We start from the raw sequence: 179,334 nt of genomic DNA, 5'->3' as shown, positions 1-179,334 counted from the left end.
ACTCACTTACGGTGGGAGTAATCGTACAATTGGATTTCAGCACCAAACGTTGTTCAGCCATGCGCGAGCTCGTGCGATTGCCAAAGGAGTGACTGATCTCTATGACTATGTGTTCGATAGACAGAACGCGTTATTTGTCCGGCCAACTCTCTGGTCGACTCTCGTCTATCTGCGATCTGTGTCAAAGCAGGTTTATCAACTCCAGATCAATAAACTCTGTTCGGGACAACTCAGGCTGCATATTCAACATCTGATTATGGATTTTCTGGGGCAGCTTAACGATCCCGATGATTTTGAAGAGGTACAGTTCGTAAATTGGCTGGAAGATGATGACTTCCGTCGCCGGGCTATTCGAGCGATATCAATGAGTGAAGGTTGGTTTCAACGGTTTAAGGATCAGTGCATCTCTGAATTTCTTCAAGAGTCTGGTGGTCTTGAATGGGAATTGGTGGGATTACTGGTGAACGCGATCAGTAGAAATCCAAGTGATACTATTGAGTTGCTGAAATCTCACTGGCTGAATGACACAACTAAAGATGAATTGTCAATTCGGATCTTCGACCACCTTACAGAATGGGCTGAAGAACGAGTTAAAATCGTCTGCCGGATGATAGAGCGGTCGACTCTTTCACAACATCATGTTTCAGGTATTGCGTCTGTTGTTTCTGAGTATGAACCTGATCTGGCGCCGCGAATACTGGGGACTCAATTTCGAAAAGATTTGCAACATGCCCTCACTAAAGACGAGCCAACGAAGCCTGATTTGCCGGAATGTTCAAGTATAGCTGATCATTTGGCCGCAAAAATTACACTTCATAGTAATGATGCCGTTAGGAAATTGCTGGAAGCGAATGATGGGTTATACAACATGCCCGAAATTGCAAAGGCGGCTCCTCATGCTTTTTTAAGTGAATTCTGGCCAATGTTTATTGATGCCATCGAACCGACTCTGACTGAATCTCATCATATTTATCGTGCTTACAGGTTATCTAGGAGTGTTTATTTTGATTTTGATAATGACAGTCATCGTCACATGCCGTTGTTTGATGCCCTGCAGGATAGTTTGAAAGAGTTGGGTAATGGAGACATTGTCGCATTCGAGAATTTCGTTCGGAATGCAATGCAAATTGATTCAATGCTGGTACAAAGATTACTATGCCGGGCTCTTGTCGACATAAAGCAAACACCGGTTGAATTCGCTTTAGAATATCTGATTGGTGATCCTAGACGACTCGCTATTGGCGACCACGTTGACCACCCTGGCGACTCGAGGAGGCTGATCGCGAAGATTTCACGAGATCTGAATCAAGAACAGATCATTCTTCTTGACGAAGCAATCAACAAATGGTCGGAGTATCACGCTCAGATTCCCGATGAAGATGCAAATACTCGTTTTAGTCGTAGAAAGTGGGATCGAGAACTAAAGCTACGACTTCGTGCCGCAATACCATTTGAATTGATGACTCAATCAATGCGATCTAATTTTGAAGCTGAAAAAGTGGCACTGCATCAGACTGGTCTTGAAATCCGTAATTCACGTGCGTGGATGTCTCAAGTTGAAAGCCCAATGTCAGCAGAGCAAATGGCGAAAGCAGCTGATCATGATATTCTCAAATTGTTCGATGAGCTTACAGATCAAACGGAATGGAATCATCCACGTCGACCTCTTCAAGGAGGTTGTATTGAAGCCTCAAGGGAACTCGCAGAGATGACGAAAAAGCGACCTGACCGTGGGATTGTTCTTGCGAAACAATTCAGGCGTGAAGATCAACAAATGCCAGTGAGTTATATCGTTCGTGGTCTGGGTGAGTCCGAAATATCCTCGGACGAGTTTTTTAAGTTGATTACAGAACTAGATTCACTTGGTTTTGATTCGCATGATTTTCGAGATGCAGCAGCGATAGCGTTTGGAAAACGGCTGGATCATTTGGATGGCTTACCAGACGAGATCTGTGATTTGCTAACTTCTTGGTTAGTGAGTTGGAAGTATTCGGAACCGACATCACAAACATTCGAGGGGGATGATAAAGATAAAGAAGGTGAAAGTAGTATTCTGTTCGATCTAAGTAGTCTGACAAGCATTCCCCACGGGTCCTATAGTATACTCAATGCTATTGCGTACGGACTAATGCGGAAAAAGCCCCCAAGTAGCGATAATTGGCTTGTCGTTCTTGAAGACCATTTGGAACGTGAGGATGATCCGAGAACATGGCAAGTTCATGCCTATGCCTTTCCCATGCTGTGGCATTGTGATCAGTATCGTTCGGTTGCATTTCTGCAAAAGTTTTTTGAAAAATATCCGAGTGTTCGTGATTCCTGCTCTGGTGTGATGGTGGTTGCCAAGTTAAGAGATTTTCTGGGTGAAACGGTATTCATTCAGTTTTGCAATCAATTGGAAGTCAGTGAATGGGTGATGGGTAAACAGGCGAAAGGCGAGTTGATTGGTCTGAGTTATCTTGTGCAGGATGGCTACAACCGAGTTGATACTGAGGTGCTGGAATCTGTTCATTTGGGGTCGCAGGTGGATGCGAAAATTTTAAAAGGCATTGCATTTATGGCGGCTAACTTATGGAAGGAGGTCAAATGCCGACCGCGTGCGACTGAACTATTTGAAGTGCTTTCGAAGCATGACGATGAGCAAATTTCTTCTGCACTTGCAGAGGTGTTTCTTTTTGCACAATTTAAGCCTAACCGTTATTCGCGGCGAATCCTTCACGCGACCCTAGCAAGTCCTCAGTTGATTCAGAATGTCTCTGCCCATCACTTCGCAGATTTACTTTCAGATTTTGTCGGTACTGATCCGAAATTGGTTCTTGATCTTTCGAATGCCTTGTTGGATCAGTTGGACGCTGATCAAGAGCAAGTCTATCGCAGAAACTTCGACATCTCTGATGCCGCGTTCAACAGTATTGCAATGGCTTTGCAGCGCATGGGGGAACCCTTGCGATCGCAGGGGTTAGATTTATTTGAACGCATTTTGACACTGGGTTTCTCGGCTCCGGCTCAAGCATTACGTGAACTTGATAGTCGACCAGTCAATGTTGTGAAGCCCGTTCGTAGACGGCGGCGGACGAGAAATTAACCTTTTCGAACTCTTATTATTTATGCACAAGTGATATTACCACATCCATCACTTCGTTCTGGTGGCTTTGTTTCGTTTCAGACTTATTTAGCCGTGATCCATGGATGTGTTGCGACTCAATCCTGTTCGTAGCGAAAATATTTTGAGGCTGACAGTGTATCCATTCTGTTTGATCGCTGTGGCTGGGATTATTTTAGCCTTTTCTTTGCTTCGCTCGGAGGATGTTTTCAAGGTGATTTTCTGCTGTGTTGACTCTTGGGAATGGGGTTTCTGGGGCTGAGACATTCAGAAACGGGCAGAGTTTTTCCCAGCCTTCTCCGTTGGGGATGTTGATTTCCAGATAACGGGTATGGGATGTCAGCTTTTGTCGGACGGATTGCAGATGCTGGTCGTACATTTCTCCCCATTTGATGGTGTTGATTTCTGTTAACCCAGGCTTTTGGAAGTAGCGATTAGACAGAGCATTGATGATGCGGCTCTGGATCCACTTTTCTCGATCTCTCATCGTGAAGATCAGGAATGCATCTGGAAAATGTTCCAGGATGACTTCGATGTGCTGGCCCCAGTTGCCATCGACGAAGGCATCGAATTGTTCCAGATCGGAGTGTCTCTTGTCGAGTATCAATTGTTTCAGAATTTCTTCTTCCCGTTGATACTGGTGCATTGATCGGTAGCCCAACTGTTTGAGTGCTTGATGCAGGCTTGCTGTGCCTGCTTTATCGAAACCGACTTTGAAAATTTTCATGGGTTTGTTTCTCGCTTGTGTGATCTGCTGAATTTGTAGATTCGCCATTGGCGTTTGAATGCCTTCTCAGTCTCAAGCGGAACTGGTGCGCGTATTCGCGCATCGTCTTCATGGAATATGCAGGGCTCTTTCTTCCCGAATTATTCAATGAGGTCAATTTATGCTGGGTTTGGTGACGTGTTATTTCAATCCGTGTCGGTATCAAAATATCCGAGACAATTATTTTCGATTCCGAAAGGGATTGAATCAGCCGATTACGACGGTCGAGTTGTCGTTCGATGATCATTTTGAAATTGAAGATGCGATTCGGATACGTGGTCAGGCGGAGAATCTTCTCTGGCAGAAAGAGCGGCTGCTGAATATCGGAATTCAATCTCTTCCATCTGCTGTCGACAAAGTTGCCTGGTTGGATGCGGATATTCTCTTTTTGAATTCCGAGTGGTTTCGACTGACCGAGCAGGCTCTTGATGAAACGCCGGTTGTTCAGATGGCGGAACAGATTCTGCAGCTGGATGAAGCGGGGGGATTGATCCAGCGGCAGGAAAGTCTGGGGTCTGGCTGGACGAGCGGCAAGATGGCTCGCCCCCGGCATCCCTGGTTTCATACGGGTTTTGCCTGGGCCTGCCGACGCGATTTTCTGCCGGAGTCGGGGCTTTACGATCAGGATGTGATTGGTGGAGCGGATGCGGCGATGGCGTTGAGTTGGGTGGGCCGTGGAGCTGAGCGAATGAATCGGGAACGGGCGACGCAGGGCATGCTCGATGCGTTCGGGAATTGGGAGCAGTCATTTGCTGAGCAGTCGCATGGAAACCTGGGCTGTATTCGTGGAGATCTGTGCCATTTCTGGCATGGAAAGAAATCAGGCCGGATGTATGTCGAGCGGATGGACTGGCTCAAGGCAGATAATTTTGATCCTGCAACGGATATCGAAAAGGATTCAACCGGCTTATGGAGATGGTGTTCGGAAAAGCCTGAGATGCATCGTCAGGTGGCGGCTTATTTTTCGCGGCGCAACGAAGATGAGTACTTACAGAGGGAGCAATCGGGCTCCATTTTGAAACCGGTCTGGCTGAAGAAAACGAAAGAGAACACTATAGGATGCAGTGCCTGTGAAGAAGGTTTACGACGACGAAAAGAGCAAGAGAAAACTGAGCAGAGAACACGGAATGTCACGAAATGGTCGGTCGGTGTGACAACAGCTCCCCGCGAGCAACCGACGCTGGAGCGATCGTTAATCAGTCTGGCCGAAGCCGGCTTTGAAAGCCCAAGGCTCTTTGTCGAGCCGGGAACCGAAATTCCCGGTAGCCATTCAAAGTTATCGAGTGAATAGTGCCTTACTGGTTTGCTCCGATGGAAACTTCTTCGAAAAATTCTGCGCAACTAACAGTCTTAGAGTGAGGCAGGAGTGCACTGCCATTCAAAAATTTAGCGAGTTCATTCTCACAAGGTTTATTCAATGAAGACAAGTATTTTGATTGCTGCCCATAATGAAGGTGACAATTTACTAAGGACGGTCAAGTCCTGTAAGGAATCAATTCACGATCTGGACTATGAAATTGTTATCGCCGACGATGCCTCTTCGGACCATGCCGTTGAAGAGGTTTTGGCACGCTTTCCTGAGATTCAGGTTGTCAGACACGCAACGCGTAAGGGGGCTTCGCCAACAAAACATGCCACGACAACATTGGCAAGTGGGGATGTTTTTGTGTTTCTGGATGGGCATACTAAGCCGACGCCGGGTGCTATTGCTCGGCTGGTTGAAGATGTTCAGCTTCATGAGGGACGGGCCATTGTTGTACCGGCCATTGCCCAGCTGGATCAACGAACCTGGGAAAACAGCTCGCATTTGATTGGCTACGGCTATGGTATGAATGTGGCCAGTATGAAAACGTATTGGCTGGCTCGATCTGAGATGCGAACCCGCACTACTGCTGGGCGATTGTTCTTTGAATCGCCGAGTCTGATCGGTTGCTGTTTTGCGATGCATCGGGATCTCTATGCGGAAATTCTGGGGATGGATTCCGACATGCAGCAATGGGGTGTGGAAGACCTCGACCTGGGGATGAAAGCCTGGCTGTTTGACGCGCCGGTACTCACGGATGCCGAAGTCGTGATTGGTCATCGCTTTCGCCGTACCTTTGATAACTTCACTGTCGTGCATGCCCATATTCTGGCGAATGAACTTCGGTTTGCTCGCAAGCATTTCGAAGATCGCGCCTGGAAGCAGTGGCTTAATGCTCGTCGTTCCTCTATGCCAGTCAATGCCTGGCAGGCAGGCTGGGATCTTTTCGAGACGAACCTTGCCAGTATCGAAACGGAAATGAATTCGCTGCAAAGTCGCCGAGTTCATGATGAATACTGGTATGCAGAACAGTTTGGTTTGAACTGGCCTGGCCGCGATGCAGAGTCTGTTCCAAGAGGATTGGCAATGATGCAGATGTCTGGCGGGAATCCAAGTGAGATGCCTTCGCCGGAGCCTTCGGTTGAGCCGAGTGAAGGCCCGAGTCCATGTCCTGGTGACAATGCATGTCCTGAAGCGAGCATTAAAGAAATTGTTTACGACCCAAAAAGAGTATTGGCTGGGCATGTTCAAATACTGTCTTTAGAAGCAGAATATGATAATCCTACAGATAGTGAATTCTGTAAATTCAATGATGCGAATGTTATGTGGACGATCGCATCTGTTACATGGAAAAAGGGGCATAATGACATTCCATCTGCTGAAGCTTACCGTCCAAATACAACAATGCTAGACGGGAACTCCTTTAGTTTCGCTGCAATCTTTCCCAAGCAGGGATTATGGGAGGTTGAAGTTGAATTAAAAGTAATTTGGAATTCAGAAAACAAGGAAGCCGCAGATGCTGCAGAATGTTCTTGTCAATCATGTGAATCAATTGTAAAATCAAAGTTCCGTTTTGTAGTCGTAGACCCAAATCAAATTGATATACAGATTACAGCATTCATTCCTTTTCCTCATGTGGAGGCACCACTATATGGTACATTTGAAGGTGATGGAAACGGTTTCAGTTTTCGTCGTGATTCATTCCGAATTCGCCATACCATACATATCAATCCTTCCTCAATACTTGTAACTGGTCCAACTTCAACGAAAAATGTTGGCGTAACCAGGAGTTATGATCCTGCTACTTCGATTGATCCTGTAACAGGCGAGTTGACGCCAGCAGCCAAGGCTGACATGGTAAAAGGTGCGCCAATGATGATTGGTGGATTCAATTTTGAAATGCACGGGTTTTGGGTTCGAACAGTTCGTGTGGTGATTTGAATTGGTACTTTTTGCGAGGCCGGTTGTTCAACTCCATCACAGCCGCTTGAATATCCTCGGCTTTCAGTTTACGGAAATCGCTCCCCTTCAGGAAGTATTGCCGCAGAAGCCCGTTGGTGTTCTCATTCTGGCCGCGTTGCCACGGCTGGCGAGCCGGAGCAAAATAGATCGCACAATGCAGGGCTTGCTCCAACTCTCGATGACCCGAAAACTCACTCCCGTTGTCCGTCGTCAAAGTTCGAATCAATGACGATGGCAACCCCTCAAACGCAAACACCGAAGCCGCGTTCAACGTCGATGCTTTCTTGTCCGGCAGATAGCTCGCCACAAGATAGCCGGTCTTGCGTTCGACATGCGTGACAATGTAGCCGGTCCCCTTTTGACCCTCGATGGTATCCGATTCCCAGTGCCCGATCCGCGAACGATTGCGTGCAGAAACCGGTCGCTGATCCATTGGCTTTTTGGTCGGGTCGCATCGTCTGGAGATCCCTGTGCCGTAGCGTTTGCGGCGTTTCTTTCTCGATTGACGCAGCTGCCTGTAGATGTTGCCGCCCTGCTTTTTGTTTGCTTTGATCCAGGCGTAAATCGTCTCAATGGATATTCGCATTCTGGCCTCCCGAGGATGCAGTCGCAAGAGTTGACCTGCAATCTGTTCCGGCGACCACTTGAGAGACAACTTATCGAGCAGGAATTCTTTGAGCGGAGCGTGGTTGAGTTTCCAGGGGAGTTTGCAGAGTTGTCGACGCCGTCGCGCTTTGCGGTCGGCTTTCCCGGCGAAATACTTCCCGGTCGCATCCGAATTCCGCCGCAGTTCTCGGGAGATCGTGCTGGGGTCTCGGGATAACTCGCGCGCAATTTCTATTCGAGAGTGTCCCAGGGCGTGCATGTGCGCTATGGAATCACGTTCCTCAGCAGTAAGATGCGTGTGTGACATTCGTGATTTCTTCTTAGTAGGATTGATGGTCGTTTGGTCAAAACAAACCATCTCACGAATGTCACTCTTTTTCCATCAACCCGTGCATTTCAAAATTGAATCCACCTCATTAATAATGAGCGACCATGCTGATTGCTGCTGTAATAATGCTTGGTTCCACCAAGATGCTGTTCAATTCTCCAAGGTGACATGGTCTTGCAGAAGAAATCTCGTTTGGGGTCAAACGGACCATACTTGTACCGATTGCTGCCTCGTGGATAATTCAACTTGGGGCGTTTCTCACCAGTTTCCCGCAGTCGACGGTATTCATTGAAAAGTCTTTTCGTCTCCTTGGTGATAAGGTGGCAAATTCCATTTTCACCTTTAATTCCGCAATCAGACGTGTTGATCCAAGGCTTAAACGCTTTGAAAGTTGCTTTGGCGAGTGGTGAGATCATTTAGATTCCTCCTCGCAGATCCCATTCAGCAATGTGAGGATCAGACCAGATATTAAATTTCCAGTGATCCATGCGACAGCATCGCCATCATTATTAAGTATTCGGTAATTTACACCGTCCTCCGATTCTGAGACGAAGGGACCATTTATTAAATCTTTGAGTTTTTCCATACCTGTAGATATTCCTGACAAATTCATTCTTATACGAAATAATAGAGTATTCGCAGAAAAATATTTAAATAGCGATCAGATAAATTTCTGATTCATGTAAGAGACCGTCTAGGACGGTACCAGTTAAGAAAGTTTTTTCAGGTTGGTTCTATTGTAGCAAATTAAAGATAACGGTCAAAATAAATTTACGGAATCTAATCAAGGATGTCGAGTTCACCAACTTTCCGACTCGACAATTGGAGAGCTTCTTCACCGCTCAAATTGCTGATGTCGCCATGATACAATTTGGTGTCTGATCTAGCTCAACCTCTCAAGGATGCTGCCGAGTATTTTGGGGTGAAGTGTACCAAGCGTAAGAACAATCTGACGCTTGATCTCGAAGCCGAAAGCAAGGAAAAGCTGCTGCATAAACTCGCCAGTTATGCAGCAAAGTACGATGTGACTCGAATCGTGGCTGATTTCAGTTAGTCTTTTATCAAGAACAAAATGCCCCACTGTCAAAAGCAGTGAGGCTTTATTTGTTTTGTAAATGTCTGTCTGCACTTGGTGTGATTGCTAGAAGACTATTCCTTCGTGTTGTTCTGCGCATGAGTGACAGACAGTGCCATCAAATACATCTGATATTATCCATTCGGGAGGATTGGACTCCTGACAGTATTTGCAAGTTCTATATTTCGACTTGCGGTTTTTGCATTTTCTCTGAATCAATCGTCGTACTTCTTTGAGAATCTGTTCCATCGATTTTTCATGACAATCAACGATGGCTGTGTTGATGGGCCTTACAACAGGAGTGTGTGGCCCATTCCATCGAACACTGAACTCAGAGACTTTGATTTCCAGTAAGCCTAGATCGACGATGATTTCACCCGGATCGCCCCCAACAAGGGCTGACCGATACTCACTGAGATCTTCTCGATCGCCAACCATTTGTTGATTGACAGGCTCGGGCATGAGCCGTCGTATTTCTTTGTCGAGATTACCAAGGTGGTTATTCTCAAGTTCTTTTACAATTTCATTCAGTTCAAAAGTGGCTGTGTCTGGATACACTCGCCAACCTTTCCAGTCGCACTGACTACAGGCCCAATCGGGATTAGTCTCTATTATGCAACAGCCACCGAGTACGACTCGTCCTTCATCAATCTTTGATCGCATTTCATCGTCCATGGCAGGAAACCCATATAGGATGCTACCGACAGGTTTGAAACGACACTGAGGGCATCTTGCAGGTTTTCTTTTGAAGTGCGTTTTTACTGAAGCAGGATCAGATTCGGATGTCATTCAACGATCTTTCAGCCTGAGTGTTTAGACACTTCTTCCAGCCAGTAATGTATCAGGCTACTGGTTTCATGCATTTCTGGATCGTTTATGGCCCAGTTATTTGATGAGCTTCAGCTTGAAGCATCACCTCTAAATCAGCAAAATTCGACAAAATTCTAGGCAAAAGTGATACCACAAAAAATATGCATAAAAGTGATACCAATAAAAAAGCCTTGAAGCGTCGTAAAGTGTTACGCATCAAGGCTTTAGTAGTGGTCCTGACAGAACTCGAATCTGTGACCTCTTGCATGTCAAGCAAGCGCTCTAACCAACTGAGCTACAGGACCGGAGGGAATCGCGGTGCGATTGAGTGAAAAGTTACTTGGAATTGGTGGACTCGTCAAGAATGGAGACAAAAAACGTAACGTTCTGGTTCAATTTCCTTTTGATTTGTCATTGCAATCAATTTAATTGCTCCTGTTTCCCTTGATGATTGGTGCTATTGATTATTTATATTCAGAGATGGCCGTCTCAAAGTTTTTCGTGTCAGTCTCATTCAGAGGATAATCAGTTTCACTGAAACGCGTCCAGGCATTACGAATGCAGGCGTTTTCACTTCGCCAGCCGCTGCGTAAATGTAAACTTGACCTAAACAATCGATTGATCGTTGATGCCAGCCTTGATTTCAAGGGGGCAATGTCCGATAACCACTGCTGATCTGTTTTGCAGAGTTGGGTAGTTGAGATTGCCCATTTGCGTAGAAATTAATGTTGCCGTGGAATTTTCTGATGACACAGACCTGCTCTCGAATTGAAGCTGTTTTTCGTGAACGTGGCCCGAAAGGGCAGTTGGCGTTCATGCCGTTTATTGCAGCTGGGGATCCCGATTTGCCCAGAACGGGTGAATTGCTCAAAGCTCTGGCGGGGGCTGGTGCGGACTTGATTGAGCTCGGTTTTCCCTACAGCGATCCAATTGCTGATGGCCCGGTCATCCAAGCCTCCTATACGCGGGCCCTGGCTCAGAAAACGACCGTGGATGGCATATTCGAGATGGTTGGCTCTTTGAAACAGGAATCGATGCCGCCGCTGGTGGCGATGGTTTCCTATGCCATCATTTTTCGGCATGGAACGGATCGCTTCATTGAGCAAGCTTCACAGGCTGGCTTTAGTGGATTTATCGTGCCAGATTTGCCTTCTGAAGAGGCCAGTGAACTGGCTCCTCAAATGCAGGCAGCCGGCTTGGATTTGATTCAACTGCTGGCCCCGACAACGACTGCTCAACGAACAGAATCCATCGTGGCTCATTCCAGTGGATTCATTTACTGCATTGCTGTTTCCGGAACGACCGGAGAACGTGATCAGGTGGCGGGTGAATTGATCGAGCAACTGAAGAGTCTGAAACAGAAGACGAAGACTCCGCTGGCGGTTGGATTTGGGATCGGCAAGCCGGAGCATCTTGATCCTCTGCGTGGTGTCGCTGATGGGGCGATTGTCGGCTCGGCGATCGTGAAGCATCTTCAGCAGTTGTCTGATGGTGGGAAGAGCTTTGAAGAGACTCTTCAGGAGATTGAAGCCTTCGCCCGCAGCATGGCTGAGGCGGCTCATCAGGAGTAGATTTTATCAGCAATAGAAATTGCGATTCCAGTCAGTATGAGGAATAAGGCACTTTCTCAAATCCAACATTGCGAGGCAGGAGCATCTCTCAGAATTAGTATAATCGATGTGATTGTTAACCTCAGAAAGTTGCGGTGCTGGCGATTTTGACGCTCGTGGAGGTGACTTCATGCGAATTGCTGAGTGATTGCTGATTCATTCTTGCAATGTGAACCCACAGACTTTTAGATGTCAGCTTGCGAATACTGATTCTGAGGTTGCCTAAAGGTGGCCTCAGAGTGAACAATGGTCAAGAAAGATTACATAATTCCGTGAGCGACTCTCTCAAAATTGGACTGATTGGAGCAGGTCAAAACACCTGCCAAAAGCATATTCCCGGCTTACAGGCGATTCCCGGGGTGACGTTGCAAGCTGTCTGCAATTCGCACGAGGAATCGACTCGCAATGTTGCGAACCGGTTTGGAATCCCGGAGCAGTTTTCCGACTGGAAAGACGTTGTGAATTCATCTGACGTCGATGCGATTGTGATCGGAACATGGCCAAACCTTCACTGCGAAATCACCTGTGCTGCTCTCGAAGCGGGCAAGCATGTTCTGACAGAAGCCCGCATGGCGCGGAATCTTGATGAAGCAAAACAGATGCTTGACGCCTCTCGTCAACATGCGCAATTAACATCAATGGTGGTTCCCAGTCCATTCGGATTGAAGTTCGGTCCGTATATGGATTCACTGATCGAACGTCGCTTTCTGGGAGATTTGCGGGAAGTGGTTGTGATTGGTGCAGACGATACGCACTGGGATTTCTCCCAGCATTTGCATCCGCGACAAGATCGGGAATTGAGTGGAAATAATGTTCTGCATCTCGGCATTCTGCATGAAACTCTCAGTCGCTGGGCGCCTACGACAACACGCGTGATGGCTCAGGGAAAAATCTTTGAGACAGAACGTTCGCTGGAAAACTCTCCAGAGATGGCTAAAGTCACTGTGCCCGACAGCCTGCATGTGATGACGCAACTCGAAGGTGGAGCCCGCGGTATATATCACTTGAGTGGAATCTCTCTATTCGGACCGGGGCACCACATTCACCTGTACGGTACGGAAGGAACAATCAAATTACGGTTTGATTTGAAGTCGGGTCTGAAGGAGACGCTATTGTGTGGTCGGATTGGTGAAGATTCGATGACGCCCCTGGAACTGCCAGCAGAAAAGCTGGGAAAGTGGCAGGTCGAAGCCGACTTCATCGCGGCGATTCGTGGAGAAAAGCCGGTCACTCTCAATAGTTTTGAAACGGCCATGGATTACATGAAATTCACCGAAGCGGTGCACCAGAGCTATACTCAAGGCGTCGCGGTGGAAGTAGCGTCGCTGTAGCAAATAAAACGGGTAGGACAAGCTTCCAGCCTGTCTTTTACATGTGAACTCATTGTGACTGGAATGGAATGCTTTTAGACAATAGACAGACAGGATGCCTGTCCGACATTGTGCTTCAGTCGTACATTGTGTTTAAACTTTTTCAGGCCTTTCCACGATAGAGAACAACTGCCTGCGAGAACGTATCTGTTCAGTTCTGCCCCGGTAATGGTTCGTGGGCCTCGCTCATGATCGTCTCCATTTTGGAGACGATCTCAGGCTCTGCCTTGGCTAGATTATTCTTTTCATAAGGGTCTGAATCCAGATCATAAAGCTCGGTCTGCTGACCAGCTTTGCGGAATGCTTTCCAATCTCCCATACGGACAGCTTGAGTATCAATTTTCTGTTCGGTTCCCTTGCAGAATTCCCAGTACAGAGATTCGTGCTGCTGTTGAGATTTATGATCGCCCTTGAGTGTCGGCAGAAAGGAAATGCCATCGACTTGAGTGGGAACGGGTTGTTGCAGTAATTCAGCCATAGTCGGGAGCACATCCTGGAAGCTGCTCAGGTGATCTGTCGTTTCACCAGCTGAAATGACGCCCGGCCAGCGAGCGAGCATCGGAGCACGGATCCCGCCTTCGTGCATGTCCCGTTTATGTCCACGCAGGCTCCCGGTCGAATTCCAGAATGTGGGATCGTGTCCTCCTTCTTTATGAGCACCGTTGTCGCTGCTGAAGATCACGAGAGTGTTGTCGTCGATATGCAATTCGTTGAGTAAATCAAGTAGGGAACCGACTTCGTTATCGAGATTTTCCATCATCGCTGCAAAGCCTGCGATTGGATTCTGGACATCGGGGCAAGGTTCGCCGCCAGCCCCATACTTGCCGATTTTGCTATCGAATTGAGGAAAGACTTTCCGCCATTTCTCATGCAGTTCTTTGGGAGCATGCATCGCCGCATGAGGCACGGCTGTCGGAATATAGCAGAAGAAAGGGGTATTGTTTTTCGCGTTTTTTGAGATGAATATCCGGGCTCGATCCATAATCAAGTCGTGAATAAAAGTGCCCGGTTCAAGGGGAACTTCCCGACCATTGTCGACGACGCTGGTTGGATAATAGGTGTGAGCAATCGTCTGAGATTTCCAGCCATAGAATTCATCGAAACCGTGCGAGTTTGGATTCTTTGCTCCCGATTCATTGGTATGTCCCAGTCCCCATTTCCCGAATGCTCCTGTCGCGTAACCGGACGCTTTGAATAGTTCGGGGAGGACAGTCATTTCAGGATCGAGCTCCGCTTTCTTTTCGCCACTCACATTACCACGCAGATAACAATGGCCGGAATGTTGCCCCGTCATCAAGACGGCTCGCGAAGGACTGCACACGGTATTGCCTGAGTAATGGGCAGTGAATTTCAGGCCTTCTGCAGCCAGTCGGTCGATATTTGGAGTTGTCAATTTATCTTGTCCGTAGCATGACAAATCTCCATAGCCCAGATCATCGGACAGAATGTAGATAACATTCGGAGAATTCGCAGCTGGCAAACTGCTGCTGGCAAGAAGGACAACTGTTACGACAGAGAGGAATAATTTGATCATAGCGACCTCGCATATTCTTATTCATGTTGGGATCTCAGAAAATTCACAATAGCTTCCCAGGGTACCAGTGTCGAGTATCATCCCATTTTGCGCATTGTTCCCTACTGTCTCCAACCAGATAATCCTGTCAGATAATACGACTGCTGCGATTACGATTACAGCAGATTTCCTTTCTGAATTCTTCATCCGGGCTGCAAAGGACAGGACCACTCCAGTTGACTCAAACGGAAATTCTATGACTCTGGCATTGATAGAGAATTCATGGAATCTTTATTAAAACCGGCAGGTGGCAAGGGTATGCAAAGGGCAGGCAGCCAGAACAAAACCCTATATATCAAGGGGTATAATTCGATTTAGTGACTGATTGGAGATCTCAACATTACTCCCGGAATTCAACCAGGAGGTATTGAGTATTGTGAAGCATGCGTGATATCCTCAGCTCTGCTCAGTTTTACTGATCTCTACCAGTGATACAGGCAGAAATTTATCCCGTAGAGGGAAGTTTGTCATGAGATTCTGGCGATAAAACAATGAGGATATTTCAGGATCGTTGTTAAGCTATTGATCATCACATCTGTGGCATGCTTTCCCAACAGCAAATTCAGTGCTCAAGTCGAGTGCGAAGCGTTCACCGGTCACTCAAATCACAAAGGCTGCATAATGAAATCATTAGGACGATTGCTCACCATCCGTAATCATTCAAGTCGAGAAATCTCTCGCCGATACCGTCAGGGAGGTTCCAGTAGAGACGCGACTCAGATGGTGAGTGTGGAGTCGCTCGAATCACGCGTCGTCCTTTCCTGTTCATGTACAGGTGTAGGAGGAACGACAACTCTTCTTTCGACAAATGCCAATCCCGGAAACTCCGCACAATATGGCGATCACGTTGTTGCGAATGATCAGTTCGTAGTAGTTGGGGCTCAATTTGAAGACAGTACAACTGCAACGAATTCCGGCGTTGTTTATGTTTACGATGCCACCTCAACTTCAACGACTCCGCTGTTCGTGATTGAGAATTCTCAAGGCAACAGCAATGGCCTGTTTGGTAGCGATATTGCGATCGATGGCACGAATCTCGTTGTCGGTGCCCGGGGAACCGGCAAAGCTTATCTGTACGATTTAAGTGGCCCGACCCTCAATGGTCCTGTTGTGATCAGCAAGCCCTCGGGAATTCAGGGGCAATTTGGCGATTCCGTGGCAATTTCTGGAAATAAAATTGTTGTGGGCGATTACGCCAGCGACTTCTCCAATAAAGGAGCCGCGTATGTTTACGAGTTGACCATCGACACCAATACCCTGCAACAGCAGGTGACTCATCGGCTCACAATTACTAACCCCGGCGACAACAGTGTCCAATTCTCTCGGCAGAACCTGGCCATCTCCGGTGATACGCTTGCCATCGGAGCTTTTAATCAAGTCACAAATGGAACTTCAGGTGTTCAACGTGGTCGCGTTTATGTCTACGATTTGAATTTCAGCCCTTATGTGGCCACGCTGACCAATACAATCAACAATCCCAATATCGGAACCTCCGACAACTTCGGTTTTTCCCTGGATATTGACGGGGACACCTTAGCCGTCGGTGCTCAAACCAGCAGTGTCCTGGGGAGTGAAGTTGGACAAGTGCACGTTTACGATCTGGCGGGCAGTACAATCGCTCCGGTACTTACGATCAATCATCCTGAACCGACAATCGGTGGTCGCTTCGGAAGTGATCTGGCTCTTTCCGGGCGAACATTGGCGGTCTCAGCTCGACTGGCCGACCCTAACAGTGTGACCGATGCAGGACGGGCTTATCTGTTCGATCTCGACAGTGCAACTCCGGGTACGCCAACCAGCATCTTCGAGAACCCGACCCCAGCTGCTTTCGATACGTTCGGAACTGCAATTGATCTCACTGGAGATCTGGTTGTCATCGGAGCACCTACCGATGATACTCGCAGCGATCTGGGAGAAACGACAAATGTCAACGATGGAGCCGCCTACATCTTTGGATTTGGTTCTGTCAATAATCCTCCGACAATTGGCGATGACAGCTTCACGATCGAGGAAAACCGCAGCAGTGGCACTGTTGTCGGGACTGTCATCGGGAACGATGTCGATATTGATAATGTGCTGACGTACTCGATCACAGGAGGCAATACAGCCGGGGCTTTTGCGATTGATTCCATGACGGGTGAAATTACCGTTGCCAACGCATCAGCCATCGACTTCGAAACCAACCCCAGCTTTATGCTGACCGTGCAGGTGGAAGATCAATGTGGCGAGTTCGACACAGCCGATGTGACGATCGACCTGACCGATCTGGAAACCTCTCTCTCTATCGATGACGTGACTTTAATTGAAGGCGATTCCGGCACCGTCAATGCAATTTTCACTGTGACGAGCACAAATCGAATTGATGCCGGGTTTAGTGTCGAATTCGCAACCGCTGATGGCTCAGCTTCATTCGCAGATTATGTCGCACAGTCAGGAACGCTCAGTTATATGGGACAGGCTGGCGAAATGCAGTCCATCACAATTAAAATCACTCCCGAAGATCTTGCCGAGATGGATGAAGATTTCTTTGTGAATCTCTTCAACCTCGCCGGCTCGAACGATGTCACCATTGTCGATGCCAGTGGACTGGGGACGATCATCAATGAAGACTACGTCCCTGTCTCCGATGCCGGCGGTCCTTATGAAATTTCAGAAGGAGATGACCTGTCCCTCGATGCCTCGGCTTCAACCGATGCCGATTCGACTTCATTGACCTATCGCTGGGATGTCGACGGGGATGGCGACTACGATGAAAACATCACCGGAGCTACGCCCACTCTGACCAACGCTCAACTGGCCGCACTCGGCTTGAACGATGGGCCTCAAAGTGTGAACGTGACTGTCGAAGTGAGTGACGGGACGAATGTTTCTACTGCTCAGACAACTCTGACCATCAATAACGTGGCTCCGGATATTACCGTCCTCAATTCGAGCAACAGTAATTTCGACGACATCTCCGAAAGTGGCTATGTCACACTCGATGGATCGTTTTTTGATCCTGCCCTGAATGCCGACACACACACTGTGACTGTTGACTGGGGTGATGGCTCAGCCATCGAGTCGATATCTGTCGATCAACTTAACGATTCGTTCGCAGGTGGGCATCAATATGCAGCCGGAGGCATCTATACGATTCTGGTTACTGCCATCGACGAAGATGGAGGCACTTCTTCAACCTTGACGACTCAGGCAATCGTGCAGGGGATCAATGTGATCGACGGCGAGTTATTCATCATCGGTTCGGATAGTAACGATCTGGTTTTTGTCACGAAGTATTGGAACAGCTACCACATCCTGACGGCTTTCGGTGGATGCAATGTCAACTACGTAACGCAATCATCTTCGGGTATTAATTCTCTGACGATATTGACCGGGTCTGGTAACGATTACGTGAAGGTGGATAATCGCGTAAAAACTCCAACTCTGATTGATGGCGGAAGTGGAAACGACTGGCTCTCTGGGGGAGGCGGCATGACGGCCATCCTCGGTGGTTCTGGCAACGACATGCTCTACGGCAATAACGGGAATGATATTCTGATCGGCGGGCTTGGCAGTGATCTCGTTGCTGGCGGTTCTGGTCAGGATATTCTAATCGGCGGCACGACCAATCTGGATAACGATTATGCCGGCTTGATGTTACTGCTCGACACCTGGAATGGCGGCGGCTCCTTTTCGAGCCGTGTCTCTCTGGTCGCTGCCGAACTGGAAGTGACTGACGATGGTGAACGTGATCTCCTGATTGACTTCCAGGGACGCGACCTGTTCTTTGATGGCATGAACGATATTCTTCTGGGTGCCCGCAGGAGCGATGAAGTTCTTTAATCAGAATATGTCCACTGCAGTCGAAACAAGAACGGGATGAGCAGATAACGCTCATCCCGTTCTTTCATTTCGCAGCGACTTTAAAACTAGACTTGGTCTACTTTGGTTTTTGCAGTCGGGAGGGATACAGGACACTCACTGGAGAGCCCTGAGCGTAGAGCACATTGTGAGGTTGCTGATCGTTGAGGAAGGAAAATTCTTTTCCGTAATTGGTGGCGTAGTCCACATTGATCTCATACTGTGTGACTTCGCAGCAATTCCACTGGGGATGCCTGACCTCATACTCGAGTGTGTAGTTTGGGGCTTTTGCATACCCCCAGTAATGTTCTGTAATAAACTCACTGATGGAATTGTTCGCAGGGAGAGTCAGTTCGGATTCGATCGTTCCAGAGATCGAGTTTTTGACTTTGTTCATCCAGGAATAGGAATGGTGCTTGTCTTCATTGCAATGATCCATAGGCAATGTGACATAATTTTCATGGAACAGTGTATTGGAAATGAATGGGATCGATGCTTTCGGAACGATCTCCTTAATAAACGTCACAGCCCGAATCGAGGGGTCTTTGTCGGGAGCGACATAGAATCGCAAATTGACTTCTTCAAAGGATTGATGAAAAGGAATCGGTATTCCTGCAATACTCATCCGATTGAACAGAAACGCAACCAGACTCACATAGACCTGGCCGTCAAAGGCATCAAGTTTCGTTCCTTCAGGAACAAACGGCTGCAAAACCTCTGGCTCGACAACATAGTTTGCCAGTAATAAATGCTCCCAGCGTGCGGATAGAAAATTCATAAGTCAGCGATTCGTTATTGGAAATGATAATCTCTACTTTATAGCAAATACGAAAATCACCTGCAGGGTTCAGCAAGAGCAAACTCAGCGTTTAGGACATTTGGTGCCCATGCGACAGCAGAAACCATTTGAAAATGCTCTAACTGCTGCTCATCATCGCTGGGTTAGGGTAGACCTCGACAATTATGATTGCGTGATCAGTTCCAGTTTGATCATGCCATCGCGTAATCGTCAGCTTCTTCGCCGTTCTGGACAGCTTCCCATTGCTCGGGTGTGTAGAGGACTTCGCGCGCCTGGGAGCCGTTGTACTCGCCAACGATGCCATCCTCGGCCATGTAGTCGATCAATCTTGCACCGCGTCCGTAACCTACACCCAAGGCACGTTGCAGCAGTGAAACCGAGCCGCGACCTTCGCGAACGACAACTTCAATCGCCTGTTCGTAAAGTTCATCGCGATCTTTAATCGCTTCCATACCACGCTGCACGCCACCACTCGATTCCGATGTGACCTGCGAGAGTTCCGTTGAATACTCGGGTTCATGTTTGCCGAGGAATTGAATCACGCCGTTCACTTCATCATCGCTGACATACGTTCCCTGGGCCCGGCTCAAATTACTTGTGCCCGGTGCGAGGTACAGCATGTCTCCATTACCGAGCAGACGTTCGGCTCCCATTTCATCGAGCACAACGCGGCTATCGGTTCGGCTGGCGACCTGGAAGGAGACGCGAGCTGGCAGGTTCGATTTGATCAAACCAGTAATCACATCGACCGTCGGTTTTTGCGTTGCCAGGACCAGATGAATGCCGACCGCACGTGATTTCTGAGCCAGACGAATAATGTGTCCTTCAGCATCTTTGCCGGAGGTCATCATCATGTCGGCCATCTCGTCGGCGATGATCACGATGTAAGGCATCTTTTCCGGAACCTGATCCGCTTCAATCGATCCGGCTTCAACGCCCATCTTTTTCAGCACCGCTTCACGACTCATTTTGTTGAAGCCATCCAGGTGTCGCACGCCGCATTGAGCGAGAATTTCGTAACGCTCTTCCATCTTGTCGACTGCCCATGCGAGCACTGCTTCCGCTTTTTTCATGTCCGTAATGACCGGATTCATCAGATGCGGAATCTTCATGTATGGCGAAAGCTCAACCATCTTCGGATCGATCATTAACATCTTGACCTGCTCTGGACTGCGTGTCATCAGCAGCGAGAGGATCAATGTATTCAGACAGACCGACTTACCTGTACCGGTTCGACCGGCAATCAACAGGTGAGGCATTTTCGCCAGATCAACAGTCATCGCGCGACCGGAAACATCTTTGCCTAAGAAGAGAGGCAGACTCATTTCTGCATTCTCTTCGGCACTGGCTTCAATCAGTTCCTTCATGCGGACCATCACCCGCTTTTCATTCGGAACTTCAACGCCAACGGTATTCTTACCGGGAATTGGAGAAACAATTCGCACTGCTGGAACCCGCAGCGCAATCGCCAGATCGTCGGCCAGTGCCGTCACTTTCGAGACGCGCAGACCCGGTTCCAGATCAAGCTCAAATTGCGTGACCACCGGACCGGTATCGATCTCGGAGACCTTCACATTCAGATTGAATTCCTGAAATGTTTTTTCAAGAGTCGCAGCTGCGATCTGTGCCTTTTTGGCAAGCAGATCATACGGAAACTCTTCAGCTTCCTCGAGAAGCTCGAGAGGCGGTAATTCAAAAGGGACCGCATCAGCTACTTCCTCCTCGACAAGTTCGCCCCGTTTCGCATCGTGCGAATTTGCGGGTGGATTCACTTTGAAAGGAAGCGCAGAGTCTTCTTCATCCTCATCGTAAACCTCTGAAACCTGCTCATCAGGAGCGGCAGCTTTTGCTCTTGGCAAAACCGTTTGTCTCACAGGAGCTTCGCACAAGGGCATGTCGAGCAGTGTCTGCTTTTCAATTTCTTTTGTGTCCGGTTGGGCAGGTCGGATTTTTGCCAGCAGCAGCGTCATCGGCAACAGGAAAAACTTTCTGATGATTGCCATCGCGAACAATTCTGCCGAAAGCATCAGTCCGGCCAGCATAAGTGTCATCAGGACAAGTGTTGAGCCGACCATGGAGAATTTCTTCTCCAGCATTAGCACACCCATCGCACCGACACGTCCTCCACTGCCGTAGAGACCGGGATTTCCCAGAGCTGGCAGAAACAGATTGAGAGCCGTCGCGGCTGAAAAGACGATGAAGCCAATGCCAAGTCCACGCAAAAATAAATCCTTAACGGGACGTGTGGAGAAGAGGCGTAAATCGAAAACGATGGCCGAGACGATCAGGATATAACAGGCGTAGCCGAGACTGTTCATGAACAGATTGGCAACGCGTGCCCCCATCGGGCCACACAAGTTAGAAACGGTCTCTGCCAAAGGATAGACAGCATTTGCCGGAGCATCGAGCGGATCATAACTGATCAAACTGAGCGCAACGAACAGCAACAGGGCAAAGAGCCCCAACGCTGCCAGATCAGTCTTTAAACGCTCGTAATCAATCATGGTTTCACTAATATAAGTAGGACAGGCTTCCAGCCTGTTTATTTTTGATTGAGATTGACAATTCATCGTGGGTGGCGGGGGCACTCCGCTTCAGTGGAAACCCCCGGAATGTTCGATTCGGGGGCTTCTCTTCGAGAGCGCCACTGCTACCCGTTGATATTTTATTCAGACAGACTGCAAGCCTGTCCTTCTCTGTTTTATTTATTAATTGAAATTGCGGGTCCAAAGATCAACGACCGGGGGCGGACCTCCATGCTGCCGCCCCCGTTTCGCTGCTATGACATCCGTGCAGAGCACAAATCGAACGAGCCTCAACTCATCATCAGGGATCATCCTCCAGATTATTCCCCCTTGCGTGACGATGTTTATGAGACTCTGACGTCCGAAGTTCACTCGCGGCCTAAACGGTAGTGATGCGACAGGATAGAAGTGTCCTCATCAGTTACAGTCGGATCGCTACGAATGACACGAACCAATACAATCTCAACACAAACCTATCACACATTTCGCGGCGTGTCGTAAATTTGCAACATTCACATGATGTTTTTTTGCATCGCTCTGTTAAGTGATAACGGTTCTATCAGTTCGTTACGCTGGTTATACCGATTCTACGAGTTCAGCTGCTCATTATGGGTTTCTCTAGCGGGGAGACCTAAAACTCAACGAGTGAATTCACAACTTCAAACAAAATCCATTGCAAAGCGAGTGGCAAAACGCGAGAATTTGCGGAAGTGCTCAATGTGTTGTGGTATGGGATCGGCTTGTTTTAATCCTACCGAGTCAAAATCACTGACCCCTCCTGCCCTTTCTCCAATCTGACCAAAGCGATCCCTGGATACTCCCGCTTCCAAATTGTTTAATGAACAAACCTTTCATGCTGTCCAATAAATGATGCAGATGATATGGCGATATATCACTTTTGACAAAACGTCGAAACGGAAATGATCATGCAGAAATTGTTAAGTCGATTTGGTCCAGCGATTATTGTGGCAGCCGTGGTGCTGGGACCTGGTAGTATTTTGACCAGTTCCAAAGTCGGCTGCGAATATGGTTACAGTATGCTATGGGTGATCGCCCTGGCTATATTGCTGATGATTGGTGCGACGGCTCTCTCGGCCCGGCTCGGAGCAACACTCGAGTTGACTCCCTGTCAGGAGTTGGCCCGAAGTCTCGGCAAACCGGTTTCCATTCTGATTGGTGTGATTCTGTTTCTGGTCGTCGCTGCGTTTCAGTCCAGCAATAACATTGCTGTCATTGCCGCTCTCGATCCTCTGTTACCACAACCTTCCGATGAGTTTCCTGCCACCCAATTGAACTGGCTCAAAGCGGGCATACTAATCGGCATGAATCTGTTGATCGTGGCAACGCTTTATGGATTCAGCCAGTTGTATCAGAAGCTGGAAAAACTGATGATCGCTCTCATGGTCCTGATGATCATCGGATTCGGAATTAACCTGTTCATGGCACAACCTGCGATTTCCGATGTCGCCAAAGGCATGATTCCCTCGCTTCCGAAAGCATCTGCAAATGCGTCCACAAGTGATTCCTATCTGGCAATTCTGGGGATGATCGGGACGACCTTTTCGATTGCCGGAGCCTTCTATCAGGCATACCTTGTGCGTGAAAAAGGCTGGTCCATTAAGGATGCTCAAACAGGACTGGCTGACTCGATTACGGGCATCGCAGCTCTCGGTTTAACAACGATGATGATCATGTGCACCTCGGCTGCAGTGCTGTATGGTCGTGTCGATCCGAAAGAGTTGAGCTCAGTTACCGATGTCGCCCGACAGCTTTCCCCTTTGTTTGGAGAGAATGCGACCTACCTCTTCATTGCTGGAATTTTCGCTGGAGCTTTCAGTTCGTTTCTGGTAAATGCCACGATTGGTGGTGTGTTGCTTTCGGATGGGTTGAACCTGGGAGCCTCGCTTGATCAAAAATGGCCGAAACTGTTTACTGTGTTGGCCCTGTTTGCCGGGATGGCTGTCACACTCGCCATGATTCTGGCGGATTGGAATCGCGTCACTCTCATTATTATTGCTCAGGCACTTACGGTATTAGGTGGACCGATCCTGGCGGCTTCGTTGTTGTATTTGGCGTTGTCGAAACGATACCGAAAAACCGTCGCGGCTCCTGCCTGGATGATTGCACTGATGGTGATAGGTTTTGTATGCGTTTCGATTGTTGCTGTTCGTACGGCAATTAACGTGAATGAGAAAATCAAAACTGAGTTCATGTCACCGAAAGTAGAGCCTGTTGCCAGTCTCAATGATTTGTCTACATTACAATTGAAACAAGTGCGTTCGAATTACAATTGTTGAATAAGAAACTGGACCGATGAACGAAGATTTCAAATCGCACCTGCAGACTCAGTTGTCAGAAATTAAAGAGGCAGGACTCTACAAATCCGAACGGGTGATCGACTCGCCGCAGGATGCTCATATCGATGTGGGCGGGAAATCTGTATTAAATTTCTGTGCAAATAATTATCTGGGGCTGTCGGATCACCCGGATGTTGTTGCAGCTGCTCGTGATTCGCTGGATCGTTGGGGATACGGATTGTCTTCCGTTCGATTCATTTGCGGCACTCAGGCGATTCATAAAGAACTGGAAAATAAGCTCAGCGAATTTTTGGGTACTGCTGATACCATTCTTTATACCTCCTGTTTTGATGCCAATGGAGGTTTGTTCGAAACGCTTCTCGGTCCGGAAGATGCAGTGATTTCAGATGCGTTGAATCATGCGAGCATTATTGACGGGATTCGTCTGTGTAAGGCGAAGCGATTCCGATATCAGAATAACGACATGGCTGATCTCGAAGAAAAACTGAAGGAGGCCCAGTCGGCTCGATTTCGATTGATTGCCACCGATGGTGTCTTTTCAATGGATGGGACAATTGCAAATCTCCCTGAAATTTGTGACCTGGCCGACAAATATAACGCGTTGGTGATGGTGGACGATTCCCACTCCGTCGGATTCATGGGAAAGCATGGTCGTGGAACTCACGAGCATCATGGTGTGATGAATAGGATCGACATTATTACAGGAACGCTCGGCAAAGCTCTTGGTGGTGCCAGCGGTGGTTATACTTCGGGTCGACAGGAGATTGTCGACTTGCTGCGACAGCGATCACGACCGTATCTGTTTTCAAATTCGGTCGCTCCACCGATTGTCGCTGCATCATTGAAGGCAATTGAATTGCTGCAGGCATCGACTGAACTGCGGGATCGACTCGCAGAGAATACCGCTTACTTCCGTGAGAAAATTCAGCAGATTGGTTTGACAGTTCAGCCGGGAGAACATCCCATCGTACCCGTGATGCTGGGCGAAGCCTCGCTGGCAGTGCAGATGGCCGATGCCTTATTGGAACGAGGTGTGTATGTCATTGGATTCTCGTATCCGGTTGTGCCTCAGGGAGCAGCTCGAATTCGCACACAGGTCTCGGCAGCTCATACTCGTGAAGACCTCGACTTTACAATTGAACAGTTTCAAGCCGTTGCTCGTCAATTGAAGTCTTAGAAGCAGTTTTCTAATTCGCAATTTATAATAGAATGAGGTATGACTCCTGGTAGGAAACCTGTTTTCAGAATGGAGTCGCCCTCACGAAAAAGGATATTATCAAGTTTAATCCTTCCGACCTATCCGATCAGCAATGGAACATGATTGCCGTCTATTTTCGCAGACCATCCAAACGTGGTACCCCACGACAATATCATCGTCGACGGGTGGTGAATGCGATTTTTTATCTTGTGTAGTCAGGCCGTCAGTGGCGGATGGTTTACCAACTGTTTTACCGCTGGCGGCAGTCTGGTTTATGGGAGAAGATACACACCGCTCTTCGCACAAAAGTCCGCAAACAGGCTGGTAAAAAGCCGACTCCTTCGGCAGCGATTATTGATTCGCAAAGTGTCAAGACCACTCATATCGCAGGAAGTGAAAGAGGCTACGATGCAGGCAAGAAAACCAAAGGCCGCAAGCGATACGTCATTGTTGATACCTTGGGAATGATTCTCGCTGTGGTCGTTCATGCCGCTGATGAACAGGATTACAATGGAGCCCCGCTTATGTTGTCCGCTTTGCGGGAAAAGATGAGACGGCTCAAAGTCATCTTTGCTGACGCCATCTATGGTTATAAGAACTTGCCGGAATTCACGAAATCAACACTCGGCTTTGACATTCAAATCGCGAAGCGACCAGCTGATCAGCCCAGAGGACAGTTTCCCATTCAGAAAAAGCGATGGATCGTCGAAAGGACATTTGCCTGGCTGGGATTGTACCGACGATACAGCAAGGACTACGAACTCAATCCGGAAACATGCGTGGCCCTAATCCAGATCAGCATGATTCTACTGATGCTCAAACGACTGCAGATATTCCAAGTAAGTCAGACCTCTTTTTGATGCCGCAACGGCGGTTCTTATGCAAGACAAACGACGATCTGTATGGGAAGCATCAGTCACTGAAGTGGATGCTCTAGAATTATTGCAAGTCATCGAAGACGGTTTCGCTCCCATACATAACAGCAAATGGGATGAGTGAATCGCATATTCAACATCTGAAGATGCAATCGTTAAATCCAGTAATGTTGTCTCCTCTCCATCAATCTCGATAGCGGCATTGAGGTCTAGCCCATAGGGGATATGATCGAGCGGTGCCTTTTTCTTTATTTGTCTTGCAAGAATTTTCATTTCAAGTTGGGAAAATTTTTCAAGTGAAATCTTCTCAGGATATAGCTTCCAGCGAAGTCGAAAAGACTTTGAATATTCCCACGCCTGTTTACCCACAGAATCGCGAATATTCCGATCTGCACCCTTTAAAACAAGATATTCCGATATTTCCTCATCTTCGACGGAAAGATGCAATGCCGAGGCCCCTGATTCACCACAGAAACTTAGAGATGTCCGAGCGTTGATATCAGCCCCATATTCCACGAGAGTTTTCACATGCTGAAGGTCTCCTGAGTTCACAGCAAGATGTAAGAGGGTATAAACACCGGCCTTGCTATTTGGGTCTGCATCATGATCGAGTAAGAGTTTCATAATTTCCAATGTTCGCTCTAAGAGATCGCAGCGGGATTCCAAGAAAGTTCCCGCTGGGGAATTGTTGCTTTCTCTCCAGCGAGTAGCTTTGAGCACGAAAACAATTGGGGAATGAGTCACCTTTGAACTTTTGTCTTGAATTTCGCCTATGTTATCTTGGAATGAAATTTCCGTTGTCGCAAATTTCGGATTGCGGGTCAGAAGAACTTCCACTTTTTCCACATCAAGATTCAGGATAGCCTTACTGAATTCACTAATCCCACCTTCAGGATCAACTGGCAGTCGCGCTGGAAACGGTTCACTCAACAGCAAACACATTACTAAACAATTCAACCAACTCATGTCCTAAGATTCCTGAAAATCAATAGCGAACAGCAATAGCATAAGAAACGCAGGGATAGTGTCCCTTTGCTTGAATTTGGCTTTGTAGCCAATCTTTTGAATTTGCACTACATCGTTTATGCTCAACCAAATTATTATGGCTCAGCTTTTGCGGAGGCGGTTCAGAACCTTGTGGTGGAGGTGGTGAAGACGGATCCGGATCTTTGGGAGGCTGACATTCGGTCACCTGTCCATCCTCATCGATTGGATTGTTTGGCATCTCTCCTTTGGGAGAATCAACTTGATAGTTGACAGGATGTTCGTTCGCGAGTCACTCTGCGAAAAGAATTTTGTGATTAATGAATAGAAAAAAAGCCTGATGAAAAATCATCAGGCTATAAGAATAGACTTATGATAGATAATGTTACTCGTTAAGTTTTAGAGATTCATCATTCTTCTTTATGGCCTCCACAAGCAATTCAACGCACTTCAGATATTTATGATGAGATTCATATTCATTTTCATAACTCGATCTTCTTAACGCATATTCTAATGGCGTTTTTCCATCTGTATTTTGTGCCAATGGATCGGCACCGTTAAGTAACAATACCTCGACCAGATCAGGATTTCCCGTAGCCTCGTGAAGGGCAGTTATCATGCCAGGGCCATCAATATAAGCTTGCAATCGGACGTTCACATCGGCTCCAAAATCAATCAGATGAAATGCCAGATCATGATTCCGGTCAACTATAGCTTCCAATAAAGGGGTTGTTCCATGACCATTTTGATAATGAATATCTGCCCCTTTGTTGATCAGTAAGGTAGCAATGCGAACCTGTCTTCTTTCGCGCTCTTTGAGCATGTAATTAGGAATCAATGCTCTGTTGCCATGGACAGGCTCAAATTTTTTGCCTAGTTTTTCAGAAACAAACTCTGGACTGGGATGTCGATTGCTACCAGCAACTGCCAAAAGCGGAGTCAACTGACTTATTGCACCAGGGGTGCCCTGTGTCCAATGGTCTCTAAATAACTCCTTAAAGTTCTTGGACAAAATTTTCGCATTGACGTCTGCGCCGGAATTCAGCAATTTTTGCACCTGAACCTCATCCAGTTGATAGCAAGCCAGAATTAGCTGTTGATCCACAGAGAGTGATTCAGAATTGGCGCTGTTTTTGTCTTCTGCACACAGAGCCGAAACCAGCGAAAACACAAGAGTGAAACCAAAAACGACATAAGCTTTCATGAAAATCTTCCTTGATAAATTTATTGGCTTAATTGCTCTTCTACCCAATCAAATAGTTTACTGGAACTTTATTTAACCAATCGGCTCCACTGCTAGATCCAGCCATTCCAGTTGCTGGGCAGTCATACCATCAATACAGACTTTAATTGGTCTGGCACAAAATGGCTTTGCTTCCACATGCAGCAACCAATCCAATACCCGCTTGGTTATCACAGTTGGTCCCGAATAAGACAGCTTACTGAAATCACTCCCCTCCCATGTTTTACCCCATAAAATATCTACGAAGCGAGATATTCCTGGGAATATGAATGAGGCTTTTTCGGGATAATCACAGGGGATTTTGCAGGATTGTGCTTCGCATTGAGGGCACTTATCTGAAACCAGTGTTCCACAGCTTTCGCAATAGATTGGAGCAAATCCACATTGCCGACAGGCATTTTTTGAATCCGGGTGCAACTTGAGTGGGTACTTCCAGATAGGGCTATCACTCATCAGTACATCAAACTCAGGCATCACATCTGCATGGTATCCGACATTTTGTGGAGGATAGACTTTGGGCTTGAGAAATTGCACGCCCGAAAATGGTGTTTCATTAACCAGTTGATCACGAAATATAGGAAGGACGCCAAATTCATCCGCATAACGGATTGGAATCAGTTCATAAGCTGGGCCATAATCATAAATTTCGCCTTCCAGATGCAGTAATTTCCTATATCGTGAGTGCAGTGAACAGACAGATACATCTTCAATTACAGTATATTTTGTGACTCCCAGGTCCAGAAATAATATATCATCCCCTTCCAAATAATTAATGCTATTAAACCCAGGGGGTGTCACAATAGACCAGAAATCATTCCAGCCCTCGTATTCGAACGAGGTGGATTCAATTTTGAAATGCACGGGTTGATGGAAAAAGAGTGACATTCGTGAGATGGTTTGTTTTGACCAAACGACCATCAATCCTACTAAGAAGAAATCACGAATGTCACACACGCATCTTACTGCTGAGGAACGTGATTCCATAGCGCACATGCACGCCCTGGGACACTCTCGAATAGAAATTGCGCGCGAGTTATCCCGAGACCCCAGCACGATCTCCCGAGAACTGCGGCGGAATTCGGATGCGACCGGGAAGTATTTCGCCGGGAAAGCCGACCGCAAAGCGCGACGGCGTCGACAACTCTGCAAACTCCCCTGGAAACTCAACCACGCTCCGCTCAAAGAATTCCTGCTCGATAAGTTGTCTCTCAAGTGGTCGCCGGAACAGATTGCAGGTCAACTCTTGCGACTGCATCCTCGGGAGGCCAGAATGCGAATATCCATTGAGACGATTTACGCCTGGATCAAAGCAAACAAAAAGCAGGGCGGCAACATCTACAGGCAGCTGCGTCAATCGAGAAAGAAACGCCGCAAACGCTACGGCACAGGGATCTCCAGACGATGCGACCCGACCAAAAAGCCAATGGATCAGCGACCGGTTTCTGCACGCAATCGTTCGCGGATCGGGCACTGGGAATCGGATACCATCGAGGGTCAAAAGGGGACCGGCTACATTGTCACGCATGTCGAACGCAAGACCGGCTATCTTGTGGCGAGCTATCTGCCGGACAAGAAAGCATCGACGTTGAACGCGGCTTCGGTGTTTGCGTTTGAGGGGTTGCCATCGTCATTGATTCGAACTTTGACGACGGACAACGGGAGTGAGTTTTCGGGTCATCGAGAGTTGGAGCAAGCCCTGCATTGTGCGATCTATTTTGCTCCGGCTCGCCAGCCGTGGCAACGCGGCCAGAATGAGAACACCAACGGGCTTCTGCGGCAATACTTCCTGAAGGGGAGCGATTTCCGTAAACTGAAAGCCGAGGATATTCAAGCGGCTGTGATGGAGTTGAACAACCGGCCTCGCAAAAAGTACCAATTCAAATCACCACACGAACTGTTCGAACCCAAAACCCGTGCATTTCAAAATTGAATCCACCTGATTGACATTGACTGGCACAAAAAATGGCAAAAGGTACGAAAAGAGGAACAATATAGAGCCATTAATTTAATAACACAATATTTTCCTAATGGGTTTCATGTTCCTTCTGAACGGGGGCACCATATTTATTTGAAAGTTAATTATTATACAGTTGATGAAATCAATAATTTAATAACGAGTTTTCAAAGAACGCTGCAAAACTTGTTTCTTTCAAATGAAATTACTCTTGATGTTGAAATCAAGGGGTCTGTGACCTCTGATAAATCAGGATCACTCGCTCAATTGCCATGTCGCTCAGATTGGTGGTCATGGGAAAGACTTGCAGAATTCGAGAATTGTAAACCAATCAATTCTCTACAATTACAAGGAAATGTAAATCGAATTGAAAAGCAGCTTTCTCCCGAGGTGATTAGCAAAACAAAAGAAGTCAAAGCTGGAATCGAACAGCAATGGTCCGAACAAGAAGAACTACTCGGTGAATATGCTCACCTTGAATTTTCAAAACAGGAATTAAATTTAGAGGCGACAATAGTTAAGCCACAAATTAAAAAACCAGTTTTTCAGCCAGAGCATGAGAACCTTATCTCTACCTTTTCCTATCCAGTTTTGGACTGGCATCCTGATGAGCCTGACGCTTTTGAACGGACTCGGAAGGTTTTACTGCCCTTCTTTCGCTCGTTTTTCAGAGAACATCGACGTGAACCTTCAGTCAAAGAAGGAATTTCCTACTTAAAACAGAATGGTCTCTATTCTGGAGCTTGGGAAGATGGTCAGTCTGAGAGAAACAGACGAGTCAGCAATGTTCTAAAATTCATTTCAGCCTCTTTTGATCCCAAAAAATTACGCTCCTCGACTGACTGCAAGATTAATCATGGATTGATTCGATGGGTAAGAAAACATTTCCCAAAAGGAATTAAAGGATCATTGCAAGATAAGCGAGTTTTAGATTTTCTGACCAAGACTTGTGGGGAGAATAATTTTCATGTCCCTACCAATTTTGTGATCCATTTCGTCCAGTTGCTCAATCTCTGGCATCGAAATCCTGATGACAATGATGGTCTTGCTACCTCATTTTTTAAAGAAAATTGGAATAGGTTTGATTCAACTACCTATTCCGCACCTTCTTGGAATCAGGACTTTTTTAGAGTTACACGAGAACACTTTAATTCAACAGGGATTGTTGACATTTATGATCGACAACATAAGGCAGGGAAATGCTGGAGGTGGAAGAAAGGTGAGAATTTTCCTCAAAAGTATCGTACAAAGAAGGTGATGAATGTTACTGGGAATGGTAGATGGAGATACCTTAAACAAAAAAGAAACACAACAGTACAATATCTATATGGTAATGGATGGATAAAAAATCTTTTTCAATCAAAAACCACTTTTTGTGAAATGATTTGTGGAAGATCGCCTCCATAAACGTAAAAACTTCCGAACAACATGACTGTTCTAAACGTCTTTTGAGGAAGGCGAAGTGGAAAATATGTCTGGATACATTTCGTGACTTCAATAAGTTGAATGACCTTATCACTGAAAAACCACTTTTTTAATCATTTGAAGTTACAACTGGGGATATAAGAAATGGACAATAAACAAGAACAACTTCAAAAATTAAAAAACCAGTTTATTTTTGGTCAGAATACTCGTTACCAAAGAATTTGTGTTGAATCTAATGCTTCATCAGTTGAGGAAAAAATCACTGTTGCCCAAAAAGTGATTTCTCAGTGGTGCAGCGGCACCACTTTCGAGTTGTTCCATGAACAGATTTTGTTGAATAAGTTGTTGTGATGGGGGGATTATTAACGAGTGTTGGTTCACCCTGAAAATTGTGGATGGATTGCATGGAAATTAGTGCTAAATGAGGTTTTGTTGTAGTGGTGAGGAGGTAGGATTAAGGTAGTGGAAGACCTCTTGTTGTTCACCCTATATATTTATTTCAACATATTCAGAAAATAAATAAGGTTCATATTGATCCATAAATAGTGACATAATATAATTCGGTCAACTTGAAAATAACTTGATATACATTATCTGACTTGAACCAACTTTCTTACTTATCACACGGCTGTGTGATCGGCTCATGCTTGAGCCACAACTCTTCCATTTCATCCTCGCTGTCGCACGTTGTGACGTAATTCGAGTTGTAAAATGGGAGAAAATCATCCTCCCCAATCTTACTGATGCATGTGAAATCACAAGAAGGTTGGAGACCAGCATATTTCAGAAAGCAAAACGATGGATCAAACGGAAATTCTCGAAATCGAACTGAATCAAGTAGAGATCAGTCACGACGAGGCACAAGAACTGTGCAACATGATTGCTATGCAATCCCTACCCGAAGACTGCATGATCGAGGATCGGTTAATGGCATTTTGGGACGACGAAAAGTTCGTCCTCCAACCCAATTATTGTTGCGACGATTCACCTGAGTACCGTTACAGCTATGTTGAGTCTTATGCAATTTACCAAGCTTTATCAACGAGGCGTTACAAAAGGGTGACTTTATGTTGTCAGAAATGGGGATGTGATTTAATCACCTTTTGGGAGGATTGAAAGAGGTAGGAAGTAATTCCTGTCTGACTTTCTTAATAACAGCGTCACTGACGCTGAGCTTGCCCACTCTAATGAATTCATTGGAGTGGGCTTTTTCCATAATGTCGTTTTGACGTTTTGTCGCCGCCAATGCGACAAAACGACATAAAATTAAGCGCTAATTTCTAAATCCTCATCATCCTCATTACGATCTTCCATGTAGATCGGCAATGCTTCTCTCAATCGTCTTTGCGCTGTCCTCAGAGTCTTGTCAAAACGCTCTCATCCTTGGCAACTCCTTCCTGCAGTCGTTCCACGATCCATTTAGTTTCAATCCGCTTCTCTTCCTCTTTGGAAAATACACTGAGATTTTCTTGTTGATCGAGACACATCCGTGGACGGAGGCATCTGGATTAACGACAAAACGACAATTCGTCAGCAAATGAAATAATTTTCTTTTCTTTCGCACAAAAATGAATTTCTCCTGCATAGATATTTGCGGAGGAAATTCATGAATAACTGTTACACACTACGAGACGTTGCAAAAAGGATCGGCATTCCATCACATCGAATCGTTTACTTGTTCACTTCTGGAAAGGTTGCCGAACCGAACCGAGTATCAGGCAGGAGATTATTCACAGAAGATGACATCCAGAAGATCGCCACTGTATTAGGTAAGGAGGTTCCTGATGCATGACTTCCCATTCGTAACCCAAAAGCAACTTGGTGAAGTATTCGGAGTTTCAAATCTTGAGATGGGAAGATTACTTCAAAAGATCGGTTTTCGAGACCAACACTTGAAAATTCGTCCTGAAATGTTCGCCCAAGGGATCTGTCAGAATACTGATGGGATCACAGGCTGGAACCGAGAGCGAACAATCGCCGCACTCGAAAAAGCAGGATTTAAAAGACCGATTGATAGAGCTACGCTTCCCACAGGACCGTTTAAAATTGAATCTGAGGGTGGTGGGAAATGCTTGTTGGATTCGTCAGGAAACGTGTGCATGAGGGTTTATGGAGATGAATTTGGTGAAAAAATCGCTGAGGTCATGAGGCTTGCATTCGAAAAGGGTGGAATGTTTTGCGATGAGTGGTGGGATCGGGTTTGCCCGAGAGTTGAGGAGAGTGGGAAAAGGGACTGGCGGGATCATTATGAGAATATGTAATGGAAATTATCTCCACTGGCTTAACACAATTTAAAGCGTTGGTTTGATTGAAAATATTTGCACATCTGCCAATGATTTGAGATCGAGATTTCTTGACTGCAAATTCCTTGAGATGGAATTTTCATGAACACTCTTGATCAACCAAAATCCCTATCAAATTGCAATTAGAAGAATCGCAATGTACTCATCTCCCTCATTCAGTAAGGTTCAGAGCCGTCAATACCCAAAGAAAGGCGAATGTCCTGAATGCAAGGAGGAAGTCCACAAAAATGCAAAAACATGCCCGCACTGTGGAAGACACTTTGGATGGTCATCGTACATCAGAAAAACTGTTGAATTATTGACGGTACTATCAGTGATATTTGCATGCCTCCAATACATTGTCAGTGAGCGACAAAGAAGAAATGAATTGTGCTCAAATCTGAAAGTATCACTGGCAGATTACATGGTATTATCGAAAAAAATAAACCAAGGGTATGAACAGCAAGTCGACCTTCAATTGATGAACCAAGGGGGGCTTCCCCTAATTGTCCAAACAGTACGATTATGGCACGATTTCAAACTCGAAAAGTCAGACATGCATCCGTGGTCATTTTCATGGAATGCACGAGAGGGACAGAATTTCCAAAAAATCAGAGTAGATGGACATGATGTTGCAATGATTTCATTGCCGCTAAGCGAAACATCAAATGCTGGATATAGTCACGGTGACTTTATTAGAGCAGTAAACGACTATGCGGAGAAACATGTAAACTCTTTGCTAGTCAATAATACTTCACCAAGCTGGTATGTTTCAGCAATGAAAATTGGACTTCGATCGGATGAGAAAGATCATCCTCTCGATGACGGAGAGATACGTCTAAGGGTAAATCCATTTGGTGTGCTGAACGGAGAATTGCGATTGAGTGCCACCGTCTATTTGCGAGGAATTTTATACATTGAATGGTGGGATGAAAAATTCAAGACTCAAAATTCCAATGAAGATGTTATTGTCCAATTAGAATTTCGATCAGAACCACTTGCAGTCCCCGAAGGACCAATTTTCAAAAAGTTCCCATAGTGCCTCTTACATCAAATCCCTCCTTGAAAAATTTGAGACCTCCCACTCTTCAGTGAGAAAGCTCAGGAGTAAGTAGGGAGATAACATAAATGTCATCACACCTAACACATTTTACTGAAAGATTCTCCGATGAAGTATGCCCTCCTTATTTCGATGACCACAATTTTTGCGATCAATTCAATTTTGAATGCTGAAGAGAATCGCAAATCAGAAAAGCACGAAGTTCAAGCCACCACTGTCACGATTGAGAATACAACAGAGCAAGCATTTGTGCTGATTATCATGGCAGTCGAACGTCCTGCTAGAGCGAACTACACATATTGGCACTTCAGCGGTTCGGGACATTTCAAGAAATCAATTGAACCGCATGTTGGAGACCGAGCTTTGATAATTCGTAATTCTCCTGCGGACGGAAATGGATTCGCTTCACCTTCTAAGATCCTTGCCATAAGCAAGTTCAATCCAGACAAGCAAACGAGTGACCATCTTATAATCAGTGTGAAGATGGAAGGAGATGATTTGAAAATCACATACCGTGCGGAGGATTCATACCAGTCCCCCACTAAGGAATTGTGGGCAAGCAGAGCCCAAATTTAATTAGTTGAGAACTTTTGAGACCAATCAAAGGTTTTGGTGATGTTACTGAATATGACGTAATGGGAAATTTGTTCGAGTTGACCATTCGCTGATTACTGCCTTCAGAGTTATTGCCCAAACCCTCTGGGATGCTTCTTAACATCGTAGCGTAAATTCTTATCCCACCAGTAAAAAAACTGTCGTGTCTGATATTTATGGTAAATATGCCAATGGTCAGCTAAGGTGTTTGCAGGCAGAAACAGGCTATTTTCTATAGAATGCAATACTCCCCCTTTCTTGCAATATCGTTTAACAATTACACGTGCAGGCATTGCTGACCAAAGGTAAATTGTCATGAAAAGAAGACATGCAATAAACGACAACATGGCTTTGCTTTTGGTGTCACTCAATGTGGAATTCTTTGCAAAAGATTATTCATGTAATTCGTTTACTTAAAGATAACGAATGGGAATCAAGAAAAGAACATTCAATCTAAAGAGCTTCTTCTTGGAATTCTAATGAACACAATCGAACTTGAAGATGGAGGAACACTTCTTTTCGACGAAGCCTTTCTAACCAAAGACTTGGCAGATCGGTACTTCACTGAGTTGCGAGATAACTGCCAGTGGGAACAAAAGCTCGGTATCTTTGGTCACATGCAGCCACGATTGATTGCCTCATACGGCGATGCTGGCATCAGTTATCGGTATTCAGGCATGGACTATGCTGCTCTGCCGTGGACTGCAAAATTGCTTGAAATCAAGAACAAAATTGAAGCCGTTCAGGGTGAGTACAATTACTGTCTATTGAACCGCTATCGCTCAGGATCAGACAGCATGGGCTGGCACGCAGATGATGAACCTGAGATGGGAAATGTGATTGGTTCGCTTTCTTTGGGAGCCACACGAAAGTTTCGGATCAGGCACAACGAGACGAGAGAGACGAAGACCTTTCTCGCAAATCACGGGTCACTGATTATCATGGCTGGAACAATGCAGCAATTCTGGCAACACGAAGTGCCGAAGACGAAGCAAGTCGTAGGCGAACGAATTAACCTGACATTCAGGAAGATTCTTGGGGATACCAAATGAAAATGACTGTTGACGTGATATCCAAACTGAGTCATCACACTATGGAAAGGTAAATCATGAAAACAGATGAAAGAATAGCGGCACGTCTGAGAGAATTGATAAAACATGGAAACAATGTGAGTTCATCTACTGGCAGTGAAGTGATAACAAGAGGTAATAGGCGTGACACTAGTGTGGAACAAACACAATTCCATGCTTGGAGAACAAAATCATTAAGCATTCTTGCGACAGGATTTGGCAAAGACAGTATCCATTACGAGACTTATACTTCAGAATGCACTAAAGCTTTCAAAAGTAATGTGATGGCTGGGAATGGTATTCTGGGAGCTGCTTTAGATGACTTAGAAAATGGTCATCTTTTTGATTATCGCAAGACGGTAGAAGCCGACATCTTTGACGATTTTCTTGAACAAGCAAATCATCTTTCCGAGCAGGGCTACTATCAGGCTTCTGTTGTTGTGGCTGGTGCTGTTTTGGAAGATGGGCTTAGAAAGCTTTGTGCTGAAAACAATATTGAACTTCCAGAAAAGCCTAAGCTGGACATGATGAACGCTCTACTTGCGAAAGAAGGAATCTACCAGAAACTCACACAGAAGAAGATTACGGCACTGGCTGATATTAGAAATAGCGCAGCACACGGTAAGCTTGACCAGTTTGATGAGAACGAAGTGAAGAAGATGCTGGTGGAGGTTGCTGACTTCATGGAAAAATATCTGTCCTGACTTTTGAAATACAAATACTGTTCAGCCTTACTAAGAAAAGGCATGGATAAAATCATCACAATCAGAATGAAGTTGAATACTTGGTAAGAATTGCGCAAGAACGCAGGAAGTCAGAAGATGTCCACATCTGCTTTTCTTTGCCAGCTATATGAAGCTTGAAGACAGAGGGTGACAGCATCGACTGTCTTCCCCGAATATCACAATTGAAGGAAGATGCTGTGACCGAAGTGAAAAAGTGCGAAGAGTGCGGACAAATAATCGAGGAGAAGAAGTGCGGCAAGTGCGAAAAGCCAATCATTGAAGAGCCGAAAGTGATTCCAACAAAGAAAGTTATCCAATATGCAATCCTTTTCCTTTTAGGCGTAACTATCATTTCCTTTCTTCCATTCACTTTCTATGGAGGCTATCCCGAAGGAGTGAATAATTTTGGAGACAGCTTTGGCTTCGCCAATGCATTTGTGTCAGCATGTGCTTTTGCAGCCTTGATAATGACGATGTTCTGGCAAAAGCAAGAATTGGAACAGCAACGGCATGAAATCCGACAGATGCGAGAGGCGAGTCAAGAGAGCGCAAAAGCTCAAGGTGATTCTTACGAAGCGTTAAGGCAGGCTTCACGATTGTCGGCACTGGCTACGTTGAGAGAAGCGGCTCAAAAATTGGCTGATGTAAATACAAGGGTATTTGTAGACAAATCTGAGTCCATGATTGTCAGAAATAGAATTGAAGCAGCGATTTTAAGACAATTAGATTCATTCGATTCCCTTGAGAATTATCGTCATGATTATGAGATGAAGGTAATTGAAATAAATAAGAGCATTTCTGAACTCCAATTAGCAATTGTAGATTTGTCAATGCAAGATAAAGCTGATTACTCAAAAGGTGAACTTAATGATGAACATCTGAAGAAATCCACAAAGGTAATACTAGCTCATTGCAGTAAACTTCATGTATTTCTACATGATGAAGAATATCCACTCAGTGTTATTGAATTTATACAACACACTTGTAGTGATCAATACTGCAAGCCATTGGGGTTAGAGCCAATGAGAATTGATGAAGTCATTGAGAGTCTTCATGAAGTTTCGATGTCATTAGTAAAAAAATATAGACCAATCTCATCTGAGATGTTTATTTCTAAAATGCAGAAGGAAGGAATTAATCAATAAACCACACCCATGTGTCGCTCAGCACACGATTGGCAGATGTCATCGCCGTGCATCCACTCAGGAGGATTAGTTTCTCCACACCTCAAACATGTTCGATATTTCTCAAGTCGATACCTACGGATAGATTCAATTGCCATGCTAATGAGACACATGATGTCAAAATCAGGAAGGCTCTTCCAGTTAATGGCGGTTACCAGTCGTGGATGAACTGTTGGAGTATGAGGTCCATCCCATCGAACACGGAATTCCGATATCGAGATTTTGTTCCCACTCACTCGAACGATAACTTCAGATGGATCACCACCAATTAAGGATAGCAATCCATCAAGCTGAATTTCTTCTTTGACTTTTTCTCCAAGTAAATCTCTGACGCTTCGGATGAGTTCATCACGGTCGAGTATGGGGTGTTAGCCATTGTCATTTGTATCTGGGCAAATCAAAATGCATTGAGGTTGCGGTGACTATCAGCCTCAGCTTAGCAAAACGAAGCAAGGCAGAATGCAAGAACTTCTAACAGTTTGCCTAACATGAAGAACTCGATCATTGTGAAGAGTCGTGCTTTCCCGAGTTTTGTGGTATTAGTTTAGTGTTCATTTCTCAAAATGCTTAAGGTCGTTTCCAGAATTATGAGTGAGGTAAATTTTTCCTAAGAATGGAAGATCGCCTGATTCCTCCAATTTTTTTACTAATACCGAAAGCCTTTTGTACATTTCTACATGCGAATGATTAATGCAGATTATGCAAATATCAACATTAGGTGACTGTTCGTCCAATTCAAAAAATTCAGGTTGCTGGTCAATCGGATATTTTTTCATTCGCAGAAACTGATTTGGTGTACCTGCTTCGATTGCGTAGGTAAGGCACTGAATAAGTGCGTAAAAGGGGTCAGCATCGTCTTTTACCTTGATTTCCCCGACAACAGGATTACCATTTTTCATGAGCAACACGTCGATACCACCGGCTCCGGATGATCTAGCCGAAAGACCGCTTTCAAATACTCCGTTGGTAGTGCGTCGGGGATTAAACTCTCTTGTAACATAAGAAAACCCAGCGTTAGATAAACATGTTGCCCCAACTTTGGTAAAGTAAGACACTACTTCATTTGTTTTAGATGAATCGCTCAAATTCACTGGTGCCTCAGGTAGTTTCTTTCTAACGGAACTACCCCATCCTTCGGATTGATTGTCGTAAGAAACAAACTGAGCATAGGACACTCGACAGAGTTCAATTAGCGACTCTGGTGCTTCTGAAAGTGCATCTAGAAGTTTACTTCGAAATTCACGGTCTTTGAATTCGCCCCGCATAAACTCATAGAGCTTCCGGATGGCGGTAGTTGGAACTATCATTTTTTTTAAGATAGGCGACTCATGTTGCAAAACAAAACGAACCCATTGTATTAAGTTTTCCTTCTTGATTGAATTTGGGTCTATGTGGAGTTCTTCCCCAAGTTCCCTGATGCGTTGCCATTCAAACCTTTCGAGTGATTCGAATTCAGTCCCATCTCCTAAGTCAAAGCAACGAAGATCGGGGAATGGGTATTGCAACTCTCGATATCTCGTCGTACCACCTTGTTCGTTCACAAAATACCAAGAGATTTTATTGTCAATATTCAGCTTTTCTAGTCTTTTAGACATCTTCGTTCATATCTCCCACCATTCGTGATCGTTTTTTAATTCCACTCGTTCAGACAATTCTGCAAAGCCTTCTCTGTTTTCCAAATGAATCGGAACAATCCGTTTCGCAGGAATCGCATTTGCGAATTTCCGAAGTTCATCTACCGTAGCATGACCAGACGTATGAATGTGAGTTCGTTCGATTCCCATATTTTTCATCTGATCAAGTTCATTTTGGCTGCGATGGACATAGCCAGACCAAACCGAACTAATAAGACTTGCTCCGCTTAAGCATTTAGCCAAATCATGATCTCCCATCATACTGGGACGGAAGATCATTACCAATCGAGACGCTGCTTCAACCAAGGCTTTGTAATATATTCGGTGTCGGCGATATGGGTTTGAAATATGAAATGCCTTTTCACGGATAATTTTCTGTTTCTGAGTATATGGCAGATAAACAGTTACTCCTTCCTTGCCGGGTTTAGGCAGAGCATCATCCTTGGCAGCACGCACAATCTCAGCCGTATACATGTCAAGGACCAGTTGTCTCCCTGATTTTTTGCAGGCATTCCACACCGATACCAGACGGTCGATGTTTTGGCTCGAACACCACACCAAACCCATCCCATTTGTTTTCTTAAAGACCTCGACCATCCCAGCTTCAACCGATTCTTCATCTGGGTAAGCGAAGTCTGGGATACGACCGATCTGAGTGCCTTCACAAATCAGGACATCGATATTCTGTGGCGGATTTTGAATGAGATCATCGTATAGATGGGAATTTCTGCCGTGACCACGAATGTCACCCGAGTAGAACAGTCTCTTTCCTTCAGCCTCGATCAGCAAACAATGACTGTCAAACGCCGAATGATCGATGCGATAAGGCGTGATTGTGAATGGTCCAAGTTGTATGGACTGTTGGTCTCGATAGCCCAATGGCTCAACGTTTCCAAGGGTAGGAAGAGGAGTAAAGAATGAACTGACTTCGATTATGCGACGAGAGGCTTCGCCCATGTAGACTGGCACAGGTTCTGTGATCTTATCCAGCAAGCCGTAATGGTCAGGATGTGGATGTGATATAAAGATTCCGAGTAATGAGTCATCGCATGCCGTCAGTCCGCTGATGTCTGGGGCTGAAATGTTTTTGTCATTTTTCAGTGGTAAGCCGATGTCCAAAACGATCCGCATGCCCTGCGACTCAATTTCGATGCAGTTGCCTCCAATTTCATGGCATCCTCGATGAATTTTGCATCGCACTGGTTTACATTTCTTTCTTCAATTTATTGATTACAACCATGGCCAAATATCGCCATTTTGATTCGATTTTTGAATTTGATATTCCACAAGGGATTCTTAAAAGACAGTTTTGGTATCTTTCGGAGTGCCATTGGCTACATATTTAAAAGGACTTAGATCAATCATGAGATTTTCACGAATGCTTTCAATTTGATCCTCTGGAACATGCTTGAGAAGATGCTCGACGAGTTCAGTTTGCCGAGGCTGGCCGAATGCGAGGCGGTAGATCGAAAGTGTTTTCAGAATTGACGAGAGTTTTGCCCGATCTCTACTGAACGGATAGAACGGAACAAGACGTTCAATTTTGTATTTATCAGTCTCCACATGCCAGAAGGGAATGAGTTCTGACTGGCCTTCCTCTCGCTCAAGTTGAGCTAGTTTGAAAAGATCAAGCCAAATATCATTTTCCGAGAGATCATCATCTGACAACATGGGCATGTACTTATCTGCAATCTGTTGCCTGATAACGTGACCTTTAAAACGGTTAATCCTGCCTTCACGTTGTTCAAGATCAATTGGATTGCTTGGCAGATTCCAATGTACGATTTTGCGGCAATATTGATGGAAGTCTAGCCCCTCCTGACCAATGGATGTGGTTGCTAGCACAAACGGTCGGAAAGGTGAGTTAAAAACTTGTCGGATATTCGATGCTCGCTTACCACCTTGTTCAGTTTCAAGCCTCTGATTGCCGAGTTCGGTAGCGAAATGACAACGTAATTTGCGTGTCTGACCATTCATAAAAGTATCAAGATCATCGACATTGAGCGAAGTCGTTTGCAGGTTAAAGGATGCACGGAGTCTGACGATGGCCTCATCTGCGTCTTCACAGTCCGCCCTGAGCAAATGTAGGTATTCATCCAATACAGCTTGCACACAACCATCACGGCAATAGCGAATACACCGATGCCAATACGGAAGTCGGTCCGGAACACTGAGTCGAATGGCAGCGATGGACTCTGGCTTTTTGAACAAAGTGACGAAATCGTTGGCTAAAGAGAAAGCGTGGAGACAATTCTCATCCATTTCACCACCATATTGCCTTCGAAATGCCCTGAGGGATACTATCCCCGGTGCACCAAGTGCGGACTCGGCCAACACGTTTGACAATTCTTCCGGCATCTTCCCCAAGCCAGCATTGGCAGGGTTATTAAATGTCTCAACAAGCTGTTCAAAGTGGAGTGCCTTGGCCCTACCAACCTCCTTTTTTTCCGCTGCAAATGCATTGTGAACACGTTCTTTACAGTTCAACCATTCGTTTACTGTACCTGTGATATCAGAATTGAGTTTGTCAAGAAGTAATGGTGCAGCCCAGTACCAGCGACTTGGCTCGCCTGAGTCCGTTTCGTACTGCTTCAGATTCGATTCTTCGATCAGTCGCCGTATACGTTTACTAATCTCTGAGTGCAAATCATTGACTGATTTGCCTGAGAGCAGCGAATTTACGGGATCAAAAGTATCGGCCAATGAGATCGATGGATATAAAAGTGTGAAGTTAGACATGTTTGCTGGACCATTCTCATCCCGATACACAAGTTGTGGGACAGGATGTCGCTTTTTGGTATGGTATCGGCGCTCTTCCTGTTCTTGAGTATCCACAATATTTGGATGTCCAATGGTTCTCCGTTCTACTTCGTACGACAGCAAAGAAGCCAGCATTCTTGGAACCATTAACCATGCGGAGAAAATGAGAGTTTTGGAAAATCCAGTCGATCCCTCAAATGCTCCACTGATTGGGTAATAAGGCAGACTAGGTGGAACCCAAAGCAATAGCTCTGCGTTCTGAGCCAATACTTCTTCAGCAACTCTTGAAAATCGAGCGTTCGCAAAAGGCTGACCGTTGTCTCCAGCGACAAAGCTGAATGTATCAATTTGCTGATGATCGATCCAAGCATTTGGTCTGGCGAGAATTGCCGAATGCATTTCTGGATTACTGCGTCGACTTTTTAGTTCTCTTTTGAGCTTGTAGTCGTCTAAGAATGAGAGTGGATATGGAGCCGATTTACAGAACTCAATGGGCGAATGAAGTTGGTCTGCCTTTCGTTTAATTTTTTCATTCATTATTTGAACAAGCTGATCAGCCATAATGAAATTCTCAACATCAGCAGCGGTTGGCATAACTGGCTGATTTCTCCACTTGTCCCACGTCATGGCATCGTGGTCTTTGGAAACGCTGAGACGCTCGGTACGACAGATGACACGTCTTAAAAGCTTTTCGACAGCATCCTTGTGTGTCGTATCGATATCTTCGGCGGACGAATTGATGCTCAGAAGCTGCTTAAATAAAGATTGCCTGTGTATTTCATATTCCTCTATGCAAGTTCGATCCGACTGAAACAAAAAATTCAAAACCGTGCGAAACTCTTTATAATGCTCCTCGCCGCTTTCATCTTCGGAGTTGCCAGTGAATGCCTTAAAGGGGGTTGCCGACAATAGCAACACACGAGCATTCGGTTGCGAAAATATTTGGCGAGCAATGATTGCTGCTTCGGAGTCCTTGTCTTCATCAATGAGATCCCGAAATCTCTGGAATTCATCAAGAATGAAGAGATCTGCATCAATATAATTGATACACAAAGAGGCTAACACTTTCCGAAGTTGGGTGGATTCAATTTTGAAATGCACGGGTTGATGGAAAAAGAGTGACATTCGTGAGATGGTTTGTTTTGACCAAACGACCATCAATCCTACTAAGAAGAAATCACGAATGTCACACACGCATCTTACTGCTGAGGAACGTGATTCCATAGCGCACATGCACGCCCTGGGACACTCTCGAATAGAAATTGCGCGCGAGTTATCCCGAGACCCCAGCACGATCTCCCGAGAACTGCGGCGGAATTCGGATGCGACCGGGAAGTATTTCGCCGGGAAAGCCGACCGCAAAGCGCGACGGCGTCGACAACTCTGCAAACTCCCCTGGAAACTCAACCACGCTCCGCTCAAAGAATTCCTGCTCGATAAGTTGTCTCTCAAGTGGTCGCCGGAACAGATTGCAGGTCAACTCTTGCGACTGCATCCTCGGGAGGCCAGAATGCGAATATCCATTGAGACGATTTACGCCTGGATCAAAGCAAACAAAAAGCAGGGCGGCAACATCTACAGGCAGCTGCGTCAATCGAGAAAGAAACGCCGCAAACGCTACGGCACAGGGATCTCCAGACGATGCGACCCGACCAAAAAGCCAATGGATCAGCGACCGGTTTCTGCACGCAATCGTTCGCGGATCGGGCACTGGGAATCGGATACCATCGAGGGTCAAAAGGGGACCGGCTACATTGTCACGCATGTCGAACGCAAGACCGGCTATCTTGTGGCGAGCTATCTGCCGGACAAGAAAGCATCGACGTTGAACGCGGCTTCGGTGTTTGCGTTTGAGGGGTTGCCATCGTCATTGATTCGAACTTTGACGACGGACAACGGGAGTGAGTTTTCGGGTCATCGAGAGTTGGAGCAAGCCCTGCATTGTGCGATCTATTTTGCTCCGGCTCGCCAGCCGTGGCAACGCGGCCAGAATGAGAACACCAACGGGCTTCTGCGGCAATACTTCCTGAAGGGGAGCGATTTCCGTAAACTGAAAGCCGAGGATATTCAAGCGGCTGTGATGGAGTTGAACAACCGGCCTCGCAAAAAGTACCAATTCAAATCACCACACGAACTGTTCGAACCCAAAACCCGTGCATTTCAAAATTGAATCCACCTTGTTTGATTAAATCCAGCGAACCGAAGTGATAAGACTCAAAGTTATTTACGTTTTGTTCGAAGGCATACTCGTATACTGCATCGTAAAGACTCGTGGAACGTGATAAGTCCAGCCGATCAGCCAGTTGATCCGAATGTTCTACCCTAGTTTCTTTAATCTTCGAAAGGAACTTTTCAGAAAGTCCATCTCTAAGTGTAGATGCAAAACGACTCACACGTTTTTCTTCAACATTCTCCCACCAGTCTCGTGCACTTTTCCTAACAGATCCACGAAGCAAACAAGCTAATCCTTCAGGTAGTTCCCCCAACCCCTTTGAATCAGTCATTAAGATTGCATACAGGAGCTTTCTTTCCTTTTGGACACCCGTCCCTTCACCAGTGCGAAATGATGTACCGGGTGTTAAAGTATTCAGATTGAGCAATCCCTCTGGCTCGGACTTTGGTTTCTCCGCCAAAAAAGAAATACGGTCAACGTTACGCTGATAAGATTGCTGCTTTGGGTAGATGTCTAACTTTCGGACATTCTCTCGTGCAATGATTTGGTTCGAGCAAATGTAAGTCACATTGAGGCGACTCTGGTCGCCACTCTCGATCTTCTCTTTTATTCTTCGTGCTATAATCCCTTTGGCAACAATTGTTTTCCCCAATCCTACTTCATCGGCAACTAACATTCTTGACTGATCGCCATAGAAAAGGCGGTCGTAAACAACGTCAACCGTTGCTCGCTGAAAATCTTTCAACGAATCAATGCTCTGGCGAATGTGACTGTCGACCTGCGAAGTGCTCATGTTGAAAATGGCTCCTGCGGTTGCGGAACCATTTGTCTGAAAGCGTTCCAAAACGAAACGAACTCAGGTGGCACAACTTTCTTCTCGTCAACCATGTCTTGTGTCAAGTGTCTGATCACATCATCGATCTCCTTTAGACGACCGGGTCTACGTGATGCTGAAATCAGCAACTGCTCAAAAATAGGAGTCTGAATGTCCCAGATTTGAACATCTTTGGCATTTGTTCCGCTTTTGTTATCAGAACCCGAGACATTGTTTTTGTCGAACTCGTCAGCAAGCAGGAATCGTAGGTATTCGAAAAACAGATTACTATCTTTGATGATGCTTTGAATGATTCGGCTGACTCGGCTAGTAGGCATTCCGTCAATATTGATCTTCATCAGGAATTGCCGCAGCCGTTCTCCTTCATGGTAAATCTCAAATCGGAGAAATAGGCTCAGATTACTCTCATTGATATTCTCGAAACAAAATACAAACGGACCTTCATTTGATAGCGGTTGTGCTTCCATGTCTTTGGAATTGAATGGAGCTAACCGGACAGAGAATTCCGACCAGCGAATACTTCCGGGGCGGAGTATGATGTGAAGATCATAATTCTCACTAGTGGGCTGTCGTTCCACTCGTGCAGACTCGATCTCAATTGACTTGAGAAGGTCATATTCCAACAAACGAAGCTTCTGTTCGAGGCTTTGATCAACTTCATTCGCTTCGGGCTTGGCTTCAAATGGCTCAAAGATATTAGCATCTCTATCTGGACCAAGCAGGTCGTCGAGCAGTCTGTCAAACTGAACGGCATCGCTCTGCCCTCTCAGTTCCAGCATGAACTCAACATTCCTCTCTATGGCTGCTGTAGTTGCATTCGCCGATCCAATGAACCACCGGCTCCCACGAGTCTGTTGTCTAAAGACGAATAACTTAGCATGCAGATTCTGTTGTAGTGGTTCCCCTTCCCCATTCCTCAATCAACCCATACAGTCGGTTCTGGGTTCTGGGAACGTGTATTTTTCCTTTTTGATGGTAAATTTTGAGAACATCTGGGCATTTTTGAATGGAATCCAGCAGTTGAATACGTTCTCCTCCTTCAAAACCTTCCAGTGTTTGAGCGTAGAATAGCGCTATTGGAATCGATAACAACGTGTTCAAATCTAGAGAATACGTGGCAGCAATTGCCCGACTGAGGGTGTAACCTTCCGGTGGGATTAACATTTCACCGTAGTCAAGACGATCTCTTTTATAGTCGAGCATCGGACTCCTCCTGATGCTCATTCAGACCTCGGTGGATGTCTCGAACAATGGTACGAGCCTGAGTGAAGCGAAAGTCTAGATCACGAATTCCGACCCAATTAGTCTGACGATAATCGGCACCATCTTGAAGCCTTGCCAGAGGCTTCTTATTTAGTCTTTCCTGCCTGATGACTAGCTCATCATAAAACTCATTAGTTGCGCACTGTTCAATGGCAGCAATCCAATCTGTCACAAACTGTTTTGTATACTCTCGAATCTGCCTCCCGTGCCTGCTCGCAAGTTGCCAGATAAAGTCGGTATTCCAGCGATCCCATGGAAACGTATCGATCGATGAAAGCCACTCACTCCATTCCTGCTCGAATTCTTCTTTCTTTGTGGTAATACTTTGTTTTCTCTGAATCAATATGTTGTAGCGAATGTGAGCCCCTTTCAGCAGATGCCAAAAGGCACTAGCACCAAACATTACGCTTTGTAGATTCTCGTCAAAGCGGCTCACGAAATTGGTATCATCGAACAGATTGGAAACACTAATGTTGTCTGCGAGTTCACAAAACATCATGCGAACTTCGGAATCCATCAGCACTTGTCCTAAGAGGCTATTAGGTACCGTAGCCGCAATCTTGGTAGCCAAGAATTGCGATTCGTCGAAACTGAGATTCAAATTCAAATCATTGATCCAGTCACTATTTTGCCATGACGGAAGCTCAATGATTGACCCGGATGAGTTATATGCGTCGTGATCGTCGCCCTTTTTTTCATCATCACCTTTGATCAGGTCATGCAAGGGTTGTTCTGGATTCGCAAATTTACGGGTGAATTCTTGTAAAGATAGCTTCGTATTCACTAATCCAAACAATCGGATACCGTTCCAGTAGACGGAAGATGGTTTTCTCTGAACCTCGCCCGGTTTGTCAAAGAATTCGATTCCGATAATTCCAGTCTGTGGATCTTCCTTATGATTTCGAGCAAGCGATAACATACACTCATTTTCAGACTTCCGAAGGTAGTCAGATAGTGATTGTTTGCGACGGGACCGTAGATCAAGGTGTTCGTAGTCACGAAGAATACGAGGAACAGTAAGATAGTATTTCGCTCTGGTTTGGATCGTAGAAATGCCGGGAAACAATGAGTCCGAGAAAGAGTCTCTGATCACTCCAATGCCAAGTTCGTCAATTACCCCTCGCTCCCCCAACAGATCGATTACAGTTCTGACTTTAGCTCGGTGCTCCGAAGAGAAGTCAATCCACCCGAGAGCAGAATTATGGTCAGTATCTTGGATCATTCAGTTATGTTCTTATCATCTTTGAAGTTCGAATTCTTAGACGTGCTTACTTTTAGAATTCGTCCAGAATGGTAAGGAGGTCGGTCACATTTGCATCTTCTGATTTATGTTACAAGCCCATCCCTGCTCCGTGTATCCGCAGCCATTCTTTACGGTCGCCATAATCGGGAAGAACTTTGTCTACCTCGTTCCAGAACGCATCTGTGTGGTTAGCGTGAATCAAGTGAGCGAGTTCGTGGACGATGATGTAATCGATAACCGTAGGTGGTGCCATCATGCACTTCCAGTGAAAGTTCAAATTGCCTCCCTGTGTGCAGGATGCCCAACGATTCTTCAATTCCATAATTTTGATTGCGTTGGAATTGACCCCCATACGTCGCTCAAAAAATGTCACACGTTCAGAAATGCGATCCTTACCTTTGGTTCGATAAAATTCTTTGAAAGCAGAATCCGCATCTTGGGCTGAATCATTGTTCGACATCAGGCAGAAGTATCCGTTCTTGAGCATCAATGGTTGTTCTTGCTGATCGACCAACTTCAATCGGTAGGTGCGACCAAGATATAAAAAACCTTCGCCATTGACATATTCCCGCTGAATTCTCGTAGTATTCAGGTCATGCCATTCTGCCTGATTTCGATATATCCATTTGCGTTTAGATTCGAGCAGTTCTTCTATTCGAGCCTTGGAAAGCTCTTTTGGCACAAGTACAGATACCTGCCCATCTCGCTCAATGTAAATACTGGCGGTCTTGCGGTCACTGCGTTTCAGTGTGTACTCAATGTCCTTGAAAGTTTTCATTAACTGAGAATGTCCTTTTCTCGGTTCTTCGCAAGTTGAGTGATCTCGGCGACAAGCTTGTCAGCGTTTCCAATTACCTGATCAACACCTGTTGCCAACATCAAATCCGATAATTCACCTCGCAGGCGGCTGACTTCTGTAGGACGGTTCCAGAAGTCGATAATGTCGATGTTGGACTGCAAATGATCGATGACATCAATCACAAGCTGTTTCACAGTCTCCGCACATTCAGGAGGGACAGTCTTGTCCTTAAAGGCGAGTTGCCCAACCAGATCATAGAAAGGAGCCGCTTCAGCACTCACTCCTTCAATTTCCTCTTTGCGTCCTGCCTCTGCCTCGCTGCGAAGACCGAATAGATCGCCAACCAATTGCTCCCAATTGTCTTTGTGTTGCTTGATCAGTGCTTCCAGTTTCTCGCTCAGCTTTGCGTAAAAAGCTGGGTCTTCGTCAAACTTAACCTTGCAGTGCTTGCGAATGGCATGTTCCATTTCACTTGCCTTGGCTTTGGGTGAGGTATTCTTCTCAACTTCCTGAATGAATTGAGACGAAAATAACTCGACTGGAGGAATCTTCGGGTTGATGCCAAGGCTGATCAGATGCTCGTCGATATGCTTTTTCACTTTCTCGCCAGCACCAGAAATCGTCAGCGTGTCGTCTTTGTAGCGGTCCCTGACTCTCACGAGGATATAACCAAATCGCTTGACAGGAATCTTGTAAGGATTAGCAGCGGCATTAGGCAGAATGATGTCCATGCTCTGCATAAACTTTTTCAGGTACACCTCAAAGTTTGATCGCTGCTTAATATCCTCCATGCACTCGATGGCTTTTTCTAAAGTGGCGAACAGTTCTACTTGGTCGCTTATCTTTTGCTCAACAAACTCCTCGATGTTCTTGACTCCATTATCCACGAACAGATTGAGCAGTCGGCGGTAACGGTCCTGTAGAACTGGAAGTTCAACGCTGATGTTCTGGAGAGACTCTTCGAGGTCTTTCCGATCCTCAGACGCATAAATCGAGAGTGCCTGCTTCAAGTGTTTAGACAATCCGATGTAATCGACAATGAAGCCACGACTCTTGCCTTTAGCAATCCTGTTAACTCGGGCAATTGTTTGTAACAGATTGTGATTCTTTACGTTCTTATCGATATACATGACCTGCTCGATTGGAGCATCGAAACCTGTTAACAGCATGTCGCAGACAATCAGGAAGGCGACCCCTGTATTGACCTTTTCGGGATCATCGTAATTAAAGGCTCGTTTAAAGTTATCGACGGCATTCACTTCTCGGGCATGCTTGCGAGCGGCTGTGATCACGGCTGCCTCATTTGTTCCATCACCAGATATCACAACAACTGACTGCAAAAAAGCAATCTGTCTACATAATTCATCATCTCGGTAGCCTGATTCCTGAGTGGTATTTCCTTTTGATGGTTTTGCTTCTTCGATGGCCAGTCGTACCGCAAGTGCCTTGTCTATAAAATCCTTGTATTTGATCGCCGCCATCTTGGACCCGCAGACGACCTGAGCTTTGAAGCCGTTCGGAAGGATGTTTTCAATGTAGTGGTCCACAAGGTCCTCGGCGATGTCCTCAATTCGCTCATCGGCTTCTAGAATATCGCCTGTTGTTCCCCATTTTTGTTTCAGTGCCAGAATCTCTTCGGCAGTTCGTTCCCTGACCAGATCATCAAACGGCTTCGCTTCACGTTTCGCCATTCTCTTCAGGGCAGCAACATTGTCGGCCTTTCGAAGTTGCGACTCAACGTGGATTCGGGCAGCATCATCGATCTTGTTGTCAAACACATGTTTCATGTTGATCGCCGAATCGGCGGTCTTTCCCTCGTAGAGAATCTGGACCGTCGCACCATCATCCACGGCATCCTGTATCTTGTATTTGTCGATATAACCACCGAATCGTTTGGCTGTCTTCTGCCCAACGACCTGACCATCTTTTACGGCAATGAGTGGTGTTCCTGTGAAGGCAAGTCGAGTCGCCTGCGGAAACGCTTCGAATAGGTTGTCTCCGAGATCCCCTGCCTGAGACCGATGAGCCTCGTCAATCATGAGCAAGATTCGCTCGGATGAGTTCACCACGCCGAAGTTCTCGTACTGAGGTATATTTAAAGCACTCTCAAGGTAATCGGGAACATCCTTGTTCTGGACCTCGTTGAACTTGTGAACCATAATCATGTTCAGGTTGGATGTGTCGGTGGCAAGCTTCTCCTTCAAATCCTTTGTGCTGTTGATGTAGGTCACCTTCTCGTCGGTCAGTGTTGCCGTTTCACCAAGCTGTTGTTCAAGGTCTCGACGGTCGTTAATCAGGCAAACCTTGAAATCTTTCAGGTCATCACACATTCGCAATTTGCGAATAGCAAACACCATCGTAAGTGACTTGCCTGATCCTTGAGTGTGCCACACAACTCCCGACCGTTCCATCGGTGTATCGCCTTTACGGAGACGACCGATGATCTTCTGCATAGCTCGGTATTGCTGATAGCGACAGACAATCTTTGCTCGTGTCTTGCCCACATCCATGAAAACAGTGCAACTGCGCACGATGTCGAGCAAAGTTTCCTTGGGAAGCATTCCCTGAATCAGTAATTCCTGTTGCCGTTCTATTCTAAGCGGCTTCTCATAGGTGCTGTACTTCTCGGGATAGATGTCACGCCACGGGTAGAAATATTCTTCTTCGGTGGAGGTGACCGTCCCAAACTCGCATCGATCTCCGCAACTGCGAATAATAAATTGGTTCGTATGGAACAGCTTCGGCTCACCCTCTCGAAGCCCAGCTTCGTGAGTCCCTTGCCGCTGCCCGCTGTACCGCATCAACTGACGGAACGCTTCATACATCGGGTTGGATTCGGTCTGGTTGATATCCTTGGCTTCGACTACGACCAACGGTATCCCATTCACGAACAGCACGATGTCGGGAATGATGCAAGACTTTACGCAACCCGGTGTGTCGATACGAAACTGATTGATTGCCAGAAAGTTATTTTTGAGTGGGTTTTGAAAGTCAATCGGTTGAACGTTTGGGTATTCCTCACCTGTGAGTTCATTTTCATCAACCTGAGTTCGATAGAGAAGCTTCTGGACAGCTTCATTGATCTCGATCAGACTTCCAGTCATACCGCCTGAAATGCTCTCATAGACTTCTTCAAGTTGCTTGTCGGTCAGCCAAGCTTGACCGTCTTCTGTGGTATTGATCGCTCGGACATTCTCAAAGAACTTGTCTCGCAGAAACACATCCCTGAAATTGTTGCGCAGACTCTTCGTCGGATCAGTCGGATATGCTGGTCCCTGATCAATGACGTCCCAGTCCAGTTGCTTCAACTGATCGAGAAACGGTTTTTCGACGAAGTTGTATTCGGACATGGTTCAATTCTCTCCGTTTCGTCGAACTTGATCGCTTATGTTCGGCATCCAAATCAAACCACCGTTTTTCATGGTTCCAAAAGATGTCGTTAATCCAAGTCGATGAAGTGCGGCAACTAATGCAGCGACGGCTGAATCCATAGCATCATGGTCCGGGACCATTTTCCTTGTCAGATCCGGTAAGAACTTTTTCAATATTGCGAACCTCGCATCCTGTCCCGCTAGTTTGCTTTTTTCCGGTGGTTTGCCTTCTTGCCCGAAAGAATGCCACAGGAACAGGAATGCCCCATGAGGATGAGTCTCGATCTTTTCGATTGTTGGTGACTCGCTAAACAAACGCAGGGAACGAGCGATCCACCGATCAGGTCCTTTGAAGTTCATCACTGTGTTTTGGCTAGTCCAAAAGAGACCCACTCCCTCACGATATAACTGAATTTCAGAATCTCTTGTGCCGTGGCAACCATCATCAGCCCATGCTGAGTAGGCATCCAGTAGCCGAGGTCCATTCGTTCCACACGGACCGTCGATACAAGTGAGTGAAGCTTTGAGATCATTCACTCGCTGCCAGAAGTCGTTATTTGTCAGATGCAAAGCTAACGGGCTTTCAGCAACGGATAGGCGTCCATCCTTAATCCTCAAAGCGAATGACGGCATCTTTTTGGTTCCAACGGTCATTGCCGATTCCCAAGTGGCTGCCGTTGGATCAAGTCCCACTACGAATTCGTCTACATCCGGCGGAATGGCAAATTGCAATTCAACCGAATCCAATTCGATCGGTTCTAAATCCGGGGCGACTGATACGGGATTCTGTTTCGCTGCTCGCTTCGGTTTCTTGGTTGCTTTCGTGAGTCGCTTTACCGTCGCCTGTCCATTGAGGAGGTCTTTCTGTGCTTCTGCCGACAGAATGGACTCATCGACGGGTATTGAACCAGTTAGTTGAACATTCTCGATCTTGCAGAAGACCCGATCCGCCAGTTCGCCATATAGACCGGTGACTGCATTAGGAGTTATCGAGTGCGATGCAGGTTGCTCTCTGACTACGGCGGTTGCTTGAAGCAACAGGCGACCACTCTCTGCCGTGCAGATTCCCACCACTTGACCTGTGGTTGCGGCAGACATTGGAGGAGAACTTCGGTTGCTAAGCAACAAATAAGCGTATTCAGTCTCCTCACATATTGCACAAATTGCGGCGACCTCCTCAAAAGGGTCCGGGAACGAGCCGTTTACGGCAAAGCGATAGATCCAATCGATTTTTAAATCACTCATCATTGTCCTCCGTATCAGCGGTGGATGCCTGCATTTGCTTCAGCGTAACTCCATCCTTCGTCTTCCATTCAATCCGTCCGTTGGCAGTTCTGCCGAGAATGACACCGGCAGCCGTGGAGGGTGATCCGAACACCTGATCCTGTTTGAAGATATAATGCTCGCCCATTTCCTGAACGACCCCCTGCTCCAGCAAATCTTTTCGCTGAGTGGACATATAGTTGTGAATCGTGGCTTGTTCCTCTTTGACGAGTTGCGATCCGCTGCGAACCACGAAGCCTTTCGGATCTTCGTAGCCACTGGCTTTTACCTTCTTAGACTCAATATAGAAAAAATCGTGCGGCTCCTTCTTTGTTTCTGTCTTCTCAAAAACGCTGAGACCCAGCAGCGGGAAAATGCTGAGCATGTCCAACAGAAAACTCTCCGTGTCGGCACGTTCGGCTTCCGAGAGCGTCGGTTGCAGGGAGGAACCGGTGTTGTCGAACTTGCACTGCTTGGCGGCTTTGGCGAGTTCCAGCAGGCGGGATTCGAGATGTTTGACATGGGCTTTATTCAGGCTGCTGTCTTTGGTGACGAAGAAGACACACCACTCCCAAAAATCCTTATTGCTATAATGTTTGTTGAGTCGCTCCTTGACGGAATCACCTTCGCCGATGTTGATCGTGGGCAACGCACTGTCTTCGCTGAAGCCAACCAACACATAGATGCCCGTACGATCAAACTCGGGCCGACCCACCACCTGCTTGTAGCCGGTTCGTTTGAAGACGACACCGATGCCGGTCCAGTTCGATTTCTCGACCATTCGCAGACCATCGGGATCTCCGTCTGGCACGAAAATGCGAATGGAGTATGGACGTTGTTGGAAGTCAGGCATGGGCAGTGATCTCCTCGGCTTCGTCGACTTTCACACGGACTTTGCCAGTCAGCAGGTCTTGCATCAGTCCCGACTTTACAACTAGCAGATTCTCTCGCCGCCTCCGCTCTGCTCGAATCACACTTTGGCACTTAGCGTGTCTGTCCACGATCATTTCTTGCTCCTGTACTGGTGGGACAGAAACAAGTGTGTTGCGGACAACGTGTTGTGTGATGACCATCTGTGCTTCAGCAAGGCCAACCTTTCGGCCCTCCCAGCGACTCTGGATTGCGTGCGAAGATAGAATCAGCGGAACGAAGGCAGGTCGTAATATTTCATGGTTGGTGAGTCGCAGCCTAAGCATATTATCGGAAACCATTAACGCATCTGGCGTATGATCCACATGTGCTACAACTCCGATCCGGTTACGAGGCCCGACCCGTGTTATCAGGATGTCATCAGGCCGAACAAAAGCCTTTACCTCTGGAGACAACTCATCAGGAAGTCGCTTATTTTCATTTGGGTCATAACCTTCCCAAGAAATCGAAGTCGTCTTCAACGAACCACACTCGCCGTGGGATGCCGGTGTCGTCTCGCATATGGGACTCCAACCAGAATCCATGTACGATATTGAATCACCGAAAGTATGGAGACACCACTCCTTCGGAATCCATCCGAGTTCGGATTGCTTGTACAAGTCGGGGGCTTGTTCTTGGGTGGGGCGAAGTTGGCCGTCCGAGTCCACACCTCGGGTGAACAGGTCGTGCATCATCCCCTGTTTGATCGCCTGATACTTGGCAATCAACGCTTCAGTCTTCTCAATCAAGTTGTCCAGCGTCGTCAGAATCCGAGCGATCTTGCGCTGCTCAGTGAGGGACTCAGGGAATGAAATGCATATACGACGAAATACACTCTGCTTGATTCCTTCAACAGTTGAACCGGTGCTTTTTGCAAAAATACGCTTTCGAATTGATTCAGCCATCAATAGGTATTTCAGAAATCCTGAAAACATACGACCATTGGTTTGCAGAATTATAACCCTCTGGGCGAAAGCGAGTCTCCTCTTGGATGTGATCTGTGCGACATTTGCTAAAGGAGCTTCGGTTGTAAACAGCACATCGCCATGTTTAGGAATTCCACGTGTCATCCATGATTCGTAAGCGAGTTCGGAAATGTATTCCCTTGGCTCATCTTCAATGTATCCGTTACGGACATTTTTTGCCGTGATAAGTGGAATCCCGCTTTCGGTTTTTGATGGTGTTTTACCTCGATAATCTATGATGCGGCTTAGGATACCATCGACGACATCAATCTCCCATCCAGTCGCTATTAGTTGAGAATTGAATACCTGTGTTTCGACCAACTTACTCATACCCCAACTCCTTCAAAAACTGACTGAGTTGGGCGGCTTCCTGATCTCGTTCTTCCAGAATCACCGCAGTTGTTACAGCGTACTTCTCGCAGAGGTTTTCAATTTCAGATGTCAAGGCACGTTGATACTGTCGTAGGTACCCATCGAATCGTTCACTCAAAACTCGGCGAAACCGTTCCAAGATCAATTGCTTTGCTTCATCAACACTGATTTTGGAACGGGCGGCAGTAACCAGTTCATCTCGCTGCTTCCCAACTTCCTTGATGCCGCTTTTCAGCGACTTGAGTTCTGTTTCCAAGGCAGAGTGCCGTGCCAGTTGTTCGTCAATCTTTTCAATCTGCTCCTGAACTTCGATCCCTTCCGCCTCGTCGTCACTGGCTTCGGCAAGTTTTTCGTTGATCTCGCTTTGCGAGTAATTCGCTGCCTCCATCCGTTTAATGTCCAGACGCATCGACTTCACATGCTTTTTGATCTGCTTGACTTTGGCCGTAAGCTCTTTCCTGTCTGACTTCAGTGATTTAACCACCTCCTTTGGCAGCACACCATCCTCAGACTCTTCCGGCTCGTCACCCTCTTCACTCGCATCGGCAGCCGCAAACAACGCTTCCAGTTCGGCAATGCGAGCGTGATCCTGTTCGATCTTTTCCAGCACTTCAGGGAACTGGGATTGCAGGATGTCTTCTTCAGGAATCAGTTCTGGTCCCCAACCACTGGCTGCCACCGATTTGAAGTCAGCCGCCAAAGAGTTCATGTAAGCGGCAAGCGCTCCATGCACCTGATGTAAATCAAGAATACCCTGCGGCACCAACGCTTTGCCGAGACTGCCAAGAAACTGTCGGCGAAGTTCAAACACATTTTTGTTGTCAGGCAGAGCCTCAATCTCACTAACATGTTTCTTCCACCACTTATCGAGAGCCAGATGAAACTCCTGATGCTTCTGTTGCACACCGTTTGCCGATTCAATCAACGGTTTGATGTCATCCTTTGCAGTGATGGTATCGGCAAAGTCGAGATAGTTCTCGTCTCGTGGCTTGAACAATACCTCTCGCAAACCAGCGTAGTTATCAAAGTATGCGCCAAGTGCATCGACCTCGGACAACGGCACACCCCCATGCAGATGCGCTCGAACATCGTGCGGCTCAGGCGGAGGACTGTTATCGACATACCGCCGAATGTTGAGATTGAAGTCTTCCTCCTCAAGTTCTGCGATGGGCACGTTGCGAGAATATTTTGGCACATCCAGATGTTTGTGGTAAACGTGAGTGATCTTTTCGATGTCTTCGGGGCGCAGCGAGTTCTGGTTCTTGTTCTCTTTGAATTCCAGATCGGCATTGATAAACAGCACACTCTTCCGCTTGCTCGCTCCATTTTTGTTGATGACCAACACGCTGGCAGGAATACCCGTTCCATAAAACAACCCGGCAGGCAAACCGATAACAGCCTCCAAGATGCCTTCTTTAATGAACCGCTTGCGGCAATCTTTCTCTTCCCCACTACGAAACAAAACTCCGTGCGGCATAACCACAGCCATCTTGCCATCACTCTTGAGCGACGAAGCCATGTGCTGCACGAACATCAAGTCGGCTTTTTTCCCTTTCGTGAATGTGTGATACCGCTCAGGGAATTCAACATCGGCTTTCTTGGGAGCCGTTTGTGCAAAAGGGGGATTGGCGATCACTTGATCAAATCGACGAATCTCACCCGTCGCCTTGTCTCGATGCTGAGGGTTCTTCAGCGTACAACCCTGCCGAATGTCGGCACTACGGATGCCGTGCAGGATCATATTCATCTTACAGACAGCCCACGTCCCACCGTTCAATTCCTGACCAGCCAATGAAAGGTCTCGGGGATTGCCCCCGATCTCTTCGACATATTGCCGTGACTGAATCAACATACCGCCCGAACCAGCACAGGGATCGCAGACACTCATTCCCTCCTGCGGCTCCAACACATGCACCATCATGCGAACGACTTCGGCAGGCGTATAGAACTCGCCCCCCTTCTTCCCGGCACTGTCGGCAAAGTATTTGATCAGATACTCGTAGGCGGCACCGAGCAAGTCAGGGAACTCGAAATCGTCGTTTGACAGCGGGATTTCATCAAAGTGCTGAATAAACTCGATCAGAATACTGTCGTCCATCGTTCGCTGGCCGACCTTGCGATTGAAGTTGATCGCCTTCAAAACATCTTGCAGCGTATCTGGGTTGGCATCCTCAATAGCCGCCAGAGCTTTATTCAATCCAGAGCCAACCGACTGCTTCAAATGCTTGATCTTGCTCCAGTGAGCTTTCTCAGGAATAAAGAAGTCATACTTATCAGGATTCTCAAGCTGCTTCTCGACCAAATCCTCACGCAGTTTCCCCGTGTATTCCTGCCGCAGTTTCTGCCGATCATAATCGAACTGGTCACTCAACCGCTTCAGGAACAGCATCCCAAAAATGTATTCCTTAAACTCAGAGGCATCCATATTCCCACGAAGAATATCACAAGCCTCAAACAACCGCCGCTCCAACTTAGCCAACGTGAGCTTCTCGGGCTTCTTTGCCCGTTGACCGCTACTGGCATTCGCCGTTGATAATTCTGTCACTTCAGCCATTAAGTTCATTTTCCTGATTTTAATTGATCTTCGTCCGACAAGGGAGGTGCTTGAAATTCCCTCAACAGTGCATCGAGTTCCCACTACTTAAACAGTCGGTATCGTTTGACTGGATGCCGATGTGCGGCAATTTTCCCAGCATTTTCCAAGTTGCGTAGTGTGTTCGGAGAGAAGCCGAGTTACTCAACAGCTTCCGAAATACGTAAGAATCCTGAAGGTTTATCACGAACATTCTCTTTGACTGATGTGCCCCCTAAACTAGATGGACCAGACGTTGGTGAACATTACCAGACCACGTTATGATTGTCGAATAGAGATAGGTCGAGAAATCATAGATGGAGCGAGCAAAGATGGCGAAAACTGTTCCGGTTACGAAGTTCACGGAACTACGTGGGCTGGATCGAATTTCAATCATTACACATGAGATGAATTGCATATTTCGTACGATCTCGCAGGATGATTTTGGCATTGATGGCGAGATCGAAGTCGTCACTCCCAAAGCGGATGGGTGTGGATTAGAGACAAGCGGCGGCATCATCAAGGTGCAGGCTAAATCTGGCAGTAGCTACATCAAAAAAGATCATGGCCCGACTTTCGCCACTCCCGTCCGAATCGACGATCTTGAATATTGGAACAGATGTACGTTTCCCGTATTCTTTATCGTGTATTATCCCAAAGAGGATGCGCTCTATTACAAAGAGATCAAAACTTACATTCGTGAAACCTCTGACATTTGGAAGAAACCGCTTGAAGTAGTCTTCAACAAAGCTACTGATCAGTTCACGTCTGATGTAAAGAAAAGCGTATGTGACCATGCAGCCGTTAGTCCACCTCGGATTTCGTTCGACCAAAAAGAGCGCCTCTACTCAAATCTATTACCTGTCCGTCAATTGCCGAAGACACTGACTTTTGCCAAGACTCGGCGCAAATTGGCAAGTCGAATTAAACAAGAGATTGAGGGCTATAAGCCACCGTTCTGCATACACGACGGATATCTATACACTTTGTCCGATTTGTACAATGAAAATAACATGCTTCGAAAGTTTTGTGACGAGAAGACAATTGACGAGATGCCTTTTAATGATTGGCTTGACGACTTTGACCTGCGCAAGAATTTAGTTTTCATGATTAACCAATTATTTGGGAGCCATTGTCACAGATGCGGTTTAGCGTACAACAGAGATTTCAAGCGAACGTATTTTCCACGTGAACCAAGAAGAGATGCGGATAAGACTTTTACACGAATGTGGACTAGCCCTCGAACAAAGCGGGACGCACCTCCTCGAACTGTTGTAAAATTCTATGAATATGGGACGTTTAAGTTCTGGCGGCATTTGGCGGCTGAGTTTCGGTTTGAGCAATTCAGTCAAAAGTGGTTTCTAAGGATCACTCCCAAGTTACTGTACACTGATGACGGCAAAAAAGTATGCGATCCAAAGTTGGTTGGACCATATACGACCAGAATGAAAGCGATGGAGCACAATCCACAGGTATTAAACCATATACTCTTCTGGGGACAAACCCTTACTAATGGACGTCAACAAATCGAGTTGACTCTCTATGGCAAGACACTCGTCGTGATTGAGCCAGAGCCAGCGACGGTTATTGCGGATTTTGCAATTCCCTATGATCCGGCTACTTATGAAGAAGAGCCAATGTCTCCTCAGTTGACACTGTTTGGTACAGAGGGCTTGGAGGACGAGTCGGATGAGTATTAGGATTGAATATCTCAAGGAACCGAAATTGCAATTCGGACAATACTTTGAGCATCAAGATACCAAGACGGGACTTTCCGAATACGGCCCGTTTGGGAAAAATATACCGGGTCTTCATCCATCTGAGATCAAAATTGGTTTTATCGGCACTCGGGAAACCATCTCTGGTGCGAAGGAATGGATAGAGGAGTGTGGGGCAGAAATAGAAAGCGAGAATTCAAAGGTCATCAAGGCAAAGATTAAGGAAGCAGAAAATCTTCCGAAATTGTTTGGTCAGGGGATCTTTGAAGATCAGCATATTCATGAACCAATCGTTCGACTGTACAAGATTCTAAATCGTGACTTCATTGGATTCTCAAAGAAGTCTGAATTCGAGTCGTGTTTCCAAGTGAATGACCGATGGGACCGAACAATTCGACCAGACGAGATCAACAAGACACTTGGAATTCAAGATAAGCAGCGAAGAATATGGGAACTCGTCGATCTCTTTGATAGTCACATAAAAAGTCTAGCCGAAACGAGTCCTGCACCTGACATTATTGTCCTCGCCCTTACTCCTGAAATCGTAGACGATGCCTATACGGCTCAAATTACCGGAAATTTTCACCTCAACTTTCGACGTGCCATCAAAGCCAAAGCAATGCGTTGGGGTGTACCCATTCAACTAATTCAAAGAAGTACAATTCTCGGCACGAAACCCAAGGGACGCAAAACACCACTCCAAGAAAAAGCAACTCGTGCTTGGAATTTTTGCACTGCTCTATACTACAAGGCTGAAGGGATTCCATGGTGTCCAGTGACAGTCGAGAAGGACACATGCTTCATAGGTGTCGATTTCTATGTGGCACAGGGGGGGCATGAAAATCTTACTATGAGGACTAGCGTGGCTCAAGCATTTGACTATCTCGGACAAGGTCTTGTTCTTCGAGGCGATCCTTTTGAGTGGAATTCCGATGCTAACGGCAAAAGTCCGCACATGTCACGTGAAGGTGCAAGCAGATTAGTAAGCGCCACACTTAAAGAATATGTGAATGTTAGAGGCACACCGCCAAAAAGAGTTGTGGTTCATAAGTCTTCACGCTTTTGGGGAAGTGACCACGGTGAATTCAATGAACTTGATGGATTTATCGAGGGAATCGAAAGTGTCTTTCCCGGTTGCGACTATGATTTGGTTACACTCATTCGTTCACGCATTCGACTGTTTCGAGAAGGACAGTATCCGCCAGCACGAGGCTCCTACTTTTGCATCGAGGATGAAGCCCACTTTCTTTATACCATGGGATTTGTCCCCTATCTCGAAACATTTCCCGGCAGCTATATTCCTGAACCATGGCAGATTCTCGAACGGTACGGTAGTAGCGCACCTAAGGATTTGTTTCGGGAAGTGCTGGAACTGACAAAAATGAACGTTAACAACTGCTCTTTTGCAGATGGCACACCAATCACTTTGTCCTTCTCACAAAAAATCGGTGAGATTATGAAACATGTATCAGATGAAGATACGGTCCAGACTAGTTACAGATTTTATATGTAAAGGCCCTACTATTCAAAGGATTCAACAAGTTGGTACAACAAACAACTCCACCTAAAGGAAACGCACACGGCCTCGGCACAGGGTTGTTTGAGTTTTACGCATCTCAGGCAAGTGTCATGCTGGCACAATATGACAACATTGTTCATCTCATTGGTCCAACAGACGACTGGACTGCTCCGGGCACACATTGCGAAGTACTTCTTCGAGATTTTATTCGCCGAAACCTTCCATCTAAATTTAGTGTAGATAAGGGGTTTATCTACGGAAGAAGAGAAGTTGAAGGGAAGTCGAAGCATTGTCCCGAGATTGATATTCTCATTCACGATACAGCAAACTACCGACCTGCTTTTCGTCTTGAAGACTTCGTGATTGTTCAGCCAGAAGCAGTGCGAGGAGTAATTCAAATCAAGCGGACTCTTACTTCAGGTCAGCTTGCAAGTGCATTAGAAAACGTGGTTGAAGCAAAGCGTTTTGTGCGAGATTGCAAAACTCAACAATCAATTCCACTAGACGGTGTTTTCAGTGCAGCAGTTTTTTTCGAGGATGAAGTAGTAGTACCAAAAACAAAGCCCGTAAGCGACACATATCAGAACCAGATTAAAAGTCATTTTACTGACCTTAGCGACGCATATACTATGCCAAACTACGTAGGCTCACTGAAGCACTTGTCATTTTTCTTTGGTGGTCTCAACAAAAACAAAATGCACTATAAAGTTTACAAGTCTGTTCACAATGGGGTGAACGCTGGTCTTCAGGGGTTTCTCTACTGTTTATCTGAAGCCATTCTCTCTTTCGGAATGCAGCCTCGATTTCAGTTTCCAGATGACTACTTGAATATTGATCACTTCGTATTTTACGAAGCTGATAGCAACTCATGAAAATCCTCTTCCTCCACGGCTGGCACAGCGTCGTTGGTGGGTTGAAACCAACCTACCTCAAAGATGCTGGTCACGAAGTCATCAATCCTGCTCTCGATGATGACGACTTCGACGCAGCGGTCCAAACGGCTCAAGCCGAGTTCGACCAGCACCACCCCGATGTTATCGTTGGCAGTTCCAGAGGTGGTGCGGTGGCAATGAATATTGAGTCGGGTGAAACTCCGCTCGTACTTCTATGCCCTGCTTGGAAAAATTGGGGAACCGAAACAATGGTCAAGCCCAATACTACCATCCTCCACAGTCTTGCGGACGATGTTATTCCCTTTGAGGATTCTGAGGAATTGGCTGGTAAGAGTAACGCAAAGCTAATTGAAATCGGCAACGATCACCGACTTGCAGATCCTGAGTCACTGGAAACGATGTTAAAAGCGTGTGAGAAGTTTTCTCAATGAACTACGAAAGGAAATTAATCTGTGGATTATTCGGAAGATGAAGTCAACGACGCTATTAAGGCACAGCGGTTGGTATGTCAAAAGTTACTGGAAATCATGGACTTGCAGGGAGATATTGATGCATTATTACGTGACAGCCATCCGTCACCGTTCGGATCTGCCAAGTTCAAGAAAGCTCGACCCGAGGAACTGCAAAGAATGGTGATGATGACTGCCATTCAATTCATATTGTTTGAGCCAGACGATTGGGTAGAGGGAAACAAGGACTTCAAAGTCGCTGCTGAGAATTTACTCAACCTGACTTCTTCGCAGTTGAATTGGCTCAAAGAAAAGTATCCCAATCCATGAGTGACCTTGAATCAACATTTCATTTCGGAACTTAAAAATGAAATCAGAAGACGATGAGTTACTGCATGTTCTAAATGAATTGAAGCAGGACATTGGCTACGACATGAGGGGTGGCGGATGGACATTCATTTTCAAGCCGTGCGACTATCAAGCCAATCGATTCAGTTTGGCTGAGCTTACAGAATTGGTGTTGAAGAATTCAGAAAAACTTGGAACAGGTCATGGTCAAATACTGACTATTGATTTTGCAACTTTGCCTTGGGGAATTTATGGTTGGAGAAATCATGAAGGATTTGGTTTTGCCAAATCTGGAATTTTCGTTTATCAAAAAACATATCAGGAAAATTTCGGGTTTTATGGTGTCAGAGGTGTGGAGAAAATTCCTCGTGGGGAATGGATCGGCATAAGTTGGTCGTACATTCAGTTATTTATGTTCTTCTGGAGCATGTCGAAGTTACTTGATGGGTTCTCAGATACAGAGTTTTTCGATTACTCATTAACTGCCACTAAATTGAAAAACAAAAGTCTGGTTATTCACAAGAGTTGGCTTGATACGGAAACACAGGATTTGATATGCCCAAACATCGAAGGTACTAATGAACTCAAGATAGAAAGAAGAGTCTCTACCGATTCCATTATCAATGACTGGAAAACTGAAGCACGCTTTGCAATGAAATGTTTTTTCGATCTGTTTCCTAACCCTATCTTAACGGAAGAGCGTTTAACTACCTACCTCAATAGATGGAAACGATGACCTCGCAGTATTCTTAGTCGAGCCAATTACTGCCTTTTGTTCAACAGTTCCATATTGTTCCCAGACATTTCCCGAACCTTGCTCATGAGGCAACGCATTGGGTAAGTTGAGACGGCAATTAAAGCCGTGAAGCCCGATCTGATTGCTCCGCTTCCCAAAGATTCCACGCAAGGGCAAAGTCGTTACTGGCATTACTGTGTCTCATAAAAAGCCTCACCTCCCATCAAAAGTTTGTCCAGTCTGTAATCGTCCATTCTCATGGAGAAAGAAGTGGGAACGTTGCTGGGAGCAAGTCAGGTATTGTTCTGATGCTTGCCGCAAAAAAAGTAAACAACCTAATCCAAGTGGGAAGTGATCGTAGCTGCTCCCAATCCGTTGAACATGTTGTTGGAAGCGTATGAGAGATGGCTATAATTTCATAGAAATCAAACACTCAAATTGAAAAGGTGAAAAGCTGCCGCCGTGTCTCGAATCCAACACCTCCTCACCCAAATCGCACCACATCGAAACGCTTTGATTAATCATGCTGTCTACAACCACTTGAACAATCTCGATGCATTTCACACTTTCATGGAACATCATGTTTATGCGGTGTGGGACTTTATGTCACTGCTCAAGTCGTTGCAAAATCAATTTGCATGCACCACAGTTCCTTGGCATCCATCGTCAGATGCATCAGCCTGTCGGATGATCAATGAAATCGTCTTGGCTGAAGAGAGTGATGAAGATGGAAGAGGTGGCTTTGCCAGTCACTTCGAACTCTACTGTCGATCCATGAAAACCTGTGGTGCAAGCGTTGATGGAATTGAAAAGTTCCTTTTCAATCTGAAACACATGACATTACATGAGGCATTGATCTCCTCCGATATTCCCCAACCAGCAGTAATCTTCATCCAGAGCACCTTCGAGATCATTGATTCTTACGATCCTATAGCGATTACCTCCGCTTTCACTTTTGGACGGGAAGATTTACTACCCAATGTCTTCCAACGAATTGTTGATGAGCTTAATGTGAAAACAGATGGTAGAATGGATGAGTTCAAATATTATCTCGAACGACACATTGGACTGGATGGGGACGAGCATGGACCGATGGCAAACCGTCTTATTGAACAGTTATGCCAAGACGATGAGCAGAAATGGATTGTTGTGGAACAAGCTGCGATAAAAACATTGGTTGCAAGAAAACAGTTGTGGGATGCGATATTGAGCAGCATTGTTAAAAGTTGATCACGAATCTCCGTTCCTTCCAAACCTCTTCCCTACCTTCTCCTCATCTTCTTCCATCGCTTTCTGAACCAGTTCAAAATATTCGGGATCGTCAGCCGCAAATTCTGTCGCTGTCTGCTTCAAAATCTTGACGATTTCTTTGACCCTGTAGGACGATCCAAACTCAGACGATAAATCTTTCATTCGGACGTTCGATAGCCGAGCATCGAGTACTTGGACCGCTTCATTACCTGCCCTAAGCCTGAGGTAATCTCTGAATTCGTCAACCAACGTTTGAGATAAGTTTTTATCAGGTGCGGGCAATCCCATCGCATGCACATCTGCGTTGGGAAATCTTTTCCTTTTTTGATTTCGTTTTTGCACCAAGTTGAGAATCGCATTTCTCACTGAAAGCTTAAATCTTCCCTCAATCGGCTGCCCTTTCCAACTACTGAAAAATTTCCCCATCACCAAATGCTGAATAACTTCACTTACCAATTCATCCAGCGACTCTTCGTCAAATCCAGCCGATCTAAGTGATCGATCAAGGTAGCCCACAAAATCCATGTTTTGAAACCTTATCAATTGGCTTTTTTGTTCGGGATCATCAGTCTTGCTTATCAGCTTTTGGACTTCACTTTTAAATAGTCGATTAAATCCCTCCCTATCAAATAAGGAAGAGACTTCGTGGAAACTGAGGTACGTGATGAATTCGGTAAAAGTAATCATGCAATTATTTATGCATCTCAAATCATTTTTCATCCTCCGAAGAAAAATTTTTTGTCTTTCTCAATGAGCAACCAACAACTCATTTTGAAAGCAAGATATGCCATCCAATACTCAAGTCCGTGAGCAGATCACTAAGCAAATCGTCGTAGCAATTGAATCGGGGAAAACACTGCCTTGGAGAATGCCTTGGAAGTGCGACAGCAATGCTGGGATGCCGAGAAATGTCATCTCAAAGCAGACATACAGCGGGATTAATCCATTGTTACTTTGGGTTGCTTCGGAACGTCTCGGACTTCAATCCAAGTGGTGGGGGACGTTCAAACAATGGACGGAGCTTGGTTTTCAAATCAAGAAGCGTCCTAGTGATGTCCCTTCGGGTCGATGGGGCACAAAAATCATTTTCTACAAACCCATTCAGAAAAAGCAGGACGAAGAAAATAAAGACTCCGAGAAGAAAGAGTCGTATCTGCTCGCAAAGCAGATCACCTTATTTTGTGCTGATCAAGTTGAAGGTGCGGAACAATTCCAAGTTGGAAATGACCTCCCAGTTGGAGATTTCCAAGAATACTCGTTAGCTGAAGAATTGATTCAGGGAACATCTGCTGTCATTACACATCAGGGTGAACGTGCCTACTTCAATCCAAGCACTGAAGAAATCGTTGTTCCGCAAAAACATAAGTTCGAAACCACGGGCGCATATTACGCAACCATACTTCACGAGTTGGCACATTGGTCTGAAAATAGAACCATTAGTGACCCTTTGCTTATCGGCTATGCAGAAGAAGAATTGGTAGCAGAACTTTGTGCCACATTTCTTTGTGCCGAACTAGGTGTACCTCAGACGGATTCTCTTGACAATCACGCTGCGTATCTCGGCTCATGGCTCAAACAAATGTCAGGGGATTCCTCATTCATTTTTAGAGCGAGTCGTCAGGCATCCTATGTCGCTAATTTCCTTCTTTCGTTCTTGCCTGAAAAGAAGGGTGAACTCAATCCTCAATCTCAAGGAGTCTTACTCACATGATGAGTCTCGAAACAATTATTGCGTTGAACAATGAAGTCGCACATCGAGCATCGAGTAAGAGGAAGTTACCTTACATCCCATTCAGTCCAAATGAAGCAGAACACATCATTACCTTCCCTCTTCCTAACCTTGGCGGTTATGTGCCTGTAGGTTGGGAAAAGGTAGAAGATTGGTTCGTTGATCGAACTGGGCAAGGTTACGAATCCGAGCCAGCGATAACACATCGCTCATTTACACAATTGCTCACCGAATACATTTCCATGAACCCAGACCACGGATATGGGATTAGCGAAGAAGGTCCGTTTCAGGTAGTAATTTCGGCATATCGGTATGTCGGAATTTCCGAGTTACATACCCGTTCCGCCTTGGCGGGAGAATAATTTATCCGCCTAATGGGCGGCAAAAGGAGATACAAATTGAACGACGTTAATGAATATGTTCCCAACTCAATCAACCAAATCATTGGACAAAGGCAAGTCCGTGATGTAGTCGAGGTAGCACTAGATGCTGCACAAATCGATGGCAAACGCTTCGACCATTCTTTACTGGTTGGACCTGCGGGAATGGGGAAAAGTATGTCCGCAAACATTATTGCCGCTGAAATGGCGACTGAATTCTATGAAGTGCTGGGGCAAAGTATCTCATCACCAGCCGATCTCAATGCTTTGCTTTTGCAGGCAAAAGACAGAGACATTATTCACATTGATGAAGCTCATGAGCTAAAAAAAGAATTTCAAACCGCCCTATACCTTGCCATCGATAAGCAGACGATCTTCGTTAATGGTGGGAAGAATAAGCCAGTGGGTATCCCAATTGCTGACTTCACTTTGCTTCTCTCCACAACTGACGAATACGACCTTCTTCAACCTCTTCGTGACCGCATGAGGTTGACCTTGAAATTCGATTTCTACTCAGACCTCGACCTTATGCATTTGGTATCTCATAGAGCCAGAGCTTTGTCTTGGGAACTTGAGGAAAATGTTCCCGTCGAGATCGCAATTCGTGGAAAAGGAATTCCAAGAATTGCATTGAGGTTACTTCAGTCGGCAAGAAGAGTATGCCGAGCAGAAGGTGAGGAAATGATTCGATGCCATCATCTTCATCGAGCTTGCCAACTGGATGGTCTTGATCAACTCGGGCTGGATCGCACTGAGCAGAAATATCTTTCTTTACTCAAAGAAGGTCCACTACGGTTGAATGTTATTGCATCATCACTTGGCTTGCCATCACGCACAGTCTCGACTGTTACGGAACAATTTCTAATGAGGGCTGGTTTGATTGCGAAAGATGATCAAAGTCGTCGTCAATTAACCGACAAGGGACATTCCCACCTATCCCCTACCCGCCAACAAGTTGATCAATAAGTGAAAGAAAGGTGTCAAATGTCTGTTCAAACAAAAGCCGCTGTGACCGTCGCAGAGATGTCGAGAATGCTGGGAATGAGCCGAGCAAGATTTTACCAGCTACTCGGTTCAACTTTCCCAGAGCCAAGTCGTGATGAAAGAGGTCGACCATTTTACAACGAGAGTCAACAGGAGTTGTGTCTGGAAGTAAGGAGAAGAAATTGTGGTGTCGATGGGAAGCCGATTCTCTTCTACGCACCTCGCACTAGCTTCACACCTTCCCCTACCCGCTCCAAACCCAAGCCTAAAGTGTCTGAAGATTACTCGGCAATCATCGAAGGTGTAAGTGCCTTGGGAATGAGTGTGACCTCCACTCATGTTGAGGAGGAGATTAGGAAGTTGTTTCCTGATGGCATCTCTGGTCTTGATGAGGGAGCAGTCATCAGAGAAGTATTCTTGTCCATAAACCGCCAAGAATCCAAGTAATAATGTCGAGTGATAATAGTCAATATCAGCCCAATCCAGAGTAGAAAGTGTCAATTAAGTGTCTAATTTGTGTTCAGATGAAGGTCAGAATTCAGGTGATAATGTTTTGCCAGCAGAGTTTGTTGAAAAACGGGTCGATGACCTCTTTACGACCTTCTTGAACTCTCACGACTTCTCCACCCACACCCGTCGTGCGATGGCAAATGATTTGAAAAAGTTCGCTCAATGGTTTCTAGAAGCGAATGCGGAAAAGCTCAGCCTCGACCGAGTCACGACTAGAGATATTCTCGACTTCCGCACTTTTCTTAGCCGAGATCAGAAACAAGCTGTAGCGACAGTGAATCGAGCTTTGGTGACTCTTCGTCGATTCTTTCGGTGGCTGGTAGAGAATGGAGAAATGCCTTCAAATCCTGCCAAGCCAGTCAAAGAGCTTCGACGACAAGAATTGGCACCGAAAGGTTTGGATCGGACTCAGGTTCGGAAACTTTTACGGGAAGTTGAACTTCGGCAAGATGCTCGAAGCAATGCCTTGTTTCATTTGATGCTGTTCACAGGCTGTAGGGTTGGTGATTTGGTGAATCTTGAATTGAGTGATGTATTGATCTCTGAGCGATCTGGCTCGGTTGTATTTCGAAATGGGAAGGGAAATAAGCAAAGGACTGTTCCTCTTCCTCACAATGCAAGAGTTGCCCTGTCTGCTTATCTTGCAGCACGACCGCCAGTTTCTTTGAATAACGTATTTATTGGAGAACGTGGTGGGCTTTCAGACCGTGGAATCAGATCAATCTGTGATAAATATTCGGCAATTTGTGGGATCAAGATCCATCCACACCTACTCAGACACACTTTCGCACATCAGTTCCTGAGGGATTCTCAGAATGATCTGGTCAGTCTTGCTCAGATTCTGGGGCACGAAAATTTAAACACGACAGGAAGATATTCAAGAAGAAATGCGGATGAGTTGGGAATGATTGCGGAGAAGGTAGGGTATTGAATCATTTGCCATTCTCTCCTTGGTCTGCAAATGACTTGAATAGAACCAGCCATAACACTCTCTAAATAATGAGGGTAGTTGACTCTATTGTTGCTCAGCATATCGAATCAATTCCTCAATGGTTGCACGTGCATCAGTTGCGGCAGATTTCAAATCATCATATTGACCGCTTATTATTAGTCCTGTGAAAATAGCGACGACATCAGCAAATTTGCAATGATTCTTTTTGGATTGATTACGAGGTACTGCATACTCAATATTTTCTGCAAGATTAAGCAACGAAATGTTTGGAGTATTCTCTTTCACGATATCAAATGATTTAAAGATTGTGGCAGCAATGATAAATTCCGATTGATCTGGGAATGCCTTATTCAAAGATTTGAGAATGGCATCAAACCTGTCAACAATCTTTGGATCGAGAGGAACCGAATTATTTGTTTCTAACACTGCAAGCTTTTCTGCGGGAGATAAATTTCCAGCATCTTTTCTAGGTTTTTCAAGCAACAGCCCAGAAGGGGGAGGTGTCCCGCCTTTGTTCTCTATAAGGGCATCTCTTTCATGAACAGAGGTTGTATAAAGGTGATTACCAAGTTCTTTGTCATAAAATGCAAACACTGGCAGAACATTTTTGAACTCTGAACCAGTTGCCTTGAAATCATGCGGAAATACATATGAAACCATTGGATGAAGTGATTTATTATTGTCTTTCAAGACCTCGTTTTTTTCTGGTTCAAAAGCCGTATAGAAGTAATGAGGTAACTTTCCGAACGGTACTGTAATTCGGAAAAGTCTATTTGTTCCCGCTTTTGGCTTTGTGTAAACATATGCAAGGAAGGTGTCAAGTTGGGCTTTTTCTTGTTCAATTGCGTCGATTACTTCCTTCTTGTCAATTGTGTAGATGTGTGAACGATCAGGACGCACTAGGCGGTAAAGACGAACTGTTTCTTCATTCGGATTCGCTGGCACATAAAATTTAATCCCTTGATACTCATATCCAGCCATGACTGAAGATGAGAATCCCAGCAGTATTGTCAGTGCTGTTATCGCAAATTGTTTCATTTCTTTACCTCGTGATGATGCTTGTAGCGTTGGCGATAAACCTTCTCGAATTGCAATGGGAAGAGCCGTGAAGCCAACTACTATTCACCATTCCGCTTATCGTCATCTTCGTTTGAGTCTACGAAGCAGTGATGATGAGAGAGGATAGATGACTTGCAATCGAATCGTTGCACAATTGTACTATCAGCAAGTTAAACTGCATTTTCAACCAACAAGAGAGTTTCATCTGTCTTTCTACCTGACCCCTTCCCACTCAGTAGAAAGACACAAATGATCGAAATCACTAAACCGCTATTTCATTTGGGCAAAGTCGTCGCAACTCACGGCGCATTGGACCTGCTATCTAAGTCCGAAATTCCTTCATTCCAGCTTCTCTCAAAACATGTATCAGGCGATTGGGGAGCCTTAACGGAAGAAGACAAGGAAGCGAACGATCATGCACTTGCGCATGGTGATCGGATTCTTTCGTCTTATGCAGTGGGTGGGAATAAGGTGTGGGTGATAACAGAAGCCGATAGGTCTTCAACCTGCATCCTCTTGCCCGAGGAGTATTGATCATGCATTGGGTAGGATTTCTTTTCGTCTTTGTCGTTTTGTCGCTTCGCAATCCCGAACTCTTCGGAGTTGGGTTGGGATTGGTGGGAGGTTATTCCCTCATGTATTTCTTCTATCGTTTGCTTGGCGGGAAGGAAGGACCTCTTAAATGATTGATTTATGGGACGTTGCTGGAGCATTACTCATGCTTTCAATTTTCATCATTCCGCTTCTAATCTTTGGCGGACTGCCCTTCGAAACACTAATCGGAATCATCGGGCTATTGGGGGCAGCCATAGCCTTTGCAAAACAGGGTGAAAAATGAACCGTAGAAACTTCTTAACTTCAATCGCATGCCTCCCCTTGCTCTCTTCAAGAACGATTCCAACGCTGTCGAAAAAGACACGACGAGCGATACTCACTCTCGCTAATTACGAGTTTGGATTCACTTACCAGATCGAACCAGATGGTCGAGTCATGATTGATGCACTCAATCGGGAGAGGCTGCGAAGAACTTTGGAGATGCCGAATCTGGAATCAGAATTAAGAAGCTTGCCGAGTCTTGAGATCGACAGAGATGAGCTTTGTTTGCTCCGAGCATGCAGTTCGGATCGTGTCGCAAAACTTTTAATTGGGAAATGATTTTCAAAAAAGGTGGGGGAAAGGGTGGTGGTTGTATGCTGGAGCCTGCTAACAGCAATGCTTTTCTTCTCCAGCATTATTTCAGAAATGAACATAGAATCTCGTCACCATCAAATGCTGTAACCGTTCCATCTTCTAATCCAAATACAGTTTCAGCTTCTTCTGGAGTGGTTACAAGTTCCCCACGTCCTTCAACGTGCATTGAGAACAATTCAAAAAGTGTGGGTTTATTGAGTTCCAAAATGGCTTTCCCGATTTGCCCGAAGCCAACCGATTTGGTTGAAGCGTTATTGATCTGGGAACTGCTTTTCAGTCCAACATCGCACCAATAAACTCGGTGTTCTACAACATCAATGATTACAGGAACACAGGCTCGGCTTGGGGCTGTGAGGTCTACCTTATTACTGACTGTTTTAGGCTCAAAGACTTCGCCTGAGTTTGGCATCTGTCGCATCATCCATCCACAGAAACACTCTGGTAAGGAAGTAAATGGCTGATTAGAGAAGGATAAGACACTCATCACGATAAATCGTGCTTTTCGAGACACTACCGATTTCAAACTAAGGTCAATAAATTCACAAGCACCATTAGGAGCCGAGGTAATGTCCCCGCTGTGGTAACATTCACCTGCTCGCAAATTGTAATAGGCGATGTCTTCGGAGTGTTCCCATTGATCGGTAAATAGCGAAGCTGAAAGGTCAATATCCACACGTTGGACTTCCCCAAGAATAGTGGGCGCCCAAAAGAGAGTGTAAGCTCTCCGAGAGGAGTCGACTATGTCGGGATCATCACAGGCTGGAAAACGGACGCGGCGGCGTTATTCTGAAGAGTTTAAGCGGGATGCCGTGGGACTGGTGACCGAGCAGCATTATCCGCTGGCCGAGGCGGCTCGACGCCTGGATATTCATGTCAGTGTTTTACGCAACTGGAAAGAGAAGTTCATGAGCGGCAAAGAATCGAAGTCCAACGAGAAGTTGTTTGAATCCGAACGTGAAGAGTTGCGACAGCTGCGCGAGGAGAATCGTAAGCTGAGAATGGATCGAGAGATTTTAAAAAAAGCAGCAGCCTTTTTCGCGAAGGAAAATCAGTGAGATTCACCTTTATTGATGACCATGAAGAAGACTTTGAAGTAGCTCGGATGTGTGAAATCTTCGAGGTTTCCCGGAGTGGATATTACACCTGGAAGAATCGTCCGATGAGTATACGCCAGGAGAATCAACAGGAGTTGACACAGGCCATGAAGGAGATTCATCAGGAGACACGAGAAGTGTATGGCTCTCCTCGGATGCATAGAGAATTGCTGGAACGCGGCTATGAGGTCTCAGAGAATACGGTGGCCAAATTGATGAATCAGGCTGGAATTCAGGCAAAAACCAGGAAGAAGTTCAAAAACACCACGGACTCGAATCATTCCCGGCCCGTGGCTGAGAACCATCTGGATCGTCAGTTTGATGCCGTGACAAAAAGCAATGAAGTTTGGCTGAGTGACATCACCTGCATCTGGACTGAGGAGGGCTGGTTGTACCTGGCAGCAGTGCTGGATATGTATACGCGCAAAGTTGTAGGCTGGTCGATGGCCGAACGCATGACCTCAGACCTGGTGGTCAATGCCTTGAGGATGGCAGTGGATCAGGAGGCCGTGTCGAATGCAGACCTCAAAGAATTAACGCTTCACTCAGACCGCGGGAGTCAGTACGCTAGCGAGGATTATCAACAGGTGTTGACCTCGATGGGAATCACCTGTTCGATGAGCCGGAAAGGGAACTGTTGGGACAACGCTCCCATGGAGTCATTTTTTGCGACGTTGAAGAAAGAGCTCGTTCATCATGAGCGATACAAGAAGCGTTCAGAGGCTCGATCGAGCCTGTTTGAATACATCGAAGTGTTTTATAATCGAGTACGGAAACATTCTGCACTGGGCTATCTGAGCCCTGCGCAGTTTGTACAAGTGACTTAACCATTACCCCGCGCCCACTATTCTTGGGGAAGTCCACGTGATTGCCAATCATCACTTGAATTAATGTTTTTCCACCAGCAGAAAAATCGCACAGTATCGCCATCAGGTAAGTTGAACCATGATCCTCTGGCAACAGTATTCAGTGCTCGACTTGCGGATCGTTGTGAGAAAGGCACAATCTGCTGTTTCAGTCTCGCATCAATGAAGCAATGTCCAAGGGATGGCAGTTTCGAAAATCGCTGGACGAGGACTTGACGGATTCCATTTGCAACTGCTTGGATTGTCTCCTCTGGTAACTGTGGAAGTGGCTTATCCGTCAATTGAACCTTAGCTGCATTCCCTTTTGGAAAGAATGCTCGATGGTTAATCGCATCACGTCCACGAAAATGCCCCCATGCCTGTAGCAATACGGGTGTTGATACTTGGTCTGCCACTTTCATAAATGATTGCAGAACCTTCGCTGACTCGGAACATTCCCTAAGTAAGTGATCGAGTCTTCGAGCAAACTCACCCGGGCGCTGGGAAAGTAGAATCAACGCTTCAGTGGTATCTCCGTCGATGATCGACCGTTCAACTTTAGCATTATAAGTTTTGTAAGGCAGATTGTTTCTCAAGATACCGAACGCAGTCAGCGAAAGAGGAAATCTCCGCTTAAAATCCCCCGGATGAAGCCGTTCGCCAAGTCGTACCCAACGCTCTTTCCATCTCAGCATGTCTTCGGTACATGAATTCCCCGAGTGTTCGAGACAATCGAGGAGAAACCGTCGTTCTCTCTTTGAGAAGCTACGAAACTTTGAGGGTTCTGCCAGCGAAACATCGCCGCCTGACATCGCAACTGCCACACGCAATACATCTGTCGCAGTTTTAATATGCCCAACCAATAATTCCTTGTCATCCATGAGGGCAATTAAAGTTGCAAGAGTTTCTTTCTGTGGAATCTGCGGAGGGAGAAGAGTTTCAACGTCTCTGTTATTTACAAACCAGCCCAAGATCTCTTTATCTGTTTCAGATAGCGATCCATTTGCTGCCACGAGTTTCGTGAAGATCGAATTGAAATCATCTTCGCTACCGAGATCAATCCAGCGAAGCTCATGAAATTCTTCCAGCGATGGACGGTCTTCCTTATCATAATTTGGCAAAACAACAAGATTGGGATCACCGAGTGCATCTGACAAATGAAAACCAAAATAGTGCGTCATTGCATTGAAAAACAACTCCGCTTCTGAGGCTTCCATGACTTGATGAGGGAAATTTGGGTACATCGGAGTGAACTTCCGATGTGCCCCCACCATCTCCTGAAGTATCGGTAAAACGGACTGATACCAAGCTGATATTTGAGCATCATCGAGAGTTCTTAACCGCTCAATGAGTGTCTCTTTCAGTCCAAACCCCAAAGCCATGAGATTTTTAACCGCTGTCGCTACGCATTCAGGCGTATTCTCACCATGACCAACAGGAAGGAGTACCCGTAGCCGCTTCGAAAGATAAATATGATTTTGGGTGATCATTTCCATAATGAATAAATTAAAAGGTCGGGGAAGCAGTCGAAGTAGATTTCAAGTGTTAGAAGGAACCTCGACAATAGCCCGACCATTTCAGAATATACCTGATTCCTGATTGAACGTCATTTGTTTTCAAGATCATTTTCTATGGCTCGCTAAAATAATTAGGAACTCAAATATAACTCGCAATACGCAAACTTTCTGAATCAGCCCATCGTTGAATCATTTGTTTTTCCTTGTCATTGGGAAGACGATTAGCCTTACCACGAATCTGACAGATCATTCGATCAGATTTACGGACTTCAATGGTGACCGCCTTTGACATTCCTCCAAACGATTCGAGTTCCAATGTCCATATCGAGCAATATCCCCGAGCGCAGGAATCTGCATAGGTGGCGACACAATGCTTCATCTGTTTCCCTTCTGCCAGCAACGCTTTGCTGCTGAGTAACTCACGTATTGTCCAATATCTTAATGATCCTTTTTTCTCAGAACCCTCCATGAATTCAAATCCCTGAATGCCTGACGGTTCCCATTGGCGAATCTGATATCGGTTGTCGTTATTGAGATAGCGGTGCCAAATATTGACCTGACGTAATAATGATTCTGGAGTCCGACCAGTCATCGACAAATTTGGCTGGGGCGGACTTGTTTCTTCTCGATGTCCATTTGCAATATAAATATGCTCTGGGACAAACCGCTGATATTGGAGGTAATCGATAATTGGACCAACGTGTGTTCGGTCCAACATCGGATGAGAAATGAACCAGCGAATCACTGACGACCAGAATTCATCATTATGGAACTGATCGATCAGTCTGGTTCCAACGATCGCTCTTGCAAGATGTTCATCCCCACCCAGTCCAAGAACCTGCGCCCAACGGAGCGCTTGATCGATGGTCAACTCATTCGGAGACCGAATGAACAGATGAGCCATTTTTTTCGTCAGCGTGATTGGCAACTTACAGTGGCGAATGTTCTGCCCCCGACCAACGTGCATGTACCAGCAACGTCGCTCAGCCGCATCTTTCCGATTGCCTGTGAACCAAACCGTATCAAGAAATAGAGGGACATCATCATACTTTACGAACAGATGTCGAAGCAGAGACGCAAATTGTCGAGAGGAGCTGTGCGAGCGTGGCTTCCAGTCTTCGACAGGTCGCTGCCATGCAGAAGAGTTAGCCGCAAGCTGAGCTAGAGCTTCGACGTAGGTATTCCCCGAAATTTGTCCCAATGAAGCGACCGCTGGTGAGCCGTCAAAGAATTTGGCTCTACAGTTGTGAAGATGTTCGAACAATCGAAGCAGAACTTTTCGATTCGCTTGCCGTTCATGCTTTGGTCGACGGCTTATTCGAAGGTTTTCACATAACCGTTTCAGGTGAGGTAAAGTCACCTCGTTTTCTAATCGTTCTCCAGCAATCACTTCACGAAGAACATCTGACTGATTCCGACTTTCACGTCGATGACTTTGCAGTCTTTCCATTGCGACAGACTGTCGGGAGAAGTTGCGTTCCTGAGAACGCTGATTCCAACTCTTCTTGAGCTTTCGGCTGAACCCATTTAGTTCGCACCATTCTCGGTAGGCTTCCACCGTCGAAAGACCAAGCCCATGAATATGGTTCAGCAACTCACGGTCTAATTCTTCAATGACCACTCGTATTTTATTTTTTCGCATTTAATCGTTGACCGATGATAAGGTAAGCTCATGTAAGACGTTCCAATGAGTGAGGGTTGTTTCGGGTTCATTTCAATCTTTTTTCTGACAATGTGGTTAAGGTTGTATCGTCTGACAAGAATTCGCCAGTAAGGTTCGCATTACGCAATTTTTGAGACGGCACTTTGGCTGCTGCGGTGTGAATGAGCATTGCCAACACATGATAAGCTGTTAAGCCATAATGAGGAGATTTTCGAACCAGTGAAGACCGTGGTTTTACTGATCTGGAAAAATTCGACGAGCGGCAGGAGTATAACTGCACGGAGAATGCCACTCTCAAATTAAGCGGCGAATAATGTCAAGACAGAACATCACGACTTCGAATCATGTTACAAAAACATTAATTCGAAAATGATTTTTAAAAAGCAGTGATGGAAAGGTGGTCGCTTTCAAGTATCGACCACCTCCTGAGATTGTCTTTTTAAAATGATGGGTAATCGAAGTAAAAAAATCCGCCAGAAAATTTTACGAATTTACCCATTACGGCAATTGGAATCCCTTGATCACCCCAAATTTGAACTAAGCCTCAGTCATTCCTCTTTTGATCCACCAATTTCCTGAAGGCTTCTTTCGGTCTTCCATAACCACGGTCTGCTTTCGTGGCAATTGCTGACAACAAAAGATTATTCAATTCGAAACCGAGATCATGTGGAGCAATCTCTTCTGACTCCAGCGCAGTTGTCGCTGTCATTACGAGTTCATTCATTGAACCAGTCACCTGACGATTGAGTGCCTTTGCAAAGGATACAGTTCCACTTGAGGAGATGATGAACTCTTCATAGATAGAAAGCAGCCCATCCTCTTCCATAAACTCACGTATCGTACTGAATGCACGCTGGATGAACTGGCTGTCGTGGTTAATGTCGTCGCCATACATCACGCACGAGTACATCGACTCTGTATTACTCATAATGATATATTGAGTGTGATCTACAACGAACAGATGGGAAGACCAGTCGGCAAGCGGATTCTCTTCTAGCGGCATTTCCTTCAGCTTGCCTGATTTGATCTTCGTGCTGAGTTTATGTGATAGTCTAAAAATCATTGATTCGTCCCGTTAAGATAAAACTGCATCAGGCAGATAGTAACGTTATTCGATGTTTGTGGAGATTCAAACAATGCCCATATTGATCGGGCAATTTGCAGGTAGCTGATCATGTCAGTCCTGTCATCCGAGATTGATGAAACCCTATTTTTAAAAGCGAGTTCAGCTATGCAAGAAAAGCGAATGCGAATTTATTTAGACGATCATTTATCGATGATTGTCGGTGAAATGGAATTGATCGAGCGCTGTCATAACAGCAACCGCAATTCAGAACTTGGATTCTTTTTAATACAACTTCTGTCCGATCTCCGAGTGCAAAAAGAGATTGTTGAGAAGGTGTTCCATTGCTTGGACTTTGAAGTGAGTATCCAAGGGCAGTTGAAACAGGGAGCGGCATGGCTTGCCGAGAAAATTGGACGATTCAAGCTCAATGATTCCTTGCTGGAATACTCAGACTTGAGTCGAGTGGTGGAACTTGAGGCTTTGCTGGCAGTTACGCAAGAGCGGATTGCATTATGGGTAACGGCATAATTTCCCAAGGCATATTGGCGTAGCTACTTTGTTTTGAATACTATATCAAATTGGTATTCGTCATCAAATTCGCTTGAAACTATCAAATGTAGCTGATTACGAGGCTCAAGTATAAGCACGGCATCCCCCACGACTCCGCCATGGTCAAGACAGTAAATGACTCCACGGTAAACGTTTTTTTTCTTATCCCAACTTTGGAACTCGATAATCAATTCACCCTCTGGCATCCCATGCAGTTCAACACGATCAAGCGATTTTCCAAACATGACCACGCTGCCGTCAATGGAAATCCATAGATTGCGAATAAATTCAGGCTCATGCCTTTGAAAAGAATAAAGAGATGCTGTGCAGCATGTCGCTAGTAAAGCAAAAGAAGCGATTACGGACTTTGAGAGGACTTCTACCCGAACCTTGTCAAACAACTTATTGTCAAACCATGTTTTAAGCATTTCAACACCTTACTGATTAGGGAATAAACAGAAGATGTCGGAGACAAAAAAAATGGTGATGCCAAGTTTAGTAGTCACCAGTTAGACTGGGTGCCATATTATTCACACCGAGGGAGGGTAAATTGCACAACGTGGCTGCAACACACTCCTACCATACTTGACATCACCTGCCGACACTCCGACAACGTCGGCAATCCAAAAAAATATTGTGGGGCAGAAGATGACATGAGGCTTGTTGTTGATTTTACAGCGACCCGGTGAAAATGGGTGTGTTAAATCAGAACAGCTAAAACAGGTCGGAATCTTATAAACCTTTTGCAGAGGTTATATAAGCAGTCACACATCATACTTCAACGAAGCTACATACAACTCTTCGATTGCCAGTCCTAAAGAAGAGTTTACCTCTTAGGTTCGAATCTCTCTGGCAATTTTCAGAGTAATCTGCACTTCTGCCCCCTTATCTTAAATGATTTGTGGAACAGTGTCGGAGATGTGTTGACACGAGATTGCAGTCTCATTAGCAACATCTGATATTGTTACTGAAGATTGTAAAGAATGTCAAATGTAATTTTCGAAAAAATAAAAAAAGTTTTGAATATCGATTACCTGTGCAATGAGAGTGTAAAATTCTATTCACCAATTTGCACAATGCATGAACATTATTTGGAGACGAAGGCTGTGGATTTGTTGGGCAGTTGAAATCATTACAGCGACTCAACTTGACAATGACCAACGTCACGGATGCTGGAGTTGCAAAACTTAAAAATCTCACACGACTTCGTCACCTCCGACTCAGCTACACAGGAATTACCGATACTGGAATGAAGTATTTAGATTCGTTTCCCATATTGGAATTACTGGAACTAAGAGATACCCGTGTTACCCAGAGAGCAATTGCCGATTTCATGCGGTCTCACCCGAGATGCAAAGTTACTCCTCCGTAACAATCATGTTTCAGAATTTTTAATTAGAAAATGATTTTTAAAAAGGTGGTGTATGGGTCCCTTTTAATTGCGTCGGGATCTTCTTGAGTGGGTTTATTTAATTGATAAATTTTTGATTCGTAATAAGCATTATTTATCTCACCAGCAATACTTGAACATATCTGGCAGGAAGATCACAGCTGCCCAAGATATTCTTGCAACGGTATTCCTTTTTCTTTTGCTTTCGACTCCAGAGCAGTTAATAAGTCAGAGGGTAATGATATCCTTGAAGAAGGTGGGGATTCCACGAATCCAAATTCAAATCCTAGATTTGCTATTGAATTATCTAGCTCCTGACAGGGACTGCCATCATTGAATGAGTACTTCAATTTAGAAGTCTCCTTCAAGGTTTCTCCCAGATAAAACGTATCCATATCACGATTGTGTCTTTGTACGATCGTTGAACCAGTTTTTCGAAGGTAATCGAGACGCTTGTGGGATAGAGGTTTGTTTTTTTCTCTCCATCTTTTCCACCAGCTTTTTATGGCATTTTCAACCTGATTACCTCTTTGATTTAGGAAGACATATTTCGGATGATCTGAAATGTTTTCTTCAATTGCAATTTGCGTATCCTTCCAAAGAGGATATGAGACAACCGGAGCTGATAATAGTTGATTCAGTTTGTTTCGCTGGTAGACAATTCTGCCTTGTTCTAATCTCAAATTGCTGTGATGCAATTCTGAAACATCAACGTGCCGAAAGCCACAATTAAGAAACAGGAGCAAGAAGCACCGCATATTAGATGGGATGAGTGATAGCAAATTGGAAAACTCTTCACAGGTCCACAACATCGAAGCTCTCTGCAATCGAACATTCCCTTTGCCTTCTGGCACCCGGAAAGGGAACTTTTTCTTGGCCATAAAATCTGATGGCAAATTCAATTTGCACTTTTCTCGACTTGCAGCCCATGTAGTAAACATGCGAAAGACTGAAAAGTAATCTGATTTTGAGTCGGGGGTCAGATTTAGTGAATCAAGATATTTGTGAAATTGTTTAATGTATTCATTATCAATAACGGTAATGTGGTCTTCAAGATTCGCCCAATTACGAAAACTCTGAACTTTGTACCGCCTGTCATGAAATGAATTTTCCTTCAGTCGGCTGCCAACCCAGTCACCAACATCTGCAAGATACTGCTGTAGCCAATATCCAATAGTCTGAGAGACTACTCGATTGTTTTTCGAAGTATTTTTTTTCAGCTCTACGGCATAGCCGGGGATTTCCACATTCTGCTTTTCTCTGAACGTATCTTTAAACAGACTGATTATTTCATCCTCAAATCTTTCTTCAGCAGTCCTTGATGCTTCAGCTAATGCAAGTTGGTATTCATGAAGGGCTTCTTCATATCCTGATTTTGTGTTCGGATGAAAGAAGACTTTAGCCTTGCCTGTTCCTGCAAAATTAAGTTTTCGCCACCCTCCCTTTTTCTTTCCAGCTTTCCACCAGCGTAAAGTGGGCTTTTCGCCAGTTTCCTCGGCGATTCGCTTGAGTGAATCGTAATAATCCATGTTCATCTATCCGGGTGGTATCAGCAGAATGGTATCACTATTACGCAATTATCACCAAAATAAGTGATACCATCAATTCAAATCGTGCTATATTTAAAGGATATTAGAATAATTACTCTTGCTTGACATGCAAGAGGTCACAGATTCGAGTTCTGTCAGGACCACTCGTAAGCAGTTGATACATAATTACTTAAATTGATTCATTTGATTCATGTTTTGATGGGGTTACCCTTTGGATACCCTTTTTCAGATGAATCGATAGGAAATGAGTGCAAATTTTCCTAAGTACTGCTTACACAAACACACAGAACAAGCTTACATTCTGATTGACGGCAATAGACATTATTTAGGCCGCTACGACAGTTCAGACAGCAAAGAGCTTTATTTTCTCAAAATTGCTGAATGGCATGAATCGACTGCCAATCGCAAGGAGGTTGCTCCCTCCCTGGCAGTCAAAGAGTTTTGCACAAGATATCTTCGATTTGTGCAGTGCTATTACCCAAAAGATAAGGTGGATGGTGGATTCAATTTTGCAATGCAACTGACTGTCTTATAATTTTGCACAGCGGTATAGAGTTAGTAATTCCCACCAATTGGATTTTTTGAGAAATTTGTAAGAACTGACATTTTTTTTGCACTTTTCTCAGATAACATACGTCTACATCTCATTGGTATGTTCTCATACAGAATCCATCGGGGTTTCGACGTTCTGTCAAAATCTTTATCGATACGTCTGATGTCGAAACATCTGGCGGCGGCAATTGCTCTCGAAACGGAGTCACGCATTAACTTCCAAGGAGTTTTACAATGCGAAGTTCACTCTCTACTCTAAGATTCCCTCAGCGAATTCAAGCGGCTCTTATACTTACAGGAGCGATTATCCTGTGTCCTTTTACTCTGCAGGCGGAAGAAGCTCCTCCCAAGGCAAGTGAAAATCCGTTGAATGTTGCTTTGAAAGCGTTGTTCTCTCCGAGCCCAGTTCCTGCCTCAACCCCCAAAAATCCCTCCCCTTCCACTCATGAGCAGATCAACTTGATCAAGCTCAAAGAAAAGAATGGTCAGAACACAACAATTCATGCATTGGCTCTCGATAAAGATGGTCGATTACTGGCTGCCTGCGGGGGGACTCGCGTTAGCCGACAGGAGTCGCTTGATGGACCAGCGGTGACGACGATTACTCAGCCGGGCGTAATTAGAGTCTTTGATGCCGAGGGAAATCAGGTCGACAGCTGGAGTGTGCAGATGGCCCCGCAGGCAATTTTTGTGGCTTCGGATGGAGCCATTTTTGTCGCTGGTTATGAAACGATTCTGCAGTTATCACCTTCTGGTGAATTGCTGCACGAAGCGAAGCTGCCTCATGTGGCAGATATGGAAGAGAATACCGATACAATTCGTAAATCGTTGATCGAGCAGATTAAGCAGCAAAGTGCGAGCATGCAGACGTATCTCGATCAGCAGAAAGATCGTCTGGCTGAACTGGAGAAGAAGCCCGAGAGTGAACGAACGGCTTTAGAGAAAAGTCAGATTCAGGCCGCTCAACAGATGGTGGATGCCTATTCCCAGTATGTTGCCACGGATGAAAAAACGATCAACGAACGCGTACTCGCTTCGCTGAATTCCAAAAAGAGCGTCGCCTCTCTGGCAGCAACGAAAGACAATGTCTTTGTCGCAACCTCCGATACTGCCGGCCATGGATTTTGTATCTGGCGGATGTCCCGCGATTTTAAGGACTCCAAAAAGATTGTCACTGGACTTTCCGGCTGCTGCGGAAATATGCACATTGGAGCGGGGAATGGTGAGGTCTATGTCGCTGAAAACGCCCGGCATCGCGTCTGCCGATATGACGAAAATGGAGAGTTGATTACGACGTTTGGGAAGCGTGATCGCGAAGGAGATGAAGGGTTTTCCAGTTGCTGCAATCCAATGAATGTGTTCATCACTGGAGATGGTGAAGTCTACACCTCGGAATCGAATGTCGGTCGTGTCAAACGTTTCACTTCGACCGGTGAATATCAGGAATTGATTGGCGACGTCAGTCTGGTTCCTGGGTGTAAGAATGTTTCGATTGTTGTGACCCCCGATCATGATCGCGTCTACATGATGGATATGACACGCTCGCATATCATCGTCATGAAACGTAAAGCTGCGGATTCAGTCACTACAGTCGAGTGATTGTATTGGGAAACCTAATTGAATAGGAATTCGATGTCCTGGAGATTTTCCAGGCTTCGATTTCTTAAATTCGCTCAGAAGAAAATTGAGCCTTTAATCTTAATGGATGCGCATAATGAAGTTTCTCTCGACTGCTTCAGTGGTTTTGTGTTTGACATGTCTGTTCTTCACTTCTCCAGTCATTGCAGCAGAGAGACCGATAACGATGGTCGTGATGGACCCTTTGGCGGCTCCGCTCTCCTGTCCCTGTGTGGAAGGATACGCCCAGCGCAAATATGAAGTGCTTGGAGATTATCTGGCAGAACGGCTTGGTCGTCCTGTGCAAGTTTTGTTCAGTGAATCGCTGGTGCTGGCTAAGTCGGAGAATAAGATTCAGACCGTTGATATTGTGATCGGTAAAGATTCCGTTGTTCGTTTCGATGCCAGTAAAATTCAGCAACCCGTCAATGCGATTGCTCGCCTGACGGGAAAGGATGGACTGACAACACAATACGGGATGATTCTGGTTCGCCATGATGATTCGGCTCAGAAGATTTCCGATCTGAATGGTTACCGCATTTTCTTCGGCCCGGCTGCAGCCGATGAGAAACATAAAGCTGCTTTGGAGTTATTTAAGAAACAAGGAGTGACGATTTCTGAGAAGCTGGAAATCAGCGAAGCCTGCAGTGACGGGGCTTGTCAGGTTGTTGATTTGGGAGCGGGAAAAGCCGCCGCAGTGATTTCCAGTTATGCCGCTCCTTTGCTGGAAGGCTGCGGGACGATCAAAAAGGGGGATTTGCGTGTGATTGCACAAACGGAACCGGTTCCGTTTGTGACGGCTTTCGTTTCCAAATCGATGGATGCGGAAACTTCGGAGAAAATTGAGCAGGCCATTTTGGAATCGGCTCAGAAACCTGAAATTCTGCTGGCACTGGAAACTCTGTTTGGGTTTGTCAAAATTGAACAAACCGAACAGGTAAAAATAAAATTAGTAAATTCGGCATGGCCGCAGTGGCGCGGTCCAGAGCGTAATGGTCTGTGTGACTGGTTATCTGTACCTCCCGATACCGGACTGCCTCTCAAATGGGAGGTTCCCTTGCAAGGGGAGCCAAATGCGGGCGTTGCTGTTGCTGATGGTCGCGTGTTTGTTGCTGATCGCGATTTTCTCAATCAGTTTGATCGTTTCGTTTGCTTGAATGCCGATTCGGGCGAGTTGCTCTGGCAAATGGTCGTCCCTGCAATTGGTGATCTCGACTACGGAAACTCTTCACGTTCGACTCCACTCGTTCAAAATGACTCTGTCTGGTTTCAGAGCGCATACGGTAATGTGTATTGCTGTCGCGTAAAAGATGGTCAGCTAATGTGGCAGTCCAATGTGATCAGTCAATATGGAGCTGGTCGGGAACTGGTGTGGGGGTTGTGTTCTTCACCATTATTGAGTAATGGCAAGTTGATCCTCAACCCAGGTGGACCGAAGTCTTCACTGGTGGCTTTGAATGCTCAAACTGGGGAATTGCGATGGAGCACTCCGGGAAATGACTATGGATATGGATCGTTCATTGCTGCTCGAATTGGTTCTAAGAATGTTGTGATCGGCCACGATAAAACAACTCTGGGTGCCTGGGATGTTGCGACGGGAAACCGGTTGTGGAGCGTTACGCCTGAAGAGAGTGAAGATTTTAATGTGCCAACACCTCTGATTGATGGGAATCATGTGATAGTGGCAACTGAAAACAATGGATGCCGCGTTTATAAGATGCAGGATTCAGAAAACGATCCACCGAAGTTGATTGGTCATCAACCGTTGTTAAACCCGGAAACTTCTACACCATTACTGGTCAAGGGGATGCTCTATGGCGTTTCTGAAGGAATGTTGTATTGTCTGAAAGTCCCTTCACTTGAGATCGTCTGGAAGAAAACCGCAAACGCATTTCACAGTCATGCCTCTTTGATGAGTGACGGAGAGAGGATTTATCTAGTAGCTGATGGTGAATTATTTGTTTTTAAGGCCGCGTCAGATCGCTATCAGGAACTTGGGCATCAGGAATTGTATGGTCCGGGGACTCCAATTTATTCTCACCCCGCCGTATATAAGAATCATCTATTTACCATTGGTAAAAATCAGCTGCGCTGCTTTGATCTTACGGGAGCGGCAGCATCGAATAATGCTCGGCGATGATCGAAGCTTATTGATTCTGCTGACAGGGTAACTGGCAGGAGACCGTTGTCCCCTTGCCAGGAACAGATGCGACTTTCATGGTTCCTCCCAGTCGTTCGACGACAGTGCGTGCGAGAAAGATGCCCAGTCCCATTCCTTTGCCGGTGCCTTTTGTTGTGAAGAATGGTTCCCCGACACGGGAGAGAATGTGTTCTGGAATTCCTTCTCCCTTGTCTTCAACGGTCAGCTGAAGATTGTTGCCGCTCGAAACCATGTCGACACGCACATCACTTTCAGGAGCAGAAGCTTCCAATGCATTTTTGATCATACCACGTAGCGCTTGGGCAGTAACGTAGGGCTCAAGCATCATGCTGCACCTCTTTGCTGCTGGTGTGATTGTGACAGTGACACGATCCTGATCTTTTACTTCCTTAATGATCAGGTCGAGCAATTCTGCACCGGTGACGTTTATTTTCTTCTCGACGGAGCCTTCACCAGCCTGAGCAGACATGTGATTGAGAATTGCTCGACAGCGATCGAGTTCGGCACGAATAATGGTGACATCTTCGCGGATCTGAGGATCGATATCATGATTCTTGAATGCGTGTTGTAATTCCCCAACGATGACTGCGATTGTTCCGAGCGGCGTAGCCAGTTCATGGGCGGCTCCGGCTGCAAGGGTGCCGAGGGCTTCGAGCTTCTCGCCACGAATTCGTTGCGATTCGAGCAGCCGCAGGTCTTCATCCCGCTGGCGCAGTCGAGAAGTGACAAGTGTGGAAAAGGAGACGATCACTGAAGCACAAGTGATGAAGGCGCAGAAGACACCATTGTGTACCAGAGTGATTTGACTCGTTTTACGAATTGCAGGAAGCAGCTGTTCCAGCCCTTGAACATCGAGTGACTGGTGATCAAATAATAAATAAGCAAAGCAGAAAACCGCAAGAAAATTGAGACACCAGGCTATCCCCGCTTTCAGTTCCACACCAGCCAGGCACAAGTTCACAAAGAAGAAAATCCAGAACGGATTGGTTGGCCCTCCACTGAAATACAACAGGCAGGTTAAGAGGATCAAATCCACGGCCATAACAATGGCCAGGACATAGTGCCAGAGACGAGAATGAGCAGGAGCCACCACCGTTCGACGATAGCTGAGATACCAGAACATCAATATGAGATTGCTAAATGCGGTCACTGCCACCGTTATTAACAGAGGCTCAACATTCAGGGGAACCTGGAACAGTTTCCAGACAGCAAGTATCGTGACAAACTGCCCCAGTACCGCTACCCACCTCAGATTGATAAACCAGTGGACACTGATTGCACCGGGAAAGCGGAAGGTAGCCAGAGAAACGTTACGCAGCGGGGCCGGAGCTTCGTGTGAATTTTGCTCGAATCGTTGCGGGCTCGAAGTCAAAGACTCATCCTCTCTGAACAGCTATGAAACAGAATTATTATCGAATGGAGCCAATCGTCGGTGATCATCAGATTAACAGAAGTTGAACGGAGCCGTGGGCTGCGGAGTGAAGTCACTGAGTTTGCCCTTCAGGTTCGTGCAGGAGCAAGTTCTATTTCTTGAGACTTTCAATGGTCGAGAAATGAGTTTCGATTCTCGTGTCGAGAGGTCCGGGTTCGGCTCCCGGGGCTTCAATGAGTGGAATCAAGCAGTTCTTTCCAATCCACATCAGTTGTTGCTTGATTGGTTTCTTTGCACCAGCCCCGTCATCGATTAAATGTTGAACCGTCTCTTCGATTTCTGGAACCACATCCTTTTTCATCGCCTGAATGGCTGCAGGATTGCTGGAACGTTGTTGCTGAATCTGGCCGTAAATTTCTTTGAAGCGTTGATAGATTGCTTCATCATTCGTGCCTCCAATCATTGAGGGCAGATAGAACAACGCGGCAACGAGCGCAATGGCCCCTAAGGCAATCATATGTTTGGGATCGATCGAGACATCTGGAGCGGAAACGCCACCAAACATTCCCCCAATTTTACTGAAGATCGATTCCCCTCCGCCGGATTTCACTTTAGGTTTTACCGGCATTGGGCGAGGCGGTGTCGGTGTGTAGGTCTGCTGGGGAGTTTGTGTCGGCACATATGAAGCGGCTGGCGGAGTATAGGCCGGAGTCGAAGGAGTTTCCTCTTCTTCAACCTCGGGTTCAGGCGGTGTTTCAACGCGATCATCGAGCCAGGAGTTGAGACGATCGGCAATAATCTTTTTGCGGGCGACTTCGAGTTCTTCCGGAGTTGGTTCTGGGGGAGCTTCGTCTGTCTCCAGATTTTCTTCCAGAGGTTCGATTGGGTCGTCATCGTTTGTAATGGGAGGGGGAGGAGCCTGATTTCGTTTGGCTCGCGACTCCTGAGCTTCCCGAAGGACGCGATTAATTTCTCCCCCGACGACTCGCACATTGGGACTGGCAGCTTCTGCCGACTCAATATTTTCGTGAACATGAACACTACTGCCGAGTTCGAAATCGTCATCATCTGCAGAGTCATCGGTCTCAGGGAACAGTCCGCCAATATCACCGGCGGCAATCCATTGACCATGGACTTGATGACGAATCATATCTTTGGGACCGACATCTCCGCCGACGACCATATTGACGAGTTCATCAAACGGAAAAGGTCCCAATTCCTGTCCGAGTACTTGAGTGTACCAGTGGTCTGCAACGACGCGTTTGACGCTCGCAGAGGACTGACGATCGATCGTAAAATCGTCGATGGAAGGAAGTTGGTCGTCGTCTTGCTGGTTCTTCTGAGCCGATGAATCAGATCCCGATTTGAAATCGATATCCAGATCTTCGAAACTTTCAGCAACCTCGAACTCATCGTGGTTTGGATAGGCAGGTTTATCAGGTTCTGTTTCCATCGTTTTCAGCCACAATCGTCTGGAATTGACGACGATTCATATCGAGAGTCTGTGTTTGGGCAGGTTATGACATACTGAGGTATCATTGTTCCATCAGCTGTCTATATGTTTCATGATGACACTCAAAAGCAGTGGTTTCAAGTGTGAACTGTTTTACTCTGGGGAATGGATGGGGTTGAGTCGTTCCAGGTCGATTGGAGTTTGGAGCAGAGTTGGCTGGAGCGATCGAAGAGGTCGAGTTCCGAGAAAAAGAGCATTGACAAGGCACGTTGACCAGCAGCTGTGATCATAGTTTTGTCGTCCGACCACCAGTTGCTGAGCCCCTGTTCCTGCCAGAATTCGGCATGATCGATCAATGGCACCCCTTCAACGATGGCAACTTCCCGGACAAGGTCAGCCAGTTGATGGAGCGGCTGGATGGATTCATGCCCTTCAGCCATCGGAACGGGTGGGGTTTGAAAAACAGGTTCTGCACCTTGCTCACGCACAACTCCGGCCAGTTGACGTAAGCGTTCGGAATAGTCGAACGGCTTATCGACAGCATATTGCATATCGGCGATTGTCGGCATGATGAACACCGCATCGGCACGGCATTGAAGCAACCCCTGCCTGGTAATTTTGATGAGGTCGTCTATCCCCGCATTTCGGACACCCGCGTTAACGATTAAGTCGGGAAAGCGACGTATTTCCCAGCGAATTCGATGCCGGAACATTTCTGCGTACCCCGGTTCGCCATGATATCGCAACCAGGCGGTTGTCTCATCACCGACAAACATCCAGACCCGAGATTGAGGTTCATGAAGCCAACTGCGTATCAAATTCAATCCCTCGGTTCCGCCAAGCGGTTTACTATCGAGGAGCTCGTTGATATTTCGACGCGATTTGCGTGGTCCGACGGGGAGTGGAGAGACGTCGAGTTTTTTGGGAGGAGCGGGTGTTACGTCTTTGGCTTCCACTTGTTGCGGAATGACCTCAGACTCCTCATTAACGGATTGCTCGCTGGTTTGATTACTGGGGATGTCGGAAAAGACAGAGGTTGGGTCGTCGTCTAATTCCTGCGGGGCGAGACGGCGGCCGAGGGGAACCATTTCGCATTCGACATCGGGAAAATCGGCCAGCACTGCTGAACCGGTCGCCATTCCCTTAACTAGACTGGCAGCACTTCGAGCCAGAATTCCTGAAGTGGATGTTCGGCGTGAAAGATAATCTGCGGAGGCATTCACGATTTTCATCAGTTCGGGATCGAGCAGAATCTGTTCGTCGAAGTGCTCATCATACACAGACGGATTCGCAGCTCTGTCATACGAGACGAGCAGCATTCTGCGTCGACGCGAATGGCGGTCCAACCGAACATGACTTGGCTTGTGTGTGGATCCCAACGAATTCTCGCTTTCCCTGTAATCTCTCGATGCTCTTGAATTTGGATTCTTGAATCCCCTATCAGACTCGAAATGAGGGCATGTTCCAAGGGGAAACTTGCAAAATGTTTCAAATTGGACACCTCGATCCCTAAAACTTACGGACCTTTCCCGTTTTAAAGGGATGTTGCGTAAATGCAGCAGGCCTCACGTCTGTCCGTTTAGTTCCAGTTCAGGACAATTTTTCCGGACATGCCGGAACGCATGATGTCAAAACCTTCCTGAAAATCGCTGTAATGGAAGCGATGAGTAATAATGGGGGTAATGTTCAGCCCGCCCTGAATCATGACGGTCATTTTGTACCAGGTTTCGTACATTTCCCGACCATAGATGCCCTTGATGGTCAACATATTGAAGACGACCTTGTTCCAGTCGATCGCCATTTCTCCTTCGGGAATTCCGAGCATGGCAATTTTCCCGCCGTGGCACATGTTGTCGATCATGTCGTGGAAGGCGTGAGGATTTCCGGACATTTCCAGTCCAACATCAAAACCTTCGTGCATTCCCAGATGTTTCTGGACATCGGCAATCGATTCGCTGCGAACATCGACCACATGAGTCGCCCCCATTTTCTTAGCGAGTTCAAGACGCCAGGGGTTCACATCGGAGACCACGACATATCGAGCTCCGGCATATTGACAAACCGCCGCGGCCATGCAGCCGATCGGACCGGCTCCAGTGATCAACACATCTTCTCCCAGAACCGGAAACGTGAGTGCAGTATGGACGGCATTCCCGAAGGGATCGAAAATCGAGGCGATGTCGCGATCGATACTGTGATCGTGATGCCAGACGTTTGTCATGGGCAACGAAATATATTCCGCAAATGCTCCGGGACGATTCACGCCAATCCCTTTGGTATCGGCACACAAATGCCGGCGACCGGCCATGCAGTTTCGACAGCGCCCACAAACAACATGGCCTTCCCCACTGACAATATCGCCCACACGAAAGTCGGCGACATTGGAGCCGATTTCGACAATCTCACCGACAAATTCATGCCCAACCACCATCGGCACAGGAATTGTTTTCTGAGCCCAGCTGTCCCAGTTATAAATATGGACATCGGTCCCGCAGATCCCTGTGCGATCGATTTTGATGAGAACATCATTGATGCTGATTGTGGGCTCCGGAACATCTTCCAGCCACAAACCTTCTTTGGAATGACTCTTAACCAGTGCCTTCATGAAGTTGCTCTTTCAGTGAGATCAGATACCTTGTGGAAGTTGATTTTAAAGAGTTATAAACCGATTCCTAGGGTCAGAGATCCGCAGTTTTATTTCAGTAAGTATGAACCGATCAGCGCTGTGCAATATCAGGGGATGAATTAATATTCTGGGCACAACATGGTGGCTGTTGTCGTAATACCGAAAAACTCCAGTGTCGTAGATTTTGACTCCGCTTATCCTCAGACACCTTATGAGGACTCATTGAGCCCGGACGGAAAGAGTGAATTACAATGCCTGTTCCAATGATTGTGTTTACGGATCTCGATGGCTGCCTGCTTAATCATGGAGATTATAGTTATGAGCCTGCATTACCCGTTCTGGATCACCTGCAAAAGTTGCAGATTCCACTGGTGCTTTGCTCCAGTAAAACGGAAGCCGAGATGCGACCATTAGCTGAGGAACTTGACGCCAGTCCAACAATCATCTGCGAAAATGGGGGCGTTGTCTGCTGGGACGCTGCGGGAGACCGGACGGTTCTGGGAGCAGATCGGGAGAAAATTCTGGATGTTCTGAGTGATTGCAAACAACAGTATCAGTTTTCCTCATTTCGAGACCTGGGTGTCGAAGGCATTGTTCGAGCGACAGGACTTTCGATTGAGAGAGCGAATCTGGCTGCTCAACGGTATTGTACGGAACCAATGCTCTGGGAAGACGACGATGCTCGAATAGAGCCGTTTCGGGAAGAACTTCAAAAGCATCAACTGCAGTTGACACGCGGAGGTCGTTTCTGGCATGTCGCAGGACAAACCGATAAAGGTCGCGGAGCAGCGGCGGTTTATCAACGAATTTCAGATAGTTGCGATAAGACTTTAACTTCGGTCGCCTTAGGAGATAGCCCGATCGATCAGCCGATGCTTGAATGGGCAAATATCGCAGTCGTCGTTCCCGCTCCCGATGGTACTATCCGGCTGCATTTTGAACATCCCCACAAAATCATCGCAGCATTCCCCGGCTCAAAAGGCTGGGCCGAAGCGATGACGAGAGTTCTTGACCATATGCTTTCCAGTTAGAAATAGTGCGATTAAACGTATTCATATTACAGAGGGTTTGCATGATTTATTTGCTTTCATAAGTGTCTTGTGTTCGCTTCATCGAGATCTCAATCCAATCATTTCCTTGGAATCTTCGAGTTCAGGCAGTTACATTTACTCTTATTGATGTGTAATTTTTGCTCGCGGAAAAATGATCTTTTCTCGGAACTACCAACTCATCACCAGCCTGGGTAGCTTAGGGGGCATGCGTCGCCTAAGTTTTTTCGAAAAATTTCTCCGGGTGCAAACTTTGCGTTAAGTCGCCCCAAATCTGGACTTAAAACCCCTCATAACAAACTCGTCTTGCTCCAAAAAGGCGATTTCAGTTACTTCTACGCGTCTCACAAACAGATATCTTTGCGGGAATTCCATGATTTTGATCGTTTCAATCGATGCCTTCTCGGCAAATTGAATGAATAAGTCTCGGAACAGGCGGTTTGAAAAAGCCACTGAGCCGGGATGATCTGCATGGGGTTTCCTCAATTCCAATCAATCTCCACCAATCCGGTGTCCAATACGCGAATCAGCGTCAGGTCGACTCATGATCAAATCCAGCTGGTCTTCAACAGAACACAGTCGCAAGTCCCAAATGCGGCTCGTGCTCGGCGTATCCCCTCCTTACCGGATTGACCAGGTTTTCCTAAGTAGCGGGGCGACGATATTTATGGGTCGAAGTCGAACATGGTTTTCGTTGTGCCTGATCGCTGTTGTGATGAGCACCGGATGTGTTGGTCCACTCTCAGTGCCGGTTCTCTTTTCCGAAGAAGAACCGATTATTCGAGGGCAGAGTCCCGACAATGTCGATCCTGCTTTTGCAAATGCATTTTCTTCACCGTCGCAAACAGCCTCTGCCCCCAGTCGTCAGCCTCGTCTGGAAGCATCACCTGCTGGGAGTGACGAACTGACTCAGGAAATGGTTCGCCCAACTTCTTACAATTCTCTTCCTCCCATCACACAGACTTCTGCAGTCCAGCCCAAGCGGGGTGAGGATATTGTCGATGTCCAAATTGAGGGTGCAACCACCATTCCGGTTGCCGCCATGTCTGGTTACATCAAAACTCGTCCAGGCCGCCCGGTGACGGAAGATCAGGTTCGGGATGATGTGCGATCTCTGTACAACACAAAATGGTTCTTCAGCATCTCGCCGGTTTATCGCCGAACGGACGCCGGGCTGGTTCTGGTTTTTAAAGTTGCCGAGCGTCCAATTCTTCGCAGTGTGGAATATGTCGGAAACGAAAATATTAAAGAAAAAGAACTGGCAGGGATCACCGGTCTGAAACCGTTGCATGCCTTTTCGGTAGCGACAAATCGTGAAGCGGCTCGCCGAATCCACGAATTTTACAAACAGAAGGGATATCTGTTTGCTGAAGTCGCATTGCAGACGGGAGAATCTCCCGATGATCGTTCGGTCGTCTTTGCCATTAAAGAAGGTCCGAAGGTTAAAGTTAAAACCGTTCGATTTGAGGGGAATCAAGAAGTCTCTTCTGAACTGCTCAAATTGCGATTGAACACCAAAAAGCGATTTCTCTGGTACTTTGGTGGTCAGTACGATCCGACAACCATCCCGGAAGATGTCGTCGCTGTCAAAAAGTATTATCACAACATTGGCTACTTTGATGTTCAAGTGACCGATGCCGTAGAGTTCTCTGAAGATCAATCCCTCGTCACTGTAACTTATCAGATTGAAGAAGGCCCCCGTTATAAAATTCGGAACTTTCTGCTCGAAGGAAATCAAATCTACAGCAATGAGGAATTGCTGGGAGAATTTGAAGTCATTGAAGGCGAATACTTCAGTGCCCGAGACTTGGCAACAGATGTCGCTGGTGTGCAGGACAAATACGGACAACTCGGCCGGTTATTTGCCAAAGTGAATACGGAAACCGTCTTCACAAAAGAACCGGGTGTTGTCGATTTGAAGCTGACGATTGATGAAGACCGCGTTTACAAAATCGGTATGGTGAATGTACATATTCGCGGACAGCAGTCTCACACGAAAGAGACGGTGGCTCTCAACCAACTGCTCGTCGCACCAGGAGATCTGGCCGATCCTGAAAAGATTCGCAAGTCGCGTGCCCGCTTTGCCGGAGCTGCAACCTGGGAAGCGGGTGGTCCTGATGCTCCTGAAATTAACATCCGTCCTGTCGCCAATCCGACCTATCTAGCTCAGGATGCTCCTCGTGACACCAACATTTATCGAGGATCGGATGACTACTTTGGCAAAGACTTCCCGGCCGATTTGATTCCCAATTCGGCACCGGTCACAGAGTTTGTCCCGACGACTTTAAGAACAGAAGTAAATCCTCGCGGAAGAGCTCATGTCACGAGTCCGATTCCCGGAGGTGGTCATACCTTGAAACCTGTCGAGGCAATTCCGGAAACCCGCTACTATCGGGAAGAACGAACGCAGCGACCAGATACGACCGAACTTTTACTTTACCAACCGCTCGATCCCACGAATGACGTCGTCTTTTTTGATGGGACCGAACCGTTTCTATCGACACCTGTGCAGGTTATGGATGCCAATGGTGAGCAACCGGTTGTTCGTGCTCAGAATTACGACAACTACAATGCCCCACCCAATATGATTTACAGCCAGACACCGCAAGGGGATTTACTGGGGCCTCAGTTTCAAAATCCTCAGTTGCCACCAGGCTATGTCGATCTGGACGTGTATCTTTCAGAAGCCAGAACAGGACGTTTCATGGTCGGAGCCGGTGTGAACTCCGACTCTGGTGTCGTCGGTAACATCGTGCTTGAAGAACAGAATTTCGATATCGGCCGCTTTCCAACAAGCTTCCGAGATGTGGTAGATGGTTATGCGTTTCGTGGTGGCGGGCAACAGTTTCGTCTTGAGGCAACTCCGGGAAGTCAGGTCAGTCGATACCTGGCCAGCTGGACCGATCCCTACTTTCTCGATACCGATTACAGTCTCGGCGTGAGTGGCTTCTTCTACGAGCGATTCTTCCGCGACTACAACGAAACCCGTTTGGGTGGCCGGGTGAATGTTGGTAAACTGCTGACAAAAGAACTCTCATTCAATACGGCTTTGCGACTCGAAAAAGTCGACATCAATAATCCTCGGCTTCCCGTTGGACTGGCTCCTTCAATCGATGAAGTTGTCGGATCCAATTTCCTGGCGACCGGTCGTGGTACACTCGCTTATGACACCCGAGATTCTACCTATCTGGCAACAGAAGGATTCAACGTTTCGACCAGTATCGAACAAGCCTTTGCCGATTTTGATTTCACCAAAATTGACTTAATGGGAAGTCAGTATTTCACAACTTATCAACGACCCGACGGTGGCGGAAAACATGTCCTGTCATTCCGTGGAAATGTCGGATATACAACTGACGGAACACCAACTTTCGAACGGTACTTTGCCGGGGGATTCCAGACATTCCGCGGATTTGAATTCCGTTCGGTGACACCACTCGAACCGGATAACATCGGTACCAACGGAGCAGCCGTCGGGGGTTACTTCCAGACACTCGGCACCGTGGAATACATGCTGCCAGTAATGGCCAACGAAGCCTTGCGGGTCGTCGCCTTCTCAGACTTTGGTACGGTTGACAATGCCGTTTCTCTCGAAGAATTCCGAGTTTCTGTCGGAGCAGGTCTGCGTATCACAGTGCCTCAAATGGGACCTGTGCCAATCGCACTCGACTGGGCCTTCCCAGTCGTGAAACAGGAAACCGACATCCGCCAGATCTTCTCGTTCTATATCGGTTTGACCCGATAACAAGAATGTGAATGACAGATAATCAGTCAGCGATCATTCTGTAACCCAGTGGAAACACTTCGTCAGGTCGAAGTCGGCATTGCTGGATAAAGCGGACTCGATACTACGACAGCAATTCTGCGATCGGTTGTGCGTAATCGACATACATGATCGGACGGCCATCCTGAGTCATGTATTCGTGATGAGGATTGATGCCGGTCAGATGCAGAATTGTTGCGGCGATTTCTTCCGGAGAAACGGGGCGATCCTGGACGGCTGCCCCATCTTTGTCGCTGGCCCCAATGACCTGCCCGGTTTTGATCCCGGCTCCGGCAAACAGAATGCTGAAGGCGTTCGGCCAATGATCGCGACCTGCTTGCGAATTGATTTTCGGAGTTCGCCCATATTCCGTCATACAGATGACGAGTGTTTCATCCAGTAGATTTCGTTCCTGCAAATCCTGAATAAGTCCGGACATCGCATCGTCGACGCGTGGTACGCGGTCTTTGAGTAGCGGGAAAATATTGCTGTGATGATCCCAACTGTTACGGCCGACGGTGACATAACGAACTCCCGCTTCAATCAGTCGACGGGCGGTTAAGGTTAATTGTCCCATTTGCCCTTTGCGTCCAGAAGTGATGCCGTAGCGTTCCTGGGTTGCTGTTGATTCCTGTTGCCAGTCAAAAGCCGCTGCTCCTTTGCCGGTCGAAATAATCTCAATCGCCTGCTCATTGAAAGTATCCCAGGGGGCAGCTGTTGTTGCGGATTGCTGACACAGAGAGCGTTGCAATTCGACACGTTCGGCGAAGCGGTCCATCGTCACGCGCTGATCCGGTTTCAGCGAATTGCTTTCGGTGCCGCGAAAGGCTTCCACAGAAGGAGGCAGATAACCGGAACCGGTGAATCGAGATGTGAAGTCGTTACCGGGAATGCTGACAAACGCGGGCAAGCCCGAACGCATTCCAAGTTCGTGTGCGACAATTGATCCTAATTCGGGATATCCAGAGGCATTTACGCCAGTCGCCTTGGGAGGACGGCGGCCCTCAACCATGTACATTGAACCACGCTGATGAGCAGATTCAGTATGTGTCACACTCCGAATGATGGCTAGCTGATCAGTCATCCCCGCGAGTTTTGGTAAATGCTCTGTGAAGTTAACCCCCGGCAATGTTGTCTGAATCGTATTCAGTTCGCCCCGTATGTTGGCGGGAGCATAAGGTTTCGGGTCGAAAGTATCGTGATGAGATACGCCACCCTGCAGCCAGAGCAGAATAACCGATTTCGCTTTGGGGGCGATGCTTGAACCCATCGCCAGTGCTTCTGATCGCAAAATTCCCGACAAGGAAATTCCAAGTCCACCTAATGATCCAGCCTGTAGAAATCCACGTCGAGAAATATTTGGAAGTTGAAAATAAGAGGAACAGGCAGTCTTTGCGGGCATCTCGGTATCCTCAGGAAGAATCACAGGTAGGAGAGCAGGAGATCACTGAAATCGATCAGTTTATCTGAATGTAAGTATCGTATAAGTGTGATACAAAAGTCAAATCGAATATGAACTACTGATCAATAAGTCAGGTTTATTGACCAGTATTTGCATTGAGAGCGGGGATTAACTGGACGACCCGAAAATCGGAGAAGTGAGCCATTCCCTCCGTCACCTGCAAATCAAACTGGTGAGGATGTTCGTCCAACTGATTGTAAACAGCTCCGAGTTCCTCACCATTCACAGAGATAATCCAGCCATCCGCTTGATGCACCATCGTCAATCGTTGATACCGCGGCTGTTCTCCGGTTTCAGAAAAGGGGAGAGCGGAAAAGTTTTCCAGAGGCGAGAATTCCTGGGAAGCCGATGTCGTTATTCCCAGCTGAATTTGCTGGTCTTGCAAACGAATGGTCGTCCTCTGAATCTGCTTTTCACTGCCCAGTAGCAAATCAACCCGGGCATTCTCCAGAGGGTTGACGCTCAACTGGAGTTGATACAATTCAAAACCTTTACCCGGGAACTTAAATTCATGAGTCCCGTTCATTCCGGAAAGAACGGTTGCTCCCGTTAATCCTTTTTCGAGTGTTTCGGTAGTTGTCCGCCAGGTACCCGATTTTGCACCGCGTAATGGGACACTGACCCCGTTAAATAATGGAGGGGCCTGCATATTGGAGGCTTTTAAATCGGCACGGACGAATTCCGGTGACTTCGTCTCAGGAGTCCATTGAAAGGCAATCAATATCCCGCAGGTCAACGCGAGTGCAAAAACACTCCATTTCAGAAGTGTCATATGCTTATTGGATGGACGCCAGGATTTTCCTTTTTGAGCGGACCGTTTGTTACGATCCTCTGTAGAGAGTGTGTCCTGCAGTATGTCATCTATTCGTCGAATGATGTCGACATAATCGCTGAGTCGATTTTCGGGCTCGGGCGTTGTCATCACATTGACGAGATCCTGGCAAGCCTCAGAGCAGGAGTCGGGCAATTTTCGCGACCAGCCGATATCTCCATTGAGTTTGTTAGAGATGACCTTCATCACGGATTGTCCAGAACATGGACTTTCCCCGTGCAGCATGAAGTAAAGCGTCGCTCCCAATGAATAAATGTCTGCTCGTTCATCGACATTCGAGTCCTGCATCTGCTCGGGAGCAGCGTAAGCGGGAGTGCCTAACGTCGAGCCATCGAGTGTCAGTCGTGTCTCGTTGATGTCTCCCATAAACCGGGCCAGACCAAAGTCTGCGACTTTAACAATCGGGATGTTTGAATCTTGCTGCAATCCGGTATCGTCTCGCGTCAGTAACAGGTTCCCCGGCTTAATATCGCGATGCGTAATTCCCTGCTCGGTCGCGTAAGACAACGCAGCTGCGACTTGTCGAAGGAGCTTCAATGCCAGCCGTTCGTCGAGCGATCCTTTTTCATTGACAAATTCGAGCAGGCTTTGGCCATCGATCATTTCCATCGCCAGGAAGATACGACCTTGGCTCACGCCGTAATCGTAAGCAGTGATGATGTTTGGATGACGTAACCGTGCGACGAGTTTGGCTTCCTGATGAGAGCGGGAAGCCGAGTTGGCATCGCCCTGCTTCATCAATTTCAGCGCGATGACTCGATCAAGTTTCAGTTGACGGGCACTGTAGACTGCTCCCATTCCCCCGACGCCCAGCAAATCGAGGATCTGATAATCGGGCACCGTTCCCAGTGGATTCTGCAATGGAGTCAACTGCTCAACGTCCTGAGGGTTGAGTACCCCTTGTTGATAAGCCAGATCGAGTGTTGAAATGGCCTGTTCTCTAGCTTCGTTGAAGAGACGTTCAGCTGCGTCCTCGCTCAAATAACCTTGCTTCACGGCCAGAGTAATGAGTGTCGATTCAGGAGTATCAGAGTTCTTATTCATTAACGCAGGGACTTCGTCGGTCAGGCACTGCCTGACATGATTAAAGAGAGACGTCGAACTTCGTCAGTCACTTTAAAAGGTTTTCCTGAGTGGCGGGGGCGCTCTCGAAGAGAAGCCCCCGAATCGTAGAACTTCCGGGGGCTTGCGCAGAAGCGGAGCCCACCTGCCACCCAGGCAATAATGTTTTATCGTTAATCTGGTGTGTACCTATCTTTTTGCAGTTTGATGATTATTCCTCAGTTTATTGAAACATGACTTAATTCTCCGTTTTAAGACTTTCCAGAATCCGATTCACCGAAGGGCGATCGTTGGTGTGATCTTTGCCGACATAAGCCAGCAACACATTTCCCTGCTTATCGATCACATACGTTGAAGGGTGAGCACTTTGCGAACGGATATCGAAAAAGTCGACCGCAACCAGATCTTCGTCCAGCAGAAGCGGAAACGGAACCGTCTCGACCTGATTCTTTTCCGTTTTGGTGGCCGCTTGAATAAATTCTTCCAAGTGAGATTTTTCACCGGGATAGACCACCAGGATTTCGGTATCAAGCTCTTGAAATTTTTCGTAATTAGCAACAAGTCGAGCGGTTTGAGTGGTACAGTAAGGGCAGAGAGTTCCATAAAATCCCTGGGTAAAAATCAGAACCACATTTTTTTTGCCAAGCAGGTCCTTGAGGGCAACCTTTTGGCCAGTGGTGTCGAGAAATGACAGATCTTCGAGGCCAGCCGGTGGGGCGACATTTGAAGATAATTCGTCTTTAAAGACGATGTTTTCGGGAGTGACCTCATCATAATTGTAAGTTGTTACTGCAGTCGTATCACCCAGACCAGTCGAATATTTGGGATTCGGACCGTCATCAGAGTCTCCAGAACATCCCTGAAGATTGATGATCAGACTGACGCTGAGAATTGTCGTCAAACAACGAGTAAAATCCATCGTTAGCCACCCAGTTCATTTCAGAAACAATATCATGTGCCACGTCTTGAGGATTCTATCGTAAACGTTTCACCCGATAATGTGAATCGGCTTCCGCTCTCTTCGATAACACAGTTCCCATAATTGCAGTTGGAAATTATCCAATGTGTGCAAAAATCAAGTCAGGGAAAGGAACGGCACTGGACCGACCTCACACACATTCAATCACTCACAGGGGAGACACTCATGAGAATTTTCCATCCCATCCTACGTGTCGGATACATACTTGCGACAGGTCTCACCATGGTCACCTCGGGAATCTCAGCGGAGAAAATCTCTGAAACGGAAACAAAAGCAGCTGGTCTGCTCAAGCAGGCGATTCAGAAAAGTAGCCGAAACGAAGACGGGGGTGCAGCATTACTCGATGCTGCTGAGCAGGCAAGAGCCACTTTAAACCCGAATCACTATACCGTGGAATTACTTAATGATGCCATTAAGGACTATAAAAATAGGTCCGACGCCAGTCAGTTTCAAAAGGCTTTACGAAATTGTCAGGAGTCGATCACATTTCGGCCAGTCGGAGAAGCCAAACAGCCTGTTGGCTTTCCAGAATGGACTCCTCTGCATGTGATTGAATTCAAGAAGTACCCTGAATATCGAATGGCAGAAGTTCAGATGAAAGACTCCGGTAATCGCAGCTTCTGGATGCTGTTTAATCATATCAAGCGGAACAAAATCGCGATGACCGCTCCCGTGGAAATTGGCTACGACTCCAACAATGAAAACGCCAACGAAGCCTCGATGGCGTTTTTGTATCGCGATCAGGATTTGGGAAAACCTGGGAATGACCAAGCTGATTCGAGTGTCGTCGTGAAAGATGTTCCCGCGATGCAGGTGGTCTCAATCGGCTGCCGTGGCAATATGAATGAGCAGGAAGTCGAAGCGGCTCGAGAAAAACTGGAAGAGTGGCTCGTCGATCACCCCAAATACAAGATCAGCGGAAATTTGAGAAAACTTGGGTACAATTCCCCAATGGTTCCCAGCTTTATGCGATACTATGAGGTTCAGATTCCTGTTGAGTTAAAATAACAGATTCAAGCATTCTGAATTGGTAAACCCTGACATCATGCGCATGATTCTCGGATGTTCTGGAGCACTCGCTGGCGTTGTTTTCTGCATCGCATGTTTAGTCTCTTTGTTCGTTGTCGAGGGAAGTTGGTCGAGCCGTTTTGCAATTTCACTCGGCGTCTCTGGAATGATGGCAGGCATGGTGTTCTTGGCGAACTTTCTGCTGATGCTACGCGACTACTCTCAGTTCAAGAAATACAATACTCGTGTGGGAGATATGCTGCGTTCCCTCGATGACCAATCAGATGAGCATTTTCTGGCTGCACATCCCACAGAAAATTCGGATCTTTTACTGAAAATACGCCAGGCCATTTCAGATTTTTTTGAAGTCCCATCCACCAAAATTCATCGCGATGCTCATCTGATTGACGATTTAAATGTCCATAAACTGCAACCCTCCTTTCAATTTTCGGTGGTGAACACGGTCATCAGTTCCCAACCCGACAAACAGAATTCTTTCTTTTTTTGCATGGACGACATCAATACAATTGATGAATTCGCACAGGCGATTGCAAATATCCCTGCAAAGATTGATAATAACGCATGAGATATTTAATAAGGGCTTTTATAATGAACCCCAAAACCCGTGACCTGTCTTTTGCATTTGCCTGGATGTTACTGGTCACATTCAATACTTCTTCCAATGCAGCTGATTTGATTTCTGAAGCGACTGTCCGAAAAACCATCGAGAAAAGTCTGCCTTATCTTGAAGAAGCGGGCGTCTCCTGGATTGAGGACAAAAAGTGTGTCACCTGCCATCGAGTCAGCTTTCAGACCTGGAGTTTCAACAAGGCTGCATCGGCAGGGTTTACAGCAACTGCGGACAAGTCAAAAGAGTGGCTCGAATGGTCGATTGCGAAATCGGTTGAACCAAATGAGGAGGGGACTGCTCTCTCCGGCGAGTTAAATGTCGACGGACTGACTCAGTTAATCATCGCCCACCCGGACGATTCGTCCGTTCCGCTTCCTGCAGAAGCGAAACAGCAGTTTGTGGAAATGATTCTAAAAACTCAGCTGGAGGATGGCTCATGGAAACCAGCCGGTCAACTGCCGCTACAGAAACGTCCTGCAGCAGAAACCGCTCAGGTCAGTACGATGTGGAATCTCATCGCTCTTCATTCAGCGAGTCAAGATGAGCGAATCGCAACAGCTGATATGAAAGCTCATGAATGGCTGACAAAGTCGACACCCGGCTTAAGCACCGAATGGTATGCGGCTCAAATTTTGCTCGCCGACATCACAGGTGAAACGGCACGTGTGCAATCTGAAATTGAAAGGCTTAAGTCACTTCAGCAGGACGATGGCAGCTGGGGCTGGTTAACCTCAGAGCCGGGTGATGCATTGGCGACTGGGCAGGCTCTCTATGCACTCAAACGAGTAGGCGTATCCAATGATGATCCTTCCATTCAAAAAGCGATCCACTTTCTGACATCCACACAAGTAGAAGATGGCTCGTGGTCGGTCCAAGGTACGAAGGCCAAGAAGAAAGAGAACGTAGAAGAAACCGCTGTCTACTGGGGAACAGCCTGGGCGACCATCGGACTACTGGAAACGCTGGAGAATTCAAAACCGTAATTGCTGTTGAAGTTCGTGGCAGATGGGATATGACAGAAGTAAGTCAAATTATTTCTATTTGACTTACTAACTTTAAAAATTGTCATTCACAGCTGATTGCTGACGACTAAGACAGAAAAGACGATCATGGATTTGCAACTCAAAAACAAACGGGCATTGGTTACAGGCAGCACTGCGGGTATCGGAAATGCGATTGCCGCATCTCTGCTTCGCGAAGGAGCCGAGGTGATTGTGAACGGTCGTTCGCAACAGTCCGTCGATAAAGCCGTTGCCGAACTGGAAAAGATTGGAAATGGAAAAGTTCTCGGCTTTGCCGGCGATTTAAGCACTGCAGAAGGAGCCGAAGAGATTGCTCGGGAGTTCCCGGACGTCGAAATTCTGGTGAATAATCTGGGGATCTTTGAGCCGAAGGCGTTTGAAGAGATTCCCGATGAAGACTGGATTCGATTCTTCAAAGTCAACGTGCTCAGTGGTGTGCGACTTTGCCGACTCTATTTGCCCTCAATGAAGCAGAAAGACTGGGGACGTATCATTTTCATTTCCAGCGAAAGTGCTATCCAGATCCCCGAAGAAATGATCCACTACGGCATGACCAAAACTGCTCAAATCGCGATTGCCCGAGGACTGGCCGAAACCGTGTCGGGAACTGGTATCACAGTCAACAGCATCCTCCCCGGACCGACATCCTCCCGTGGCGTCAAAGAGTTCGTCGGCAAACTTGCTGATGAAGAAGGAAAATCATTCGACGAATACGAAAAAGAATTCTTCAACAATGTCCGCCCGACTTCCCTCATCCAACGTTTTGCAACTCCAGAAGAAGTCGCCTCTTTGACAACTTACGTTGCCAGTCCACTTTCCTCAGCAACGACGGGCGCGGCTTTGCGCGTTGATGGCGGAGTTGTGAAGAGTGCGTTTTGATTTCTGACACGATTTCACCATCAATAGGGCGGAAGCAGTCGTCGAAATCCGTGCAGCAGGACGATGACCAGAAAGAACAGATTGCGAAACAGGACGGCAATAAAATTGAGCTTGATCGGATCCATCGGTTTCGAATGATTCTTTGAGTCGGCCAGTTGATCGGCCAGTCTTCGCATCCAGTTGACACTCCTTGGCCATTCCCAAAGTTTCGAAATCCACTCATTGGGAATCCCTTCCTCTCCAACTCCACAGCCGACAATCCCTCCGACAATAGCCGCCGTCGTATCGGCATCGCCACCGCATTCAATGACAGACATCACAGCAGCTCGATAGTCACGCGGATGCGATAACCAGGCGTGAATGGCGACGGGTACTGTGTGATAGGTATAGCCTGACACGCCCTTTTTAAGTCCAAGACTTAATGCAAAATCCATTGTCGATTCTTTTTGCGTGACACTGTCAACGGCTGCCTGTAATAAATTAACAATCTCTCGATTCGACTTAACCTCATCGGGTGTCAAAGTAAAACGCTCATCAACTTCAGAGATCGCGGCTCTTGCTTCAAGGAGTCCATTGCACCTTCGTTCAATGATTGATTTGAGTTGATCAAGATACTTCTGACGATTGATTGGATTCAGTTGTCGAGAATGTTGAGCTGCCAGTGCGACGGCAATTGCTCCCCAAGCCGCCTTCTCGTCTGAATGAGTAATACGAGATATGACCCAGACAAACTCCTCAAGATTCTCAAGATCGTCAATCACTGCTCCAATGATAGCCGCCCGCATCGCAGGTCCATTCCCAGCCGAGTAAACTCCACTTGTTGCTGGTGAATAACCAATCCACAACTTCAGACACGCTCTGAATGTGGCACGACCGATTCCAGCAGGAAGTGCCAAAAACCACCAGCGCAGTCGGCGGGCAAAATCTTGGGGAAGTGTCTCCAAATCAAAATTCGTAGCAATCAGCGATTGTGCGACCAGGCACGTATGTTCGGTATCATCCGAAACCATGCCGCGTCGGAAAAAGAAACGATACCGAACCGGAGAGCCGAGCATTTTTTGTGCTCGCCGAGGAGAAACACCTTCATAAGGTAACCCCAAAGCATCACCCACGGCCGTTCCCAGAATGCAGCCTCTGATGTGTGATACCGTCATGTTAAAATGGCTTTATTCAACTTGTTGATGAATTGAAGTTTTATGTTTCATATAGAAAATATTGTAATCAGTTTCATGCGTACATCACATCAGTTCTCAAAACATATTTAACGCCACTTTCCAGCATCGCTCCTTCATGAAGTTGGCGATGATAGAACACCAGTGCCGTGCCCGTTTTCGGCCAGACAGAATGTCGCTCCGGCTCAAAGAATCGTGTCAAACCACCCTCATAGTCATCGTTCAGATAAATCAGAAATGAGAATTCGCTTCGTTCGCCATTTCCACGGTCATAGCGTCCGTCGTAATGAGGGGCAAAGCGTTGTCCGAATTCGTAACGGTAAAATCGAAATCGTTCATTGAGTCCGATGATTTCCCGATTAAACCAAGTGGGAACCAAAAGCGGCTTTGCTCTTTCATAAAGTCGAGCAGCCAGCTCTTCATCGGTATGCAGAATTCGAGAATTATTTCGTACGTCTTTGCGCATTTCAGGCCCGGACGATGTGCTGATGGGAGCTTCCAAAAAGCCGATTGATTCTGAGAGCGCAATATAATCGGTGCATTCCTCGGGAGTGAGGAAGTCTTCGATGAGAAAAATAGAGTCCAGTTTCAGATCGATTCGCTGCATGCTAAAGTCATTTCAGTCGAAATAAATATTTGGTTGACATCTTGATAGTTTCGACACCGGTAATCTTCCTTATGTTCAGTATGATCAATGAATCTCATATCGCGACGATTTAACTCAGACCTGTTGATAATCTCAGTGTTTAGGTAAAGGAATTCAATTCATGACTAATCCGTTACGAATTGGTGACACGGGAAAGACAGTGGGATCACTTAAACCGGCAGGAAAAGTCGAGGTGAATCAAAAGATTATCGAGGCACGATCCGAAGGGAATTGGATTGATCCCGATACGGAAGTGGTTATTGTCGGGGGAGAATCTCAATGCCCCATCGTGAGAGCATTCGATGACAGTGAGTTTGAGATCACCAATCAGGGGGAGCTTTTGGCTGAATCTAAAGTCTCAGAGATAACTCCTCTGGAATATTCTTCGAGCTGGGTGGAGAAAGTCAACTACACACTTTGCGGTGTAATATTTGGGGTTTTGATAATTGTCTACGCTCTCATTTCAGGCGAACCATTGACATTATCTACTCTCTTTTTACCTGTTGCGGGAGGAATTTCTGGTCGAACTCTACAAAAGTTTGTCGCCATGGCGGCAGAAGTCGCGGCTCCTCGAGAAAATCATCAGACTCAGGCGGAGTGGATAGCGGCCACGTGCGTTGCATTTACTATGCTCGGAGTACTGATCGCTGTATCTTCGGATCTGGGATTTCCCCTTTCCGCACTTTGTCTGTTCGCAGGCACACTTACTGGTGGTCTTGTTTCCTGGTTCTTCCTGCTGGTTGGGAATGTTTAAATCCTTTATTGTCGATCTTACAACACCAAACTCATCTAGGCCTGTTTTTCCAGATCGATTACAGTTCCGAATACTGAAATCAAAGATCGACAGAATTGAGGTTAAGTCCTGACACCGGAACGGTTTACGGCCTCGATTCTTTGGCCCTGCGGAAGGAGTCGCAGTTATGCTCGGTACGGAATTGAATGTCGAAGCTTATATGAATCGTTTCGGCGAACTGTTGAAACAACTCGATGCCTCTCAAATTGTCGGTTTGAGTGATGCGATTTATCAATGTTACGAGCAGGGAACGACGGTTTTCATCTGCGGCAACGGCGGCAGTGGCTCCAATTCGTCTCACTTTTGTGAAGATCTCGGCAAGAGCACGCTCGATCCCAAAGACTTCGAAAAAGATGACGTCAAACGTCTTCGTGTGATGAGTCTGACCGACAACACCCCCTACATTCTAGCCTGGGGCAACGATGAAGGTTTCGATCGGATTTTTGTCGAACAGCTCAAAAACTTTGCACAGCCGGGCGATTTGCTGATTGCGATCAGCGGCAGCGGTAACAGCCCGAATATTCTCAAAGCGGTCGAGTGGTCAAATTGTCATCAGGTCACAACCTGGGGTATTACTGGATACACGGGCGGAAAACTGAGTGAATCGGCTCAGCACGAACTGCACGTTCCGCTGGATGACATGGGGATGGTCGAATCCGTCCACATGCTCGCCTTCCACTGGGTGCTGAATGATGTGCATGCGAAAATCAACAGTGTCGGACGTTATGATAGCAAATCTGCACCTCAGACATTGCCATTGCGTAAGGCTGCGTAAGTCATGAGATTGAGGCGAGCCGAGTCAGTTATGACTCGGATTTTCTCATGATGATTGTGCAAAATTTGAAGTTGAACCTTGCGGATGACTCGATCCCACCCGAGCCATGACTGACTCGGCTCGCCCTGTGTTGTATCTACGAAGTCGTTTCCAACTGGAAGAACTCGGCTGTTTTTTCCGGTGTCGCTTCTACGATCATGACATTCTGGCTAATGATTGATTCTGTGGCGCCTGTGGATGTGACAAGCCGGTAATCTTTTTCTTTGCGTGTTGTGAGCAGAACACATCGTGTTGTGCCGGATTGACGTTGTAGAATTTCCTCCTGAATGTTGGCCGGCGAGAATATTTTGCCCGGTTCTGCCAAGGCAAGTTGATCGAGCCAGCCGTGCATCTGATCGGTGCGTGATCCACGAATCCATTCGGTCCGTTCTGCTCCAAAGCAGACGAAATCGAGTTGCTGGGGTCCGCATTCCTGAATGTGTCCCCAGCCAATAGTCGCCGCTAGAGAGGCTGCATTTTCGACCGTTTCCCGATTGAAAATATCCTGCCCGGCCTTTGCGTCTTTCGTCCACAGGTCGAGAATCAGCAGGAGACGACGGTCTCGGTTTTGTCGATATTCTCGAACCATCAGTTCGTTGCGACGAGCTGTCGTTTTCCAGTGGATCGAACGTAATTCATCGCCGGGGCGATATTCTCGAATGCGATGAAATTCATCCTGATGAGCCCCCGAACGGCCCTGGGCTGTTCGGCTCGATTCCTGGCCATCGGAAATTCGACGTTTCCACCAGGTGGCGATGTGACCAATGCGCGGGTATACGAGCAGGTCATCGTAAGTTTCCATTTGTCGTCCTCGTTCGACGATGCCGAGTGGGAAACGAGAAACAATTCGCGTAGGGCCTAAACGATAGCGACCACGCTGGACGAAGCGGGCCTGATAGCGACCGGTTCGAGATTGTCGTGCAGGAACCTGAGCAAAAATTAATTTTCCATTGAGCATTTCCCGCGGCCCAATGATGCGATCTTCGACAGTGACGAGACAACAGGAGAGAATCCGTTTCCGGTTTTCCAGACAGATGTCAATAGAGACGGTTTCACCAGCCATAATCCGTTCGGGAAGATGTCTTTGGATTTGTAAACGGCGAGTCATGGCAAACGAAACTCCACCGTTGACAATGAAAGGCCCAGCCATCAACGCGAAGATCAGCATCAGAGTGTTGGTCTTCCCGAATAACGCTCCCAGTAACATGATGATCGCCATGAGCAGATACATCTGACCTTCGATGGGCAGTTTCCAGAGGTTTTTTGCCGGAGAATTTTTGCGGGATTTATTGCGAAGAGGCAGGTGATCATTCCGCTCCCATTCAGATTGTCCCTGCAGTTCGAGGAGTGTTTTCATCCCCCATACGGAAGTCAGGAGCATGAACAGATAGGCCAGCCACATGAAAGGCCACCAAAGGGTGCGATTCAAAATACCGGTGGCCAGTTCCGTAAGCAGAATCCCCATTCCAAGAATCATCGCGCCCCAGGCAGCAACGATCAGATATCGGGAATTGGTCTCGGAAACAGACATAGCAAATTTATTTCAATCGTTCGAATTCCATGTGGACAGAATTCTATAACTCGATATAGAAAATCCCTGAGCTTGTAGGCACAAAGTTTTCGCAATTCTCTCATAAAGATTGGCTCGGGCAAAGGGACTCGGCGTAATTTTGCGTGGCATTGTTGAATAAGTAAGTTTCAATATTAATGAGAGAAGCTTTGTGAATGTGAACTTTAGGTCAAAAAAACTTGATTTGACTTTGCATTCTTTTTATTCTCATGATTCAGAATTTGACTTTAAGATTATTCTTAACTCTGCCTGCCATTAACCTTATTAGGAAGTGGGACAATATTTTGAGTTGTCCTGTTGCCAGTGTTAGCCTCCATGAGCAACCCCTTTGCCTCTGATGAATATGGACGTCCCCCGCGACATACTGTTCCACCTGACAGCACACAGCATGGGGCATATTCCTCTGATAAAATGAGCGTCGTCAATCCGCCGTCGAAATCGATGGATAAGCTGGTCTTTGGCTTGATCTCGTTTGGGCTGGTGTTGATCGTGTTTGTAGTGATGTTTACATTGCTAAGGAATATTTCACCAGATGCTCCCACCCGATTGACACCAGAAGGAACGATCTCTGAAGAGGCCGATCCCTCTGCAACCGATGAGGAGACTGAAATCCGCGGGGATTGATCTGCAATAACTGGAATTCAAAGTTGACTCTCGGTCAGGTCAGGGAGTGCTTGAAACAAATCAGTCCTCTTGCTGAGTTTCCTCTGCATCTCCGATGCGCAACTGGTTGATTTTGCGATAGAAGTTTGTCCGGTGAAGTCCCAGAAGTTTTGCCGCTTCGGTCATATTTCCTTCCGATTTTGAAATAGCTGCCCGGATGTAGGCTCGCTGAAATTCCAATGTCGCATCAGCCAGTGTTGCATCTTCGGATTCGGAATCAAGTTTTTGAGGCACCTGCAATTCAATAAACAAATCCGCAGAGGCCACAACAGGTCCAACTCCCTGCCAGGTCAGTCGTTGAATCACAGATCGCAACTCCGCTGCATTTCCCGGCCAGCGATATTGCAGTAACAATTCGCAGGCATCGGCTGACAATTCTGGAGTTTTTTTCCCCGAATTCTGGAATGACTCACGGAGAAAGTATTCTGCCAGAGGAAGAATATCGTCCGTCCGTTGACGTAGCGGGGGAATGTGCATTGCACAAAGTGAAAACCTGCGAAACAGATCCTCCCGGAAATTTCCCGCTGCGACCTCTTTATTCAAGTCGGAAGTAGACATCACAATCAGCCAGCAGGGATTGTGAGACTGGAACTGATTTTCAATCGTTTTCAGTTGTTCCACAAGTTGGCTTTGCATGACTTCCGATAGACGATCGACGTTTCGGAGCAGGAGTGATTGACTGCTGATGCTGAGATTGAGCACTTCAGAAAATGAAGTCCAGTTCTGCTCTAAATTACTCGCTTCAAATTCAGAAATCAAACTTTGCGAAACCTCTCGCATTCTGGCCAGATGTAGAGCGATGGCCCGCTTGCCAACACCTGGCGGGCCGGAGATCCAGAGCGGGTATTCCCCTTTGATTAAACTGCTCGCCTCATTATGCACAAATGAAATTGTATCGCTGTTGCCAATGAGTGGCCTGCAATCCTGTTGCTGTTTGAGGGCACGCTGCTCCAGATCTTTCTTCTGGAAATCTTTCAGGAGAGGAATAAATTGATGAGTCAGGAATACATCAAGGACTTTCCAGTCCATCTGCCCGGGAGTTTGGCCTCCTGATGCGGGAAGATCGATCTTCAGGCGAAATGATGAGTTCTCGGAAATCGCTGGACTTCGCCAGAGGACTTCCCATTCATCATGCTTGTCAACTTGAGTGGAATCCTCAGAATCAAATTCGACTCTCAGATGATTGAATTCAAATGTTTTTTGCAATTGATCGGCGAGCATCTCCAGAAGTTGAGAGACCGTGGAAGCCGTGCTCCAGTCATGTGCATATTTCTCCAGTTCAAGCCTCAAATCAAGTTGCTGGTGCTTTTGCTGATTTCGAATCACAAGTTGCAAAAAGGCGGAGAAAAGATCACGAACCGCTTCAATGGTAGGGAGATCCTCCAAAAGCAATTTTCGTCCGACGAGTCGGAGTACAATGGAATCAAGCCGATCTTCTGCTGAGGAAAAGGGGAGCAAATATTGTCCCCAGCCTTGTGCAGGTTCATCCGACAGATACAACGTTTGGTTTCGTTCGAGCACCTCTTCAAAATAATCGGCTGCCAGCCGAACAAGTGAGCGGCCGCCGACGCCTTCCGTCAGTTTCCATTCGCTATCGAAATCATAGAGCCCAACGGCTTGAACTCCGAGATGCCTTTGCAGGATCGTCAAGCATTCATGCAGCAGTTCCGAGTCGGTCCGATCCACGAGTTCTGAAAGCAACTCTGTCAATTCCCGATTCAGTTCCAGCAACATCGCCGCGTCTGCCATGTCGCCTGGAACAGGTTCCATCGAAGATTTTGACCAGTGAGTATGAGCACGTTTCGGCATATAAGATATCAGTAATCAGAGCACTTAAACGAAATTCAATTTGAAAGCCGGAGAAATTTATCAAACTGCAAATAGACCGGCACGCAATAATTTAACTACGAAAAACAATTGAACCCGGGTGGCGGGGCGCTCCCTATGATCTATTAAACCATACAATATCACTTCATCGAGTCCAGTGTTTGCGACCGAAGCTGCATCAACTGCTGCACCAGTTCGGCATGAGTATCAGCTACATTTTTCGATTCCCCGGGATCTGATTTAAGATTAATCAGGAAGCTCTTTTTGTCTTGAGCCGTCAACTCACCTCGATTACTGGTATCACGGCAATTTCCCAGAAGTTTCCAATCGCCTTGTCGAACCGCCCACTGCGCGTTGTTGCCGTTGCCCATCTGCCAGTAGAAAAAGTTATGCGGTGATTTTTGATCCTCATCGAGCAGGCACTGGGATAGATCTCGACCATCGAGCATATTTTCGGGAGGAGGAATTTCCGTTAGACTCGCCAGCGTGGGCATCCAGTCGCAGCCAGTCGCCATTTGATCGCGTGTTTCTCCCGCTGGAATTTTCTGCGGCCAGGAGATCAGCGAAGGAACGCGAATTCCGCCTTCAAACAGGCAGCCCTTAGCTCCGCGATACGGGCCCGCATTGCCACCCCCAAAGAACGCGCGTTCTTCAGTCGAATGTCCATGATCGGATTGAAATACGACAATCGTTTCTTCACGCAGTTTTCGCTGTTCGAGGAAATCGAGAATCTGTCCGACTTTCTGATCCATTGTCGAAACGAACTCGGCATATTCGCGTCGCGGCGAAGGCAAGTCTGCATACTTTTCCCGCCATTCATGCGTTCCCTGATACGGATAGTGAGGCACATTGATCGCCCAGTAAATGAAGAAAGGACGCTCTTCTGTCGCATCAATAGCCGATTTGACTTCACGGACCATCAGGTCGGGAAAGAACTGTCCATCCTCGTGAATTTCCGTCCCATTTCGCCAGAGGTCATGACGGTTCGGGCCATTCCAGAAGAAGTAGTGGGAATAGTTATCGATACAGCCCCCCATGTGGCCAAACGAACTTTCAAAACCCTGACCATTCGGCATCGTTTCCGGAGTGAACCCCAAATGCCATTTGCCGACATGATAAGTCGCGTAACCAGCGTCGTGAAACATTTCTGCCATTGTGTATTCGCTGGCAGGCAGACCGGGCTTCCCTTTTTCCGAACTGACATTCCCCGGCACCCCCGCTCGCACAGGAATTCGTCCCGTCAGTAATCCCGCCCGCGAAGCTGAGCAGATACAACTGGGGGAATACATTTGTGTGAGCCGGATTCCGGTTTCTGCCAGTCGATCGATGGCCGGGGTGATCAAGTCCTCAGACCCGTAGCAGTTGGCATCGAGCGTGCCTTGATCGTCGGTGTAAATCACAAGCACATTCGGTGATTTTGCAACCGCATAATTTGGTTGAATGAATGAGAATGCGCCCCAGAGAAATATAAATATTGCGTAACCAAAACTGGGGATTCGCTTTAATAAAAACTCTCGCTCTAATGTCAGTGAAGGCATAGCAGGTCTCCCTTTGATTGATTTCCTCTCTCAGCCCTATCATAGTAATAACTTCAGCAAAGAAATTCTTCTTCAGGATTGCACCGAATTCCTTAGGCATTCCGAAGTTCGTAAATTTGAAATTCTAGCAGACAGGTTGCGGAATGATCGGCACTTTTGGATTAATCATTGTCGGTGGTATTTCTCTCTTCATAATTCTGGTCATTGTGCGTATCTTTGCTGGCTCATCAGGTTCGAATGAGCCTGCTGGCAGAGGCTTCAAAAGCCTGCTCGATAAAAAAGTGACCTTAACCTGCTGGCATTGCCAGAAGGAAACCGATGCCAACCTGACGCAGTGCGAACATTGCGGACAGGAACTGAAATGAATTTTGACACCCTTTACCCAGGAGTACTTTCAATGCAAAACACTCTTATCGCATTTGCACTCTGCACAGGAATGATGTGCATCGCTTTGGAAAATGCTCAAGCTGAAGAACCACAACCGGGAAAGCAGGTCGCCCAGAAGTCGGACGTCGGAAATGGGAAGTCGATCCATTACTGGCTATCACTTCCGAAAGATTACTCGGATAAGAAACCTGCTTCACTACTCATCTTTCTGCATGGTAGCGGAGAGCGGGGCAATAATCTGGATCAGGTTCTTGTACATGGTCCACCAAAGTTGATTAAAGCCGGCAAGGAGTTTCCCTTTATTGTCGTTTCCCCACAGCTGACTTCAGATGTCCGCCGCTGGGATGTGCAACAGCTTTCCGCCATGCTGGATGATCTGGAATCGAAATACACGATTGATAAAAGTCGCATCTACTTGACTGGCTTGAGCATGGGTGGCTACGGCACCTGGGCCTGGGGAGCAGAAACTCCCGAGCGATTTGCAGCAATCGCTCCGATTTGCGGCGGCGGGGACCCAGAAAAAGCAAAACAACTGACCAAAGTTCCGATCTGGGCGTTTCATGGTATGAAAGATCGTGCGGTGCCTGTCGAACGCTCCATCGAAATGAAAGAGGCGATTGAAGCTAAGGGCGGTGACATTAAACTGACCCTCTACCCCAATGCCTCCCACGATTCCTGGACTGAATCGTATAATAATCCAGAACTCTACAAATGGTTTTTGTCTCACAAACGAGGGCAATAACCGAATTTCATGACTTCTATAACCCCTTCTTTTTGCGTTGAATGATTTTTGAATGAGCTCTGAAACTGACACCAATTCGGCAAACTCGACTGTGACAGAACGTGAAGATTTAAGTCCCTGGTTTCTCACTCTGGAAGACCTGGAAGGTCCACTTACGTGGAATGACTTCTTTCAGAATGAGAATTCTGTGGAGATTGATGTCGGTTGTGGTCGCGGACTCTTTCTCTTCAATGCCAGCGAGATTCATCCCGATCGAAATTATCTGGGAATGGAAATCGACTTTAAGGAAGGACGCCGTGGAGCGAAACGGTTGAAGAAGCAAGAACGTCCCAATGCCCGGGTTCTCGGATGCGATGCCAATCGTGCGTTCGGTGAATTCGTGCCGGAGGGAACCGTTTCAGCTATTCATGTCTACTTTCCCGATCCCTGGTGGAAAGCCAAGCATCATAAACGACGGCTCTTCACTGCCGATTTCACGACGTTGATTTATAAAGCATTGAAACCGGGCGGTTTATTGCATGGCTGGACCGATGTTTTCGACTACTGGCAGTTAATGACCGGGCACATCGGCGAGCATGGAGGCTTTGCCGAACTGCCCGCTCCTGAAGAACGGGCAGCCGAGCACCACATGGATTATCAAACCAGTTTCGAGAGAAAAAAACGCATGGCAGGCTGGCCGATTTATCGCGGATTATGGCAGAAAGATGGGTAGGATTAACGAAACTGAGTGGCTGGGGTCGTAGCGAAGCGCAGCTCAGAGATCCACTTTATGAACAACCAAAGTTGTGCCACGGCTCTGTTTTCGGTCGCTTACTGCCGTGACCGTTCGTGCAATGCTTCTGCGGAAATGCTGTAAACGACTTCCTGAGCCAGACGATCCATATCCATCACAAGCCGATCGACGCGTCCGGAGAGATACATATAGATGATCAGCGAAGGTATCGCGACCATCAAACCGGCAGCAGTCGTTAACAGTGCCAGAGCAATCCCGGCTGCCAGTTTTTCCGGGCTGCCCATCGCATCGCTGCCGGCGATCCCGTTGAACGCATCGATCATGCCCCAGACGGTACCAAGCAATCCAATCAATGGGCTAACGGTTGCCACGCCGTTGAGCACTCGCAAATGCTTTCGCATCTGGCTCACCTGACGTTCTCCGCCATCGATAATCGCCTGTTCAACTTCAACACTCGGCTTCCCCCATTTCCGAACGCCATGTTCAAAAATTTGAGCAACAGGCGAGCCATTCTCGGCACATAACTGCAAAGCCTCATCCGGCTCGATGGTTCCCTCACGCAAATGATGCAGGAAGCGTTCAACAAACGGCTTGGGAATGACGCGAGCACGACGCAGAACTACGAGTCGTTCGGTACTGAACCAGAGAGAAATGAGTGTTGCCAGTCCAAAAGGCAAGCCCCACCAGCCCAGAGCCGTCACAACTTGCGAGGGTGTCGTCGGAATCACACTCTTTTTGACCGGAATATCCGCACCTGGTTCATCAGCAACTTCTGGAGCCACAGGAATTGGAGCAGGTTCGGTCTCACGTTGAGCGAATACATAGGGAGAGCTACACAGGCTGAAACACATCATCAGACCGGCTGCAATCAGGAAATGTCGAATCTGCTCCATCGCAATACTATCCTAAGTGACCTGCAACTAAGAAAACGGAGTTCTTTTTCTCAAGTATCGAGCGTTCCGCAAGTGCATGTTACAGGCATTTGAAAAAACTTCCACAATGGGGAAAACTGACTGTCCAGACAAAGCCTCTGAAGTTGCCTCACTTACCATGAGTCACTTGCTTCAGCCAAATTGGGTATATAAATATCTATCAATATCATGAAGTTCCAGTGCATCAAATTAGTTTGATGCTTTGAGTATCTGCACTCGCTCCTCCGCTTTTTTAGAGAATTCACTTTCGGGATAGAGACGAATCAGATTCTCGTAATTCTGAATCGCCTGTTCGACATTCCCCTGAACCTCATCGCACTGCCCTGCCTGATAGAGAGCAGCCGACTGCAAATCTGGAAAGCCCGGGAAAAGAATCGCCATCCGAATGTATTCTTTGATTGCCAGCGGATAGTTTTTTTGAATCAGAGCCGTTTCTGCCAGATAAAACTGACTTTGAGCAGCGGCCAGTGTTTTATTCCCGGCTGCCCGGTCCAGCACCGCTCGAAACTGTTTCTCAGCCTCTGCAAAATTTGCCTGGGCAATTTGGGTTCGCCCTGCAATCACTTCAACCTGTTCCCGCTCTGCAGACTGCGGGTATTCCTGACGAACTTCTTCGAGAGCTTCCTGAACCACGTCGTATTTCTTTTGACGACGGGCAATTTCTCCAGTCATCACATAAATTCTCGGATACCATTCTGGTCGATCTGATTTATCGAGATTAGCGACTCGGGCTTTTAACTCGGTGAGTTGTTTTTCAGCTTCTTCCAACTGATCCTGTTCGAGGTAGAGTTGAATCAACTGGGACTCAATTTCACCAATCTCATTCAGGCCGGCCGTCTGACCATTCGCAGCTTTGAGGTATTCTTCGGAGAACTTTTCGACCGCAGCCGAATCTTTTTGAGTTCCGGCAATCATCACCAGTTGATACAACGATCGGGTTTTCACATAGGGATCCGAGGTGGAATCGCCAATCAGCTTTTCAAATCGCGTTCGAGCAGACGCTAAATCGCCGTTAATATAATCACTCTCAGCCAGCGAGAGCTGAGCATCATCGGCTCGATCGCTTTTGGGCGTTTCGCGGATCAGAATTTCAAAGACTTCATCCGCCTTTGCGTATTCTTCGTTTTCGTAATGCAGCAGCGCCCATTCATCGAGCAGTTTATCCAGATTCTGATTTCGCGTTTCCGGCTGCTTGCGAAGTTCTTTGTAGGCCAGTCGATAAGCCTCGGCTGACTTGTCGACTTCGTTTAAATCCCGATAAGTCCGGGCCGCTTCCCGCGCTGCCCGATAGGCCAGATGATGGAGTTCGTTTCCCTGAGTCGTCTCTTCTGAAGAGCGAAACGACTGAGCCGTCTGCATAAATGCCTCGGCGGCCTTCAAATTCTGATTCGCTTTCAGCAAGGCCATTCCCTGCATATAACCGGCATCGGCAGCAACTTGTTTTGCATTCGGAAACTGCTTTTTCAACTTCTCGAAACTTGCTACCGCTTCATCGAATTTTCCATCTTCAAAATAACTCCAACCCAAAGCAGATAGCGATTTAATCGTCCATTCATCGTCAAGTTTCAATTGGAGAATCTGCTGATACTGCTTTTGAGCTTCCTCCCAGTTTTGACGGGCGTAATTCATTTCCGCCAGTTGAAACGTCGCTTCGGTGATGACCAAAGGTGCCAGATCCGATTGTTGCAATTTCGCAAGAGACGCACTGGCATCATCGAGGCGATTCATTTTGATCAGCACATTAATGCGGACAATATAGGCCTGTGCTAGCGAGTCTTTATCCTGAGACAAGCTTTCAAACTGATTCAGCGCACTCAGAGCCTCTTCATAGTTCCCCAGTTCGTATTGACTGTTTGCCAGCAACAACCAGGACTCGGGCAACTGAAGTTGACTCTGATCTGACAAGCCGAGAGTGATCGGTTCTAATGCATTCACTGCCAGGGCATTATCTCCAAGTTCCTGAGCGATTCGGGAGGTTTGGTATCGAGCCTGCTGCGTAAATAATTGCTCGTTCGCAGGCATTCGATCCAGGATCTGGGTCAGTAAAGGTAATGCTTTACGAAGCCGTGTGTCCCGATCGCCAAGTGAACTTGGCAATGGATCCGTTTCGGAATCAGCGGCTGCAAGCAGGCGACATTGCAGCAGTGTCTGTTCATCGTTCTGACGCGGTGTCAATTCGACATCTGGTTTCTGTTCAGAAAGTGCCCAGCCTTGCCCCAGTCGATTTGTCAGCAGGCAACATTCCATTGATGATAACCATGCATCAATAACAGATTCCCCTTTGGGGAACTGTTTCTGGTAGTCCAGGAAGAGTGTTAATGCGCCGTCGTAGTTGCGTAGTTGGAATCGGCTGTCGGCCAGTTGATAAAGAATTTTGGGACGTAACTCTGCATCTTTTGATTGCTGTAAAAGTGTTTGCAATGCCTGTTCCGACTTTGCCAGATCCCCTGAACTTTTATAGGTTTGAGCAATCCAGAAGCGAGCCGATTCGCGGTATTGCTCACTCTGGTCAGCCGCGGAGAATTGATCGATTGCCTTTTCCCATTCTCCCAGAGAGAAATAGGCATATCCGGCGTTCAAATGCGAGAGAGCGATCAATTTACCACTCGGGTTGAGACTGGAAAGTTTCGTGAATGTCTCGGCTGCGTTCTGATAATTCTTCTGCTGGAAATAAAGCATCCCCACATTGAACAACGACTCTTCCATCCGCTGGGAATCGGGATTGTTGATTAACTTCTGATACTGCACGATTGCCGGTTCAATCTGGTTCTGTAACTCAAGCGACCGGGCCAGACCAAACTGGCTGTCTTCAACAAATCGACCTTTGGAGAATTTATCCAGGGATTGCTCAAACATCATTTGAGCCTGCTCGTACTTTCCCGTTCTGAGATAAGCATCGGCTAAATACGGCAAAGCCCATTCCACCAGTTGATCGTTGGGAGCCTGTTTCAAAAACGCTTCAAAATCGCTGATGGCAGTCGGATAATCATTCAGAAAGTAACTGCACTCAGCGATACGATACATTGCCTGAGCTTTGTTTTTATTTTGCGGATGAGCTTTAAGAAACCCCTGCAGGATTTCCCGAGCATTTTTATAGTCCTCCTGATTGATCAGACTTTGCGCCAAATACAACTTTGCCAGCGGAGCTTTGCTGTGATCCGGATATGCTTTGAGATAATTCCGGAATGTCTCACTGGCCAGATCCCAGCGTTTCTGTCCATACAATGTGAGGCCGAGCGTATAGTCATCATCAGCTGGCGCCGCGATCGCAGGAGCCGTTCTCGTCAGCAGGAACGAAGAAGTAAAAACCAGCAGTGTCAAATGAAAACAGATCGCCCGGGTCCAACGGCTACTCATGGTAAATCTTTGCATGATCAGTATTTTGATTTCGACGATTTCAGGTTTCTAATGGCAGAGGAGCTTCCTCTCAACCAAGAGTGTTTAGTGTCTTTCTCTTATGAAAAGCACATTCTTCAGATTAGACAGGGATAACTATTGTATCCCAATGCCCCCTCAAGTGGAAAACGTTTTACGTGAACTTGCCAAATTGGATTCGTAATCGAATCGATTTTACGGCCCCTGCAAAGCACCTAAACTGCCAAGGCTCCCAGTGCGGTTCTTGTTAATTTGAAATATTGAGCTGACCAAACTAACGATTTTCCAGATGATCGACTTTAAGATCGAGTCTGTTTTTGTTGACACGAATCATTCCGCATTGGGTCCTGGTTAGTCCGAGAATACCTTTACCTCTACCAGACCATGACCGTATGGAGTAACTGTGCGATGATTAAATCTTCAAGTGCCCAGCCTCCTGGTATCTACGACATCCGCGTAAGATTTGATTTTTGAGTATTGTCAGGCGTACCATGTTATTTCCACTACGAAATCAGCACTTGCACCGCACTGATAGGATTAAACATGTTTCCCGCACACCAAATTACGACATTGCTGGTTTCTTTGACCTTGCCAGTGATTTTTCAATTTCTGGCCCCCGGCTCTCTTCCAGCCGCACAACCGCCCCGCCCGAATATCATCGTCATTATGGCCGATGATCTCGGGTATGGAGATCTCAGTTGTTACGGTGCGAGCGAAATTGAAACTCCCAACATCGATCGGCTTGCTCGTGAAGGACAATTATTCCGTCAGGGATATTGCTCGGCTTCTACCTGCACGCCCACCCGGTTTTCCTTTCTGACCGGCATGTATGCGTTTCGTCAGCCGGGAACAGGAATCGCTCCTCCAAATGCCACGGCTCTGATTCAACCGGGAACTCCGACCATTGCCTCAGTTCTGGATGACGCCGGCTATGAAACGGCAGTGATCGGCAAGTGGCATCTTGGATTAGGGGAAGGCAAAGAGCCCGACTGGAATGGAGACCTCAAGCCCGGTCCTTGTGAAATTGGATTTGATCATTGTTATTTGTTACCGACGACGAACGATCGTGTCCCGCAGGTTTATGTGGATGATCATCGTGTCGTTAATCTCGATCCGAATGACCCGTTGTGGGTCGGCAAGACAAATCCTGATGGGCAACCGACTGGTTTGACGCATCGAGACACTCTGAAAATGGATTGGTCGCACGGACACAATCAAACAATACACAATGGCATCAGCCGGATTGGATTCTACTCGGGTGGACATGCCGCTCGCTGGCGGGATGAAGACCTGGCTGACAAATGGGTCAGCCACTCTGCCAGGTGGATTGAAACGCACAAGGACAAACCTTTCTTTCTGTTCTTCTCCTCGCACGATATCCATGTTCCTCGAATGCCCCACGAACGCTTTCAGAAGAAATCCAAACTCGGATATCGGGGCGATGCCATCCTCGAACTCGACTGGCAGGTTGGTGAAGTTCTCAATACGCTTGATCGCCTCAATCTGACGAAAAAAACACTCGTAATCTTTTGCAGCGACAATGGCCCGGTCCTCGATGATGGCTATGTCGATGGAGCCGTTACGCAACTGGGGAAGCATACTCCTTCCGGTGTATTCCGCGGTGGCAAATACAGTGCCTACGAAGGGGGATGCTGTACTCCGTTCCTCACACGTTGGCCAGGGACAATTCCAGTAGGAGAATCACAGGCAATCGTCAATACGGTCGACCTGGCCACCAGCATGGCTGAACTGGTCAAGCAACCTATTCCTGAAGAGGCATTTCCAGACAGCTTGAACGTTCTTAATGCCCTCCTCGGAAAACCGGATGCGGCTGGACGAACAGAAACTGTTGAACAGGGCACAAGTGCTCTTGGATTACGAGTTGGCGACTGGAAGCTTGTTGCCTATCGAAACAAGAAAAACAACGGTAAGACTTTCGAGAAAACGAGTGAAGGCCTGTACGAACTTTATCAGCTCGACAAAGATGCCGGTGAATCCAAAAACGTCATCGAAGAATTTCCGCAGAAAGCGGAGGAGTTGATTAATCGACTCGAAGAAATCCAGTCTGCACCGACAAGAGATTAATGTGAATTGTCTGTTGGGATGGCCCGCATTGCTCGGTATAAAACTTCCCGTAGTGCAGAATTTCTTCTGCTTCAAATCCCTGACGATTTGAGGCTCAGTTGATATAGTATCGACTCACCTTCAGGAGTCGCCGATGCTGGATACGGAATTTAAGCTGTACAATCGAATTTCCCATGAGGATTGCGTAGCCGGGCTGAACGGTTTGGAACCTAACAGTGTCGATCTGGTTTTTGCCGATCCCCCGTTCAATATCGGCTATGAATACGATGAATACGACGATCGACTCGAACGGGATCAGTATCTCGAATGGTCCACAAACTGGATGCAGGCCGTCTACAATGCCCTCAAAAAGGATGGTACTTTCTGGCTGGCGATTGGCGATGAATACGCTGCTGAGTTAAAGCTGGCTGCTCAGGAAATTGGCTTTCATCCTCGCAGTTGGGTCATCTGGTACTACACCTTCGGTGTGAATTGCAAAAATAAATACAGCCGGTCCCATGCTCATCTGTTTTACCTAGTGAAGGATCCCAAGCAGTTCACGTTCCTGGGAGAGGATCTCGAAAATCGCATCCCCTCTGCCCGGCAACTCGTTTACAACGACAAACGTGCGAATCCTAAAGGCCGTCTGCCGGATGATACCTGGATCATTTCTCCGAGTGATGCCGTGGGCGACTTGCATGCCGACGATCAGCAAACCTGGACATTGCGACCTCAGGATCTCGAATCGCGTTTTCAGTCCGATGAAGACACCTGGTACTTTCCGCGAGTCGCTGGAACATTCAAAGAGCGAGCCGGTTTCCATGGCTGCCAGATGCCGGAACAATTGCTGGGACGCATCATTCGAAACTGTTCGCGTGAAAACGAACTGGTCGTCGATCCGTTCGCCGGCAGCGGAACGACGCTGGCGGTTGCAAAGAAACTGGGACGAAAATACCTCGGATTTGAGTTGTCGGAAGACTATGTCAAAGCGAGCCGGGAACGATTGAAAAAGATTTCCGTCGGTGATCAACTCGATGGCTCTGCAGAACCGACAATGAGTGCTCCCGGAACCTGGGCTAAAAAGTCTGCTCGTGCTCAGAATCGAACGAACATCCATCAAGAAGAAGCAGCCGCCGAAACCCCACTCCGGTTGACTCTGGCAGGTCTCAAAGAAGCCTTCCTTGCGGCTCATCAAGGCTATTCCGTCGATCGTCTTCTGCTTGATCCTGATTTGAATGCCGCATTTCATGAGTCCTGTCGACAAGCAGGATTATTTGGTGATCCTCAAACCTGGAATCTGTTACTGCTGCGATTACGTCGCGATGGTGAATTGCAGGAGGTTCCCTGTCCCCGTCGAACTGATATGAGTTGGCCAGAGATTGATACAATTCTTTCGGGATGTGAAATCAGCCTGCAGACACTGCTGGTCGAGACACAAACGAACCATCTGACAGAGATCATGAGTGATCCGGAATTGCTGCAGCGATTTAATGACCGAGCCAGACTTCTCAGTCCAGGAGCAACGACATTCAAGTACCGCTGGGCAGCTGTAATGCTGTCCCGTCAAACAGGCATCGCCCATAAACGTGCCAGTATTCTGGCTGCCGCTTATGACGATTCGATTGAACGACGATTATCTGCTCCAGAGAAACTTGATGACTCACTGATCAGTAAACTCCCTGAATGCTCCGGTCTATTCTTGATCGCTGCGGACGAACCCCTTTATTGCGGAGAAACATTGAACCTGAAACTACGGGTCGAGTCTCTGGATCGAAAAGCCTTAGCGGTTCTGGTTGGTGTTGCTGAAAACAACTTGTCGATCAGAGTGATGCCCCAGACTCCCGAATTATTCGGTGAACTGGCCTGGCAGAACTATCTGGCATCGCGATTCCAGACGAAATGGAATTTAAATAATTAAACTCTGGTCCAAATGGAAACCGGATTTCCATTTACGATTTGCAGACAACAGACTTGTTTAGTAAAGCGTGTCCATTTAATTCATCCCCCTTTCATATATTAAGAACTACAAGAAGAACCTGTTTCTTAACACGGAGTCGGAATTCAAAATCGGCCAAATGGATTTGAATAATGATAAACCACAGAGGCACAGAGGACACAGAGAACACAGAGAAGCCTTTAATCCAAGGCTTCTACAGAATTTAAGCGTTTATCTCACTCCAGATCTCTCACAAAATCTCTGTGTCCTCTGTGCCTCTGTGTTTCAAAAAATTCAAAAGTCAGATTGTCTAGAGTTTTTTAATTCTCCGGTTTTCGTATGGAACATGGTATAAAGACTAAACGCTCGATTCTCTTACTATTTAAATCAAATTGATTCATGCACGCCACAGAATTTCTTACTCAATCAGAATTGAAAACGGTTCCACCGATCGTCGTCCTCTTTGGCGGCGAACGGTTCTTGAAGCAGCAGGTCCAGCAACTGTTTTTGCAGACAGTTTACGGGCCCGATGCGGATGCCCATGAACTGGCTACATTTCTGGAAGGGCGGGAAGCCGAGTGGCGAAGTGTCGCGGATGAATTGAAGACGATTTCGATGTGGAGTGGAAAACGCTGTGTCATCATCAATGCGGCTGACGATTTTGTCTCTGCAAATCGCCCGCAACTGGAAAAATATGCGGACAACCCGGCAAAGTCTTCACTGCTGATTCTCGATGTGAAAAGCTGGCCAAAATCGACAAAACTGGCTAAGAAGGTCCAGAAGACAGGAGAAGCGATCGAATGCGGCGAATTGAAAGGGGCTCAGTTACAGGGTTGGGTTGTCTCCCATGCGGCTCACAAATTTGAAAAGACAATCAGCCGACAGGCGGGTCAATTGTTGATTGACCTGGCAGGAACCTCAGTCGGATTGCTCGATCAGGAACTCGATAAGCTCGCTTCCTATGTTGGACAGAACAAAAAGATAACCAATGAAGATGTGCGAGCTCTGGTCGGAGGCTGGCGACTGGAAACAACCTGGAACATGATTAACGGCGTGCGGGATGGTCAGCTCGATATGGCACTCGTTGAACTCAATAAGCTGATGACTGCTGGCGAAGCTCCGCAAAAATTACTGGGAGGCATCTCGTTCGTTTATCGAAAAATTGTCAAGGCGGTTCGCATTTCTGCGAAAACCCGTCAACTCGGACCCGCTCTCAAACAGGCAGGCATTTTTCCCCGCGATGTCGGACCGACCGAAACCTACTTGCGAAAACTGGGACGCGAACGAGCAGAACGAATCCCGGAACTACTTGCCAAAGTCGACCTGGGAATGAAAGGCGAAAGTTCACTTCCCCCTCGTTTATTAATCGAACGATTACTGGTTGAACTTTCTCCGTAAACGGGCAATCTATGCTTTGCATTCGCGTCGGGTTACCAAAGTATGGTAATGTCAGCAGAACATTGACATGAGTTCCTGTTTTTAAGGCGAGTTGATTGAACACCCCGTTGCACAATCGTGAAGAATATGTCGAACAGGCTTACTTTTTTCGCACATATCGAGAACGACTCGATAACGATTTGCCTGCTCAGGAAGTTCTGCAGGTGATTTCGCAGGAAATTCTTTCGACAACTCAACTTCCGCTTGCCATCAATTTCATGGCTTCGGAAATGATGCTACACGGCCGAGTATCAGGAGGTATGGCGCGTCTCGGACATTATTTCACACCCTTCCAGAGTTTTGTCTTTCGTCAAGCCGAGCAGGATCGCACGCGGTTCGATATGCGGATCGGTCTGGAAATTCTCGAAAAAGAAGCCGAGTTTCTCGCTCTGGAAAAAGCGACACCCCAAGGGCTGTTCATCTATCAGTTTGAAGCCCTCTCCCGGAATCGGCTCGGATATCAGGATGGCCTGCAGGCGATGGGCAAAGATCCCATGTATGACGAACACTGGAGAGATTGGATCAGTAAAGTCCGGCAGTCACTCGGGGCCATTGAGTTTTCGGAAATGATTTATTCGCGTTCGGAATATCGCGTGCAGGAAGTGCGGCGACGCACTGAGAATCCGGAATATCTTCCCTCTTATCCAGTCCTTTTCGGCTTGCAGGAAGGACGTATCGCCCAGGCGAACCACGGTCGCGATCCTCTTTATATGTTCGCAGCTTTACAGCGACATCTGGGCTACCCAAAAGTTCCTCGACCCCAACCACCGCTGAGCGAACGCCTCGATCCAATTATCGAACAGCGTCTCCAGCAACTCGAAATGCGCTTGAAAATTCTCGAAGCCGAGCAGTCCGGGAAACTCGATCTGTCCGACTTTTATGTCAAACCCGAGAAGCCTGAGTTCAAAAATATGGATTGACCGTGAGTCTTTTCGGCGATTGGTTTTCATCGGATTTATCGTTATGCTGATAGATCAATTCACAAACGGAATCCTTTCTGGAGTCTCTTCTGATGGTTCGAACCGTTCTTCTGACTTTTTTCGTAACATGTGCATTCGCTGTTACTGATTTCGCGAATGCAAAAGACTCGCAAGTTCAACACTCGTTTCTGACCGCAGACTCCTCGAAACAGATCATTGCAATCATCAATGAAGATGGTCTACCCCAGTGGACACACAAGATAGGACCTCTTCACGACCTGCATTTGCTGAGCAATGGGAATGTGCTGTTTCAAACGAACTGGAAGAGAATTGTCGAAGTCAACCCGGCAACCGATGAAGTGGTCTGGGAATTTCAGGCTGGGCAGGGAACAAAGAAAAAAGTCGAAGTCCACGCCTTCGAACGATTGAAAAATGGCAATACGATGGTCGTGGAATCAGGAACTTCCCGGATCCTCGAAGTTGATCCTCATGGGAATGTTGTTCACACGATTCCACTCCAGGTCAAGCAACCTCATGCTCATCGTGATACGCGTCTTGTCCGAACACTTGATAATGGGAACTACCTGGTCTGCCATGAAGGTGAGGGGCTAGTCCGAGAATATAATCGAGAGGGAAAAATTATCTGGGAATACGAAGTTCCCTTGTTTGGCGAGAAACCTCGTGACGGTCACGGAGTTGAAGCTTACGGCAATCAATGCTTTGCCGCACTTCGCCTCAAGAATGGAAACACTCTGATCTCAACGGGCAACGGCCATCGGGTGATTGAAGTGACCCCAGAGAAAAAAGTAGTCTGGTCGCTCGACCAAAACGAACTCCCCGGCATTCAACTGGCCTGGGTAACAACCCTGCAGGTCTTGCCGAATGGAAATATCGTGCTCGGTAATTGTCATGCTGGCCCGGACAATCCACAAGTGATCGAAATCACCAAAGACAAGCAGATCGCCTGGACTTTCCACGACTTCAACCGCTTCGGAAACGCGTTGACCAACACCCAGATTCTGAGTACGGATGGCAAAACGGTCCATCTCAAGCAAACAACTCGCTGAATCAATTTGTCAAACCAGCAAGACAAATAGCATATTGAAGCAATAAAAATACGAGAGGGGGGACTTGAACCCCCACGTCCGAAGACACTGGATCCTAAATCCAGCGCGTCTGCCAATTCCGCCACTCTCGCAGAGTTTTATGATAATGGATTTTATCAGGTTTGTTCCATCAGGACAAATGAAAACGCCTGAGGTTCATCGCCTCAGGCGTTTTGTCATCAAAGAACATCTATTACCGTATTTATTGGATCGGCAAGGCAAAATCGCCATCCATGTCTCGCCAGACGCAGTGGATATGATTGGCGGGATTGCCAGCTGCATCGGGTTGAGTGTTGACGAATTCAATCAGGAATGATTTTCCCTGAATGCGGTAGTAGTGTCCGATTCCTGGTTTGGTGGCTCCAGCCCATGCGAAGTGGACATTTTCAAAGCCATTCTTTTCGATTTCGTCCAGTCGAACGGCTGCTCGTTTTTGTGGGACGGCATTGGCATAGACATTGATCAGGTTCTTGAGAGTCGCCTGTTGCTCTTTGGATAATTTCTCAGCTGGAATTCCTGCAGGAGCGTCGGTTGGTGGATGGACGCTGCCTGCATTGCGGATTTCGCGAGGAGCATCTTTGTCGATGACCGCCGTTTTTTTCTGCGAGTCGTCCAATGAGTTGACCAGATCGAAGCCAAGTTGTTCTTCGTCTTTCAATACCGCCATGCCCATTTTGAAGCCGAGATCATTTTCGGTTTTGATTGTTGCCGGGTTTGTCGCAAAGAACTGCGGCGTGGCTGAAATCAGTTCGCCATTTTCGACAACAAAATTCAGGGACAGGTGATGACCTTCGAAGCTCAATCCCCATTGTTTGTCTTCACGGGGATCTCCAAAAATGGTGACGTAATATTTGAGTGGGTCACGACGATCTCGTGTTTCCGGTTTTTCAAAGGAATAAAGCAGCTTTTCGAGCGACATGATTGACTCAGCTTTTTTGTAACCGGCCTGACTGAGGCAGGTTTTGAGTAAGCCGAGTGCGTTTTCGCGTTGAGCCTCTGTCATGTGTCGCAACATCAACCCTTTGCGGGTGTCCATCGGAATAAAATGCCAGTCGACGCGTTGTGAGGACGCATAGGGGAGCATGGCCACGGTTAACTGGCGTTCATCCAGTTGATTGAGCAATCCGGTTGCCTGTGCGGTCATGTCCGGTGAGGTTTCAGTTTTTTTCAGAACCGACCATCCATTTGCGACAAATAATGTGGAGAGGAGCAGAGTGGCGGAGAGCAGAATCAATGGGGGGGACGTCTTTTTCATAGTCGTCTTTCAGTAATAGCGTTGTCATATTCAGGTGGGATGAGTGCTGAATTGACATTATGACGAAAGAAAACGGACTTCGCCAGTGTCCCATCAAACTCTGTGTATCTATTTTTGAGTCGAACATGTGGCAGAAATAAGAACTTTGCAGCATGAGTTATCGTTCGATCCAGTCGAAGCCTAAGTCGAGAGCCGGGGCGGAGTGTGTTAGTTCTCCGACGCTGATTCGATCGACTCCTGTGTTTGCGATGGCTGCGACCGTTTGCAAATTGATGCCACCGGAGGCTTCCAGTAAGACATCTTTATTATGCTGATCACGTATTTTTAGGGCTTTGGTCATGTCTTCATTCGACATATTGTCCAGCAGAATGACATCGGGTTTCCAGCTGAGGACGGATGGCATCTGATCGAGTTGATCGATTTCGATGATGATCGAAATGTCTGCAAACTTTTCCCGCACAGAGGAAATCAACTCTGCAGGAGCTTTGTGGGTCATGGAAGCGAGGTGATTATCTTTAAGCATCACCGCATCATAGAGTCCCATTCGGTGATTACAGCCACCACCACATCGGACCGCATATTTTTCCAGCAGGCGATAACCAGGTAATGTTTTGCGGGTATCCAGAATTTGTGCTTTCGTTCCCTGGGCTTTGGCAACGTAAGAACTTGTTAAAGTCGCCACACCGCTCAGGTGAGTCATAAAATTCAGGATGGTTCGCTCGGCCATCAGAATTTTCTGCACTGCTCCTTCGAGAACTGCAATCGATTGTCCTGACTGCAATTCATCCCCATCTGCACCATCCAATTTGTATTTTATTGTGGGATCGATTTGCTGAAGAACCAGTGGAATGATCGGAACCCCGGCGATTCGGCCTGGCTTCCGAGTCGCGATTCGCACCCGGCCAGTTCGGGCGGGATCGATAAACATCAAAGAGGTGACGTCACCCCGCTGGCCGAAGTCTTCTTCGAGTGCGATGACAATCAGACGTTCGGCAGCCTGTTGTTCGGCGGCTTCCCATGAGGGATGATTCGTTTGTTGTGGCATGGTCTCTGTATTTTCGCAGGCAGGTTGTTATCGTCTTTTAAAACAATGATCAATTGAAAAGGGAGCGGCAAGTTTATTCCTGTCCCTGTTACCTGGATTTTAGCGACGTTAAACTGAGTTGGATATGACGAGCACATCTTCAAACCCCGATCCTACAACGCCTCAGTTTGCCGGTTACGTCTCTCATGAAGACTTATTGACCTGCATTCACTGTGGTCTTTGCACATCTTCCTGCCCGACTTATCTGGAAACAGGCAACGAGAACGATGGACCGCGTGGTCGAATCCATTTGATGCGAGGCATCGAAGAGCAGCGAATCGAATTGACTGAAAAAGCCCGCAGGCATCTCGATTTATGCCTCGATTGCCGCAGTTGCGAGACCGCTTGTCCTTCCGGTGTGCAGTATGGGCAGCTGATCGAATCGTTTCGAAATTCCGATCATCAGAAGCAGTTGGCGAATGATCCCGATCACAAAGAATCCTGGTTCGACAAATATATCCTGAGAGATCTGTTCACGAACCGACATCGGCTCGAACGGATTCTGTGGCCGACGCGTCTGATGCAGTGGCTGAAGCTGGATCGAGTGATTGATGCGACTGGAATTGTCAAGTTATTGCCGACTCCGTTGCAGCGAATGCATCGCATGTTGCCGAAGTTGAAACCGTACGAGAGTCCACTCCCCGAACGGATCGATGCTCACGAACGGCCGGCTCGTCGCAAGGTGGGACTGTTTCTCGGCTGCGTCGCAGACGGCATGTTTCGCTCGCTGCACTGGGCGACGGTTCGCGTGTTGCAGGAAGCGGGCTGCGATGTGATCGTGCCGCATGCTCAATCCTGTTGTGGAGCGATGGATTATCATTCCGGTCATACCGATGTGGCCCTCCAGCGAGCCCGCACTAATATTGAAGCCTTCAAAACGGCTGGCGTTGAAGTCATTCTGGTGAATGTGGCTGGTTGCGGGGCGATGCTCAAGGAATATGGACATCTGACTCAGTATTCTGCAGGGGATGCGGATGACTTGAATCAGTTTGCAGGGCAGATTCGGGATATTAATGAATTTCTGTCCGAACTGAATATTGAGCCACCTGGAGGTCCGTTACCTGTGCGGGCGGTCTATCAGGATGCTTGTCACTTGCGACACGCTCAGCAAATCGAATCGCAACCTCGCGAACTGCTGCGAAAAATACCCGGTCTGGAGATTGTTTCGATTCCGGAAGCGAATATCTGCTGCGGAGCGGCTGGTAGTTATAATCTCGTAGAGCCGGATATGTCGGATCGACTCGGCAATCGCAAACTCGATCATATCCTCGAACAAAATCCCGATGTGATCGTCTCGGCCAATGTCGGTTGTTCACTTCAACTACAGGCATTATTGAAACAACGCAAACTCAAAATCCCTGTCCTGCATCCCGTCGAACTAATAGACGCCAGTCAACGAAAGTTGAGTTTGGAAGAATTGAAGCAATAGCCCCCGCAGTCACCGCGATTCTGTGGAAGATGTTCCTTTTCCAGGCAATGATTCTTAAATCATCAAAAAGCTGCTACTGCAAGCTGCAGTCGTCTTTAGCCCTCAGCTCGAAAGATCGACTTCAGTTTGATGCAGGCTCGACGAGTGTCAACCAAAGTTGATTCGTAGTTACGTCTGGAAGTTTTGTCGGGCCAACTGCCAAAACGCGTTTGCTCTCATCGGCCTCTGGGTGACCAGAAATTTGAATGGGGCCATTCCAACTTGTCGTTACATTGGCTGCAAGAAGTTTGAGGGTGACTTTTTTCTCAGTCTTCTGCTTATGTTCGGACGGGATCGATTCATACGTGATGTTATCTGGAAGTCCATCAACCGAGAAGGTGATCGGCATTTCGAATCCCCCCAAACGCTCCACGTTGATGCTGACCTCCAGAGGTTTCTCTGGCGTGAGGCTGAAGTGATTTTCGGACACACTCAAGCGAAAGCGAGGCTGATCCTGTTCGATTCGAAATTGATAAAATTTTCGAGGGCCAATACTTTGATATCGATCTGAGATGAGAAATGTATAAGTTTCATCCAGGGGTGCAGTCCATGCGGTGTCGATATCGAAATTTGTTTTTGCGATATCGTCGAATTCCTTGATGAGTTTCCCCGAGGAATCTTTGATGGTGAGTACGGGATCGAGGAAAGAGCCGAGAGATTGAGAGAGAACCTGAAGTCGAATTATCTCCCCCTTTTTAAGGGTGACCTGATAATGAGGGGGTGCATCTGTTTTGTCGATAACGCCAAAAATAGACTCCGGAAGACTCAGTGTTGCGGGGAATGTTTCTGGATAATTCAACGGTTGTTTGCTATCAGACGCAAGCTGCGGTCGGATCAACTGAGCCAGTTTCGAATTGGTCCGTTCCAGATTCCAACCCTCAACCTTGTTGACGGTCGATTGATTGCTTTGTACAGAAAACTGATAAGCCACAAAAGCCTGATTCGTGAGCGTCAAACGATAGTGATAGTCTGCTCCACCTGCATAATTAATAGTACTGTTGGGTGTGGACGGAAAACCAAACAGGCGAACATAGTATGTGCCCGTCTCATTTATCATGAAATTCAGTAAGGGGTCGAATCCGTGGTCGTCGTCGTTTTGAGCGAGGACAAAACCGCGATGATCCAGCAATTGCAGGACTCCATCCATTGGTGACCCGAGTAAACCATGAGCATCCAGCGAAGCGATGAACGTTTCACCGGCATTCAAGGTTACCGCAAAGGTGTCGACTTCTCCCGACTTGCTCAAAACGCCTTCTACAATCTGCGGAAGTGTTTCGATTTGATGAGCTTCCGAAATCGATTGATTCGGCTCCTTTTCCTCCACCTGAGGCAGCTTTGAAATGAGAAATGGGATTAAGTCGCTGCTGCCAGATGCGTTGTAAAAGCGAATCCATGTCAATTGAGGGGCTGCTTCTTCGGCAATATTCAATATCAATTCGGTCGCTGTGTCATTGAGTTCCGCCTGCAGTAATTCATCATCTGCGACCCAGATGCTTAACGGCAAACTCCCAGGCTTTCCCTGCAACTTGACGACACATTTCGTCCCTGATTGTCCGCCAGAAGGGAACAGGCCAGTCACGGCTGGGGACTGTGCCAGAATGCCTGAAGTGGGGTTCAGGAATAAGGTTAAGAATCCAGAACACACGAACAGGACCCGGAGGTAAGTCATTGAAAGATATATCATGATATCATTTTATGTCATTAATTCGCTAATTGTCTCGGCATTGCTGACCAGGTGTGTCGGGCGGCCTTGAGGCGTATAGAGGATTTGATTGGGGTCAATGCCCAGTTTGCTATAAATTGTGGAAACAAAATTCTCAGGGGAAAGAACTCTCTCGCTGGCAGAATATCCTTGACGATCAGTGGCGCCAACAATTGTTCCACCTGGAATACCAGCACCAGCCATCAGGACAGACATCGCATTCGACCAGTGATCCCGACCGCCATCTTTATTGATTTTTGGCGTTCTACCAAATTCTCCCAGTACGACAACCAGAGTTTCTTCCAACAGGCCACGCTCTTCGAGATCTTCAATCAATGTGGCGACGGTGGCATCGAGTGTTGGCAGGCGGGTTTTGCAGGTTTTGAATAGATCCCGATGATGATCCCAACCTCCTTCATTCAAGGTAATGAAAGGGACACCGGCTTCGACAAGTCGTCGTGCGAGCAAAGCCCGCTGACCAAAGGGATGCCGACCGAATCGGGATCGTACAGTTTCTTCTTCTCGACCAATATCAAATGCCTCCTGAGCCGCAGCTGAGGACATCAGGTCGTAACTTTGTGAATAAAATTCATCGAGAGCCAGAGCGGGATCTCCAACAGATTTTTCCGTATAGCGGGGCAACTGATCCACCAGATTTCGTAAATCCTGACGATGTCCAAATCGCAGGTCGTCCAGTCCTGCAGGCAGTGCGACATCGCGGACCCGGAAATTTTTGCTATTAGGATCACTAGGAACAACAAACGGGGCATATTGGGCGCCAAGGAAACTTGGCCCGCCCGAGCGTGTCATGGAAGGCATTGAGAAATATGAAGGCAACCCATTCTGATGTCCGCGTGCATGAGCAGTAGCCGAGCCCAGACTGGGATGAAAACTGACAAACGCACCACATCCAACAGGAATCCGAGGGGGAGCACCGGTCATCATGTAATGATTGCCCGCTCCATGATTTCCCTGATTGTGACGAATGGAGCGTACCACAGCAAACTTATCAGAGATTCCCGCCAGTTTTTTCATATGCTCAGAGAACTGAATCCCCGGAACTTTTGTATCAATGGTGTGATATTCTCCACGAATCTCGACGGGAGCTTCTGGCTTAGGATCGAAGGTTTCGTAGTGTGTCGGGCCTCCATCCAGCCAGACTAGAATACAACTTTTCGCTTTGGCTTTCAGACGGTCAGGCGAATCTGCTGCCTGTAATTGAAGCTTGAGCAGATCGGCAAAGCCAATGCCCAGGGCCGTACTCACGCCCAGTTGAAGACAATCTCTTCGATTGATTCCCTGGCAGTTTTTATTCCACATGTCTGAATCCTTACAGCCTCTTATTCAAGGGGGATTGCGTTGTACGATGCTTTTAGTCTTTGTAGACGAACTCAGGAGTATTCAGCAGTGCCCAAAGGTAGTCTTCAATAAGTTTTCGTCGGTTTTCGGAAGATTGATTAAGGTATTCGAGTCCCTGTAATTTTTCACCGGAATCGGGATATCGGGAATAAGCAGAAAGATAGAGCTGGTCGATCAATTCCTCTGGGGATTTCTCGCTCTCTGACAACTGTTTGACGAATCCGATGTCAGCCGAAATTTTCTTCGAGAGGTTCTCCGAGTTCATCATGTGAAGAGTTTGAATGACTGTCGAGTCGGGAATGCGTTCACAGGGAGGATCCTGATTCGGGTCTGGTCTGGCAAAGGCATCCAGAAACAGGGAGGAAATCCGATGCGTCCAAAGTTCCTTGGCCCGCGATTCGGGAGCCATGGCCGAATATGATTCAGGAACGCCCGTGATCTGACAGACAGAATCGAGCATCACTTCTGCTCGAAGTCGTGTTCGGTATCTTCTGGAGTAATAACGAGTGTCGAACGCATTGGTGGGGTTCGGCTGAGAACTCAATCGATAGACATGCGAAGACATGATATATCGGATCAATTCCTTGAGGTCGAAATTGTGTTCAACAAAATATTCTCCGAGATGATCGAGCAATTCCGGATTGCTGGCCGGGTTGGTCGCACGTAAATCATCGACCGGTTCCACCAGTCCATTTCCCATCAGGTCGGCCCATACTCTGTTCGCCATTGTTTGAGCAAATTTCCGATTTTCAGACGAGGTCATCCATGCCGCCAGAGCAACGCGCCGGTCCTGATCTTCTTCAATGGCTTCTGCATTGCCGTACAATGGCTTGGGAGGGAGAACTTCGTTTGTCAGGGGATGCTTGACTTCTCCTTTATCGCTGACATAAATAAATTCTTCAGAACCTGAGATGGGTGGTGAGACTCCCTTTCCTTTTCGTCCTAATCTGGCAAAGTAAGCCGCGAAGCTGTAGAAGTCTTCCTGTCCGTAAACTTCGAATGGATGGTGATGACATTTCGCACATTCGAGTCGCACGCCGAGAAAGAGTTGGCTGACAATCGTGGTCAACTCGTCAGGTGATCGACGGTCTCGAAACAGAGTCACACTTCCGTTCCGGAATGTGCCCCCTTGAGCCGTGATCAATTCCGTGACAAACTCATCGTAAGGCTGATTTCTACGAAACGCATCGCGGATCCAGGTATCAAAACTCATGGTCGCTTTGATACCGACCCGATATGGATTAGGTCGCAATAAGTCAGCCCATTTATTGGCCCAGTGTTCCGCATACTCGGGGTCGGCCAGTAAGTGATCCACCAGAGCATTTTCTTTTCCAGGGGCAGTATCATTCAAATAACGGGATGCTTCTTCGGCCGTTGGCAGTCGTCCGACAATATCAATGTAGGCTCGCCGCAGAAATTTATGTTCCTCTGCAGCTTCTGAAGGACGCACATTCAATGTTTTCAATTTGCCCCAGATAAGTCGGTCAATCTCATTATTAATCGGCAGGGAACTGTATTCGCTTTCGGCTATCGGTTCCGGGAGAGGTATCGACGCGGTGAAAACGGCAAAATGACCGGAATACCGCGCCATGATTGCAGCTTCGCCCGTCAGATTTCCAACAGTCACAACTCCATGTTCATCAACGGCTGCAATCGGACTTTCGTTGGATTGATAAGTGGCAAAGTCGGTGACATCTCTTTTTGAGCCATCGCTATAGAATGCGGTCACCTGAAGTGACTCACTTCGATTCTCCAGAAATCGGGTTTGAATCGGATTGACTTCGACCCGTAATAAATCCGGTGTCCCAGGAATACTTCGCGGCATCCCAGAAGCAATCCATTCTTTGAGTATCTGATACGCGGCATCGTCAGCCGAAAAGATCAATCCACCACCGTGCGGTAATTTAGCCGCAGGTTTTGCTAAGAAAAGGCTTTCGTCTGGGCGAGCCGGGGTGATGCGTCTGCCACGGGAATCGTTGACGAGTGCGTCATAATCGAAATCGGAATCAAAACCGAGCAAAGAAAGCTGGAACCCGTTCTGGCCACGTTGCTTGCCGTGACACGCTCCCGAATTGCAACCGTAACGTGTGAGAATCGGTTGGATATCTCGATCAAAATCAATCCCTGAGTTTTGCTCTGGCGATTCCGCATGTGAAGTCGGCAAATCGAAAACACCAGTAACGCTCGAGGCGATCACAATCACGAGAAAACGAGCGATAAAGTTCAACCTCAGTTGACTCTTATTCAGCTCCATCAGTGAGCAAATGGGATTCATCAAAAATGAGGATTCCAATTAACAGGCAGGTGAGTTTGAAAGGAGGGAGCAATTAAAATTGCATCCATATATTCTCAATCGTTATTCAGGCTTGTCAAGACTGGATAGACGATAATACAAGAGAAACCATTGTAAAACCAGAACTTCTGTAGACTGAGCTTACGCTGGGAATCGTAGGCTAAGTGCTTGAGCGTTTCCAAATTGATTTTCTGCGCCCTGTCTGAGCAAACATTGCGCTTCATGGCAATCATCGTACATGCGAAGGCACACTGCATTTATAGCCGTTCCTGCATATATGTAGCGGGTGATTGACTGGATTAACCGGGTTGAAACCATCAATAAGCCGCTACCGTAAACTGCAAACTGAATTACAAATGATCCAGATTGAATAACCCCTGCAATTCTACTGATCGAACTGCTCAAGTGCTGTTCAGATCGGTCGGATTAAGTCCCTGAATCTAATCTCCGAACTTGAAAGCGAACAGATCAGCATCCTTGATCACAAATCGGAGTCGAACAGGTTTCCCAGAAAGTGAGGAGACATCGCTGCTCTGTTTCCATGTGACCACACGTTCAATTTCGTTTCCGATTTGCTCATCGGAATCAGCCAGCGAGTAGCCTGGCAACGGATTGCCGGAGGGATCTTGAATCTCAACACGAATGCTACCTGCTGCTGAAGTCCCAAAGTTAATCGACAATTTACCACCAGTGAATGTCAGTGGTTTGGTCAGCAATTCTCCACCAGCATATGGCCCTTGGGCAGATGCAAATCCATCCAAACGAATCGAGTATCTCCGCAGGTGTGAGGTCGGCTGGGCGTAATCCTGATTTAAATAAATAGACATTTCCGCAGGACCGGTTTGTACAACATTCAGCGCCGGATAGTTTGTCCGCGAAACCCAATTACGCGCACCAATTCCGGGACGAATGAATCCGCCTGGAAACGTTCGATCGTAGAAACTACCGCCACGCGAAGTCATCAAAATCGCGTCTGAAGTATCCTTGAAGTATTTTGGAGAGACATTGATCGCTTTCGCCTGTTCGTCGGTAAGTACTTGTCGCCCCGGCATAAATCGAGCAGCAATTGAGACATACAAATGCGGTGCCCGGAAGTAGGGATGCGTTTGATTTGTGTAAAGATGCTCAATCGGGGCCTCGCCGTTCGGATTGCGGTACTTCATCAGGATTGGTTCAGACCAATTGATAAAGTCATCGCTGGTCGATCGGCAAATGCGACGTATTCCTCCCTCAAAAACACGAAAGTAGCAGACATACTTATTTTCGTGGGTAGACCAGAAGGCGAGATTCTGCGAATCGAACATGTAATTGTAGGGAACCATGGTTGTCGTAATCACTGGTTCTTCCTGGAGTTTTTTCCAATGAAGACCATCAGCTGAGGTCATCGCGATCAAACCACTGGTCATCGTCCCACCGATTGCCTTATATCGCTCTCCTGCTGGGACTCCAGGACGAGTATCAAGCATCGGGCAGAAATTGTGAGTCACCGGAGCAGCATCAGCCAGAATGATATTATTCTTCGAATGACCTGGTATTTCAAAGAGATCGAGTTCTGGTTTCGTCCATGAGATTCCATCTTTCGATTCCGCACAACAGTAGACTTCGTTTTGATTCCCATCTGCTCCGACTTTCGGACTGCCCCGGTAGTAGAGTCGGTACAATTCCTCATCTTTGATGACCGTACAGTATCCGCAGAACAGCCCCTCCCAAGGCTTGTCAAACTCTAATGCCACACCCTCATCGCGCGGGCGATTGAGTACGAGACGAACATTTTTCAGGTGGTCGATCAGGTAATGATCGACCAGTAATTCTCGACGGCTGCCGATATGGATTACGTCATCTGCCGCACTTAAAGAATATTGAAATACGGCTGTGAATTGGGTGGCAAGCAATGTAAAAATGAAGAGACAATTTCGCATTAGGAATAACAATTCTTGAAGTATTGTAATTTGATTGGAATGGATAGCCCTGCTTCAAAATGAGTCTCTGAAAACAGCGGCCACCTTCAACTGTGATGGCTAGGCCATCTAGTTGTTGTTGGACTGGTTCTATTCTCTCATTCGATCTAAAAGGTTTTTTGTCATTTGCTGGACTCGAACATCGGGACCGGAAGGGCGACTGCCGTGTGACCAGGGCAGGATATGTCCCGGCGGTGAGGAGAGCCCCTGTGCCCAGAAAATCGTGGCGGCATTGAAGACGAAGTTCCCTTTAGGGCCGGGGAAGATTGTGGCTGCATAATGTCCCTCTCGAACTCCGCCCGACCAGATCGTTCCCTCCGCGAGGACTTCGAGCCCATCTCGTTCCAGATCTGGTTCTCCATGATGTTCCCAGCCGACCAAACCTGGAATGGAATCCCCCTGTTTTATTCCGGTATTTGCGAATAACCAATGTTGGGGATTGACGCAGGTCCAGTCTCCGCCTCCATTAAACGGAACCACGCTGCGTGCTCCAATGATCTTGCGTTCGTCTGGAGCTTTGTCCGTCAGCCCTGCGAACAACGAGGCATACGATTGAATTTCATCATCGCGGAGCGGTCCATAGCAACCGGCTCTTGAAATGATCCTCTGCGGGACACCCTGCGAGCTTGCTTCAAAAGGCGAAACGATAAAGACCGAATTGCCGCACAGCCAAAGATAATTCACACCTGCATCAATGGCCTGTTCTGCAGCATGGTATTGAGCAATATCCCAATATTCATCATGTCCGACGCTGATGAAATTCTGGCAACGGGTAATGAAGGCGGGATCGACAGTATCGCGATTTGACCCATAGGTCACATCGTAGCCGTGTTGTTCCAACCAGTAACAGAGCGGATATTCCCAGAGCAGGAACTCGCCGGAACCGACAGAAAGAGGGTGATCGAATATTTGGTTGTATTTTCCATACGGACGATCAAAACTGACCGCAACATTCGGCGCGTGGGCTCCGTCAGGATGTGTATACAGCGATTCATTAACGGGCCAGCGATTATAAGCCTGCCAGGTATTGTCGCTGCATTGAAACAATATTTGGGCAGGTCGCTGATCGCGAACGATAAATATCACATAGCTTTGCCAGTAGGGATCCGATTTCGATTCCGGAATCGTCGTCAGCTTCCCGAGATAAACTCCACTCAACCAGTCAGACGGAATTGTGAACTCGACACTCGGTGCCCATTGACATTCACGTAGCCGAGCGGGAGCCTCGCCCATTTCGGGAACTGGTTGCGGAGCACCACGCAACGGACCATAGCTGGCCAATTTTCGCGCCCCGGCTCCGTTGTAATACCCCATACGATAGATATCGAGAGTAAACATTCGCGCGGGATCGGTGCTGACGAAAATCGAAAGTTTCTCCCCCGCAGAAATCGATTGTTCAGAGCAATACCCTTCGATGAGCGAAGTCCGATATTGTCCCGAATTGATGCGAACTCGTGTTAACTGCCAGTCACGGTCTCCTGGTTTGCTGTTCTCCAGAGCGACCGGAGAATTGCTCGTACCAGTCGCGGCCTTTGCGGTCGCAGCTGAGGCAACAAAAGACGCAGCCAGCGAGCTTTTCAAAATTTGACGACGGCTGTAAAAAGACTCATCGAGAGGCATGAGCTGGTTCTCCTGATTTCAAACTTTGCAAGTAGGCGATAAGATCTGCCAGTTCTGTCTGACTTAATACTCGGTCAAGTCCATTTGGCATTATTGAAACCGTCGAAGGGGACAGCAGTTCAATTTCATCCCGCTGGACTGCGACCGGCTCTCCCTCTTTTTGCTGGATATAAATCGTATCGACGGTTTCCCGGACGACGATTCCATTCAAAACTTTCCCATCTTCTTTAAGAATACTGAATGGTTCGTAGTCGCGGACTAGTGTCGCGGAGGGAAACACGATCGACTCCAGCAAATCACGCGACGTGCGGCTGGCTCCGATCGTCGTTAAATCGGGACCAATTTTTTTCCCTTGACTTCCAACCTGATGGCAGGTCGCGCAGTTGGACTTTTTACCGAAAAAGACCGCCTTCCCTCGTTCAGCAGAACCTTCGTTGAGATAAGGCAGGAAAGCCTCGACCTTTTCGACATGCATCGCCTCTCGCTGCTTGAGTTTTGCCAGCAAGGCATTTGCGTTGGGGAGCGTTTCTGAAGGATAGCTTTTGATAACTTCCGAAAACTGGACAGCAGAAATTGTATCCAGACTTGAAGCAGAGTTCATCGCCTGCAGAAATGCCGTGGCCACATCGACATCTTTCAATCGAGCGAACGCACGTATCAACTCTGGCAGAACCGTTGGGCTTGCTCTTTGAATCAATTTCGCAACACGCAGTAACTGCTCACTGGTTAACGCCGCAGAGCCGATACGCTGAGCAGCCAGATAGGCATCTTTCGGACTCTCCTGAACGACGTCGAGCAATAAGTCGAACGAGCGATCCGACAGTTGACTCTGACTCTTGGTCGCCGCCTCCAAGGCCGAGACCCGGACCAGAATCGGAAGCGAAACATCCTCGCCAATCTCAGTCAAACGCTGTTGGAATTGTTTTTCATCCAGACGAGTTACTGCCGAAATCGTCGCTGATAAGACCGTTGCGTCGGAGCTGTTCAGAAGTTCTTCAAGCGGGGGAATCCAGGTTTCATGGACGTGAATATTTTGTGATGATGCAATAACTTCCAACAACAGCGATTGTAATTTTGCAGAGATGAGCGGGTCAGAGAGTCGATTGCCAACAAGTTCTGCAACATCTGGCTGATTAATCGATCTCACCAGCAATTCGCGGAGTACAGACAAGGATTCTGTAGCCTCTCCCTGTTGATCGAGTAGCTGTTCGATCACTGAAAGAGATTGACTGGTCCACGAGGGATGACGAACATAAATTTGGATCGCTGCTCGTTGCAAGTCTTCATTGTTGGAAGCGATTTCAGAGACAACTTCATCACTCGTTAGATCCCCAGCATCCATTTGATCCAATGCAATTAACGCGGCTTTGCGAACCTGTGGCGAGTCTGCTTCCAGTCCCGTTCGTGTCGCAGTCTGATCGTTGATTTCAATGAGAGCGTAAATGACAGCATGTTCAAAAGCGCGATCCTTTTCCGGTGTCAAAGCTTTGAACAAATAATCGACCGCCTTCGTATTTTTCATTGCACCGAGTGCGCGGGCTGCGACTCTGCAGACATGTGGCTGATCATCTTTGAGTCGTTTCGCGAGTTGCTCCAAGGCTGCCTCATCTGGGTAGATGGCCAATGCACGACAGGCGGAATGCCGAATTGAGGCATCGCGATCGTTAAGAGCCGCTCGAATTGCCGGATACGCTTGAGGATGATCGGGAACAAGAGCCGTTAACGCCTGGATCGCGCATTGACGCGGCCAGATATCCCCAGATTGAAGCACACGGGCGAGTGAGTCCAGACTGGATTCTCCGAGTTTGACACATTCCGCGATTGCACGCTCCCGTACGGAATAACGTGTATCAGCAAACAGCTTGATTACTTCTGCCAGAGAGAGACGATCCCATGCAATCTGCAATCCCCGCGGGTCCACTTGAGTGGTCATGCCTGTCCGTTTGATACGATAGATCCCTCCCAGAATGTCTGGCTTGGGGAATTGTGACGTTGGGCATCCCCGATAAAACCAGCCACCCGTATCGACAACTAACAAACTTCCATCGGCATCCTCGGCGACATCGGTCGGATGAAATTCCATGTCGGTCGATGTGAGAAACTCACGTTGCTCCGCTCGAAACGTCGAGCCTTCGCGTTCCAATGCAATACGAACGACTTTGCCAACATTGAATTGTGCGGCAAAAAACTGATCACGCCAGCGGTAGTCCATTGTTCCTGATCGATAGCGAGTCAGCCCTGAAATGGCTACATGACCAAACCGATGAACGGGTCCCAGGAAATCCCCGGTCGATTTCAGTTCCTGCAGGACCTGTTCACGATGTGGATAGGCTCCTCCATGCAACCAATGAACGAGGCAATCGACGCGCGGTCGTGTGTACATGATGTTGACCGTCCCCAGCATCTCCCCCTCGGTGGTGAAGTCGACTTCGACGGGGTTATCCATTCCTCCACCGCAGTGGATACGCACATCCGAACCATCCGGCCGACACGAAAAAATGTAGGACCCTTTGCGTTCACTGACGACATTGCCAATTTTATCTTTGAATTGATGTCCGTGGTAGCCATCACACCAATACAAACGACCATCAGGGCCAGAGACACAACCATGAATGCTGGCGGCATTGCCATTATAGCCGAATTGACTGACGAGTTGTTCACGACGATCCGCAACACCGTCGTTGTCAGTGTCTTCCAATCTCCAGATGTAGGGAGGAGAAGCGACATACAAAGCACCATCATGCCAGGCCCCCCCCATCGGAAAGGTCATCTTGTCCGCGAAGACTGTACTACGATCGAATTTTCCATCCTGATCAAGATCTTCGAGCAGTCGGATCGAGTTCGGTAATTTGTCTTCTAACTCCTCAGCCGTCATATTGACGCCAGCATTTTCACAAACAAACAGCCGTCCCTGATCATCGAAAGTTGCAAATGTCGGATGCTGGACCAGTGGCGGACCTGCAGCGAGTTCGACGGTAAATCCCGAGGGAACCTGCAACTTCTGCGGCTCGAATCCCTCTGTGAGTGGAGGCGGTTGGACTGCTTCAACTTGAGCGGTTTCTTCATCAATGCCCACATAGACACGGGCCTGAGAAGTCCCTCCCTGCCACATATTGTATTTGGGGATCGAATATTTTTGAAAATAGGAATCGAGTTGTTGCTTAAGAACTTGTTTAATATCTGCGGTTTTTGGATCACTGATCAGATTCGTAAATTCATCAGGATCATTCACCATATCGTACAACTCATGCGGCCCATTGGGATGCCTATGCACATACTTCCAGTTTTTCGTCCGCACTGATCGCAAACTTTCAAATTCATAGTAAACGGCATCTTCGCCCGCGGTCTGTGAATTCGCAACTTTCAATTCTGCTGAGAAATCTTTGCCAGGGAGTTTATGCTCGACCGGGGATTGATCAGACAGGTTCAGATAGGAGAGCAGTGTTGGCAGGAAGTCGTAATTCGTCACCATCACGTTTGAAACAGCGGAGGAAGTGATGCTTTCCGGATGTCGCCAGATCATCGGAATCCTCATCATTTCATCGTCAGCAGTTACGGGCCGCGTGTGATCGCCCATGCCAAAGTAGCCTCCCTGTCCGCCTGCCCAACCCTGGTCAGCAACAAAGATGACAACAGTGTTCTCATCAATTCCATGATCTTTGAGTGACTGCAGGACAGTGCCGACGCCATCATCGACACCACTCACTTCCGTTGCGACACGCCGAATGGAAATGGGATTGTTGTGATAGTCCAGATTGTACTTTTGCCAGGGATGCGCGGGTAAACGAGGGAATGATTCCAAAAGCTTATCGGCGTAATAGTCGGCATGTCGATTCTTGCCCTCCCTCAACAGCAGTCGACTCAAAGCATAGGGGCCGTTGTACGAAAGGAACAGAAAAAAGGGCTTTTCCGCTTTGGCATTTTGATCGATAAATTTAACCGCATGGCGAGTCCAGAAATCGGTCAGATACTCTGGTTCTTTTCGAATCTGACCGTTTTCAATAATGTCTGCATCATAAAAAGTGCTCGTGCCTCCATGGGGCATCGTGATCCAGTAATCCTCAAAGCCTTCTTGAGGATGAAGATTTCCGCCAAGATGCCATTTTCCAACCAGTCCACAGGAGTATCCATTCTTTTTGAGAATCTCCGGCAACGAAGTCAATTCATCGAGGGTACAACGGGCATCCGGTCCTGTCTGCAATCCACCTCCGGTCAAAAAACAATGCACGCCATGTTGCGATGGCATCAGCCCCGTGAGGTAGGTAGCACGCGTGGGCGAACAGACGGGATTCGAGGAATACGCCTGTGTGAACAGAGTTCCCTCCTCAGCCATGCGATCGATATGCGGTGTGCGAATATCAGGATTGCCATAGCAACCGAGAGTCCAGGCTCCATGATTATCCGTCATGATGAATACGACATTCGGACGACTCTGTGGCGATTTGGCCGCAACAGCCGGTTCGCTCAAAAACAAAGAGCCCAAAGCGAGTATCAATCCAACGGAAGATCGAAGCCAGACCGAACGGTGAATCTCAGAGTGATCTGGTGTGCTGAGGAGAGCGGTAAAAATTCTCACGGTGATATTTCCATGGAATGAGGATAAGAACAATGGAGCGAGCAAAGGTGGGATTGATCGATTGGTCGCGAATTCCGATATTTGAAAATCAACTCGATGTCTAATGAGATCCGCTTTTGTAAATCTCGAATCTTTGAGTTCGTTAATTTCCCAAACGATGGGTCTAGAGCATATTCAAAAATCACCTGCAGCGTTCAGCAGGAGCAAACACATCGCTTTTAGGACATTTGATGTCCATGCGACTGCAGAAACCATTTGAAAATGGTCTAAAACCCTCGCCTTCAGGCGAACCTTTAGATTCGTCCCATTTGGAAAATTTCACCAGAGTATGTGGGCGTCAGGACTTCAGTCCGTAGCCCACGGCTCAAGCATATTGGCTTCAGCCGATAGTATTCAGTTACTCCTGCTGGACTCTCATTCGATAAACTTACCAAGTCAATAATGCCGTAATCTGTTGCTGCCTGCAAACGCAATCTCTTTTTGACAATTGTTTTCTGGCAGATCGGATCTAAAACAATGATTTCATAATGGATCGTTTAATGACTCAGCAAACGCATTTGACACCAGCATTTTATGAGCCACATGCCACTCTCTGAATCTTCAATTCGACGATTCAACAGACCAGCAGGAAAAGAAATATTGCTGTTGATGCGGCAGGAAGCTGGAATTAAAAATCCAAAGTGATTAGTCCATCCCCGGAATTATCTTTGCTTAATATGGTAATTATTGATAGCATAAAGTTCTCGCCGAGGCGCTCAACTTCCTGCACTCCACACTTGTGGATTCCTCCAGATCATCGTGAAGTCATGCCCAGAATCCTCAATAGTTATTTATTGCGTCTTCTCGTGGGAATGTTTATGCTCAGCCTGCTGGCCGGGACCGGAGTTGCTCAACAAACCGTGAAACCCAATGTGGAGCCGAACGAAGAGCAATTGCGTTTTTTTGAAACGAAAATCCGCCCTCTGCTGGCCACTCATTGTTACGATTGTCACGGCGCAGACTTACAGGAATCAAACCTGAGGCTCGACACCCTTCAGGGCATGCTGAATGGCGGCAAGGGCGGACCGGGCTTAGTGCCGCATAAACCGCAAGGCAGCCTGCTGGTGACAGCGGTCTCGTATCGCGATAGCGATCTCAAAATGCCTCCCGAGGAAAAACTCGCCGCTGAGCAGATTGCCGATTTGACTCGCTGGATTGAAATGGGAGCTCCCCATCCAGACTCTGGCAGTGCTGAGTTGCCTCAGGCTTCTGCAAAAATAGATCTGGAAAAAGGGCGAGAGCATTGGGCCTTCCAGCCTCCTGTCAAACCGAATGTGCCGTCAACGGCAGATACACAAAACCCGATCGATGCTTTCCTGCAACAGGCGATGAGTGAGCAGGGACTGACGCTGCTCAAGCAGGCGGACAAACGAACGTTGATTCGCCGCGCGAGTTTCGATCTGATTGGTTTGCCACCAACACCCGAAGACGTCGATCACTTTCTGGCGGATGAGTCGGCAGATGCTTTTGAAAAAGTAGTCGACCGCCTGCTGGCATCTCCTCATTATGGGGAACGTTGGGGCCGCCACTGGTTGGACATTGTCCGTTATGCAGATTCCAATGGACTCGATGAGAACGTTGCCCATGGCAATGCCTGGCGATATCGGGATTATGTCGTTGAATCGTTCAATCAGGATAAGCCTTACGATCAGTTTCTCAGAGAGCAGCTCGCTGGCGATTTGATCGACTCCGGGGATGACTGGCAGCTGCGAAATGAACGATTGATCGCAACCGGTTTTCTGGTGCTCGGTCCCAAGGTGCTCGCCGAGGTGGATGAGACTAAGATGGAGATGGATATCGTCGATGAACAGCTCGATACCATCGGCCGCGGAATTTTGGGACTCACTCTGGGCTGCGCCCGCTGTCACGACCACAAATTTGACCCCATTGGACACGCAGACTATTACGCAATGGCGGGAATTCTGAAAAGCACCCGCGCGATGCAAACTTTCACCAAGGTTGCCAAATGGAACGAAAACTCAATTGCATCTCCAATTCAGGTTCAGGAGAAAGCCGCCCACGAGAAAAAAATCAGTGACCAGAAAAAGAGGATTGAAATACTCGTTGAGGCGACAATAAACAGCCTTCCTGAACCAACCGGAGAAACGGATCTGGAGGATCCGGAGGAGCCGGAGGATGTTGAAAAAAACTTTCCTGAAGAGGTGCAGTCCGAATTGAAGTCGATGCGAGATGAGTTGAAGAATCTTGAAACTTCGAATCCGCAACTTCCCACCGCGATGGGTGTACAGGATGGAGAAATTACCGATGTCCCCGTGCATTTGCGTGGCAGTCATTTAACGTTAGGCGAAGTCGTACAACGACGCTTTCCGCTCGTACTGGCAGGACTCGAACAGGTCTCATTGCCCAAGAACAAAAGCGGGCGACTGGAATTTGCTCAATGGCTTACACAAAATGATCACCCTCTTACGGCCCGTGTCATTGTCAATCGACTGTGGCGTTGGCATTTCGGTAAGGGAATCGTTGGAACGGTCGATAACTTTGGACTGCGTGGTGAACAGCCCTCGCATCCCGAATTACTCGACTGGCTGGCAATTTCTTTGGTCGAATCCAACTGGTCAATCAAAACGATTCACCGGACGATTATGCTTTCTGCGGCTTATCAGCGGGAGTCGGGATTCGATTCGACAAATACTTCAATTGATCCCGCGAATAAGTATTATTGGAAATACGATTTACATCGATTGGATGCGGAAACAATCCGCGATTCCATGCTGGCTGTCAGCGGGACGCTCGATCTGAAAATTGGAGGAAGCCTGTTACCGGTTGAAAATCGCGCATATTTTTTCAACCACACCTCTGAAGACAAAGCGTCCTACGAAAATATTCGCCGACGCTCCATTTATGTCCCCGTAGTTCGAAACCATTTGTATGATTTCTTTCAACTCTTTGACTATACCGATGCGAGTGTCCTCAATGGCAATCGCGAAACCAGTACCATCGCACCTCAGGCATTGATGCTGATGAACTCCGAACTCATCGCGGAATTGTCCGCAGCGATGGCGGATCGAATCCTGCAGCAGCACTCCTCCCGTGAAGGTCGCATCAACTACTCCTTTAATCTTGCCTACAGCCGGCCCCCTTCTGCAGCTGAGTTGCAGCAGATTACTCATTATCTGAATGGGTTTGATGCACCGGAGACAGAACCGTCTCCTGGTCAAATTAACAATAAAAAAGCCTGGCAGTTAGTTTGCCAGTCGCTGATTTCTTCCAGCGAGTTTTTGTACGTTCAGTAAAGTTGAATGTCCAGGATGTTGAGAATCAGAATTGAAAGCCGGAGACATGTTCAAGTTATCTCGTCGAGAAATGCTCCAGAGTTCCAGTGCCGGGTTTGGTGCACTCGCTCTGCACTCGTTGCTGGCAGAAGAAGCTCAGGCAGATCAAAGCACTCGTTTACCGCAATTTGCTCCGAAGGCCAAGCGAGTTATCTTTCTGTTCATGAAAGGGGGACCATCTCAGGTAGATACATTCGACTACAAACCCCTGCTGCAAAAGAGTGACCACAAGGACTTTCCTTTTGAGAAGCCCCGCGTGCAGTTCGCGCCCACGGGAGAACTCCTCGCGTCTCCCTGGAAATTTCAGCGATACGGGGAAAGTGGCATCGCAGTCAGCGAACTATTTCCGCACGTTGCTCAATGTGTCGATGATTTGTGCATTCTCAATTCCTGCCACGGTACCAACCCGGCACATGGGGGAGCCAGTCTGAAACTGCATACCGGAAGCGATACGTTCGTTCGTCCCAGCATGGGGTCCTGGGTTACCTATGGCTTGGGAAGTGAGAACAACAATCTTCCCGGCTTCATTACCATTTGTCCGACACTCGCTCATGGAGGCACAAAAAACTGGAGTTCTGCATTCTTACCAGCAGCCCATTCTGGCACTCCTTTGGGGAATGCCAGTCAGACTTCAGAACAGGCCCGAGTCAAATTTATCAACAACGAACATCTCAGTCCCGTTCAGCAACGCCAGCAACTGAATCTGACACAAGCCTTGAATCGAAACTTTCAAGTCACAACGGGACCAAATCCGGAACTTGAGGCGAGAATTCAATCGTTTGAACTCGCCTTCCGCATGCAATCACAAATGCCTGAAGCACTCGACCTGGCAACAGAATCCCAATCGACTCATGAACTTTATGGCACCAATGAACCGGGCACCGCCGATTTTGGTCGTCAATGCCTGATGGCCCGACGCTTTGCAGAACGCGGCGTTCGCTTCGTGCAGGTGACGCACAGCAACACAGATCGACAGTGGGATCAACACGGAAATCTCCGCAAAGATCACGAAAAAAATGCTGCTGAAGTCGACAAACCGATTGCAGGCTTGCTACGCGATTTGAAACAGCGAGGCCTGCTGCAGGATACGCTCGTCTTGTGGGGCGGCGAATTCGGTCGAACGCCCACCTGCCAGGGAACAGGTCATGATGGACGCGATCATAATCCTGAAGGGTTCACAATGTGGATGGCTGGTGGCGGAGTCCGAGCCGGTATTCAATACGGAGCCACCGACGACTACGGATTTTATGCGATCCGAGATAAAGTCCACATTCACGATGTCCACGCGACAATGCTGCATCTGCTTGGTCTCAATCACGAGGATCTCACCTACCGCCATGCCGGACGCGATTTCCGTTTAACCGATGTCGCTGGTCACGTCGTTCACGACATCATTGCCTGACTGAGCGATTCTCAAAGGATTGCGACATTACGTGTGCATCTGTCAGTTCAAGAGCATATTCAAAAATTACCTGCAGTGTTCGACAGGGGCAGGCATAGCGGTTTTAGGACAATACGTGTCCAAGCGACTGCAGAAACCATTTGAATATGGTCTATCGCTCTTGCATCCCTTACAGGTTCAATGATTCCTCAGAGACACGCATCACATTTTCTCCGATAATCTTACGAATCTCTTCGTCACGATACCCTCGCTGGACCAGCCCAACAGTAAACAATGGCCAGTTGGTCCAAGCCAGGCTTTGTGTCATTTCTGATGTCGTCTTAAAGTTATCATTTGGCCAGAGAGATCGAAATTCATCCCGTTGACGGGGTTGTCGTGGAACCTTTTTGTTTTCCACAGAAGCATATTGTGAGTTGTGTTCGACATCGGTGCCAATAGCAACATGCTCGACTCCAAAATTCTTAGTCACATGGTCCACATGATTGAGTAGCATTGCAATGTCGCCACTTCCTTTCAGGAAACGGGGGATACAGCAAATGCCAATGAGTCCACCGGAATCAACGATCGCACGAATCACGTCATCAGGCTTGCTGCGGGCATGGGGTTGAGAATCCAACGCGGCACAGACCGTATGACTGGCAACGACGGGTTTACTGGAATGTCGGGCGGCTTCCAGGCTTGTTCGCCAGCCCGAGTGTGCACAATCCGGAATCACGCCAACCCGATTCATCTCCGCAATCACACTGCGACCAAAATCACTCAGGCCTGCATTGGATGTCTCCCCGCAGCCGTCACCAATCATATTGCGTCGCTGATACGTCAAATGCATCATGCGAATGCCCAATTGAAAAAAGATCCGCAAGTATCGTAATTCATCAGGAACGGAATTCCATTGCTGTGTGAGAGGAACACCATTTCCAGTTAAATACAGGCAGTGCCTGCCTGCACGTTTCGCCTCTCGGATTTCCTCGGGGCTCGATGCTTTGCTGACGACAGATTTCAGCATATCGGTCACATAAGTAAAGCGGGCCAGCCGTTTGATCAACCGGAGTGGATCCTGTCCTTCTTCCCCTGCATTTTGAAAAACGCAGGTCACTCCCGAGGCCCGCCAGGCATCGAGATATTCCCTTCTTTCAGAAAGATCGGAAATATACCGAGTCATCGTCATTTCTTCACGAAGATCCTTCAACTCCTCATCAGATGCTCCCGCTTCAATTGCCTGTGCAATCGCGTCCCCATCAATCGCTGCCCGAGGCGAGAATCCATAGGAGTCGAACACAATCGACTCAGCATGCAATCGCAATCCCCGTTCAAGTTCTTTACTGGTCGGCTTCAGAATCGACAAAGCCACCTCCCGGGCATGCTGCATCGTCGGTGTCAGTTTCTCAGACAGAAGATCCTCGGGATTGGAGCCCTGGCTTATCTTCGACTCCAGCATCCCGGCATAAGTTCGATTTACGATTAGTCCTGCTGTTAAACCAATTGCCGATCGGATCAGTGTGCGTCGTTTCATTCGTGTTTCCCTCTGTAAACTCACTGAAAATGCGTTGCGAATCATGCAGTGACTCCTCCACATGATATCAATTCAGAGACTTGTTTTACGATGCTAACCAAGCCGTTCTATCAAGATATCGATTGTCTTATGAGAAATTGCCGACCACAACGAAAGTTCGTAGAGATCGGTCTGCCTATGAAAAGACCCCCTGTCAATCCAGACATGACTTGTCTTGAGCTCCATCCCCAATGCGAGCGGAATTTATTACGCATTTGCCTTTCCAGATATTTCATGTCAAACTAAATGAGTTGACTGACAAATTGAAATCAGATTTTCAAACTGCAGTTTGAAGTCGATATCCTCCAATTGAAATCTAATTAAAGAAATAGAGAAAAATGACCAATACAAAACATTTTCTTCAATTCCTGATGCTGATGAGCATTGTTTATTCGGGAACTGTCTCAGAAGTCTCCGCAGATGACAAAAGTCTGAGCACCGGTTTTCAGTTGCAGGACATTGAAGGTGACCACCTGGATGTCACTTACAATGGCAAGCCGGTCGGGAGATACATGTATGATCTCGATCTCTCCAGCGATGAGAAACGCCATGAAACTTACAAGCCATTTTTGCATGTCATGAATCCTACAGGAGAGGCTCCGATTACCAAAGGAGCAGGCGGTCAGTTTACGCATCATCGAGGGATCTTTCGCGGCTGGGCGAAACTCAAATTGAACAATGAGCAATACGATACCTGGCACATGAAAAAAGTAGTGCAGAAACATGTTCGTTTCACGGGCAATCAATCCAATGCCGAAGAAGCGGCTTTCACTTCCGTCATTTTGTATCGTACAGATGATGGCAAGGCTCTCTTCGAAGAAGATCGCACGATGAGCTTCAAGACGCCTCCCCAAGGTGGTTTTGCAATGATTGATGTGACATCGATTGTCAAAGCAAGACAGGGCAAGCTCACGCTCGATGGCGATCCCGAACATGCCGGTTTACAGTTTCGGCCTGCCAATGAGGTCGAAAAATCAAAGACCAGATACTGTTTCCCAAAAGAGAATGCAGATCCTAAAAAAGATCGGGATTATCCCTGGGTTGCAGAGTCCTTTGTCGTCGAAGGCAAGCAATACAATGTGATCTACCTCAACCATCCGGAGAATACGAAAGGGGCGATCTTCTCAGCCTATCGAGACTACGGGCGTTTCGGAGCCTGGTTTAAGACCGACATCCCAGAGGGGGCATCGGACACCACTCAGGTTCGCTTCGTAATCACGGAAGGGGAGATGCCCACACCGGAATTTATCCAGCAACAATACAATACCTACACCGGGAGCGACGCGCCCGTTCCGAGTGTAACCATTCAATAATCTGAAACACGCCACAACTTGAAATTTCAACGTTAACTTCGCAGGGATGAATGAATATGAATTCGAAACTGAATCGACGCGATGCGATCAAAGCCACTGCAGCACTGACCGCTGGTCTGTATCTCGGAACTCAAACGAAATCGAATTTTGCTCTCAGTGCGAATGAGAAGATTAACATAGCCTGCATCGGTGTCGGTGGTCGAGGTTTCGCGAACGTGAATGGATGTTCGAGCGAAAACCTCGTGGCTTTCTGCGATGTCGATGAGAATCGAGCAAGCCAGGCGTACGAGAAATTTCCAAGTGTCAGGCGATTCACCGATTTCCGCAAGATGTTCGACGAAATCGAGAATGAGATCGATGCCGTTGTCGTCAGCACTCCCGATCACACCCACTTTCATCCTTCGATGTGGGCCTTACTTCGCGATAAGCACCTGTACTGCGAAAAGCCTTTGGCACATAATGTGTGGGAAACCCGCACAATTACCGAGACCGCTCGCGAGAGAAATCTGGCCACTCAATTGGGTGCTCAGCGTCATGCAAAGCTCAATATGCGTCGAGTTGTCGAAGAAATTCAGGCTGGTGCGATTGGTGTTGTACTCGAAGTTTACAGTTGGATCGACAGCAGCCGAGGCATGCCAGACCCTATTACCAGCACGAAGCAAGCGCCGGACACGCTCGATTGGAATCTCTGGCTCGGACCAACCACAACCGAGCGTGGATACACCGATCAACTATGCCCCTACAAATGGCGGTTCTGGTGGGATTACGGAACGGGTGAAACTGGCAATTTTGGTTGTCACATTCTCGATATTCCCTTTTGGGCCCTGGATCTCAAATATCCGACACAAGTCGAAGCCTCTGGGCCTGAGGTTGATTCGGAACGAACTCCCAAAAGTATGACGACAAAGTTTCAGTTCCCAGCCAATGAGAAACGACCTGCTCTCACCTTGCACTGGAGCCAGGGAAAGCCGGAGTTTGCCGAGAAGAAAAAGTACGATGTGAAAGGCCTTAATACTATTTTCGTTGGGACGAAGGGAGTTTTGGCCTGCGGTTTTGATGAACGCAAACTCTTCCCGGCAGATCAGTTCGAGAACTACGAAAAGCCTGAAAAAACGATTCCCGACTCGCCTGGATTTTATCACGAATGGTTCAACGCGATTCGTGGCGGAGAACCGGCCAGTTGTAACTTTGACTACAGCGGCCCGCTCAGCGAGACCGTCATGCTTGGCAACGTCGCCTATCGCAGCGGTGGGTTTGCCTGGGATGCGAAATCACTGAAGACCATTGGCAACGACCAGGCCCAAAAATTGATTCGTGAGCCGTTTCGCAAAGGCTGGGAGATTTGATCGCTGAGTTAACATGAAGAATCTTTCGGGGCCACCCGCGAATTGATCTCGCCTACAAATACCTTTCCAGCCCCTGCTCCTTCATCATCTCTATCAATTCCTTAATTGCATTCTCGTCCGATTTATCCGCGACAAAGGTCGCATCTGGTGTATGGACGATGATGCAGTTTTTGAGGCCGATGGTTGTGACCAGATGCGTTTCGTTTGAGCGGATGATGCAGTCTTTGGTATCGAAACCGACATGGGCACCAAGGATGGTGTTGCCGTTGTCATCGGTGCCAATCAGGCGGTGCATCGCCTGCCAGCTGCCGACGTCGTCCCAGTTGAACGAAGCTTCCACGACCGCGATGTTTTCCGACTTTTCCAACACCGCATAGTCGATGGAAATCGAAGAACAATCTGGAAACCATTTTGCCAGGGTCGATTTGTAATGTTCGGAGCCGAGACTGACTCGGATTTCATCGAGAGGCTCGGCTATTCGAGGCTGATGAATAGCCAGCAAGTCGAGAATTGTTTGCGCCTTCCAGACAAAGATGCCGCAGTTCCAGAAGAAGGTCCCCTGCTGCATATAACTCTGAGCGGTTTCGTAATCGGGCTTCTCGCGAAAACTGGAAACCTCATAAACATTCGCAGCCGACTCCTCATCGAGACGGGCGCCGCGTTCAATGTAACCAAAGCCGGTTGAAGGAAACTCGGGAACAACACCGAATAACGCGAGTCGTTCTTCATCGTTTGCAATGATTGATTCCGCAACGCGAACCGATCGATGAAACTCCTCTTGCGGCTCGATCACATGATCAGCCGGCATCAATAACATGACCGCCTCGGGATCTTTCGCCAGCAGATGCATGGCAGCCAGTCCGATACAGGGAGCCGTGTTGCGGGCGACGGGCTCGATCAGAATGTTCTCAGCAGGAATTTCCGGGAGCTGTCCAGCTGTCGCTGCGGCTTGAGCCTGATTCGTCACCACCCAGGTGGACTCCAACTCGACAAGCCCCTCGCAACGATCGACTGTCATCTGAATCATCGACCGATCACTCGTGAGATTCAACAATTGCTTAGGCAACGTCTTCCGACTCAAAGGCCAAAACCGCGTCCCACTCCCTCCCGCCATAATCACCGCATGCAACATCTATCCATCCCATCTGTTTCTGTTCGCTACGTGCAAGTCCATTCTGTAACATATTGAAATCATAACCCGAAGCGTCATCGAGGGGAAAGCAGACGTTCTTCATAAAACTCAATCGCATAAATTAGAGTGACAAAAACGAAAAGTGAATCCATACTATGAACTCGGAGTCTTTAACGGTATAGATCGTCTTTTACATTATGATGGATGCGGATTGTTTACATTGAAAATAGTCACAAGTGCATAGTCAAATTCAATCGGACTGAACCTCTTGAGTAAAAAACGACAACAGCAAACCACCGGGATTCCTAAAGGAGCTGTCCTGGCCAAACGCTCGCAGCAGGTTCCCAATAATTCCTACGATCCTGCCCCGACTTATTACATCGACAAACCATTTGTTTGCATCGACTGCGGCCAGCAGGAAGTCTGGACGGCTCTGCAGCAGAAGTGGTATTACGAGGTGGCCAAGGGATCGTTATACGCCACTGCTATTCGGTGCAGGTCCTGCAGAAAGAATCGCTCCGATCCAAACTACGTCAAGTCAAGCCCTGTCGTTATTCGGAATGGGAACAGCCTGATCAAGCACGTACATTCCGAAATTAATTCTGCGATTGAAATCGCAGGATTTAAATTCCAGGGAAAATCCCGATTGCCTGCAAGGGATTCTTTTTCTCTTGATTATTCAAGAGTGGATCTCACTTTAACATGCTGGTTTGATTCCCCAAATTCGGCCTTGATCGCAGAGTCAATCGACCCATCCGCAAACTGCATACAGATCGCCAGAGTTTTGATCAACTCGCCGGTCTCAGGGGTAAAATTACTCGACCGCATTTCGGTTTTTACTGGAGCCGTCGTTCAATATCTGGAATCTCTTGCGCCTGCATAGCAGAATAAAAAGAAAGATAACGAGTACCATTTGAAAACCGGAGAGATCGGTCAAAAACGGTTCGTCAACTTGCAACACTCATCATCGAACTGATTTTGAAATTGAACCGCAGGGTGACATGCCAGGCTAACCAAATCCGTGATTTGTATATCGTGTCAACATTACAAAGAACACGACATCGCTTCCCGGATTACGAAATCGGGGATGCCGATTCCGACCACGTGTATGTCACCGGTCTGCTGAGGACCCTTGTTCTTCCGCAGGCCATTTTTATTGGCTGCGAAAGTTACAGTCGCAGTCGCATTCACGCAGCAGCCAAGAATTTCGCCGGAGTCGGCATCAAGTCCCGAGGGAAGATCGATAGCCAGCTTGTTGCTCTGGGCGGCGTTGATCAGCGAAATCATGGATGCAAATGGTTCACGAACTTCCCCGTGGATTCCTGTACCGAGCATCGCATCCATGATCCATTCTGCTCCGTCGAATGACTCTCGAATGGATTCGGCATCTCGGTTTGGATCGACAATACGATGTGAAATGCCAATTTTATCGACGATTTCAAAATTGGTGCGGGCATCCTCCGATAATTCGTCGGGCGGGAAGAGCATCAGCAACTCCACCTCTTCCTGATGAATGTGCAGATGTCGGGCAATGACAAACCCGTCACCAGCATTATTTCCTTTGCCACAGACGATGACTGTCGGCCCGTTTTCGATACACTCGACCAGAAAAATCTCCGCACACCCACGCCCGGCGTTTTCCATCAGCACGAGGCTAGGAACTCCATATTTCTCGATGGCGAGTTGATCGACCCATCGGGACTGCTTCGAGGAGAGTACGAGTTCATCAGGCATACGTATTTGAATTTCGTTAACGGGTGAGAAAGTTTGACTCTGTTCGTAAACCTTCTGCATTCAACTCTCAACCGATCTCCTCAATGATTTTCGGAATCAGTTTCGCCAGGCGAGCTCCCCCTTTGGCGGCGACTTCGAGGATTTTGGAGAGTTCGACAGGTTCGAGGGCATCGGGGAGGCAGAGGTCGGTAACGACAGAAAAGCCGAGGACACGCATCCCGGCATGAGCCGCGACGATGACTTCGGGGACTGTGGACATGCCTACACAATCGGCTCCGTAAGCTTTCAGCATACGATACTCGGCTCGGGTTTCCAGATTCGGCCCCGGCACGGCAACGAAAACGCCCGTTTGAGCAGGGACCTGTAATTTCAAGGCCGCTTGCTTGGCTATGTCGATCAGTTCGCGGTCGTAAGGAGCGGACATGTCGGGAAAGCGGGGACCGAGAGAATCGTCGTTCACGCCTCGAAGGGGATTCTCGGGCATCAGGTTGATGTGATCTTCAATGATCATCAGATCGGCCAGTGAATATTGAGGATTCATTCCGCCGGCAGCATTCGTGACAATCAAAATTTCGCAGCCGAGTTGTTTCATCACGCGAACGGGAAATGTCACTTCTTGCAGGGAGTAGCCTTCGTAGTAATGGAAACGACCTTCCATGGCCAGAATATTCTGACCAGACAGTTTTCCGCAAACGAGTTGCCCCTTGTGTGACTCGACCGTTGAACGGGGAAAGTGGGGAATTTCTTCATAAGGCAGAACGGCTTGCTTATCGATCTGTTCGGAAAGTCCTCCGAGACCGGTGCCGAGGATCAAACCGATTTTGGGTTTGTCCGAATAAGCTTTGGAAATGGCGTTCGCAGCCGATTCGATTTGGGAAGCCAGATGCATCATGGTGTTTCATTCTGTTATTCAGCTGCGCAAAAAAGAGGGGGACGAGATTTGTGCTCATCCCCTCCAGTAATTTCAACCGTTTTTTGAACGGTTCTCTATTCAAGTCTCAGAGTACATCGGGAACGATTACTGACCTGCAGATTCTGGTTCCACAATCTGCGGGACGATTAATAATCATCATCGTCGTCGAAATCGTCCAGATCATCGTCGTCATCGTCGTCATCATCTTCGTCATCGAAATCGTCTTCAAAATCTTCATCGAGATCGTCATCGTCGAAATCATCATCGTCGAATTCATCTTCAAATTCGTCATCGAATTCTTCGTCTTCATCATCATCGAAGTCGTCATCTTCGTCTTCTTCATCGTCATCGCCGACGAGATCTTCAAAATACTCTTCATCATCTTCAATGATTGCCATTGGTGTATAAAGATCCATGTACCCATCCCACTCGGTAATGGGATCGGCGAAGTGTGAAGTTAAATCCTGGACGACGTCCGCCATGTTGAAAATCCTCTGCAGCAACGAATGTCAACGTGATATCGATAGTTCAGCTCTAACCAGTTGAGCTGGTTGAATCTCCTGAACCCTGTCTCCATTTTGAGATCGCCAACACAGCGAAAGAAAATGACAAACAGCTTTCAACGGTTTTATGTGTGTATAGGTATTAACTGTCAAGCGTAATCCGAAGATTTTCCAAATTTCTTTTCCAAGCGTCTGCAGACTTTACAATCTTAACGACTGAAAATCGCCAGTATTGTGTCGCAAAAATTGCTCTTCGTGAATGCACAAGTCGAATGATACACTGTGAAACTGAGGCAATTTCCTGCTGCCTTTAACGTCTGCTCCAGACGCCCCCACCTAACAGTAAGCTGAGATTTTTGTGGCTCAACCCTATTCCCATTCGTTTCCTGATTTTGGAGTATTATGCGATGAGACTCGCTTCTGGGTCATTCATCGTCGGAATTGCTATGGCCCATTCGATTATCAGTGGAGTACCGATCTGTATGGGCTGGAGTTGCTATATCAGGGAGAAAAATTCGGGGAATGCTGCAATTCTGAGCAGTTTTTTGCAGATTTAAAACCCTATCAGTTGCCAACCCGCGTAACCGAAGTCGCGATGACGGTCGTTGGTGCGATCATTGCCTGCAATTTCGAAGCCGTCAGTGGGAGTGATCGACTCGACCATGTCTCAAAAATGCTGCTGAGTTCAGGTCTGGAAAAATATGAAATCTCACTTCTCGATCGTTCCGCTTAGCACAGAAATCACACGGAGAACGCGAGAATGAATTTAGTCAATTTCAGTAAGGTGAGTTTCTCACTCTTTTCGGTAGGTCTGATTCTCTCGATCAGTGTAATCGCCGGATGCAATACGATGCTCGACACTTTTCTTCCCGTTCAGGACCGCAAAGCTGGTTTCGCCAGGGAAGAACAGCATCGGGAACAATTCATCGAAACTCGAAAGCCAGCAGATATCCGCTGGCTCCTCAAAAACAGTGTCAAAAATGGCATGAGTAAAGCCGACGTAGATCGCGTTATGGGTGAAGACGGGGAACGGGAGTTCAACGATTCCAATCTATTGGCTAACGAAGGGCTGTATCGAGCCGACGACAAGATTTATCGCTGGGGACCCGACCGGGATGGGAATTCCTATATGCTGGTCTTTCGCGATGGGCATCTGATTAATTTCGAGAATTTCAGCGAAGAATGGGATCAGTGAGCAGTACTGCCGAAAGCCGACAAACAACTCAAGTGGTGACTTAACAAAGTAAACTCAGTTATTGATTAATCTGTTGCGAGAATATTCATGAAGACATTCCTGACCGTTTTGCTGGCCGTGTTCCCTGTGATCGGGGCTGCCTGGGCATCCAGCAGTCCATCACCAAAAAAGTTTACTGCACCAGGTTCCCAGAAAGAACTTGCGATGCACATTCACATGGTGCATATGCGGGAAGTCGATCTGCGTGAAGGGAAGGCGGTCGCCGAGTTCAGCTTCCACAATGCCAGCCAATCTCCATTGACAATTTCCAAAATCAAACCAAGTTGTGGATGTGTCACGATACGAATGCAAGAACAGGAGGCTTTCCAGCCTGGTGAAAATCATAAGTTTTATGTGGAAGTCGATACTGCCGGCGAAACCAGCGGATTGCACGAATATACCATCGACATTGCCTATCACACAGAAGATTCAAAGACTTCGGAACAGGAAAAGGTCCTGTTCCGTGTGGAAGTCCCTGAGAAAAAAGTCACCGTGAAGCCTCGCGCGTTAATTTTCTATCAACTGAGCGAACAGAAAACGAAGCAAAAGGTTACATTGACTGATTTTCGCGATCGATCTCACTTCGAGGTGCTGGAAATTGCGAGCAGCCTGGATTCGATTCAAATTGAAAATCAGCAGACAGGCCAGGATGAGCATGGTCATTTACTAATCACGTTTGATGTGACCGTCTCTGGCAAAGTTCCTTCAGGCCGCCAGACGCAGCAAATATCGGTCACGACAACGGATGCGGAGTTCTCTCTGATCAAAATCCCGGTTCTGCTCTATGGGCCCCAGGCAGAAACCCAGAAGAATTGAGCACTGGAGTAATTTGAAACACTACTACTCTGTTCCAACTAAGAATTAGAGTGGCACTGGCTTTGCCAGTGTATCGTAACTTCAGTTTCAGTATCGACATGCACTGGCGGAGCCAGTGGCACACAACTCGAAGTTTCAATTGGAGCTGTGCACTTCTCTCCTATTCGATAGTCAATCACGATTCAAAATGCCATACTGACTGATGATATTTATCAGTCAGGAGGAACTGTTTTGAGTCAGAATATTGAGAGCCGCATTCAGGAATTGCGGGACGAAATCAATCGGCATAATCGCCTGTACTATGTAGAAGCACGCACCGAAATTCCCGACCGGGAATTTGACCAGCTCCTGCATGAGTTGATTGATCTCGAGAATCAGCATCCGGAATTGCGAACTCCGGACAGCCCGAGCCAGAAAGTGGGCGGAGCCCCGATTGAGGGGTTCACTTCAGTGCCACACCGAGTGCCGATGCTCTCGATCGATAACGTTTTTGAAACGTCTGGCATCGTCGATTTTGACCAGCGGATTCGCAAACTGCTGGATGTCGAATCGGTCGATTACACGCTCGAATACAAGATCGATGGTGTTGCCCTGGCTGTGATTTATGAGCAGGGAATACTCGTCCAGGCTCTTACACGGGGGGATGGCCAAACCGGGGATGATGTGACTCACAACGCCCGTACCATTGGTGGGATTCCGTTGACATTGCAAAGTAAAAACGTCCCCGAACGACTGGAAGTTCGGGGAGAAGCCTATATCGCCAATTCCGACTTTGCGATTCTGCGTGCTCAACAGGAGGAAAGTGGCGGCCTTGTCCATGCAAATCCTCGCAACAGCACAGCCGGTGCATTGAAGTTGCTTGATCCTGCTCTTTGTGCGAAGCGCAAAGTTCGCTTTCTTACGCACGGAATCGGCGATGTGCAGGGGCTCAATTTTGAAACACACATGAATTATCTGGAAGCGATCCGGGAATATGGCTTACCGACCACTCCGGGCATTCGCCTCTGTCACGGAATTGACGAGGTTCTGCAACAAGCTGAAGTGATGATGGCGGCTCTGCACGAGCTGGATCTGGAAATAGATGGACTCGTCATTAAAGTCAACAATCTGGCTCTGCGAGAGGAACTGGGAAACAACAGTAAGAGTCCCCGCTGGGTAGTGGCCTATAAGTGGGAGCGATATGAAGCCGAAACGCAGATTGAGTCGATCAGCATTCAAGTGGGAAAAACAGGAACGCTGACCCCCGTGGCTAATTTAGCACCCGTCGAAATCGCGGGTACAACGGTTTCCCGATCAAGTTTACACAATCGGGATGAAGTCGAACGACTGGGAGTCAAAATTGGCGATTGGGTGATTGTCGAAAAAGCGGGCAAAATTATTCCACATGTGGTTCGCGTAGAACTGGAGCGACGTTCAGGTGAGGAGCTCTCGTTTGAGTTTCCTGCAAACTGTCCCGAATGTGGTACGAAAGTTATTCAGGACGAGGGTGGGGTTTACATCCGCTGCCCGAATCCTAACTGTCCAGCTCGTCTTCGCGAAAGTATCCGATTTTTTGCCTCACGACAGGCGATGGATATCGAAGGTCTCGGGATCAAGCTGATTGAACAGTTAATCGATGCCGGCTTAGTCAAAAATCTCGTCGATATTTACGACTTGCATCAACAGCAGGATCGACTCTTGGAGCTGGAACGGTTTGGACAGAAGTCTGCAGAGAAATTGCTCCAAGGAGTCGAAAACTCAAAGCAGCAACCGGTTTGGCGATTATTGACCGGACTGAATATCCGACATGTCGGTGTCAGCAACGCACAAGTCTTGATGTCTCATTTTCTTTCGCTCGAGCAAATCAGTCAGGCCACTGAGGAAGAATTGGCTGCAATCGATGAAATCGGCCCTGTCATCGCCGCTTCCGTCTCAGACTTTTTTCATTCTTCATACGGACAGTCGCTGATTCAGGAATTGAAGAGCCGCGGGGTACGAGTCGAGGAAGAACGTGAGCAAACCACAGCAAATTCTACTCAGGTGCTTCAGGGGAAATCGATCGTCGTCACAGGGACTTTGCAGCAGTTTACTCGACAGGAAATTCAGGACGCCATCCGAGAGCATGGTGGAAAAGCAGCGAGCAGCGTTTCCAGCAAAACGGATTTTGTCGTAGCTGGCGAAAATGCAGGAAGTAAGCTGGCCAAAGCTCAAAGCCTGAATGTTTCCATATTGAGTGAGGCAGAATTTCTGAAGATGATTTCAGAATATTCATCCTAATTCCCGGAAAGCCCCTATTGACTCCAAATAATTCCCCTTCAATATGAAGCTAATCTGTGAGATATGTGCATCATGAAGGAATGGCTATTCCTCTCCATTATGCTCATATTCACTTGATTACCTCAAGGCCCTATGTTAAAAGTAAATTGTATAGCGTTTAGCTATCCAACCTTCGGCGCGGATATCGTCCCACGTGATCCGAAGTGAACCCTGAGATGGGGACAAAACCACTGATTCAATGCAGGAGAATCAAACTATGCGTACATTTCTGAGCGTTGTGGCTATCGCCATGTTGGTCGTTTCTGTTTCTGATACCGCAGAAGCACGTCGTCGTTGCCGTACCCGTTGCTACACACCTTGCTACAGCAGCTGCTATAGCTCATGCAACACAAGTTGCTACAAATCAAGCTGTTGCTCAACTTCAAGCTGTTGCACAACTTCCAGCTGCTGCTCAACATCAAGCTGCTGCTCAACATCCAGCTGCTGCACAACTTCATGCTGCGATGCATGTGGCAAAAGCGAATGTGTCTGCGAGACAAAAAGCGAAGGCAAAGGCTATGATGAAAAGCACGAAGACGCTCATCACAAAGCTGACAAAGCAGAAAAGACTGAAAAAGCCGACAAACCTGAAATGAAAAAGAAAAAAGCCGAAAAAGTTGTCAAAGACAAAAAAGCCAACAAAGGCGATGTTGGTAAAAAAGCAGCTGACAAGACAAAAGAGTAATTTTCATCTTGTCAGATTAACCGCCTGGGGATTCAGCTTGCTGAGAATCACCAACGGTTGCCATGTCATTAAGAAGCGGAGCGATTCATCGCTCCGCTTTTTTTGTGCCATATTTCCGTTCCATGAAACTAAGGCATTGGGAGGTCGCTCCTGCCTGAAGCTGTTACACTGTATTCCTCCATAATATAGCTTTTTGACAGGGTGCTTCATTCCATGGAATTGACCATTCGCAATACAACTTATCATGTAGAAGATCGAGGAACCGGGGCTCCGCTGCTGTTCGTCCATGGATTCCCGCTCGATCATACGATGTGGTCTGCTCAGCTGAATGCCTTCGCAGAGCGATACCGAGTGATTGCCCCCGACTTGCATGGATTCGGCATGTCGACCGGGGTTCGTGAACTGTCTGGTATGGAAGACTTTGCGGACGATCTGCAGGAGATCCTCGCTGCACTTTCCATTACCGAACCGGTCACGCTTTGCGGGTTATCGATGGGGGGATATATCGCCTGGCAGTTCGCTCAGAAATATCCAGAACGACTGAGCCGACTCATTGTCTGCGATACCAAAGCGACCGCTGACACCGAACCAACGCGTGCCAATCGCCTGGAACTGGCAGAACGGGTGCTGAAAGAAGGACCGGAATTTTTCGTCGACGGAATGCTTCAGAAACTCTTCTCGGCTGCGACGATTCAAACCAACTCGCCTGTTGTTGAACAGACGCGAAATGTGATTTTAAAAACCGATCCTCAAGCCATCGCGGCAGCGGCTCTCGGAATGGCCGCCCGGCCAGATATGTCCTCCACATTATCAGCGATAACAGTACCGACGCTCGTGATCTGTGGAGCAGAAGACCAGATCACGACGGTTCTGGACATGCAAAAAATCGCAGAACAGATCCCGAATGCTCAGTTTGAAGTCATCCTCGGAGCAGGGCATATGGCGCCGATGGAAAAACCAGCAGACGTGAATGATATCATTACATACTTTCTCGCGGGAACGGATATATAGAGCAATTTGCTCTACCGCAAAGCATCGTCAGTCAGGCATGAACTGACGCAGTTCGGCGATCTTCGACTAACCTATCAGGCAGTGCCTGTTCGACAGGCAAATTCACTCACCTCGATTCATCAGGCACAGCAATGACAGTACGAAATATTTTCTTGACCGTGATCGTAATTGTCCTTTTCTCGAATTCACTTTCTGGAAAAGAACCTCATGCCGATTTCGTTTTGCCTGAACGTCTCGATCGAATCACGTGTGGTTCCTGCTCCAAGCAGGATTTGCCACAACCGATCTGGGATGCGATTGTCTCAGCTGATCCAGATCTGTTTATCTATATGGGTGACAATATTTATGGCGATTCCGAAGATCTGAACGTGCTGGCCGAGAAGTGGGGAAAGCAGAAATCACAACCCGGATACTCTGCTTTGCGAAAACAGTGTTCCGTCATCGGCACCTGGGATGATCACGACTACGGTAAGAACGATGCAGGAATCGAATACCCGCAGAAAGCTGGTTCTCAACAACTGTTTCTCGACTTTCTGGATGAACCCGAGGATTCGATTCGCCGGACGCGTGAAGGAGTTTATGCCTCCTATCTTTATGGGCCAGTTGGTCAGCAGGTCCACATTATTCTGCTGGATACCCGCTACTTCCGGACTCCACTTAAGAAAATCATGGATCAATCCCCCACGGCTGAAGGGCATTCCGGGCCTTATGGTCCGACCGATGATCCGAATGCAGACATGCTCGGTGAAGCTCAATGGAAATGGCTGGAGGAACAACTGCAGGTACCTGCTCAACTGCGATTGATCGTCTCCAGTATTCAGGTGTTACCTCTCGAACAGCGATACGAAAAATGGGAAAATCTTCCGACTGAACGAGCACGTCTCTTGAAGCTCATTGAGAAAACGAACTCCGAGGGAGTCGTTTTTCTGAGTGGAGATCGCCATGCAGCCGAGTTCTGCAAGCTTGATCGTGAAGGAAATTATCCACTAATGGAAATGACCTCCAGCAGTTTGAATGCTCCGCGAAAATATCAGAACGAACTCAATTCGTTGCGTTATGGCCTCTTGTATAACGAAGTCAATTTTGGAAAAATCCTGATCGACTGGGAAGTGGAATCTCCAACAGCAGTATTCAGTGTATGTGACATTGAAGGCCGGCCGATGCTGCAGGTTCCTGTTACGATTCCCTCGCTTCAACGAGTGACCGATTGACAGAGACTGTCTGAAAATACAAGATGGAGTCTTGCGGGTTGTTCCATATAAGACTTCGGGGCGTGTGCCAGTGGCACACTATTATTTATTGGGAACAGAGCACTATACCGCGTTCCAAATGAAAACCGGAGAAATTCAACAATTTGTAAGAACACTGGTTCGTGCCAGAGATATAATGGAAAACAATCAAACCCGGGTGGCGGGGGCGCTCTCGAAGAGAAGCCCCCGAATGATTAAATGTCCGGGGGCTTCCGCTGAAGCGGAGCGCCCCCGCCACCCCGGAAGACCTTTTCAAGATCTATAAGGAAATCAGGTTTCTAATTGGAACAGAGAACTAGTACCTCAATTCATTTGAAATTGTCCATTGCGTGGCCATGCGGGAGATATGAAATTTCATTGTTCGACATTAGCATGCTCACGCAAGCGTGAGCATGGCACCCACAAAATCGATTGAATCATGGTACTAGTAGAAAATTGACACCATAACACATAACAAAGCCCGGACAGGGCAAGGCTCGCCATGAAAATTATCGATCCCCATATTCACGTCTCCGCCCGCACAACCGATGATTACGAAGCAATGGCCGCAGCCGGGATTGTTGCTGTCATTGAACCGGCTTTCTGGCTCGGCCAACCTCGTACCAGCGTGGGAACCTTTCAGGACTATTATTCGAGTCTGGTTGGATTTGAACGATTTCGAGCCGCTCAATTCGGTATTCGGCATTACTGCACAATCGGTCTGAACTCCAAAGAGGCCAACAATGTTCCGCTGGCGGAAGAGGTGATGGAAATCCTGCCGCTCTATCTGGCAAAAGAAGGAGTGGTTGCGGTCGGGGAAATTGGCTTTGACGACATGACCGATGCCGAGGAGCGTTTTCTGAGAGAACAGATCATCCTGGCTCAACAGGTTGAGCTTCCCGTCATGATTCACACCCCGCACCGTAATAAAAAGCAGGGAACGCAGCGGAGTATGGACATCGCCGAAGAACTCGGGGTCCCGCCGCACATGGTTGTGATCGATCACAACAACGAGGAAACCGTTCAGGAAGTGCTCGATCGAGGCTTCTGGGCTGCCTTCACGATTTATCCAAAGACAAAAATGGGTAACGAACGGATGGTGGAAGTGGTGCGGAAATTCGGATCGGAGCGAATTATCGTCGATTCCTCAGCCGACTGGGGCGTTTCCGATCCCCTGGCCGTGCCCAAAACTGCGAAATTAATGATAGATCGTGGCATTCCGCAGAAGGATGTCGAACTGACCTGTTATGGGAATGCTTTGGCCGCTTACGGACAAAGTGGACAATTCAACGAGGAAGACTGGCTGAATCCGCCTGCAATCGACCAACGAAATCTGTTCTCTGGAAACAGTGTCCTCCGCGGCCAGGAACCTCGGGTCGACACAAATGACTCGGAACAGTTAATCTCTTAAGGTGTAAATGTTCGATCGACAGGCTGGAAGCCTGTCCTATTGATGCTCTCGTTGTTGATGGATCACAAATGACTTCGGACTTGGAAAAACCTGCGAAACCGAAAGGCCGTTGGCAACGCCCTTTGGCACTGGTCGCTATTTTTGCAGCCATGCTGATTGGCTTTGGAGTTTCCTGGGCTGCGGGTAATTTTCAGCAAATCGAATACTGGCGTTATCGTGAGGTAGCCAAGTACGATCATAATCGAAGTGATTTTACGCAGGGTTTGCTGGTTCACGAGGGTATCCTCTACGAAGGCACGGGGCAGTTTGGACAGTCAAAACTGCAGCGGGTTGATCTCGCGACAGGGCGCGTATTGAATTCGGTTTCACTCAATAAACAGTACTTCGGTGAAGGCATCGCGATTGCCAATGGCGAACTGTTTCAGCTGACCTGGAAAAACCGCATTGCTTTTGTTTACGACCCCGAAACTTTGCGGCTCACACGAACTGTTCGCTATGCCGGTGAAGGCTGGGGGCTGACGTTTGATGGCGAATCGCTGATCATGAGCGATGGCTCGGCGACGCTTCGGTTTTACGATCCCAAAGAATTCAATGTTCAGCGACGAGTTACCGTTCACGATGGCAAACGCACGATTGATGATTTGAATGAACTGGAATACATTCAGGGTGAAGTGTGGGCGAACATCTGGCATCAGGATAACATCGTGCGGATTGATCCCAAAACGGGGCGTGTCAAAGGCTATGTCGACCTGGGCGGGTTGAAACCTCTTTCTGTCCGACTCAATCGAGAAGCGGTTTATAACGGAATTGCCTGGGACGAAGTGAATCGCAAATTGTATGTCACCGGAAAAAACTGGCCAAATTTATTCGAGATTCAAGTGACGGAGTAAATTGGTCTACGGTCAATGGAGAATCGTTTGCATGGGTGGCGGGGGCGCTCTCGAAGAGAAGCCCCCGAATCGTAGAACTTCCGGGGGCTTCCGCTAAAGCGGAGCGCCCCCGCCACCCTCATCAATCAAATCATGTGACATGATCGACATCGAATCATCAACACTGAAATAACAACAAGGAAGTCGTTTTGACGAACGCGATTTATTACGTTCTCGCCCAGACCGTTGATGGGAAACCAGCCATGGACTGGCAGCAGTTGCTCGAAGCGGGCGGGGTTGTTGGTTATATCATCATCGGAATGAGTGTGGTGATGGTCACATTGATCATGCAAGACCTCCTCATGCTGCGGCGTGGGAATCTGGCACCGGTCGCGCTGGCTAAACAGGCTCATGAATTGATCACTGCAGGCCGACTTCAGGAAGCCAATCAGCTATGCCGAGACAATCCCTGTTTTCTGGGAGATATGATTCAGGCCGGTCTTTCTGAAATTGAATTGGGAAATAGCGTCGTGGAGAAAGCACTGGAAGATGCCAGTGCCGAACATTCTGCACGCATGATGCGGAAAGTCGAATATCTCAACGTCATCGGCACACTCACTCCCATGCTCGGATTGCTCGGCACCGTCTGGGGAATGATTCAGGCGTTTCTTGAATTTCAGTCGCAGGCCAGCCCGTCCGTTTCGGAATTTGCTCCCGGAATTTCCTTTGCTCTCGTCACAACGCTAATGGGTCTGAGTGTCGCGATTCCGGCTCTGGGATGTTTTGCATTGCTGAGAAATCGGGTTGATGAAATGGTCTTCGAAACTTCGCTGCTGGCCGAGCAGGTTTTCGCAGGATATCGAAAAGCTCGACTCAAACGGAAAGTGGTTTCTCAAGCTCCCGCCTCGACAAAAGGGACGACATGAAACCGGCAGTCGCCCGACGATCCCGTTCGCTAAAATTTGCGATCACGCCGATGATTGACATCGTCTTTCTGCTGATCATCTTTTTTCTGGTCGCGACTCACTTTGTGAAAAGTGAAACCCTCGAAACTGTCAATCTGCCTGAAGCGACTCAAGCTGAGGATCCCGAGACGATTTCTCCACGACGAATGACAATCACCATTCTGAGCAATGGCTCTTACTTGCTGGCTGGCCGCCAATTACCGTGGTCAGAGCTGGAAGCAATATTATTGCAAGTCGAAAAAACCCGAAACGCGGATGATCCTGAACAGGAGGTTCGCATTCGTGGCGACGCAGCAGCCGAGTATCGATTCATCAAACCGATTCTCGAAACCTGTGCGAAGGCGAATTTGCGAAAAGTCAGTTTTACGGTTGTGCCAGAATCTTAGTGCATCCACGTGTTAATGACTTTCAGTGAAAGTAGTAAAGCACGACAACGGAGTGCGTTGAAGTTATTTGACACCCATAATAGAACTCTGAAAGGGTCGGAGGAGAATAAGCAATGCGAATCCGCTCTGTGCTGACATCTGATCGTGATCTTGGCGAAGACCAGACGATGACGCCGATGATCGACATTGTGTTTCTGCTGCTCGTCTTTTTTGTCTGCGTGGCGACCGACCAAGTGGTCGAAATGTCCCTGCCGACAGAACTGGCCAGCGGAAGTGTCGATGCTCAGCAAACTGAACCGACCGAAAGCTGGGTGACCGAAGTGCGACTCCGGCTGTTCCAGGGCCCGGAAAACTCCCGCAGTCTGATTGAAATGAATGGACGCATTTTCACTTCATTCGAGGAGTTCATTCCAACTTTGAAAGCTCTCTCGGAAATTTCGCGGGACAGCCCTGTTCTGCTCGATATCGAGGACGATGTCCCCCTTGGTGAAGTTGTTCAGCTGTACGACGCCTGCCGCTCGGCTGAGTTTGAACTGATCAATTTCGTGATGGATCGCCCCGCGACATAAGCCGATCTCTTAAACTATTTATAGTTATTGATGAGTGGCTGACCTACATTTTTCAACATGTTCACCCAACCCTACAAGCACGAAGCGCAAGCGAGTGTGTGCAATTCGCCTGATGGACACACTTGCTTGCGCTTCGTGCTTGTAATTGCTGTGATGATATCCCGCTAATTGATGCAGAATTGAGGAAACTCCATTGAGGAATCTCTTCCCTGTGGATGCAAACGTCTCCTGAAGCGATTATACTAAATTGCTCATTGCAGACATTGAGTCGTACAAAACGACACCATCATTACTTGAGAACTCGCAAGAATACAACAGGATGCTTCCTTCTATGAAAATTCAACCCGGAGAGACAAAGCTTGGTTTTATCGGTACTGGCGTGATGGGCAAGAGTATGGCTGGTCATTTGATCGATACCGGCTTCTCTTTGTCGATATACTCACGAACCAAAGAGAAGTCTCAGCCTCTGCTCGATAAGGGAGCTTCCTGGTGCGAGAGTCCCAAAGCGGTAGCGGAAAATTCCGATGTCGTCTTCGCGATTGTTGGCTTTCCGAGTGATGTCCGAGAAGTTTTTCTTGGTGAAGAAGGCATGCTGGCTGGTGCCAAGAGTGGCACAGTGCTTGTCGATATGACGACCAGCGAACCTTCACTGGCTGTGGAAATTTATGAAGCGGCAAAGGCAAAACAGGTTCATGCGGTCGATGCCCCAGTTTCCGGTGGCGATGTCGGTGCGAAGAATGCAGCTCTTTCTATCATGATTGGCGGCGATGAAGAGATCGTTTCCGCTTTACAACCCTGCTGGGAAGCGATGGGGAAAACGATTGTTTATCAGGGGAAAGCGGGTTCTGGTCAGCACACAAAAATGGTGAATCAGACGTTGATTGCCACCGGTATGATCGGCGTTTGCGAAGCATTGCTCTACGGATACAAAGCAGGTCTCGACTTGGAAACGGTCATGAAATCGGTCTCTTCTGGTGCAGCCGGGAGTTGGTCACTGGCCAATTATGGTCCACGCATGATGGGCAACGATTTCGATCCCGGTTTCTTTGTTGAGCATTTCATCAAAGATATGGGGATTGCATTGGCGGAAGCTCGACGCATGCAGATTTCGTTGCCCGGCCTGGCATTGGCTCAACAACTATACATTTCGCTCCAAGCGATTGGTCATGGACGTGATGGTGTTCAGGCCTTGATTCTGGCGTTGGCCGAAATGTCGAAAATCGACTGGAAATCTCGCTAATTCGAGGCATGTCTGAATCAAATCCAATTCAAATCGAACCTCACACTACGAGTTCTGTCCGACCATAAAACAGAACTTTTTTTTGACAGACGAAAAACAGGTTATCAAATGGCACGACAAGGCGAGATGTTTCGGGGAGTGACTGTGGCGTTGGTCACTCCCTTCCGAGATAGCAAAGTCGATGAGGCAGGGCTGCGTAAACTGGTCGATCAGTTGATCGAAGCCGGTGTCGATGCTCTGGCTCCTTGTGGCACGACTGGAGAAAGCCCGACACTTTCCCATGATGAGCACGACCGCGTGATTGCGATCACTTGCGAGCAGTCAAATGGTCGCGCCAAAGTGATGGCAGGGACTGGCTCGAACAGTACGGCTGAGGCCATTCGTCTGACGAAGCAGGCGAAGAAAGCAGGAGCCGATGGAGCATTGATCGTCTCTCCTTACTACAACAAGCCGATGCAGTCCGGCTTTTACGAACACTACAAAGCGGTTGCCGAGGAAGGGGAACTGCCGGTTGTTGTCTACAACATTCCTGGACGATCTGCCAAGAATATCGAACCGGAAACAATCATCAAGCTGGCGGAACTGGAGAACATCGTCGCAGTCAAAGAAGCAACCGGTTCAATGGATCAGGCGTCTCAGGTTCTGGCCGCCACCGAATTGACCGTGCTCTCAGGCGATGACAGCCTGACTTTGCCGTTGATGTCTCTTGGTGCCAGTGGTGTCGTCTCAGTAGTTGGGAATATTGTTCCTGAAGATGTCAAAGCGATGGTCGAAGCGGCCAGCGCAGGCAATTGGGACGAAGCCCGCAAGCTGCATTACAAATTGTTTGGCTTGTGTCGGGATATGCTCTCGCTGGCGACCAATCCAATTCCAGTCAAAGCCGCGATGAAAATCCTCGGTCGCGATACGGGCGACTTACGTTTGCCACTGACATCTCTTGAACCGGCTGGCATTGAAAGCCTGAAGAATACTCTGGACAACTATGGATTGAAGTCCTGAATCTGTTTGTCATGATTAAAGAGAGAATGGATTTTCTCAGACACGATTATCGCATGCATCTCATTAAACATAGAGCGGAGTCCGTCCGGTGATTTTTGGATTTGGTAAGAAGAAAGAAGAAGACGATTACGAAGACGAAGTCGAACTCGTCATGTTTCAGGGGACATTCAGCGGAGTCGAAGTCGATATCTCTGAACATGCCCGACTGGCTCAAGTCGGACTACTACGCGCCAAAGAAATTGTGACGGACGCTCTCGAACGACGTGCCGAGCGAATTCGCATCGAGCCAAAAGGTGAACGGGCAGTTATTCAACTGTATGTGGATGGAGTTGGCTTTGCCGGGGGACGGATGAGCAGCAAAGAAGGGATGGCGGTCATTCAGTGCCTGAAGCTGGTCTCTGGAATGGATGTCAAAAATCGTAAAGAAGCTCAATCGGGCGGAATTCGAGCTGAGTTTGATGACCGCAAATATCTGTTGATGATGGAGACCAAGCCGCTTGGCGGTGGAGCCGAGCGACTGACGGTCAATCTGATTGATGTCAAAAATGCGAAATATTCTCCCTCAGAACTCGAATTCAGCCAGGCGACCATCGATAAAATTCGAGAATTGACAAACGAAAAAGGAATCGTACTCGCTGCAGGCCCTCCGGACTCTGAAGTGACTTCGCTCGCCTTTACCATATTGAGGGGAATTGATGCCTATGTGCGGGCGACGTTTGCCTTGATTGATGTCGGTCATCGCGAATTGGGGAGCGTGACACAGTTTGAACGCAGAGAGACTGATGATCTCGAAACAGCTCTCCAACGATTGATTCGGATGGAAGGGGATGTCGCATATGTCGAACCGTTCGACAATGAAACAACCATCAAGCAGGCCTTTGAAAAGTGTGATGAAATTACACTCGTCTCAGAAATGGCCGCTCGAGATGCATCTTCTGCGATTCCAGCGCTTTACAAAGTTGCTGGCGATCCAAAAATTGTTGCCAAAACAATCAATGGTGTTTTTGGACAGAAGCTCATCCGTAAACTTTGCGACAAGTGCAAGCAGCCTTATCGACCTAATCCCAAGTTGATCAAGAAAGTTGGTTTGCCAGAGGAAGTCCAAACACTCTTCCGTCCTCCTCAGGCTGAAGATGGAGAAGACTTGCGTGTCTGCCGAAAGTGCGGTGGCAGTGGTTATTTTGGTCGAGTGGCGATGATTGAACTCGTTGAAATGACCGATGGAATGAAGGAAGTTGTCGCTGCGGGTAAGGATGCTTCTGCCATCAAAGCCCAGGCGCGTGAAGAAGGCATGTCCAACTTCAAGGATGAGGGATTGCGACTCGTGGCCGAGGGAGTGACCTCTCTCGAAGAACTGCAGCGGGCGTTTCGTTCATAACGTTAAATTGTGATGTTTCAATCTGCTCCGGTGATCTCAGTCCAGCATTTTTCGACTGAGGCTTGAGCAGTTTGAATGACATCCGGAATCCCGACTCCATTCAACGCATTCCCCGCCACGGCTAGTCCCGGATGCTTTTCCAATTGCCTGCGAATGCGGCTGACTCGATCGAGATGTCCTATATGATACTGAGGCATTGCTCGATTCCAGCGGACGACGCGGCTTGTTTCAGGAGTTCCTTCGACACCAAATATCTCGCGGAGTTCCTGCTGCGTCATTGCCAGCAACTCGTCATCACTCTGTTCGAGCAGATGTTGCTGGAGGGCTCCGCCGATGAATGTTCGCAATTGAATTGACCCCTTTGGGGCACGATTAGGAAATTTACGACTCGTGCAGGAGACGGCTAAAACCTTTCGATTCTCAACGGCTGGGATCACCAGGCCGAAGCATTCCATTGGATGTTGAATCTGTGAAAGTGGATATCCGGTAACCACAATCGCAGCTGAGGCGTAGGGGATCGCGTTCAATTCGGAGGAAAGTTCCAAATTGAGTCCTTCGACAAGTTTCCCGGCGACATAGCCCGGCGCTGCCAGAATCACGCCATCATAAGTGCGGGTCGTCTGTCCATTTTGAATAGAGACATCGTAACTCCTGTTCTCTCGCAGGGTGATATTCTCAACCGAGGAGTTTTTATAAAGCGTGATGCCATTTGCGATAGACGCAAAAAGAGCGTCCTGCAGTACAGACATGCCTCGATCAAACGAAAGAAACATGCCATAGCGGGCTCCACTGGCCTGATTATTAACAATGGCATCGGCACTATTTTCTTGTTCTGAATGAAGCTTGAGTCCACGCAGGACGCTCCCGTATTGCTCTTCCATTTCCAGAAACCGTGGCAATGTCGCCCGTAAGCTGAGTTTTACGGGATCAGCTGTGTAGATGCCACCAATCATTGGCTGAATCATGCGTTCAAAGGCCTCGCGACCAAATCTTCGAACCGCGAAATCCTGGAGAGACTCGTCCTCTTTAGGATCTGGTTCGATCCAGTATTCTTTTAGGACACGACGTTTTCCTGCTGGGGAGAGAATCGGAGATTTCAGAAATGGATGCAGCTGACGGGGAGCCATCAAGTCGAAACCTGCAGGCGTCGGGACCGGACGACCTTCACACAATATCATACTTTTGCGATAGCTCGCTTCGGTTTCGATCAACCGATCTTCCAGGCCGAGTTGTTTCGCCAGCTTGAGTGCTGCAGGTTTATTCGTGATGAACATATCGGCTCCCGTTTCGAGCAGATAGCCATCCTGTTCAATCGTGCCGAAGACGCCGCCGAGCCGGTCAGATGCTTCGTACAGATCGATCTCTACTGGAGTAGACTTCGATTTGCTCACTGTAAGCAGATGCTGACAGGCAGCCAGACCGCTCAATCCTCCGCCAATCACAGCCCAGCGAAGGGGAGTCTGAGGACTCTCGTTCATCTGCTCGCACCCAGTTCATGGACAATATTGACGAGTGCTTTCACATTCTCCGGCTTCATGTCGGGCATCACGCCGTGTCCGAGATTGAAAATATGTCCGGGACGACCAGCAGCTTTGTCCATCACGACTTTCGCTTTCTCGCGGATGGTTGGGATATCGGCGAACAGTGTAACGGGATCGAGATTTCCCTGTACGGCCACATCGTAGCCAAACAGCTCGCGGGCTTCTTTGAGATCGCAGCGCCAGTCGATGCCCATCACACGACCGCCTGCTTCTTTTTGCAGCGGAAGCAAAGCCGGATTGCCGGTCAGGAAATTGATGACGGGTCCATGCTCGGAAACAGTGGCGATGATTCGTTTTGTGTATGGCAGAACATATTGTCGATAATCATCCGGCGAGAGACAACCGGCCCAACTGTCGAAAAGTTGAACCGCCTGACAACCGTCCTGGAACTGCCGCGTTAAATAGCGGATGATGGTATTGGAGAGCCGGGACATGATCGCATCCCACTTGCCGGGATCGGTATACATCATTGTTTTGGTGTGGATGTAATTCTTGCTCCCGCTGCCTTCAATCGCATAAGAAGCCAGAGTGAAAGGAGCCCCGGCAAAGCCGAGGAGCGGAATCTCTTCCGGCAAATCGGCTCGAATCAATTTGACTGCATCGAACACAAACTCAAGTTCATCGACATTTTCGAGTTCCTGAAACCGATCGACATCGGCAGAAGTTCGCAAAGGGTTGTGCAGCTTGGGGCCTTCTCCTTTTTCATAGGTCAGGTTCATGCCCATTGGCTGCAGCATGGGGAGTAAATCGGCAAAGAGAATCGCGGCATCAACACCGAGAACCTGCTGAGCCGTCAATGTCACCTCGGCTGCTATTTCCGGTGTTTTGCAAAGTTCAATGAATGTGACTTTGCTTCGGACCGCCATATATTCCGGGAGATAGCGTCCCGCCTGTCGCATAATCCAGACCGGTGTCGTATCGACCGGCTCACACCGGATCGCTTTCATCATTCGTGATTGTTCGTAAGCAGGCATACATTTTCCAGAGGCGGAGAGTGATTTCATATCCTTCTCCCAGAGGGAGGGGGGACTTAACTTTTCATTATCGATGACTATCTACCCGAGATACTTCTTCAACCGTTCCAGAACTTCCGGTTTGTTGTACTCGAGTTTTCCGAAACCATACTCAGCCCCTGCTGCGACCGCTTCATCCTGCGACTCAGGATAATTCGTCACCAGCATCACGGGAGTCGTATTGATATCGGGATCGGACTGTATCGATTTGATGACTTCCATCCCATCGGTGTAGTCTTCATCAAGCTTGCGGTTCACGGTGATCAAATCGAATGGCTGAGTCCGGATTTTTGCCAGTGCATCTTCTTTGTTCGGTGAACGGGTGAACTCAACATCAAAATGAGTGGTCAGATAATTTTTAAGAGCTCCATCATCGGGAACACACTGACCAACACTGAGGACCTTCTTTTTCATTGGGAATTTTTCTGTTTTTTCTTCTTTGGACTCTTTTGAGCAGGAGTTACTTGTTTCGGATAAGGCTCTGGCAGCATCACCCGAGTATTATCGTATTTTGACAGGGCCTGTTTGAGACTCGTCAGATTTTCCTGAGCCCTGGGATTAAGACTGTTCACATCCAGCGGCGTTTTTTCGCGTGGATCATTCGCAATGTTATAGTATTGTCCGTCCCGATAAAACTTGAACGTCTTGTTCTGCACGAATTCATCGCCCGTTTTGCCTCCATTGCGGGCATACCAGCAATAAATAAATTCCCGTGGTTCCGTATTTTTGCCCAGTAACTGAGGAAGAATGCTTTTACCGTCCAGTTCCAAATCATCCGGAGGAGCGACGCCAGCGGTCCCGATCAGCGTCGGGAAGATGTCGGTAAAATCGACGAGATTCTCATTGACGATACCTGAGGAAATCGTGCCGGGCCAGTTGGCAATCATCGGGACATGCATCCCGGCATCAGTCGGGCTTCCCTTACCTCCCTGAAACGATTTCCCGTAAATCATGGACGTCACACTGGTCGCAGTGCCATTGTCGCCTGTGAAGATGACGAGCGTGTTCTCACGCAACCCCGAGGCATCGAGTTGATCGATAATCTTGCCAACCATTTTGTCGGTGTAGTTCACCATGTCGACAAAATATTCAGGATGCTTTTGACTGCCGCCAGCCCCTTGGGAATTCGGATCCCATTCTTCACTGTCCGGCGTCGGTTCGAATGGCCAGTGAGGCAAAATCATCGGATAATAAACCAGGAACGGCTGATCATCATTTCGTTTAATGAAATCGCAAATAAAATCGCTGGCGATGTCTGGCCCGTATTTGCCGGGGAAGTCGACTTCTTTACCATTGATTTCCAGTCCGGGACTGGGATAACGACTCGGACGACGGGTCAACTGCCAGAGACAATATTCATCAAATCCAAAATGATGCGGCCCCTCGAGTCCTCCTTCAAGCTGCCACTTACCGGCAATACAAGTTTTGTAGCCCGCTTTTTTGAGTACCTGAGCGAATGTCGTCTGAGCGGGATCGAGGACTCCGAAGCGGATGTAATTACGCTGATTGTATTTTCCAGTCATCAACTCAACCCGTGAAGGAGTGCAGATTGGCTGAGAATACGCATGAGTAAATCGCATCCCGGTATCAGCCAGCTGATTCAAACGGGGCGTTTTATAGGAAGTGCCTCCATTAACTTCTACACACTCATAGCCCATGTCATCGGCCATGATGAAAATCAGATTTGGGCGATCGGGTTGATCTGCGTCAACTGGTGGCGTATCGATGAGTTGGACAATTGCCGCCGCTGCGAACAGAATCGAGTAGAATATTATTCTAATTTGCATATGCCTTTTAAACGACACCCGGTGAGCAGAATTGATGATCGCAAGCCGTGTATGATCTTTGAATGCGGAGAACATGTTTTACCACTCTTTATCTGTCAGCATATGGTGATCTGGAATAATGCCTGTGTTTTGCTGCAGTTAGATCGAAAACACAAAACAAGAAATCAGCGGACGCCAATCCTCAATCTGTTCCCAGTCCCCTTTCAGGGCTTGGATTTGGTCATCAAATAACGGTAACGCACTCCGTTATCGTGCTTTATAAGAACATCAACCCAAATTATTAGTGGCACAAAACCCGAAGTTTTAATCGGAACGATCCACTAAATGACTGTGCGCAATTATTATACAGTTGGAATAAGATTGAAGTCGAAATGATTGGATCATGGGTGGCACGCCCTGAGCAAAGCGAAGGGCGTGGTCGTTTGCAATCCCCACGCCCATCACTTCGTTCTGGGACGTGCCACCCAGAAAATCACTGATTATTTAAGGATTTGATGCAGCATATCGAGCGAATCTCTCATTTCAAGAGTGTCCAAAAATCGCGCACGGTCATGTAGCGACTATTTCGCAAAGTATTCGTGTTGTGAATCGCCCACGCTGATCAGGTAGGCGATTAAGTCGAGGATTTCATCTTTCGTCATTTTATTGAATAACCCTGCAGGCATGGGTGAGGTTTTCGAAACAACGATTTCATCAATCTCTTTTCGATCAATAGAGACCCGCTTATTGGGATCGGTCAAATCGGTATTCAGTGTCATCGAGTCTCCACTGAGATTCACGACGACACCGGTATGGACCAATCCCTTCTCGGTAACTACGGTAATTGCAGAAAACTGTTCATTGATGACTTTGCTCGGGTTAATGACCTGATCGAGTAAATCGTGCGGGGAATAGCGGCGTCCTGCAGAGGTCAGGTCGGGACCGGTCATGCCGCCCTGATTTCCAAAGCGGTGACAGGCGTAACAGCCCGATGCGGCAAACATCCGGCGACCGTTTTCAAAGTCTCGATCTTTCAAATCGGTTTGTGCGACGGCTGATAATTCATCAAGCGTCCAGGTCTTTTCTTCTCGACCTACAAACACCTCTCCCAGATTTTCCAGAGCAGACTTTTTGACGGGCTTCTTTGCCAGGAGCTCGGCCAGGGCTTCTTTTTCAGAATCACTCATTGAGGCGACAGCATCATCTCGGATGAACTCGATAAATTTATCGAAACTCGCCCCCCCTTTGTAATTGGCTGCTTTCAGGAACCATTCCAGATATTCGGTTCGCAATTCTTTCGTCCAACCGGTGTTGAGCATGCGAATGGATCGCGCGTATTGCATTTGCTCTTCCTGCGTGGGAGCATCGGCGATCAGTTTCATCGCCTTTTCGGCGACCGTGGGAGACTGCAGCCAGGCCAGCGTTTCGCAGAGCAACCAGTTCAACTCGGCTGAGTCCGAAGGAAAGAGGGGATCGTTCTGTTCAATCAATTTCTGAACGATTGCCTCATCTGGTCTTCCAAATCGATTTAGAATGATCTGAATTGTCCGTTGTAATGTCAGTTGTTCAGGAAGTTCCAGCTTGCTGACATCGATCGACAGGACTGCGGTCAGAAGTTTCTTTCGCATCTCGATATCGACAGGCGAAGACTTCTCATTTCGATGCTGCGGACAGACTCCAGAGACCCGTGCCAGGGCCAGCAGTGCAACGACTTGCCTGGAGGGATCCTGCTCTGTGAGAGCTTTGTCAGCCCAGGTCTCGATTGGCTGGTGCTCTATCGCAGTCCGGGCTGCAAATTGAATGAAACGGTCTTCACTGGAGAGATAAGGCCAAGCGAATTCGATTGCCTGAGGATCCTGCTTGCCGTGAAATGCTTCCAGTTGATGCCTTATGGCTCTGTCCATACTCTCGCTGCTCACGTTGGGAACGGGAGCAGTCGATTCCTCTCCCACATAGGTCACTCGGTAAAGCCCAGACTGAACGCGACGGCCACCGATTGTGAAATACATGGCCCCATCTTTGGGATTGATAATGGCATCGGTTATCGGCAGCGGAGCACCGGTCACAAATTCTTCTTTGGTTGCCTTGTAGGAAGAACCATCGGGCTGCAAATGCACGGCATAAAGTTTGC

The 179,334-nt window shown here is 47.5% G+C and carries 146 protein-coding genes, 2 tRNA genes and 1 pseudogene (2 of these 149 cut by a window edge); 83 read left to right on the top strand and 66 right to left on the bottom strand.

The features are described 5' to 3' along the window. A protein-coding gene (locus tag Pan54_RS17485) for an AAA family ATPase (protein WP_165441830.1) crosses the window boundary here: on the top strand, positions 1-3,082 show its 3' portion. It extends 1,433 nt beyond the left edge of the window; only the last 3,082 of its 4,515 coding nucleotides appear in the window; the start codon falls outside the window, past its left edge; the stop codon is at positions 3,080-3,082. A 193-nt stretch (positions 3,083-3,275) separates the two neighbouring features. Here the strand turns inward: Pan54_RS17485 and Pan54_RS17480 are convergent, their stop codons facing one another. Continuing rightward, complete coding sequence (locus Pan54_RS17480; RefSeq protein WP_146504705.1) at positions 3,276-3,827, bottom strand: sulfotransferase; 552 nt, start codon at positions 3,825-3,827, stop codon at positions 3,276-3,278. 160 nt (positions 3,828-3,987) lie between these two features. Here Pan54_RS17480 and Pan54_RS17475 point away from each other — a divergent pair, with 160 nt between their 5' ends. Next, on the top strand, positions 3,988-5,157 hold the full coding sequence (locus Pan54_RS17475; RefSeq protein ID WP_146504704.1) for a hypothetical protein: 1,170 nt from the start codon (positions 3,988-3,990) through the stop codon (positions 5,155-5,157). Between the two features lie 126 nt (positions 5,158-5,283). Next, positions 5,284-7,110, top strand: a complete 1,827-nt coding sequence (locus Pan54_RS17470; protein WP_146504703.1) for a glycosyltransferase — start codon at positions 5,284-5,286, stop codon at positions 7,108-7,110. Here Pan54_RS17470 and Pan54_RS17465 read toward each other — a convergent pair. Beyond that, complete coding sequence (locus Pan54_RS17465; protein ID WP_165441826.1) at positions 7,058-8,044, bottom strand: IS30 family transposase; 987 nt, start codon at positions 8,042-8,044, stop codon at positions 7,058-7,060. The genes Pan54_RS17470 and Pan54_RS17465 overlap by 53 nt on opposite strands. Positions 8,045-8,133: 89 nt before the next feature. Beyond that, entirely contained in the window at positions 8,134-8,481 is a 348-nt protein-coding gene (locus Pan54_RS17460; protein WP_146504702.1) for a hypothetical protein, read from the bottom strand. Between the two features lie 458 nt (positions 8,482-8,939). On the opposite strand from Pan54_RS17460, the gene Pan54_RS17455 reads away from it, so the two are divergent. Further along, positions 8,940-9,119, top strand: coding sequence for a hypothetical protein (locus Pan54_RS17455; protein WP_146504701.1), 180 nt, complete (start codon positions 8,940-8,942; stop codon positions 9,117-9,119). Positions 9,120-9,206: 87 nt separating this feature from the next. On the opposite strand, the gene Pan54_RS26130 is transcribed toward Pan54_RS17455, so the two are convergent. Together Pan54_RS26130 and Pan54_RS17445 are read right to left on the bottom strand one after the other, a co-directional pair. Further along, complete coding sequence (locus Pan54_RS26130; protein WP_207310170.1) at positions 9,207-9,803, bottom strand: hypothetical protein; 597 nt, start codon at positions 9,801-9,803, stop codon at positions 9,207-9,209. A 378-nt stretch (positions 9,804-10,181) separates the two neighbouring features. Beyond that, positions 10,182-10,255 (bottom strand) — tRNA-Val (locus Pan54_RS17445). A 441-nt stretch (positions 10,256-10,696) separates the two neighbouring features. Between Pan54_RS17445 and trpA the strand changes: the two genes are divergently transcribed. Further along, positions 10,697-11,521: a tryptophan synthase subunit alpha gene (gene trpA, locus Pan54_RS17440; RefSeq protein WP_146504700.1), complete on the top strand. Its 825-nt coding sequence runs from the start codon at positions 10,697-10,699 to the stop codon at positions 11,519-11,521. Positions 11,522-11,832: 311 nt separating this feature from the next. Further along, positions 11,833-12,891: a Gfo/Idh/MocA family protein gene (locus tag Pan54_RS17435; protein ID WP_146504699.1), complete on the top strand. Its 1,059-nt coding sequence runs from the start codon at positions 11,833-11,835 to the stop codon at positions 12,889-12,891. Between the two features lie 190 nt (positions 12,892-13,081). On the opposite strand, the gene Pan54_RS17430 is transcribed toward Pan54_RS17435, so the two are convergent. Next, positions 13,082-14,464, bottom strand: coding sequence for an arylsulfatase (locus Pan54_RS17430; protein ID WP_146504698.1), 1,383 nt, complete (start codon positions 14,462-14,464; stop codon positions 13,082-13,084). A 660-nt stretch (positions 14,465-15,124) separates the two neighbouring features. Between Pan54_RS17430 and Pan54_RS17425 the strand changes: the two genes are divergently transcribed. Then, positions 15,125-18,325 (top strand): cadherin domain-containing protein, encoded by a 3,201-nt coding sequence (locus Pan54_RS17425; protein WP_146504697.1) that lies wholly within the window; start codon positions 15,125-15,127, stop codon positions 18,323-18,325. Positions 18,326-18,422: 97 nt separating this feature from the next. Here the strand turns inward: Pan54_RS17425 and Pan54_RS17420 are convergent, their stop codons facing one another. Beyond that, positions 18,423-19,121, bottom strand: a complete 699-nt coding sequence (locus Pan54_RS17420; protein ID WP_146504696.1) for a YqjF family protein — start codon at positions 19,119-19,121, stop codon at positions 18,423-18,425. A gap of 212 nt (positions 19,122-19,333) precedes the next feature. Continuing rightward, the gene (locus Pan54_RS17415; protein ID WP_146504695.1) at positions 19,334-21,646 is read right to left on the bottom strand and encodes a DNA translocase FtsK; all 2,313 of its coding nucleotides are present in this window, start codon (positions 21,644-21,646) and stop codon (positions 19,334-19,336) included. 947 nt (positions 21,647-22,593) lie between these two features. Between Pan54_RS17415 and Pan54_RS17410 the strand changes: the two genes are divergently transcribed. From Pan54_RS17410 to Pan54_RS17400, 3 genes and pseudogenes are all read left to right on the top strand, one after another. Further along, a complete protein-coding gene (locus Pan54_RS17410) occupies positions 22,594-23,964 on the top strand; it encodes an Nramp family divalent metal transporter (RefSeq protein ID WP_165441829.1) in 1,371 nt (456 codons plus the stop codon). Positions 23,965-23,980: 16 nt separating this feature from the next. Continuing rightward, entirely contained in the window at positions 23,981-25,162 is a 1,182-nt protein-coding gene (locus Pan54_RS17405) for a glycine C-acetyltransferase (RefSeq protein ID WP_146504693.1), read from the top strand. Positions 25,163-25,302: 140 nt separating this feature from the next. Next, positions 25,303-26,043 (top strand): annotated as a pseudogene (locus tag Pan54_RS17400) (IS5 family transposase). On the opposite strand, the gene Pan54_RS17395 reads toward Pan54_RS17400, so the two are convergent. From Pan54_RS17395 to Pan54_RS17385, 3 genes are all read right to left on the bottom strand, one after another. Continuing rightward, a complete protein-coding gene (locus tag Pan54_RS17395) occupies positions 25,990-27,024 on the bottom strand; it encodes an ankyrin repeat domain-containing protein (protein ID WP_146504692.1) in 1,035 nt (344 codons plus the stop codon). The pseudogene Pan54_RS17400 and the gene Pan54_RS17395 sit on opposite strands and share 54 nt — an antisense overlap. 403 nt (positions 27,025-27,427) lie before the next feature. After that, positions 27,428-28,246: an ankyrin repeat domain-containing protein gene (locus Pan54_RS17390; protein WP_146504691.1), complete on the bottom strand. Its 819-nt coding sequence runs from the start codon at positions 28,244-28,246 to the stop codon at positions 27,428-27,430. Positions 28,247-28,318: 72 nt separating this feature from the next. Continuing rightward, entirely contained in the window at positions 28,319-29,269 is a 951-nt protein-coding gene (locus tag Pan54_RS17385) for a zinc ribbon domain-containing protein (protein ID WP_165441828.1), read from the bottom strand. On the opposite strand from Pan54_RS17385, the gene Pan54_RS17380 reads away from it, so the two are divergent. From Pan54_RS17380 to Pan54_RS17335, 11 genes are all read left to right on the top strand, one after another. Next, positions 29,229-30,215, top strand: a complete 987-nt coding sequence (locus Pan54_RS17380) for an IS30 family transposase (RefSeq protein ID WP_165441826.1) — start codon at positions 29,229-29,231, stop codon at positions 30,213-30,215. The genes Pan54_RS17385 and Pan54_RS17380 overlap by 41 nt on opposite strands. A 138-nt stretch (positions 30,216-30,353) precedes the next feature. Continuing rightward, on the top strand, positions 30,354-31,646 hold the full coding sequence (locus tag Pan54_RS17375) for a hypothetical protein (RefSeq protein WP_146504689.1): 1,293 nt from the start codon (positions 30,354-30,356) through the stop codon (positions 31,644-31,646). Positions 31,647-31,808: 162 nt separating this feature from the next. Beyond that, positions 31,809-32,015, top strand: a complete 207-nt coding sequence (locus tag Pan54_RS17370; protein ID WP_146504688.1) for a hypothetical protein — start codon at positions 31,809-31,811, stop codon at positions 32,013-32,015. Positions 32,016-32,462: 447 nt separating this feature from the next. Continuing rightward, positions 32,463-32,780, top strand: a complete 318-nt coding sequence (locus tag Pan54_RS17365; RefSeq protein ID WP_146504687.1) for a hypothetical protein — start codon at positions 32,463-32,465, stop codon at positions 32,778-32,780. Positions 32,781-33,270: 490 nt separating this feature from the next. After that, positions 33,271-33,456: a MerR family transcriptional regulator gene (locus tag Pan54_RS26835; RefSeq protein WP_146504686.1), complete on the top strand. Its 186-nt coding sequence runs from the start codon at positions 33,271-33,273 to the stop codon at positions 33,454-33,456. Beyond that, a complete protein-coding gene (locus Pan54_RS26125) occupies positions 33,449-33,925 on the top strand; it encodes a hypothetical protein (protein WP_207310169.1) in 477 nt (158 codons plus the stop codon). The genes Pan54_RS26835 and Pan54_RS26125 overlap by 8 nt, the downstream gene beginning before the upstream one ends. A 445-nt stretch (positions 33,926-34,370) precedes the next feature. Continuing rightward, entirely contained in the window at positions 34,371-34,985 is a 615-nt protein-coding gene (locus Pan54_RS17355) for a hypothetical protein (protein WP_146504685.1), read from the top strand. A 183-nt stretch (positions 34,986-35,168) separates the two neighbouring features. Beyond that, positions 35,169-35,582 (top strand): hypothetical protein, encoded by a 414-nt coding sequence (locus Pan54_RS17350; RefSeq protein ID WP_146504684.1) that lies wholly within the window; start codon positions 35,169-35,171, stop codon positions 35,580-35,582. 497 nt (positions 35,583-36,079) lie between these two features. Continuing rightward, entirely contained in the window at positions 36,080-36,652 is a 573-nt protein-coding gene (locus Pan54_RS17345) for an alpha-ketoglutarate-dependent dioxygenase AlkB family protein (protein WP_146504683.1), read from the top strand. A 56-nt stretch (positions 36,653-36,708) separates the two neighbouring features. Further along, positions 36,709-37,374: a HEPN domain-containing protein gene (locus Pan54_RS17340; RefSeq protein ID WP_146504682.1), complete on the top strand. Its 666-nt coding sequence runs from the start codon at positions 36,709-36,711 to the stop codon at positions 37,372-37,374. A 218-nt stretch (positions 37,375-37,592) separates the two neighbouring features. Beyond that, a complete protein-coding gene (locus Pan54_RS17335; protein ID WP_146504681.1) occupies positions 37,593-38,540 on the top strand; it encodes a hypothetical protein in 948 nt (315 codons plus the stop codon). 590 nt (positions 38,541-39,130) lie between these two features. Here the strand turns inward: Pan54_RS17335 and Pan54_RS17330 are convergent. The 3 genes from Pan54_RS17330 to Pan54_RS17320 form a co-directional block, all read right to left on the bottom strand. Next, on the bottom strand, positions 39,131-40,174 hold the full coding sequence (locus tag Pan54_RS17330; RefSeq protein WP_146504680.1) for a hypothetical protein: 1,044 nt from the start codon (positions 40,172-40,174) through the stop codon (positions 39,131-39,133). Positions 40,175-40,180: 6 nt separating this feature from the next. Beyond that, complete coding sequence (locus tag Pan54_RS17325) at positions 40,181-41,413, bottom strand: MBL fold metallo-hydrolase (protein WP_261343183.1); 1,233 nt, start codon at positions 41,411-41,413, stop codon at positions 40,181-40,183. 96 nt (positions 41,414-41,509) lie between these two features. Continuing rightward, on the bottom strand, positions 41,510-44,167 hold the full coding sequence (locus Pan54_RS17320; protein ID WP_165441827.1) for a helicase-related protein: 2,658 nt from the start codon (positions 44,165-44,167) through the stop codon (positions 41,510-41,512). Between Pan54_RS17320 and Pan54_RS17315 the strand changes: the two genes are divergently transcribed. Then, the gene (locus Pan54_RS17315; protein ID WP_165441826.1) at positions 44,157-45,143 is read left to right on the top strand and encodes an IS30 family transposase; all 987 of its coding nucleotides are present in this window, start codon (positions 44,157-44,159) and stop codon (positions 45,141-45,143) included. The two genes, Pan54_RS17320 and Pan54_RS17315, sit on opposite strands and share 11 nt — an antisense overlap. Here Pan54_RS17315 and Pan54_RS17310 read toward each other — a convergent pair. The 10 genes from Pan54_RS17310 to Pan54_RS17265 form a co-directional block, all read right to left on the bottom strand. Further along, on the bottom strand, positions 45,091-45,939 hold the full coding sequence (locus Pan54_RS17310; protein ID WP_146504677.1) for a hypothetical protein: 849 nt from the start codon (positions 45,937-45,939) through the stop codon (positions 45,091-45,093). The genes Pan54_RS17315 and Pan54_RS17310 overlap by 53 nt on opposite strands. Then, the gene (locus tag Pan54_RS17305; RefSeq protein WP_146504676.1) at positions 45,936-46,760 is read right to left on the bottom strand and encodes a hypothetical protein; all 825 of its coding nucleotides are present in this window, start codon (positions 46,758-46,760) and stop codon (positions 45,936-45,938) included. Before Pan54_RS17305 ends, Pan54_RS17310 begins: the two co-directional genes overlap by 4 nt. Positions 46,761-46,854: 94 nt before the next feature. Further along, positions 46,855-47,184, bottom strand: coding sequence for a hypothetical protein (locus tag Pan54_RS17300; protein WP_146504675.1), 330 nt, complete (start codon positions 47,182-47,184; stop codon positions 46,855-46,857). Next, positions 47,171-48,466 carry a DUF6361 family protein gene (locus tag Pan54_RS17295; protein WP_242631359.1) on the bottom strand — a complete coding sequence of 432 codons (1,296 nt, stop codon included), beginning with the start codon at positions 48,464-48,466 and terminating at the stop codon, positions 47,171-47,173. The genes Pan54_RS17300 and Pan54_RS17295 overlap by 14 nt, the downstream gene beginning before the upstream one ends. A 109-nt stretch (positions 48,467-48,575) precedes the next feature. Then, a complete protein-coding gene (locus Pan54_RS17290; RefSeq protein ID WP_146504673.1) occupies positions 48,576-49,265 on the bottom strand; it encodes a M48 family metallopeptidase in 690 nt (229 codons plus the stop codon). Further along, entirely contained in the window at positions 49,265-52,636 is a 3,372-nt protein-coding gene (locus Pan54_RS17285; protein ID WP_146504672.1) for a type I restriction endonuclease subunit R, read from the bottom strand. Before Pan54_RS17285 ends, Pan54_RS17290 begins: the two co-directional genes overlap by 1 nt. Before the next feature lie 3 nt (positions 52,637-52,639). Beyond that, positions 52,640-53,755 carry a DUF429 domain-containing protein gene (locus Pan54_RS17280; protein WP_165441825.1) on the bottom strand — a complete coding sequence of 372 codons (1,116 nt, stop codon included), beginning with the start codon at positions 53,753-53,755 and terminating at the stop codon, positions 52,640-52,642. A 139-nt stretch (positions 53,756-53,894) separates the two neighbouring features. Next, entirely contained in the window at positions 53,895-54,773 is an 879-nt protein-coding gene (locus Pan54_RS17275; RefSeq protein ID WP_146504670.1) for a GIY-YIG nuclease family protein, read from the bottom strand. Then, positions 54,766-56,124: a restriction endonuclease subunit S gene (locus Pan54_RS17270; protein ID WP_146504669.1), complete on the bottom strand. Its 1,359-nt coding sequence runs from the start codon at positions 56,122-56,124 to the stop codon at positions 54,766-54,768. The genes Pan54_RS17275 and Pan54_RS17270 overlap by 8 nt, the downstream gene beginning before the upstream one ends. Further along, the gene (locus Pan54_RS17265; protein WP_146504668.1) at positions 56,117-58,720 is read right to left on the bottom strand and encodes a type I restriction-modification system subunit M; all 2,604 of its coding nucleotides are present in this window, start codon (positions 58,718-58,720) and stop codon (positions 56,117-56,119) included. Before Pan54_RS17265 ends, Pan54_RS17270 begins: the two co-directional genes overlap by 8 nt. 350 nt (positions 58,721-59,070) lie before the next feature. On the opposite strand from Pan54_RS17265, the gene Pan54_RS17260 reads away from it, so the two are divergent. The 8 genes from Pan54_RS17260 to Pan54_RS17225 all read left to right on the top strand — a co-directional run bounded on the left by Pan54_RS17260 (position 59,071) and on the right by Pan54_RS17225 (position 65,631). Then, entirely contained in the window at positions 59,071-60,438 is a 1,368-nt protein-coding gene (locus Pan54_RS17260) for a DUF4365 domain-containing protein (RefSeq protein ID WP_165441824.1), read from the top strand. Next, positions 60,428-61,969 (top strand): argonaute/piwi family protein, encoded by a 1,542-nt coding sequence (locus tag Pan54_RS17255; RefSeq protein WP_146504666.1) that lies wholly within the window; start codon positions 60,428-60,430, stop codon positions 61,967-61,969. The genes Pan54_RS17260 and Pan54_RS17255 overlap by 11 nt, the downstream gene beginning before the upstream one ends. A 29-nt stretch (positions 61,970-61,998) precedes the next feature. Then, entirely contained in the window at positions 61,999-62,847 is an 849-nt protein-coding gene (locus tag Pan54_RS17250) for a DUF6602 domain-containing protein (protein WP_146504665.1), read from the top strand. Next, positions 62,844-63,299, top strand: a complete 456-nt coding sequence (locus Pan54_RS17245) for an alpha/beta hydrolase (protein WP_146504664.1) — start codon at positions 62,844-62,846, stop codon at positions 63,297-63,299. The genes Pan54_RS17250 and Pan54_RS17245 overlap by 4 nt, the downstream gene beginning before the upstream one ends. A gap of 21 nt (positions 63,300-63,320) precedes the next feature. After that, positions 63,321-63,647 carry a hypothetical protein gene (locus tag Pan54_RS17240; protein WP_146504663.1) on the top strand — a complete coding sequence of 109 codons (327 nt, stop codon included), beginning with the start codon at positions 63,321-63,323 and terminating at the stop codon, positions 63,645-63,647. A 37-nt stretch (positions 63,648-63,684) separates the two neighbouring features. Further along, a complete protein-coding gene (locus Pan54_RS17235) occupies positions 63,685-64,401 on the top strand; it encodes a hypothetical protein (RefSeq protein WP_146504662.1) in 717 nt (238 codons plus the stop codon). A 196-nt stretch (positions 64,402-64,597) separates the two neighbouring features. Beyond that, positions 64,598-64,756 (top strand): DUF2256 domain-containing protein, encoded by a 159-nt coding sequence (locus Pan54_RS26600; RefSeq protein WP_146504661.1) that lies wholly within the window; start codon positions 64,598-64,600, stop codon positions 64,754-64,756. Between the two features lie 107 nt (positions 64,757-64,863). Continuing rightward, positions 64,864-65,631, top strand: coding sequence for a DUF3050 domain-containing protein (locus tag Pan54_RS17225; RefSeq protein ID WP_146504660.1), 768 nt, complete (start codon positions 64,864-64,866; stop codon positions 65,629-65,631). Here the strand turns inward: Pan54_RS17225 and Pan54_RS17220 are convergent, their stop codons facing one another. Continuing rightward, positions 65,632-66,339, bottom strand: coding sequence for a hypothetical protein (locus Pan54_RS17220; RefSeq protein WP_146504659.1), 708 nt, complete (start codon positions 66,337-66,339; stop codon positions 65,632-65,634). It lies immediately after the preceding gene. A 97-nt stretch (positions 66,340-66,436) separates the two neighbouring features. Between Pan54_RS17220 and Pan54_RS17215 the strand changes: the two genes are divergently transcribed. From Pan54_RS17215 to Pan54_RS17195, 5 genes are read left to right on the top strand one after another with little or no spacing between them, the layout of a single operon-like run. Then, a complete protein-coding gene (locus tag Pan54_RS17215; protein ID WP_146504658.1) occupies positions 66,437-67,363 on the top strand; it encodes an ArdC family protein in 927 nt (308 codons plus the stop codon). Then, positions 67,360-67,743, top strand: a complete 384-nt coding sequence (locus tag Pan54_RS17210; protein ID WP_146504657.1) for a hypothetical protein — start codon at positions 67,360-67,362, stop codon at positions 67,741-67,743. The genes Pan54_RS17215 and Pan54_RS17210 overlap by 4 nt, the downstream gene beginning before the upstream one ends. 36 nt (positions 67,744-67,779) lie before the next feature. Next, positions 67,780-68,727, top strand: coding sequence for a Holliday junction DNA helicase RuvB C-terminal domain-containing protein (locus Pan54_RS17205; protein WP_242631357.1), 948 nt, complete (start codon positions 67,780-67,782; stop codon positions 68,725-68,727). Positions 68,728-68,745: 18 nt separating this feature from the next. Continuing rightward, positions 68,746-69,192, top strand: a complete 447-nt coding sequence (locus Pan54_RS17200) for a hypothetical protein (protein ID WP_146504655.1) — start codon at positions 68,746-68,748, stop codon at positions 69,190-69,192. Between the two features lie 58 nt (positions 69,193-69,250). Then, positions 69,251-70,186: a tyrosine-type recombinase/integrase gene (locus Pan54_RS17195; protein ID WP_242631356.1), complete on the top strand. Its 936-nt coding sequence runs from the start codon at positions 69,251-69,253 to the stop codon at positions 70,184-70,186. A gap of 84 nt (positions 70,187-70,270) precedes the next feature. Here the strand turns inward: Pan54_RS17195 and Pan54_RS17190 are convergent, their stop codons facing one another. Next, positions 70,271-71,245, bottom strand: coding sequence for a hypothetical protein (locus tag Pan54_RS17190; RefSeq protein ID WP_146504654.1), 975 nt, complete (start codon positions 71,243-71,245; stop codon positions 70,271-70,273). Positions 71,246-71,515: 270 nt separating this feature from the next. On the opposite strand from Pan54_RS17190, the gene Pan54_RS17185 reads away from it, so the two are divergent. The 3 genes from Pan54_RS17185 to Pan54_RS25920 are packed head-to-tail and all read left to right on the top strand — an operon-like array spanning position 71,516 to position 72,104. Next, positions 71,516-71,800 carry a hypothetical protein gene (locus tag Pan54_RS17185; protein ID WP_146504653.1) on the top strand — a complete coding sequence of 95 codons (285 nt, stop codon included), beginning with the start codon at positions 71,516-71,518 and terminating at the stop codon, positions 71,798-71,800. A gap of 2 nt (positions 71,801-71,802) precedes the next feature. Then, positions 71,803-71,952, top strand: a complete 150-nt coding sequence (locus tag Pan54_RS25925) for a hypothetical protein (protein WP_165441823.1) — start codon at positions 71,803-71,805, stop codon at positions 71,950-71,952. Continuing rightward, the gene (locus tag Pan54_RS25920; RefSeq protein ID WP_165441822.1) at positions 71,949-72,104 is read left to right on the top strand and encodes a hypothetical protein; all 156 of its coding nucleotides are present in this window, start codon (positions 71,949-71,951) and stop codon (positions 72,102-72,104) included. The genes Pan54_RS25925 and Pan54_RS25920 overlap by 4 nt, the downstream gene beginning before the upstream one ends. Positions 72,105-72,497: 393 nt before the next feature. On the opposite strand, the gene Pan54_RS17180 is transcribed toward Pan54_RS25920, so the two are convergent. Then, positions 72,498-73,130, bottom strand: a complete 633-nt coding sequence (locus Pan54_RS17180; protein WP_146504652.1) for a TerD family protein — start codon at positions 73,128-73,130, stop codon at positions 72,498-72,500. Between the two features lie 67 nt (positions 73,131-73,197). Here Pan54_RS17180 and Pan54_RS17175 point away from each other — a divergent pair. Then, positions 73,198-74,378, top strand: a protein-coding gene (locus Pan54_RS17175; protein WP_146501926.1) for an IS3 family transposase whose coding sequence is annotated in 2 segments (ribosomal slippage) — positions 73,198-73,483 and positions 73,483-74,378 — 1,182 coding nt in all. Because the reading frame shifts where the segments join, the coding sequence is not laid out codon by codon here. A 17-nt stretch (positions 74,379-74,395) separates the two neighbouring features. Here the strand turns inward: Pan54_RS17175 and Pan54_RS17170 are convergent. From Pan54_RS17170 to Pan54_RS17160, 3 genes are all read right to left on the bottom strand, one after another. After that, positions 74,396-75,886 (bottom strand): hypothetical protein, encoded by a 1,491-nt coding sequence (locus tag Pan54_RS17170; protein WP_146504651.1) that lies wholly within the window; start codon positions 75,884-75,886, stop codon positions 74,396-74,398. Between the two features lie 166 nt (positions 75,887-76,052). Then, positions 76,053-77,555, bottom strand: a complete 1,503-nt coding sequence (locus Pan54_RS17165) for a PcfJ domain-containing protein (RefSeq protein WP_146504650.1) — start codon at positions 77,553-77,555, stop codon at positions 76,053-76,055. Between the two features lie 565 nt (positions 77,556-78,120). Further along, positions 78,121-78,639, bottom strand: a complete 519-nt coding sequence (locus Pan54_RS17160; RefSeq protein WP_146504649.1) for a DUF6933 domain-containing protein — start codon at positions 78,637-78,639, stop codon at positions 78,121-78,123. A 111-nt stretch (positions 78,640-78,750) separates the two neighbouring features. Between Pan54_RS17160 and Pan54_RS17155 the strand changes: the two genes are divergently transcribed. After that, positions 78,751-79,170, top strand: a complete 420-nt coding sequence (locus Pan54_RS17155; RefSeq protein ID WP_146504648.1) for a hypothetical protein — start codon at positions 78,751-78,753, stop codon at positions 79,168-79,170. Between the two features lie 23 nt (positions 79,171-79,193). Here the strand turns inward: Pan54_RS17155 and Pan54_RS17150 are convergent, their stop codons facing one another. Beyond that, a complete protein-coding gene (locus Pan54_RS17150) occupies positions 79,194-79,619 on the bottom strand; it encodes a hypothetical protein (RefSeq protein ID WP_146504647.1) in 426 nt (141 codons plus the stop codon). A gap of 695 nt (positions 79,620-80,314) precedes the next feature. On the opposite strand from Pan54_RS17150, the gene Pan54_RS26830 reads away from it, so the two are divergent. Further along, positions 80,315-80,563, top strand: coding sequence for a hypothetical protein (locus tag Pan54_RS26830; protein ID WP_146504646.1), 249 nt, complete (start codon positions 80,315-80,317; stop codon positions 80,561-80,563). A 173-nt stretch (positions 80,564-80,736) separates the two neighbouring features. On the opposite strand, the gene Pan54_RS17140 is transcribed toward Pan54_RS26830, so the two are convergent. Then, the gene (locus Pan54_RS17140; protein ID WP_165441821.1) at positions 80,737-82,110 is read right to left on the bottom strand and encodes a tyrosine-type recombinase/integrase; all 1,374 of its coding nucleotides are present in this window, start codon (positions 82,108-82,110) and stop codon (positions 80,737-80,739) included. 265 nt (positions 82,111-82,375) lie between these two features. Here Pan54_RS17140 and Pan54_RS17135 point away from each other — a divergent pair, with 265 nt between their 5' ends. From Pan54_RS17135 to Pan54_RS17125, 3 genes are all read left to right on the top strand, one after another. After that, a complete protein-coding gene (locus Pan54_RS17135) occupies positions 82,376-82,666 on the top strand; it encodes a hypothetical protein (protein WP_146504644.1) in 291 nt (96 codons plus the stop codon). Between the two features lie 251 nt (positions 82,667-82,917). Next, positions 82,918-84,282, top strand: coding sequence for a hypothetical protein (locus tag Pan54_RS17130; RefSeq protein ID WP_146504643.1), 1,365 nt, complete (start codon positions 82,918-82,920; stop codon positions 84,280-84,282). 115 nt (positions 84,283-84,397) lie between these two features. After that, positions 84,398-86,440, top strand: a complete 2,043-nt coding sequence (locus Pan54_RS17125) for an outer membrane protein assembly factor BamB family protein (protein ID WP_165441820.1) — start codon at positions 84,398-84,400, stop codon at positions 86,438-86,440. 7 nt (positions 86,441-86,447) lie between these two features. Here Pan54_RS17125 and Pan54_RS17120 read toward each other — a convergent pair whose 3' ends face one another. The 4 genes from Pan54_RS17120 to tdh form a co-directional block, all read right to left on the bottom strand. Then, positions 86,448-87,833, bottom strand: a complete 1,386-nt coding sequence (locus Pan54_RS17120) for an ATP-binding protein (RefSeq protein WP_146504641.1) — start codon at positions 87,831-87,833, stop codon at positions 86,448-86,450. A gap of 151 nt (positions 87,834-87,984) precedes the next feature. Continuing rightward, positions 87,985-89,286 (bottom strand): DUF4339 domain-containing protein, encoded by a 1,302-nt coding sequence (locus Pan54_RS17115; RefSeq protein WP_146504640.1) that lies wholly within the window; start codon positions 89,284-89,286, stop codon positions 87,985-87,987. Positions 89,287-89,423: 137 nt separating this feature from the next. Beyond that, the gene (locus Pan54_RS17110) at positions 89,424-90,665 is read right to left on the bottom strand and encodes an SGNH/GDSL hydrolase family protein (RefSeq protein ID WP_146504639.1); all 1,242 of its coding nucleotides are present in this window, start codon (positions 90,663-90,665) and stop codon (positions 89,424-89,426) included. Positions 90,666-90,865: 200 nt separating this feature from the next. After that, entirely contained in the window at positions 90,866-91,891 is a 1,026-nt protein-coding gene (tdh, locus tag Pan54_RS17105) for an L-threonine 3-dehydrogenase (RefSeq protein ID WP_146504638.1), read from the bottom strand. 272 nt (positions 91,892-92,163) lie between these two features. Between tdh and Pan54_RS17100 the strand changes: the two genes are divergently transcribed. Next, a complete protein-coding gene (locus tag Pan54_RS17100; protein WP_146504637.1) occupies positions 92,164-92,943 on the top strand; it encodes an HAD-IIB family hydrolase in 780 nt (259 codons plus the stop codon). A gap of 562 nt (positions 92,944-93,505) precedes the next feature. After that, entirely contained in the window at positions 93,506-96,706 is a 3,201-nt protein-coding gene (locus Pan54_RS17095) for a BamA/OMP85 family outer membrane protein (protein ID WP_146504636.1), read from the top strand. 103 nt (positions 96,707-96,809) lie between these two features. Here Pan54_RS17095 and Pan54_RS17090 read toward each other — a convergent pair whose 3' ends face one another. The 3 genes from Pan54_RS17090 to Pan54_RS17080 form a co-directional block, all read right to left on the bottom strand. Next, on the bottom strand, positions 96,810-98,126 hold the full coding sequence (locus Pan54_RS17090) for a DUF1501 domain-containing protein (RefSeq protein WP_146504635.1): 1,317 nt from the start codon (positions 98,124-98,126) through the stop codon (positions 96,810-96,812). 136 nt (positions 98,127-98,262) lie between these two features. Beyond that, positions 98,263-100,062, bottom strand: coding sequence for a serine/threonine-protein kinase (locus Pan54_RS17085; RefSeq protein ID WP_146504634.1), 1,800 nt, complete (start codon positions 100,060-100,062; stop codon positions 98,263-98,265). A 256-nt stretch (positions 100,063-100,318) separates the two neighbouring features. Further along, a complete protein-coding gene (locus Pan54_RS17080; RefSeq protein WP_146504633.1) occupies positions 100,319-100,999 on the bottom strand; it encodes a peroxiredoxin family protein in 681 nt (226 codons plus the stop codon). 225 nt (positions 101,000-101,224) lie between these two features. Here Pan54_RS17080 and Pan54_RS17075 point away from each other — a divergent pair, with 225 nt between their 5' ends. Beyond that, positions 101,225-102,067 carry an SOUL family heme-binding protein gene (locus Pan54_RS17075; RefSeq protein WP_146504632.1) on the top strand — a complete coding sequence of 281 codons (843 nt, stop codon included), beginning with the start codon at positions 101,225-101,227 and terminating at the stop codon, positions 102,065-102,067. Here the strand turns inward: Pan54_RS17075 and Pan54_RS17070 are convergent. Continuing rightward, positions 102,059-102,247 carry a hypothetical protein gene (locus Pan54_RS17070; protein WP_146504631.1) on the bottom strand — a complete coding sequence of 63 codons (189 nt, stop codon included), beginning with the start codon at positions 102,245-102,247 and terminating at the stop codon, positions 102,059-102,061. The two genes, Pan54_RS17075 and Pan54_RS17070, sit on opposite strands and share 9 nt — an antisense overlap. Here Pan54_RS17070 and Pan54_RS17065 point away from each other — a divergent pair. The 3 genes from Pan54_RS17065 (at position 102,246) to Pan54_RS17055 (ending at position 104,599) form a co-directional block, all read left to right on the top strand. Beyond that, positions 102,246-102,653 carry a hypothetical protein gene (locus Pan54_RS17065; RefSeq protein ID WP_146504630.1) on the top strand — a complete coding sequence of 136 codons (408 nt, stop codon included), beginning with the start codon at positions 102,246-102,248 and terminating at the stop codon, positions 102,651-102,653. The two genes, Pan54_RS17070 and Pan54_RS17065, sit on opposite strands and share 2 nt — an antisense overlap. 23 nt (positions 102,654-102,676) lie before the next feature. After that, positions 102,677-103,681 carry a prenyltransferase/squalene oxidase repeat-containing protein gene (locus Pan54_RS17060; RefSeq protein ID WP_165441819.1) on the top strand — a complete coding sequence of 335 codons (1,005 nt, stop codon included), beginning with the start codon at positions 102,677-102,679 and terminating at the stop codon, positions 103,679-103,681. A gap of 126 nt (positions 103,682-103,807) precedes the next feature. After that, complete coding sequence (locus Pan54_RS17055; RefSeq protein ID WP_146504628.1) at positions 103,808-104,599, top strand: SDR family NAD(P)-dependent oxidoreductase; 792 nt, start codon at positions 103,808-103,810, stop codon at positions 104,597-104,599. Between the two features lie 20 nt (positions 104,600-104,619). On the opposite strand, the gene Pan54_RS17050 is transcribed toward Pan54_RS17055, so the two are convergent. Then, a complete protein-coding gene (locus tag Pan54_RS17050) occupies positions 104,620-105,753 on the bottom strand; it encodes an ADP-ribosylglycohydrolase family protein (protein ID WP_146504627.1) in 1,134 nt (377 codons plus the stop codon). A 73-nt stretch (positions 105,754-105,826) separates the two neighbouring features. After that, entirely contained in the window at positions 105,827-106,378 is a 552-nt protein-coding gene (locus Pan54_RS17045; RefSeq protein ID WP_146504626.1) for a prolyl hydroxylase family protein, read from the bottom strand. Positions 106,379-106,538: 160 nt separating this feature from the next. Between Pan54_RS17045 and Pan54_RS17040 the strand changes: the two genes are divergently transcribed. Both Pan54_RS17040 and Pan54_RS17035 read left to right on the top strand, forming a co-directional pair. Then, positions 106,539-107,171, top strand: coding sequence for an NfeD family protein (locus tag Pan54_RS17040; RefSeq protein ID WP_146504625.1), 633 nt, complete (start codon positions 106,539-106,541; stop codon positions 107,169-107,171). Positions 107,172-107,337: 166 nt separating this feature from the next. Further along, positions 107,338-107,985: a D-sedoheptulose-7-phosphate isomerase gene (locus Pan54_RS17035; protein ID WP_146504624.1), complete on the top strand. Its 648-nt coding sequence runs from the start codon at positions 107,338-107,340 to the stop codon at positions 107,983-107,985. Positions 107,986-108,121: 136 nt separating this feature from the next. Here the strand turns inward: Pan54_RS17035 and Pan54_RS17030 are convergent, their stop codons facing one another. Beyond that, positions 108,122-109,555: a DUF58 domain-containing protein gene (locus Pan54_RS17030; protein WP_146504623.1), complete on the bottom strand. Its 1,434-nt coding sequence runs from the start codon at positions 109,553-109,555 to the stop codon at positions 108,122-108,124. A 354-nt stretch (positions 109,556-109,909) separates the two neighbouring features. Here Pan54_RS17030 and Pan54_RS17025 point away from each other — a divergent pair, with 354 nt between their 5' ends. Continuing rightward, entirely contained in the window at positions 109,910-110,218 is a 309-nt protein-coding gene (locus tag Pan54_RS17025) for a hypothetical protein (protein ID WP_146504622.1), read from the top strand. A 60-nt stretch (positions 110,219-110,278) separates the two neighbouring features. On the opposite strand, the gene Pan54_RS17020 is transcribed toward Pan54_RS17025, so the two are convergent. Next, entirely contained in the window at positions 110,279-112,066 is a 1,788-nt protein-coding gene (locus Pan54_RS17020) for a helix-turn-helix domain-containing protein (protein WP_146504621.1), read from the bottom strand. 158 nt (positions 112,067-112,224) lie between these two features. After that, positions 112,225-113,622 (bottom strand): sulfatase-like hydrolase/transferase, encoded by a 1,398-nt coding sequence (locus Pan54_RS17015; protein WP_146504620.1) that lies wholly within the window; start codon positions 113,620-113,622, stop codon positions 112,225-112,227. 143 nt (positions 113,623-113,765) lie between these two features. On the opposite strand from Pan54_RS17015, the gene Pan54_RS17010 reads away from it, so the two are divergent. From Pan54_RS17010 to trmB, 3 genes are read left to right on the top strand one after another with little or no spacing between them, the layout of a single operon-like run. After that, on the top strand, positions 113,766-113,987 hold the full coding sequence (locus tag Pan54_RS17010; RefSeq protein ID WP_146504619.1) for a hypothetical protein: 222 nt from the start codon (positions 113,766-113,768) through the stop codon (positions 113,985-113,987). 32 nt (positions 113,988-114,019) lie between these two features. Further along, positions 114,020-114,751, top strand: a complete 732-nt coding sequence (locus Pan54_RS17005) for a carboxylesterase family protein (RefSeq protein ID WP_146504618.1) — start codon at positions 114,020-114,022, stop codon at positions 114,749-114,751. Positions 114,752-114,803: 52 nt separating this feature from the next. After that, positions 114,804-115,463 carry a tRNA (guanosine(46)-N7)-methyltransferase TrmB gene (trmB, locus tag Pan54_RS17000; RefSeq protein WP_146504617.1) on the top strand — a complete coding sequence of 220 codons (660 nt, stop codon included), beginning with the start codon at positions 114,804-114,806 and terminating at the stop codon, positions 115,461-115,463. Positions 115,464-115,561: 98 nt separating this feature from the next. On the opposite strand, the gene Pan54_RS16995 is transcribed toward trmB, so the two are convergent. Together Pan54_RS16995 and Pan54_RS16990 are read right to left on the bottom strand one after the other, a co-directional pair. Continuing rightward, on the bottom strand, positions 115,562-116,377 hold the full coding sequence (locus Pan54_RS16995; protein WP_146504616.1) for a MotA/TolQ/ExbB proton channel family protein: 816 nt from the start codon (positions 116,375-116,377) through the stop codon (positions 115,562-115,564). A 228-nt stretch (positions 116,378-116,605) separates the two neighbouring features. Further along, positions 116,606-119,773 (bottom strand): tetratricopeptide repeat protein, encoded by a 3,168-nt coding sequence (locus Pan54_RS16990; protein WP_165441818.1) that lies wholly within the window; start codon positions 119,771-119,773, stop codon positions 116,606-116,608. 561 nt (positions 119,774-120,334) lie between these two features. On the opposite strand from Pan54_RS16990, the gene Pan54_RS16985 reads away from it, so the two are divergent. From Pan54_RS16985 to Pan54_RS16965, 5 genes are all read left to right on the top strand, one after another. Next, entirely contained in the window at positions 120,335-121,876 is a 1,542-nt protein-coding gene (locus Pan54_RS16985) for a sulfatase family protein (RefSeq protein WP_146504614.1), read from the top strand. A gap of 133 nt (positions 121,877-122,009) precedes the next feature. Next, positions 122,010-123,773, top strand: a complete 1,764-nt coding sequence (locus tag Pan54_RS16980) for a DNA-methyltransferase (RefSeq protein ID WP_146504613.1) — start codon at positions 122,010-122,012, stop codon at positions 123,771-123,773. Positions 123,774-124,190: 417 nt separating this feature from the next. Then, complete coding sequence (gene holA / locus Pan54_RS16975) at positions 124,191-125,189, top strand: DNA polymerase III subunit delta (RefSeq protein ID WP_146504612.1); 999 nt, start codon at positions 124,191-124,193, stop codon at positions 125,187-125,189. 95 nt (positions 125,190-125,284) lie between these two features. After that, on the top strand, positions 125,285-126,148 hold the full coding sequence (locus tag Pan54_RS16970) for a hypothetical protein (protein WP_165441817.1): 864 nt from the start codon (positions 125,285-125,287) through the stop codon (positions 126,146-126,148). A 92-nt stretch (positions 126,149-126,240) separates the two neighbouring features. After that, complete coding sequence (locus Pan54_RS16965) at positions 126,241-127,215, top strand: beta-propeller domain-containing protein (RefSeq protein ID WP_146504611.1); 975 nt, start codon at positions 126,241-126,243, stop codon at positions 127,213-127,215. Positions 127,216-127,264: 49 nt separating this feature from the next. Here the strand turns inward: Pan54_RS16965 and Pan54_RS16960 are convergent. The 3 genes from Pan54_RS16960 to nadC form a co-directional block, all read right to left on the bottom strand. Next, positions 127,265-127,346: transfer RNA gene (locus Pan54_RS16960), tRNA-Leu, on the bottom strand. 110 nt (positions 127,347-127,456) lie between these two features. Then, positions 127,457-128,509 carry a DUF3500 domain-containing protein gene (locus Pan54_RS16955; protein ID WP_146504610.1) on the bottom strand — a complete coding sequence of 351 codons (1,053 nt, stop codon included), beginning with the start codon at positions 128,507-128,509 and terminating at the stop codon, positions 127,457-127,459. 157 nt (positions 128,510-128,666) lie between these two features. Next, on the bottom strand, positions 128,667-129,554 hold the full coding sequence (gene nadC, locus Pan54_RS16950; protein ID WP_146504609.1) for a carboxylating nicotinate-nucleotide diphosphorylase: 888 nt from the start codon (positions 129,552-129,554) through the stop codon (positions 128,667-128,669). A gap of 124 nt (positions 129,555-129,678) precedes the next feature. On the opposite strand from nadC, the gene Pan54_RS16945 reads away from it, so the two are divergent. Continuing rightward, a complete protein-coding gene (locus Pan54_RS16945) occupies positions 129,679-131,022 on the top strand; it encodes a (Fe-S)-binding protein (protein WP_146504608.1) in 1,344 nt (447 codons plus the stop codon). Positions 131,023-131,143: 121 nt separating this feature from the next. Here Pan54_RS16945 and Pan54_RS16940 read toward each other — a convergent pair whose 3' ends face one another. From Pan54_RS16940 to Pan54_RS16915, 6 genes are all read right to left on the bottom strand, one after another. Continuing rightward, positions 131,144-132,745: a PPC domain-containing protein gene (locus Pan54_RS16940; RefSeq protein WP_146504607.1), complete on the bottom strand. Its 1,602-nt coding sequence runs from the start codon at positions 132,743-132,745 to the stop codon at positions 131,144-131,146. 9 nt (positions 132,746-132,754) lie between these two features. Further along, positions 132,755-134,083, bottom strand: a complete 1,329-nt coding sequence (locus Pan54_RS16935) for a DUF1501 domain-containing protein (RefSeq protein WP_146504606.1) — start codon at positions 134,081-134,083, stop codon at positions 132,755-132,757. Between the two features lie 52 nt (positions 134,084-134,135). Next, positions 134,136-136,397 carry a DUF1549 and DUF1553 domain-containing protein gene (locus Pan54_RS16930; RefSeq protein ID WP_242631475.1) on the bottom strand — a complete coding sequence of 754 codons (2,262 nt, stop codon included), beginning with the start codon at positions 136,395-136,397 and terminating at the stop codon, positions 134,136-134,138. A 458-nt stretch (positions 136,398-136,855) separates the two neighbouring features. Continuing rightward, entirely contained in the window at positions 136,856-138,334 is a 1,479-nt protein-coding gene (locus Pan54_RS16925; protein WP_207310167.1) for a hypothetical protein, read from the bottom strand. Between the two features lie 129 nt (positions 138,335-138,463). Beyond that, positions 138,464-139,993: a N,N-dimethylformamidase beta subunit family domain-containing protein gene (locus tag Pan54_RS16920; RefSeq protein ID WP_146504604.1), complete on the bottom strand. Its 1,530-nt coding sequence runs from the start codon at positions 139,991-139,993 to the stop codon at positions 138,464-138,466. Then, a complete protein-coding gene (locus tag Pan54_RS16915; protein ID WP_146504603.1) occupies positions 139,980-144,401 on the bottom strand; it encodes a PVC-type heme-binding CxxCH protein in 4,422 nt (1,473 codons plus the stop codon). Before Pan54_RS16915 ends, Pan54_RS16920 begins: the two co-directional genes overlap by 14 nt. Here Pan54_RS16915 and Pan54_RS26595 point away from each other — a divergent pair. The 3 genes from Pan54_RS26595 (at position 144,400) to Pan54_RS16905 (ending at position 149,303) form a co-directional block, all read left to right on the top strand. Next, positions 144,400-144,522, top strand: coding sequence for a hypothetical protein (locus Pan54_RS26595; RefSeq protein ID WP_261343182.1), 123 nt, complete (start codon positions 144,400-144,402; stop codon positions 144,520-144,522). The two genes, Pan54_RS16915 and Pan54_RS26595, sit on opposite strands and share 2 nt — an antisense overlap. Positions 144,523-145,375: 853 nt before the next feature. Next, complete coding sequence (locus Pan54_RS16910; protein ID WP_207310166.1) at positions 145,376-147,862, top strand: PSD1 and planctomycete cytochrome C domain-containing protein; 2,487 nt, start codon at positions 145,376-145,378, stop codon at positions 147,860-147,862. Positions 147,863-147,908: 46 nt separating this feature from the next. Then, positions 147,909-149,303: a DUF1501 domain-containing protein gene (locus tag Pan54_RS16905; RefSeq protein ID WP_146504602.1), complete on the top strand. Its 1,395-nt coding sequence runs from the start codon at positions 147,909-147,911 to the stop codon at positions 149,301-149,303. A gap of 169 nt (positions 149,304-149,472) precedes the next feature. On the opposite strand, the gene Pan54_RS16900 is transcribed toward Pan54_RS16905, so the two are convergent. Beyond that, positions 149,473-150,816, bottom strand: coding sequence for a dipeptidase (locus Pan54_RS16900; RefSeq protein ID WP_242631355.1), 1,344 nt, complete (start codon positions 150,814-150,816; stop codon positions 149,473-149,475). Between the two features lie 377 nt (positions 150,817-151,193). Here Pan54_RS16900 and Pan54_RS16895 point away from each other — a divergent pair, with 377 nt between their 5' ends. Both Pan54_RS16895 and Pan54_RS16890 read left to right on the top strand, forming a co-directional pair. Then, positions 151,194-152,168, top strand: a complete 975-nt coding sequence (locus Pan54_RS16895) for a DUF6807 family protein (RefSeq protein ID WP_146504601.1) — start codon at positions 151,194-151,196, stop codon at positions 152,166-152,168. A gap of 56 nt (positions 152,169-152,224) precedes the next feature. Beyond that, the gene (locus Pan54_RS16890) at positions 152,225-153,514 is read left to right on the top strand and encodes a Gfo/Idh/MocA family protein (RefSeq protein ID WP_146504600.1); all 1,290 of its coding nucleotides are present in this window, start codon (positions 152,225-152,227) and stop codon (positions 153,512-153,514) included. A 52-nt stretch (positions 153,515-153,566) separates the two neighbouring features. On the opposite strand, the gene Pan54_RS16885 is transcribed toward Pan54_RS16890, so the two are convergent. Continuing rightward, complete coding sequence (locus Pan54_RS16885) at positions 153,567-154,628, bottom strand: mannose-1-phosphate guanylyltransferase (RefSeq protein WP_242631474.1); 1,062 nt, start codon at positions 154,626-154,628, stop codon at positions 153,567-153,569. 286 nt (positions 154,629-154,914) lie between these two features. On the opposite strand from Pan54_RS16885, the gene Pan54_RS16880 reads away from it, so the two are divergent. Continuing rightward, the gene (locus Pan54_RS16880) at positions 154,915-155,529 is read left to right on the top strand and encodes a zinc-ribbon domain-containing protein (protein ID WP_207310164.1); all 615 of its coding nucleotides are present in this window, start codon (positions 154,915-154,917) and stop codon (positions 155,527-155,529) included. A 161-nt stretch (positions 155,530-155,690) separates the two neighbouring features. Here Pan54_RS16880 and Pan54_RS16875 read toward each other — a convergent pair whose 3' ends face one another. From Pan54_RS16875 to Pan54_RS26120, 3 genes are all read right to left on the bottom strand, one after another. Beyond that, entirely contained in the window at positions 155,691-156,440 is a 750-nt protein-coding gene (locus Pan54_RS16875; RefSeq protein ID WP_146504597.1) for an NAD(P)H-hydrate epimerase, read from the bottom strand. A 7-nt stretch (positions 156,441-156,447) separates the two neighbouring features. Then, entirely contained in the window at positions 156,448-157,272 is an 825-nt protein-coding gene (locus Pan54_RS16870) for a purine-nucleoside phosphorylase (protein ID WP_146504596.1), read from the bottom strand. A gap of 167 nt (positions 157,273-157,439) precedes the next feature. Continuing rightward, positions 157,440-157,775 carry a hypothetical protein gene (locus tag Pan54_RS26120; protein ID WP_207310163.1) on the bottom strand — a complete coding sequence of 112 codons (336 nt, stop codon included), beginning with the start codon at positions 157,773-157,775 and terminating at the stop codon, positions 157,440-157,442. A gap of 379 nt (positions 157,776-158,154) precedes the next feature. Here Pan54_RS26120 and Pan54_RS16860 point away from each other — a divergent pair, with 379 nt between their 5' ends. From Pan54_RS16860 to Pan54_RS16790, 15 genes are all read left to right on the top strand, one after another. Continuing rightward, positions 158,155-158,529: a hypothetical protein gene (locus Pan54_RS16860; protein WP_146504595.1), complete on the top strand. Its 375-nt coding sequence runs from the start codon at positions 158,155-158,157 to the stop codon at positions 158,527-158,529. Between the two features lie 27 nt (positions 158,530-158,556). Further along, positions 158,557-158,991, top strand: a complete 435-nt coding sequence (locus tag Pan54_RS16855) for a hypothetical protein (protein ID WP_146504594.1) — start codon at positions 158,557-158,559, stop codon at positions 158,989-158,991. A gap of 87 nt (positions 158,992-159,078) precedes the next feature. Then, positions 159,079-159,846 carry a DUF1573 domain-containing protein gene (locus Pan54_RS16850; protein ID WP_146504593.1) on the top strand — a complete coding sequence of 256 codons (768 nt, stop codon included), beginning with the start codon at positions 159,079-159,081 and terminating at the stop codon, positions 159,844-159,846. A 231-nt stretch (positions 159,847-160,077) separates the two neighbouring features. Next, positions 160,078-162,102, top strand: coding sequence for an NAD-dependent DNA ligase LigA (gene ligA / locus Pan54_RS16845; RefSeq protein WP_146504592.1), 2,025 nt, complete (start codon positions 160,078-160,080; stop codon positions 162,100-162,102). A gap of 238 nt (positions 162,103-162,340) precedes the next feature. Then, positions 162,341-162,826, top strand: coding sequence for a hypothetical protein (locus Pan54_RS16840; RefSeq protein WP_146504591.1), 486 nt, complete (start codon positions 162,341-162,343; stop codon positions 162,824-162,826). Positions 162,827-163,039: 213 nt separating this feature from the next. Continuing rightward, positions 163,040-163,837 carry an alpha/beta fold hydrolase gene (locus Pan54_RS16835; RefSeq protein WP_146504590.1) on the top strand — a complete coding sequence of 266 codons (798 nt, stop codon included), beginning with the start codon at positions 163,040-163,042 and terminating at the stop codon, positions 163,835-163,837. Positions 163,838-163,968: 131 nt separating this feature from the next. Then, positions 163,969-165,048: an alkaline phosphatase D family protein gene (locus Pan54_RS16830; RefSeq protein WP_146504589.1), complete on the top strand. Its 1,080-nt coding sequence runs from the start codon at positions 163,969-163,971 to the stop codon at positions 165,046-165,048. Positions 165,049-165,568: 520 nt separating this feature from the next. Then, positions 165,569-166,477 carry a TatD family hydrolase gene (locus Pan54_RS16825; protein ID WP_146504588.1) on the top strand — a complete coding sequence of 303 codons (909 nt, stop codon included), beginning with the start codon at positions 165,569-165,571 and terminating at the stop codon, positions 166,475-166,477. 68 nt (positions 166,478-166,545) lie between these two features. Then, positions 166,546-167,367 (top strand): glutaminyl-peptide cyclotransferase, encoded by an 822-nt coding sequence (locus Pan54_RS16820; protein ID WP_146504587.1) that lies wholly within the window; start codon positions 166,546-166,548, stop codon positions 167,365-167,367. Between the two features lie 188 nt (positions 167,368-167,555). After that, positions 167,556-168,272: a MotA/TolQ/ExbB proton channel family protein gene (locus Pan54_RS16815; RefSeq protein WP_146504586.1), complete on the top strand. Its 717-nt coding sequence runs from the start codon at positions 167,556-167,558 to the stop codon at positions 168,270-168,272. Continuing rightward, complete coding sequence (locus tag Pan54_RS16810; protein ID WP_146504585.1) at positions 168,269-168,697, top strand: ExbD/TolR family protein; 429 nt, start codon at positions 168,269-168,271, stop codon at positions 168,695-168,697. The genes Pan54_RS16815 and Pan54_RS16810 overlap by 4 nt, the downstream gene beginning before the upstream one ends. A gap of 113 nt (positions 168,698-168,810) precedes the next feature. Next, complete coding sequence (locus Pan54_RS16805) at positions 168,811-169,266, top strand: ExbD/TolR family protein (protein ID WP_146504584.1); 456 nt, start codon at positions 168,811-168,813, stop codon at positions 169,264-169,266. 331 nt (positions 169,267-169,597) lie between these two features. After that, positions 169,598-170,506: an NAD(P)-dependent oxidoreductase gene (locus Pan54_RS16800; RefSeq protein ID WP_207310162.1), complete on the top strand. Its 909-nt coding sequence runs from the start codon at positions 169,598-169,600 to the stop codon at positions 170,504-170,506. Positions 170,507-170,614: 108 nt separating this feature from the next. Next, positions 170,615-171,505, top strand: a complete 891-nt coding sequence (dapA, locus tag Pan54_RS16795; protein WP_146504582.1) for a 4-hydroxy-tetrahydrodipicolinate synthase — start codon at positions 170,615-170,617, stop codon at positions 171,503-171,505. A gap of 88 nt (positions 171,506-171,593) precedes the next feature. Beyond that, positions 171,594-172,883, top strand: a complete 1,290-nt coding sequence (locus Pan54_RS16790; RefSeq protein ID WP_146504581.1) for an ATPase, T2SS/T4P/T4SS family — start codon at positions 171,594-171,596, stop codon at positions 172,881-172,883. Between the two features lie 17 nt (positions 172,884-172,900). Here Pan54_RS16790 and hemG read toward each other — a convergent pair whose 3' ends face one another. The 5 genes from hemG to Pan54_RS16765 all read right to left on the bottom strand — a co-directional run. Beyond that, positions 172,901-174,361: a protoporphyrinogen oxidase gene (hemG, locus tag Pan54_RS16785; RefSeq protein WP_146504580.1), complete on the bottom strand. Its 1,461-nt coding sequence runs from the start codon at positions 174,359-174,361 to the stop codon at positions 172,901-172,903. After that, a complete protein-coding gene (gene hemE / locus Pan54_RS16780) occupies positions 174,358-175,428 on the bottom strand; it encodes a uroporphyrinogen decarboxylase (protein ID WP_242631354.1) in 1,071 nt (356 codons plus the stop codon). The genes hemG and hemE overlap by 4 nt, the downstream gene beginning before the upstream one ends. 51 nt (positions 175,429-175,479) lie before the next feature. Further along, positions 175,480-175,851 (bottom strand): response regulator, encoded by a 372-nt coding sequence (locus Pan54_RS16775; RefSeq protein WP_146504579.1) that lies wholly within the window; start codon positions 175,849-175,851, stop codon positions 175,480-175,482. Then, complete coding sequence (locus Pan54_RS16770; protein ID WP_146504578.1) at positions 175,848-177,224, bottom strand: sulfatase-like hydrolase/transferase; 1,377 nt, start codon at positions 177,222-177,224, stop codon at positions 175,848-175,850. Before Pan54_RS16770 ends, Pan54_RS16775 begins: the two co-directional genes overlap by 4 nt. Before the next feature lie 560 nt (positions 177,225-177,784). Continuing rightward, positions 177,785-179,334 carry the 3' portion of a c-type cytochrome gene (locus tag Pan54_RS16765; protein ID WP_242631353.1) on the bottom strand. It continues 1,093 nt past the right edge of the window, so 1,550 of the gene's 2,643 nt are visible here — the last part of the coding sequence; its start codon lies off the right edge, out of view — the gene reads right to left on this strand; its stop codon occupies positions 177,785-177,787.

The organism is Rubinisphaera italica, assembly GCF_007859715.1.
Lineage (GTDB): Bacteria > Planctomycetota > Planctomycetia > Planctomycetales > Planctomycetaceae > Rubinisphaera > Rubinisphaera italica.
The sequence above is the reverse complement of the archived record's forward strand: the minus strand, read 5'-3'. Positions and strand labels throughout refer to the sequence as shown.

Bases quoted from the DNA above. Each gene is read 5' to 3' on its own strand.
- Pan54_RS17480 (WP_146504705.1), bottom strand. From the start codon at position 3,827: ATGAAAATTTTCAAAGTCGGTTTCGATAAAGCAGGCACAGCAAGCCTG.
- Pan54_RS17475 (WP_146504704.1), top strand. From the start codon at position 3,988: ATGCTGGGTTTGGTGACGTGTTATTTCAATCCGTGTCGGTATCAAAAT.
- Pan54_RS17470 (WP_146504703.1), top strand. From the start codon at position 5,284: ATGAAGACAAGTATTTTGATTGCTGCCCATAATGAAGGTGACAATTTA.
- Pan54_RS17465 (WP_165441826.1), bottom strand. From the start codon at position 8,044: ATGTCACACACGCATCTTACTGCTGAGGAACGTGATTCCATAGCGCAC.
- Pan54_RS17460 (WP_146504702.1), bottom strand. From the start codon at position 8,481: ATGATCTCACCACTCGCCAAAGCAACTTTCAAAGCGTTTAAGCCTTGG.
- Pan54_RS26130 (WP_207310170.1), bottom strand. From the start codon at position 9,803: ATGCGATCAAAGATTGATGAAGGACGAGTCGTACTCGGTGGCTGTTGC.
- trpA (WP_146504700.1), top strand. From the start codon at position 10,697: ATGACACAGACCTGCTCTCGAATTGAAGCTGTTTTTCGTGAACGTGGC.
- Pan54_RS17430 (WP_146504698.1), bottom strand. From the start codon at position 14,464: ATGATCAAATTATTCCTCTCTGTCGTAACAGTTGTCCTTCTTGCCAGC.
- Pan54_RS17425 (WP_146504697.1), top strand. From the start codon at position 15,125: ATGAAATCATTAGGACGATTGCTCACCATCCGTAATCATTCAAGTCGA.
- Pan54_RS17420 (WP_146504696.1), bottom strand. From the start codon at position 19,121: ATGAATTTTCTATCCGCACGCTGGGAGCATTTATTACTGGCAAACTAT.
- Pan54_RS17415 (WP_146504695.1), bottom strand. From the start codon at position 21,646: ATGATTGATTACGAGCGTTTAAAGACTGATCTGGCAGCGTTGGGGCTC.
- Pan54_RS17410 (WP_165441829.1), top strand. From the start codon at position 22,594: ATGCAGAAATTGTTAAGTCGATTTGGTCCAGCGATTATTGTGGCAGCC.
- Pan54_RS17405 (WP_146504693.1), top strand. From the start codon at position 23,981: ATGAACGAAGATTTCAAATCGCACCTGCAGACTCAGTTGTCAGAAATT.
- Pan54_RS17395 (WP_146504692.1), bottom strand. From the start codon at position 27,024: ATGAGTTGGTTGAATTGTTTAGTAATGTGTTTGCTGTTGAGTGAACCG.
- Pan54_RS17390 (WP_146504691.1), bottom strand. From the start codon at position 28,246: ATGAAAGCTTATGTCGTTTTTGGTTTCACTCTTGTGTTTTCGCTGGTT.
- Pan54_RS17380 (WP_165441826.1), top strand. From the start codon at position 29,229: ATGTCACACACGCATCTTACTGCTGAGGAACGTGATTCCATAGCGCAC.
- Pan54_RS17385 (WP_165441828.1), bottom strand. From the start codon at position 29,269: ATGGAATCACGTTCCTCAGCAGTAAGATGCGTGTGTGACATTCGTGAT.
- Pan54_RS17370 (WP_146504688.1), top strand. From the start codon at position 31,809: ATGGACAATAAACAAGAACAACTTCAAAAATTAAAAAACCAGTTTATT.
- Pan54_RS17365 (WP_146504687.1), top strand. From the start codon at position 32,463: ATGGATCAAACGGAAATTCTCGAAATCGAACTGAATCAAGTAGAGATC.
- Pan54_RS26835 (WP_146504686.1), top strand. From the start codon at position 33,271: ATGAATAACTGTTACACACTACGAGACGTTGCAAAAAGGATCGGCATT.
- Pan54_RS26125 (WP_207310169.1), top strand. From the start codon at position 33,449: ATGCATGACTTCCCATTCGTAACCCAAAAGCAACTTGGTGAAGTATTC.
- Pan54_RS17355 (WP_146504685.1), top strand. From the start codon at position 34,371: ATGGTATTATCGAAAAAAATAAACCAAGGGTATGAACAGCAAGTCGAC.
- Pan54_RS17345 (WP_146504683.1), top strand. From the start codon at position 36,080: ATGAACACAATCGAACTTGAAGATGGAGGAACACTTCTTTTCGACGAA.
- Pan54_RS17340 (WP_146504682.1), top strand. From the start codon at position 36,709: ATGAAAACAGATGAAAGAATAGCGGCACGTCTGAGAGAATTGATAAAA.
- Pan54_RS17330 (WP_146504680.1), bottom strand. From the start codon at position 40,174: ATGTCTAAAAGACTAGAAAAGCTGAATATTGACAATAAAATCTCTTGG.
- Pan54_RS17315 (WP_165441826.1), top strand. From the start codon at position 44,157: ATGTCACACACGCATCTTACTGCTGAGGAACGTGATTCCATAGCGCAC.
- Pan54_RS17310 (WP_146504677.1), bottom strand. From the start codon at position 45,939: ATGAGCACTTCGCAGGTCGACAGTCACATTCGCCAGAGCATTGATTCG.
- Pan54_RS17305 (WP_146504676.1), bottom strand. From the start codon at position 46,760: ATGCTGGAACTGAGAGGGCAGAGCGATGCCGTTCAGTTTGACAGACTG.
- Pan54_RS17300 (WP_146504675.1), bottom strand. From the start codon at position 47,184: ATGCTCGACTATAAAAGAGATCGTCTTGACTACGGTGAAATGTTAATC.
- Pan54_RS17295 (WP_242631359.1), bottom strand. From the start codon at position 48,466: ATGATCCAAGATACTGACCATAATTCTGCTCTCGGGTGGATTGACTTC.
- Pan54_RS17290 (WP_146504673.1), bottom strand. From the start codon at position 49,265: ATGAAAACTTTCAAGGACATTGAGTACACACTGAAACGCAGTGACCGC.
- Pan54_RS17285 (WP_146504672.1), bottom strand. From the start codon at position 52,636: ATGTCCGAATACAACTTCGTCGAAAAACCGTTTCTCGATCAGTTGAAG.
- Pan54_RS17280 (WP_165441825.1), bottom strand. From the start codon at position 53,755: ATGTCTGCCGCAACCACAGGTCAAGTGGTGGGAATCTGCACGGCAGAG.
- Pan54_RS17275 (WP_146504670.1), bottom strand. From the start codon at position 54,773: ATGCCTGACTTCCAACAACGTCCATACTCCATTCGCATTTTCGTGCCA.
- Pan54_RS17270 (WP_146504669.1), bottom strand. From the start codon at position 56,124: ATGAGTAAGTTGGTCGAAACACAGGTATTCAATTCTCAACTAATAGCG.
- Pan54_RS17265 (WP_146504668.1), bottom strand. From the start codon at position 58,720: ATGGCTGAAGTGACAGAATTATCAACGGCGAATGCCAGTAGCGGTCAA.
- Pan54_RS17260 (WP_165441824.1), top strand. From the start codon at position 59,071: ATGGCGAAAACTGTTCCGGTTACGAAGTTCACGGAACTACGTGGGCTG.
- Pan54_RS17255 (WP_146504666.1), top strand. From the start codon at position 60,428: ATGAGTATTAGGATTGAATATCTCAAGGAACCGAAATTGCAATTCGGA.
- Pan54_RS17245 (WP_146504664.1), top strand. From the start codon at position 62,844: ATGAAAATCCTCTTCCTCCACGGCTGGCACAGCGTCGTTGGTGGGTTG.
- Pan54_RS17235 (WP_146504662.1), top strand. From the start codon at position 63,685: ATGAAATCAGAAGACGATGAGTTACTGCATGTTCTAAATGAATTGAAG.
- Pan54_RS17220 (WP_146504659.1), bottom strand. From the start codon at position 66,339: ATGATTACTTTTACCGAATTCATCACGTACCTCAGTTTCCACGAAGTC.
- Pan54_RS17215 (WP_146504658.1), top strand. From the start codon at position 66,437: ATGCCATCCAATACTCAAGTCCGTGAGCAGATCACTAAGCAAATCGTC.
- Pan54_RS17210 (WP_146504657.1), top strand. From the start codon at position 67,360: ATGATGAGTCTCGAAACAATTATTGCGTTGAACAATGAAGTCGCACAT.
- Pan54_RS17200 (WP_146504655.1), top strand. From the start codon at position 68,746: ATGTCTGTTCAAACAAAAGCCGCTGTGACCGTCGCAGAGATGTCGAGA.
- Pan54_RS17190 (WP_146504654.1), bottom strand. From the start codon at position 71,245: ATGAAACAATTTGCGATAACAGCACTGACAATACTGCTGGGATTCTCA.
- Pan54_RS17185 (WP_146504653.1), top strand. From the start codon at position 71,516: ATGATCGAAATCACTAAACCGCTATTTCATTTGGGCAAAGTCGTCGCA.
- Pan54_RS25925 (WP_165441823.1), top strand. From the start codon at position 71,803: ATGCATTGGGTAGGATTTCTTTTCGTCTTTGTCGTTTTGTCGCTTCGC.
- Pan54_RS25920 (WP_165441822.1), top strand. From the start codon at position 71,949: ATGATTGATTTATGGGACGTTGCTGGAGCATTACTCATGCTTTCAATT.
- Pan54_RS17170 (WP_146504651.1), bottom strand. From the start codon at position 75,886: ATGATCACCCAAAATCATATTTATCTTTCGAAGCGGCTACGGGTACTC.
- Pan54_RS17165 (WP_146504650.1), bottom strand. From the start codon at position 77,555: ATGCGAAAAAATAAAATACGAGTGGTCATTGAAGAATTAGACCGTGAG.
- Pan54_RS17160 (WP_146504649.1), bottom strand. From the start codon at position 78,639: ATGATTTTTAGACTATCACATAAACTCAGCACGAAGATCAAATCAGGC.
- Pan54_RS17155 (WP_146504648.1), top strand. From the start codon at position 78,751: ATGTCAGTCCTGTCATCCGAGATTGATGAAACCCTATTTTTAAAAGCG.
- Pan54_RS17150 (WP_146504647.1), bottom strand. From the start codon at position 79,619: ATGCTTAAAACATGGTTTGACAATAAGTTGTTTGACAAGGTTCGGGTA.
- Pan54_RS17140 (WP_165441821.1), bottom strand. From the start codon at position 82,110: ATGGATTATTACGATTCACTCAAGCGAATCGCCGAGGAAACTGGCGAA.
- Pan54_RS17135 (WP_146504644.1), top strand. From the start codon at position 82,376: ATGAGTGCAAATTTTCCTAAGTACTGCTTACACAAACACACAGAACAA.
- Pan54_RS17130 (WP_146504643.1), top strand. From the start codon at position 82,918: ATGCGAAGTTCACTCTCTACTCTAAGATTCCCTCAGCGAATTCAAGCG.
- Pan54_RS17125 (WP_165441820.1), top strand. From the start codon at position 84,398: ATGAAGTTTCTCTCGACTGCTTCAGTGGTTTTGTGTTTGACATGTCTG.
- Pan54_RS17115 (WP_146504640.1), bottom strand. From the start codon at position 89,286: ATGGAAACAGAACCTGATAAACCTGCCTATCCAAACCACGATGAGTTC.
- tdh (WP_146504638.1), bottom strand. From the start codon at position 91,891: ATGAAGGCACTGGTTAAGAGTCATTCCAAAGAAGGTTTGTGGCTGGAA.
- Pan54_RS17100 (WP_146504637.1), top strand. From the start codon at position 92,164: ATGCCTGTTCCAATGATTGTGTTTACGGATCTCGATGGCTGCCTGCTT.
- Pan54_RS17095 (WP_146504636.1), top strand. From the start codon at position 93,506: ATGATCAAATCCAGCTGGTCTTCAACAGAACACAGTCGCAAGTCCCAA.
- Pan54_RS17090 (WP_146504635.1), bottom strand. From the start codon at position 98,126: ATGCCCGCAAAGACTGCCTGTTCCTCTTATTTTCAACTTCCAAATATT.
- Pan54_RS17085 (WP_146504634.1), bottom strand. From the start codon at position 100,062: ATGAATAAGAACTCTGATACTCCTGAATCGACACTCATTACTCTGGCC.
- Pan54_RS17080 (WP_146504633.1), bottom strand. From the start codon at position 100,999: ATGGATTTTACTCGTTGTTTGACGACAATTCTCAGCGTCAGTCTGATC.
- Pan54_RS17075 (WP_146504632.1), top strand. From the start codon at position 101,225: ATGAGAATTTTCCATCCCATCCTACGTGTCGGATACATACTTGCGACA.
- Pan54_RS17065 (WP_146504630.1), top strand. From the start codon at position 102,246: ATGGTGTTCTTGGCGAACTTTCTGCTGATGCTACGCGACTACTCTCAG.
- Pan54_RS17070 (WP_146504631.1), bottom strand. From the start codon at position 102,247: ATGCCTGCCATCATTCCAGAGACGCCGAGTGAAATTGCAAAACGGCTC.
- Pan54_RS17060 (WP_165441819.1), top strand. From the start codon at position 102,677: ATGAACCCCAAAACCCGTGACCTGTCTTTTGCATTTGCCTGGATGTTA.
- Pan54_RS17055 (WP_146504628.1), top strand. From the start codon at position 103,808: ATGGATTTGCAACTCAAAAACAAACGGGCATTGGTTACAGGCAGCACT.
- Pan54_RS17050 (WP_146504627.1), bottom strand. From the start codon at position 105,753: ATGACGGTATCACACATCAGAGGCTGCATTCTGGGAACGGCCGTGGGT.
- Pan54_RS17045 (WP_146504626.1), bottom strand. From the start codon at position 106,378: ATGCAGCGAATCGATCTGAAACTGGACTCTATTTTTCTCATCGAAGAC.
- Pan54_RS17040 (WP_146504625.1), top strand. From the start codon at position 106,539: ATGACTAATCCGTTACGAATTGGTGACACGGGAAAGACAGTGGGATCA.
- Pan54_RS17035 (WP_146504624.1), top strand. From the start codon at position 107,338: ATGCTCGGTACGGAATTGAATGTCGAAGCTTATATGAATCGTTTCGGC.
- Pan54_RS17030 (WP_146504623.1), bottom strand. From the start codon at position 109,555: ATGTCTGTTTCCGAGACCAATTCCCGATATCTGATCGTTGCTGCCTGG.
- Pan54_RS17025 (WP_146504622.1), top strand. From the start codon at position 109,910: ATGAGCAACCCCTTTGCCTCTGATGAATATGGACGTCCCCCGCGACAT.
- Pan54_RS17020 (WP_146504621.1), bottom strand. From the start codon at position 112,066: ATGCCGAAACGTGCTCATACTCACTGGTCAAAATCTTCGATGGAACCT.
- Pan54_RS17015 (WP_146504620.1), bottom strand. From the start codon at position 113,622: ATGCCTTCACTGACATTAGAGCGAGAGTTTTTATTAAAGCGAATCCCC.
- Pan54_RS17010 (WP_146504619.1), top strand. From the start codon at position 113,766: ATGATCGGCACTTTTGGATTAATCATTGTCGGTGGTATTTCTCTCTTC.
- Pan54_RS17005 (WP_146504618.1), top strand. From the start codon at position 114,020: ATGCAAAACACTCTTATCGCATTTGCACTCTGCACAGGAATGATGTGC.
- trmB (WP_146504617.1), top strand. From the start codon at position 114,804: ATGAGCTCTGAAACTGACACCAATTCGGCAAACTCGACTGTGACAGAA.
- Pan54_RS16995 (WP_146504616.1), bottom strand. From the start codon at position 116,377: ATGGAGCAGATTCGACATTTCCTGATTGCAGCCGGTCTGATGATGTGT.
- Pan54_RS16990 (WP_165441818.1), bottom strand. From the start codon at position 119,773: ATGAGTAGCCGTTGGACCCGGGCGATCTGTTTTCATTTGACACTGCTG.
- Pan54_RS16985 (WP_146504614.1), top strand. From the start codon at position 120,335: ATGTTTCCCGCACACCAAATTACGACATTGCTGGTTTCTTTGACCTTG.
- Pan54_RS16980 (WP_146504613.1), top strand. From the start codon at position 122,010: ATGCTGGATACGGAATTTAAGCTGTACAATCGAATTTCCCATGAGGAT.
- holA (WP_146504612.1), top strand. From the start codon at position 124,191: ATGCACGCCACAGAATTTCTTACTCAATCAGAATTGAAAACGGTTCCA.
- Pan54_RS16965 (WP_146504611.1), top strand. From the start codon at position 126,241: ATGGTTCGAACCGTTCTTCTGACTTTTTTCGTAACATGTGCATTCGCT.
- Pan54_RS16955 (WP_146504610.1), bottom strand. From the start codon at position 128,509: ATGAAAAAGACGTCCCCCCCATTGATTCTGCTCTCCGCCACTCTGCTC.
- nadC (WP_146504609.1), bottom strand. From the start codon at position 129,554: ATGCCACAACAAACGAATCATCCCTCATGGGAAGCCGCCGAACAACAG.
- Pan54_RS16945 (WP_146504608.1), top strand. From the start codon at position 129,679: ATGACGAGCACATCTTCAAACCCCGATCCTACAACGCCTCAGTTTGCC.
- Pan54_RS16940 (WP_146504607.1), bottom strand. From the start codon at position 132,745: ATGATATATCTTTCAATGACTTACCTCCGGGTCCTGTTCGTGTGTTCT.
- Pan54_RS16935 (WP_146504606.1), bottom strand. From the start codon at position 134,083: ATGTGGAATAAAAACTGCCAGGGAATCAATCGAAGAGATTGTCTTCAA.
- Pan54_RS16930 (WP_242631475.1), bottom strand. From the start codon at position 136,397: ATGAATCCCATTTGCTCACTGATGGAGCTGAATAAGAGTCAACTGAGG.
- Pan54_RS16925 (WP_207310167.1), bottom strand. From the start codon at position 138,334: ATGCGAAATTGTCTCTTCATTTTTACATTGCTTGCCACCCAATTCACA.
- Pan54_RS16920 (WP_146504604.1), bottom strand. From the start codon at position 139,993: ATGCCTCTCGATGAGTCTTTTTACAGCCGTCGTCAAATTTTGAAAAGC.
- Pan54_RS26595 (WP_261343182.1), top strand. From the start codon at position 144,400: ATGATGAATACGACATTCGGACGACTCTGTGGCGATTTGGCCGCAACA.
- Pan54_RS16915 (WP_146504603.1), bottom strand. From the start codon at position 144,401: ATGACGGATAATCATGGAGCCTGGACTCTCGGTTGCTATGGCAATCCT.
- Pan54_RS16910 (WP_207310166.1), top strand. From the start codon at position 145,376: ATGCCCAGAATCCTCAATAGTTATTTATTGCGTCTTCTCGTGGGAATG.
- Pan54_RS16905 (WP_146504602.1), top strand. From the start codon at position 147,909: ATGTTCAAGTTATCTCGTCGAGAAATGCTCCAGAGTTCCAGTGCCGGG.
- Pan54_RS16900 (WP_242631355.1), bottom strand. From the start codon at position 150,816: ATGAAACGACGCACACTGATCCGATCGGCAATTGGTTTAACAGCAGGA.
- Pan54_RS16895 (WP_146504601.1), top strand. From the start codon at position 151,194: ATGACCAATACAAAACATTTTCTTCAATTCCTGATGCTGATGAGCATT.
- Pan54_RS16890 (WP_146504600.1), top strand. From the start codon at position 152,225: ATGAATTCGAAACTGAATCGACGCGATGCGATCAAAGCCACTGCAGCA.
- Pan54_RS16885 (WP_242631474.1), bottom strand. From the start codon at position 154,628: ATGGCGGGAGGGAGTGGGACGCGGTTTTGGCCTTTGAGTCGGAAGACG.
- Pan54_RS16875 (WP_146504597.1), bottom strand. From the start codon at position 156,440: ATGCAGAAGGTTTACGAACAGAGTCAAACTTTCTCACCCGTTAACGAA.
- Pan54_RS16870 (WP_146504596.1), bottom strand. From the start codon at position 157,272: ATGATGCATCTGGCTTCCCAAATCGAATCGGCTGCGAACGCCATTTCC.
- Pan54_RS26120 (WP_207310163.1), bottom strand. From the start codon at position 157,775: ATGGCGGACGTCGTCCAGGATTTAACTTCACACTTCGCCGATCCCATT.
- Pan54_RS16855 (WP_146504594.1), top strand. From the start codon at position 158,557: ATGAATTTAGTCAATTTCAGTAAGGTGAGTTTCTCACTCTTTTCGGTA.
- Pan54_RS16850 (WP_146504593.1), top strand. From the start codon at position 159,079: ATGAAGACATTCCTGACCGTTTTGCTGGCCGTGTTCCCTGTGATCGGG.
- Pan54_RS16840 (WP_146504591.1), top strand. From the start codon at position 162,341: ATGCAGGAGAATCAAACTATGCGTACATTTCTGAGCGTTGTGGCTATC.
- Pan54_RS16835 (WP_146504590.1), top strand. From the start codon at position 163,040: ATGGAATTGACCATTCGCAATACAACTTATCATGTAGAAGATCGAGGA.
- Pan54_RS16830 (WP_146504589.1), top strand. From the start codon at position 163,969: ATGACAGTACGAAATATTTTCTTGACCGTGATCGTAATTGTCCTTTTC.
- Pan54_RS16825 (WP_146504588.1), top strand. From the start codon at position 165,569: ATGAAAATTATCGATCCCCATATTCACGTCTCCGCCCGCACAACCGAT.
- Pan54_RS16820 (WP_146504587.1), top strand. From the start codon at position 166,546: ATGACTTCGGACTTGGAAAAACCTGCGAAACCGAAAGGCCGTTGGCAA.
- Pan54_RS16810 (WP_146504585.1), top strand. From the start codon at position 168,269: ATGAAACCGGCAGTCGCCCGACGATCCCGTTCGCTAAAATTTGCGATC.
- Pan54_RS16805 (WP_146504584.1), top strand. From the start codon at position 168,811: ATGCGAATCCGCTCTGTGCTGACATCTGATCGTGATCTTGGCGAAGAC.
- Pan54_RS16800 (WP_207310162.1), top strand. From the start codon at position 169,598: ATGAAAATTCAACCCGGAGAGACAAAGCTTGGTTTTATCGGTACTGGC.
- dapA (WP_146504582.1), top strand. From the start codon at position 170,615: ATGGCACGACAAGGCGAGATGTTTCGGGGAGTGACTGTGGCGTTGGTC.
- hemG (WP_146504580.1), bottom strand. From the start codon at position 174,361: ATGAACGAGAGTCCTCAGACTCCCCTTCGCTGGGCTGTGATTGGCGGA.
- hemE (WP_242631354.1), bottom strand. From the start codon at position 175,428: ATGAAATCACTCTCCGCCTCTGGAAAATGTATGCCTGCTTACGAACAA.
- Pan54_RS16775 (WP_146504579.1), bottom strand. From the start codon at position 175,851: ATGAAAAAGAAGGTCCTCAGTGTTGGTCAGTGTGTTCCCGATGATGGA.
- Pan54_RS16770 (WP_146504578.1), bottom strand. From the start codon at position 177,224: ATGCAAATTAGAATAATATTCTACTCGATTCTGTTCGCAGCGGCGGCA.